This is a genomic window from Paraburkholderia sp. SECH4 (genome assembly GCF_030511745.1).
Taxonomy (GTDB): Bacteria; Pseudomonadota; Gammaproteobacteria; order Burkholderiales; family Burkholderiaceae; genus Paraburkholderia; species Paraburkholderia madseniana.
This window is the reverse complement of the sequence record NZ_JALOCP010000004.1, coordinates 113780-338773: the sequence shown is the minus strand read 5'-3', so window position 1 is coordinate 338773 and position 224994 is coordinate 113780. Positions and strand designations below refer to the sequence as shown.

The window sequence follows — 224994 nt, the reverse complement described above, 5'->3', positions numbered from 1 at the left end:
CAAGTACGGCATCGGCTCGCTGCTGCCGATGCTCAAGCTGATCGGCACGTTCTATCTGACTTCGATCGTGTTCGTGGTGGTCGTGCTCGGCATCATCGCGCGTGCGGTGGGCTTCAACATCCTGCGCTTTGTCGGCTACATCAAGGAAGAGATGCTGATCGTGCTCGGCACGAGCTCGTCGGAAGCCGCGCTGCCGCAACTGATGCTGAAGCTCGAAAAGCTCGGCTGCTCGCGTTCGGTTGTGGGCCTCGTGGTGCCGACCGGTTACTCGTTCAACCTCGACGGCACCAACATCTACATGACGATGGCCGTGCTGTTCATCGCTCAGGCGACCAACACCGACCTCACGTGGACGCAGCAGCTCACGCTGCTGGCGGTGACGATGCTGACGTCGAAGGGCGCGAGCGGTGTGACGGGTGCAGGCTTCATCACGCTGGCCGCCACGCTCGCTGTGGTGCCGACCATTCCGCTGTCGGGCATGGTGCTGATTCTCGGTATCGACCGTTTCATGAGCGAATGCCGCGCGCTGACCAACATCGTCGGTAACGGTGTGGCGACGGTGGTGGTGTCGGCATGGGAAAAGGAACTGGACCGCAACAAGCTGAACGCCGCGTTGCGGGGTGAAGTGGCGGTCAAAGAGCCGGCCGAGGCTTAAGTCAGGCAACCGTCACGAGCACGACTTCGGCCGCGGACGCCCACCCATGAAAGCGGCGACCGCGAGCCGGGACCCCGCGCCGTCGGCCGACGAAGCTTACGCCGACGACGCGGCGCCTTATGCCACAATATCCGATCCTCACCGATCGGATATTGCCAACGTGACGCGCCGCCTGCTGATCCTCTTCGCGCTCGTCGCCGGGCTCGTGGTGGCGTGCGGGCTTACGTACACCATCGCGTGGCAGAGCGGGATCGATAATTTGCGGCGCAACGCCGCGGTGCGGGTCGATCGTACGACCAGCGCGCTGAAAAGCACGCTCGAGCGCTACGAATCGCTGCCTTATCTGCTGGCCGAACATCCCATTGTGCAAGACGTGCTGGTCAATCCCAGCCCTGCCAACGTCGAACGCGCCAATCTCTATCTCGAGGACCTCAACCGCCACGCGCGGGCAACGGTCACCTACATCATTCCGCTCGACGGCTATTGCGTCGCCGCGAGCAACTGGCATGGGCCGGGCAGCTTCATCGGCGCGGGCTATCAATTCCGGCCGTATTTTCTCGATGCGGTGAAGGGTGGCGTGGGCCGCTTCTTCGGTATCGGCACGATTTCCCAGGCGCCCGGTTACTACATCTCGCAGCCGGTGCGGCGTGACGGCAAGATCGTCGGCGTGGCAGTCGTCAAACTCGATCTCGAATGGTTTCAGGGCGCGGATGCGTCTGAACCTTTGGTTGTCACCGACGATCACGGCGTGATCTTTCTGTCGTCGGTGCCGGCGTGGAAATATCACACGATCCGGCCGTTGTCGGGGCAAGTCGCGGACTCGATCTACCAGGCGCGCCAGTATGCGCAGCAACCGATCCCGCCGCTGCCGGTGACGATCGAGCGCACGCTCGAAGGCAATGCGCAGATCGTGCGTATCGGCGGCGGCCGCTATGCGCCGCGCTATCTGGCGTCGCGGCGCGGCATGGGCGAGCCGGACTGGCATCTGATCACGATGTCGCCGGTCGGTCCTGTCAACGCTGACGCGCGCAATGCGACTATCGTGACCGGCTTCGGCTACGTGTCGCTGGTGCTGTTCGCGTTCTACTGGAGAATGCGCCGTGCCCGGGTGCGAGAAGTGATGCGCAGCCGTTCGCTGCTGCAAAAGGCCTACGCTGAATTGAACCAGCGCGTGGCCGCGCGCACTGCGGATCTCTCGCAGGCGAACGAGCAGTTGCAGAAGGAAGTCGCCGAGCGAACGCGCGCCGAACAGGAACTGCGCGCGGCGCACGATGAGCTGATCCAGGCCAGCAAGCTAGCCGCGCTGGGTCAGATGGCGGCCGGCATCACGCATGAATTGAATCAGCCGCTCGCGGCACTGCGTGGTTTCTCGGACAACACGCGCGTGCTGCTCGAACGCGGCGACCAGGCGTCGGCGTTCGAAAATCTCGAAGCGATCGCTGCGCTCACCGAGCGCATGGGCAAGATCACCAATCAGTTGAAGTTGTTTGTCGGCCGCGCCCGGCCGCGCAGTGCGCGTGCGCCGGTCATGCGAGCGTTGCGCAACGTCATCGCGCTGCTGCAAAAGCGCCTGCAAGGCGTCGAAGTCGGTTTCGCTTTGCTCGATGCCGGCACCGGCGCGCGCATGCCGCTGAATCTCGCCGACGATCCCTCCGATCTGGTTGCCAATTGCGACGATCTGCGGCTCGAACAGGTGTTGATCAATCTGCTCGGCAACGCGCTAGACGCAACGGCGGGGATGACGCCGCCACGCATTTCGATCGAGATCGAAACCGCTGAGTCGAGTGTGTCGTTCGCTGTGCACGACAACGGCCCAGGCATTCCCGACGACGTGCTGCCGCGTCTGTTCGAACCGTTCTTCACTACGAAAGAAATGGGCCAGGGCCTGGGGCTCGGCCTCGCGATTTCATCGTCGATTGCGCGCGACTGCGGCGGCACACTGGTGGCGCGCAACGCGCCGGACGGCGGTGCATTATTCGTATTGACGCTGCGCCGCGCGCGCGTGCAGACGAGCCATACATCGGACCCGCTCACCACGGGTTCCTGAATCAGACGAGAACAACATGCTGAACGACGGCTTGCAGGTACTGTATATCGAAGACGACGAGCTGGTGCGGCGTGCCAGCGTGCAGAGTTTGCAACTGGCGGGCTTCGAGGTGATCGGCCATGCGTCGGCGGAATCCGCAGCGAAGATGATTAGCGCGGATTTCTCCGGGGTGATCGTCAGCGATATTCGCTTGCCTGGCGCGAGCGGACTCGAACTGCTTGCGCAGTGCCACGAGCGCGCGCCAGACGTGCCGGTGATTCTGGTCACCGGTCATGGCGATATTTCGATGGCCGTGCAGGCGATGCGTGACGGCGCGTATGACTTCATCGAAAAGCCGTTCGCATCCGAGCGTCTGATCGAAACCGTGCGACGTGCGCTGGAGCGCCGCAAGCTGGTGCTGGAGAACCTCGCGCTGCGTCGTGAGCTGGCCGGGCAGAACACGGTCGCGCCGCGCATCATCGGTCGTAGTCCAGCAATCGAGCAGGTGCGGCGGCTGATCGCGAATATCGCGCCGACCGACGCGTCGGTGCTGATCAACGGCGACACGGGCGCGGGCAAGGAGTTGATCGCGCGTAGTCTGCATGAACTGTCGCCGCGGCGTGACAAACCGTTTATCGCGGTGAACTGCGGCGCGCTGCCGGAGCCGATGTTCGAGTCGGAAATGTTCGGCTACGAACCCGGTGCCTTCACCGGCGCGGCAAAACGCCGCATCGGTAAGCTTGAACATGCTTCGGGCGGCACGCTGTTCCTCGATGAGATCGAGAGCATGCCGCTCGCGTTGCAGGTCAAGCTGCTGCGCGTGTTGCAGGACGGGGTGCTGGAACGGCTCGGCTCGAATCAGCCGATTCGCGTGAATTGTCGCGTGGTGGCCGCCGCGAAGGGCGATATGGCGGAGCATGTCGCGGACGGGTCGTTCCGGCGCGACTTGCTATACCGCCTGAACGTAGTGACGATCGCGCTGCCGCCGTTGGGTGAACGTCGCGAGGACATCGTGCCGCTCTTCGAGCACTTCCTGCTGGACGCGGCCGTGCGTTATCAGCGCCCCGCGCCGATTCTCACTGACCGGCAGCGTGCCAGCCTGATGCAACGGGAATGGCCGGGGAATGTGCGCGAGCTGCGCAATGCCGCCGACCGCTTCGTGCTTGGCGTCGCCGACGATCCGGTCATGTCTTTCGCCGACGACGGCGTAGCGCCACAACCGTTGAAGGAACGTGTCGAGCAATTCGAGCGGGCGGTGATCGCGGAGGCGTTGGAGCAGGCCGCCGGGGTAGTCGCGGTCGCAGCAGACAAGTTGCAGCTTGGAAAGGCGACGCTCTACGAGAAGATCAAGCGATATGGCCTCGCGGCCAAAGGGGAAGGGGAACGGTGAGAATTTGAAGCGCCGGCGGCGAGGCGGTATGACCTCGGCGCCGGCGTGTTTGTCTGGGTGTTTTACTTCAGGCTTTTCGTGGGGCAATCAGGCCGCGTTCAGCGCTTTTTCCAGCAACTGGTCGAGTTCCGCGAATTGCGGTTCGCCGACATAGCGCTTCAGAATCTTGCCGTCCTTGTCGATCAGGAAGGTGGTCGGCGTGAGCTGCACATTGCCGAACTGCTTGGCGGCAGAGCCGTCGTCCATAGCAACCTTGAAAGGCAACTGGCGGGTTTGCGTGTAGTTGGCCACGTACATCGGTGCGTCGTAGTTCATTGCGACGGCGACGAATTCGAGCCCTTTGCCTTTGAAGCGGTTATAGGTCTGGACCATCTGCGGCATTTCCTTCATGCAGGTGTCGCAACTGGTCGCCCAGAAGTTGACCAGGTAGACCTTGCCTTTCAGATCGGCGGTCGAGACTTTCTGCCCCGACAGCAACGTGAAGGTCGCATCCGGCACGCGCTGCTGGCCGGCGAACGCAAAATAGCCGGCAATCGCGATCGCTACGGCCACGACGGCAATGATGATGATGCGAAGCGGATTCGCGCGCCGTGCGGCGGTGGACGGGGTGGAACTCATGAACGGAACCTCGAGAGTCGCGCAGAACGCGCGGAACAGTACGTGGATTTGGACTGTTAAATCCGGTATTGCTTGGCTCCGCTATTGTAGCCCCATTCCGGCAACGCGGCAGCGGGCGGCCCGGGAGGCGATAATAGGACTTTACGTTCCTGTCAGTCCAATCTTCTGTCCCCATGCTCCGAACTGCTTTTCGCTTGCTCGCCCGAATCTCGATCATCCCGTTTGGCCGCCCCGTTAGCCGTTCCTCAAGTTTCGCCCTGGCAAACGGTCGCCCGGCCGGTGCCGCTTTCCGCTTGCGGCGAGCACGAGCAGTTCTCCGAACGGTGGCCTGCGCGCTGGCGTTGGGCGGCGCGTTGGCAGCGTGTTCGCCGACCTTCGACTGGCGCACCGTCATGAATAACGACAACGGCTACACGGTCGACCTGCCGTCCAAGCCGGACAACGATCAGCGCGCGGTCCAGATCGACGGCAAGCCGATGCAGATGGCGATGCAGACAGCCGAAGCCGGCGACGCCGTGTTCGCGGTCGGCACCGTGATGCTGCCGAACGATGACGAAGCGACGCAGCGTGCCGCCCTCGAATTCCTGCGCACGGGGCTCGCCCGTAACGTCGGCGCCGCGCCGGACGCGCACGCGGTGCAAATTCCGCTGGCCGCAGGCGGTCAGGTGCTGGGTCTGGAAATGAAGCTGACCGGTGAGGCTGGCTCGCAACACGAGACGCGCACCGTCTATGCGCGGCTGGTCGCGCGTGGCCGGCATGTGTATCAGGCCGCAATCATTGCGTCCAAGCCGGTTCAGCAGGAGCAGGTCGACCAGTTTTTTTCGTCGTTCCAGCTCTATTGAAAGTTGAAAGCGGCGTTTTTTGGTCAACTCGGTGCGCGACAGGATCGTAGTGCACAGTGAAAGTTCCTTCGTAGCATCGCGCGCTAATTCCCGGTTTACGTTGAAGTTTTCCGGTTGCGCACGGAGGCTGTGGATAACTCTGTTGAGAACTTCGCGTTTTTTGCCGCAGATGCCCATCCCGTGGGCATTCTGTCAGACTGAGTCAGCTCCGGGCGGTCGAAATAAGTCAATTAAATCAATGCCTTTGGGATGCGTGTCTCTGTATGCCTTTCAGTTGTTTCCAGATTTATCTGGAACGCGCACTTGTGCATAAGTCAAGTCTTGACAGGCGATTTTTCGCCTTATACAGACCCAAACGCCCGGCGATATTGGATGGCCTCACCGACTTGCGCCGCGCTCGGCATAGCCGCGCCGGCCAGGTCGGCGATGGTCCGCGCCACCTTCAGGACTCTGTAGTAAGCACGCGCCGACCAGCCGAAACGCTCGCCGGCCTGGCGCAGCAAAGCTTCGCCGTCTGCGTCGGGGCGGCAGACCTCGTCCACTTCACGTCCGCCCAGTTCCCGATTGGTTTTGCCTTGCCGGGCTAGTTGCCGCTCGCGAGCGGCATTCACCCGTAGGGCGATCGCTGCACTCGATTCACCGGCGGTGGTGGAACGCGCCGACAACTCCGCCGGCGTGAGCGCAGGAATCTCGAGCTGGATGTCGATCCGGTCGAGCAGCGGCCCGGACAGCTTGCGCAGATAACGCGCCGCAATTTCCGGCGTGCATCGGCAGCGACCGTTGGGGTCGCCGCGCCATCCGCAGGGGCAGGGGTTCATCGCGGCGATCAACTGGCACGCTGCTGGAAAATCCGCTTGCAAGGCGGCGCGCGAGATCGTGATGCGCCCGGCCTCGAGGGGCTCGCGCAGGGTCTCCAGCACATGGCGGTCGAATTCCGGCAATTCGTCGAGAAACAGCACGCCCAGATGCGCCAGGGTGATTTCGCCGGGTTGCGGCGGATTGCGCCCGCCGACCAGCGCCGGCCCACTCGACGAATGATGCGGCGCGCGAAACGGCCGCTGCCGCCATTGCGAGGGCGTAAAGCCGGCTCGGCTGGCGGACAGCAACGCCGCCGAGCTGAGCGCCTCGTCGTCGGTCATGGGTGGGAGCAGGCTTGGCAGGCGGGCGGCGAGCATCGATTTGCCCGCGCCGGGCGGCCCGACCAGCAAGACGTGGTGTCCGCCGGCCGCGGCAACTTCAAGTGCGCGGCGCGCGCCGCGCTGGCCGATCACGTCGGCCATGTCAGGAATGGCGGCGGGCGCGGTCTCGCTGAGGTCGGGCGCCGCGACAGGGTAAAGCCTGGCGTCGGGCGCGCCGGCCAGATGTGCGCACAGCGACGGCAGATCGGTGGCGCCATAGACATCGACACCCGGCACGAGCGCTGCCTCGGCCGCGCTTGCCGCGGGCAGATAGAGCTGCGGGGTAGATTGAGCGGACGTCTCGGACGTCGCCGGTTCGGCTGAAGTAATACGAGTAGACGCAGAATCAGACATGCCGCCCGAGCCGCCGTGAGAAGCACCGCTGCGGGCCGTTCCGCAGGCCATCGCGAAAGCCCCGCGCATCGGCCGCAGCGCGCCGGTCAGTGACAGTTCGCCGGCGAATTCACGATGCAGGAGGGACTCGGCAGGAATTTGCCCGCTCGCCGCCAGGATGCCTAAAGCGATCGGCAGATCGAAGCGGCCGGACTCCTTCGGCAAATCGGCAGGCGCGAGATTGACGGTGATGCGCCGCACGGGGAAATCGAAGCTGCAGTTCTGTAGCGCCGCGCGCACGCGCTCGCGGCTTTCGCGCACTTCCAGATCCGGAAGGCCGACGATCGAAAAAGAGGGTAATCCGTTGGCGAGGTGGACCTCGACGGTTACTTCGGGCGCGCGGCCAGAGGCCGGCGCGCGACTGCGCACCACGGCAAGCGACATGTTTTCTCCCGTCGGACCGCGCGCAGATGGCGCGCGCGAGTCCCCTAAAACGCTGATGACGTCACGGCTCGCTTGCCAGTGATGTGCAGCACTACGCAGCTAAAGCGCTGCGAGCAAAGCTTCAGGGCGTTTGCGTTGTGACCGGCAGCTTCTGTTCGAGCTCGGCGACGCGGCGCTCCAGCTCCTCGAGGCGCGCGCGGGTGCGCACCAGCACCTGGGTCTGCGTATCGAATTCCTCACGCGTGACCAGGTCGAGCTTGGAAAAGCCCTGCGACAGCATGGCTTTCACGTTGCGTTCGACATCTTTGGCCGGCGAGTTCTTGAACAGCTCGCTCATGCGGGCCTGAAAATCGTTAAAGACATCGTTCGGTTGTTTCATGGTGTTCCCCTTAATGCACAAAAAATGTGCATGTTTCATTGCGCCTGTGCTTTGTCGCGTCGAATGGTCCGTCTTGGTGCATGGCTTGTTGCCTGCCGCTGCCGCATGAGCCCGTTTGGTGCGCGCTCAAACGTTAAATGCCTTCGAACACTCTAGCAACGATCCATACGCCGCGCCACCGTGCCCCGCCAACGTTGGCCATCCGGCCAGGGCGGCTTGCGCCCCTTCTGCAGCATGCCCCGGACGAAGTCTGACACAACATGGCATGCGAGTTGCTGTTACTGCCCCGCGCGCACTGCCGGGTGCTTTTTACCGGCAGCGGAACGAGACCACGCGAACGGGTTACAGGGTACGCAAACAGGGTTACGCAACGGGTTACGCAACTTAGCGAGGGATTTCATGAAACTCATTACCGCAATCATCAAGCCGTTCAAGCTCGATGAGGCGCGCGAAGCCTTGTCGGCCATCGGCGTCTCAGGCATCACGGTGACGGAAGTCAAAGGCTTCGGTCGTCAGAAGGGCCATACGGAACTGTATCGGGGCGCTGAATACGTCGTCGATTTCCTGCCGAAGGTGAAGATCGAGGCCGCTGTCTCGGACGACATCGTCGACCAGGCGATCGAGGCGCTCGAACGCGCGGCACGCACCGGCAAGATCGGCGACGGCAAGATTTTTGTCACGCCGATCGAGCAAGTGATTCGGATTCGCACCGGGGAGACCGGCGCGGACGCTCTGTAACACCAAAAGATAGCGACACAGATAGCGACAAGAGGAAACGAAGATGCGCAAATTATTGATGTCCATGCTGATGGCCGGTTCGCTGCTCGCGGGCGGTATCGGCGCCGCCCTCGCGGACGACGCTTCCGCCCCCGCAGCCGCCTCGGCGCCTGCTTCCGATACGACGGCGAGCGCGCCGGCGCCTGACGCTTCGGCAGCGCCTGCTGCCGCCGCGGCTTCGGCACCGGCCGCTGATGCGTCCGCCGCACCGGCTGCCAGCGCCGCCGCAGCCGCGCCGGCAGCATCGGACGCCGCGCCTGCCGCCCCGACCGCGCCGTTCTCGGTCGATTCGTCGAAGATCAATTCGGGCGACACCGCCTGGATGCTGACCTCCACCGCGCTCGTGCTGTTCATGACGATCCCGGGTCTGGCGCTGTTCTACGGCGGTATGGTCCGCAAGAAGAGCGTGCTCGCGATCCTGATGCAAAGCTTCGCGATCACCTGCCTCGTGTCGATCATCTGGGTCGTGGTGGGCTATAGCCTTGCCTTCACGCCGGGTGGTTCGTTCATCGGCGGCTTCTCGCGCTTCTTCATGGCGGGTATGAACTACATCAAGGGCGACAAGGCCACGACGCTGACCGTCAGCCACCTCGCGCCGACGATCCCGGAAACGGTCTACGTCGTCTATCAGATGACGTTCGCGATCATTACGCCGGCACTGATCACGGGCGCGTTTGCTGACCGTATGAAGTTCTCGGCAATGCTGGTGTTCATGACGCTGTGGTCGATCATCGTCTACTCGCCGATCGCGCACATGGTCTGGGAACCGAGCGGCTGGCTGGCCGCCGCGGGCATCCTCGACTTCGCGGGCGGCACGGTGGTGCACATCAACGCCGGTATCGCGGCGCTGGTCTGCGCGCTGGTGCTCGGCAAGCGTGTTGGCTACGGCAAGGAAGCGATGGCGCCGCACAACCTGACGCTCACGCTGATCGGTGGCGCCATGCTGTGGGTAGGCTGGTTCGGCTTCAACGCGGGTTCGGCAGTGGCGGCAGACGGCCGTGCCGGTTTCGCGATGTTCGCAACGCAAGTGGCAACCGCAGCAGCAGCACTCGCATGGATGTTCGCCGAATGGGCAACCAAGGGTAAGCCGTCGGTACTCGGTATCGTGTCGGGTGCCGTGGCAGGTCTGGTGGCGATTACGCCGGCTTCGGGCTTCGTCGGTATGGCGGGTTCGCTGGTGATCGGCATCGCGGCAGGCGTGATCTGCTTCTGGTCGGCAACGTGGCTCAAGCACAAGCTCGGTTACGACGACTCGCTCGACGCGTTCGGCGTGCACTGCATCGGCGGTATCGTGGGTGCGCTGCTGACCGGTGTGTTCGCGGTCAAGGACATCGGCGGCGCGGACGGCAGCGTCATCCTGCAAGCCAAGGGCGTGCTGACGACGCTGATCTACAGCGGCGTGGTGAGCTACATCCTGCTGAAGGTGATCGACATGGTGATGGGCCTGCGCGTGACGGAAGAAGAGGAACGCGAAGGTCTGGACGTGAGCCTGCACGGCGAACACGTCGAATAAGGACTTCTCCAAGGAAGGTCGAGCTCTCTCCAGGGCTCGACGGAGCAGAATCAAGCGCAGCGACTTTGGCCCGCCTTTATGGCGGGCTTTTTTCTGGCCGCGCATCTTGTGAGCAGTAGTTTTCCGCGCCTATCATGGCGATAGCGAGAATGCATCCGCATCGGCTTGCGAATGGAGAAAGCGTCCCCAAATGGACAAAGCATTTGCTCTACAATCTTTTTTCTCCAGTCTGCGAGTGATCAATGGTTCCGCACCTAGTTACGGCGTTAAACGGCCCGCTGCTCGACCTCGAGCGGAAGATCCTCGACGCTACCCCCGCCATCGAACGCTGGTTCCGGCTCGAATGGCAGGAGCACACGCCGCCGTTCTACTGTTCAGTCGACCTGCGTAACGCGGGCTTCAAGCTCGCGCCGGTCGACACCAATCTGTTTCCCGGCGCATTCAACAATCTGCCGCAGGAAGTGTTGCCGCTCGCCGTGCAGGCCGCGATGGCGTCGATCGAAAAGATCTGCCCGGACGCGAAGAACCTGCTGGTGATCCCCGAGCGCCATACGCGCAACGCGTTTTATCTGGAGAATGTCGCCCGTCTGGCCGCGATCATGCGCCAGGCCGGCTTGAACGTGCGTTTCGGCACGCTCGACGAAAGCATCGTCGGGCCGGTCACGATCGCGCTGTCCGACGGCCAGAAGCTCGTGCTCGAACCGCTCGAGCGCACGCCGCGGCGCCTCGGCTTGAAGAACTTCGACCCGTGCTCGATTCTGCTGAACAATGACCTGTCGGGCGGCATTCCGCCCGTGCTGGAAAATCTGCACGAGCAGTACCTGCTGCCGCCGCTGCATGCCGGCTGGGCGGTTCGCCGTAAATCGACGCACTTCTCCTGTTATGACGACGTCGCGAAGAAGTTCGCGAAGATGGTCGAGATCGATCCGTGGATGATCAATCCGTACTTCGCGCATGTCGAAGGGGTCGATTTCCAGGAACGCACCGGTGAAGAAGCGCTGACGGATGCGATCGACGGCGTGCTCAAGAAGATCGCCAGGAAGTATCGCGAGTACGGCATTTCCGAGAAACCGTATGTCGTCATCAAGTCGGATGCGGGCACGTATGGCATGGGCGTGATGACCGTGCACGACGCCTCGGAAGTGGCCGCGCTCACCAAGCGCGAACGCGCCAGGATGGCTGCCACCAAAGACGGCCTCGAAGTGCATGACGTGATCGTGCAGGAAGGGGTGTACACCTTCGAGCGGATCGGCGAAGAAGTCGCCGAGCCGGTCGTGTACATGATCGACCGTTACGTGGTGGGCGGCTTCTACCGCGTGCACGGCAGCCGCGAGCGCGATCAGAATCTGAACGCGCCCGGCATGCACTTCGTGCCGCTTGGCTTCGAGCATACGGCCCTGCCGGATGCCCACGCCAAGCCCGGCGCGGCGGTGCCGAACCGCTTCTATATGTACGGCGTGGTGGCGCGGCTCGGGTTGCTGGCCGCATCGGTCGAACTGGAAAAGACCGATCCGGAAGCGATTCAGGTTTAAGCCTCGCGAGGTGGTCGATGGCGGCATGCGTGCCGCCATCGTCATTTTCAGCGACTATATTGACGATCAATGCCAAGCCCTAAGGGCGCACCGGAATCCTCATGGACATTCTTTTCATTGCCGATCCGCTCACGCAGTTCAAGATCTACAAAGATTCCACCTACGCGATGATGGCAGAAGCCGCGCGCCGCGGTCACACGCTCTACACATGCGAGCCGAAGCATCTGGCGTGGACCGGCGGCGACGTCGAGGCGAACGTGCAGCGCTTTGCGATTACCGGCGACGTGACCGACCTGCATCGCGACACGTGGTACGCCGCTGAAGCGGCCACGCCAAAATCGCTGAAGAGTTTCAGCGCGGTCGTGATGCGCAAAGACCCGCCGTTCGACATGGAATACGTGACGTCGACGTGGCTGCTGGAAATGGCCGAACGCGGCGGCGCGCGCATTTTCAACAAGCCGCAGGCAATTCGCGATCATTCGGAAAAGCTGGCGATCGGCGAGTTCGCGCAGTTCGTGGCGCCGACTTTGGTGACGCGCGACGCAGCCCGTTTGCGCGCCTTCCATGAAGAACACGGTGACGTGATCCTCAAGCCGCTCGACGGCATGGGCGGCATGGGTGTGTTCCGCGTGAAGGCCGATGGCATGAATCTCGGCTCGATCATCGAGATGCTGAGCCACGACGGCGCGCGCTCGGTGATGGCGCAAAAGTTCATCCCCGAGATCAAGGAGGGCGACAAGCGCATTCTCCTGATCGGCGGCGAAGCGGTGCCGTTTTCGCTCGCGCGGATTCCTCAGGGTAATGAAGTGCGCGGCAACCTCGCCGCGGGTGGACTGGGCGTGGCGCGTCCGCTTACCGATCACGACCGCAAGATCGCCGACACGCTCGCGCCGGTGCTCGCCGCGCGTGGTCTGCTGCTGGTCGGGTTGGATGCGATCGGCGACTGGCTCACCGAGGTGAATGTGACGAGCCCAACGTGTTTCCGCGAGATCATGGATCAGACCGGCTTCGACGTCGCCGCGATGTTCATCGACGCATTGGAGCGCGCGGCCGCTTGAGGCGCAGCCCTTGAATGGCCGCCAAGGCCCCCAAACTGTGTAGTAAATCCGCATCAAGCGAAACACCGGCTTTGGCGTGAAAATGAGCCTGATACAATGCCCGCTCTTCCGCGCCAAGCGAGTGGAAGGCGCCTGTCAGGCGCCACTGGCATGGACTGCGGACTGTGAACGAGCTGTTTCCCGCCTGCGCCGTAGCGATATCAGGCACGGCGGGCCGCTCGTCAGGTGATGCGTTCCGGCCCTCACGACCCACGGCCAGTCGAGGGCGCTTACGAACCGGGCTTCGTCCCGGTCCACGGTTCGGGGCCGTTCTTTTGCAGCAAGGCTGACATGGCAGGCATTCTGATCATTGCGCACGCTCCGTTCGCCACCGCGTTGCGCGATTGTATTTCGCACATCTACGGTGGCTTGCCGGCTCGCATCGGCGTGATCGATGTATCGCCGGATTGCGATCCCGCACAGCAGGTCGCGTTCGCGCATTCGGAAATCGAGCGGCTCAAGGAAGAAAACGGCGCACTCGTGCTCACCGACATGTTCGGCGCCACGCCGGCGAATATCGCCGGGCGGCTCGCTTCGGTGCCGAACGTCCGTGTGCTGTGTGGCGTCAATTTGCCGATGCTGGTGCGCGCGGTCTGTTATCGCGCGACGCCGCTCGACACGCTGGTCGACAAAGCGCTCGCTGGGGCCACCAAGGGCGTGCACGCAATCGGACCGGCCACGCCGGCGCCGGTTGCGCCGCCTGCGGGGTCCAGTGACTGTTTGCCCGCTTTGCCGCCAGAGGCCGCTGCCGCTGACTGTTTGCCCGCGTTGCCGGCTGAGGCCGACCTGACGCAGAAAGCCGGCTCGACCGGGTTGTAAGCGGATCTCACGGCTTTAAACGATTGCGATTGGGTCGCACCCAATCGCAGCCGGTTTGCAGTTTCACCTTTCACTACAACACTTACCCGCGCTTCGGACCATCACATGCTGCAACAGGAAACGACTATTGTGAACAAGCTGGGGCTGCACGCGCGCGCGTCGGCCAAGTTGACGCAACTCGCGGGCAACTACCAGGCGGAAATCTGGATGAGCCGCAATGGCCGCCGTATTAATGCCAAGAGCATCATGGGTGTGATGATGCTGGCCGCGGGTATAGGCAGCACGGTGCTGATCGAAACGGAAGGCACCGACGAAAAAGAAGCCATGGACGCATTGTTGAAACTGATTGCTGATAAATTCGGCGAAGGTCAGTGAATTCGCGCGTTATCGTTGCCTGAAGCAAAATGCCGCGACTGTCCGCGGCATTTTTTTTAGCGCGAGACAATCGCAGCTTGAGAGGCGCCTGCCCGCGGCGCGCAGGGGTTCGCGTTGCCAGAGCGCAAGCTCGTCGAAGGCGCAGTGTTGTGGTCGGTTACGGTATTTCGTGCTGCGCTGCACACAGACCTAACGTATCGACAACGGGCGCGGAATTTATAATGGCCAACAGAGTCTGAGAGCATTGCAGCGGTTTGCCGCGGCATCACACAACTAGAGGAGGTGCGCGTGTCCTTCACGCTGCATGGAATTCCCGTGTCACGCGGTATCGCCATCGGGCGGGCCTATCTGATCGCCCCGGCTGCACTTGACGTAGACCACTATTTGATCGAACCCGCCCAGATCGAGGGCGAGATCGAGCGCTTTCGCGTGGCCCAGCAACATGTGCATTACGAACTCGACACGTTGCGCGCCGATCTCGCGGCAGACGCGCCGAGCGAAATGGGTGCGTTCATCAACGTTCATTCAATGATCCTGAACGATGCAATGCTCGTGCAGGAAACCATCGACCTGATCCGTACGCGCCGTTACAACGTGGAGTGGGCGCTGACCGAACAGCTCGAGCGCCTGTCGCGCCATTTCGACGATATCGAAGACGAGTACCTGCGCGAGCGCAAAGCCGACATCGAACAGGTGGTGGAGCGCGTGCTGAAGGCGCTCGCCGGCGCTTCGGTGGCGCTGCTAGACAGCGTGCACGGTACCTGCGACGAGATGATTGTGGTCGCGCACGACATCGCGCCGGCCGACATGATGCAGTTCAAAACGCAAACGTTTCAGGGTTTCGTCACCGATCTCGGCGGACGGACTTCACATACGGCGATTGTCGCGCGCAGCCTCGGCATTCCGGCCGCGGTCGGCGTGCAGCATGCGAGTCAGTTGATCCGGCAAGACGACCTGATCATTGTCGACGGTGATCACGGCATCGTGATCGTCGATCCCGCACCGATCGTGCTGGAAGAATACTCGTACCGTCAGAGCGAAAAAGCGTTGGAGCAGCGCAAGCTGCAACGGCTGAAGTTTTCGCCCACGCAAACGCTCTGCGGCACACGCATCGAACTGTGCGCGAACATTGAGTTGCCGGAGGACGCGCGCGCCGCGGTCGATTCGGGGGCAACCGGGGTGGGCCTGTTCCGCACCGAGTTCCTGTTCATGAATCACAAGCACCACTTGCCGGAAGAGGAAGAGCAGTTTGCTGCCTACCGTCGCGCCGTCGAGTTGATGAACGGCTTGCCGGTGACGATCCGTACGATCGACGTCGGCGCCGATAAGCCGCTCGATTCGATGAGTGGTGGCGGCGACGGCTACGAAACCGCACCGAACCCCGCCTTGGGGCTCAGAGCGATTCGCTGGAGCCTCTCGGAACCGCAGATGTTCCTGACGCAACTGCGCGCGATTCTCCGTGCATCGGCGTTCGGCAAGGTGAAGATTCTGATTCCGATGCTGGCGCACGCGCAGGAGATCGATCAGACGCTCGATCTGATTCGCGAGGCCAAGCGGCAACTGGACGATGCCGGTATCGCCTACGATCCGAACGTGCAGGTCGGCGCGATGATCGAGATTCCGGCCGCCGCGATTGCGTTGCCGCTGTTTCTCAAGCGGCTGGATTTCCTGTCGATCGGCACGAACGATCTGATCCAGTACACGCTGGCGATCGATCGCGCGGATAACTCGGTCGCGCATCTGTACGATCCTCTGCATCCGGCGGTGCTGCATCTGATCGCCTTCACGCTGCGCGAGGCGAAGCGGGCGGGGGTGCCGGTGTCGGTGTGCGGCGAGATGGCGGGCGACCCGGCGTTGACGCGTCTGTTGCTCGGTATGGGCCTCACCGAGTTCTCGATGCACCCGAGCCAGTTGCTGGTGGTCAAGCAGGAAGTCCTGCGCTCGCATCTGAAGACGCTCGAGAAGCCGGTGGCCGACGTGCTGGCTTCGTTCGAACCGGAAGAGGTGCAGGCGGCGCTGAAGCGCGTGGTGTTGGCTTGAAACTGACAACCCGGATTGGTGGGTTCAAATGAAAAACGCCGCACATGTGTGCGGCGTTTTTCATTTGGCGTCTTGCTTGCGTGGGCTCACGGCTGATGCTGTTGCCCACATACCGGGCAATCCGGCTGACGCGCAATGCGCATCGTGTTCCATTCCATACGCAGCGAATCGAGCATCGTGAGACGGCCCACCAGCGGCGTGCCGATCTCGCCGATCACTTTCAGTGCTTCAGCCGCTTGCATCGAACCGATGATGCCGACCGTGGGCGCGAATACGCCCATGGTCGAGCACGCGACTTCCTCGAACGGTTGGTCCTCCGGGAACACGCACGCATAGCAGGGCGACGCTGCGTCCCGGAAATCGAAGGTGCTGATCTGGCCGTCGAAACGCAAGGCCGCGCCTGAGACCAGCGGCACACCATGCTTCACGCAGGCGCGGTTGATCGCGTGGCGCGTCGCGAAGTTATCCGTGCAATCGAGCACGACAGCGGCGTGCGGCACCTCGCGATCGAGCCATGCATCGTCGACCCGTTCGGCCACCGCGTTCACCACCACCTCAGGATTGATCTGGGCGATCGCGTCGCGCCCGGACTCCACCTTTTTGCGCCCGACCGACGCCGTCACATGCAAAATCTGCCGCTGCAGATTGGTCAGGTCGACCGTATCCGCATCGACCAGCGTCAGACGGCCGACGCCTGCCGCCGCCAGATACATCGCTGCCGGCGAACCCAGGCCGCCCGCGCCGACGATGATCGCGTGCGCGTCGATAAAGCGCTGCTGCGCCTCGATGCCGATTTCGTCGACGAGGATGTGGCGGGAATAGCGGAGGAGTTGATCGTCATTCATGGCGGGGCGCGTGGAGTGTCGCGCAATGAGATGCAGGACCGGTGGCCTGCCATGCGCGGTTTCGTTATTTTAATCGCGCGGGGGAGCGGGTGTTCTTGCTGGTGCCGGGTATTACAACTGTACTGCTCCGTGTCTTCGCAGCACGTCCGGCTGCGAAGACACGTTGGATTTGCTGCTTAGTTGCTTTGTGTAGCAGGCGCCGAGGCCGGGACCGATGCGCCCGGTACCGGTTGCGTCGGCTTCACCGCGACCGGCGCGGAGGCCGATGCTGCCGGCTTGTTCTGCGCCAGACGCCGCTCGGTCAGCGACTTCGATTCCTGCACCGGCTTGCCTTCCAGCTTGTTTAACGCCTGCGTCAGCATGAAGTCGTCGGTCGAACCGAACTCGACCGGCTTGCGCTCACGATCCTTCTGACGCTGTTCCGGCGTCTTCTTGTCGTTCTGCTCTTCAAGCTGGCGCAACTGGTCCATGCGTTCCTGTTCGCGCTGATCCGCTTCCTTCTTCTCGTTCGGATCCTGCGTGTTCGCAAGGTGGTTCGAGTAGTCGACTTCGCGAGTAACCAGTGCGTCGTCCGGATCGCCTTCTGAGTATTGATCGACCGCGATGTCAGGACGGATGCCCTTATTCTGGATCGAACGGCCGCTCGGCGTGTAGTAGTACGCCGTGGTCAGACGCAGTGCCGTTTCAGCTGTCATCGGACGGACGGTTTGCACCGAACCCTTGCCGAAGGTGGTCTTGCCGACGATCAGCGCACGATGCTGATCCTGCAGCGCGCCCGCGACGATCTCCGAAGCCGACGCCGAATAGGCGTTGGTCAGCACGATCATCGGCACAGTCTTGAAGATCGGCGCTTCGTCTTTCAGCGGATCGCTGTCGAACGATTGCAGGCGGTAGTTATCGTACGTGTCGCGATAGACCTGCTTCGAATCCGGAATCTGGCCGTTGGTGGACACCACCACCGAATTCGACGGCAGGAACGCGCCGGCAACACCGACCGCGCTTTGCAGCAGACCGCCGCCGTTATTGCGCAGGTCGAGCACGAGACCCTTCAGGTTCGGCTGTTGACGGGCGATGTCTTGCAGTTTCGCAGCCAGATCAGGCGTGGTGCGTTCCTGGAAGCTGGTGATGCGGACATACGCGTAGCCCGGCGCCAGAATCTTCATCTTGACCGACTGGACCTTGATGATCGCGCGCGTGACCGTGAGCGGGAACGTACGGTCGTCGGTCTTGCGGAAGATGGTCAGCGTGACCTTGGTGCCCGGATCGCCGCGCATCTGCTTGACGGCCTGGTCGAGCGTCATGCCGCGCACCGGCTTGTCATTGATGCGGGTGATCAGGTCGCCCGGACGGATGCCGGCGCGGAACGCGGGCGTGTCTTCAATCGGCGAGATCACCTTGATCAGGCCGTCTTCCGACGAAATTTCGATGCCGAGACCCGCGAAGCGACCCTTGGTCTGCTCCTGCAGTTCCTCGTAATCGGTCTTGTCGAGATACGACGAGTGCGGGTCGAGGCTCGACACCATGCCCTTGATCGCGGCGGTGAGGAGCTTTTTATCGTCCACCGGTTCGACGTACTCATGCTTGATTTGCCCGAAGACTTCGGCAAAGAGCCGGAGTTGGTCCAGCGGCAACGGTGCGACGGCGCTCGAGGCGGCGCCGGCGGGTTGCTGGGCCGAGGCGGAGAGTTGCAGGGTGGCAAATGCGCCGGTAGCAAGGCCCGCGGCAATCAGGCCGATATTTTTCAGGTTCTTTCGCATAGAGTCTGTTGCGGTCGGGAGCGCGTGGCAGCGTCGATAGAGATGGGGACGGACAAGTATAACTGCACACCCGCCCGGTCAGGGCGCAGCGCAGGCAATCGTGATTCGACAGCGCGGGCGGGCCCTGGTTCGTGAGTCGGAGGTCGCGAAGCCGAAGTAATGTGCGGTAACGGCAAGATGGCAGTGGGATGGCGCAATTGACAGCCGGCGGGACGCGTACGCCGGCAGGTCTTGCCGGTGGGGTGGCCCGTTTGCCGGGCCCCCGCTGCAGATTTCCACTACAGGCGGGGGGCGGCCGGCCGGCGGCCCCGGTTTAGCCCGCCTTGCCTTGCTTGGCCACAGCGGCCTGCGCCTTCGCAATCGCGTCCTGGTCGCCCAGATAGTAGTGCTTGATCGGTTTCAGGTTTTCGTCGAGTTCATAGACGAGCGGCACGCCATTCGGGATATTCAGGCCGACGATGTCGTCGTCCGAAATGTTGTCCAGGTACTTCACCATGGCGCGGATCGAGTTGCCGTGCGCGGCGATCACAATCTTGCGGCCTGACTTGATGGCCGGCGCAATCGACTCGTTCCACAACGGCAAAACGCGTGCGACGGTGTCTTTCAGGCACTCCGTGAGCGGCAATTGCTCGCGCGGCACCTTGGCGTAGCGCGGATCGTTGTAGGGTGCGCGTTCGTCCGACGGATCGAGCGCCGGCGGCGGCGTGTCGTAGCTGCGGCGCCAGACCAGCACCTGTTCGTCGCCGAATTTGGCGGCGGTTTCCGCCTTGTTCAGGCCCGACAGCGCGCCGTAGTGGCGCTCGTTCAGGCGCCACGAATGCACGACCGGCAGATACATCAGGTCCATCTGGTCCTGTACGTGCCACAGGGTGCGGATCGCGCGCTTGAGCACCGACGTGTAGGCGATATCGAACGAATAGCCCGATTCCTTCAGCAGCACGCCCGCTTGCTGCGCTTCACGATTGCCCTGTTCGGTGAGGTCGACGTCGACCCAGCCCGTGAAGCGGTTTTCCTTGTTCCACGTCGATTCGCCGTGGCGGATGAGAACGAATTTGTACATGAGATTGCCGGTCGGTAGTAAGGAAGCGGTAAAGCGTTGCGAGGGTCCTCTGGAGGAGCGCCGCCATCGCGTCAGACGGTTATTTTATAATGGCTCGATTGCCCTTTTCGATTTCTCTCTTTTTCGGCGGATTTTCCGTGAAGTTTTTCACTGATTACACAAACCTTGTACTGATCGCAATCGTCCTCATCTCCGGTGGGTTGCTGCTGTGGCCGACGATCAGCCGGCGTGGCCGCGGTGGCCTGTCGGCCGCTGAAGCCACCCAACTGATCAACCGGCGCAATGCGGCGGTCATCGATCTGCGTCCGTCCGCCGACTTTGCCAAGGGCCATCTGCCCGCGGCACGGCACCTTGAATTTGCAGAGTTGCAGGCGAAAGTCGCGCAACTCGTGAAGAACAAGAGCAACCCGGTGCTGCTGGTGTGCCAGACCGGCCAGCAGTCGAACAAGGCAGCGCGTATCGTGCAGGATGCGGGATACGCCGAAGTCCATGTTCTCGAAGGCGGTGTCGACGCCTGGCAGAAAGCCGGTATGCCGGTTGTGAAACAAGGAGCAGCCAAGTGAACAAAGTCATCATGTACAGCACCCAGGTGTGCCCGTATTGCCAGATGGCCGAACGTCTTTTAAAGTCGCGCGGCGTCGAGCACGTTGAAAAGGTACTGATCGACAAGGACCCGGCCCGTCGTGAAGAAATGATGACCCGGACCGGTCGCCGTACGGTGCCGCAGGTGTTCATCGGCGAGACGCATGTCGGCGGGTACGATGACCTGTCCGCGCTCGATCGCGCGGGCGGTTTGATGCCTCTGCTCGAACCTGCCTGAACGAAGTTGCCTGACGCATGCGCCGGCCGGCGCGTGAGTCAGGCGGGTGAAATACAAGTCGGTGCGTGCTGGCCCTTCAAGGACAACTTCGAGGGCCGGCGATGCGCCGCAACGATCTGGCGGCCCGAGGAGCCATGGGCCGCCGCCACGCATACCTATCAGGGAATCACTCAATCATGTCCGACGAGAATAACCAGCCGTTCTTCAACATCCAGCGCATCTACCTGAAGGACATGTCGCTCGAGCAGCCGAATTCGCCGGGCATCTTCCTCGAGCAGGAAATGCCGTCGGTCGAAGTCGAAGTCGACGTGAAGGCCGAGCGCCTCGCCGACACCGTGTTCGAAATCCTCGTGACGGGCACGGTCACGGCCAAGGTGTCGGACAAGGTTGCGTTCCTGATCGAAGCCAAGCAAGCCGGCATTTTCGACATCCGCAACATTCCGGCTGAGCAGATCGATCCGCTGGTCGGCATTGCCTGCCCGACGATCCTGTTCCCGTACCTGCGCTCGAACATCGCCGACGCGATCACCCGCGCAGGCTTCCCGCCGATCCACCTCGCCGAGATCAACTTCCAGGCGCTGTACGAGCAACGTCTCGCGCAAATGGGCGGCCAGGAAGGCGCGGCGCAAAACGGCGTCACGCATTAACGCGTTCGTTCGGTGCCGGCTATGAAGGTTGCTGTCCTCGGCGCCGGTGCATGGGGCACAGCCCTCGCCGGCCATCTGGCCGCACGGCACGACACGGTGCTGTGGGCGCGTGAACCCGCGCTCATCGCCGATCTCTCCGCTTCGCACGAAAACGCCCGCTATCTGGCGGGCGTTGCGTTGCCACCGTCCCTTCGCTATGAAGCCGATCTGAACGCAGCGCTCGACCACGCGCTCGCCGACGACGCGTTATGCGTCGTGGCGACGCCCGTCGCCGGTCTGCGGGGTCTGTTCCGGGCGATGCACGACGCGGGCAAAGTACCGGCGCATGTGGTGTGGCTGTGCAAAGGTTTCGAAGCCGACTCGCAGTTGTTGCCGCATCAGGTGGTCGCGGCTGAACTGCCGGGGCATGGCAGTAACGGTGTGCTGTCGGGCCCCAGTTTCGCGCGCGAAGTCGGGCAGGGCTTGCCGGTCGCGTTGACGATCGCGAGCACGTCATCGACATGCCGCGAGCGCACGGTTGCTGCGTTCCATCATGGCGCCATGCGCATCTATACCGGCGATGACATCGTTGGTGTGGAAGTGGGTGGCGCGGTGAAGAACGTGCTGGCGATTGCCACGGGTATTGCCGATGGCCTCGGCCTCGGTCTCAATGCACGCGCGGCGTTGATTACGCGTGGTCTCGCTGAAATGTCGCGCCTCGGCGTGACGCTCGGCGGGCGGGCGGAGACGTTCACCGGTTTGACCGGGCTGGGCGATCTGATCCTGACCGCCACGGGCGATCTTTCGCGCAATCGCACGGTCGGCGTGCAACTCGCCGCGGGCCGTACGCTCGACGATATCCTCGGCGGCCTCGGCCATGTGGCCGAAGGCGTGCGTTGTGCGCAAGCTGTGTTGGCAATCGCTCGCGCTCATGCGATCGAGATGCCGATCACGCAGGCGGTCTGTGCTGTGCTGTTCGACGGCGTAGCGCCCCGCGACGCCGTCAGCGCCTTGCTGCGGCGCGATTCGAAAGCAGAATAAGTCTTGTCTTTCAGCCGTTTAGCGCGAAAAGCGCTGAACGGCTGCCCACCATCGCTGTCCACGTTTTATCGACGCTTCGGACCAGCGAGGTTCTCATGCCCAGTTTTAACAATTGCACGCTAGAAGCGCGCGTGGTCGACATCACGACACTCGCCGTGGATGCGATCGTCAATGCCGCGAATACTTCGTTGCTAGGCGGGGGCGGTGTGGACGGCGCGATTCACCGCGCGGCCGGCAAGGAATTGCTGCGTGAGTGCGAAACGCTCGGCGGCTGCGCGACCGGCGATGCGAAAATCACCCGTGGTTACCAGTTACCGGCCAAACATGTGATCCATGCGGTCGGCCCGGTCTGGCAGGGCGGTGCGCGCGGCGAGGCGGACCTGCTTGCCTCGTGCTATCAGCGCTCGCTCGAAGTGGCGCATCAGGCGCATTGCAGGAGTATTGCGTTCCCCGCAATTAGTTGCGGTATCTACCATTTTCCCGCCAACGAAGCCGTGCGGATCGCCGTAGGCGCCGTGCTCGAAACTTTGCCCCGCACCCCGAAAATCGAGCATGTGGTGTTCGCCTGTTTCGACGGAGCCATGCTCACGCGCTACGAAACCGAATTGGAACGCCGTCAGGCGCCGCCGTCGAAGCCGGTCTGACGCCACGCTTCGAACACGACCACGGCGACCGTATTCGACAGATTCAGGCTGCGGTTGCCTGGTCGCATCGGCAGACGCACGCGTTGTTCATTGGCGAATTGATCGAGCACGGTGTCAGGCAGGCCGCGCGTTTCGGCACCGAAAACGAACCAGTCGCCGGATTGAAACGCATGCTCGTGAAACCGGCCCGAGCCACGGGTGGTGAAGGCGAACATCCGTGCCGGATCGGGCGCTTCCTTGGCGACGAACGCTGCCCAATCGGCATGCACGTTCATCTGCGCATACTCGTGATAGTCGAGACCGGCGCGGCGCAACTTGGCGTCGTCGAGTGGAAAGCCGAGCGGCTCGATCAGATGCAGCCGCGCGCCGGTGTTGGCGCACAGGCGGATAACGTTGCCGGTGTTCGGCGGGATTTCGGGTTCGACGAGAACGACATTGAACATGATGGCTTCAGGTAGAGACTAGTTTTTCGGCGTACGCAGCGCGACGAAGTTAGTGACGCGCCGCGCACCGGCCGCTTTGAGCGTGCGCGCCAGCGCTTCGAGTGTCGCGCCGGTCGTCATGACATCGTCGACGATACCGACATGCAGACCTTGCACCGGTTTGACGACTTTGAATGCTCGGCCCACGTTCAACCGGCGCGCGTCCAGGTCGAGCCGCGATTGTGGTGCGGTGTGGATCACACGATGCAGCAAGGTGGCGTCGCTGCGCACATTCAGCGCGCGGGCCAAGGGCCTCGCAATCTGCCAGGCCTGGTTGTAGCCGCGCTCAGTAAGACGTTTGTTGGCCAGCGGCACGGGCGCGAGCACATCGGGTTTTTCAGCCGCGTCCACCCATGAGTCCCCCGCGAGGCGCGCAAGGCGTTGCGCAAACTCGCGCGCCAGCATCAGCCGGGCGCGGAATTTCAGCCCGAGCGCCAAGGCGTCGAGCGGCTGGCGGTAATCGGCAAGAGCGAAGGTTGCCTCGAACGGCGGCGGCTCGCCGATGCAATCCGCACAGCGATATCGCGCGTGGCTCGCCCAGCGCGCTCCGGACAAAGGGACCGCGCACACCGTGCAGCGCAACCTGGCTTCGTTCCAATACGCCTCGTCACAACCGGCACACAGCGTCTTATGCGACAAATTGCCGCATAGTGCGCACAGGTTCGGCAACGCAGCGTGCATCACATGCGGCCACGCCGAATATAAGCCGCGCGTGAAGCGTGCAAAAAGTGCGTTCGAGCCGCCGGGAGACGAGGAATTTTTTCGGAGTGGCATGATTGGACCGCCCGCAAAGGCCTTTCACGCTGAATGGACGGAAGCGAACGAGTATACTTCGTGCTCTACGCCAGTACGACACCCATGCCCCCAACTACGTCTCAATCTGGCCGTCCGGCCTATGATTCCCGGCGCCTCCGGCAGATTTTCGACCGCCGTGCGGCGACCTTCGACCAGGTCGCGTTCCTGCCGCGCGAAATCGCGCAGCGCATGCGCGAACGCCTCGACTACATCAAGGTTACGCCGTCGAGCGTGCTCGACGCCGGTTGCGGTGCGGGCGAAGACATCCCCGCATTGCGCGAACGCTTCCCCGAGGCGCCGGTGTTCGGCACCGACATGTCGCACGGAATGCTCAGTCGCGCGCTGCGTCACGATTCCGGCGACACAAGCTGGCGGCGCTTTCTGCCGGCCACGCTCGGCAAGGCGCTCGGCGCCCGCGGTCCGCGTTTTGCGCAGGCCGACTTCTCGGCGCTGCCGTTCGCGGCCGGCGCCTTCGAATTCATCTGGTCCAATCTCGCTCTCCACTGGCACTCGCGGCCCGATCTCGTGTTTCCCGAGTGGCAACGCGTGCTGAAAGTGAACGGCCTGCTGATGTTCAGCACGCTCGGCCCCGATTCGCTGAAGGAATTACGCGGCGCCTACGCCGAGGTCGAGGCCGCGCATGGCGTTGCTTCGCGCAAGCATGTGATCGACTTTGTCGACATGCATGACCTCGGGGACATGCTGGTCGAAAGCGGCTTCGAGATTCCGGTGATGGACCAGGAAACACTCACCATTACATATAAGTCGCCCGAGTCGCTGCTCGCGGATGTGCGTCGCTGGGGCGCCTATCCGTTCGAGCGCGAGGCTACCGCGAACGCCGTCGCGCGTAGGCTGCACAAGGCTTTGCTGGCAGCGCTCGAGGCCCGCCGGCGCGCCGACGGCACGATCGCGCTGACCTTCGAAGTGATCTACGGCCACGCCTGGAAAGCCGTGCCGCGCACCACGGCCGAAGGGCATGGGATCGTGCGGCTCGAGGATATCGGACGAGGCTCGTCGAGGAATCGGTGAGGAATCAACGAAGCGGTAAAGAGGACATCTGTTATGTCTGAAATTACCGCTTCAAAAGACGCGTGAAAGCTGCGTCAAAACGGCGCGGAGGCTTGTCGCACCGGGCTTGTGGGCCGATTGAGGCTTGCTTGTGGATGCCATGGATCGCGCCTATAATGCGTCAGTTTGTCGCCCGGAGTTCCCACATTTGGGGCGGCAGGCCCGAGGCATAGGGCTGCAACATGAAGTGACGCGGCGGTAATCAAGTGGCTGGATTCTGCGGTCGCGAGCAGTGGCCGCAGGCGGTGATGGGTGACGGTCGGCGGGAGGCAGCGATGGAAGCATCAGATCTGCTGGCGGATTCAGAACCGGTTCTCAAAGACTGGACGATGAAGCGCAACTGTTCGATATCGCCGCAGCAGTTCGTATGTTTCTACGTGTCGCTTGCGTTGTTCTCGTTGGCAATTGCTTTCATGCTGGTTCTGGTCGGCGCCTGGCTGGTGTTGCCGTTCACCGGTATTGAATTGCTGGCGGTGGGCATCGCGTTTGCCATATATGCGCGTCATGCTGTCGATTACGAGTGCGTCCGGCTGTTTCCGAACCGGCTCGTGATCGAGCAGGTCAGCGCCGAGCGGCTCACGCAGTTCGAATTCAATCCGCGCTGGGTGCGGATCGAACCGGGCGCAACGCCGCGTGACCAGATCAAACTGGTCTCGCGCGGACAGACGATCATGATCGGGCAACATCTCGCGCAGTATCGGCGCGCGCAGTTCGCAGGCGAATTGCGTATGTGGCTCACGCGTTGTTAGACGCGTTGAGACGCGCGGCGTTCACGGGGAGCGCGAGACAGCCTGCCAGCGGGGTCGAGGGTTTGAATGGAAATTTTGGGTAAGGAAGCTATGAAAACAATCAAGCGAGCCCTCATGGGCGTGCTGGCGATGAGCGGACTGCTTTTCGCCGGTGCGGCCCTGGCAGTGGGCGATGTTCCGGGCGGCCCTGCCGTCAACGAGATCAATCTCCAGCCGCCGGCGACGAAAATCGCTGAGGAGCTCTACAGCCTCCACACGTTCATGCTGATCCTGTGCACGGTGATCTTCATCGGCGTGTTCGCAGTGATGTTCTATTCGATGTTTGCGCACCGCAAATCGAAAGGCCATAAGGCTTCCCATTTCCACGAAAGCACGACCGTCGAAATCATCTGGACGATCGTGCCGTTCGTCATCGTCGTGCTGATGGCGCTCCCCGCCACCAAGACCGTCGTCGCGATGAAGGACACCACGAATGCCGACGTCACCATCAAGGTCACGGGCTACCAGTGGAAGTGGGGCTACGACTACGTGAAGGGTCCGGGTGAGGGCATCAGCTTCCTGTCCACGCTGGCCACGCCGCGTGCGCAAACCGATGGCCGCGAGCCGATTTCCACCACGTATCTGCAGGAAGTCGACAATCCGCTCGTCGTCCCGGTCGACAAGAAAATCCGCATCATCACCACCGCGAACGACGTGGTCCACTCCTGGTACGTGCCGGCTTTCGGCGTGAAGCAGGATGCGATTCCAGGCTTTGTGCGCGACACGTGGTTCAAGGCTGACAAGACCGGCACCTTCCGCGGCTTCTGTACCGAACTGTGCGGCAAGGAGCACGCATTCATGCCGGTGGTGGTCGAAGTGCTGTCGGCAGACGACTACGCGAAGTGGGTCGATACGCAGAAGCAGAAAATGGCCGCCGGCCAGGACGATCCGAACAAGACCTACACCATGGCTGAGCTGATGGAGCGCGGCGGCAAGGTGTACGCAGCGAATTGCGCGGTCTGCCACCAGCCGACCGGCAAGGGCGTTGGCGCATTCCCGGCGCTGGACGGCAGCAAGATCGCCAACGGCCCGATCGCCGAGCACGTGAGCCTGGTGCTGAAGGGCAAGAACGCGATGCCTTCGTGGGCGCCGACGCTGAACGACGTCGAAATCGCTTCGGTCATCACGTACGAACGTAATTCGTGGGGCAACCACACCGGCGACATTCTCCAGCCGAAGCAGATTCTGGAGGCCCGTAACGGCAAGCTGCCGGAAGGTGGCAATCATCTGGCCGACGCAGGCGCGGCTGCTAGCGGCGCAGCGGCTGCCTCGGGTGCTGACGCGGCTGCGGCCGGTTCGGACAGCGCGGCAGCATCGCAAGCAGCTCTCCCGGCAAACGTCTACTTCGACACCGGCAAGAGCACGCTGCCGACCGACGCGAAAGCGGCGGTCGACGCGGCCGCTGCCTACGCGAAAGCACACCCGGACGCCAAGTTCACACTGTCGGGCTTCACCGACGCCACCGGCTCTGCCGAAGTCAACGCGAAGCTCGCGAAGACCCGTGCCGAAGCCGTGCGCGACGCACTGAAAGCAGCCGGCATTGCCGAAGACCACATCATTTTGAAGAAGCCGGAAACGATCACGGGCGGCGGCGACGCGAAAGAAGCCCGGCGTGTCCAGATCAGCCCGGCTGCCTGACGTGTTCATGGTCAGCACCGCAGTATTCGCATTAGGAGATTGTCATGTCTAGCATCGGACACGATGTAGTCGCGGGCCACGAGCACGTACACGGCGACCACGCCCACGAAACGCCGCATGGCTGGCGTCGTTGGCTGTTCGCAACCAATCACAAGGACATCGGTACGTTGTACCTGATCTTCTCGTTCACCATGTTCCTCTCCGGGGGCGTGATGGCGCTGATGATCCGTGCCGAACTGTTCGAGCCGGGCCTGCAGATCATGCGCCCCGAGTTCTTCAACCAGTTGACCACCATGCACGGCCTGATCATGGTGTTCGGCGCGATCATGCCGGCCTTCGTCGGCTTCGCGAACTGGATGGTGCCGCTGCAGATCGGCGCATCGGACATGGCTTTCGCGCGGATGAACAACTTCAGCTTCTGGCTGCTGCCGGTGGCTGCGGTGTTGCTGGTCGGTTCGTTCTTCGCACCGGGCGGCGCGACCGCCGCGGGCTGGACGCTGTACGCACCGTTGTCGACGCAGATGGGCCCGGGCATGGACTTCGCGATTTTCGCGGTCCACTTGATGGGTGCTTCGTCGATCATGGGCGGGATCAACATCGTCGTGACGATCCTGAACATGCGCGCACCTGGCCTCACGCTGATGAAGATGCCGATGTTCGTCTGGACGTGGCTGATCACCGCATACCTGCTGATCGCCGTGATGCCGGTTCTGGCAGGCGCGATCACCATGGTGCTGTTCGATCGTCACTTCGGCACGTCGTTCTTCAACGCGGCAGGCGGCGGCGACCCGGTCATGTACCAGCACATCTTCTGGTTCTTCGGGCACCCCGAGGTGTACATCATGATCTTGCCGGCGTTTGGGATTGTGTCGCAGGTGATCCCGGCGTTCTCGCGCAAGCCGCTGTTCGGCTATAGCTCGATGGTGTACGCAACCTCGTCGATCGCGATTCTGTCGTTCATGGTCTGGGCGCACCACATGTTCGCAACCGGTATGCCGGTGACGGGCCAGCTTTTCTTCATGTACGCGACGATGTTGATCGCCGTGCCGACGGGTGTGAAGGTGTTCAACTGGGTCGCGACGATGTGGCGCGGTTCGCTGTCCTTCGAAACGCCTATGCTGTTCGCGGTCGGCTTCCTGCTGGTGTTCACGTTCGGCGGTCTGTCGGGCCTGATGCTCGCCATGGCGCCGCTCGACATCCAGTATCACGGTACCTATTTCGTGGTGGCCCACTTCCACTACGTGCTGGTTGCGGGTTCGCTCTTCGCGTTGTTCTCCGGGTGGTACTACTGGGCGCCGAAGTGGACCGGCTGGATGTACAACGAAACGCGCGGCAAGATCCACTTTTGGGCGTCGATGTTCTTCTTTAACCTCGCGTTCCTGCCGATGCACTTCGTCGGTCTCGCAGGTATGCCGCGTCGTTACGCTGACTACCCGGCACAGTTCACGGACTGGAACCAGGTCATCTCGATCGGTGCCTTCGGCTTCGGTCTGGCACAGGTCTACTTCCTGTTCGCGGTTGCGCTGCCGGCCTATCGTGGCGGCGGTGAACTCGAAAAGGCCGGCGACAAGCCGTGGGACGGCGCAACGGGCCTCGAATGGACCGTGCCGAGCCCGGCTCCGTTCCACACGTTCGAAAATCCGCCGACCGTCGAGTAATCGGCGTCAGCGAGGTTGCCGGTTTCGTCGGCGCGGTGTTAGTCGCCGCCGGGACCGGGCAGCCACGCGAGCAGTGGTGGCACCCTGTAGGCACGAAAGTATTCAGAAAGTCGAGCATGACGCGCAATCCTCAAGAAAGACGTACGCCCGAGCAGGTTCGCGCGGGTAACCGGCGGATCGGTATCGTGATGTTTGTCATCGCCGCGGCTTTTTTTGCGAGCGTCATCATTCATCAGAAGTGGTTCACCTGACGCGGTACGCGGTAGTTAGAGTCTGTGTGCAGGATTGTTGAGGATTGAGATGTCGACGCAACCGCCGGCCCAGGCCGATCGCTCTTTTAACCGTTCGATGCTGATCAAGCTGTTCGTCGTCGCGTTGATGATGTTCGGTTTTGGTTTTGCGCTGGTGCCGATGTACCGCGCGATCTGCCAGATCACCGGCATCAACAACCTCGTGCAGCGTGATGCCACGGTGCGTGAGGCGAAGAATACGCAGGTCGACATGAGTCGCACGATTTCGATCGAATTCGATGCGAACGCGCGCGGCCCGCTGGGTTTCAAGCCGGAGCAACGTAGTCTCGACGTGCATCCGGGCGAAGTGACGACAGTGATGTACGAGGTCAGCAACGAACAGGCGCGCACGATTCAGGCGCAAGCCATTCCGAGCTACGCGCCGAAGCAGGCAACCGAGTACTTCAAGAAGATCGAGTGTTTTTGCTTTACGCAGCAGACTCTGACTGCGAACCAGACCAAGCGGTTGCCGGTGGTGTTCGTGGTCGACCCGAAGTTGCCGAAGGATGTGAAAACGATCACGTTGTCGTACACGTTCTTTGAGTTGAATACGCCGGCAGCGGCGACGGCCGGGAGCGTAGCACCCACGGCCAACACGGCGGCAACCACCGCCAATCCCACCTGACGGCACTGGCCGCAGGCGAAGGAAGAAGACGTAAATGAGCGATAACCGCGGCAGCCCACGCAAGAGCAGTTTCGGCCAGTCGATGAAAGCCGTGTTCTGGTCGTTTTTCGGGGTGCGCAAGCGTCGTGATCTGGAAGCGGACGCAACGCAGTTGAACCCGCTGCATGTGCTTGCAGCAGCGCTGATCAGCGTAGCCATCCTGATCGGGGTGCTGATCCTGATCGTGCACGCCGTAGTGGGTTGAGCCGGCAGGCACACAAGTCGTACCGGGCGAAGCAGAGCCCACGAATTAGAGAGAAGCGGTGCGGTATCGACGCGCCGCCGAAGATACAGCCGGAGATTCCGGAACAACTGGACTGAAGTGGAGAATCAAGAATGAGCGGTCAAAACGAGAGCCCGTACTATTTCGTACCGCATCCGTCGCGGCATCCGATCAGCGCCGCCGCTGGGTTGCTGGTCATGCTCGGATCGCTTGCGGCCTGGATCAACGACCATGAACTGGCGCCGATCGGCGTCGTCGTCGGGTTGCTGTGGCTGCTCTATACCTTGTGGCACTGGTTCGGCGACGCGATCGCCGAGTCGGAAGGCGGCATGTACGGCAAGAATGTCGACAAGTCGTACCGCTGGAGCATGAGCTGGTTCATCTTCTCCGAAGTGATGTTCTTCGGCGCTTTCTTCGGCGCGCTGTTCTATGCACGTGAAATCGCGCTGCATCAGCTCGGCAGCCTCGACTACAAGCTGATCTGGCCGGATTTCTCGGCGGTGTGGCCGAACAACGGTCCGGCAGCGCTGGTCTCGACCTTCAAGTCGATGCAGCCGTGGCCGGTGCCGACCATCAACACGGCGCTGCTGCTGTCGTCCGGCGCTACGTTGACGGTCTCGCACCACGCACTGCGTGAAGATCATCGAAAGAAGGCGATCATCTGGCTGGCGGCTACGCTGGTGCTCGGCGTCTGCTTCCTGTTCCTGCAAGGCTTCGAGTATTTCCACGCGTACAACGAACTGAACCTGACGCTGTCCTCGGGTGTGTATGGTTCGACGTTCTTCCTGCTGACGGGCTTCCACGGTTTCCACGTGTTCCTCGGCGGTACGATGCTGGCCGTGGTGCTGGTGCGGATGATTCGCGGCCACTTCACCGCGGAGCATCACTTCGCATTCGAAGGCGCCGCCTGGTACTGGCACTTTGTGGACGTCGTGTGGCTTGGGCTGTACGTCGTCGTGTACTGGCTGTAACGCAGTCTGGCCTGCATACGTACTGAAAACCGGCCGGTTTCCGGAGCGTGTGCAGGCCGTTTGCGCATCGCCTTTCACGGGCGCGGCGCACGAGCAGTACGCAAGTCATAGAGCGCCGCCCTCGACCCTGTCAGGGCGGCGTTTTGTTTGGTGGGTTGGGTGACTTGAAGCTTTTTCCGCCGAGCTCAACGCCCGTAAGGAATACCGGTCGACTGAATCCAGCCCATCCAGTGAGCGAACAGGATGAAGAGGAACAGCGAGATCGACAGACCCACCCGCGTGGCGAGCGACCAGACCATCCGCTTGGTTTTGCCCTTGTCATGCATCATGAAGTAAAGCGCGGACACCATGCTGGCGATGATCAGGACGAAGGCGATGGGAACGAGAATGTGCATGGAACCAACTGAAACCGGGAAGCGCAGAGGCAAGACGTTTATTATCGCACCGCGCGCCAGCGTCTGCCGTACGTTCCAGACGCCGTCGCGGGCTGTGGTGCCGGAGTGTGTTCGATGAAGTTCCGCCTCATTCCCGCGCTGCTGATTCTGCTAGTGATTGCAGTGACGGTGCGGCTCGGCTTCTGGCAGCGCGACCGCGCGCATCAGAAGGAAGCACTCGCAGCACACATCACGCAGTTCGAAGACGCGCCCGCGCAGCCTGTGAGCGCTACGCCGGTTGCACTCAAAGACATCGAATTCCATCGCGTGAAGGCGCGCGGCAGTTTCGTCGCGGACAAAGTCGTCTATCTGGATAATCGCCCGTATAACGATCAGCCGGGCTTTTACGTCGTGATGCCTTTTAAACTGGCCGACGGCGGTTACGTGCTGGTGAATCGCGGCTGGCTGCCGCGCAACATGAACAATCGCGAGACGATCGCGCCGTACAGCACGCCGCAGGGTGAGATCGAAATCGAAGGCATTGCGCGTGCCGATGCCTCGCGTGCATTCGAGTTGGGGCAGGGCGGATCGGCCGCGCATCAGAAGATTCGCCAGAATCTGGATACGGCGGCCTACGCTGCGGAAACCGGGCTGCCGTTGCAATCGTTCGTAATCCAGCAATTGAGCGACGACGGCGACAAGCTGGTGCGCGACTGGCCGGCGCCAACAACCGGCGTCGAAACCAACTACGGCTACATGTTCCAGTGGTGGGGCATGGCGGCCGCGGCGCTGGTCTTCGGCTTGTACGCCGCGCGCCGCGCCGCGAAGAAAGAGCACGCCCCGAGCGTGTAACGCATCGCCTGCGGTTTCGTGCCCTGAGCACGGGCTCGAAGCCGCGCAATCATTGAAAGAGGTCCTGTAGTGTCGACGCAATCTCCCCGTTCGCCGCAAGCCGGCAAACCCGCAGCTCCGAAAGTGATGCCTGGTCAACCCAATGGCGAGGGATCGTGGAAGCGTGGCCGCTGGATGCTGCTGTTGCTGGCGGTCATCTGCGCCGCGCCGATCGTCGTATCGTATTTTGTTTACTACGTGGTCAAGCCGGCCGGCGGCAGCACGAGCTACGGCACGCTGGTCGAACCGCAGCGACCGATTCCCGATTCGCTCGTCGTCACGGGTGAAGACGGCAAGCCGCTCAAGCTCGCGACGCTGCGCGGCCGCTGGCTGCTGATCTCCGTCGACACCAGCGCATGCGACAAAGCCTGCGTCACCAAGCTGTACTTCATGCGACAAATCCGCGCAGCTCAGGGCCCGGAACGCGAGCGCGTCGTCGAAGTGTGGCTGCGCACCGATGTAGGCAACGTGTCCGACGTGATACAAAAGGCCTACCCCGACACCCATATGCTGATCGCCAATCCGGCGCAGGTGTCCGCATGGCTGCCGACCGACACCGGCACCCAACTCACCGACCACATCTATATGGTCGATCCGAACGGCAATCTGATGATGCGTTTCCCGAAAGATCCGAACCCCAGCAAGATCAAGGGCGACGTGACCAAGCTGCTCAAGTGGTCGAGCATCGGCTGACGCCGCAACAAGGGTAAGAAAGATGTCTGCATTGCAACTTCTGCAACTGGCCCTGATCGGCTTGTGTATCGCGTTGTTGCCGCTGTCCTATGTATGGGTCAAGGCCGACGACAACAAATTCCGCAAGCTGGTGTGGCTCACCACTTTCCTGACGCTGGACCTGGTGATGTTCGGCGGCTTTACGCGTCTCACCGATTCTGGTCTCGGCTGCCCGGACTGGCCTGGTTGCTATGGCACGTCGTCGCCGTTCATCGCGCACGCCGCGATTACCGCCGCGCATCAATTGATGCCGACCGGACCGGTCAGCATGACGAAGGCCTGGATCGAGATGATCCACCGTTACTTCGCGATGGCGATCGGCGTGCTGATCATCGCGCAGACGTTGATTGCGTGGACGGCTCGTATCAAGCGCCGTCCACTGCATGTGTCGCCGTGGTGGCCGACTTCGCTGCTGCTGCTGATTCTTGTGCAGGGCGCATTCGGCGCGTGGACCGTGACCATGAAGTTGCAGCCGATCATCGTGACGACCCATTTGCTGCTTGGCCTCGCGTTGCTCGGCACGCTCGGCTGGCTGGCCGCACGCCAAACGCCGCTGCCGGCCTATGAGCCCGAAGCCGCGCGCTGGCGGACGGCTGCGATCGCTGGTCTCGTGCTGCTGGTGGTGCAGATCGCGTTGGGCGGCTGGGTCAGCACGAACTACGCGGTGCTCGCCTGCACGGACTTCCCGACCTGCAACGGTCAATGGGTCCCGCCGATGGACTTCGCGCACGGTTTTCACTTGTGGCGCGCGCTCGGCATGACCGGTGACGGCGACATGATTACGCAAGATGCGCTGGTCGCGATTCACTGGACTCACCGCACGTTCGCGATCGTCGTGGTCGCCTATCTGGTGTGGTTTGCGCTGAAACTGCGCCGTTTCGAGTCGCTGCGGCGGCCGGCAAACGGCGTGTTGCTGGTGGTGCTGATCCAGTTCATCACCGGCCTGTCGAACATCGTCCTGCAATGGCCGTTGCCCATTGCGGTCGCGCATAACGGGGGGGGCGCGATCTTGCTGCTTTTGCTCGTTATGTTAAACTTTCGGATCGCTTATAGCCGTCCCGGCCGCGCCGTGTTGCCTGCGCGCGATGCCGCGCCAGCGTGACCCCACATGGACAGCACAACTCTCTCCCAAACGCCCGGTAGCCGGGTCTCCCAGTACATCGCCCTGACGAAGCCGCGTGTCACGCAGCTCGCTGTGTTTTGCGCAGTCATCGGCATGTTTCTGTCGACGCCCGGCATGGTGCCGTGGACCGTCCTGATCGGCGGCACGGTCGGCATCTGGCTGCTGGCCGGTGCGGCGTTCGCCATCAATTGCCTGATGGAACAGAAGATCGACGCGAAGATGCGTCGCACGTCGTGGCGGCCGTCCGCGCGTGGCGAAATCACGACCCCGCAGATCCTGTTGTTTTCGGCCGTGCTCGGCGGACTCGGCATGTGGACGCTTTACACGTTCGCCAATCCGCTGACCATGTGGCTCACGCTCGCCACCTTCGTCGGCTATGCGGTGATCTATACGCTGCTGCTCAAACCGGCCACGCCGCAGAACATCGTGATCGGCGGCGCGTCGGGCGCGATGCCGCCGGCGCTCGGTTGGGCCGCCGTCACCGGTCACGTGCCGGGCGACGCATGGATTCTCGTGCTGATCATTTTCGTGTGGACGCCGCCGCATTTCTGGGCGCTCGCACTGTATCGCCGCAAAGACTACGAAAACGCCGGTCTGCCGATGCTGCCGAACACGCACGGCGAAAAGTACACACGCCTGCATATTCTGCTGTACACGGTGATCCTGTTCGCGGTCACGATGATGCCGTTCATCTCCGGCATGAGCGGCGTTGTGTACCTCGCGGCGGCTGTGTTGCTCGGCGCCGTGTTCCTCGCGTATGCGTGGAAGATCTATCGGGACTATTCCGACGATCTGGCGCGCAAAACCTTCCGTTACTCGATCGTTTATCTGTCGCTGCTCTTCGCCGCGCTGTTGATCGACCACTATGCGCGCGTCGTGATCGGCGCGTAACACCCATGCTTACACAACGCTTTGTGCGCACGGCGCGTGCCGCCGCGCGTGTCACTGTGATGGCTTGCGCACTTGGTGGTGCGTTGCTGGTGGCCGGCTGCGGTAAGCAGCCGCCGGCGTTCCAGAACCTCGACATCACCGGCAACACGCAATTCGGAAGCGATTTCTCGCTGCCCGACACGACCGGCCAGGTCCGCACAATGGCGGATTACAAGGGCAAGGTGGTGGTGCTGTTCTTCGGCTATACGCATTGCCCGGACGTCTGCCCGACCACGATGGCCGAGCTTTCGCAAGCGCTGCAGCAACTCGGCCCGGAAGGCGCGAAGCGCGTGCAGGTGCTGTTCGTCACCGTCGATCCCGACCGCGACACGCCGGCCCTGCTCGCGCAATACGTGCCCGCGTTTAATCCGACGTTCGTCGGCTTGCGTCCGGCTGACCAGGCGCAGCTCACCAAGATCACGAAAGACTTTCGCGTGTACTACGCGAAAGTGCCGGGCAAGACAGCCGATAGCTACACGATGGACCACACCGCGGCGAGCTATGTGTTCGACCCGGACGGCAAGCTGCGTCTATTCGCGCGTGACGGCCAGGGCGCTACGCCGTGGGTGCACGATATCAAGCTGCTGCTCGATTGATGCATTGATGCAGATGGGCGCGCGCGTCTGCCGCGCGCCCGTATTCAATTTCCTTCGCAGTTGTCCTCAAGCCGGCATCGGCAAATTCATTCCCGGCGCGAGGCGCGTCGCCTTGAACTCCGTCACCTCGTAACGTGCGAGCTTCTGCTCGGCGAACGGGTCGCTGGCAAGAATCTCATCCAGCTTATCGCGCTCGATGCGTACCGCCAGAATGATGCCGCCGTCGCGCGGCACCTTCGGTCCGGCGGCGACGAATACTCCTGCTTCGAACTGTTGTGTCAGAAACGCGCGATGTGCTTCGAGCGCGTCGTCGACGCGGTCAAGCGATGCGGTGTAGATGAGGTTGATGACGTACATGAGCGTTCTCGTAAGCGATTGAATGGGCCGCACGGATTTGCGGGCAACGACCTTCGATTATCTGTCAGCAGCCGACCCGCTGGCGGCTTCGTTGCAAGATCAGACGGGACGTCTACAAGATACGGCGAGTGTGTCGCGCATCAACCGCGCCGTTGCAGGGGCATAACCATATGCGATCGTGATATTTCCCATCTCGCCGGGCGTATGAGACCATTTGCGGTCCAGTTGGCGGCGCGTCCACAAGATGCCTGCCGCCGGCTTCCACCCGAATCTGACATCGATCAGAACAAGCGAGAATTACATGCAGCGCAGAAACATCCTCAAAGCCCTCTCGACAGTAATCGCCAGCGCGGCGATCGTCACCAGTTTCGGCGCACACGCCGACGACAAGGTCATCAAGGTCGGCACCATCGGCGGCCCGGATGCGCAAATTTGGGAAGTCGTCACGAAAGTGGCGAAGCGCGAAGGCCTGAATGTGAAGGTCGTCGAATTCAACGACTACGTGCAGCCGAACGCCGCGCTCGACGCCGGCGATCTGGATGCCAACAGTTTCCAGCACCAGCCGTACCTCGACAGCCAGGTCAAGCAACGTGGCTACAAGATCGTCAATGCGGGCCTGACGTACATTTCGCCGCTCGGCATCTATTCGAAGAAGCTGAAGTCGCTGAAGGATCTGGCGCAAGGCGCGAAGATCGCGGTACCGAATGATCCGTCGAACGAGAACCGCGCGCTGCTGCTGTTGCAGGCGCAAGGCGTGATCAAGCTGAAGGCCGGCGCGGGCACGAACGGCAATAACGCCACGGCGCTTGACGTCGCCGAGAATCCGAAGAAGATCAAGCTGCTCGAACTCGACGCAGCACAACTGCCGCGCTCGCTGTCGGACGTCGACGCTGCCGCGATCAACACGAACTTCGCGCTGGCCGCCGGTCTGCAGCCGACCAAAGACGCGATCGCGCTCGAAGATATCCACAGCCCGTACGCGAACCTGATCGCCGTGCGCACGCAGGACAAGGACAAGCCGTGGGTCAAGAAGCTGGTCGCGGCCTACCAGTCGGAAGACGTGCGCCAGTTCATCAAGACGCAGTTCAAGGGGGCGGTGGTGCCGTCGTTCTAAGCGGCACCCTTTAACCTGCTTCGCAAAACGAAAACGCCACAGTGACAAACCGTGGCGTTTTTTTTTGCGTCGCGCATTCTTTGGCGACCCTACAACTCCAACTCCCACCGCTCGATCATCAGATCCTTGCCGAAGCGCCGTTCCGCCGTCGTACAGACGAGCTGGAAGCCGGCGCGCTCGCATAGCCGGCGCGGCTCCTTGAGCGTGCTGGCTGTGGTCAGCGTGAGTTTGGTGTACCCCGCGCGCCGCGCGAATCGCACGCATTCGCTCATCAATTGTGTGCCGATGCCAAGGCGCTGCACATCCGGCTCGACCCATAAGAGCCGCACGCCTGCCACGGTCGTCGAGATCCCGACGATGCACACCGAGCCGACTACGATGCCTTCCTGATCGGCGACCCAGCACATCTCGCGCACCGGATCGTTGCGCTGCGAATAATCGGCGACGACGCGCGCGAGCAAGCCTTCGAACGATTGATCCCAGCCGTAGTGCGCGGCGAACCACTGCGCCTGCCGATGCACGAGCCAGCCGCACTCGCCGGCGCGTGGCTGCCGAAGGATCACGAGTTCGGGCTGCGGCTTGCTGTCGAGCAAGCGCTCGATCACTTTCATCGCGGCGATCAGGTGTTCCTGGGAAAGCGCGGTGAGGCCGTTCAGCAACGCCGATACTTCTTCGATCGCCGCCGTATCGAGCGGTGCGTAGGCCGCGTAGCCGTTGTCGGTGAGGGCGATCAGCGATTGGCGCGCGTCCGAGTCGGACGGGCGCCGCGTAATCAGGTTGCGTCGTTCAAAACTCGTCAGAAGGCGGCTGAGGTAGCCGCTGTCGAGGCCGAGGTTGCGCCCGAGCACCGAGGCTGTCTGCGCGCGTCCGCGGGACAGTTCGTGCAGAACGCGCACTTCCGTCAGCGAGAAGGCGCTCTTTGCCAGATGCTCATGCAGAGCGCCGATGAGCTGGGTATAGAAGCGGTTGAAATGGCGGACGGCCTGAGCACGCCGCAGCGCCTCGGAATCTGTCAAATGCTGCTCCCCGGGGGAATTTTTATGGCTTGCTACACGCCACTATATTGGAACGGAACCCATTAAAAAAGCCGCGCGGCCAAGGGGCGTACCAAAGTGGTATCAGAAAGGTATGGATTTTGGGGCGTCTCTCTGGGCAGGAGGAGAACCAATATGGACCACCCGGATGCCGTCCGGCATCTCGAATACGGGTAAATCCCGATCCCTGTAAACCGCTCTCCGAAGCCCTCAAATCACCCTCTGACGCCTATCCAGCAAGGCTTTCCGTCAACCCATACCAGAATGGAACCAGTTGATTGACTGGTATTATGTTGGTTATATAATGGGCTCTCATTTTCGTAGGCCGCACTCTTCAAGACGACCGCCGGAGCCCCATGGAAACTCGCTGGTCCGCACTGATGCCTGACGCTCGCAACGTCACGCCGCTCTATCTCCAGCTCGCGCGCAATCTGGCGACGGCGATCCACTGCGGCGTGTGGTCGGCGGGTGAGGCGCTGCCTTCGGAACGCACGCTCTCGGATGCGATCGGCGTGTCGCGCATCACCGCGCGCAAGGCGATCGAGCTGCTGGTCGAGCAAGGCTTGATCCGCCGGGCGCGAGGCGCGGGCAGCTTCATCACGCCACGCGTCGAAGATCCGCTGTCGCGGCTTACCGGCTTCACGAAGAAGATGCAGCAACGTGGTTTCCGGCCGGATTCGGTGTGGCTCGAGCGCGATATCCGCGCCGCCAACCGTGATGAGCTGGTGCACCTCGGCCTGTCGCCCGGTGCGGCGGTGACGAGCCTGCGGCGCCTGCGGCGCGCGGACGGCATCGTGATGGCGGTCGAACATTCGGCGCTGCCCGCGGCGATCGTGCCCGATCCGCTGGCTATCGGTGTGTCGCTTTACAGCTATCTCGAACAACGTGGCGCTGCCGTCGTGCGCGCCTTGCAGCACTTTCGCGCGGTCAATGCTTCGAGCGAAATCGCCTCGTTGATGGATATCGAACCGCGCTCGGCGCTGCTGGTCATTACCCGTATCGGGTATAGCGCGGACCAGCGTGCGATCGAACTGACCGACACCTATTGCCGCGACGATTACTACGACTTTGTCGCTGAATTGCGCACCTGATTGGCGCACCCGAGTGGGCCGCCGTCACGTGCGGCACAGCCGAACGCAATTCAGTCACACCCCGCATTACGCCTCACCAGAGAGACTCATGCTGACCGGAAACATACTCACCACCGATGGGTGGATTCACGGCACGCTCGAATACGAAAACGGCCGCATCACGACGCTGACAGGCGAACGCGCCGATCCGTCGAAGAACGACGCGCCGTACATCCTGCCCGGCTTCATCGATCTTCACGTGCACGGCGGTGGCGGCTCCGACGTGATGGAAGGCGGCGACGCGATCGAAACCATCACCCGCACGCATGCGCGTTACGGTACGACCAGCCTGCTCGCCACCACGATGACCGCGCCGCGCGACGAGCTGATGAGTGTCGTCGCGGAGCTTGGCAATAACGCGCGCATTCGCACGCCAGGCGGTGCGCGCGTGCTCGGCGTCCATCTGGAGGGTCCGTACATCAACCCCGGTAAGCTCGGCGCGCAACCAGACGCCGCTGTGTCCGCGGTGATGGATGAAGTGCTGAAGTATCTGTCGATCGCGCCGATTCGCGTGGTCACGCTGGCGCCGGAAATCGCCGGCCACATGGAGATCATCTCCGAGATGGCGGCGCGCGGCGTGCGCGTGCAGCTTGGCCATTCACTCGGCACCTACGACGACGCTGTCGCCGCACTCAAGCACGGCGCGTGTGGCTTCACGCATCTGTTCAACGCGATGTCGCCGATGCATCACCGCAATCCCGGTCTCGTCGGCGCCGCGCTCGCGCACGCTGAATTCGCCGAAATCATTCCCGACTTGCTGCACGTCCATCCGGGCGCGATCCGCGCCGCGTTGCGCGCGATCCCGCGTCTCTATGTGGTGACGGACAGCACCTCGGCGACCGGCATGCCCGATGGCGAATACCGCCTCGGCAGCCAGCATGTGACGAAGTGCCTCGGCGGCGTGCGTCTCGCCGACGGCACGCTCGCCGGCAGCACGCTGACGATGGATCAGGCGCTGCGCAATCTCGTATCGATCGGCTTGCCGATCGCCGATGTTTCAAACCGTTTGTCGCGCTACGCCGCCGACTACCTCGGCATCGAAGACCGCGGCCGCATCGCGCGCGGTGCGTGGGCCGATGTGGTCGTGTTCGATCGTGAACTGGCGTTGACCGCGACTTACGTCGAAGGAGAATCAATTGTCGAATATGCTTAAAGAGGCGCTGGCGTCCGCTGAAACGGTTGCCGCGCAGCTCAGGGATACCTCGCGCGTGGAAGCATTGGCGGCGAAGCTCGCCCAGCAACCGCGCCATGTTGCGCTGACGGTCGCGCGCGGCAGCTCGGACCACGCAGCAAGTTACTTCGCAAGCCTGACGATGAGCCGCCTCGGTGTGCCGGTCGCCTCGCTGCCGATGTCGGTCGCGACGCTCCAGCAAGCGCCGCTGCAAGTGCGCAATCAGCTCGCGCTGGCGTTCTCGCAATCGGGCAAGAGCCCGGATCTGGTCGGCACGATGGAAGCGTTGCGCAAGGCCGGCGCGTTGACGGTGGCCGCTGTGAATGCGCCAAGCTCGCCGCTGGCTGACGCTTGCGAATTTCACCTGCCGCTCGTGGCCGGTCCGGAACTGAGCGTCGCGGCGACCAAGAGCTACATCGCCATGCTGTCGATTTCCGCGCAACTGGTCGCGCATTGGCAGAAAGACGAAGCACTGCTCGGCGCGTTGAAGACGCTGCCCGACGCACTGCAAGCCGCGGGCAAGCTCGACTGGTCGAAGGCAGTGGACGAACTGCGTGGCGTCGAACGCATGATCGTGATCGGCCGCGGTCTGGGCCTCGCGATCGCGCAGGAAGCCGCGCTGAAATTGAAGGAAACCTCCGGCATTCAGGCCGAAGCATTTTCGAGCGCGGAAGTGCGGCATGGTCCGATGGAACTGATCGACCGCGACTATCCGCTGCTGGTCTTCGCACCGCGCGGTCCCGAACAGGCTGGCTTGCTGCAACTCGCGCGCGACATGCAGGCGCGCGGCGCCCGCGTGTTGCTCGCCGCGCCGGCCGACGTGCCGGAAGCGACCCTGCCGCTCGCCACCACCGCTCATGCGGCGCTCGATCCGATCGCCGCAATCCTGTCCTTTTACGTGATGGCTGCCGGCCTTGCCGCCGCTCGCGGGCGCAATCCTGACGCGCCACGCCATCTCAACAAAGTCACCGAAACTCACTGACGAGAAATCAGATGCGACGTGTCGAGGAGTCCCGCTTGATGAGCCATTCTGAAGGCCATATTGTTTTGCTCGCGCCGATGACCGGTCCGGTCGTGCCGCTGGCGAACGTGCCCGACCCTGTGTTTTCGGGCGGCATGTTCGGCGATGGCATCGGCATCGATCCGCTCGAGGGGCGACTCGTCGCGCCGTGCGACGGCACCATTACCCATCTCGCACGCACTGGTCACGCGGTCACGCTCGCGACGGCCGATGGCGTGGAGATTCTGTTGCACATCGGCATCGATACGGTCGAACTGAATGGCAAGGGCTTTGCGCCGATGGTCGCGCAAGGCGCACATGTGCGTACCGGCGACATCCTGATCGAGTTCGACCAGGACCAGGTCGCGCTGAATGCGCCGAGTCTCGTCTCGGTGATCGCGATTGCCAATTCGGATGCGTTCGAGATTGTCGAGCGTGCGCAGGACGGCATGCTGAAGGCAGGCGAAACGCCGTTGCTGGTGCTGCGTGCTCGCAGCGGCGAAGCGGCGGACGCATCGCGCCAGGCGAGCGCCACCAACGTGACCGAAGAAGCCCGTCAGCAAGTCACGCTAGTCCACGCGGGCGGTCTGCATGCACGTCCGGCAGCGCGCGCTCGCGAAGCGGCGCGCGGTTTCGATGCGCGTGTCGAAGTGCGTTATGAAGGGCGCAAGGCGGCGATCGAGAGCGTGGTCGGTTTGCTCGGTCTCGGCGCGGGCGAAGGTGCGACTGTTGAGTTGCTCGGCGTTGGGCCACAAGCCCAAGCCGCGATCGAAGCAATCGCCCACGAGTTGACGCGTGAAGCGCACGGCGAAGTCGAAGAGAAGCCGGCGCGACAAAGTTCGCCGGCGCCGCAAGCAGTTGCCCACGCCGCGGGCGAAACGCTCGAGCCGAATACGCTCGCGGGTGTGTGCGCGTCGCCGGGCGTCGCGGTCGGCAAGCTGGTGCGCTGGGACGATGCGGACATCGATCCGCCGGAAAAGGCGAACGGCACGTCGGCGGCTGAAAGCCGGTTGCTCGACAAGGCGATTGCCACCGTCGACGCCGACCTCGGTACGACAGTGCGCGATGCGTCGCAACGCGGTGCGGTGGGCGAGGCGGGCATTTTCGCGGTGCATCGCGTATTGCTCGAAGATCCCACGCTGGTCGACGCCGCACGCGATCTGATCAGCCTCGGCAAGAGTGCGGGCTTTGCGTGGCGCGAAGCGATCCGCGCACAGATCGCCATCCTGACGAATATCGAAGACGCATTGCTCGCGGAACGTGCCGCCGATCTGCGTGACATCGAAAAGCGCGTGTTGCGCGCGCTCGGTTATACGAATGCGGCGGCGCGCACGCTGCCGGAAGAAGCTGTGCTGGCGGCTGAAGAGTTCACGCCGTCGGATCTGTCGTCGCTGGATCGTACGCGCGTCACCGCGCTGGTGATGTCGCGTGGCGGTGCCACTTCGCATGCGGCGATTCTTGCGCGCCAGGCCGGCATTCCGGCGCTGGTGGCAGTCGGCGATGCATTGCACGCGATCCCCGAAGGCACGCAAGTGGTGGTGAACGCCACAACCGGCCGTCTCGAATTCGCGCCGACCGAGCTTGACGTCGAACGTGCACGTCTTGAGCGCAGCCGCCTCGCCGGCGTGCGCGAAGCGAACCGCCGTACGTCGCAACAGGCGGCCGTGACTTCCGATGGCCGCGCGATCGAAGTCGCCGCGAACATCGCCACGCTCGACGACGCGAAAACCGCCGTCGACAACGGCGCCGATTCCGTCGGCCTGCTGCGCACCGAACTGCTGTTCATTCACCGCGCCTCGGCACCGACCATCGACGAACACCGCCAGAGCTATCAGGCCATCGTCGAAGCGTTGAGCGGCCGCACCGCGATCATCCGCACGCTGGACGTCGGCGCGGACAAGGAAGTCGATTACCTGACGCTGCCGCCCGAACCGAATCCGGCACTCGGCCTGCGCGGCATCCGCCTCGCACAAGTGCGCCCGGATCTGCTCGACGATCAGTTGCGCGGCCTGCTCGCGGTGCAACCGCTCGGCGCCGTACGCATCCTGCTGCCGATGGTGACCGACGTGGGTGAATTGATCCGCATCCGCAAACGCATCGACGAATTCGCCCGCGAATCGGGTCGTACTGAACCGATCGAAGTCGGCGTGATGATCGAAGTGCCATCGGCCGCGTTGCTCGCCGATCAACTGTCGCAACACGCGGATTTCCTGTCGATCGGCACCAACGATCTGACGCAATACACGCTCGCCATGGACCGTTGCCAGGCCGATCTCGCGGCGCAAGCGGACGGCTTGCATCCGGCGGTGCTGCGTCTGATCGCAGCGACCGTGCAGGGCGCGAACAAACATGGCAAATGGGTCGGCGTATGCGGCGCACTGGCGGGCGATCCGCTGGCCATGCCGCTGCTCGTCGGCCTCGGCGTGACCGAGCTTTCGGTGGATCCGGTGTCGGTGCCGGGCATCAAGGCGCGTGTGCGCAACCTCGATTATCAGTTGTGCCGTCAACGCGCCCAGGATGCACTGGCGCTCGAATCGGCGCAGGCGGTAAGAGCAGTAAGCCGCGAAACCTGGCCTTTGGACTGAACCCCACACAGTCCGCAACCAGCTTCGCATAGTCAGGACGTATCGCTACAAAACTCAACGACGACTGTCGACAACGAGACAAGGATTGGAGGTGTCAATGGATGGGAATCCGTTTCTGAAGATTCAGCGCCTGGGACGCGCGCTGATGCTGCCGATTGCAGTGCTGCCGGTTGCCGGCTTGCTGCTGCGATTGGGCCAACCCGATGTGTTCAACATCAAGATGATCGCCGACGCCGGTGGCGCGATCTTCGACAACCTGCCGTTGCTGTTCGCAATCGGCGTGGCGGTCGGCTTCGCGAAAGACAACAACGGCGTGGCAGGTCTCGCGGGCGCGATCGGTTATCTGATCGAAATCGCGGTGATGAAGGACATCAACGACAAGCTCAATATGGGCGTGTTGTCCGGGATCGTGGCGGGTATCGTCGCGGGCTTGCTGTACAACAGGTACAAAGACATCAAGCTGCCCGACTACCTCGCATTCTTCGGAGGGAAACGCTTCGTGCCGATTGTCACCGGTGTGGTCTGTCTGGCGATAGGCATTGTGTTCGGTTACGTATGGCAGCCGGTGCAAGGCGCCATCGATACGGCCGGCCATTGGCTGACCACTGCGGGTGCGCTCGGCGCGTTCGTGTTCGGCGTGCTGAACCGTTTGTTGCTCGTCACGGGGCTGCATCACATCCTCAATTCGCTGACGTGGTTCGTGTTCGGCAATTTCACGCCGCCGGGTGGCGCGGCGGTGACGGGCGACCTGCATCGCTTCTTCGCGGGCGACCCGACTGCAGGCACGTTCATGACGGGCTTCTTCCCGGTCATGATGTTCGGCTTGCCGGCTGCCTGTCTCGCGATGTATCACGAGGCACCGAAAGAGCGCCGCGCAATGGTGTTCGGCCTGCTGGCGTCGATGGCGCTCACCTCGTTCCTGACGGGTGTGACCGAGCCGATCGAATTCAGCTTCATGTTCCTCGCGCCGGTGCTGTATGCGATCCACGCGGTGCTGACGGGCTTGTCGCTGGCGATCTGCTCGGCGCTTGGGATTCATCTCGGTTTCACCTTCTCGGCTGGCTTTATCGACTACGTGCTGAACTACGGCCTGTCGACCAAGGGCTGGTGGGCGATTCCGATCGGCCTCGTGTACATGGTCGTGTACTACGGCCTGTTCCGCTTCTTCATCCGCAAGTTCAACATGGCAACGCCGGGTCGTGAACCTGCTGCAGAAGAAGAACAGATCGAGTCGTTTGCGGCTGGCGGTTTTGTGTCGCCGGTGGCGGGTGCCGCCGTGCCGCGCGCACAGCGTTATATCGCCGCGCTGGGTGGCGCGTCGAACCTGTCGGTGGTGGATGCCTGCACGACGCGTCTGCGTCTGTCGGTGGTCGATGCCAGCAAGGTCTCGGAAAGCGAACTGAAGACGATTGGTGCGCGTGGTGTGCTCAAGCGCGGCTCGACCAATGTGCAGGTGATTATTGGACCGGAAGCGGACATCATCGCTGATGAAATTCGCACGGTGATCGCACAAGGTGGTGGCGATGCGGTGAAGCCGGTGGCTGCCGTTGCGCCTGCTGTCGCTGCGGCTCCTGTGGCGACTGCAAGCGGTGCTCAGGGCGGTCCGCTCGACCCGGATCCGTTGCGTTGGCTCGCCGTGTTCGGCGGCGCGGGCAACGTCGTGTCGCTGGATGCCGTGGCGGCAACGCGTCTGCGGATCGTGGTTCGCGATCCGTCTGCGGTTGATCGTCAGCGTCTTGCTACGCTCGATACGGCGTGGGTTTCGGCCGACACGTTCCATATCGTAGTCGGCGACGCAGCCCAGCGCTATGCCGCACAACTGGCGACACGCCTGTCGCCCGATACGGGTGCCGGTACGGCGCCGCAGCCTGCGTAATGCAACGTTGAGGAGCGGCCTGCGCCGCTCCATTACTGCGCTTCTGTTCCGATGACGCAGCAATAAAAAAGCGGCACCTTGAATCAAGGTGCCGCTTTGCGTTTACCGGCTTGAGCCTAACGGCGCGCGACCGGCAGCGGTTCCATCAACGTGCTTTCTGCTTACTCGTTTCCAAAGGCCGGCGCGTTTCCAGCCACATCACGTTGATAATGCCGAACGCCAACGCCACGCCAATGCCGAGAAGCCAACTGAAATACCACATCACAAACTCCTGTTATCTGTATTCCTGATCAATACATTGAATGGTGATTTTCTTCGAGCGCCGCGGCGGTCACCTTGCCTCGCATCACGCGATACACCCAGCTCGTGTAGATCAGGACGATCGGCAGGAAAATGATCACGGCGATCAGCATGATCTGCAGCGTCATGCGGCTCGAGGTCGAATCCCACACGGTCAGGCTGCTGCGGCCATCGAGCGAGGAGGGCATGATGAATGGGAACATCGAGAAGCCCGCCGTCAGGATCACGCCGATGATCATCAGCGAGGTCGCCAGGAAGGCGCTCTTTTCAAAACGCGAGCGCGCCAGCAACAAGGCAAGCACGCCACCGACGAGGCCGGCCACCGGCGCGATCACCATCCACGGATAGTTTGCGTAGTTGGTGAGCCACAGGCCGGGTGCGCCGATCACGTTCTTCAGCAGCGGGTTGGCCACCGTATCGAGCGGCGCGGCATCGACGATCTGATAACCGCCGATCATCGTGGCGATCAGCGCGCCGGCAAGCAGGAACAGCACCACGGCGGCGAGCGAAGCGATCCGCAGCGCCAGCGACGCACGCTCGGCGACGACGTCGTCTGCCTTCATCTTCACGAAGGCTGCGCCGTGAGCGGCCAGCATCGACACGCTAACGAGCCCGCACAGCACAGCAAACGGGTTGAGCAGGGCGAAGAAACTGCCGTGATACGTGACGCGCAGATCGGTGTCGAACGAGAACGGCACGCCTTGCAGCAGGTTGCCGAACGCCACGCCGAACACCAGCGCCGGGACGAAGCCGCCGACAAACAACGCCCAATCCCATGCGCTGCGCCAGCGCGGGTCTTCACGTTTGCTGCGGTAGTCGAAGCCGACCGGCCGGAAAAACAGCGAGAACAGCACCAGCAGCATCGCGAAGTAGAAGCCGGAGAACGACGCGGCGTAAACCAGCGGCCACGCGGCGAACATCGCGCCGCCCGCTGTGATGAGCCACACCTGATTGCCTTCCCACGTCGCGCCGACCGTGTTGACGACAATGCGTCGCTCGGCGTCGGTCTTCGCGATGAACGGCAGCAGAATCGCCGCGCCCATGTCGAAGCCGTCGGTGAGCGCGAAGCCGATCAGCAGCACGCCGATCAACACCCACCAGATCAGTTTGAGGGTTGCGTAATCCATGATGATCTTTCCCTTGGAACAGAGTGGCGGCGAATCATGCGGCCGTGTTGGTCGGCAGCGACTGATTCAGCGGCTGTTGTTGTTCGTGGTGATAGCGCCCCGTGTGCAGCGACGAAGGCCCGAGTCGCGCGTACTTGAACATCAGCATGATTTCGATGATGAACAGCACCGTGTAGAACACGACGAAGCCGGCAATGCTCAGGTACAGATCGCCCGGCGTTAGGCTCGATGCGGACAACGCGGTCGGCAGAATGCCGGCGATGGTCCACGGTTGACGGCCCACTTCAGCAACGATCCAACCGAATTCAGCAGCGAGCCACGGCAACGGAATTGCCCATACTGCCCAGCGCAGGAACCAGCGGCGTTTCTCCAGCAGCAGGGAGCGCTGCGCGCAAAACCAGAACGCCAGTACGAAGGTCGCAAGGAACAGGATGCCGAGGCCGACCATCAGGCGGAACGAGAAGAACACGGGCGCCACCGGCGGAATCGTCTTCTTGGCGGCCTGCACGATCTGATCCGGCGTGGCGTCGGTGACGTTCGGGGTGAACTGCTTGAGCATCAGGCCGTAGCCGAGGTCCTCCTTGTGCGCGTCGAAGGCGGCTTTGACTTCGTCCGTGGCGTCGCCCTGTTTGAGCCTTTGCAGCGCGGCATAGGCGAGCATCCCGTTCTTGATGCGCACTTCGTTCTGGGCCATCAATTCCTTTAGGCCGACCACCGGTTCGTCGATCGAGCGCGTGGCGATGAGGCCGAGCGCATACGGAATGCGGATCGCATAGTCGGTGCGTTCTTCCTTCTGATTCGGAATGCCGATGATCGTGAAGGGCGCGGGTGCGGGCGCCGTTTCCCATTCGGATTCGATGGCGGCCAGCTTGACCTGCTGAACTTCGCCGGTGCGGTAGCCGGATTCGTCGCCGAGCACGATCACGCACAGTGTCGAGGCCAGACCGAAGCCGGCGGCAATAGCGAACGAGCGCAAGGCGAACTCGGTGTCGCGGCGCTTCAGCAGATACCACGACGACACACCGAGCACGAACATCGAAGCGGTCACGTAACCGGCCGATACGGTGTGCACGAACTTCACCTGCGCGACCGGATTGAACAGCACCGAGAAGATGCTGTCGAGTTCCATGCGCATGGTCTGGTAGTTGAAGGTGGCGCCGACCGGATTGTTCATCCAGCCGTTGGCCACCAGAATCCACAGCGCCGACAGGTTCGAGCCTAGCGCGACGAGGAACGTGACGCCCACGTGCTGCACTTTCGAGAGCCGCTTCCATCCGAAGAAGAACAGGCCGACGAAGGTCGACTCGAGGAAGAACGCCATCAACCCTTCAACGGCCAGCGGCACGCCGAAAATGTCGCCGACATAGTGCGAGTAGTACGACCAGTTGGTGCCGAACTGGAATTCCAGCGTGAGACCGGTGGTGACGCCCATCGCAAAGTTGATGCCGAACAGCTTGCCCCAGAACTGGGTCATGTCCTTGTAGATCTGCTTGCCGGTCATTACATAGACGGATTCCATGATGACGAGCAGCCAGGACAGACCGAGCGTGAGCGGCACGAACAGAAAGTGATAAAGCGCCGTGATGGCGAACTGGAGGCGCGACAGTTCTACGACTTCGCTAACGGGCATGTTGACCACCTTGGGACGGATGCGAGGCAGGCACGGACAGCAGCGCCTGCGCGACTTGTTCAGGCGGCAGCGACATATGCTCCGCCTGCGGATGATTGAAAAAAGCGTACTTGAGCGCCATCAGCAGTACGAATTTGATGGCGAGGACGATGGCGATATCCCGCGCCAGCGTCGGACCGCGTACCCAGGCGGCGAGCCGTTTGCGCAGGCTCGAGCGAGGGTTGTTATTGCGATTCAGGGCTATGGTCATGATCGGTAGAAGGCAACTTCACACCGGTTTAACCGGCTGGATCCAGGCCGTTTCAGGGGCCTGGCAAGTTCATCCCGATTCTAGGAGCAATGACCTAGTGCGCGTAAGTTCGGCACTGCGGCATTGGGTCGCGAACGTCACGCCGTCTGAACAGTATTGCTATGGGGTTTGTGATACGTCAAGAAACACGTGTTTGGTGGGCATGTCCTTGAGTGAGTGCGCGTGCGTCTTCGATTGAGCGCAGGCATTGTCGAGCGGGCACAAAAAAGCCCTGCCTTCTTGCGAGGGCAGGGCTCTGCAGCTAAACAGCGCGCGCCAGACGAGCCGGCACGACTCAAGCTTTAAGTGTTACGCATATTCACTCAACGCGCCGCGCATTTTCTTCATTGCGCTCGCCTCGATCTGGCGAATACGTTCGGCCGACACGCCGAATTCGTCGGCCAGTTCGTGCAGCGTCGAGCCGCCCGAACCATCGTCTTCCACCTTCAGCCAACGTGCCTCGATGATGCGGCGGCTGCGGGCGTCCAGCGCGTCCAGCGCGCTCGCGATACCGTCGCTATGCAGCTTGTCGCGCTGACGCGAAGCCAGCACCGCAGTCGGCTCGCTATGCGAGTCGGCGAGGTAGGCGATCGGCGCGTACGACTCTTCGCCGTCTTCGACCTGGCCTTCCAGCGCGATATCGCCGCCGGACAAGCGCGTTTCCATCTCGGCCACTTCTTCGCGCTTCACGTTCAGTTCTTTGGCAAGACCTTCGATCTCGTCCGGCGTGAATGCGCCCAGGCCCTGCTTGTGGCTGCGCAGGTTGAAGAACAGCTTGCGCTGCGCTTTGGTGGTGGCGACCTTCACCATCCGCCAATTGCGCAGAATGTATTCGTGGATCTCAGCCTTGATCCAGTGCATGGCGTACGACACGAGGCGTACGTTCTGCTCGGGGTCAAAGCGCTTCACGGCCTTCATCAGGCCGATATTGCCTTCCTGGATCAGGTCGGCATGCGGCAGTCCATAACCAAGGTAATTGCGCGCGATCGATACGACCAGCCGCAGGTGCGACAGGACGAGACGGCGCGCGGACCCGAGGTTATCCTGCTCGCGAAATTCGGTGGCGAACTGGCGTTCTTCCGCCGGCGTCAGCATCGGAATCCGATTTACGGCCTGGATGTAGGCGTCGATATTGCCCAGTTGACCGGGCAGCAGCGAGGAATGCGAGAGCGCCAGTGCACCTGCCGAAGCGGCCTTAGCCGATGACGGGCTCAAAGTACTCGGAAGGGTCATTGCATGGCTCACGTAGGAAACTCCTTTGGAATCAGACAAAAGCGTATTCAGGTAAACGACTCCAGCGTTGGATGTTAGCACTCTGATTTGCCGAGTGCTAATACTTAGAGGCTGTAGGGACATCCAAGTTCCACAAATTCCTATTGAAATTTAGATTTTGATAGTAATGGTATACCTTTATGGCCAGATGTGTGTGAGTCGCAGGATTTACCTGACAAAACGCCTTCATTCTTATAAATGACCGATATTTTCAAAAATAGAAGTGACTAATTGCGGAAATTTTGCTTTCTTCATACGATCCGCCGGATGTACATTGTCTTTAGAATAAACGGGACAGTGATCTACTGACCAACGTTCGACTAGCTCGGGTGTGCGATGAAGAACAAAAAAAATGCGTTGCGTGGTGTGGTTCTAAAAGGCGCTTCGGCGGCCATCCTGTTTGGCGCTTCGGGACTGGCGGCAGCCGACCAGTTCGGCGTGCAGATCGCCGGCGGCCTGGGAGATAACCACATTAAAAAGCTCGATCTCGGCCTGGTCTGGGATCCGAATCTGACGTGGTGGCAGATCGGCGATTGGCACTTTTCGCTGATCGGCGAAGCGCACGTGGCCTGGTGGCATACCGACGAAGGGAATGTGCACGAGAACATCGGCGAGATCGGTGTGACGCCGATCATTCGCTTCATCGACGGAGCGGGCGCGATTCGCCCTTACGTCGAAGCGGGCGCCGGTATCCGCCTTCTGACGAGTCCGAGAATCGCCACTGACCTCACGCTCTCGACCGCGTTCCAGTTCGCCCCCATGGCGGGTGTCGGCCTGCAATTCGGCAGTCGTCAGCAGTACGAGGCGGGCTATCGCTTCCAGCATATTTCCAATGGCGGTATCAAAGAGCCGAATCCTGGTATAAATTTCCACCAGCTATATTTGCAATATAACTTCTGACGACCGTGGCCACGTTCGGCTCACCGGTGCAAGGGGCTGAGCAATGGCGGCAAAGATAATCGAAGCGATTCGCGGGCTCGAGCGAGAACGCTTCCGTGCGATGGTCGACGGCGACGGGCAGTCGCTCGATGCGCTCCTCGCGGACAACGTGAGCTATGTCCATACGAACGGCAAGCGTGAAACGAAGCGACAGTTCATCGACGGTATTACCGCCGGGCGCCGCCGCTATCGGCAGATCGAGGTGCAGTCGCAAGAAGTGCTGCCGGTGGGGCGCGAGACCTGCGTCGTCACCGGGCGCGCGCTGATCGAAATGGAAGCGAACAACGGAGCGCTGCTGTTTCCGATCGCGTACACGGCGATTCACACACAGGAAGATGGGCAATGGCGCCTGATCGCCTGGCAGGCGACGCGTTGCGCGATCGAGTGAGCCTTGTGAGCCCACTTCGTTTCGCTGGTCGCAGTTGGTGAGCGCCTTGTGAGCACTCGAACGGCACGAGCAGGCGGGTCGCACCGCCCATGCTGAATTCGCCGCCTGGTGGGTTCGGCCGGGCGGGTTTTGATGCAGTTGCGCCGCCGCGAACGCGGTCTGAACCGCGACGGTCGGCTCCGCCCCGCCTCAAGCCACTCAGGCAGCGACGCGCTGCAGATCCTCGTCGCTCCACACCGGCCGCTCTGCAGCATCGCCCGCATACGGATGCCGCGGATGCACCGGAATCTGATTGCAGCGCTCGACCACGCGCCGCACCGCACCAATATCCGAAAAGTCGAGGCCTGGGTCGACGCCCTGCGCGTCAAGGTTCATCGCGAGCGTAATGAGGTCCACGTTGCCCGTTCGCTCGCCGTTGCCGAACAGACATCCTTCGACGCGATCCGCGCCCGCCAGCAGCGCCAGTTCCGTAGCGGCCACGGCGGTGCCGCGATCGTTACGCGGATGCACCGACAGCACGATGCTGTCGCGATAACTGAGATTGCGGTCCATCCATTCAATCTGGTCGGCGAACACGTTGGGTGTCGCGGCCTCGACGCTAGCGGGCAAATTGACGATCATCTTGTGATCGCGCGTGGGCCGCCACGTCTGCGCAACTGCGTCGCATACTTCACGCGCGTACGGGAGTTCGGTCGTGTTGAAGGTTTCGGGCGAATACTGGAACGTCCAGTGCGTACCGGGTCGCTCCTGCGCATGTTCCTTGATGAGGCGCGTGCCTTCCACCGCCAATGCCTTGATCTGCTCCTTCGACTGGTTGAAGACGATCTTGCGAAACGACGGGCAGATTGCGTTGTACAGGTGCACGATGGCGCGCGGCGCGCCCTCCAGCGATTCGAACGTGCGCGCAATCAGTTCGGCGCGCGAGGGCACGAACACTTCGATCGTCACGTCGTCGGGAATGCGGTTTTCTTCGATCAGTTTGCGCACGAAATCGAAGTCGGTTTGCGAAGCCGACGGGAAGCCGACTTCGATCTCCTTGAAGCCGATCGCTACCAGCATCTCGAAGAATTCGAGTTTTTGTACGGCATTCATCGGCTCGATTAGTGCCTGATTGCCGTCACGCAGATCGGTGCTCATCCAGATCGGCGCGTGGTTGATCGTGCGGCTCGGCCATTTGCGCCCGGTGAGGCGCACTGCGGGAAAGGGACGGTATTTTTCAGCGGGATTGCGCAACATGAAATTGACCCTCGCGCTTCGTCCGAAGGGTAAACGGACGAACGCAAACGACTACAGGTTGTGAAGAACTACGGTCGGGGGTGAGACAGTAACTGCGGGGAACTGCGGAACGGCTTTGAGGACCGCGCTTTGGGCAACTAATCTGGGTGATTCAGGCTGCCAACGCGCGGCGCTACGTCTGACTTACGCTAGACGTAGCGATAGGGGCCGCGCTAGGCGGCCGGAGGTAATTCGGAGGGTGTTCGGAAGGGAACGCATAGGTCTAATGTATGACGGCTCGCGGCGGCATGTCAACCCGCGACCGTCATCCTGGCGCGTGAGTGCAATGCCGCAAGCGCTGCGTTGCACTCACGCCGCGCGCATCACACGGGTATTTTCGCGACGTCGACGATCAGCTCCACTTGCCGTTCGATCGCGCTCGGGACAGGCGCTTCACCGCGCAACACGGCGTCGATCCACGCGGCTGTGGTCGCGGCGTCGCGAGCTTCGGGCAAGTCGACTTCAGGCGCGTCGGGCGACGAGCGCTCATGCGGCACGCGCGTTTCGCAGATGCCATCGTGCAGCCAATCCACTTGCACCTGGCGCCGCGTGTCGGCCACTGCTTCGCCTTCGGTGCCGCGCGCGAGCAGGGCGCCGCCCTCCGCGGCGGCCGGGTGCGTGTTGAACAGCTGCGTGAGACTGTCGCGATACGGCGGATGCGTGTAGTTCACGAGCCGCAGCCCGGCGGGCGCGAACGGCTGCAGAATTTTCACGAGCGTGTGCGTCGAATTGCGTACGCCCATCCTCCGGCGCAGGGAGAGAAGATGCGCGAGCTTCGGCGCGAGTACCTCGATCGGTGCGAACGCGAGACGGCGCTCGGCGAGACCGTCTTCGATGTCGGCGTGCGATCGCGCATGCGGGATCTGCAGATGTGTGAAGATTTCAGCGCTGGTCACGCGGCCCGGATCTTCCGTGACGCCATGCACCAGCACCGGCACACCTTCGCGTGCCAGCAGCAGCGCGAGCAGCGGCACCAGGTTGGGCTGTTTGCGCGCGCCGTTGTAGGTGGGTATCGACACGGGCCGGAATGCCGCGTGCGGCAGATGAAGCGGTTCGAACGACGCCTGCGCGCCGGCCAGCATGGCGGCGAGTTCGTCTGCGGTTTCGCCTTTCACGCGATACGCGAGCAGCACGGCGCCGAGTTCGAGATCGGCCACGCGGCCGTCGAGCATCGCGGTGTAAAGCGTGCGCGTATCTTCAGCAGTCAGCGCGCGGGCGCCGTTCGGGCCGCGGCCGATTTCCTTGATATAGCGGGCGCAGGGGAAAAGATTGGCGGTGTCGGCGGAGTCGGTCATCGGGCGCAGTGGGACGGGGGCGTGCCGCCTTGGGGCGGTCGGCCGGGGAATTCAAAGGACGCTATCCAGTGTGAGTATCGCATCTATAGCGGCGAGGCGGTCCGGCGGGCCGGCGATCCCGTGAGACGATGCGGCGGAATCGCCGGTCCGCGCGTGCCGGTGCCGATCCGCTGCGCGGCGCTTTGCCGCGCGTTACACTCGATGTTTTATCGCCGCGCGGGCGCGGCACAATCCAGAAACGGAGAACGGGATGAGTTACGTATTTGCACCCGCACCGGTCGTTGCGGTGCCGGTCGTGGGGTCCAGCGAGCAGTTCGCGGTGCGTCGCATCTACTGCGTGGGCCGCAACTACGAGGCGCACGCGCGTGAGATGGGGCACGATCCTGACCGCGAACCACCGTTCTTCTTCGCCAAGCCGGCCGATGCCGTGCTGTATGTCGCGCCCGGTGCGACCGGCGAATTCCCCTATCCCTCGCAATCGAAGAACGTCCACTTCGAGATGGAACTGGTGGCGGCGATCGGCAAAGGCGGCAAGAACATTCCGGCCGAAAGCGCACTCGACCACGTGTACGGTTATGCGCTCGGTCTCGACATGACACGCCGCGATCTGCAGGCCGAAGCGAAAAAGCTGGGCCGTCCGTGGGATACCGCAAAGGGCTTCGATCACTCGGCGCCCCTTGGTCCGATCCATCCGGTCACGACAGTCGGCCATGTCGGCAAGGGCGCGATCTGGTTATCGGTGAACGGCGAGGAAAAACAGAATTCGGACGTGTCGCAACTGATCTGGTCGGTGGCCGAGACGATTGCCTATCTGTCGACACTGTTCGAACTGCAACCTGGCGATCTGATTTTCACCGGCACGCCGGAAGGTGTCGGCGCGGTGGTGCAGGGCGACCTCATGAAGGGCGGCGTGGACGGGCTCGGCGAGCTCAACGTACGCGTCGTCTGAAGCGCGGTGGGAGGAGACACATAACATGAAGCTTTACAGCTATTTCCGGAGTTCGGCGTCCTATCGCGTGCGCATCGCGCTGAACCTGAAGGGCCTGCCGTACGACTATGTGCCGGTGCACCTCGTGCGCGACGGCGGCGAGCAGTTGAAGCCCGAGTATCGCAAGGTGAATGCGGACGGCATCGTGCCCACATTCGTCGACGGCAACGAAGTGATGCCGCAGTCGCTCGCGATCATCGAGTATCTGGAAGAAACGCATCCCGAACCGCCGCTCTTGCCCGGCACGCCGGCCGAGCGCGCGTATGTGCGCTCGGTAGCGTTGCAGGTGGCGTGCGAGATTCATCCGCTGAACAATCTGCGCGTGCTGAAATACCTGAAACACACGCTGTGTCTCGACGACGATGCGAAAGACGCGTGGTACAAGCATTGGGTCGAAGCGGGTTTTGCGACGCTCGATGCACATCTGGCGGGCGATTCGCGCACCGGCAAGCTGTGCTTCGGCGACACGCCGACACTGGCTGACGCCTGTCTGATTCCCCAGGTATTCAACGCCCAGCGCTTCAAGGTGGATACGGCGAAGTTTCCGACGATTCAGCGCATCTACGAGCACGCAATGCAGATCGACGCGTTCGCTCGTGCAGCGCCCGGTGTTCAGCCCGACGCGGAATGATGCGGTGATTTGAATGAAAAAAGGGCGCTCGGTGAAGGGCGCCCTTTCTGCTTGTTCTGCGACGAACGTTGCTGCGTTCAACCGCCCAGCAACGCGTCCGAAAACTCTTCCGCGCTGAACGGCTGCAAGTCCTCCACCTTTTCGCCGACGCCGATGAAGTACACCGGAATCGGACGCTGCCGCGCGATCGCCGCGAGAATGCCACCCTTCGCCGTGCCGTCGAGTTTGGTGACGATCAGGCCGGTGAGGCCGAGCGCGTCGTCGAAGGCCTTCACTTGCGCGAGACCATTCTGGCCGGTGTTCGCATCGATCACCAGCAGCACTTCATGCGGCGCGCCGTCTTGCGCCTTGCCGATCACGCGCTTTACCTTGCGCAGTTCTTCCATCAGATGCAACTGGGTCGGCAGACGGCCGGCCGTGTCCGCCATCATGACGTCGATCTTGCGCGCACGCGCGGCGCCGACCGCATCGTAAATCACCGCTGCCGGGTCGCCGCTTTCCTGCGACACCACCGTCACGTTGTTGCGCTGGCCCCAGATTGCAAGTTGCTCGCGCGCGGCTGCGCGGAAGGTGTCGCCCGCAGCCAGCAGCACCGACTGATCGAAGCTCTGCAGATGCTTGGCGAGCTTGCCGATGCTGGTGGTTTTGCCTGCACCGTTGACGCCCGCGATCATTACGACCAGCGGTTGCGCGCGGCCGAGCATCAGCGATTTTTCCAGCGGCTTGAGCAAGTCGATCAGCAGCGTGCGCAGCGCTGCTTTCACCTGCTGAGGATCGGTGAGGCGTTCGGTGCGCACTTTTTCGCGCAACGATTCGAGCAGGAATTCGGTGGCTTCGACGCCCGCATCCGACATCAGCAGCGCCGTCTCGAGTTCTTCGTACAAGTCTTCGTCGATCTTCGCGCCGACGAAAATGCCGGTCAGGCTCGAACTCGTTTTCGACAGACCGGTCTTCAGGCGCGTGAGCCACGAGCGCTTTGCGCTCGCGTCCTGCATAGGTGGCGGGACGATTTCGACGGTTTCGAGCGCGGGTGCTTCGGGTTCGGGCTCATTGATGGACGCGGCAGCAGCCGGTTGCGTATCGGCGCTAACCGGAGCAACCGGCCGCGGCGCCGACGGCGCGACGGGCGCTTGCGGCGCCTCTACGGCGGGTTCGGGCGCGAGGGCTTCCGGCGCCGTCTGCGATTCTTCTGGCGCGTTATCGGACTCTTTCGAACCCTTGAATCGTTTGAAAAAGCTGAACATGATCTGGCGTGGTGAGAGCGCGCGCCGATGCGCGCAGCCGGGACGGGCCCGTGGGAGCGGCAGGCAGCGTTGCGATGCGGGATGCAAGGCGCTGGAAGCCGCACATTTTATCAGGCGCGCCGCCGCCCGTCGTATTGGCCGAACGGCCAGGCTGGACGCCCGGCGCCCCTGTGGTAACGTTGGCGCTCCAGTCCGCACGCATCGGCGTCGCGGGTGCCCTTATAACGTAATCGAAACTGCATGCCCCGTTCTGCTCCTTCACGCGCCCACGGCGCTTCGTCCAAAGGCGGCAAGCCGCACGCCATCCGTATCATCGGCGGCGACTGGAAGCGCACACCGCTGCCCGTGCTCGACCTCGACGGCCTGCGCCCCACGCCCGACCGCGTGCGCGAAACGCTGTTCAACTGGCTCGGCCAACGGCTGGACGGCCAGCGCTGCCTCGATCTGTTCGCCGGTAGCGGCGCACTCGGCTTCGAAGCTGCCTCGCGCGGCGCGGCGCGGGTGTTGATGGTCGAGCGCAATGCGCGGGCCGCCAGCCAGTTGCGCGCGAACCAGGAACGCCTGGCGGCGCGTACGATCGAAATCGCGGAAGCCGACGGCTTGCGCCTCGCGGCGAGCCTCGCCCCCGGATCGTTCGACGTGGTGTTTCTCGATCCGCCGTTCGACGGCGATCTGCTCGACAAGGCGCTCGCTCTGGCCGTGCCGCTGCTGAGCCCGGAAGGTTTTCTGTACGTGGAGGCAGGCGATGCGCTCGAACTGGATGGGAATGAGACGCTCGCCGGTTGGGAAGTCGTGCGGCAAGGCAAAGCTGGCGCTGTCCACTTTCATTTGCTGCAGCGCGAAAATAAGGAATAATGCGCGTTCCAAAACAAGCAGCGGACGGGTACCGTCACGCGTGCGGTCGGTGCCAAATGCGTCGCGTGGACGCTTTGACGTGCCCATTTGTCTGAAGAGAGGAGAAGTCTCATGGTAGTCGCCGTGTACCCGGGCACGTTCGACCCGCTGACGCGCGGTCACGAAGACCTCGTTCGGCGCGCGTCGAGCATTTTCGACACGCTGGTGGTGGGCGTTGCCGACAGCCGCAACAAGAAGCCGTTCTTTACGCTGACAGAGCGACTCGACATCGCTCATGAAGTGCTCGGGCATTACCCGAACGTTCAGGTGATGAGCTTCAAAGGGCTATTGAAAGACTTTGTCCGCAGCAATAACGCTCGGGTGATCGTGCGTGGCCTGCGTGCCGTCTCGGACTTCGAATATGAGTTCCAGATGGCCGGCATGAACCGCTATCTGCTGCCTGACGTCGAAACCATGTTCATGACGCCGTCCGATCAATACCAGTTCATCTCCGGCACCATCGTGCGTGAAATCGCGCAACTGGGCGGCGACGTCAGCAAGTTTGTGTTCCCGTCGGTCGAAAAATGGCTGAAGGAGAAGGTTGCCGCGCTGGATCCGAATGAAGGTGTTTCGGCGGGGCAACCGTAACCGGCGTAAACTGTCGGATTGACGGATCAAAGCTGGCTTCGGCCGGCGCGAAGTGAGAGAAGTATGGCCTTGATGATTACCGACGAGTGCATCAATTGCGACGTGTGCGAGCCCGAGTGCCCGAACGACGCGATTTCGATGGGCCCGGAAATCTACGTGATCGACCCGAAGAAATGCACCGAGTGTGTCGGCCATTTCGACGAACCCCAGTGTATTCAGGTGTGCCCGGTCGAGTGCATTCCGCGCGACCCCGAGCATCTGGAGACGGCGGAAGGTCTGATGGCGAAGTACCACGCGCTGCAGGCTGCGAAGGGCGCGTGAGAGTTGAATGATGGTGAGCGGCGAGGCGTCTGCCTCGCCGTTTTCTTTTGTGGCAACGCTATGTGTCTGTCGCGCGCGAGCTTGACCGATCGCTCGCTATCCCATCGTCACCCGACGTAAGCGCTGAAAATGTCGCGCAACGCGTCCAGCAGAATGTCGCATTCGGCGCCGGTGCCAACCGAGATTCGCAGATGCTGGTCGATTCGCGCCGCCTTGAAGTGGCGCACGAAAATATCCTTTTCCCTTAGCCGTGCCACGAGCGTCGCTGCGTCGTAGCCTTCGTGGCGCGCGAACAGCAGATTCGCCGCCGACGGCACCACCTCGAAGCCCAGTGCCGTCAAACCGGCTGCCAACCGCTCACGGCTCGCAATCACTTTGGCGCAGGTGTCACGGAACCATGCATCGTCCTCATATGCAGCGACGGCCGCGACTTGCGCCAGACGGTCGAGCGGATACGAGTTGAAGCTGTCCTTCACGCGGTTCAGTGCGTCGATCAGTTCCGGATTGCCGAACGCGAAGCCTACGCGCATGCCGGCCAGCGAACGCGACTTCGATACCGTTTGAATCACCAGCAGGTTGGGATAACGGTCGATCAGCGTGACGGCCGATTCAGCGCCGAAATCGACATAGGCCTCGTCGATCACCACGACCGATTCGGTGTTTCTCGCTACCAGACGCTCGATATCGGCGAGCGGCAGCGGTCGTCCGGTCGGCGCGTTCGGGTTCGGGAACAGGACGCCGCCGTTAGGCGCCGTGTAGTCGTCGACATGGATGGCGAAGCTTTCGTCGAGTGCGATGGTCCGATAGTCGACTTCAAAGAGCCGCGCGTAGGTCGGGTAGAAGCTGTATGTGATATCCGGAAACAGCAACGGTTTGTCGTGCTTCAGCAAGGCCTGAAAGGTGAGCGCGAGCACTTCGTCCGAGCCGTTGCCCGCGAACACCTGTTCCGGGCGGATGCCGTGGTGCGCGGCTACCGTTTCGCGTAACTTGCGCGCGGTCGGGTCGGGATAGCGCCGCAGCGACTCGCCCGCGTCGCCCAGTTCCTGCCGGATCGCTTCACGCACGCGCGGCGACGGCGGATAGGGATTCTCGTTGGTGTTCAGCTTGACCGGATGCGCAACCACGGGCTGCTCGCCCGGCACATACGGCGTCAGACGGTGAACGATGTCACTCCAGTAGCGGCTCAAGCGATTTCTCCTGTCGATGGCGATACGGGCGATACGGGCGATACGGGCGAAGCGGATGCGGGCAGGGCCCGCTCAGGGATTGCGGTGCAGTTGCATCATCGCCCGCTCGAGTTCGCCTTTGATGATCTGCGGCATGACTGCCAACGCGCGTTCGATCGACGCATCGATCACGTCCTGCTCTTCCCGCCGCGGCGGTTTCAGCACGTAATTGGCGACGTCCGGCTTGGCGCCGGCGCGCGCACTTTCGGGAATCAGGTCGCGCGGATGGCCGATGCCGATCCGCAGCCGCCAATACTGTTGCGATGACAGATGCGCGGTGATGTCCTTTAGCCCGTTATGGCCGCCGCTGCCGCCACCGAGCTTCAGCTTGACGCTGCCGGGCGGCATATCGAGCTCGTCGTGCGCGACCAGAATTTCGTCCGGAAGAATCTTGAAGAACTGCGCGAGCGCGACAACCGACTGCCCCGAGCGGTTCATATAAGTCTGCGGTTGCAGCAGATGCACTTCTTCGCCGTGAAGCCGGGCCTTCGCGTAGAAACCGTGAAAGCGCCGCTCGTCGCGCAGTGTCGTACCTGCTTCGCGCGCCAGTTGATCGACCAGCCAGAAGCCGGCATTGTGGCGCGTCGCGGTGTATTCAGCGCCCGGATTGCCGAGCCCGACGATCAGCTTGATCATGATTGCATAGGTCCATCTGGCCTCGGCACCGAACGCGGCCGAGCCGAAAAAAACCGAAAAAAAACCCGCCGGGGAGAACCTCGGCGGGTCACGTCGACCGTTTCATTGAAACGGATCGAGAGGATTGCTTGCTCAGCGCCAGGAAGGCACTTAGGCAGCCGGCGTTTCGCCTTCGCCTGCAGCAGCAGCGGCGTCGCCTTCAGCGATTGCGCCAGCCGGGATCGTTGCCGATGCGATGACCGGGTTTTCTGCGTCAACGTGAGCAACCAGTGCCACGCCTGCCGGCAGGACGATGTCCTTGGCGTGCAGCGAGTGACCAGCTTCGATCGTCGCCAGGTCAACTTCGAGGAATTCCGGCAGTGCCGACGGCAGGCACTCGATTTCAATTTCGTTGAGGACGTGCGAGATCACCGCGCTCGACAGCTTCACTGCCGGGTTGGTTTCCTGGTTCATGAAGTGCAGCGGCACCTTGGTGTGCAGCTTCTTCTTCGCGTCGACACGTTGGAAGTCCACGTGCAGCACGAGCTGACGGAACGGGTGGTATTGCACGTCGCGCAGCAGAACCTGTTGCGACTTGCCTGCCACTTCCAGTTCGAGGATCGACGAGTGGAAAACTTCTTTCTTCAGCGCGTGCCAGAGTGCGTTGTGGTCCAGTTCGACCAATTGCGTTTCAGCACCAGCGCCATATACGATGCCCGGGGTCTTACCCGAGATACGCAGGCGGCGGCTCGCACCCGTACCTTGCAAGGAACGCTCGAAAGCGACTACTTTCATATTGAATCTCCAATGCACTGCCCGCGACCAGGCAGTAAAAACGGGGCCTCCAAGCCATTACGGCTGAGGCCCCAGAGCGATGGCACGAACCTTCGTTCGTTCATGCCAATTGTGCAAAAGTGCAGCGTGCGGTACTGCTATGCGCGCTGCGCCTTCGCAAATACTTAACTTTCAGCGAACAGCGACATCACCGAATCGCCGCGGCGAATCCGCGAGAACGTTTCGGCGAGCAGGCCGGCGCTGGTCAGCGAACGGATCTTGGCGCACGAGCGGGCTTCTTCGCCGAGCGGGATCGTATCGGTAACAACGAGTTCATCGAGTGCCGAAGCTGCAATGCGCTCGCCTGCACCGCCCGACAGAACCGGGTGGGTGGCGTAAGCGAATACCTGCTTCGCACCGCGTTCCTTCAAAACCTGAGCTGCCTTGCAAAGCGTGCCTGCCGTGTCGACCATGTCATCCATGATCACGCAGGTGCGGCCTTCGACTTCACCGATGATGTTCATCACTTCGGCAACGTTCGCCTTCGGGCGGCGTTTGTCGATGATCGCGAGATCGCAATTCAGTTGCTTGGCCAATGCACGGGCGCGCACCACGCCGCCGACGTCCGGCGAAACGACCAGCAGGTTCTCGTAGTTCTGCTTGCGCAGATCGCCGAGCAGCACGGGCGTAGCGTAGATATTGTCGACCGGGATGTCGAAGAAGCCTTGAATCTGGTCGGCGTGCAGATCCATCGTAATGATCCGCTCGACGCCGGCGATTTCCAGCATATTCGCCACGATCTTCGCCGAGATGGCGACGCGCGCCGAACGCGGGCGTCGATCTTGACGGGCATAACCGAAGTAGGGGATGGCTGCGGTGATCCGGCCGGCGGATGCGCGCTTGAGCGCATCGACCATGATCATCAGTTCCATCAGATTGTCATTCGCCGGCGCGCACGTGGATTGCAGGACAAAGACATCCTTGCCACGCACGTTTTCCTGAATCTCGACCTGGATTTCACCGTCCGAGAAACGGCTAACCATTGCTTTGCCGAGGGGAATACCGAGGATTTTGACGACTTCCTGTGCAAGCGCGGGATTTGCGTTGCCAGTAAAAACCATCAGGCCGTCATGGCTGCTCATCGTGCACCTACTTCAGGCTGGGGGCGAGGGAAATGCGAGAATTTTTGGCAGGGGAGGAAGGAGTCGAACCTTCGAATGCCGGAATCAAAATCCGGTGCCTTAACCAACTTGGCGACTCCCCTACACTAACTTTGAGCTTCACCGAACGAGGGAACGTTCGACGAGGCAAAACTTATGACGCGAAAGTAAAGAGTGGATGCTGATCGAGACTTGCAGTTACTGCGCTGTTCCATTCGCTAGGCAGTTTGGCTTGCGCCGCTTCTGCTTCAGCTTTGCTACGGAACGCTGCAAATACACTTGCACCTGATCCAGACATCCGCGCGGGTGCGATGTTTTCAAACCACCGCAGCACTTGCGCTACTTCCGCGTATTTTCCCACGACAACCTGCTGCATGTCATTGCGGCCAAAACTTTCTGGCCATTCAGTGTTGCAGCTAAGTTCTGCAGGAAAGTCCGTAATTATGAGGGGTTTCGAATCTCTTGTCAACGCTTTTTCGGAAAAAATCGCTGCAGTTGGAACGTGAACCCTCGGTGTCACCACCAGGAAATGGCGCGGCGGCAATTGTACAACGTCTAAAGCCTCTCCGACACCCTGTGCGAACGCATTTTTCCCAAAAACAAAAAATGGCACGTCCGCACCGAGTTTCAACGCCAGCGCCTGCAACTCCAGTCGTGGCAAATCGAGCTTCCAGAGACGGTTCAGCGCGAGCAGCGTGGTCGCCGCATCGGAGCTGCCGCCGCCGAGACCCGCCCCCATCGGCAGGCGCTTGTCGATTTCGATATCGACACCCGCGGGCGAGCCGGTATGCGCTTTCAGGAGCGTTGCAGCGCGCACGGTGAGATCGTGGTCCGGCGGCACGTCGGCGATCTCGGTGCTGCGCGTGATGAGGCCGTCGTCACGCAACGTGAAGTGCAGGATGTCGCCCCAGTCGAGTAACTGGAAGACGGTTTGCAGCGTGTGATAGCCGTCCGGCCGGCGGCCGGTGATGTGCAGGAAGAGGTTCAGTTTCGCTGGCGCGAGGCAATCGCGCAGCGAATCGGTCGTTTCAATCATGGGTCAGGGCTACATGCGCCATAGCGGCGCCGAAGAAGCGGCAAGGGTTGCGCGAACAGGCGCGGCTACTGAACTACTGATCCAGCACGAGCTTGATGTCGAGCGGCGGTTCCGCGCGGCTCAGGTTCAAGCGCTTCACACCAGTGGCCGGCGCGTCGGCATACGCGAGGTAGTCGATCGTCCAGCCGTCCTGCGTGATCTGCTTCAGACGCGAAGGCTGTTGCGGATCCTGCTCGGTCTTCGCGCGCGAAGTCGGCGCCGGCGAAGGCTGCAGCCAGTAGCGCAGCCCTTCGACCGGCAACGTGAAGCCGAGTGCGTTCTGCATCAGCGTGGAGACGTTGTCGGCGGTGAGCGGTTGGCGGTTCGGCAGTTCGAGCGTGGCCGAAGCCGGCGACGAAGTCACGATTGCGAGCGTCTGCCCAAGCGGATTGCGCAATTGCAGGGTGACCGTGTCTCCCGTTTCCTGCCAGGTGAAGTTGCCATAGGCATTGCGCTGCTGGCCGTTCTGATCGTTGTACTGGACCGCGAAACGGCCTTGATAAGCACGCGAGGTCTGTGCGGTGACGGACGTTGCCGCATTCGACGTGGACGGCCCTTGCGGCTTAACCGATGCACAACCAGCCAACGCGACAACCGCTGCCGCTACGAATCCGAGCGCCGCGCCACGCGGCGCCCGGAGATAAGAGATCAAGCGGGAAAGACGCATCAAAGATCGTTTACCTGAAGACGTTGCAGCGTTTTAACCAGTGTGTCGTTGTCCGGTTCGAGCTTGCGCGCGTCGCGGAAGGCGGCGCGAGCCTGATCCTGAGCTCCGGTTTTCCACAACACTTCGCCGAGATGCGCACCGATTTCGGCGTTCGGCTGGAGGTCGTACGCTTTGCGCAGCAGCTTGATGGCATCCGACGTATCGCCCATCCGGTACTTGACCCAGCCGACGCTGTCCATGATGAACGCGTCGTTCGGCGCCAGCGCCGAGGCCTTCTCGACCAGTTTGTCCGCTTCCGAGAGGCGCTGATTGCGATCGGCCAGCGAATAGCCGAGCGCGTTATAAGCCTGCGGATTGTCCGGCTGCGTCTGGATCAGCTTGCGCAGTTGCGCTTCCATGACATCGTAGTGGCCGGTTTTTTCGGCGGCCATGGCGTAGTCGTAGGTCAGATCGGGATCGTCCGGGAAATTCGCGGTGGCTTGTTGCAGGCGTGTTTCCGCTTCCGGATAGCGCTTCGCGTCGAACAGAATGGCTGCGTCGGTGCGTGCAATCAACGCCTGGTCGCGCGGATCGGGCGCCTGCAGGTTGGCCAGCAGCTTGCGCGCGTCTTCAGTCTTGCCCTGCTTGGCGAGCAATTGTGCCCGCGTGATCTGCGCCGGCACGAATTGCTGGCTGGCTGGTGAAACCTTGTTCAGCCAGTCGCTCGCCGCCGCTTCGTTCTTCTGTTCGAGCGACAGTTGCGCAAGATAGATATACGCCTGGCCCGGATCGGCGCCTGGCGTCTTTTCGGCTTGCTGCGCGTACTGGGTCAGATAGGTCTGCGCCTCGGTGAAATTCTTCTGCTGGATCTTGATCAGCGCGAGCGCCATCAGCGGCGTGAGGTCGGTCGCGTTGTTCTTGTGCATGATCTCGAACTGCTTCTGCGCGTCGTCCAGACGGTCGCTCGCGAGATACATCTGCGCGAGCGCGAGACGCGCGTCATGCGATTTCGGATTCTGCTGCACGTACTTTTCGAGCGACGCGATGCCTTCCTTGCGCTCCTCCGGGCCCATCTGCGACAGCATCAGCGCGGCCGGCAAATAGTCCGGCTTGAGCGCAAGCGCCTGCTCGAGCGACTTGCGCGCGCCCGGTGCGTCGTCCGAAACGAGCTGCTGGCGCGCGATGGCCATCTGCGCCTCGGGCCGGTTCAGGTCGTTCTTCAGCAGATCCTGCAGCACATGCAAGCCACCGATCCGGTTCGGACCGCGCGAGAGCAGCAACTGCAGCGCCAGAATCGCGCTGCCGCGATTGTCGGCCGGCACTCTCGCGAGTTCACGGGCGAGGATCGGCGCGGCGTCGTCAGGCTTGCCGGACAGCACGAGCAGCGATGCGTCGAGTTGTGCGGCGCGTTCCGAATCCGGCGCATACTGCTGCCACAATTGCGCGGCGGCCAGCGCGTCTGACGGGCTTTGCGCGGCCAGCGCGATTTCCGTGGCGCGTTGCGCCATGCGCGGATCGTGCGTGTCGCGCGCGAGCGCGAGATAGGTCTGGTAGGCGGGTGCCGGCTGATCGCGTTGCAACGCGACTTCAGCGGCGAGCACCTGGAATACGATCTGGCTGGACAGCGGCACGCCCGGCAGAGACTTCTGGTCTTCTGCCGTTGCCGGGCCGAGCGGGTCCGGCAGGGTGACAGACGTGTCATCCGAGTCGGGCGACGGGTTCTGCGCGTGCGCGGGCACGGCTGCCAGCGCCCAGACGGCGAGCACGGCGACACCGAGCATGCGACGAGCGGACACGGCGTGCGGCACGCGGGATGCGCTAGCCGGGCGCTTCGAAAACAGCTTCACGAAGGACAAGTTCATGGAAATCCGTTCAATGTTTCGGACGATTGTAACGCGCTCGCTACAATAAGCGCACAACCACTCACGCAAGTTGCAGACCAGTTAGACATGCCAGAGTTGCCAGAAGTTGAGGTTACCCGAAGGGGAATCGAACCGTATGTGTCCGGGCGCAAGGTTGAACGCGTCGATGTACGTACGCCCGCGCTGCGTTGGCCGATTCCGGCGGACCTTGCGAAAACCTTGCGTGGCAGCGTGGTGCGCAAGGTCGAACGGCGGGGCAAGTATCTGCTGTTCGAAATCGACGCCGGCTGGTTCATTGTGCATCTGGGCATGACCGGCACGCTGCGTGTGCTGCGCCATGTGCCGCGTCCACCCGCTGCGGCGAAGCACGATCACATCGACTGGATTTTCGACGAGTTCATTTTGCGCTATCGCGATCCGCGGCGCTTCGGCGCGGTGCTGTGGCACCCGCGCGAAGCCGGCGACGTGCTCGAACATCCGCTGCTCGCGGGCCTCGGCGTCGAGCCATTTTCGCCTGCGTTTTCCGGCGCGTTGATGCACCGGCTCACGCGTGGGCGCAAGGTGTCGGTGAAGCAGGCGCTGCTGGCAGGGGAAATCGTGGTCGGCGTGGGTAATATCTACGCATCCGAAAGTCTCTTTCGCGCCGGTATCCGGCCCACCACCGCAGCGGGCCGCGTCTCGCTCGTGCGCTACGATCTGCTGGCCGACGCGGTGCGCGTCACGCTCGCCGCAGCGATCGAGAAGGGCGGCAGCACGCTGCGCGATTTCGTCGGCAGCGATGGCGAAAGCGGTTACTTCCAGCTCGACTATTTCGTCTATGATCGCGCGGGGCTGCCATGCCGCGTGTGTGGAACGCCGATCAAACAGATCGTGCAGGGGCAGCGTTCTACGTATTTCTGTCCCACCTGCCAGCGCTAAATTTTCGATGCCTTCTCGTATAAGCCCGTCCGCCTCGTCCGTTACGCCCGCTTTTCCCGTCATGTCTGATTTTTCCACGCGGCTGATTGCATGGCAGCGCCAGCATGGCCGTCATGACCTGCCCTGGCAGAACACGCGCGATCCGTATCGCATCTGGCTGTCGGAAATCATGCTGCAGCAGACCCAGGTATCGACGGTGATTCCGTACTACGCCAAGTTTCTTGCGCGTTGTCCGGATGTTGCCTCGCTCGCCGCGGCGCCGGCAGACGACGTGATGGCGTTGTGGGCCGGCCTCGGCTATTACTCGCGCGCACGCAATCTGCATCGCTGCGCGCAGGTGGTCGTCGAGCAGCATGGCGGTGCGTTTCCCGCGTCGGCGGACGAGCTTGCTGAATTGCCGGGCATCGGTCGCTCGACGGCAGCGGCGATCGCCTCTTTCGCGTTTGGCGCGCGCGCCACGATTCTCGACGGTAACGTGAAGCGCGTGTTGGCACGCGTATTCGGCGTTGAAGGTTTTCCGGGCGAAAAGAAAGTCGAGAATGCGATGTGGACGCTGGCGGAATCGCTGCTCCCGTCCAACGCATCGGACGACGATGTCAGTGCATATACGCAAGGCCTGATGGACCTCGGCGCAACGCTGTGCGTGCGCGGCAAGCCGGATTGCCTGCGCTGCCCGTTCGCCGCCGACTGCGTGGCCAACGTGAGCGGACGTCAGCGTGAACTGCCCACGGCACGACCGAAAAAAGCCGTGCCGACGCGCCGCACATGGATGCTGGTGCTGCGCGACGGTAACGCCGTGATGCTGGAAAAGCGCCCGCCCTCGGGCATCTGGGGTGGCTTGTGGAGCCTGCCCGAAGCTGCTGACGAAGCCGCGCTCGCCGAGCGTGCGCGTGCCTTCGGTGGCGACGGAGCGGTCTCGCCGCTCGCGCCGCTCACGCACGTCTTCACGCATTTCAAGCTGGATATCGAGCCGCGGCTCGCTGAGTTGGATCGCGGCGTGGGCGCATTGGCTGCGCTTAACGACGCGGACACTGCATGGGTCGCGTTAAGCGATCTCGATTCGTTCGGTGTGCCCGCGCCGGTGCGCAAACTACTGGATAGTCTGCACGGCTCGCTGATCTAGCCAGCCCCGAGCCGAAAGCACGTTAAATCAAAGCAACTGATGCTGCTGCATATAGTGATGAACCACGTCGATTCGCGCGCCGGCGTCCTGCAATTCCATCAACTTTTGCCTTGCACGAAGGGCGATCGGCAACACTTCCGCAAGCCGGTTCGACACCCATGACGGATCTTCCAGCCGGAACGGTTCCGCGAACGGCAAGCTGTCCGGGTCGCGTTCGCGGATCGTGGCGATGATCCGTTCGAGCACTTCCGCGCACGCACCGAATTTGGCCAGTTGCTCATTGCCCTCGAGCGGGATGTCTTCTCCGAGCGGCTCAGCCATGCCGACCAGCAAGCCGCTGCTCTCCACGCGATGCGACAGCAGGCGAAACCGCCGCGTGCCACGTGCCCGAATCAGCAGCATGCCGAAGGCTTCGACATCGCACTCTTCGATTTCGGCGAGACAGCCAATTGCTTCGGGTACCGAAGGCTCTTCTTCGCGCGCCACTTCAGCACCGCTTTTCAGCAGACACACACCGAACGGCGTTTTTTCACGCAGACAATCGCGCGCCATATCGAGGTAGCGCGCCTCGAAGATTTTCAGGGGCAGCAGCCCGTCAGGGAACAGCACCGTATGCAGCGGAAATAGCGGCACATCGGCAAGCACAGTAGGCGTAGAAGACATGGCGCAACGCTTCGAGTTGAGGCCGCGCGATGCGGCCGGTTAAGCCACTAACTTCGATGATTCGCCGATGTCCACCGGCGCATCGCGGTGCCGCACAATGACATTCGCCGACGTTGCGAGACGCGCGGCGAGCGTCTCAGCAATGAATACCGAGCGGTGCTGGCCGCCCGTACAACCGATCGCGACCGTCAGATAACTGCGGTTGTCGTCACGGAAATGCGGCAACCATTTGGCGAGAAATTTTTCGATGTCGTCGATCATTTCATGCACGACCGGCAGCGCGTCGAGAAAATCCCGCACCGGTTGGTCGAGGCCTGTGAGCGGCCGCAATTCGTGATCGTAGTACGGGTTCGGCAGCGTGCGTACGTCGAAAACATAATCGGCGTCGAGCGGCACGCCGCGTTTAAAGCCGAAGGACTCGAACATCAGCACGAGCCCCGCGTCTTCCTGCTCGATGAAGCGTTTGACCCACGCACGCAGCACGTTCGCGCGCAGATTGCTGGTGTCGATCTGATGGCCGAATTCGGCGAGGCCCGCCACGAGTTCGCGTTCGCGTTCGATCGCTTCGGCGAGCGACGTCAACAGGCCGACGTCTGCATCATGCGCCGTGGAGCCGGACAGCGGATGGCGGCGGCGCGTTTCGGAAAAGCGTTGAATCAGCGACTGCGTGCTTGCGTTCAGGAAGAGTACGCGCACGTCGTGGGCGCGCGACAGGTCGCGGATCATCGCGGGCATTTCGTCGAGCGAAGCGCTCGAGCGCGCGTCGATGGCGACCGCGAGGCGTTCCTGGCCGTCGTCGGCGAGATAGTTGGCCAGTTGCGGCAAAAAACGCGGCGGCAGATTGTCGACGCAGTAATAGCCTGCGTCTTCAAGCGCGTTCAGGGCAACTGATTTGCCGGAGCCGGAAATACCGGTGATCAGGATTATGCGCATGGAGTCGTGAAATCCGTACAGTTCATCATAGCATCTGGTCCCCGTGTGCGCGCCGTCGCAGCCTGCCGTTGGCTGCGGACGTCACACGGTGCGCGGGGGCGCGCGGATTCAGATCAATTTGCCGGGAAACTGGCTGTCCGGGTCCTGCATGGCCAGACGCTGGCGATCCATGAAGTCGCGCAGCGTATCGATGCCGCGCAGTTGCAGGATCGTGTTGCGCACGGCCGCTTCGACCAGAACCGCGAGGTTGCGGCCGGCCGCCACCTGAATCGTGACTTTGCTGATCGGCAAGCCGAGCACGTCGACGGTTTGACTTTCCAGCGGCAGCCGCTGGAATTCGCCATCCGGACGGCGCACCAGTTGCACGATCAGTTTCAGTTTCATTTTGCGGCGCACCGCGGTTTCACCGAAGATCGTCTTGATGTCGAGCAGGCCCAGACCGCGCACTTCAAGCAGGTTTTGCAGCAGCGGCGGGCAGCGCCCTTCGACAAAATCCGGCCCAAGGCGCACGAAATCCACGGCGTCGTCGGCGACAAGGCCGTGGCCGCGGCTGATCAGTTCCAGCCCGAGTTCGCTCTTGCCGAGGCCGGAATCGCCGGTGAGCAGCACGCCCATACCGAGAATGTCGAGAAACACGCCATGCAGCGTGGCGCGCGGCGCCAGAATGCGCGACATGTAGAGGCGCAGGCTGTCGATCACCGCAGCGGCGGACATCGGCGTGGTGAAAAGCGGCGTGGACGAGCGCGTGCAGCGCAGCACCAGTTCCGGCGGCGCGGCGACGCCGCCCGCCACCACCAGAAACGGCGGTTCCAACGCGATCAGCTCGGCCATGTGGCGCGAGCGGTCTTCGTCGGTTTGGCGCTTGTAGTAGTCGATTTCGGCGTCGCCGAGCACCTGAATCCGGTTCGGGTGGATCAGGTTCAAGTGGCCGACGAGGTCGGCGCTCGACGTGGCATTGGCCACCGATTCCGAAGAAAAGCCGCGCTCCCAGCCTTCATGCCCCGTCAGCCAGCTCAACTTCAGCATGGCGGCGTTGTCGTCGAAAATGCTCTGGGCGTTGATGCTGGACGTATCCATGAGTCGGTGACTCCCGTGTGGACCGCTTGCTTGGGAAAGGATGCGGCCTCGTTAACGCGGACCGCGCACCTCGCCTGGCTGTACCCGCCTGCAGGCGGGAAGCCGGGTGAATAGGCGACGTGCGGATAACCGCCGATGCATCAAGGTTGCCACTGAGTGAGCAGGCGATGCAACGATTCGCGGTCTTCTTCCGTGTGCAGGCGCTCGCGGGCTTCGCGATCGGACAGCAACTGGGCGATTTCCGAGAGAATTTCGAGGTGCTGCTGGGTGGCCTGCTCGGGCACGAGCAGGAAGATCAGCAGCGAGACCGGCTGACCGTCGGGCGATTCGAAGGGGATGGGTTCGGCAAGGCGGACGAATGCGGCGAGCGGCTGCTTCAAGCCTTTGATCCGGCCATGCGGAATCGCGACGCCTTCACCAAGCCCCGTCGATCCGAGGCGCTCACGCGCAAACAGATTGTCAGTGACCGTGCTACGGGCGATGCCGTTCTGGTTCTCGAAGATCAGGCCCGCTTGCTCGAACACGCGCTTCTTGCTGGTGACCGATAGTCCGACGACGACGTTCTCGAGGGGAAGAAATTTGGCTAAACGATTCATGTTGACAGGCGAAAACGTGGCCTGGGTTCTCCTCGCTGGGGCGTTTGAGTGATGTTCCATTCGTTTGAGGCTCACGGCGACGTGCGTTGGAGTCCGAAAGCGCAGGACTCCGGCCGACCGATTTCCGTTTGAGCTAACTCGACCCCGATGGTAACCGGAACATTATAGAACAGGGTAGCCACGGATGGTGCGGCGCGCCATCCATGCATCATGGGTTTCTTCGCAGGATTGATCCGGTCTGCCCGGCTGCCTGAAAAACGCGCCCCGAAACGAAAAACCGCCCGGTCTCGGGCGGTTTGGCTGGGGATACGCAAATGCGGGCGAATGAGGAAAACGAAGGAAAGTAAACAGACCTTCTAATCTTCCTTATTGCGGCGGCACGTCCAGTAGCGGCGCCGGCTGGTACTTGATTGCATCGTGCTGATGGCCTTGCAGGCGATCCTTATGGCGTATCACTTGCCGGTCGAGCTTGTCGATCATCAGATCGATCGCAGCGTAGAGATCGCTGTCACAGCTCTCGACGAAGATATCTTTGCCCTTCAGATGCAGGTTGATTTCAACCTTTTGACGCTTTTCCTTTTCCTTGTGGTTGTCGACCGAGAGGACCACACTGCCGTCGATGACCTGATCAAAATGTCTTAGCACCCTATCCAGTTTGGTGATCACGTATTCGCGCAACGCAGGCGTTACTTCGAGGTGGTGTCCACTGATCTGCAGATTCATAGTGCTTCTCCAAGCTAGAGGCCGCTTGTTCCGCACGATGACGAAGGTCCGGTCGATCTGTCGGCTTGCCTGAGTCGCCCCCCGGTGACTGACTTCTGGCAGGTCGCATCGGCCGGCCTGTCCGCCAACTGCGGAGCGGCCGGTAAATGCCCGTCGCGGGAGGCGGCGGGCTACAGAGACTTGCGCAGGTTGACTGCCGGAATCTTGAGGGCCTCGCGATACTTCGCAACGGTACGCCGTGCGACCACGAAGCCCTGTTCCGCCAGCAGTTCGGCTATGCGGCTGTCTGAAAGAGGAGATTTCGGGTTTTCCGCTCCTATCAGTTGCTTGATGAGCGCGCGAATCGCCGTGGAAGACGCCGCGCCGCCCGTGTCAGTCGAAACGTGTGATCCGAAGAAGTACTTAAATTCAAGCGTCCCGAATGGGGTCAGCATGTATTTACCGGTTGTCACACGGGAGACAGTTGACTCGTGTAGGCCCAGCGTATCAGCAATTTCTCGCAAAACCAAGGGGCGCATGGCAATTTCGCCGTGCACAAAAAAGCTCTTTTGACGCTCGACAATAGCTTGCGCGACCCGGAGGATCGTTTCGAAACGCTGCTGGATATTTTTGATCAGCCAGCGTGCTTCCTGCAGTTGCTGGCGCAACGATCCGCTGCCGGGATCGCCCCGGTTATTGCGCAGAATATTCGCGTACAGATGGTTGATGCGCAGCTTGGGCACCACTTCCGGGTTCAGCTCTGCCTGCCAGCCCTGTGCCGTTTTGCGCACCATGATGTCCGGTACGACGTAGTCCGCTTCCGCCTTGCCGTAAGCGGCGCCGGGAAACGGCTCGAGCGAGCGGATCAACACATGCGCATCGCGTAGATCGTCGTCGTTCGCCTTCAGGTGTTTGCGCAGGCGCGTGAAATCGCGCGCCGCGAGCAGTTCCAGATGATGGGCGACGATGTCGAGCGCAAGCGTGCGCGTAGACGACTGTTCGAGCCGCAGCAATTGCAGCTTGAGGCACTCGGACGCGGAGCGCGCGCCGACCCCTGCCGGGTCGAAGCTATGCAGCAGCGCAAGCGCGGCGTTCATTTCGTCGAGATCGACCTCGAGCTCTTCGGGCAGATCGGTCAGCACTTCCTCGAGCGTGGCGGCGAGATAGCCGTCGTCGTCGAGCGATTCGATCAGGAAGGTGATCAGCGCGCGGTCGCGCTGGCTCGCCTGGGTGACGCGAAGTTGCGCCATCAGGTGATCGCGCAGCGAGGTGCTCGATTCGTGGATTTGCAGCGGCGGCAGATCGTCGTCGTCTGAGGCGTTGCCGGAGCGGCCGTAGTCGCCAAGATCCCATTGCGACGCGTCGCCGTTGTTGTCGCTCGCGAGGCCGTTGTATTCGTCGACACCCTGCGGCTCGCCGTTCTCGGCGCGCTCGCTGCTGCTGGTGGACGAAGACGACGTATTGCCGCCCATCTGGTCGGGCGGTGGGGCGGAATTGGGCGCCTGGGTGATCAGCGAGCCGTCGGCCGCCACGCGCAGGGGACTCGCGATCCAGTCGTCCTCATTCTCGAGGAGCGGATTCTGCGAGATCGCCATTGCGACTTCCTGCTGCAGTTCGAGCGTGGACAGCTGAAGCAGCCGGATGGACTGCTGCAGTTGCGGGGTCAGCGCAAGATGCTGCGATAGGCGGAGTTGGAGGCTGGCTTTCATGGCAAGTTGAGATTCATTGTAGAGAGTTTGCCACGACCGCGATACATTGCGACACTCGCAATTACGCGTGCGCCCGTTTCGGCGGCGCTGGGCGCGGGACAGCCCAGGTCAAAAATGCTGATGTGCGGATGCCGCAAAGGGTCCGGCGGATGCATGCTCGCACCGCCGGCAATCCTTTGTGCACTTACATGCGGAAGTGCTCGCCCAGATAGACGCGCCGCACGCTTTCGTTTTCGATGATGTCGCTCGGCGCACCGGCGGCCAGCACGCTGCCGTCGCTGATGATGTAGGCGTGATCACAGATGCCGAGGGTTTCGCGCACGTTGTGGTCGGTGATCAGCACGCCGATATTGCGCTGCTTCAGAAACTTGACGATCTTCTGGATTTCCAGCACCGCGATCGGATCGACGCCCGCGAACGGTTCGTCGAGCAGAATAAAGCTCGGATTGGTGGCCAGCGCACGGGCAATTTCAACCCGCCGGCGCTCGCCACCCGACAGCGACAGCGCCGGATTTTCACGCAGGTGAGCGATCTGCAGTTCGTCGAGCAAGGCTTCAGTGCGGTTCGTGATCGTGTCCTTGCTGAGCCGCTTGCCGTTGTCTTCGACCTGCAATTCCAGCACCGCGCGAATGTTTTCCTCGACGCTGAGCTTGCGGAACACCGACGCTTCCTGCGGCAGATACGACAAGCCCAATGACGCACGCTTGTGAATCGGCAGCAAGCTGATCGACTTGCCGTCCAGGTCGATTTCACCCGCATCGAGCGGCACGAGGCCGACGATCATATAGAACGAGGTGGTCTTGCCGGCGCCGTTGGGGCCGAGCAGGCCGACCACTTCGCCGCTTTTCACGTCGAGCGAGACGTCTTTGACGACCGTGCGTGAGCCGTAGCGCTTCTTCAGGTTGCGGACCGCCAGCGAACTGCTGGTGCCGGCCGGTTTGCGATTCGGGAGGGACGCGGAGGAACTCACTGGTTCGGTGCTCCCTGGATCGTGGTGGACGGCGCGAGCGTGGCCGACGCGCCGTTCAAGGGCGCTGCGCCGCCATTGCGTGGCGCCAGCATGGCGCGCACGCGGCCGGTCGGGTTGCCCGGGCCGGCGACGTCCTTACCCGCCTTCGCGGTGTAGAAGTCGCTCTGGCCGTCATAGGTAATGACGCTGCCGTGCACCTGGTCCATCACCGTCGAGAGGCCTTGCAGGCGCTTGACGGTGGCGTTGGTGGTGAGCGTGGTCAGATCCTGCTTGCCGTCGTAGTCGATCCGGATGGCCGTGCCTTCGATGTATTCATCGAGGCCTTCGCGCTTCTGGCGGAAATACGACAGATTGCCGCCGCTCGACGTGCCGGTGGCGTACTGGTAGCCCTGCGGATCTTGCGTCACTTCGACCCGATCGGCCCTGATCACGATCGTGCCTTTGGTGGCGACCACGTGGCCGGTGAAGATATTGACCTGTTTGAGGTCGTCGTAAGTCATATTGTCCGCTTCGACGTTCAGCGGCTTGTCCTTGTCGGCGCGGTCGGCGTGCGCAAGCGGCGCGAAGCCGGCAAGCGGCAGCGCGACAATCAGCGCAGCGAGTCCGGCGCGGCACGCGGACAGGGTGCGCGAGCGGCCGGTATCAAAACGGGGGAACGATTCGTTCATGCAGTCACGCCTGGAATGGATTACCCGGGTTGCTTGGGCGAGCTGACGGAGCCTTCGGACGCGGCAATCGCGCCCTTCACATTGCCGAACAGCTGCATCACCCGGGTGACGTTGTTGTAGTTCATGCCGCTGGCAGTCATCACAGACATGCCGCGCTGAAGTTTAACCGGCTTTTCGGTCTCGATCACATCGTCGTTGACCAGCACCCTAAAATGCTGCGAATCTGCCTGCATCTGCGGATCGCCGTTGCCGGCGGCCCGCACGATGCGCGCGTTGTCGTACAGATCGACGATCGAGGCGTCACCGTTCACCTTGCCAGTGTCGCCGGTCGCGGTGACGATCGGCTTGCCGGGCTGGAAGGCGCGCATGGCCGGCTTGACCAGGTCGCTCAGCTCGTCATCCTCGTAATGAATCAGGGACTGTGCGGTCAGGCGGTATTGCGTCGAGCCCGATTGATCAAGTTCGGAAACCGAGAATTTGTCCGCGAAGTAGTCGGGCGTGTGCTCCTTGGGGCGCGCCACGCCTTCGTTCTGCCGCGGCAGCGTGGCTTGCAGCAGCCACCATGTAATGCCGGCGAGGGCGGCCATCGCGACGAGCGGAATCAGTGAGGTCCAGCGAAACCGATTCATCCGACGAGGCCTCGCTGTTCGCCGCTACAGGCTGCCGCGAGCAGCGCCTCATATTTGTGCTGCGCGCGCAGCAGGGTGTCGCAGACTTCGCGCGCCGCGCCGTGGCCGCCACGCGCCTCGCTGACCCAATGGGCACGCGCAATCACTTCAGGATGCGAATTGGCCGGCGCCGCCGCGAAGCCGACCTTCAGCATCACGCCGAGATCGACCCAGTCGTCGCCCATATAGCCGCATTCTTCCGCCGTCATGCCGGTTTGCTTGAGCAGGTCGGCGAACGCCTGGGGTTTGTCTTGCACGCCCTGATAGACGTGGGCGATGTTCATTTCCTTCGCCCGCACCGCGACGATGCCCGACTTGCGCCCGGTGATGATCGCCGTTTCGATGCCGGCCTGGCGCAGCAGCTTCATGCCGTGGCCGTCCATCGAGTTGAAGCCCTTCATCGTGTCGCCTTCCGCCGTAAACAACAGGCCGCCGTCGGTCAGCACGCCGTCGACGTCGAAAATCATCAGCTTGACGCGGCTTGCGCGTTCAGTGGCGGTAAGGGGGGCGACGGGCATCAGATCACCTTCTTCGAGAACAGGTCGTGCATGTTGAGTGCGCCGATCAGCTTGCCTGCTTCGTCGACGACCAGCATCTGATTGATGCGGTGGCGCTCCATCAGTTCCACGGCTTCGACAGCAAGGTGATCCGGACCAATGGTGCGCGGGCCGGCGGTCATGACCGAGGCAATCGACAGTTCGCGGAAATCGCCGTCGCGTTCGAGCACGCGGCGCAGGTCGCCGTCGGTGAAGATGCCGGTTACGTGATCGTTGTGATCGACGATCGCCGTCATGCCCATGCGTTTGGCGGTCAACTGGAACAATGCGTCGCGCACGGTCGCGTCAGGCGTCACCTTCGGCACCTGGTCGTCGGTGCGCATCACGTCGCGCACATAAGTCAGCAGGCGCCGGCCGAGCGCGCCGCCCGGATGCGAGCGGGCGAAGTCGTCCGCGCCAAAGCCGCGCGCGTCCAGCACCGCGACCGCGAGCGCATCGCCGAGCGCGAGCGCGGCGGTGGTGCTGGCGGTGGGCGCAAGATTCATCGGACAGGCTTCTTTTGACACGCCAGAATTCAGATGCACGTCGGCCAGTTGTGCGAGACTCGACGACGGACGGCCCGTCATCGCAATCAGCTTCGCACCGAGCCGCTTGATGAGCGGCAGGATCGCCACGAGTTCTTCAGTTTCGCCGGAATTGGACAGCGCGAGGAACACGTCGTCTGCCGTCACCATGCCGAGGTCGCCATGACTCGCTTCCGCCGGGTGAACGAAGAACGCCGGTGTGCCGGTGCTGGCGAGCGTGGCCGCGAGCTTGCGAGCCACGTGGCCGGATTTGCCGATGCCGGAAACGACAACGCGTCCACGGCAACCCAGGATGAAGTCGACCGCCCCGACGAAACCATCGTCGAGTTGATCGCGAAGCGCGCGCACGGCGTCCGCTTCGATGTCGAGCACGTCGCGAGCGAGCGCGAGTGCCCGGTCGCCATTGATTTTCGCTATCATTCGCGGAGTATAGCAAAGGCGCTTGTTCGCCGCGCCGGGCCTGCTGTGCCAAGCCGCTGTCTTTATTGCTGCCTTTACCGGCCCCTCAACCTTGTCGCACGGCGTTTCTCGTGCGCGGTTCCGCTGACGAACGAGGACGCTTTACCGATGCGTTTTAGCCGATGATTTCCCCCCTCGAAATGACGCTGTTCCTGCTGCTGGCATCAGTGGCCGGAGTGGTGACTTTTCGCTTTCTGAATCTTCCGCCGATGCTCGGCTATCTGACGGTCGGCATCGTCGTTGGGCCGCACGCGTTCGGTTTGATTCCGGATTCGGCGGGCGCGCAGAATCTCGCCGAGTTCGGCGTCGTGTTCCTGATGTTTTCGATCGGGCTGGAGTTTTCGCTTTCCAAACTGCGCTCGATGCGCCGACTCGTGTTCGGCTTAGGCCTGTTGCAGGTGATCGGCACGATTGCCGTGGCGGTCACGCTCGGCTTCGTGCTGGAGCGCTGGGTGCATATCACGTGGCAGGCGAGCGTGGCGCTGGGCGGCGCGCTGGCAATGTCGTCGACGGCGATCGTCAGCAAGATGCTGGCCGAGCGGCTCGAGATCGAAACCGAGCACGGCCGCAACATCTTCGGTGTGCTGCTGTTCCAGGATCTGGCGGTGGTGCCGCTGTTGATCGTGATCGCGGCGCTGGGCGGCGATTCGAAAGATCTCGTCAGCGCGCTCGGGGTGGCCGCCATCAAGATCGTTGTGGCGTTGGCGCTATTGTTAATAGTGGGTCAGCGCTTCATGACGCGCTGGTTCAACGTGGTCGCGCGGCGCCGTTCGCAGGAACTGTTCATTCTCAACCTGCTGCTGGTGACGCTCGGCGCGGCGTTCATCACGGACAAGTTCGGCCTGTCGCTCGCGCTCGGCGCGTTCATCGCCGGCATGTTGATCGCCGAAACGCCTTACCGGCATCAGGTGGAAGAGGACATCAAGCCGTTTCGCGACGTGCTGCTGGGCCTCTTCTTCGTCACGACCGGCATGCTGCTGAATCCGCGTGTGATCTGGGAGCATCCGTTCATCGTGCTCGGCTTCCTGGTCGGCCCGATCCTGCTGAAGGCGGTGATGGTGACCGGGCTCTCGCGCCTCTTCGGTGCGTCGCCGGGTGTCGCGATGCGCACCGGTATCGGCCTTGCGCAAGCCGGCGAGTTCGGCTTCGTGCTGCTGAACCTGATTCTCGACAAGCATCTTGTCGACGCCACCCTGCTGCAGGCGATTCTCGCGGCGATGCTGCTGTCGATGCTGGCCGCGCCCTTCATGATCCAGAACGCCGATCGAATCGTGCTGCGGCTGTCGTCGACTGAATGGATGATGCAGTCCTTGCAGATGACGCGCATTGCAACGCAGAGCCTGAAGCAAAGCGGTCACGTGATCATTTGCGGCTACGGCCGGGCCGGGCAGAATCTGGCGCGCATGCTGGAGCATGAAGGTCTGTCGTATGTCGCGTTGGACCTGGACCCCGATCGCGTGCAGGCCGCGGCGGCAGCAGGTGAGTCTGTGGTGTTCGGCGATGCGGGGCGGCGCGAATCGCTGCTTGCCGCCGGTATCCATCGCGCCGCGGCGATCGCGATTACCTACGCGAACACGCCGTCGGCATTGCGCGTGTTACACAATATTCACGAGCTGGAGCCCACGCTGCCGGTGATCGTTCGTACCGTCGACGATGCCGATCTGGAAAAGCTGCTGGCCGCCGGCGCGACCGAGGTGATTCCGGAAATCGTCGAGGGCAGTCTGATGCTGGCCTCGCACACGCTGGTGCTGATGGGCGTGCCGATGCGGCGCGTGGTGCGGCGGGTCGAGGAAATGCGCGACGAGCGCTACGCGCTGCTGCGCGGCTATTTCCACGGCGCGGACGACATGGAAGACGACGACGGCCACGAACAGGTGCGGCTACAATCGGTCCCGGTCGACGAAAACTCGGACGCGGTGGGCCGAACGCTGGCGGAATTGGGCCTGTTCGATCTGGGCGTCGAGGTGACGGCGATTCGCAGGCACGGCATTCGTGGCGTCGAGCCGGACCCGTCCACCAAGCTGCGCGCGAGCGACATCGTGGTGTTGCGCGGTCTGCCCGAACAGTTGGCCGAAGCCGAAGAGCTGCTCTCGAAGCACCGCCGCGCAGGTGCCGCTGCGGCTTAGCAATAACGGTGCGACCGGCGTGGCGTTGCTTGGAGTGGTTTCGCCAGACCGGTGTTGCGGGCCGCGCCTAAGCCGGCCGCACCTGATTTAGCCTTTCATCGGACCCACCGAGGTCCATCCGGAGACATCATGTCCAACGCGCTCGCGAGCGCGCCGCTCGCTGCGGCCGACTACATCAAAAGCCACATCCGCACGGTGCCCGACTGGCCACAGCCGGGCGTGCAGTTTCGCGATATCACGCCGCTCCTGCAGGAGCCGAAGTCGCTGCGCGTGCTGATCGATCTGTTCGTCCAGCGCTATATCGACGCGAAGCTCGACTACATCGCCGGGCTGGACGCGCGCGGCTTCATCATCGGGCCGATTCTGGCTTACGAGCTGAACCTCGGCTTCATTCCGATCCGCAAGCAGGGCAAGCTGCCGTACAAGCGGGTCGCGCAATCCTATGAACTCGAATACGGCACCGCGACCGTCGAGATTCACGAGGACGCCTGCAAGCCGGGCGACCGCGTCGTGATCATCGACGATCTGATCGCCACCGGCGGCACGATGATGGCCGGCAAGATTCTGCTTGAGCGGCTCGGCGCGGTGGTGATCGAAGGGGCGGCGATTATCGATCTGCCTGACCTCGGCGGCTCGGCCTTGCTGCGTAAAGCGGGCCTGCCGCTCTATACGGTGACTGAATTCGGCGGCCATTGAGCGCTGGATGCCAACTTCTTCCTGCATACAACAAAGGTAAGAAAAGATGCCCAACTTCCTGTTGTTCCTCGCAACCTCGATCGCTATCACGATGGCGCCCGGCCCCGACAATCTGCAAGTGCTCGCGCGTGGCATCTCACAAGGCCGCGCGGCGGGACTCGTCGCCGCGCTCGGCTTTGCCGCCGGCATCACGTTTCACACCACGTTGGCCGCGCTTGGCGTGGCCGCGTTGCTGCGTTCGTCGCCGGTTGCGTTTGAAGTGATCAAGCTGGCCGGCGCCGCCTATCTGATCTGGATCGGCATCAAGGCGTTGCGCAGCCAGGGCCTCGCCACCGCGCACGAGCGCGCGCCGCAACCGTTGAACGCGGTGTTTCGCCAGAGCGTGCTCGGCAATCTGCTGAATCCGAAGGTGACGCTGTTCTTCGTCGTGTTCCTGCCGCAATTCGTGCAGCCGCGCGGCACGCAAAGCGTCACGGTGCAGATGCTCGAACTCGGCGTGTTGTTCATGTTGCAGACCGTGGTGGTGTTTTCGCTGTTCGGCGTGTGTGCGGGGATGATCGGCGGCTGGCTGAAGCGCCGGCCGCGCGTGGGCGTGTGGCTTGATCGGCTTGCTGGTGCGACGTTCATCGCGATTGGGATTCGCGTTGCCTTGCGTGATTGACGCGATTGAAGCTGCTGCCCCGGCTGACACCAACCGAACGCGGCAGAAGACCAGTTTGGAGCTTTGAATGACTTTGCCTTGCATCACCGCCGCGCGCCACTTCGACATAGACGCGCATCTGCCGTTCTGGATCGACGCCGAGCAGGTCGGCTGGATTCGCTCGACCGATGTTCCGTTGCTCGCGCGCTGGCCCGATGTGTTTGAAATCGACAGTACGCGCGTCACGCTCGCACCTGTGTTCAATACCGTCGATCTGCGCAGCGCAGCGCTCGGTTCCGTGATCGGTGCACTTGCCGCCGATGGCCGCATTCCCGGCTGGCGCAACGAGACTTACGCGATTCGCAATGCGTTCGATGCGCCGCCGCTCGCCTACATCGAACGCGCGGCGTCGCGCTTCTTCGGCACGATGACCTACGCGGTGCATCTGAACGGCGTCGTAGAATACGCGGATGGCGCCCCGCAATTGTGGATCGCGCGCCGCAGCGACACCAAGGCCACCGACCCAGGCATGCTCGACAATGTCGTCGCTGGCGGGATCGGCTGGGGCTTCGGCATCGAGGCGACGATCATCAAGGAATGCTGGGAAGAAGCTGGCATTCCCGAGGAGATCGCCGCGCGCGCCACGGCCGGGCGCACCGCGCATGTGCTGCAATCGTTGCCGGAAGGCACGCAGGCCGAACAGATTTTTATCTACGACCTGGCGCTGCCGGCCGATTTCGCGCCGCGCAATCAAGATGGCGAAGTGGGCGAACACCGGCTCGCGCGCATCGACGAAGTGGCGCGCTGGATCGAAGAAGGCGCGATGACCGTGGATGCGAGTCTCGCCACGCTGGATTGCCTGCTGCGCCGCCGCTGGATCGATGAAGACGCGTGTCCGGGCATCGAGACGCTGTTCGCGCCACCGGTGCTTGCGTAAGCGCTAGTTGGGCGCGGGTACGGCGGGCAAGCCAGGTCACGCTGTAGCACGCTGCATCGAATAAGACACACCGAACAAACCACGCACTGAAGAAGGGAGTCACCCAGGTCATGTCGACCGATCACAGCTTTATCCTCAAACTGTCGTGCGCCGACCGGCCCGGCATCGTCCACGCGGTTTCGGGCTTTCTGTTCGAACGTGGCAGCAATATTCTCGACTCCGCACAGTTCGGCGACAGCCGCACCGGCGAGTTCTTCATGCGTGTGCATTTCCAGCAGGTCGGTGGCGATCCGGGCCAGGACGTGTTGCGTACGTCGTTCGCCACGCTCGCTGAGCAGTTCGGTATGCGCTGGGAATTGCACGATGCGTCGGTGAAGCCGCGCGTCATCATCATGGTGTCGAAGATCGGCCATTGCCTGAACGACCTGCTGTTCCGCTATCGCACCGGTCAATTGGGTATCGAGATTCCGGCGATCATCTCGAACCACAAGGAGTTCTATCAACTTGCGGCCAGCTACGACATCCCGTTCCATCACTTCCCGCTGATGGGCGGCACACCCGACGCGAAGGCCGCGCAGGAAGCGCGCGTCCTCGAAGTGATCGACGAGCATCAAGCCGATCTGGTGGTGCTCGCGCGCTACATGCAGATTCTGTCGCCGCAACTGTGCGAATCGCTCGCCGGCCGCGCGATCAATATTCACCATTCGTTCCTGCCGAGCTTCAAGGGTGCGAAGCCGTATTACCAGGCGTTTGACCGCGGTGTGAAGCTGATCGGTGCAACGGCTCACTACGTGACGACGGATCTCGACGAAGGTCCGATCATCGAGCAGGGCGTGGAGCGTGTCGACCACAGCATGACGCCGGAGCAACTGACGGCGATCGGCCGCGACGTCGAATGCGTGACGCTTGCGCGCGCGGTGAAGTGGCACGTCGAGCATCGCGTCGTGTTGAACGGCAGCAAGACGGTGGTGTTTCGTTAAGCGTAGTTAATGCGCTTGCAGTGGGGCGGCCAAACCGTGGCCGCATCACCCCGCTGCAAGCTTGCGCCGAATGAGTCGGGCGCGCCCTCTTCAGATCAGGGCTGCATTGCGGTGCCACCCGCATCCCGCGCGTCCAGCGCGAGCCGAGCGTTTTGTGCCGAACGGCGGCGCGCATTCAGTTTCTTTAGCCAGATCAGCAGTCCCGTTGCGCTCAGCACCGCGACCGCAATCCCCACCGCGCTAATCAGAATCCGCCCGCCGAGACCGAGAATGCGTCCCGAGTGCAGCGGGAATTGCACCTGCATGAAGATGTCGCCCGCCGTGCCCTTGCCGGGGATCTGCGCGCCGAGCAGTTTGCCGGTGGCCGCGTCCCAATACATCCACGGATTGCCGAGGCCGATGTCGCCGTGATCGTCGCCGCTTGCGTAGAAGCCGACGCCGTAGGCGTGCAGGAATTCCGCGTAGTAGACGCCGCCAGGTGGCACCTTCAGGTTCTGCGCCTTACCGGCTTGCTCGGCTAGTTGCACGATGCGCTCGCGGCTCAGTACCTGGTCGCCTGGCTGCGGCGCACGCAGAATTTCCGGGTTGTTGATCGGATCCGGCGTGAGCTTTGAGACTAGCGACACGACTGGCCGAACCACGGGCCCGGCGAGATTCATCGATACGGACGTTAGCGCGACGATCACCAGCAAGCCCCAGATCCACACGCCGCCCGAGCGATGCAGATCGAAGGTGAGCGCATAGCCGCCGCGCCCGAGACGAAATGCGAACGACTTGCGCCATGCCTTGAGGCTCGGAAACGATAGCCAAAGGGCGACCACGCTGTCGAACAGCCACACGATCCCAACGATGCCCATTAGCCACGTGCCGATATCGACGCCGCCGGTGAACGGCAATTGCAGCGTGTAGTGCAGCTTGTAGATGAACGGAATCAGATTGAGCCGCGCGAGTGAAACGGCGCCCCACTCGCGCCGCCCCTGGATGTCGCCGGTGGCGGGGTCGACGGCAATCTGGTTGAAGTCGAGCGGGTAGGGCTGCTTCGTCGCGGGGTCGGTGCGCGGCAGCACCATCATCTGCAGCGTGTGGCCGGGTTCAGCGTCGAGCGGCAGATACGTCACCTGCAGGCGCGGATCGGCCGCTTCGACGCGGCGGGCCAACTCGAGTCCCAGTAGCGCCGGGCCGGCGGTGCGCGCTTTGAAGAACGACGGGTTCAGCGCCGCATCGAGTTCGTGATCCCACGCGATGATCGCGCCGGTCAGGCCGGCGACGAACAGAAACAGCGCAATGGCGACACCGAACCAGCGGTGCAGGCGGACGAGTTGCCGCCTCATGGGCGAGCCGGCGGAATGGAAAATGAGGGGAAACGGCGAATCACGGTGTCGAAATGTAAATGGGAATTGTTCGCATCTTATGTGAAGCGAGTGGCCTGCCGCAAGTTTTTAGTAAGCGATTGGCGCCGCGTGGATCTGACCACCTGAACACCGTCGACGCAAAAAAAACGGCACCGAAGTGCCGCTTTTCGCTCGTCCGCTAAGCCCGGATCGCAGTCTGGTTGACGCTCACACCAGCCGCAGATAAATCAATTCCCGCTTGATATACGCATAGAAGATCGGCGCCGCAACCACGCCGGGGATGCCGAACGCGGCTTCCATCACGAGCATTGCGATCAGCAGTTCCCAGGCGCGCGCCTCGATCTGACCACCAACGATGCGCGCGTTCAGGAAGTACTCCAGCTTGTGGATCAGGATCAGGAATACCAACGACATGATCGCCGCCGGAAAGCTCACCGAGAGTGCCACCGCGACGATGATCGTGTTCGAAATCAGATTGCCGATCACGGGCAGCAAGCCGACGATAAACGTCACCAGCACCAGCGTTTTGGAAAGCGGCAGCGTGTCGTGAAAGATCGGCAGGACCACCAGCAGAAAGATGCCGGTGAAGACCGCATTGATCGCGGAAATCTTCACCTGAGCAAATACGATGCGGCGGAAGGCGTCGGCGAAACGTGTCACGCGCGTGACGAACGCTGTGGACAGCGGCAGCCGTTGCATATGCTTCTGCGCCCCGACCGCGATGATCGCGCCGATGATCATGCCGATCAGAATGTGCGTGAAGCCGCGCGCCGCGGTCTTACCGCTTTGCTGCAGCATGTTCGCATGCGTCTGCATCAGCTCGGCAGCCTTGGTCTTCATCTGGTCTGTATCGACCGGCAGATAGTTGGCGACGAATTGCGGAATCCGGCCGCGCGCCTGGTCGATCAACTGCATCGCCTGGTCGAGCAGTTTCTGCACGCTCGGCACGTCGCTCTCGAAATGTTCGATGATGCCGAGCGTCAACCCCGTCAGTGCACCGACTATCACTGTCGAGAGGATCACCACCGCGAGCCAGCGCGCGCGCTGACTCGACATATGCCGTTCGATGCGCGGCGCGATGGTGTGCACGAGTTGAAACACGAGCAGCCCGGCCAGCAAGGCGCCGAGCAGCTTCAGTTCGATGATCGCCCACATTCCGATCAGCATCAGCACATAACTGCCGATTTCGACCGCCGACAGCTTCGGCAGGCTCATGTCGCTAGTCAGCCTGACCGGGCGTGGGCGGAGGTCCTGCACTTGCCCGTCGTCGCTCGCCTGATTCCGCTTGGCCATGGCTTATTCCGTCTCCAACCCGTGTTGTGCAGCGTTACTTTCTACTGGCAATGCGTTTCAGCAGAGGCGCCAGATACTTACCGGTAAAACTTGCCTTCGACTTGGCAACCTGCTCCGGCGTGCCTTGCGCAATGATCTGACCGCCGCCGGCTCCGCCTTCGGGGCCGAGATCGATGACCCAGTCGGCAGTTTTTATTACATCGAGATTATGCTCGATGATCACGACAGTATTACCCTGGTCTCGCAAACGATGAATGACTTCCAGCAGCAATGCGATGTCGTGAAAGTGCAGACCGGTGGTCGGCTCGTCCAGGATGTATAGCGTGCGACCGGTGTCGCGCTTGCTCAGTTCCAACGAAAGTTTGACGCGCTGTGCCTCGCCGCCCGACAGGGTGGTGGCCGACTGGCCTAGCCGGATATAGCCGAGACCCACGTCTAGCAAGGTTTTCAGCTTGCGTGCCACGACCGGCACCGGCTTGAAGAACTCGTAGGCGTTCTCCACCGTCATGTCGAGGACTTCGCTGATGTTCTTGCCTTTGTATTGGACGTCCAGTGTTTCGCGGTTGTAGCGCTTGCCGTGACAGACGTCGCAGGGAACGTAGACGTCCGGCAGAAAGTGCATCTCCACCTTCAGCACGCCGTCGCCCTGGCAGGATTCGCAGCGGCCGCCCTTCACGTTGAACGAGAAGCGGCCCGCTTCGTAGCCGCGTTCTTTCGCCGCAGGCACGCCCGAAAACAACTCGCGGATCGGCGTGAACAGGCCCGTGTAAGTGGCCGGATTCGAGCGCGGCGTGCGGCCGATCGGCGACTGGTCGACGTTGATGACCTTGTCGAAATGCTCCAGACCTTCGATCGACTCGTACGGCGCCGGCTCGGTGGACGAGCCATACAGGTGATGCGCGACCGCGTGATACAGCGTGTCGTTAATCAGCGTGGACTTGCCCGAACCCGACACGCCGGTCACACAGGTCAGCAGGCCGACCGGCAGATCGAGCGAGACGTGCTGCAGATTATTGCCGTACGCCTCGACGATGCGCAGACGGCGTTCGTCCGGTTCCTTGCGCTCGTCCGGGAATTCGATGTTGCGGGCACCGGACATGTACTGCCCGGTCATCGAAGCCGCGTTCGCCTCGACCTGCTTGGGCGTGCCTTCGGCGATCACCATGCCGCCGTGCTCGCCCGCGCCAGGCCCCATGTCGACCACGTAGTCGGCCATGCGGATCATGTCTTCGTCGTGCTCGACGACGATCACCGAGTTGCCCAGGTCGCGCAAATGCTTGAGCGTGGCGATCAGCCGATCGTTGTCGCGCTGATGCAGACCGATCGACGGCTCGTCCAGCACGTACATCACGCCGGTCAAACCCGAACCGATCTGCGAGGCGAGGCGAATCCGCTGCGCTTCACCGCCCGACAGCGTTTCCGCGCTGCGTTCCAGCGACAGGTAGTCGAGCCCGACGTTATTCAGGAACATCAGGCGCGCGACGATTTCCTTGACGACCTTGTCAGCGATCTCGCGCTTTGAACCTTCGAGCCGCAGCGTCTGGAAATAGCCGAGCGCGTCGCGCAACGGCCAGCCGCTGATTTCGAAGATGCCGCGCGCGTCGCTGTTCGAGCCGATCCGCACGAAGCGGGCTTCCCGACGCAGCCGCGTGCCGGCGCAAGCGGGGCAGGGCTGGTTGTTCTGATACTTGGCGAGCTCTTCGCGCACCGCGACCGAATCGGTCTCGCGGTAACGCCGCTCCAGGTTCGGGATGATGCCTTCGAACACATGCTCGCGCACGGAAGCGCGGCCGCGTTCGTTGATGTACGAGAACGGAATCTCCTGCTTGCCCGAACCGAACAGCAGAATCTTGCGGACTTTCTCCGGCAGGTCTTCGACGGCCGTGTCGATGTCGAACTCGTAGAACGCCGCGAGACTTTGCAGCATCTGGAAGTAAAACTGGTTACGCCGGTCCCAGCCCTTCACCGCGCCCGCCGCCAGCGACAGCGACGGATGCGCGACAACCCGCTTCGGATCGAAGAAGGTGATCTGGCCGAGGCCGTCGCACTCCGGGCACGCACCCATCGGGTTGTTGAACGAGAAGAGGCGTGGCTCCAGTTCTTGCAGCGAATACGAGCAGATCGGGCAGGCGAACTTCGAGCTGAACAGATGCTCCTTGTCCGTATCCATTTCCAGCGCGATCGCGCGGCCGTCGGCGAGACGCAGCGCCGTTTCGAACGATTCGGCGAGGCGCTGCTTCATATCGCCGCGCACTTTCAACCGGTCGACGACCACGTCGATCGTGTGCTTGTCGTTTTTTTTGAGCTTCGGCAGCGAGTCGACTTCATAGATCTTCGCGACGCCTTCGTTGGCCGTGCCGCCGCCCGAGCGGACGCGAAAACGGATGAAGCCCTGCGCCTGCATCTCTTCGAAAAGCTCGACGTGCTCGCCTTTGCGGTTCGCCACCACCGGCGCGAGGATCATCAGCTTGGTCTCTTCCGGCAGGGCGAGCGCCGCGTCGACCATCTGCGAGACGCTTTGCGCTTCCAGCGGAATTTCGTGGTCCGGACAGTACGGCGTGCCGACCCGTGCGAACAATAGCCGCAGATAGTCGTGAATTTCGGTGACGGTGCCAACCGTGGAACGCGGATTGTGCGAGGTCGCCTTCTGTTCGATCGAGATCGCCGGCGACAGGCCTTCGATCAGATCGACGTCTGGCTTTTCCATCAATTGCAGGAACTGGCGGGCGTAGGCGGAGAGACTTTCGACGTAGCGCCGCTGTCCTTCCGCGTAGAGCGTGTCGAACGCCAGCGACGATTTACCCGAGCCGGATAGGCCCGTAATCACGACGAGCTTGTGACGTGGGAGGTCGAGATTGACGTTCTTCAGGTTGTGGGTGCGAGCCCCACGGATACGGATTTGTTCCACGCGTTATTCCAAGACTTGGCCCGTGACCTGGCGGAAAGAGGAGGAGGCTAAACCTGCTACTATAACGACTTTTCAAGACCGCCGTTACGGCTTCCTGACAGCCCGAACAAGGTGCAAGGCAAGCTGTAAGGCTGCGGTCCAGCGCCGCGGGAAAGAGGTCTAACTGGGGCCCTTTTTCGCGAGTACAAGGCGCCGCGAGGCGCCGGACGAGCGTCTGGCAAGGCCGCCGGCCCGAATGCCGCGCCGTATGTTTGCCGCCCCGCTCATTCAAAGAACGTTCCCGATGTCCAATCCGTCCGCAACATCCTCACGCATGAGCGCGCCTGAAATGCGCGCGACCGTGTCGCTCGCCGCCATCTTCGCGCTGCGCATGCTCGGTCTCTTCATGATCATGCCGGTGTTCTCGATCTACGCGAAGACCATCCCCGGCGGCGACAACGTGCTGCTGGTGGGGATCGCGCTGGGTGCGTACGGCGTGACGCAGTCGATGCTGTACATCTTCTATGGCTGGATCTCCGACAAGGTCGGCCGCAAACCGGTCATTGCGATCGGTCTCCTGATTTTCGCGCTTGGCAGCTTCGTCGCGGCGGGTGCGCACGACATGACGTGGATCATCGTCGGGCGGGTGATTCAGGGCATGGGCGCGGTGTCGTCCGCGGTGATCGCGTTTATCGCCGATCTCACCTCCGAAGAGCATCGCACCAAGGCGATGGCGATGGTCGGCGGCAGTATTGGCGTTTCGTTCGCGGTGGCGATCGTCGGTGCGCCGATCGTGTTCCAGTGGGTCGGCATGAGCGGCCTGTTCACGCTGGTCGGCATTTTCTCGATTCTGGCGATCGGCCTCGTGCTGTGGGTCGTGCCGGATGCGCCCAAGCCAGTGCATGTGCGCGCGCCGTTCGCCGAGGTGCTGCATAACGTCGAACTGCTGCGCCTGAACTTCGGCGTGCTCGTGCTGCACGCCACGCAAACTGCGTTGTTCCTCGTCGTGCCGCGTATTCTCGAAGCCGGTGGCCTGCCGGTCGCGTCGCACTGGAAGGTGTATTTGCCGGTGATGGGCCTCTCATTCGTGATGATGGTCCCGGCGATCATCGCCGCCGAAAAACGCGGAAAAATGAAAATCGTGCTGCTTTCCGCGATCGGTCTTATCCTGATCGGACAGTTGTTGTTGGGCGTCGCACCGCATACGATTCTGACTGTGGCGGCGATCCTCTTTGTCTACTTTTTGGGCTTCAATATTCTTGAAGCGTCACAGCCTTCGCTGGTGTCGAAACTGGCGCCGGGAACCCGCAAGGGCGCGGCGGCGGGCGTGTACAACACCACGCAGTCGATCGGTCTTGCGCTGGGTGGGGTGGTCGGCGGCTGGCTGCTCAAGGCGGACGGTCAGAGCGCGGTGTTTTTTACTTGCTCGGGACTCGTCTTTTGCTGGCTTATAATCGCGGCAAATATGAAACAGCCGCCGCGCAAGGCGTAAGAGCGCCCCCAACCCTGGCGCTCCGCGCCAGGCCCCCCGAGGGGGGCAAGGAAACTTGGGACGGCCCGGCGTTTCTTGACAGAACTCACCCGGTGGCGGGCAGAGGCGCAGTTCTGGTCTCCGGCCTGCCGGCCATCAGACGCGAACCGCGCGTTGCCGCGCCGCCCGTAACAGAATCAACAGGAGAAACTCATGGCATCCGTGAACAAGGTCATTCTCGTCGGCAATCTCGGAGCCGATCCGGAAGTCCGTTATCTTCCGAGCGGCGACGCACTGGCGAACATCCGCCTTGCGACAACGGATCGGTACAAGGACAAGACGTCCGGCGAAATGAAGGAAGCAACCGAATGGCACCGTGTGGTGTTCTTCGGCCGGCTTGCTGAAATCGTGAACGAATATCTGAAGAAGGGTTCGTCGGTGTACCTGGAAGGGCGCATCCGCACCCGCAAGTGGCAGGCTCAGGACGGCACCGACCGTTACTCGACCGAAATCGTCGCCGAGCAGATGCAAATGCTGGGTGGCCGTGGCGGTTCGACGGGTGGCGGCGGTGGCGACGAAGGTGGTTACAGCCGCGGTGAGCCGTCGGAGCGTAGCGGCGGCGGTGGCGGTCGCGCGGTTTCGGGCGGCGGCGCTTCGCGTGGCGGCAGCGGTGGCGGCGGTGGTGGTTCGAGCCGTCCGAGCGCGCCGGCCGGCGGTGGGTTTGATGAGATGGATGACGATATTCCGTTCTAATTCTGACTAAAATAGTTTTTTGTTGGTAAAAGCCCGCCCTCCTATGGAGCGCGGGTTTTTTATTTGCGCATCGGCATCAATAAGGCGGAAAGACGTGCGTGCTCCGCGCACTCAGTCGGGATAACGCCGCCGCCAAAGTCAAAAAATCACCGCCTGAGGTGCTCCAGTGCATCTCTCATCGGCAAACTGGAAACGACAATCGGCCCGGAAAACGGTGTATCCAGATCGACAATCACATAGATAGCGGAAGCAATCGACACGGCCCCAAGCGAGATCGTGACCAGCGCCAACGCATTGCGCGGCGCGATCAATCCGAAGCTGAGAAAAATCACGCACAACCAGAACGTCAGCGTCATCAAGAAAGGCAGAGAAATTGAGCTGTGCGCTTCCTCGATGATTTTCCATCGGGCATCCACAGTTCGCCGATATTGCGTCAAGGCATCATCGAGCGCGCGCTGTTGTAATGGGTCGTGCGCTCGCAATTGCCGCAACTGCCTGCCCACCGCGGTTAGCATGTCGCCGAGCCGTACGTTCTCCAGCTTCTGCGAGTTGTCCTGTGTTCCGATGTTCTTCGGATAGTCACCGGCTGGAGCCGGCTCGCCCGGCCATGTCGACGCAATCGCCGCCGCGGTGTACACGCGCAGCAGGTTGCGGGCCTCATCGGTATCGCTGCCGTACTCCCGCAAGGTCGTGTCTAACTCGATCAGGTCGGCCGCATAGGTGCGCAAATCATTCGACTCGGTATCGAAACTGGATTTCGCGGACGCTGTCATCAACCCCAGCACCAAAGCGGCAAACGTCACCAACATGCCGATAACCAGCTGGATGAGTTGTACGGTTTCGTGTGCCTTGTGCTCCTCAGGCAGCAACGGTCGCACCCACACGCCAAAGCCGGTTCCGACAAGCAGTAAGGCGAAAACCAGCAGGGCCGAGCCTATTTCTGACATAGAAATGCTCCGGAGACGCGCGATTCGTCACTTTCTACCAACCACTGCCTGCCGACCACCCGGGTAGTCCCGCAAATGCCCCCGCTCAAACAGCGGCCGACTTCCGCTCGTATGTTGATGTATCGCAACCGTATGCGCCATCAACCATAAAGTTCTCTGTAATCCCGCCGTAGACCATCTATGTGGCATTCGCTTAAATTTTGAACAAAGGTTGCGGACCTGGCCGTATGGGCTTGGGCGCAGCACGCGTGGCCGAGGCTAATTTTCTGAAACGTTCGGTCAGGCAGCCCAATGGAGACCAGTCCGATGCTTAAAAATCTGTCGATTCGCACCTGCCTTACCTTGATGATTGTGTTCTTCGGCGTGGTGCTGCTGTTCGGCGCTGCAGCCGGACTGTTGTCGTTGCGTTCGAGCAACGCGTCGCTGCAACAGATGTACACCGTGGACACACCCGCAGTCGCCGACCTCGAAGGTAGCGCTGGACAACTGCTGCGCCTGCGTCTGGCGCTGGCGACCTACGCATCGTTGGTCGACCTGAACGATCAGGACGGTGCGAACGCGGTGCTCAATCGCTTTGATCAGTACCAGAAAGCATCGAACGATCGCCTTGCCCACTATGTGAGCCGCGCGAGCACGGATGTCGACGAACAGCGCCTGATCAAGGACATGCAGGACAAGCGCGACACCTTCCTGCACGAGGGCGTCGATCCGGCGCTGGCCGCGCTCAAGTCCGGCGACAAGACCGCATTTGAGCAGTTGCAGGCGCACAAGCTGTCGTCGCTCTACAGCGCGTACGAGAAGGCCATGCTCACGCTCGAGCAATTGCAAATCGATCACGGCGCACAGCGTTATCAGGATGCACAGGATCTGTTCTACGCAATCTGCATTACGGTGGCGATCGGTATGGGGCTGTCGCTGCTGGGCGCCTTGATCGGACGGGCGGTCATGGTGCGGGCCATTGTCAGCCCGGTCGACGCAACCATTGCGCAGTTTCAGCGAATTGCCAATGGCGATCTGACCGGCCGGATCGACGTGACGAGCAATAACGAAATGGGCCGTCTCGCAGCGGCGTTGCGCAAGATGCAGGACTCGCTGATCGAGACGGTGAACGCTGTGCGTCACGGTACGGAATCCATCGATACGGGCGTGAGCGAGATTGCGGCGGGTAATACTGATCTGTCGCAACGTACCGAGGAACAGGCCGCGTCGCTTGAAGAAACGGCAGCCAGCATCGAAGAGCTGACCTCGACGGTCAAGCAGACCGCGGACAACGCGAAGCAGGCGAGTTCGCTGGCGCAGGGTGCATCGAGTCTTGCTGCGCAGGGTGGCGATCTGACGGAGCAGGTGGTGGGCACGATGCATGGCATCGTCGACGACTCGCGCCGGATTGCCGACATTGTCGGCGTGATCGAAGGCATTGCTTTCCAGACCAATATTCTCGCGTTGAACGCGGCGGTCGAGGCGGCGCGCGCGGGAGAGCAAGGGCGTGGGTTTGCGGTGGTGGCGAGCGAAGTGCGGTCGTTGGCACAGCGAAGCGCCGCGGCGGCAAAGGAGATCAAAGGGTTGATCGATGCATCGACGGCTCGCGTGCAGGCGGGCTCGCAGTTGGTCGAGCGCTCGGGGTCGACGATGACCGAGATTGTCAATTCGATTTCGCGCGTGAGTTCGATCATGGGTGAGATCGCGGCTGCTGCGCTTGAGCAGAGCACCGGGATCGATCAGGTGAATCTGGCTGTTGCGCAGATGGATGAGGTGACGCAGCAGAATGCCGCGCTGGTTGAGCAGGCTGCTGCTGCGGCTGGTTCGCTGGAGGAGCAGGCTCGCAGGTTGACTTCGGCGGTGGCTGTGTTTCAGACGGGGAGTGGGGACTCTTCTCTTGCCGGTCGGCAAGGTGGGGCCGCGGCTGCGCCGCGGAAGGTTGATGCGGGTGAGTTTGTAGCGGCTTGATGCGGCAGACCACCTAGTGTGCTGAAGGGTGATCGAGCGCTTGCGTGCGCTGCATGAAAATCAGTACAGGGTGCGCGCCAGGCCAAATGTAAAGATTAGTTATAATTCGCGCGTTTAGCCTGTTTGGTTGATCGTCTTAAAAAATAGGTGCGTTAGATTGTTCCTGCCGTTAGACAAAACGGCGCGGGTTTGACAGCCCGCAGCGAAGTACGGCACTGCCCGCGAAAGTGGGTAGTGCTCACCTACGCGCGCCGCGTTCAATGGGCGGGTCGTGGTGAGGAAGCCGAGAGGCTCGCCGGTTTCGTATTTCGCCCGGTCTGTCAACCTCACCACGTGCCCGCTCACCTTTCAGCGAGTGTCGGGCGATTCAGGAACGAACCGGAAATCGCACCATGAGCAAATCTACCAAGAACCCTCAAGCAACCTCACGCGCGCCCGTTGATGCGCTCCAGTACGAGAAACTCGCGCTCTCAGCTTTCGATTTGTGCAACCGGCAGTTGGATCAACTTAAGCGACTGGTTACGCTTGCGGCCTCAATACGTAGGACTCCCTGCATGACAAGGGAAGAACGGCAAAGCCAACAAGCGTTGCTGGAACTGCTTGTCGAAACTGGCGAAGGATACGAGCGCGAGATTGAATGCGACCGCGAACTGTACCAGGTGATCGCGCTTGATGCGAAGGACGTGCCTCATAGCCGCATCACGGCCAAACGTGCCGCGAGCCTTCTGTCTGAGGCAGTGCGGAAGAAATCAGATGAAAAGCTGAACGCGAAACCCGCAGATACCACGCGACCCAAACCGGTGCGCACAAAGGTCGCGTCGCGAGCAGAAGCGGGTGCACAGGCCGCCGCCGTTGCACATTAACCGGCACTAGAGGCCACCACGCAGAAGCAATGAAAAAGGCGCGAGCCGCGCGTAAGACATTGGGCAAAAAATGGCCCGCTGAGTGCGGGCCTTCTGACATGCTATTCGCGGTTAAGCGCCGCAAAGGCTAAACCAGGCTCAAACGGTCACTGCTGCGCCGCGTAATACTTAGCCACGCTATCGATCTCCGCCGAGGTCATCTGCCGAGCCACATTCCGCATCTGCTCATTGATATCGTTATGCCGGGCACCGGAAGCAAACGCGCGCATCTGCGCAGCGAGATAAATGGACGACTGTCCCCCAAGCCAGGGCGCAGCCCCTTTACGATCCGACTGTCCATGACAGGCCGCACAAGGTGCAATATTCCGCTGCGGATCACCCTGCATCGCAAGCTTCACAGCATTCGCATCCGGTCCAACGCCTACAGGCAAAACCTCGGCCGCCGGCGCGCGAGACAGCGAAGCATAATAAGCCGCTAAATCATGCAGATCCTGATCGCTGCGAGCCGCAATAATCGGCTGCATCACCGCGTTCTGCCGCACACCGTTCTGATAGTCGCGCAACTCTTTATAGACCACGTCGGCATACTGCCCGGCCAACGCGGGCGCCGTCACCTGCACCGTGCCTAGCACGCCATGACACATCGAGCAATTCTGCGTCGCGATCGTCGCGCCGCGGCCAATCGAATTCGTGTCAGCGCGCGCCCGCCGCAAAGGCGGCAAGACCACCACCTCGCTCGGCGCCGGACCGGCAATATTGGCGCCGCCGTACCAACTCGACGGCGCGCCTGCCGCGCTGCAAATCGTCGCCCATAAGCCGCGCTCGCTGAATCCGCTGTTCGCCGATGGCAACCAGATGAAGCCGATCAGTATCGCCACCACGGCAATCGCAATCGTGCCGCCCAGGCTCGCCGTGAACCACGGGTTGCGCAAGCTGAAGACGCGTTCCTGACTCATCGCTGCGCTCCAACGACAACTGCCGGCACGGACGTCTGCGGCAATCTGAGCAACTGAACGATCGGCACACTGTAGTTGACAACCGTCAGCCCGATCATCAACGCCACCCACAAGCCGAAACTATTGAGCGCGGCAGGCACGTGCTCCACTGGCTGCACCGCGCTCGCGAAACGGAAACTCTGCTGCTGTACCTGCGGCCCGAATTGCGACTTCGCGAGGATGTAGATGAACAGCATGCCCGACACCACCAGGATCATTCCGCCCACCGCCGACATCCCCACCCAGAACGCCTGCGATTCCATCCCCGGCATGTTGTAGTCGTAGTAGGCCATGCGGCGCGGCGCACCGAGCAGACCGACGTAATGCCACGGCAGCGTCACCACCATCATGCCGATGAACCACAGCCACAGTTGCGTACGCACCAGTTTCACCGATGCAATCGCGCGGCCGGTCAGTTGCGGCCACAGTTCGTACGCGATCGCGAAGTACATGATGACGATCGCCCCGCCGAAAATCAGATGGAAGTGTCCGGTCACCCACTGCGTGTTGTGCACAGACGAGTTCAACTGATAGCTCATGTTGATCAGGCCACCCGCACCGCCAAGACCCAGCATCACGAACGAAAATGCGATCACCAGCATCATTGGGTTCTGCCACGGCAACGTGGTCAACCAGCCGAACGCGCCTTTGCCACCACGCAACCGTCCGGCGATTTCCACAGAAGCGCAGATGGTGAACACCGTCAGCAACGTCGGCACGGACACCATGCCGGTGAACACCGCATGCAGGAATTTGAAGCCCGAGCCGACCTGCGGATCGGCGAACAGGTGGTGAATGCCGATCGGCATCGCGAATACGAGGAACAGAATGAACGACACGCGCGCCATCGAATCGCTATAGAGCCGTCCGCCGATCGCACGCGGCACCAGCGTGTAGTACGCGATGTAAGCCGGGATCAGCCAAAAGTAGACGATCGCATGCAGCGTCCACGAGAACAGGATGCGCGAGAGGCCGGCATCGATCGTGTTGGTGAGACCGAAGGCGACGGGCAAGATCTGGAACAGGATTTCGAGCGCCGCACCGATCGCGGTCCATGCCCACAGATACGCGCCTGCGACGTTGGCGAACATCGCGAGCGGTATGGGCTTGCCAGGATTCGCACGCTTCCAGATGCGCAGATTCACGTGCATCAGCGCGACCCAGATCCACGAGCCGACCACCACCAGCACCACGCCAAGGTAATAGAACGGACTGCCGATCATCGGCGGATAGAAGGTGTAGAGCACCGAAGCTTTGCCGAGCGCGACCTGCACCATAGCCATCACCGCGCCAACTGCCAGCATGATGAACGCGGCCCACGCCCATTTCAGACCGACGAGCCGTTGTGCCAGCGCGAGTTCGACGATCGCGTAGCCAAAGCCCATTGAAACCAGGGTGGGCAGCACGTAAGCCATCACCGAGCCATGCGCGGTCACCGATCGATAGTAGAGTTCGGGGTCGCCGACCCACGGCACCAGCGGGCTGCGTACCAGCATCTGCCACGCGCCGAGCAGCAGCGCGACCAGAAACGCGATGAAGGCCAGCCAGAAATGCGCGAGAACGAGTCGCTTAGCGTGAAACACAGCTGAGCCTCCGTGATTGTCGGGCTTGCTCGAAGAACGTGGCTTTGTCGACGACCTTGACGTGCGCCCACATGGTCTGGTGGCCGAAGCCGCAGAACTCGTGACACGGCATGGTGTGATCGGCGGGTTGGTCGAAGCGGGTATTCAGCGTAGCGACATAGCCGGGCACGACCATCGTGTTGATGTTGGTGTCGGTCACGAGCAACCCGTGCACGACGTCGGCGCTGGTGGTGCGGATCGTGATCGGCGTGTCGGCGGGCACCAGCAGACATTGCGGCGTAAACGAATACTGCTGCGCGACGAAACGCACAACGACCGAACCGTCCGGCTCGACGGCGCTGCCGAGGTTGTCTTCGACGAACTCGCCCGACAGTTGCAGGCGCGAAGGATCGATCGTCTCGACCCGCGACGGCGGCATCATCGCCCAATGGAGCCCCGAGAACACGATGACGACGAGCATCAGCACGATCAGCGCCGTGGCGAAAATCGCCCAGCGGCGCTCGGCGCGTAAGGCGACTTCGTGGCCGCTGCCCGGTTGGTGATTGGAATCAGTCGACATAGTCAGTGGATGACGCCGCGCGGCAGAAAGACAAGAAAGTAGAAGCCGAACCAGATCGCTATGACGATCAGCGTGGCGACACCGGCCACGGCGATCGCACCGTGCGGGCCGGCCGCGACGACGCGTTCCACTTCTTCATCCGTAGGTGGGGCCGCGCTGCGGGTATCGTTCGCTTCCATCTGGAGATTCTCCGGTGCAGCGGTTCAGGTTCAGTGCAGCGGCGCTTTGCGCAATTCGTTGACCTCGCGGGACGTCACCGGCTGGCCGTGGTTGCCCCACGCAGTGCGGATATACGTGACGACGGCGGCGGCATCGGTGTCGTTCAACTCCTGACCGAACGGAGGCATGCCGTACGGCTCGGGATTGCGCGCGGTGCCGGGTGGGAAACCGCCATTGAGCACGATACGGATCGGGTTGACCGCGGAGTCCATTTCGATCGACTGGTTGCGTGCGAGCGGCGGGTAGTGCTGCAACTGGCCCTCGCCGCTCGCGCCGTGGCATAGCGCGCATTTGTCGGCGTAGATCTTTTCGCCGAGTGCGAACACGTTGGTATTGGTCGGTGCGGACGGGCCCGATTTGCGGCCGCGGTTGTCCGGTAACGTCTTGAGATAGACGGCCATCGCCTTGACGTCATCTTCCGTCATGTACTGAAGGCTGTGATAGGTGACTTCGGCCATCGGCCCGTACACAGCGCCGCGATCGGAAATGCCAGCTTGCAGCAGATCGACGATGTCCTTGATGCTCCAGTCGCCGAGACCGCCGTCTTTATCGGATGTGAGTGAGGGCGCGTACCAGTTCTGCACCGGAATCAGACCGCCCGCGAACTGTTCGCTTTGCGACGAGCCGCCGAGCATGTTGATCTTGGTGTGGCACATCGTGCAGTGGCCGAGCCCGTCGACGAGATACGCGCCGCGATTCCATTCGACCGATTTGGTCGGGTCCGGCTGGAACTCGCCTTCACGGAAATACAACGTGCGCCAGCCGTACAGCAGCTTGCGCTGATTGAACGGGAAGCGCAGCGTGTGCTTGTGGTTCGGCTCGCGTACCGGTGCCACAGACTTCAGGTACGCGAAGATTGCGTTCGAGTCTTCACGTGTGACCTTGGTGTACTGAGCGATCGGCATCGCAGGGTAGAGCAGAGTGCCGTCCGGCGTGCGGCCGGTGCGCATCATCTTGAAGAACGCGTCCTCGCTCCATGTGCCAATGCCGTACTGCGCGTCCGGCGTGATGTTCGGCGAATACAGCGTGCCGAACGGCGTATCCATGGCGAGGCCGCCGGCGAACAGCTTGCCACGCGGCGCGGTATGGCAGGCGACGCAGTCGCCGGCGCGCGCCAGATACTCGCCGCGTTTGACGATGTCGGGACGGGTGTCGGTTTTGTCGGCAGTGGCCATTGCGGTCGTGGCGGTCGTGGCGACAGGCACGGCTTCAGCCGCGCTCGCCTCTGCGATCAACAACGCACGCGGTGCGCTGAAAAGCGCGGCGCCGCCACCGACGATCAAGCCGGCAACCAGCAAGCAGGAGACGAGCGAAACAGCGGTGCGACGGCGCTTCGTCATGGCATACGCAACAGGGCGGCTCGAGCGGAAGGTCGGCTTCATTGCGGTTGGCTCCCGCATGCAAGCGGCAGCCGCTCAGCGGACGCCGGCGAGGGCCGCGGATCGGCAGGGCGCGGCTGGCGCGCGAGCCAGCTCGATACCGCGGTGATGTCCTTGTCGGTCAGCTTGACGGCGATCGAATGCATGCAGTCCGGCGCAAGCGCGTGACGTGTGCCCGAGCGCCACGTACCCATCTGCCCGGCGATGTAGCTCGCATGCAGGCCGAGCAGTCCCGGAATGCCAGGTTGCGTACCCGTCATGCGCGCTCCATGACACGCGATGCACGCCGGGATCTTGCGTGCCGGGTCGCCTTGGGTGACGAGCCGTTGTCCGGCTGCGAGCACTGCCGGTGCGACGTCGGTGTGATCGGAATTGGGGTAGGGCGGTTGCAGGTCCGCGAAGTACTGGCTGATCTTGCGCAGATAGTCGTCGGGCAGGAAGGCGAGCAGATAGCCCATTGGCGGATAAGTACGGCCGCCGTCACGAAACGCACTCAACTGATTGAACAGGTAGTCGGCCGGTTTGCCGGCGATGCGCGGGAAGTAATCATTGTTCAGACCTTGGCCTTGCACGCCATGACACGAGGTGCAGGCACGCACGCGCTCGTCCATGGCAGAGGGCATCGCGGCTGACGCGTCGGTGGCTGCGAACGCCGCGCCACGCCACATGACGTAAAGCACCACCAGAATCGAAAATCCGATAGATCTACGATGCACGCGAGGCCTCGCCGAGGGAACGGTTATTTTCGCTATTTATTTCTCATGCATTCGCTCGTGAATTCACTCATCGGATTCGATGAACGATGCATGACAAGCCTGCCAATTCTTTTTCATAACGACTGCATGAACAGCAAATCGAAACGGACTTATTAAGGAGGCACAGTATTGAAGCGATGCGGCAATGCAACTTCTATATAAAGCAATGATCTGCCTGAGTGCGCCAATGGGTGGCGGCTTTCGGGCTGCGGTAATAACGCTTGATGCGTGCGGCAGACGTGTAGCAGGTTGCAGGAATTTATCCGATGCGTCAATAAAATTTGATAGGTCAATTGGTGGCGTATTTTATCAGCACAGGCGTCGATTAGAGCGCCATCGATATTTGTTCTGTGTCTGGTTCGAGTGCGGACTGCATCGCCGAATGCGATTGATGCGCTGCGTTTCTGTCGTGTTCCTTGAGTCGCAGCGCGCGCATCGACGCGGAGCGCGTCAACTGAAGAGATGCATCAACGCCGTGCGTGCATTACTGACGCGTTCGCTTTCGCCGATTCGCCCCGGCAACAGATGAAACTCGACAGCGGGCAGTGCGGGCAACCCGACGCTCTGCGGACAGGCTACCAGGCCCCCGCCGATCGATGATTCGTTCAGGCAGGAAATGCCCAGCCCGGCCTTCAGCGCTAGTTGCAAGCCAGCCACTCCCGAGGCCGAATGCGACACCAGATACGGCACCTTGTGCTCATCGAGGAGTTTCACGACGAAGCGCTGCAACTGACAACTCGACGGTAGCAATACCAATGAATAAGGCGTGGCCGGCCGCGGACTGGCATCGGCCGCGCAGACCCATAGCAGTTTCTCGCGCCGCACCACGGTGCTTTGCGCGCTGCCGCGCCGGTTGGTGGAGCGTGCGTTCCCGGTGACGAGCCGCAACGAAAGGCCGATGTCGTACGACGCATCGTCGCCGGCGCTGCTATCGATCACCGCGCTCGGCTGCACGGTGACGTGCAGTTTCAGGCGCGGATGCTGTTCCGAGAATGTCTTGAGAATGCGCGCGATGTCGAGCGGACGGTAGTAGTCCGTGATGGCGATGCGCAGTTCGCCGTCGAGCGAGCGGCCTTGCAGGTCCTCGAACGCCGCCTCGCTCATGGCGATGATGCGGCGCGCGTGATCGAGCAGGCGGCTACCGGCCGGCGTGGCGGTCACACCCTGCTTGCTGCGCACGAAGAGTGGCTGGCCAGCGCGTTCCTCGAGTTTCTTCAGTTGCTCACTCACCGACGACTGCGACAGGAACACGCGCTCCGCGCCCGCCGAAACGCTGCCCGATTCGGCGACGGCGACGAAGGTGCGCAACTGCGTCAGGTCAAATCCGCGCTGGCTCATGATTCGGTGTATCCGATGGAAATCATCTGATTTTCCGGCTTTTCCGATGGATTGCCCAGCCGTAGGATACCTCCAATTCATTCATTGCAGAGGCTGTCATGGGAAACGATTCGATTGCCGCCGTGCGGGTGCCGGGTGAGCGTACGGCGAGCCATCGGTGGAAAGTGCTGGGAGTCGGCTTTGCGGCGAACGCGAGCTTTTCGGCCGCTTTCTCAGGGATTCCGACCACGGCCGTGTTTTTGCGTTCGGGCTATCACCTCGGCAACGACGGGCTGGGGCTGGTGCTCGGCATGCTCGGTTTGGGCATCGCGGTCAGCGAGTTGCCATGGGGACTCCTGACCGATCGTTGGGGTGATCGCCGCGTGCTGTTGCTGGGGCTTCTTTCGACTGCCGCGGCGCTAGCCGGGCTGGCGTTGTTCGCGGTGCCGTCCGGCTCGCATGTGCCGGGCGTGGCGACGCTCGCGCTCGGCTTGTTGCTGGTCGGCCTACTCGGCGGCAGCGTCAACGGTTCGAGTGGCCGTGCGGTGATGGCCTGGTTTCGCGAAGGTGAGCGCGGCCTCGCGATGAGCATTCGGCAGACTGCGGTGCCGGCCGGTGGAGGCCTGGGCGCGCTGATCTTGCCGGCGCTTGCCTCGCGATTCGGCTTTGCCAGCGCGTACACCGTGCTGGGCCTTGCGTGCGCGATTACTGCGGTGTTCGCATGGTGGTGGTTGCACGAGCCTTCGCACGTCGAAGGGAACGGTGTGGGTCCGGCTCGCAACGCTGCGGTTGCCGGAGCAGGTGCAGGTGCGGTGCCGGTGAAGGTTTCGCCGTTACGCGACATCGGCATCTGGCGCGTGGCGCTCGGCGCCGGCGCGTTGTGTGTGCCGCAGATTGCCATCGTGACATTCGGGACCGTCTTCCTGCACGACTTCGGCCGCGCCGGTGTGCTGGCGATCAGTTTGACGATGGCGGCCGTGCAAACGGGCGCTGCGATTGCGCGGGTCTGGAGCGGTGCGTGGACCGACCGGCGCGGCAATCGACGTGCTTACATGCGCGCCTGCAGCGTGCTGACCGCGGTGCTGTTCGCCTCGCTCGCGCTGGTGACGGGTCTGGCCGGGATGCACCATACGGCGATGACAGCGGTGGTCGCGCTGATGATCGTGCTGGGCGGCATAAGCGCATCCGCATGGCACGGCGTTGCCTTCACGGAACTCGCGACACTCGCGGGGACGAGCCGTGCAGGCACCGCACTCGCGATCGGCAATACCTGCGTCTTTCTCACGTTGTTCCTGACGCCGCTCGCGATTCCGCTGCTGTTGTCGGTGGGTTCGTGGCCGATGGTGTGGGCGGTAGCCAGTGCATGCGCCTTGATCGCGTTACCGGTATTTCCGCGCACTGCTCGCGTTAGCAAGCTGACGGCGGCACGCGCTTGTGATGCCACATGATGAAGTAATGGTGGCCGGTGGCGTCATGCTGCTGGTCAAATTCGTTATTTTTCACGCGACGAGAGCGGCGGCGCGCGCTCTCGTCGCTGCAGTGCTTTTCAGAAGCAAACAAACAGCGACGGAAAAATTCTCGCATATTCGATTTGCATAATTGCGCATTCCTGCTTTGATAGTTTCGCAATGGACTATCAAATTGTTGGCGGGTTTCAGAGCGCTCCGATTTTCTCCGGTTTGTAGCAGTGGTTTCATGGCCGCCCCTAGTGTGGCATCCAACGCCACTGGGCCATTAGAGCACGCGTGAAGCGAGCGGTATTTCCCTATACGTTTGCTGAGTATGCCTACAACAACGGAGACAAATCATGACGAACGTTCGAGTCATTCTTGCGGACGATCATCCTTTCGTTCTGCTTGGCGTTCGGGCCGCGCTGGAAATGCGCGCCGGTGTCGCCATTGTCGGCGAAGCGGCTACGCCCACTTCATTGATCACGCTGTTGGAGAGCACGCCATGCGATGTGCTCGTCACCGACCTGACGATGCCGGAAGCAAGCGATAGAGGCGAGCAGGAGGGGTGAGGTGTACGTCGGCCGCTCCATCATCGAAGCGCTTGCCCAGCCTCGAGACGACGCGAGCGAGTTGCCGCCTGTATCGCGATTGTCCCCCAGAAAGGCAGAAGTTATAAGAATGTTCGTGCGTGGCCAATCGATCTGCCGCGAACACCGCGCCGGAGGACCTGAAGCTATGTCGTGACGCCGGCATGGACGACTGCCTCGTCAAGCCGACGCGACTTGCTACGCTACGCGAGTACCTGAGCCGTTGGTTCGGCACTGACAGCGCATGGCAAGCTGCTCCTGCTGAAGCGGTCAACGCACCGCCGGTTTCCGGGCCGGATGCGCATGGCGGCGCAGAGCCATTTGTCCCGGTCGACCTGAGTCACATGACGCAGTTGTGGGGGAGCGAATCGACCGTTAAGGCGTTGCTCGATTCATTCGTTTCATCGGTGCGCGAAGACGTGCAGGCATTGTCGCCGCTACTCGAACGCATCGAGGTCGAGCGTCTGCGCGAGTGGCATCATCGCGTGGCAGGCGCGGCGAGCGTGTTGCAATACCCGCCGCTGCTCAACGCGTTGGAAGACTACCGCCGGGATATCACCGTCAAGACGCCGGAACGCTTGCGCAGCGACGGGCTGGCATTGGCGCGCAAGTGCAATGCGATGCTCGATGGAATCGAGGAGCAGGCTGCATTACTTGCGTGACGCTGCTTCGCACCGCACCGCACCGCACGGAAGCGAGGCTGTAGCGCCTCGCTTGGGCGATCGCATTGGCGCGCGCTCGTGAGTAAATCCACGCGTCGAATCGAGAGGACGAAAAAAAACGCGGCCGAAGCCGCGTTAAAGATTTGGAGACATCCCTCGATGAAGGAGTCACTTCTCGCAACCGGAAGCATAGTCGGGATGACGCAAAAGATTCAGTACAAATTGCGCAATTAACTGTTTGTAAATATCGAAGAAGGCGTCGCGCAGATCGCCGCGATGTCATTTGACCCCGACGCAAACAGCTACAACGGATTTGCACTAGTATGTGGTGGCTCTGCGCGTGACCGAAATGTCGGTGCGGCGGTGCATCAAAGTCCGGAGAAGACCATGATTGCGCTTCGAAAACTGAATCTTGCTGTGGTGGTGTGGGCATTGGCGTCGGGCGTCGCCTTTGCGGATACGGTGGCGTTGAAGGCCGATCTCGAGCCGTCGAGCGAAGTGCCGCCGCGCGTGAGTCACGGGCACGGCATGTTGAACGCCACGTTCGATACGTCGACCAAGTCCCTGCAATGGACGATCACCTATGAAGGGCTGAGTGGTCCGGCAACCGCCGCGCACTTCCACGGTCCTGCGCCGGTCGGGCAGAACGCCAAGGTCCAGGTGCCGATCGGGAAGGACGCGCTCGCGAGCCCGATCAAAGGATCGGCGGCGCTCACCGAACAGCAGGTGACGGACCTGATGGCGGGACAGTGGTACTTCAACGTCCATACTGAGCAGAATCCGACGGGCGAGATTCGCGGACAGGTTTTGCCGGCGAACTAGGCCAGAGGAAAACGAGGAAAACCTTGCCCGGTGGCGCGGGCGCCTTTTCGGGATTAGAAGCCGCCGTCCACCGGCGCGGCGGCGACTGCACGTACCATGTGGGACACTATCGAAGGAGCGTGTCCTGATGAGCTGGCAAAGTGCACTCGCGTGCTGGTATCTGCGTAAGCAGTTTCGACCGCAGACCCTCAAGCCGAGTATCAATGTCGAGAAGGCGCGTGCGCTGACGGCCAAGCGCGCCTGGTCGCCGCGTGTGCCGGGCGGTTGGCGTCTGCGCGAATCGTACGGGCCGGACAATTGGCCACTGCAGGGTGAGTGGATCGAGCCGGCTGACGGCGTGTCCACTTCCGGGAGCGGCCCGATCGTGCTGTATTGCCACGGTGGTGGCTACTATTTCTGTTCGCCGCGTACGCATCGCTCGCTCGTATTCGACCTCGCCACGCGTGCGAACGCACCGATCTTTTCCCTCGACTACCGTCTCGCGCCCGAGCATCGCTTCCCGGCCGCGCTCGACGATGCAACCGCGGCCTATCGTCAGTTGGTCGCGGACGGCACGCCGCCCGAGTCGATTGTGATCGCGGGGGATTCAGCGGGCGGCGGCCTTGCACTCGCTACCGTAGTCGCCTTGCGCGACGCCGGCGATCCGCTACCGGCAGGCTGCCTGCTGTTCTCGCCGTGGACCGATCTGGCGGCTGCCGGCGCCACCATTCGCACCAACGACGGTCTCGATCCGATGTTCAGCGGTCCCGCGATCGCGCGGGCCGCGCAGGTTTATCTCGGCGACACGCCCGCCACGCATCCCTACGCTTCGCCGGTCTATGCCGACCTGAACGGCTTGCCGCCGCTCTTCATCATGGCGGGCAGCACCGAGGTATTGCTAGACGACTCGCAACGCGTTGCCGACAAGGCGCGCGCGGCGGGCGTCGATTGCGAACTTGAGGTGTGGAAGAAGATGCCGCACGTCTGGCCCTTGTTCACGCCGTTCATCCCGGAGGGCGGCCGCGCGCTCGACCGCGCCGCGGCCTTCGTGCGGCGCGTGACGAGTGCAACGAGCGGGCGTGACACGGCCGCTCAGCCAGCCAGGGTGACGTCGATCGCCTGATAGGCGGCTTCGACCGTTTCCTGGCCGTATTGCCGCTCCAGCCGCCGCACGGTGAAGTGGCCGTGCGCGACCTGCTGGAAGTGGTCGATGAATACCGTATTGACCATCGCGCCAAGCACCGCCCCGATCGCCGGAATCGACTTGGCGGCGATCTGCTCGCTCACCTGCACCGAAAAGCGCGCGGCAATCGTGTTGAGTAAGCGTAACAAGGCCGCCGAGCCATGCGCGGTGAAGCCTTTCGTCGCGATTTCGGATGAAGCCTTCGATACCGCCTGTGCCAGCGCACCGCGCATGATGAAGTAGCCGAAGTCGGCGTCGTCGTCGGCTTTCGAGGTGCCGCCCATGCCGAGCACCGTCAGGCATTGCAGTTGCGTGTCGATCGACGACAGATCCTCGCCCTCGCTGCGCGCGATGTCGCAGATCGAGCGAAACATCAGCGTGGTCGTGACCGGCAACTCCACTGGCAGCGCGAACAGACCGAATGCGCCGCCGGCCGCGCCGGTGGTCGCCACGGCGAACTTGTGCAGCAGGTTGCTCGGCTTGTCGGGCACCACGAGGGGCGAGGCGCCAGCCTGCCGCCCCAGCGTGCGCAGCGCGATCGAGAGGCACTTGCGCAATGCCAGTTCCGTCGCATCCGTGACCTTTTCGTTGGCAAAAGCCGGCATGCGCGCGAGCAGCTTCTCGAGCGGCGAGCCGACGATGCTCGCCAGTTTCATCGCCAGCGCGGGGCTCTCCAGTTCGTGTTTCGCGCGTCGCAGCGCGCTCAGGTCGTCGTCCGATAAGGATTGTGCTGCGAGCGAACTCGGCTCCATGTGCCTCCCTGGCGTCATGTATTGTCCATTCTTCAGTCGATTGCCGATGCGGTGAGCCGCACCGGCGCGTTCCAGCTTAGAGCATCACCTCATGGTATGATTCCAAATCGTTTGACGAGTCAACTGTTGCCCCATCAAAAAATGGCTGTCCATACCGCGGCCCACCACTCGAGTGGGCAAGTTTTACCGTTCCGTGAGTCGCTGCTGGCGATGCTCGGCGTTTCCTTCGTTTCGATGCTGGTCGCACTAGACCAGACCGTGGTCGGCACCGCGTTGCCCACGATCGTCGCGGAGCTGAAGGGTTTCGAGCTCTACGCGTGGGTCGGCACGTTGTATTTGCTGACCTCGGTGATCACCGTGCCGATCTTCGGCCGCCTCGGCGATTACTACGGGCGCAAGCCATTTGTGATCGCATCGATCGTCGTATTCACTGCTGCTTCGGTGCTCTGCGGCGCTGCCAACAACATGCTGTTCCTCGTGCTCGCGCGCGGCTTGCAGGGCATCGGCGGCGGCATGCTGGTCGGCACAGCCTTCGCGTGCATTCCTGATCTATTTCCCGACTCGGTCGTGCGACTGCGCTGGCAGGTGCTGATGAGTTCGGCGTTCGGGATTGCGAACGCGGTGGGGCCGTCGCTCGGCGGTTTTCTCACGCAGTACTACGGCTGGCGCTCAGTGTTCTATGTGAATCTGCCGGTCGGCTTGCTGTCGCTATTTTTCGTCTGGCGCTTCCTGCCGCACCTGCGGCACATCGAGCACGAAGGCAAGATGCGGCTCGATTGGCCGGGTGCGTTGTTGATCGCAGTGGCTCTTGGCTCGCTGCAGTTGTTCGTCGAGTTGTTGCCGAAGCACGGCGTCACCTTGAGCGCCTTCGCGCTGCTTGCACTGAGCGTCGCCTCGGCATACGGCTTGTGGCAGTGGGAAAAGCGCTGCCCGACGGCGATTCTGCCGGTGGATATGTTTCGTAATCGCAGTCTGGCCGCGCTCTTCACGCTCGCCGTGCTGGGCGGTTTCACGATGTTCTCGTTGCTGTTCTACGCACCGTTGCTATTTCAAGGTGGTTTCGGGATGTCACCGAAAGAGGCGGGGCTCGTCATTACGCCGCTCGTCGTATTCATCACGATCGGCAGTATCGCCAACGGACGTATCGTCTCGCGTGTACGCAATCCGAATCTGATGCTGTACGTCGGCTTTGCGCTGGTGGCGCTGTCGTGTCTCGGCGTGGTCGTCGCGACGCGTGCCATGCCGCAATGGCTGCTGATGTCGTTCATGGTGCTCGGCGGCCTCGGCCTCGGTTTCGTGATGCCGAATCTGACGATCTTCGCGCAGCAGACTGCGGGCCGCGAACACCTCGGTATCGCTACCGCGCTGCTGCAGTCGCTGCGGATGATCGGCGGGATGATCGGCACGGCGCTGACCGGCACGCTGATCAGCCATATGTACGCGAGCGGCGTGCGCAGCGCGCTGGAAAACGATCACGCGTCGCAGTGGTTTGCCGATCTCGGCGACCCGCAAATCCTCATCAATCGCGATGCGCAAACCACCTTGCTCGGCGAGTTGACGCATGCGGGTCACAACGGCGCGATGCTGCTTGAGAGTGCACGCGAGGCGCTCGTTTCAGCAATTCATCTGGGTCTCGCGCTCGCGGCGATCATCGCCGTGGTGTCCGTGTGGCAAAGCCGCCGTGTGCCGCCGGTCAAGCTCCAGCGCAAGCTCGAGCCGGTGATTCACGCGGACTGATTTTTTCGCCTTACCGTTTTACTGACAGATCATGGAAGAACAGGACCGCGTCGCCGTCATGCAACAATTCGGCCGCACTTATCGGGCGTTCATGTCGGCGTTCGAAGCCCACGTGGGCCATCCGTTGCCGCGCTGGCGCATTCTGCTTGCGCTGCACGAGCAGGCCGGCGAATCTTCGCAGAAGCGGCTGGTCGAGCGCTTGCGCGTCGATCCGGGCGCGCTGACTCGGCAGCTGAAAACGCTGGAGGGTTTAGGCTGGATTGCTCGCAGCATGGATACGCACGACAACCGCGTGACCAATGTGCGTTTGACCGAAGCGGGACGGTCGGCGACCGAAGCCAGCCTGCCGCGCCGCAATGCTTTTTTGCACGACACGATGGCGGCGTTGCCGGACGAAGCGCTGAGCGCGTTGTCGGGGGCGTTGAAGATGCTGGAAGTGCGGATCGGCGAAGTGGCTGCTACGACTGGCGCGGCAGCCGCGTCGGCTGCCCAGGTGTCCGACACGGCGGAGGCCGGCCCGGCTCGCTAGGCTTAAGCCCGACTCAACTGCAACAAACGGCGCGCCACCTCACGGTGAAACGCGCCGGTTCTATCACGATCAGAAGAACGTTTCGATCACTTCCGTGACGCGATACGACGGATCGACCACCAGCACCTGACGCCACTTGTCGAACGTCAGGCACGGATGCGAGATGTCGAACGCGATCATGTCGCCTACCTTCAGATCGGCGCCCGCGGGAATCCGCAGATACGCGTGCTGATCCATCAAGCCAAAAATCTCCCAGCCTTCGCTCGCCGCGATATCGCGTGGCGCTTCGGTGCCCGGACGATAGTGGCGCGACGGCTCCGGCATGCCTGCGTCGAAAGCAGAATCGCGCTTGCCGAGGCCGATGATCGCGCGATCCGGTTCCGGAATCGACTGCACATATGCCCACAGTTGCAGCGCCGGCAGCAAGCCTTCGCCCATTTTCTTCGCGACCGGATTGCGCGCGAAGATGTCCGTCTGCGCCTTGCGATACACGCCGACGTCATGCGTCAGATAGCAGCCGGGCCGCAACACGACTTCAACCTTGCCGGTCTCCGAGGCCTTCACGAATTCTTCCGCGACCACGTCGTACCAGGCCGAGCCGGCGCCTGACAGAACGGCCGGCGTGCGGGCAAATCGTCCTTCCTCAACGAGTGCGCGCGTCACAGCGACCGCGCTCTGCAGGAACTCGCGCACTTCGTGTTCTTCTTTCAGCACACCTTCATACAACTCGACGCCCGCCAGCTTCAACACATCCGGATAGCGCGCGATTGCTTCAAGCACCGCGTTGCGCTGCGCTTCGTCGCGCACGCCGGTGCGGCCACCCGGCACGCCGAGTTCGAGCAATACTTGCAGCGGCTTGCGTACCGACGTAAAAAACTGGCCCAGTTGCTCGACGCCTTCGACCGAATCGACGAGGCAGAAGAACTCGAAATCAGGGTCGCTCAGCAATTCGGCGATCATCATCATGTTGCGGCGGCCGACCAGTTGGTTGGCCATCAGGATCCGCGAAACACCGCCGTGATACGCCGCGCGCACCTGATGCGCGGTGGCGAGCGTGATGCCCCATGCGCCGGTTTCGAGCTGACGGCGAAACAGTTGCGGCGCCATGGTGGTTTTGCCGTGCGGCGCCAGCTTGACGCCGTATTCTGCGACGAATGCCTGCATCCACTTCAGGTTGTGTTCCACACGATCCGCGTACAGCACGGCGGCAGGCAGGCTCACGTCTTCGTTCAGCAGGTTCCACTCGAGGCGCGCGGCATCCATGAGTTGGATGCTGGTGCCCGGAACCATGCCCAAGCCCTTGCTATAAGGATCAATCGTTGCGCCCTGATAGTTTGTAACTTTCATGTCTCCCTGCTCCATCGTCCAGTTAAATCGAATCAAAGTTGACTTTACCATGTTACCGAAAGTACGATGGTTGGAGGAATGTTATTTAGTACCATAGTTTTCCCGAAGCGCTTTGTAAGCGTTCGCGAGACACCCCACAGCCTGCAATGAACCTGACCGCCGAACCGCTGGCCTTCGATATCGTCGCGCGCATCGCCGAATGCGCGCCGGAACTGCGTTCGGCCGAACGGAAGGTAGCGGCGCTGATTCTCGACGATCTGACCGGCGCATCGCGCGCCAGCATTGGCGCGCTCGCCCAGCAGGCGGAGGTGAGTGTCGCGACCGTGACGCGCTTTGCCAAGGCGGTCGGTTGCCGCGACGTGCGGGAGTTGAAGCTGCGGCTCGCGCAGGCGGCCGCTGTCGGTCAGCGCTTCCTGCAGGCGAGCGGACCCACCGACGCGCCCGAGCCGATCGCCACCCGCGTATTCGACGAACTGCAAACGGCGCTAGCACATAACCACCAACTTCTTCGTCAGGCGCCTTTAGCCGAAGCCGCAGCCGCGTTGCGCGCCGCTCGGATGATCTACGTTTTCGGCATGGGCGGCGGCTCGACCGCGCTTGCCGACGAAATGCGCTTCAGGCTCGTGCGCCTCGGCCGGCCGGTTGCGACCTATCAGGACGGCCTGTTGCAGCGCATGGTGGCGAGCACCGTGTCGCGCGAGTGCGTAGTGATCGCGTTGTCCACCACCGGTCGTGTGCCCGAGATGGTCGAGAACTGCAAGATCGCGCGCAGCTACGGGGCGACCGTGATCGCTCTGACCGCGCCGGCTTCGCCGTTGGCCAAACTGGCCGATTGGGTAATCCCGATCGTCGCCTTTGAAACCGATTTCATTTACAAACCGTCGTCGTCGCGTTACGCGATGATGATGGCGCTCGATGTGCTCGTCACTGAACTTGCCGTGAGTCAGGGTGACGAGAGCCGCGAATTGCTGCGCCGCATGAAGCACGCGCTCGACGCGCACCGTGGCGGCGGCGACCGACAACCGTTAGGAGACTGATCCATGCATTCGCATCCCGAAGCCGCCGATACGCTGATCGTCGGCGCGCAACTGTACGACGGCACGGGCGCGCCGCCGGTAGAACGCGACGTCGCGATCCGCGACGGCCGCATCGCCGCGATCGGCAACCTGTCGAACTGGCTCGCCGAAGAGGTGATTGAGGCGAACGGCCGCGCGCTGGCGCCCGGCTTCATCGACGTTCATACGCATGACGACACGCACGTGATCCGGTCGCCGCAAATGCTGCCGAAGATCACGCAGGGCGTGACGACGGTGATCGTCGGCAATTGCGGGATCAGTGCGTCGCCGGTATCGCTGAAGGGCGATCCGCCTGATCCGATGAATCTGCTTGGCGAGCGCGATGCGTTCCAGTACCCGACTTTCGCTGCGTACGTCGAAGCGGTGAACGCCGCGCGTCCGGCAGTGAATGTCGGCGCGCTGATTGGGCACACGGCATTGCGCAGCAATCAGATGGACCGGCTCGACCGCGCGGCGACCGCGAAGGAAATCGACGGAATGCGCGCGCAACTGGAAGAGGCGTTGTCGAACGGGGCATTGGGTCTGAGTTCGGGGCTTGCCTATGGCTCCGCCTTCTCTGCGCCGACTGAAGAAGTGATGGCGCTGGCCGAGCCGCTCGCCGCCGCCGGCGCGCTTTACACGACGCATATGCGCACCGAGTTCGACGCGATTCTCGACGCGATGGACGAAGCGTATCGGGTGGGCCGTCACGCGCATGTGCCGGTGGTGATTTCGCATCTGAAGTGCGCGGGGCCGTCGAATTGGGGGCGTAGCGAAGAGGTGCTGAAGTCGCTGGAAGGCGCGCGTCGTTTGCAGCCGATCGGTTGCGATTGCTATCCGTATAACCGCAGTTCGTCGACGCTCGACGTGAAGCAGGTGACGGGCGACATCGACATCACGATCACGTGGTCCGAGCCGCATCCCGAGATGGCGGGCAAGCTGATCAGGGAGATTGCCGCCGAGTGGGGCGTCACGCAGCAGGAGGCCGGCAAGCGTTTGCAGCCGGCGGGCGCGGTGTATCACAACATGTCCGAGGACGACGTGCGGCGCATTCTGTCGCATCCCGCGACGATGGTTGGCTCGGATGGATTGCCGAACGATCCGTTGCCGCATCCGCGGTTGTGGGGCGCGTTTCCGCGCGTGCTTGGGCACTACGTACGTGACGCCGGTTTGCTGCCGCTTGAAGAGGCGGTGCGCAAGATGACCAGCTTGTCTGCGCGCCGGTTTGGTTTGGCGCAGCGCGGCGAGGTGCACATCGGTTATCACGCGGATCTGGTGTTGTTTGATCCGGCCAAAGTGCGCGACGCGGCGACGTTCGAGAAGCCGCAACAGGCGGCCGATGGAATTGATGCTGTGTGGGTGAACGGCGTGTTGGCGTATCGCGATGGCGCGGTGACCGGCGAACGGGCAGGGCATTTTGTGGCGCGTGGTGCGGCGTCGAAGGGTGATGCGCACGGCGCGTTTTGATTTTTTTGTTTTCTGATTGATGTGACAAGCGGTTGTGGCGTTGCTCGCGCCGCGTGCCTGACTTTTTAAGGAGTTGGATGATGAAGCGATATGGTGTTGAAGGTGGCAAGGGTACGGGTGGTCAACATATGCCCTTTGCTCGGGCGGTCGAAGCGGATGGCTGGTTGTTCGTTTCCGGGCAGACGCCGATGGAAAATGGTGAGGTGATCAATGGTGGCATTGTTGAGCAATCGCACAAGGCGATTCAGAATGTTTTCGGTATTCTGAAGGAAGCTGGGTATGGGGCGGAGCATGTTGTCCGCTGTGGTGTGTGGCTTGATGATCCGCGTGACTTTGCTTCGTTCAATAAGGTGTTTCGGGAGTACTTTGGGGAGAATCCGCCGGCGCGGGCGTGTGTGGTTTCTTCGATGGTGATTGATTGTCGGGTTGAGGTTGATTGCGTGGCGTATAAGAAGCCTTCGGCTTGATGGTCTTTTTTGTTTGCCGCAGGCGCTGATTTGGGGTTTGGTTGCCTGCTCGGCGCTTGTTTGTCTGTGTGCCTGGGGCTTTGGCCTTTCCTTGAATTGTTAATAGACCACTAACATTTCAAGGAAAGGCCAACGCCCTAAGAACACTGACAACAAGCGCCGCGCAGGCAAAAAAACCACGCCCCCTTATTGCCGCGCTAACCGCAAATTATCCGGCATAGGCAAATTAAAATTCGTCCGGAACGGATTAATATCCAGCCCGCCGCGGCGGGTATACCGCGCATAAACAGCAAGCTTCACCGGCCGGCAGGCCTTAAGCACATCGATAAAAATCCTCTCGACGCACTGCTCATGAAACCCAGTGTGATTCCGATAGGAAATGATGTACCTCAGCAAGCCCGCATGATCGATCTGCGGCCCAACATAATGAATCTGCACACTGCCCCAATCAGGCTGCCCCGTCACGGGACAATTCGACTTAAGCAGGTTGGAAACCAACGTCTCCTCAACAGGCGACTCGTCAAACGCAGCCTTCAGCAACGAAGCATCAGGATGATAAACATCGGTATCGAGATCGAGCCGGTCCAGCGACAACCCGTCAAACTCTTCCATCTGCAATTTGCCGAACTCATAGGGCGCCGCCAGATGAACAGACACCGTCGCGCCGCATGAAGCGGAAACATCCCGTTTGATCGTGTCGCGCACAACTTCCATCGACTCGAAAGCCGTCTGCGCAAATGACCCCAGATAAAGCTTGAACGACTTCGACTCGACAATGTTCGGCGAATCAGCCGGCACAAAGAAAGTCGCCACCGCAATCTGCGGCTTGCCGCGCGCGTTCAGCCAGGAAAGCTCGTAAGCGTTCCAGATGTCCGTGCCGAAAAACGGCAACTGCGCGCCAATCCCAATCGCCTCGCGCGCATTCTTTCGGGCAATCGGGAAGAGCAGCGAAGCGTCATATTGTTCGGTGTAAGTGGATGCCTTACCCAGCGGTGATTGTTCGGGTGTCATGATGCGTTCACGATGCCACTCAGCACGTGCCCCGTCGCCGTCACGACGCGGGCCGATTCGCAGTGGCCAATTTGGTCGTCGAAGAAAAAGTCCGGCTCGAACTCGCGCAAAAACGCGCTCTTGTCGAGGCCGCCGAGGAACATCGCTTCGTCGATTTCGATGTTCCACGCCATCAATGTGCGAATCGCGCGCTCATGCGCGGGGGCCGAGCGTGCCGTCACCAATGCCGTACGAATATGCATCGGTGCGGCTTCGTCCGCGAGTTTCTGCAGGCGGTGCAGCGCTTCGAGCAACGGCTTCAAAGGCCCATCCGCAAGCGGCAAATCCTTGTTGTGAATCTCATGGCCGACGAATGCCCGCAAGCCATCTTTCTGAAAGATACGCTCGGCTTCGTCGGAAAACAGCACGGCGTCGCCGTCGAAGGCAATCCGGATCTCGTCCGGGTACTTGCTCGCCATTTTCGCCGATTCGGGCAAGACGCGCGCGGCCGGAAATCCGGCAGCCAATGCATCGCGCACGTCGTCCTGATTCGCAGACAAAAACAGCGAGGCGTTCAACGGTTTCAGATAACCAAATGGCGCGCGCCCACGTGTGAACACGCCACGCTCGATCGCCAGCCCATACTCCCTGCACGAATGAAATGCGCGCAATCCACTGATCGGATCGCTGCGCGACAGGATCACCACTTCGACCCGATGGCCACCGGCATTCAAGGCCAGCAGCTTGCGGATCAGCGGGAACGCGACACCCGGTTTGGCGGGCACAGCTAGCCGCTCACGCTGCAATGCTTCATACGCTTGCAGGTTGCCCTTCTCGTACACGCAGTTCTCTTCCTCGAAGTCGAACAGCGCGCGCGACGAGATTGCCACCACCAGTTTGTCGACAAGCGAAAGAGCCATCTGCGCGTTTTAGTCCAATAAGATCAAGCGAGAAACAATCGGTACACGGGATTCTGCGTCTCTTCCCAGCACGGGTAACCAAGCGTCGTGATAAAGCGGTCGAACTCGCTGTTCTCGCTTACCGGCACCTGGATGCCGACCAGAATCGAACTGTAGTCCGCGCCCTGGTTGCGATAGTGGAACAGGCTGATATTCCAGTTCGGCGCCATCGACGACAAGAACTTCATCAGCGCGCCCGGACGCTCCGGAAACTCGAAGCGGAACAGGCGTTCGTCGTGGGCCAGCGGCGAACGGCCGCCGACCATATAACGGATGTGCTGCTTTGACAGTTCATCGAAAGTCAGATCGACGGTGGCAAAACCATGCGCTTCAAATGCGCCCGCGATCTGCGCGGATTCGCTGCGATTGCGGATCTGCACACCGACGAAGATATGGGCTGAATTCGCGTCCGCAATGCGGTAGTTGAACTCGGTGACGCTGCGCGTCCCCACCAGTTCGCAGAAGCGGCGGAAACTGCCGCGCTCTTCCGGAATCGTCACGGCGAACACCGCTTCACGCGCTTCGCCGACTTCGGCGCGCTCCGCCACGAAACGCATGCGGTCGAAGTTCATGTTCGCGCCGGACGTGATCGCAATCAGCGTCTGGTCCTCGATGCCTTCGCGCTCGGCATACTGTTTGGCACCCGCCACGGCCAGTGCGCCGGCCGGCTCCAGCACGCTGCGGGTGTCCTGGAACACGTCCTTGATCGCGGCGCACAGTGCATCGGTGTTCACGAGCAGCACGTCGTCGAGATATTCGCGGCACAGGCGGAAGGTTTCTTCACCCACGAGCTTCACGGCCGTGCCATCCGAGAACAGGCCCACTTCATTCAACGTCACCCGTTCGCCTGCTTTTAAGGAAGCCGCCATCGCACACGAGTCGTCGGTCTGTACGCCGATCACCTTGATCTCCGGGCGCACCGATTTCACGTACGCAGCCACACCTGCCGCGAGTCCACCGCCGCCGATCGGCACGAAGATCGCGTGGATCGGGCCCTGATGCTGGCTGAGAATCTCCATTGCGACCGTGCCCTGGCCGGCGATCACGTACGGATCGTCGAACGGGTGGACAAACGTCAGGCCGCGTTCTTCCTGCAGCTTCACCGCGTGACCGTACGCATCGCTATAGGACTCGCCGAACTGCACGACTTCGACGGTCGCCCCGCCATGTGCGCGTACCGCATCGACCTTCACCTGCGGGGTCGTCACGGGCACCACGATGATCGCCTTCACCCCCATGCGGGCCGCCGACAACGCGACGCCCTGCGCATGATTGCCCGCCGACGCGGTAATGACACCCCGTTCCAGCGCATCCGCCGGAATATGCGCCATCTTGTTGTACGCGCCGCGCACCTTGAATGAGAACACCGGCTGGTTGTCCTCACGCTTCAGATAAACCGGATTACGCAGCCGTGCCGACAGATTCGGCGCGCGTTCGAGTTCGGTCTCGCGGGCCACGTCGTAGACGCGCGCGGTCAGGGTTTTCTTCAGGTAGTCGTGGGAAGCCATGCGGGGGGCGCGGTGCGCTTTGCGAGACGGGAAAGGGTCAATGATAGCGCCAACGGTGTGCACGCTGGCCCTCTGTGAACCTTCCACGTATCCCGGCGCGCCGGCGGCAAAGTCCAACCCGACCGTCCGGTCGGAGAATCGTCCGTATGCGTTGACGAGCGCCGTTCAGCACAAAAACGCCAAAAGTCCTGCCACAACCCTGATTTCAGGCGCCAACGCGTGGCTGGATCATGGGGTAGAATTCCATTTTGGAATAAGGATCGGAAGATGCACTGGCAGCCTCGGATCGCCCACTTGATGCCCGTCCCGCGTGAGTCTTGCCCCGCGGCGGAGCGTCACGTCCGCCACGCGCGATCGTGTAGCAGTCTCTGAGCGCCGTGAAGCGACCGATGTGGGTAGGCCGTCGGTTGCGCTTCGCTCCCCTAGAAGATTTCCAGCATTGCGCTCCACGCGCACCGTCCGCCGACGCCTCACAGAGATGAGCGCGCCCGGTTGACCCACCGAGTCGTCCGAACATGAACGCACCTCAAGTTTTCGATCCGCACGGGGCCGCCACTGCGGTGGCCGCCGATCCCGAAGCGCGTCTGCGCGAAATTCCCTATAACTACACGTCGTTTTCCGACCGCGAAATCGTTATCCGTCTGCTCGGCGACGAAGCCTGGGCGGCCCTGGCCGAACTGCGCGCGGAACGCCGCACCGGCCGCTCGGCACGGATGCTGTACGAAGTGCTCGGCGACATCTGGGTCGTACGCCGCAATCCTTACCTGCAAGACGACCTGCTCGACAATCCGAAGCGCCGCGCGCTGCTGATCGAGGCGCTGCATCACCGTCTGAGCGAGATCGAGAAGCGCCGTCGCGCCGATCTGGTCCAGCACGGCGATGAAGCGGGCATCGATCGGGCCGCCCGCGTTGAAACACTGGTGGCCGCTGCACGCCGCGCTGTCGACGATTTCGAGAGCGAATTCCAGAAGACCTTCGATCTGCGCCGTCGCGCGACCAAGGTGTTGGGCCGCGTCACGGAAAAAGACAACATCAAGTTCGACGGCTTGTCCCGCGTCTCGCACGTGACCGACGCGACCGACTGGCGCGTCGAGTACCCGTTCGTCGTGCTGACGCCGGATACCGAGGCCGAGATCGCCGGCATGATCAAGGCATGTTTCGAGCTCGGTCTGACGGTGATCCCGCGCGGAGGCGGCACGGGCTACACAGGCGGCGCGGTGCCGCTCACGCCGTTCTCGGCCGTCATCAACACCGAAAAGCTCGAACAACTTGGCGCGGTCGAGATGACCGAACTGCCGGGCGTCGAGCGCAAGGTGGCGACGATTTTCTCTGGTGCGGGCGTGGTCACCCGCCGCGTGACCGAAGCGGCCGAGCAGGCCGGCTTCGTGTTCGCCGTCGATCCGACTTCGCTGGATGCATCCTGCGTCGGCGGCAACGTCGCGATGAACGCGGGCGGCAAGAAAGCGGTGTTGTGGGGCACGGCGCTCGACAACCTCGCCTGGTGGCGCATGGTCGACCCGGAAGGGAACTGGCTCGAAGTCACGCGTCTGGACCACAACCTCGGCAAGATTCACGACATCGAAGTCGCGCGTTTCGAGCTGAAGTGGTTCGACGGCAACCACGCGCCGGGCGAAAAACTGCTGCGCACGGAAGCGCTCAACATCAAGGGCCGCGTATTCCGTAAGGAAGGTCTCGGCAAGGACGTGACCGACAAATTCCTGGCCGGTCTGCCGGGCGTGCAGAAGGAAGGCTGCGACGGCCTGATCACGTCGGCGCGCTGGGTGCTGCACAAGATGCCGGCGCATACGCGCACGGTCTGCCTCGAGTTCTTCGGTCAGGCCCGTGAAGCGATTCCGAGCATCGTCGAGATCAAAGACTATCTGTTCGAAACGTCGAAGCAGGGCGGCGCGATTCTCGCCGGCCTCGAGCATCTGGACGAGCGCTATCTGCGCGCGGTCGGTTATGCGACCAAGAGCAAGCGCAACGCGTTTCCGAAGATGGTGCTGATCGGCGACATCGTCGGCGACGATGCGGACGCGGTGGCGCAAGCGACCTCGGAAGTCGTGCGCATGGCCAACGGCAAGAGCGGCGAAGGTTTCGTCGCCGTCAACGCCGAAGCACGCAAGCGTTTCTGGCTCGACCGCAGCCGTACCGCCGCGATTGCCAAGCACACCAACGCGTTCAAGATCAACGAAGACGTGGTGATCCCGCTCAACCGGATGGGCGAGTACACCGACGGCATCGAACGCATCAATATCGAGCTGTCGATAAAAAACAAGCTGCAACTGGTCGACGCGCTCGAAGCGTTCTTCAAAGGCGGCAAGCTGCCGCTCGGCAAGAGCGACGACGCCAACGAGATCCCGAGCGCGGAGTTGCTCGAAGATCGCGTGCAGCAGGCGCTCGATATGCTGAAGAAGGTGCGCACGCGCTGGGAATTCCTGCGCGACAAGCTCGATCTGTCCTTGCGCGAGGCGCAGCACTATCTGGTCGGCCTCGGCTACGAAGGGCTGGCGGAGAAGTTTGCCGATCGCGCCGACGCGCAGCCGGATGCGACCGTGTTCCATATCACGCAAGACCGTACGGTGCGCGTGTCGTGGAAGGCGGAGATCCGGGCCGAGTTGCGTCAGATCTTCAACGGCGGCGAATTCAAGCCAATCCTCGAAGAAGCCCAGGCGATCCACAAGCAGGTCCTGCGTGGCCGCGTGTTCGTCGCGCTGCACATGCACGCGGGCGACGGCAACGTCCATACGAACCTGCCGGTCAACTCCGACAACTACGAGATGCTGCAGGACGCCCACACGGCGGTTGCGCGCATCATGAAGCTGGCGCGTTCGCTCGATGGCGTGATTTCCGGCGAGCATGGCATCGGCATTACGAAGCTCGAATTCCTGACCGAGGAAGAGATCGGCGAATTCCGCGCGTACAAGCAGCGCGTTGATCCGCATGGCCGCTTCAACGCGGGCAAGCTGCTCGAAGGCGCCGACCTGCGCAACGCCTACACGCCGAGCTTCGGCCTGATGGGCTACGAATCGCTGATCATGCAGCAGTCCGACATCGGCGCGATTTCCGAGTCGATCAAGGACTGTTTGCGTTGCGGCAAGTGCAAGCCGGTGTGCGCGACTCACGTGCCGCGCGCGAACCTGCTGTACAGCCCGCGCAACAAGATTCTCGCCACCTCCTTGCTGGTCGAGGCGTTCCTGTACGAAGAGCAGACCCGCCGCGGCGTGTCGATCAAGCACTGGGACGAGTTCAACGACGTCGCCGATCACTGCACCGTCTGTCACAAATGCGTGACGCCGTGCCCGGTGAAGATCGACTTCGGCGACGTGACGATGAACATGCGCAACCTGCTTCGCAAGATGGGCAAGAAGAAGTTCAATCCGGGCAACGCGGCCGGCATGTTCTTCCTGAACGCCACCAACCCGCAGACCATTAACCTCGCGCGCACCGCGATGATGGGCATCGGCTACAAGGCGCAGCGTCTCGGCAACGACGTGCTGAAGAAGTTCGCGAAGAAGCAGACGGCGCACCCGCCGGCGACGGTCGGCAAGCCGCCGGTCACGCAGCAGGTGATCCACTTCATGAACAAGAAGATGCCGGGCAATCTGCCGAAGAAAACAGCGCGTGCCTTGCTCGATATCGAGGACAACAAGATCGTCCCGATCATCCGCAATCCGAAGACGACCACCGCCGACACTGAAGCGGTGTTCTACTTCCCGGGCTGCGGCTCCGAGCGGCTGTTCTCGCAAGTCGGTCTGGCCACGCAAGCCATGCTGTGGGAAGCGGGCGTGCAAACGGTACTGCCACCGGGCTACCTGTGCTGCGGCTACCCGCAGCGCGGCTCGGGCCAGTTCGACAAGGCCGAGCAGATCGTCACGGATAACCGTGTGCTGTTCCACCGCGTCGCGAATACGCTGAACTATCTCGACATCAAGACGGTGGTGGTGTCGTGCGGTACGTGTTACGACCAGCTCGCCGGCTACGAATTCGAGAAGATCTTCCCGGGCTGCCGGATCATCGACATCCACGAGTTCCTGCTCGAGAAGGGGATCAAGCTCGAAGGCGTGAACGGCGTGCGCTACATGTATCACGACCCGTGCCACTCCCCGATCAAGACGATGGACCCGGTCAAGCTCGTCAATCAGCTGATGGGGTCGGAGAACGACGGCTACAAGATCGAGAAGAACGATCGCTGCTGTGGCGAATCCGGCACACTCGCGGTGACGCGCCCGGACATTTCGACGCAAGTCCGTTTCCGCAAGGAAGAGGAAATGCGCAAGGGCGCAGCGAAGCTCCGTGGTATTCCTCTCGTAGCTGAGGTGGGGGCGAATGGGATCAACGCGGCCAATGCGTCGACCGGCGCGGCGGGTGCGCCGAACGGCTCCGTGCTCAAGGCGGGCGACGGGCCGCAGCCGAACGGCGCCACGGAGGTGAAGATCCTGACGAGCTGCCCATCCTGCCTGCAAGGCCTGTCGCGCTACAACGAAGATGCGGGCACCGAGGCGGACTACATCGTCGTCGAAATGGCACGTCACGTGCTGGGCGAAGACTGGATGGCGGATTACGTCCAGCGGGCGAACAATGGCGGTATCGAGCGCGTGCTGGTTTAATGGCACGACTGACGATTTTTGCCTGAGGACGACGATGGACTGCGTTTTTTGCCGTGAAGATGGCGGCGATGTGCTGTGGCAGGACGACACCCTGCGTGTCGTCCTCGCCGACGAACACGACTACCCGGGCTTTTGCCGGGTGATCTGGAACAAGCATATCGCTGAGTTTTCCGATCTCGCCGAGACCGACCGCGATCGCGTGATGCGGGCCGTGTATGCGGTCGAGCGTGCGATCCGGCGCATTCTCCAGCCGGTGAAGGTCAACCTGGCGAGCCTCGGCAACCAGGTGCCGCACGTGCATTGGCATGTGATACCGCGTTTTTCGAACGACGCTCATTTCCCGCTGCCGATCTGGGCGCCGCGCCAACGCACGGTGTCCGAAGCCATGCTGTCGTCGCGCCGTGCGCAAGCTACCCTGCTGCGCGAAGCTGTGCGGCAAGAAATCGAACAGGCGTTTGGCTGAGCGCCGCCGAACCAGCCGCTTCGCGCCAGTGCCCCGACGGGCCAATCCCCCAAGGGACCTCCTGCGGAGCGGAAAGCTTGGGGCTGCTCTGCTTTTTGTTATGAGGTCATCATGAGTGGATTGACTCCCGATACCCCGGTGCCGACCGGCGTGGTCGTGCATTCCAAATCGCGCGTGCTCGAATTGCAGTACGCAAACGGCGAAACGTATCGCCTGCCGTTCGAACTGCTGCGCGTGTATTCGCCGTCGGCAGAAGTGATGGGCCACGGGCCCGGCCAGGAAACTTTGCAAACCGGTAAACGCGACGTCACGATCACCATGATCGAAGGCGTCGGCAACTATGCGGTGCAGCCGACTTTCTCCGACGGACACGCCACCGGCATCTATTCCTGGGACCTGCTGTACGACATGGCCGTCCGTCAGGATGAACTCTGGCGCGACTATCTCGCCAAACTGGCAGCGGCCGGCGTCGACCGCGATGCCCCGATGGCGCCAGCCGGTGCTGCGCACGGGCACTGTCACTGATACGATTCGCCCTGGTCGCCGCGCTGATGCGGCGCAACATTTCAGAATACGCGAAAGGACGAGCGCGATGAGCAAAACCCACTTCGGCTTTCAATCGGTCGACGAACAGGAAAAAGCGCAGAAGGTGGCGGGCGTGTTCCACTCGGTCGCCTCCAACTACGACTTGATGAACGACCTGATGTCGGGCGGGTTGCACCGGGCGTGGAAGATGTTCACGATCGCCCAGGCCAACGTCCGGCCGGGCTTCAAGGTGCTTGATATCGCGGGCGGCACGGGCGATCTGTCGAAGGCGTTCGCCAAACAGGCGGGTGAAACCGGGGAAGTCTGGCACACCGACATCAACGAGTCGATGCTGCGCGTGGGCCGCGATCGCCTGCTGGACAAGGGCGTGATCACGCCGGCGCTGCTGTGCGATGCCGAGAAAATTCCCTTTCCGGACAATTACTTCGACGTAGTGACGGTGGCATTCGGCTTGCGCAACATGACGCACAAGGATGTGGCGCTCGCCGAGATGCGGCGGGTGTTGAAGCCGGCAGGCCGTCTGCTGGTGCTGGAGTTCTCGAAGGTGTGGGATCCGCTAAAAAAGGTCTACGACGTCTATTCTTTTAAAGTGTTGCCGTGGCTCGGCGACCGCTTTGCGAAAGACGCCGAGAGCTACCGCTACCTCGCGGAATCGATCCGGATGCATCCGGATCAGGAAACTTTAAAAACAATGATGGAACAAGCGGGCCTGGACGGCGTCAAATATTACAATTTGTCAGCTGGCGTGGTAGCTTTACATGTGGGGACCAAATACTAGGGTTCCTAACCCATCGATTTTTAAAGGAAAGTACGAAAATGTCCGATTCAGGTGTGTTATCTCCCCGTAAGGTTACGAGGTCATTGGTGAGAAGAATCGGACTGATCGCGATGGTCGGTCTAATCATGGCCGGCTCTCTCGCCTCGCTCGATGCGGAAGCCCGCCGCATGGGCGGCGGCCGTAGCATTGGCCGTCAGTCGAACACGGTTCAGCAACAGTCGACCCCGTCGCAACCTTCCCAAAGCAATCAGGCCATGCAGCAGCGCGCGCAGCCGGCACCGGCGCCCGCGCCGACTCCCGCCGCAACGCCTAATCGCTCGCGCTGGCTTGGGCCGATCGCCGGTCTTGCGGCTGGTCTTGGTATCGCGGCGCTGCTGTCGCACTTCGGTCTGGGCGGCGCGTTCGCCGGCGCTATGGCCAACATCATCGTGATCGCGGTCATCGCGATGATCGGCATCTGGCTGATCCGCCGCTTCATGGGTCGTAAGCGCGATACGTCGCAACCGTCGTACGCGGGTGGCGCACCGTCGCTGAATGCGGGCGGCACCGGCTATACGCAGGAGCCGCGTTACAACGCTCCGCCCACCGGCTCGTACCTCGAACCGCAAGGCAACCCGCTGACTACGCCGTCGATCAACGCTGCCCCGGCCGTGCCGGCCGGCTTCGATTCGGAAGCGTTCCTGCGCAACGCGAAGGTGTACTTCGTGCGCCTGCAAGCTGCGTGGGACGTCGGCAACACGGAAGACATCCGCGAATTCACCACGCCGGAAATGTTCGCCGAAGTGAAGGTCGATCTGAACTCGCGCGGTGCCGAGTCCAATCAGACCGACGTGGTGCAACTGAACGCGGAGCTGCTGGGCGTTGAAGAACGTGCAACCGAATACTTCGCCAGCGTGCGCTTCTCCGGTTTGATCCGCGAATCGGCGGGTGCCGCGGCAGAGCCGTTCGTCGAGGTCTGGAACCTGACGAAGGCGAACCGCCCTGGCGAAGGCTGGCTGCTGGCCGGCATTCAGCAGGTGGCGCAGCACTGAGCCAGCAGCGGGGCAGGGCCGGGACAGCCCTGCTTGCCCTGATTTTGCACAAAGCATTGGCCGTTCGGCATAGCAAGCCGCGAAGCGAACGGACGTTACAATAGGAACCCGCGCGGGCACCTCGCCCGCGCGGGTTTTTTCTTGCCACTTTCAATGACCCTCGCCGCCAAGCCCTTCGCTGCTGCTGTCAATCATCTGCTCGCCCGCGAATCGTGGGCTCGCGAGCGCCTCGCCCCTTACGCGGGCAAGACCGCCAGACTGTCCTGTCCGCCAGTCGTGCTGATGCTGCTGGTGCAACCCGACGGCTACCTCGGCGCGGTCGACGAAACCGATGCGCAACAGTTCGATGTGACCATCTCGGTGCCGTCCGATGCGCTGCCTGCCTTCATGCAAGGCGGCCAGGCCGCCGTGATGAAGCACGTGAAGATCGAAGGCGACGCCGAGTTTGCGACCGTGATCGCCAAGCTCGCCGAGCATCTGCGCTGGGAGCCCGAAGAGGATCTGGCGAAGCTGATCGGCGACGGTCCGGCATGGCGGGTCGCGTCGGTCGTGCGCACAGTCGGCGAACATGCGCGGCGTACCGGGCGCAATCTGCTCGACACTGCCGCCGAGTATCTGCTCGACGAAAACCCGCAACTGGTGCGCCGCGCCGCGTTGGAAGACTTCAACGTCGAACTGGCCCGCGCCCGCGATGCTTTGGCGCGCGTGGAAAAGCGCATCGAGCGTCTTGAACAGAAGGTCGAAGCCCGCGGCGCAGATGCGCCGGGCGGCGCCGCCACGTTGCGCGGCACGCGCTAGTCATCGGGCACAACTATGCGTTTTCTGCGTTTCCTCAAGATTTTCTTCACGGTCATTCGATTCGGTCTCGACGAGATGATGCTCAGCCGCGTCAACGACCGGCGTGTGCGTCTGCTGCTACGTATCACTACCATCGGCCGCAAGTTCGAAGCACCTCCGGGTGTGCGTTTGCGGCTCGCGCTCGAAAGCCTCGGGCCGATCTTCGTCAAGTTCGGCCAGGTGCTGTCCACGCGGCGCGATCTGCTGCCGGTCGATATTGCCAATGAGCTGGCCAAGCTGCAGGATCAAGTGCCGCCGTTCGATTCGGCGGTGGCGATCGGGCTGGTCGAGAAGTCGCTCGGCGCACCGGTCGACGTGCTGTTCGACGATTTCGAGCGGGTGCCGGTGGCGAGCGCGTCGATCGCGCAGGTTCACTTTGCCAAGGTGAAAGCAGGGCAGCACGCGGGCAAGTCGGTCGCCGTGAAGGTGCTGCGGCCGAACATGTTGCCGGTGATCGATTCCGACCTGGCCTTGCTGCGCGACATCGCCGTCTGGGCCGAGCGTTTATGGGCCGACGGCAAGCGCCTGAAGCCGCGCGAGGTGGTCGCTGAATTCGACAAGTATCTGCACGACGAACTCGATCTGATGCGGGAGGCGGCGAACGGCAGCCAGCTGCGCCGCAACTTCGCCGGGCTCGATCTGCTGCTGGTGCCGGAAATGTACTGGGAGTTCTGCACGCCCACCGTGCTGGTGATGGAGCGCATGGTCGGCGTGCCGATCAGCCAGGTGGAGACGCTGCGCGCGGCCGGCGTCGATATTCCGAAACTGGCGCGCGAAGGCGTCGAGATTTTCTTCACCCAGGTGTTCCGCGATGGTTTTTTCCACGCCGATATGCACCCGGGCAACATTCAGGTGAGCCTCGATCCGGCGCACTTCGGCCGCTATATCGCGCTCGACTTCGGCATCATCGGCGCACTGTCGGACTTCGATAAGAACTACCTCGCGCAGAACTTCCTCGCTTTCTTCAAGCGTGACTACCACCGTGTCGCCACGCTGCATCTGGAGTCCGGCTGGGTACCGCCTACGACTCGGGTCGAGGAACTGGAAAGCGCGATCCGCGCAGTTTGCGAGCCCTATTTCGACCGCGCGTTGAAGGATATTTCGCTCGGCCAGGTGCTGATGCGCCTGTTCTCGACTTCGCGCCGCTTCAACGTGGAAATCCAGCCGCAACTGGTGCTGCTGCAAAAAACCATGCTGAACGTGGAAGGGCTCGGCCGTTCGCTCGATCCTGAGCTGGACTTGTGGAAGACCGCCAAACCCTATCTCGAACGCTGGATGAACGAGCAGATCGGTCTACGCGGCTGGTACGAGCGGCTGAAGATCGAAGCCCCGCAGTGGAGCAAGACACTGCCGCAGTTGCCGCGCCTGATTCATCACGTGCTGGCTCAGCGTCACGACCACACGCGCGGCGTGAACGACGACATGATTCGCCAGATTCTGCTCGAGCAGAAGCGTACCAACCGGCTGCTGCAAGGCTTGCTGCTATTCGGCGTGGCGGTGGGTGTCGGCGCGGTGCTGGCACGGGCGTTTCTGGCGTTCGCCTACGGCGGGTGATCCCGAACCTGATTCCTACGAGGCATCCCATGAGCGACCCGAACCCGCCTTCCGCACCCGACTTCGCGACCCGCGATCCCAACTCGCCCGAGTTCTGGGACGAGCGCTTCGAACGCCATTTCACGCCGTGGGATCAGGCGGGCGTGCCGTCGGCGTTCCAGTCATTCGCTGGCCGGCACAGCGGCGCCGCCGTACTGATTCCCGGCTGCGGCAGTGCCTACGAGGCGCTCTGGCTGGCGCAACTAGGCAATCCAGTCCGGGCGATCGATTTCTCGCCGGCTGCCGTGGCGGCAGCGCACAAGCAATTGGGTGCGCAGCATGAGCAACTGGTCGAACAGGCTGACTTCTTCACGTACGAACCGCCGTTCACGCCGGCATGGATCTACGAGCGCGCGTTCTTTTGTGCGTTGCCGGTGGAGCGCCGTGCAGACTACGCGCAACGGATGGCCGAGTTGTTGCCGGCTGGTGCGTTGCTGGCGGGTTTCTTTTTCATCGGCGCGACGCCGAAAGGGCCGCCGTTCGGCATCGAGCGCGCTGAACTCGACGCGTTGCTCATGCCGCACTTCGATCTGATCGAAGATGAAGCCGTGAACGACTCGATTCCCGTCTTTGCTGGCCATGAGCGCTGGATGAGCTGGCGCCGTCGTGCCTGAGCGCGTCGCCGCCGCGTTTGACGGCGGCTCGGGCCGCACTTGATTCGATAGCGGCCGCCCCCATTTACGTGAACCGCGGCTGCGCCTGGCGTTTGTCCCCGAAAATCGCGGGTGACTAGCCATATGCGGCTATAATTCAAGGCTTTGCAAGCGTTTACAAGATTTCAGTAGGGAAAAGTTCATGCCGATCTACGCTTATCGTTGCGAGTCATGCGGCTTCGGGAAGGACGTGCTTCAGAAGATGAGCGACCCCCAGTTGACGCAGTGTCCCGAGTGCGGGAAAGACACCTTTCGCAAGCAGGTGACAGCAGCCGGTTTCCAGTTGAAGGGCTCCGGCTGGTATGTGACCGATTTCCGCGGCGGTAACGGCGGCGCGAGCGCGCCGGCCAAGCCCGACGCGAACGGCGGCTCGAATGCGAATTCGGGCGAAAACGCTGCAGCCGGGAACGGCGGCGCGGCGAATTCCGACACGGCTCCGGCCAACGGCACGGCCGCCGCCGCAACGCCTGCCGCAGCCGCCACGCCTGCTGCCGCACCCGCCGCTTCGGCCAGTTCGAGCGGTTCCGGCAGCGCCTAGTAGCATGGCCGCCCTTATGGGCGGCGCACACGCCGCGCGTCGGGTATCGGCTTGCGCGGCTTTCTGGCGGTACACATGACGACGAAAAAAACGACGCTCAAATCGGTGTTCCTGACTGGCCTGCTGGTGCTGGTGCCTCTGGCTATCACACTGTGGGTGCTCGGCCTGATCATCGGCACGATGGACCAGACGCTATTGTTGCTGCCGACCTCATGGCAGCCGGAGCGCGCGCTCGGCTTCCGTTTGCCGGGCCTCGGCGCGGTGCTGACGCTGGCGTTCATCTTTGTCGTCGGGCTGTTGACGCAAAACTTCATCGGGCAGAAGCTCGTGAAGTGGTGGGAAGTCGTGGTCGCTCACATTCCGGTGGTCGGCCCGCTCTACACCAGCGTCAAACAGGTGTCGGACACCTTGTTGTCGAGCAGCGGCAATGCGTTTCGCAAGGCGCTCCTGATCGAGTACCCGCGCCGCGGTTCCTATACGATTGCGTTTCTGACCGGCATTCCGGGCGGCGACGTGGTCAATCACCTGAAAGAAGATTACGTCAGCGTGTATGTGCCGACTACGCCGAATCCAACGTCCGGCTTCTTCCTGATGGTGCCCAAGAGCGAAGTGATCGAACTCGACATGACGGTCGACGCTGCGCTCAAGTACATCGTCTCGATGGGCGTCGTGGCGCCGTCCGCGCCGCCGGCGCCGGTGCGCCGCACGACAGTCGAGCCTCCGCTGTAATGCCGGCGCGCAGCGTTTATCGCCGCGCGCCGTCCAACCAATGCAAAACGAAAGACAAACATCATGTCGATGAGATCTGAATACTGCGGTCTGGTGACCGAAGAACTGCTGGGCCAACCCGTCTCGCTGTGCGGTTGGGTAAGCCGCCGCCGTGACCATGGCGGCGTCATCTTCATCGACCTGCGTGACCGCGAAGGCCTCGTTCAGGTCGTCTGCGATCCGGATCGCGCGGAAATGTTCAAGACTGCCGAAGGCGTCCGGAACGAGTTCTGCCTGCAGATCAAGGGCGTGGTTCGCGCCCGCCCGGAAGGCACCACGAACGCCTCGCTGAAGAGCGGCAAGATCGAAGTGCTGTGCCACGAGCTGATCGTGCTGAACCCGTCGATCACGCCGCCGTTCCAGCTCGACGACGACAACCTGTCGGAAACCACGCGCCTCACGCACCGTGTGCTCGACCTGCGCCGTCCGCAGATGCAGCACAACCTGCGTCTGCGTTACCGCGTCGCGATCGAAGTGCGCAAGTATCTGGACTCGCTGGGCTTCATCGACATCGAAACGCCGATGCTCACCAAGAGCACGCCGGAAGGCGCGCGCGATTACCTCGTGCCGTCGCGTACCAACCCGGGTCAGTTCTTCGCATTGCCGCAATCGCCGCAGCTGTTCAAGCAGCTGCTGATGGTCGCTAACTTCGATCGCTACTACCAGATCGTCAAGTGCTTCCGCGACGAAGACCTGCGCGCTGACCGTCAGCCGGAATTCACGCAGATCGACTGTGAAACCTCGTTCCTGTCGGAACAGGAAATCCGCGATCTGTTCGAAGCGATGATCCGTCACGTGTTCAAGGAAACGATCGGCGTCGAACTGGCCGAGAAATTCCCGGTCATGGAGTATTCGGAAGCGATGCGCCGTTTCGGTTCGGACAAGCCGGATCTGCGCGTGAAGCTCGAATTTACCGACCTGACGGACGCGGTTAAAGACGTCGACTTCAAGGTGTTCAGCACGCCGGCCAACACGAAAGACGGTCGCGTCGCGGCGATCCGCGTGCCGAAGGGCGGCGAGCTCTCGCGTGGCGATATCGACAGCTACACGGAATTCGTGCGCATCTACGGCGCGAAGGGCCTCGCGTGGATCAAGGTCAACGAAGTGGCGAAGGGCCGTGACGGTCTGCAAAGCCCGATCGTCAAGAACCTGCACGACGAAGCGGTCAAGGCGATCATCGAGCGCACCGGCGCGCAAGACGGCGACATCATTTTCTTCGCGGCGGATCGCGCGAAGGTGGTGAACGACAGCCTGGGCGCGCTGCGTCTGAAGATCGGTCATTCGGAATTCGGCAAGGCCAACGGCCTGGTCGAATCCGGCTGGAAGCCGTTGTGGGTGATCGACTTCCCGATGTTCGAGTACGACGAGGAAGACAACCGCTACGTCGCCGCGCATCACCCGTTCACGAGCCCGAAGGACGAGCACCTCGAGTATCTGGAAACGGATCCGGCGCGCTGCCTCGCCAAGGCCTACGACATGGTGCTGAACGGCTGGGAAATCGGCGGCGGTTCGGTGCGTATTCACCGTGAAGAAGTGCAGAGCCAGGTGTTCCGCGCGCTGAAGATCGGCGCGGAAGAAGCGCAAGCCAAGTTCGGTTTCCTGCTCGACGCGCTGCAATACGGCGCGCCGCCGCACGGCGGTATCGCATTCGGTCTGGACCGCATCATCACGATGATGGCCGGCGCCGATTCGATCCGCGACGTGATCGCGTTCCCGAAGACGCAACGCGCGCAGTGTCTGCTCACGCAGGCGCCGAGCGAAGTGGACGAGCGCCAGTTGCGCGAGTTGCACATCCGTCTGCGTCAGCCGGAACCGAAGGTCTAAGCGGGATCGAACTAACGCTGTCTGAAAACGACAGCTGGAAGCAGACGAAAAAGGCGCGTGATGCGCCTTTTTCGTTTTTTGCGTTACAGTCGCAGCAACCGGTCTCGACCGCTTATTGGACCATTCGCCGACATGTACCGCGCAAGCGTTGCGCCCAGTCTTTACGCCATGCCGAAACCGCCGAAGATCCCGCAATCCGTACTCGTCGTCATCCATACGCCCGCGCTCGACGTGCTGTTGATCCGGCGTGCCGATCATGCAGATTTCTGGCAATCGGTGACCGGCTCGAAAGACCAGATCGATGAACCCTTTGTCGAGACGGCGACGCGCGAGGTGGCGGAGGAAACCGGCATCGTGATCGGCAGTACGCTCGTGCCGCACAGTGCGTTGTTCGACTGGCAGTACTCGATCGACTATGAGATCTACCCTCAGTTCCGGCATCGCTATGCCGAGGGCGTGATCCACAACACCGAGCACTGGTTCAGTCTGGAAGTGCCCGAGCAGCTCGAAGTGACGCTCGCGCCGCGCGAGCACACCGCGTTCCTGTGGCTGCCCTATGAAGAGGCGGCCTCGCGCTGCTTTTCGTCGTCGAATGCCGACGCGATCCTGCAATTGCCGAAACGGCTCGCTGGGCGCCTGAATGGCCAGCCCGAGGAGCGTGCCCGGTGAGCGTCGGCGGCGCGCGCCGTTTCGCGCGACTCCGGCAAGCGCTGCTCGGCCGCCGCTACTGGCAGCGCTACCGCTTCACCAGCGGCAACGAGGTCAAGCTGCTGCGTTCCGGCGAAGAGTACTTCGCCACGCTGATCGAGCGCATCGACGCGGCGCAAAGCGACGTGGTTCTCGAAACCTATATTTTCTGTGACGACAGCGCGGGCCGGGCCGTCAGCGCGGCTTTGCTGCGCGCAGCCTCGCGCGGCGTGAAGGTGCGCGTGATTACCGACGGCATCGGCACCGAGCGCCTGCCGATGTTCAACGAATGGCCGCTCACTGGCATCGACCATCGTATCTACAACCCGCATCTGTTCGGGCGTTTCGGCTTCTCGCGTACGCACCGCAAGATCGCGGTGGTGGACGATCAGTTCGGCTACTGCGGCGGCATCAACATCGTCGACGATTACGAGAACAACGGCGAGAAGCTGCCTTACCGGCGCTGGGATTTCACGGTGGAATTGCAGGGGCCGGTGGTCGCCGATATCCGCCAGGCGTTCGAGGTGCAATGGCGGCGGATCCATCTCGGGCATCGGCCCCTGGATTCGCTCGGGCCTGATCTCGGGCCGAAGACCATGGCGTCGCTCGGCACGCTGCGCCGCCGGCGCCGCAATCGCAACGAGGCGCTCTGGGCCGGCGGGCTGCCATGCGTGGCCTTCGTCGCGCGCGACAACCTGATCAACCGCCGCGCCATCGAAAAGGCGTATCTGACCGCGATCGGCCAGGCCCGCAGCGAAGTCTTGCTGGCCAACCCGTACTTTATGCCGGGCCGCAAGCTGCGGCGCGCGCTGGTGTTCGCGGCGCGGCGCGGCGTCGACGTGAAGCTCATCATCGGGCGCAAGGAGTTCAAGGCGCTCGATTACGCCGTGCCGTTCCTGTATCGTGCGCTGCTCAAAGCCGGCGTGCAGATCGCCGAGTACGAGAAAACCATGCTGCACGGCAAGGTCGCGGTGGTGGATTCGAACTGGGGGACGGTCGGCTCGTCGAACCTCGACGCGTTGAGCCTGATGCTCAACAACGAAGCCAACGTGGTGCTGGTGAACGACCCGTCGATCGGCGCGCTGCGCGAAGCGATCGTCGCCGCGTTCAAGGAATCGCGCCGGATCGACGAGGCGCGCTATGATGCCCGTCCGGCGGGCGAGCGCTTGCTCAACTGGCTTGCCTACACGACCTATCGGGCGGTAATGAAGCTATTAACGGTGGGTGGCTATGACTAGCTCATCGACACCTCGCACATAACGGCAAGGGCACAGCGTCAATGAAAGGGACAAAAAGAAGGCAAACGCCTCTAAAAAATCTCCTTCCTCTGATTGACGGATGCCGCAGAATTGAAGCCGGGTTAGAAACCGGTTTCTAATAAAGTCCTTGTTTCGCGGACGGTCGCACACAATAATAGTACGGCCGTTCGATTTTCTTTCGGTCACATTAGAACGGTAAAAAGCTATGCGAAAAGGCGAACAAACACGAGTCGCGATTCTCGAAGCAGCACTTGATCTGGCAAGCCGCGACGGACTGGAAGGTCTGACGATTGGATTGCTGGCCGAGCGCATGCAGATGAGCAAAAGCGGTGTGTTCGCGCATTTCGGGTCGCGCGAGGATTTGCAGGTCGAAGTCGTGCGCGAATACCACCGTCGTTTCGAAGACGAGGTGTTTTTCCCGAGTTTGCGTGAGCCTCGTGGATTGCCGCGCTTGCGCGCGATGATTTCCCGCTGGATCGAGAAACGCATTCAGGAAGTCACCACGGGGTGCATCTACATCAGCGGCGCCGTCGAGTACGACGACCGCGGGGACAACCCGGTGCGTGAACAACTGGTGTCGAGTGTAACGATCTGGCGTGCGGCGCTCACGCGGGCAATTTCGCAGGCGATGGAAGAAGGGCATCTGCGCGCTGATACCGATCCGCAGCTGATGCTGTTCGAACTGTACAGCTTCACGCTCGGCCTGCATCACGACGCGCGCTTCCTGCATCTGCCGGACGCAGTGCGTCTGACGTGGGCCGCGCTGGAAAAATTGATTGTTTCGTATCAGAGCGAAAGCCGTTAGCAGAGCCGCCGAAATCAAGCAGATTCAGCGGCGCTGAAAGATCCGATCCACGGACTCAGCTAACGGCCTCGCTCCTTGTCAAACTTGGGAGAGAGTCATGGGACAGTACGCCGCGCCGCTGCGCGACATGCAATTCGTGTTGCACGAGCTGCTTAACGTCGAAGCCGAGATCAAGCAGATGCCGAAGCACGCGGATCTCGATGCGGACACGATCAACGCCGTGCTCGAAGAGGCCGGCAAGTTCTGCTCCGAAGTGCTGTTCCCGCTCAATCACAGCGGCGACCAGGAAGGCTGCACGTATGTCGGCGACGGCGTCGTGACCACGCCGAAGGGCTTCAAGGAAGCCTACAAGCAATACGTGGAAGCCGGCTGGCCGGCACTCGGCTGCGATCCGGACTACGGCGGCCAGGGCCTGCCCGCGTTCGTCAACAACGCGCTGTATGAAATGCTGAACTCGGCGAACCAGGCGTGGACGATGTACCCGGGCCTGTCGCACGGCGCGTACGAATGTCTGCATGCGCACGGCACACCGGAACTGCAGCAACGTTACCTGCCGAAGCTGGTTGCGGGCGTCTGGACCGGCACGATGTGTCTGACCGAGCCGCACTGCGGCACCGACCTCGGCATCCTGCGCACCAAGGCCGAACCGAACAGCGACGGCTCGTACGCGATCAGTGGCACGAAGATTTTCATCTCCAGCGGCGAACACGATCTCGCGGAGAACATCGTTCACCTGGTGCTCGCGCGTCTGCCGGATGCGCCGAAGGGCACCAAGGGCATCTCGCTCTTCATCGTGCCGAAGTTCGTGCCGAACGAAGCGGGCGAACCGGGCGAGCGCAACGGCGTGAAGTGCGGTTCCATCGAACACAAGATGGGCATTCACGGCAACGCGACCGCGGTGATCAATCTGGACAACGCGAAGGGCTGGCTGGTCGGTGAGCCGAACAAAGGCTTGAACGCGATGTTCGTGATGATGAACGCCGCGCGTCTGGGCGTTGGCATGCAGAGCCTGGGCCTGACCGAAATCGGCTATCAGAACTCGCTGGTGTACGCGAAAGAGCGTCTGCAAATGCGCTCGCTGACCGGCCCGAAGGCGCCGGAAAAAGCCGCCGACCCGATCATCGTGCATCCGGATGTGCGCCGCATGCTGCTCACGCAGAAGGCCTACGCCGAAGGCGCGCGCGCGTTCTCGTACTGGTCCGCGCTGCACATCGACAAGGAACTGTCGCACGCCGACGAATCGGTGCGCAAGGAAGCCGCGGATCTGGTCGCGCTGCTCACGCCGATCCTGAAGGCATTCCTCTCGGACAACGCGTTCGAGAGCACCAACCACGCCATGCAGATCTACGGCGGCCACGGCTTCATCACCGAGTGGGGCATGGAGCAATACGTGCGCGACGCGCGTATCAACATGATCTACGAAGGCACCAACGCGATTCAGGCGCTCGACCTGCTCGGCCGCAAGATTCTCGGCGACATGGGCGCGAAGATGAAGAAGTTCGGCAAGCTGGTGTCGGATTTCGTCGAAGCCGAAGGCGTGAAACCGGAAATGCAGGAGTTCATCAACCCGCTCGCCGACATCGGTGACAAGGTGCAGAAGCTGACGATGGAAATCGGCATGAAGGCCATGCAGAACCCGGACGAAGTCGGCGCTGCCGCCGTGCCGTATCTGCGTACCGTGGGCCACCTGGTGTTCTCGTACTTCTGGGCGCGCATGGCACGTATCGCGCTGGACAACGAAGCATCGGGCGATCCGTTCTACAAGGCCAAGCTCGCGACCGCACGCTTCTACTTCGCGAAGCTGCTGCCGGAAACGGCCATGACGATCCGTCAGGCACGCGCCGGTTCGAAGTCGATGATGGACGTCGAAGAGTCGCTGTTCTAAGACACACACTTCACGGCAAGCGCCACGCCCTCAAGAGGCGTGGCGCCTTCCACCGCCACAAGTCACACATCGCGAAACATAAGAGACACCTTCGCGACACCGCATAACTCCCCGGAGGAACGACGTGAGCAATCTGATCATTCGCAAGGTAGCCGTGCTCGGCGCCGGCGTGATGGGCGCGCAGATCGCAGCGCACCTGATCAACGCCAAGGTGCCCGTGCTGCTGTTCGACCTGCCTGCAAAAGAAGGCCCGAAGAACGCGATTGCCCTGAAGGCGATCGAGAATCTGAAGAAGCTGTCGCCCGCGCCGTTCGGCGTGAAGGACGACGCGCAATACATCCAGCCCGCGAATTACGACGACGACATCGAGAAGCTCGCCGAGTGCGACCTCGTGATCGAAGCGATCGCCGAACGCATGGACTGGAAGCACGACCTGTACAAGAAGGTGTCGCCGCATATCGCACCGAATGCGATCTTCGCGACCAATACGTCGGGTCTGTCGATCACGGAACTGTCGAACGGTTTCTCGGATGAACTGAAGGCGCGTTTTTGCGGCGTGCACTTCTTCAATCCGCCGCGCTACATGCACCTGGTCGAACTGATCCCGACCGCAACGACGCGTCCGGAAATCCTCGACCAACTCGAATCGTTCCTGACGAGCGTGGTCGGCAAGGGCGTCGTGCGCGCGAAAGACACGCCGAACTTCATCGCCAACCGCGTCGGTATTTTCTCGATCCTCGCCGTGATTACCGAAGCCGCAAAGTTCGGTCTGCGTTTCGACGAAGTGGACGACCTGACCGGCTCACGTCTGGGCCGCGCGAAGTCGGCAACGTTCCGCACGGCTGACGTGGTCGGCCTCGACACGATGGCGCACGTCATCAAGACGATGCAGGACACGTTGAAGGACGACCCGTTCTTCCCGGTCTACGAAACGCCGGCCGTGCTGGCTGAACTGGTGAAGAAGGGCGCGCTCGGTCAGAAGACCGGCGGCGGCTTCTACAAGAAGGAAGGCAAGGCGATCAAGGTGCTCGACCCGAAGACGGGCACGTATGTCGACGGCGGCGCGAAGGCCGACGAACTGGTCGGCCGCATTCTGAAGCGCCCGCCGGCAGAGCGTCTGAAGCTCCTGCGCGAATCGGAGCATCCGCAAGCGCAATTCCTCTGGTCGATTTTCCGCGACGTGTATCACTACATCGGCGTGCATCTGGAATCGATCGCTGACAACGCACGTGACGTCGATCTGGCCATCCGCTGGGGCTTCGGCTGGAACGAAGGTCCGTTCGAAGGCTGGCAGACGGCCGGCTGGAAGCAGGTCGCCGAATGGGTGCAGGAAGACATCGCGGCAGGCAAGGCGTTGTCGAACGCGCCGCTGCCGTCGTGGGTGCTGGAAGGTCCGGTTGCTGAGAAGGGCGGCGTGCATACGAACGAAGGTTCGTGGTCGCCGGCTTCGAAGACTTTTGTGCCGCGTTCGTCGCTGTCGGTCTACGACAAGCAGGTGTTCCGCGCACCGCTGGTTGGCGAAACGTCGGCTGATCCGAAGACCTACGGCAAGACGCTGTTCGAAACCGACGCCGTGCGCGCGTGGGTCGACGACCGTGCTGGCGAGAACGACGTCCTGATCGTGTCGTTCAAGAGCAAGATGAACACGATCGGACCGTCGGTGATCGACGGTCTGACGCAAGCCATCGAACTGGCCGAGAAGGACTACAAGGGTCTGGTCGTGTGGCAGCCGACGTCGCTGAAACTCGGCACGCCGGGCGGCCCGTTCTCCGCAGGTGCGAACCTCGAAGAAGCCATGCCCGCGTTCATGATGGGCGGCGCGAAGGGCATCGAGCCGTTCGTGAAGAAATTCCAGCAAGGCATGCTGCGCGTGAAGTACGCGAACGTGCCGGTCATCTCGGCTGTGTCGGGCATCGCGCTCGGCGGCGGCTGCGAGCTGGCGCTGCATAGCGCGAAGCGTGTCGCGCACATCGAAAGCTATATCGGCCTGGTGGAAGTCGGCGTGGGTCTGGTGCCGGCGGGCGGCGGTCTGAAGGAAGCGGCACTGCGCGCGGCGGAAGCCGCGACAGCAGCCGGCGCGACCAACGACCTGCTGAAGTTCGTGCAGAAGTCGTTCGAAAACGCGGCAATGGCGAAGGTTTCGGCCTCGGCGCTCGACGCCCGCGCAATGGGCTATCTGAAGCCGTCCGACACGATCGTCTTCAACGTGTTCGAACTGCTCGACATCGCGAAGAAGGAAGCGCGCGCGCTGTCCGCCGCGGGATACCGTCCGCCGCTGCGTGTCACGCAGGTGCCGGTGGCCGGCCGCTCGGCGATCGCAACCATCAAGGCATCGCTCGTCAACATGCGCGACGGCCGTTTCATCAGCGAGCACGACTACCTGATCGCCAGCCGCATCGCGGAAGCGGTGTGTGGTGGTGACGTGGAAGCGGGCAGCCTCGTCGACGAAGAATGGCTGCTCAAACTAGAGCGTCAAGCGTTCGTCGATCTGCTCGGCACGCAAAAGACGCAGGAACGGATCATGGGCATGCTGCAAACCGGCAAGCCGGTGCGCAACTAAGCGAGGAGCCTCAAATGACAAAGCAATTGCAAGACGCATACATCGTCGCCGCGAGCCGCACGCCGATCGGCAAGGCGCCGCGCGGGATGTTCAAGAACACGCGCCCCGACGAACTGCTGGTGCACGCGATCAAATCGGCTGTGGCGCAAGTGCCCGGCCTCGACACCAAGGTCATCGAAGACGCCATCATCGGCTGTGCGATTCCGGAAGCGGAACAAGGCCTGAACGTCGCGCGCATGGGCGCACTTCTGGCCGGCCTGCCGAACACGGTGGGCGGCGTCACGGTGAACCGCTTCTGTGCTTCGGGCCTCACCGCGCTGGCTATGGCGGCTGACCGTATCCGCGTCGGCGAATCGGACGCGATGATCGCGGGCGGCTGCGAATCGATGAGCATGGTGCCGATGATGGGCAACAAGCCGTCGATGTCGCCGCATATCTTCGATCGCAATGAAGACATCGGCATCGCCTACGGCATGGGCCTGACCGCGGAGAAGGTCGCCGAGCGCTGGAAGATCAGCCGCGAAGCGCAAGACGCGTTCTCGGTCGAATCGCATCGCCGCGCCATCGCCGCGCAGCAAGCTGGTGAGTTCAACGACGAAATCGCCGCGTACACGATCACCGAGCGTTTCCCTGATCTCGCTACCGGCGAAGTGCGTATCAAGACGCGTGAAGTCGCGCTCGACGAAGGCCCGCGTGCGGAAACGTCGCTGGAAGGTCTGGCGAAACTGCGCGCGGTGTTCGCGAACAAGGGTTCGGTGACGGCGGGCAACAGCTCGCAAACATCGGACGGCGCGGGCGCGTTGATCGTCGTGTCGGAAAAGATGCTGAAGGAATTCAACCTGACGCCGCTCGCCCGTTTCGTCAGCTTCGCCGTGCGCGGCGTGCCGCCGGAAATCATGGGTATCGGTCCGAAGGAAGCGATTCCGGCCGCACTGAAGGCCGCCGGCCTGAAGATCGAGGACATGGACTGGATCGAGCTGAACGAAGCCTTCGCCGCGCAATCGCTGGCGGTGATTCAGGACCTCGGTCTCGATCCGTCGAAGATCAACCCGCTCGGCGGCGCGATCGCTCTCGGCCACCCGCTGGGTGCGACGGGCGCGATTCGTGCGTCGACGGTAGTGCACGGCCTGCGCCGCCGTAACTTCAAGTACGGCATGGTGACGATGTGCGTCGGCACCGGCATGGGCGCGGCGGGCATCATCGAACGCCTGTAATCATGTTCGCTCAGGTTCCGTCGGTGATCCTTGTCGCGATCGCTGCGGTGATTCCCGCAGTGGTCTCCCCTGTGATCCCCGCAGTGATCCCTTAGGAACCGCATAAACGGTTCGCAGGCCGCCAGGCTTGCGAACCGTTTTTTCATTCAGCAGTAGCGAGGAGTACGAGGAGATGACAATGGATATTCTGGTCGAGCGCGCCGACGGCGTGCTGACGATTGCCTTCAACCGGCCCGAAAGGAAAAACGCGATCACCGCCGCGATGTATCAGACGATGTCCGACGCATTGGTCGAAGCGCATGGCGATACATCGATCCGCGCGATTCTGATTCGCGGCAGCGCCGGCATTTTCAGCGCCGGCAACGATCTCGAAGACTTCATGAAGAAGCCGCCAGGCGGCGAAGACGCGCCGGTATTCCAGTTCCTGCGTGCGCTCAGTTCGGCGGAAAAACCGGTGGTGGCGTCGGTGGCGGGGCCGGCAGTCGGCATCGGCACGACGCTCCTGCTGCATTGCGATCTGGTCTACGCAGCCAATACGGCGAGCTTTTCGCTGCCGTTCACGCAACTCGGGCTGTGTCCGGAAGCGGCGTCGAGTTTGCTGTTGCAGCGCGTGGCCGGCTATCAGGCAGCAGCGGAAAAGCTGCTGCTCGGCGAAGCGTTCGACGCTGCCGAAGCGCACCGTATGGGTTTCGTGAATCGCGTGCTGCCCGCGGCTGAAGTCGATGCGTTTGCAGCCGCGCAAGCGGCGAAGCTGGCGGCGCTGCCGGCGTCGTCGCTGCGGTTGACGAAGAGTCTGATGAAGCGCGCGAGCCAGCATGAACTGCAAACGCAGATGAGCGAGGAAGCGGTGCACTTCGCCAAGATGCTGATCGCGCCGGAAGCGCGCGAGGCGTTCAAGGCGTTCTTCGAGAAGCGCAAGCCGGATTTCCGGCAGTTCGACTGACCGGCTGCGTTCAGGCGCTCCTCGAGGGTGCCTGAAAATGCCTCAGGCGCTTGAGAATGTTTCAGACGCTCAAGGTTGCGTCGGCTGCAAGGTATCGTAGTCGACGTAGCTGGTTTCCCGGCAGAAGCTGACAAGCCGTACGCCCGCTTTACGGGCAATCGCAATCGCCAGAGAAGACGGCGCCGAAATCGTGGCGACCATCGGCACGTCGACACGCGCCGCCTTGCGCACCAGCTCATAGCTGGCGCGGCTCGACAGAAACACAAAACCTTCCCGGGTATCCGCGCGGTCGAGCACCAGTTGGCCGATCAGCTTGTCGAGCGCGTTGTGACGGCCGACGTCTTCGAAGGCGTAACGGATCGCGCCTGCCGCATCGCACCATGCGGCGGCGTGCAGGCCGCCGGTCAGACGCGTCAGCGCCTGGTGTTCGGGCAACTCGCGCGCGGCACGCGCGATCGCATCCGGCGCAAGCCGCTGCAAAAAGCCGGTGTCCGGCACGCGTTCCGGTTTCAGATCCAGCAGATCGATGCTTTCGATCCCGCATACGCCGCAGCCGGTGCGCCCGGCGAGCGCGCGGCGCTTTTCCTTCAGCGCGACGAAAGCCTGCTGCACCACCGTCAATTGCACTTCGGCGTGCGGCAATTCGTCATCGTCGTGCAGCTCGACCTCGATGTCCTGAATGTCGCTGCCGCGCTCCACGATCCCTTCCGAAATCGCGAAACCGACCGCGAACGCTTCCAGATCGCGCGGCGTGCACATCATCACCGCGTGCGAGATGCCATTGAAGACGAGCGCCACGGGCCATTCCTGACCGACGTGATCGGTGACGGTTTCGACCGCTGCGCCGCGATGCCGGTGCACCTGGCGCTCCACGGCGCCCGTCTGCCCGTCTGTGTCCAGTTCGTTCAAGCGACTTCACTCCTTTCATGCTGCGCGCGTTTCTACGGCCTGCAGCCTTGCCCGGCGGCGCGAAGCAGCGCCAGACCACGCCGCTATCGCGCGAATAAGGTTCTAAAATACCTCAAGCTGGGCTTGCGCGTTGCCCGCCACCAAAGAGGAATACTGTCATGGGACTCAACGAAGCACCGCTTCTGTTCAACTTCGAAGTCGCGTCCTCGGAGAATTTCACCTACATCCCGATGTCGGTGCGCTTCAATCTCGATCGCTTCGGGCTGCGCATCACCCTTGAGCAGTGGCAAATGCTGCCGCTCGAAGACCGCAAGCTGCTGGCGCGATTTCCGGTCGAAGAAGACGCAGAAATCGAGCCGAATTTCGACCACGCTCTGTTCGAGATGTTGCGCACGCACGCGAATATCGAGCCGGAGTGGTTCACGCCCGAGGAAGCGCCTGCCTGGCGCCGCACGGATGCCGTGCCGGACGGCGTAGTGCATCAGGCGGGGCTGGCCGGCCTGCCCACGCCGCGTGTCGCTCAGTGGGCCGAACTCGAGCCGTTCGAGCGCTACGTACTCGCCAAATTGTCGCGCAAGCCGGAAAGCAACCACGACTTCGTCCCCGCAATGAAGGAATTTGGTGCGGCCGGCTAGGTGCGGCCGGTTAGTACAGACCAAGGGACGTCCGGCCAGCCGCTGCCGCCCAGGCACCTCCAGCCAGACGCCCCAGCTCAATCCGCGAAATATTTCTCCTCGCCCCCTCAATCTGTTCCGAACTCTGCCGTTATCCATGGGTTGGCGCGTAAAAAGACTCGACTCGGTGCGACCCGACGCACCGAAAGCGACCCCGCGCTCCCGCCCTCAGAACGATTGACGTTCGGAACCCATGACTCCTTTTTTATCGAAGCGGCTGCTGATCAATCTGGCGGTCGTCGCCGCGGCGGTCGGCGCGAACGCGTTCGTCGCCTATACGCAGATTTGCGGCCAGCGCGACGCCGACGCGCGCATGCTGCTTTCGATGAGCGTGCGTCAGAACCTCGACGCCTACCATACGGCGCTCGACGGCGGGCTGGCCGCGCTCGGCCGTTTCGAAGCAACGGGCGAGGCCGCGCCTGTCAACGAGGCCGCCGCCATGGCGGCTTCGCTGGCAGCTCTGGAGCGCGAGTTGCGCGAAGAGCTCGCCGGCGATCCGGCCATGCTCGACACGCTCGCGAGGCTGGGCGCGGACAGTCACGCGCTGCAACACGATATCGACGATGCGCTCCTGAAGAGCGCCAGCACCACGCCAAACGAGTCGCGCGCCTGGGCGGCGTCGACCTATACGCATCTCGGGCTGGGTCTCGGCCGTGTGGAAGACGGTCTGGCGGCGTTGCGCAAACAGGAGAATGAGGCGTTGCAGGCGTCGCTCGCGAGTTCCGCGAACGAAACCCAGCGCGCCATGTTTCTGCTGATCGTGACGATGCTGGCCGGCAGCGCGCTTCTGATCTTCACGTTCGGCGCCCGCGAAAGCAGTGCGCGGGAGAAACTGCGCACGGTGCGCGCGCTCGGCCGCAACGATGAGCGCTTCCGTGGCCTGTTCGACGACCATCCGGTGCCGATGTACATTTTCGATCGCGAGACCTTGCGCTTTCTCGCCGTCAACGCGGCGGCGATTCAGCAATACGGTTACTCGGAAAGCGAATTCCTCAGCATGACGATTCGCGCGATCCGGCCGAATGGCGAAATCTCGCGCCTCGAATCGCACATGCAGCGCAGCGACACCGCGCAACACGGCCGCACGATGGCGGGTGTCTGGCATCACCGGCGCAAGGACGGCTCGACGATCAGCGCTGACATTTCGTATCACGCACTCAACTTCATGGGCCGCGCCGCTTTCTTCGTGCTGGCCGACGACGTCACCGAACAGATCAATACCGAAGCCGAAGCGCAGCGTTCGAACCAGATGCTCGAAACGGTGATGGACAACATCCCGCAGCGCATTTTCTGGAAGGATCACGAGTCGCGTTATCTCGGCTGCAATATGGCGTTTGCGCGCGATGCGGGGCTTTCTTACCCCGAGCAGGTGGTGGGCAAGAGCGACAGCGACATGCCGTGGCGCGCCTTCGCCGACCTGCTGAACGAGCACGACAAGGAGGTGGTGACCACCGGCGTGCCGAAGATGAGTTTCGAGGTCGACCTGGTGATCGACGGCGTGCACCGCACCACGGTCACGAGCAAGCTGCCGTTCACCGACGGCGACGGCCGCGTGATCGGCGTACTCGGTTCGTACACGGACATCACCGAGCGCAAGCGCGCCGATCTGGCTTTGCGTCTGCAAAGCCGCGCGCTCGATGCGAGCGTCAACGCGATTCTGATTACCGCGCCGTCGCCGTCGGGCAATCTGATCGAATACGTGAACCCCGCGTTCATGCGGATCACCGGCTACGATCCCGCCGAAGTGATCGGTCACGATTGCCGTGTGCTGCAGCGCGACGACCGCGACCAGGAAGGCGTCGCCTTGATCCGCCAGGCGCTCGCCGCGAATCGCGAGGTGAGCGCCGTGGTGCGCAACTATCGCAAGGACGGCGCGCTGTTCTGGAATCAACTGTTCATTGCGCCCGTGCCGAATGCGGAGGGCGTGATTACGCACCACATCGGCGTGATCAATGATGTGACGGATCTGATCCGCTATCAGGAACAGCTTGAATATCAGGCCAACTACGACAGTCTCACGCGGCTGCCGAACCGCAACCTGCTGCGCGATCGTCTGCAGCATGCGTTGATCGTGGCGCAGCGGCATCACAAGGGCGTCGCTGTCGTGTTCATCGATCTGGACGGCTTCAAGAACGTCAACGACAGCCTCGGCCATAGCGTCGGCGACCGCTTGCTGAGCGTGGTCGCCGAACGGCTCGCCCGTTGCACGCGGACCAGCGACACGGTCGCGCGGCACGGCGGCGACGAGTTCGTGATCGTGATGACCGATACCGTCGACGAGCAGTCGTTGATCGCATGGATGGAGCGGGTGCGCGCATCGATCTCCGAACCGGTCTGGCTCGACGGCACCGAGTTGTATGTCGGCTGCAGCATGGGCGCGAGCCTCTTCCCGCAGGACGGCGAAGACGCGGAAACGCTGATGAAAAAGGCCGACCTCGCGATGTATCGCGCGAAGGACATGGGCCGCAATACGTTCCAGTTCTATCAGCCGGAAATGAATGCGAGCGCCGGCGCGCGCATGAATCTCGAACGGCGCTTGCGCCGCGCCTTGCGTGACAACGAATTCCTGCTGCACTACCAGCCGCAGGTGGATATCGTGAGCGGGCAGATCGTCGGCACCGAGGCGCTGGTGCGCTGGCGCGATCCGGAAGTCGGCTTGGTGCTGCCGTCGTTGTTCATTCCGGTGGCAGAAGAGAGCGGGCTGATCGGGCCGCTGTCGGAATGGGTCTTGCGCGAGGCGTGCCGCCAGAACAAGGCCTGGCAGGACGAAGGATTGCCGCCGGCGCGGGTGTCGGTGAATCTGTCGGCGCGCGTTTTTCAGCAGCGCGATATCGCGAAGCTCGTCATGCAGGTGCTCGCCGAGACGGGGCTCGAACCGCAGTATCTTGAACTCGAGCTCACCGAAAGCACCATCATGCGCAATGCCGAGGAGGCGGTGTTGATGCTCAACGAGCTGCACGCGCTCGGCATCGGCCTCGCCATCGACGACTTCGGCACCGGCTATTCGAGTCTCAGCTATCTGAAGCGCTTCCCGGTGGACCGGTTGAAGATCGACCGCTCGTTCGTGTCGGATATCGGCGTGTCGGGCGACGATGAAACGATCACCTCGGCGATCATCGCGCTCGCGCATTCGCTGAAATTGCAGGTGATCGCGGAAGGCGTGGAGACGTCGGCGCAACTCGACTTTCTGAAGGAACGTGCGTGCGACGAGATGCAGGGCTTCTACTTCGCGAAGCCGCTGTCGACGGAGGCGATTTCGGCGTTGTTTCAGGGGGGAGTGGGGCGCGAAGCGGAGACGGTGTAGTTCGGCGTTCCGCTCCCCGCTGCGCGTGCCTCAGACGGCAGGCGTATCGATGAATACCGGTAGTTGTTCGGCTACCTTGGAAAATGCCTGCAAGCGCGGATGTGCCGCCTTGGTGACGATCTCCGAAAAGTACATTTGCGTGAAATTCCACGCGACGGCCACCGCCACGTCCGCCGCGCCGAAATGGCCTGGCTCGATCGGCAGCGGCGCCGCCGCGAGGTCCTCTTCGAGTTCGCGGTAAGCGGCATGCAATTGCTCGGTCACGCGGGCGACCCACGGCTCATGCTGTTTCTCCTCCGGACGCAGATTGCGTTCGTAGACGATCTGCACGGTCTTTTCACAAGCGGCGAGCGCCAGACCCGTTAGGCGCGCGGCGCGCAGGCAGTGCTCCGGCTGTGACGGGAAGATCCGCTGATCCGGCGCGGCGAGCGTGGCGAGATACTGCAGGATCACCGTCGAGTCCATCACGCTCTGACCGTTGTCGAGGATCAGTGTGGGCGCTTTCACAACCGGGTTGATCTTCGCGAACGCTTCATACGTGCTGAACACGGAAATCGACTGGTGCTCGAAGTCGAGCTTCAGCAACTTCATGCAGATAGCGACGCGGCGCACGTAGGGCGAATCCAGCATTCCGATCAGTTTCATCTCATTTCCGTTAGAAGATCTATATGGTTGGCCTGAGCGGGCGAAGAGCCGGCTGTTCGCTTGCCAGACGGTACTTGTGATGCATCAGACTAATAGATTAAAGCGCTCGGCAAGTCAAAAAAAGCGACATTAATCGACGGTTTACGTCAGAATTTCTTACATGAAGCCGATCCCGCCCCTCACTGCTCTGCGCTGCTTCGAAGCCGTCGCCCGCCTGGGCGGTGTGACTCAGGCCGCGCGCGAATTGCATGTCACGCACTCTGCGGTGAGCCAGCAGATCAAGGTGCTGGAAGATTCGATGGGCGTTGCGCTGTTCGTGCGCGAAGCGCGCGGCCTGCGGCCTACTGAGGAAGGCCGGCTCTACGCGCTGGAAATACGGTCGGCGTTGCGCGACATTACGCGGGCGACGCGCCGCGCGCAGGCGCGCCCACACGAAAGCGAGCTGGTCATCGCGACCGTGCCGTCGTTTGCGCAGCATTGGCTCGTGCCGCGTCTCGCGAGTTTCCGCGAGACACATCCGTACTATCGAATCCGTCTGCTGACGAGTCTGCAGGTCGAGGATTTGCGCCAGGGCGTGAGCGACATCGGCATTCGCATGGGGCAAGGGCATTGGCCCGACGTTGCGCAGCAGAAACTGTTCGACGACGAAGTGCTGGTAGTCGCGGCGCCGCACTTCACGCTCGCGCCGGGTGGCCGCCTTCCCGTCACCGCCGAGGACGTGATCGCGTGTCCGTTGATCTCCAGCCCCAACACGCCGTGGGCCGACTGGTGCCAGGCGGCGCAGGTGGCGGAGCCGGCCGCCGAGGCGGTCGTGCTGTCTGCAAACGATTCGAACATCGTGCTGGGCGCGGTTTTGCTGGGGCAGGGCATCGCGCTCGAACGGCGCAGTCTGGTCGCGCATGCGTTGGCGCGCGGCGATCTGGTACAGATCACCGATATCCGCGTGCCGTACCGGTACCCGTACTGGCTGGTGTGGCAGCAACGCGAAATCCTGAACGCGAAGCAGGCGCATTTTGCGCAGTGGATCGAAGCGCAGGTCGACGTCTATTTGCGTAGCGGCGGGTGAGATTCGGTGCCGATTGGCGCGTGCAGGTTGCCGCTCGCGGGGGATTACCGGTTTGCGCGCGAGGGTCAGTCGTATATATTCGGGATTCCCATCTCTGACTTCGCTGGGAACCACAAAGCATCGATTCACGTGGCGTTGCGCCCGGTTTTCGCTGCTCGCACCTGGGTCATGGGCGCTTCGCCGTCGAATATCTGCCAATCCGACTGGAGAGAAAAATGACGTCTTCACCTGCAAAGAAATGGGCTGTGCTGTTCGCATCGGTTGTACTGAGTGTGGCTTCGGTTGCACCGGCGTTCGCGCAAAGCGGCGGTAGTGCTCCGGCGGCCGATGAAGCCGCTGCCGCCACGCCATCGGCCGCGTCCAAGGCAGCCGCCAAGGCGCAACGTAAGGCTGCCCGCAAGCAGGCGCGGGCGAAGAAAAATGCCGAGTTGAAGCAACTGGAAAGCAACGGGTATAACCCGGCGCGCAACGATCCGAACTATCCGACGGATCTCCAGAACGCGCAGAAGAAGGCGGCGGCCGCCGCGGCGGCGAGCCAGTAAGCGGCTGCGGGCCGGATGGAGGTTGCCGGTCCGGTCGTGCTTGTGCTGGGGATCCTGGCAAAGTACGACGTATGAAGCTAAAAGAGGCGCCCAAGCGCCTCTTTTTTCGTTCAAAGTCTGCCGCTCAATCCAGCACCGGCAACGCGCGCGGGCGCCGGTCGCTGTCGGTCGCGACGTAGGTCAGGGTCGCCTCGGTCACTTTCACGAGGTCTTCGGTCAGGCTCATGCGCTGCGCGTAAACCTCGACCGCCACCGTCACCGACGTGGTGCCCGTCTTGACGATATCCGCGTAGAAGCTCAGCAGATCGCCGACGAACACCGGCTGCTTGAAGACAAACGAATTGACCGCGATGGTCGCCACCCGCCCGTTGGCGCGGCGGCTTGCCGGAATCGAACCGGCGATATCCACTTGCGCCATGATCCAGCCACCGAACACGTCGCCGTGGACATTCGCGTCCGACGGTTGCGGTACGACGCGCAGCGCGCAATGCTTTTGCGGAAGTTGAAGGAGATCGGTCATGGGGATGAAAAGCGGCGCCAGCCAGCTTCTGCGACAATAGAAAGATCAGGAATTGTACGGGAAAGCGCCCAGCCGGGTCGCGCGACATAAAGCAGGATGCCAGGTTGGCACGCTGCCGGTCGGCGCGCCGCTGCGAACTCCGTCGCTTCCACACTCTCCCCAGCCGATCCCATGCGCCGTACGCCCTCGTCCGAACCTTCCCCGATCTCGACCCAGCCACGCAACGACTGGCAAACGATCCTGTCGCTGCTGCCCTACCTCGCCACCTATAAATGGCGCGTCGGCTTCGCGCTGAGCTGCCTGATCGGCGCGAAGGTCGCCAATCTCGGCGTGCCGATCGTGATGAAACGGATCGTCGACAGCCTCGCGTCGGTGCAGCATCTCACCGCGCTCGGCCGCGCGCACGATTCGCCGGCCATCGTGCTGCTGGGCGGCGTCGGTTTGCTGGTGGTCGCCTATGCGGTGGTGAGGTTGTCCACTTCGCTCTTCACCGAACTGCGCGAAATCCTGTTTTCGAAGGTGACCGAAAGCGCGGTGCGGCAACTCGCGCTGAAAGTGTTCCGCCACTTGCATGCACTGTCTTTGCGGTTCCATCTCGATCGGCAGACGGGCGGCATGTCGCGCGATATCGAACGCGGCACACGCGGCATCACGCAACTGATTTCGTATTCGCTGTACAGCATCTTGCCGACACTGGTCGAAGTCGGCCTCGTGCTGGGTTTTTTCGTCGTCAAATACGAGGCGTATTACGCGATCGTCACGTTCATTGCGCTCGCCGTGTACATCACGTTCACCGTGAAAGTCACCGAATGGCGTACGCATTTTCGCCGCACGATGAACGACCTCGATTCAAAGGCGAATTCGCGCGCGATCGATTCGCTGCTCAACTACGAGACAGTGAAGTACTTCGGCAATGAAGAGTGGGAAGCACACCGTTACGACGAAAACCTCAAACGCTATCGCACGGCAGCGATCAAATCGCAACGCTCCTTGTCGGCGCTGAACTTCGGGCAGCAGGCGATCATCGGCACGGGGCTCGTGTTCATTCTGTGGCGCGCGACCGAAGGCGTGATGGCCGGGCGCCTCACGCTCGGCGATCTGGTGCTGATCAACACCTTCATGTTGCAGCTCTATATTCCGCTGAATTTTCTCGGCGTCGTATATCGGGAATTGAAGCAAAGCCTTACCGACATGGATCGCATGTTCACGCTGCTTGGCGCGGCCCAGGAAGTGCCCGATGTGCCTGACGCACCCGAGCTGCGGGTGAGCGGTGCGCAGGTGCGCTTCGAGCATGTGAACTTCTCGTATGAGCCGGCGCGGCAGATTCTGCACGACGTCAGCTTCACGATTCCGGCGGGCGGCACCACGGCGGTGGTCGGCCATAGCGGTTCGGGCAAATCGACGCTCGCGCGGCTGATGTTCCGCTTCTACGATCTGGACCGCGCGACGGGCGGCGCGATCACCATCGACGGTCAGGATATTCGCGATGTCACGCAGGATTCGCTGCGTGCTTCGATCGGCATCGTGCCGCAGGATACGGTGCTGTTCAACGATTCGATCTACTACAACATCGCTTACGGACGTCCGTCGGCCACGCGCGAGGAAGTGATCGCGGCGGCGCGCGCGGCGCATATTCACGACTTCATCGAAGGGCTGCCGAAGGGGTACGAGACGCCGGTCGGCGAGCGTGGCCTGAAGTTGTCCGGCGGAGAGAAGCAGCGTGTGGCGATTGCGCGGACCATCCTCAAGAATCCGCCGATCCTGCTGTTCGACGAGGCGACGTCGGCGCTCGATTCGCGTTCGGAGCGCGCGATCCAGCACGAGCTCGACCAGATCGCCCGCGAGCGCACGACGCTGATCATCGCCCACCGGCTTTCGACGGTCGTGCACGCGCAGCAGATCATCGTGATGGACAAAGGACGGATCGTCGAGCGTGGGACGCACGCCGAGTTGCTGCATGCGAACGGGTTGTTCGCGCAGATGTGGGCGTTGCAGCAGCAACGTGCTGCGGAGGCGCCGGAGTCGGCTGAAACGATCGGGGCGGGGGATGGTGGGCGGTGAGTCTTGCGGCGGCGTTGGCGCCGCGTTATCGCACGATACCGCACGGTGCCGCTCGACACCCTGCTGTACTCAGCGCGCGCTCACACGCTGACCCAAAGTCTGCAGTTGCGCGGGCGTACCGACGTTTTCCCACAAGCCTTCATACAACTCGCCGCTCGCGAGACCGTTTGCAATCGTCTCGCGATAGTAAGGCGTTAGCGCGCGCCGCGTGCCGCGCGGCAGATCGCGAAACATGCGCGTGTCGTACAGACCGATATTGCCGAACGTGAAGCGCGGTTGCGCCTCGAGCGACAGCACGCCGTCGACCAGACCAAAGTCGCCGTTCGGATGAAACGCCGGGTTCGGCACCATCACCAGATGCATGCCGGGTTCGCGCAACGCCGCCAGCGTCTCAGCGCGAGCATTCAGCGCGGCGTAATCGAAATCCGCGTATACGTCACCGCTTACCGCGACGAACACTTCGCTAGCTCCGTCATCTTCGAGCAGCGGCAACGCCTGCACGACCCCTCCGGCAGTTTCCAATGCTTCATGCTCGGCCGAATAACGCAATTGCACGCCCCAGCGCGAACCGTCGCCGAGCGCGGCCTCGATCTGCTCGCCGAGCCACGCGTGATTGATCACAATGGTTTGAAAACCGGCGCGCGCGAGGCGTTCGATCTGCCACACGATCAACGGCTTGCCGCCCACTACGAGCAAAGGCTTCGGGCACGTGTCGGTCAACGGACGCATGCGCTCGCCGCGCCCGGCGGCGAAAATCATCGCTTTCTTCAGAGACATCGTCATCGGTCAGAACGTGTAGCCGACTTCATTCGCGCGGCCTTCGAGCTCGTCGAGCAGCTTGGCGAACGGACGCAGCGGCGCATAGCGTTCCGCGACCTTGCGGGCATGGCCGATGAAACGCGGCAGATCCTTCATGTAATGCGGTTTGCTGTCACGGTAGTTGATCCGGCAGAACAGCCCCAGCACCTTGATGTGCCGTTGCAGGCCCATCCATTCGAGCTGGCGGTAGAACTCGCCGAAATCCGGATCGACCGGCAGGCCGGCTTTTTTCGCGCGCTCCCAGTAGTACACGAAGCAATCCAGTTCGAATTCTTCGTCCCAGCCGAGGAAGGCATCGCGCAGCAACGAGGCGACGTCGTAAGTGATCGGGCCGTACACCGCGTCCTGGAAGTCCAGCACGCCGGGATTCACCGGGTTGGGGGCCGCGGCGACCATCAGATTGCGCGGCATAAAATCACGCAGCATGAACACCTGCGGTTGCGCACGGGCGCTCGCGATCAGCAGCGCGAAGGTGCGATCGAGCAGCGCACGGGTCTTGTCGTCGACCTCGCGGCCCAGATGGCGGCCGATGAACCACTCAGGCAGCAACTCCATCTCGCGGCGCAGGAAGGCTTCGTCGAACGGCGGCAGCACGTCTTCGCGCGAGGTGAGCTGCCAGCGGATCAGCGCGTCGAGCGCGTCACGCATCAAGGTGCGGGCACGGCGCGGGTCATCGCCGCTTTGCGCCCCGGTGAGCGCGCCGAGGTACGAATCGGTGCCCAGATCGGTGACGAGCATGAAGCCGGCGTCGAAATCGACCTCCAGCACGCGCGGCACATGCACGTTGGCGGCCTCGAGCAATTGTGCGATTTGCACAAATTCGCGGCACTTTTCGGGCGGCGGGGCATCGACGGCGATCAGGGTGCCGGCGCTTTCGCCTTCCGCCGCCTTACCGGCAAGCCGGAAATAGCGGCGAAAACTGGCGTCGGACGAAGCCGGCGCAAGCGTGTCGAGATCGAGCGCATAGCGCGCTGCGTGGGCGTTCAGCCAGGCCTTGAGCAGTTCAAGGCGGCTGTCGGAGGAATCTTGGGTAGCGTTTTTGGCAGGGGGCAGCGTCATGAAAACCGGCGGCAAATTCAGAGGGGCAACGTCTTGCCATATAATACCCCACGACTTTTTTGACGCGACTCACGCCAGCTTTCGCGTGTTCCGCTTTACCGCCCGCCTCATCGTTCGACAGATTGTAAATATTGATGTGCAGCCGACTGTCACGGTCGGGATGTGCAGGCGGTGGATCGTGACTACAAAAGCTGACGGACGGGCCGATTCGCCAAACGATACATGCCGCCTAGACAGCTTTCCCAAACGACTCCCTCTTGTGCTGTAGTGCCGCGCAAAAGGCGGCTCGTCGCGGCGTTGATCGCCGTTCCGGGCCTGATGCCCGCGCTTGCGCACGCCCAGTTGGTGGGGGAGGCCGCGCAGCCGCAGCCTATCGACGCGCCATGGGGCATGCAGCTCGCCCCGCAGCTCGAAGAACATCCATTGCCGGAAGGCCAGAAGGCGGCCACCTTCGTGCTCGGCGACACGACGAGCGGCACCACCGACCAGGACATGGCCGCGAAAGGCTCGGCCGAGGTGCGGCGCAATACCTTCGTGATCAAGGCCGACGCGCTGCACTACGATCAGGACACGGACATGGCCGACGCATACGGCCAGGTTCACCTGAACAACAACGGCGCCACGTTCGCCGGCCCGGAAGCGCATATGCGGGTGGACTCGAGTGAAGGCTTCATGTCCGCGCCGAAGTACCACTTCAATGTGACGGGGGGCTCGGGCAGCGCAGAGCGCGTCGATCTGCTCGACAGCGAGCGCTCGGTGTTTACGAAGGGCACGTACACGGCTTGCTCGTGCACGGACAATCCAGGCTGGTATCTCAAGGGCAGCGAGTTCGATTTCGACACCGGCGCGGACGAAGGCGTCGCGTACAACAGCGTGCTGTTCTTCCAGGGCGTGCCGGTATTCGCTTCGCCGTGGCTGTCGTTCCCGTTGTCGGGCGATCGGCGCAGCGGCATTCTGCCGCCCACGTTCTCGATCAGTTCGTCGAACGGCTTCGAACTGTCGGTACCGTACTACTTCAACATTGCGCCGAATCGCGACCTGACAGTGACGCCGCGGCTGATCTCGAAGCGCGGCGTGCAGTTGCAGTCGACCTTCCGTTATCTGTCGCCCACCTATTCGGGCTCGATCACCGGTGAATACCTGCCGAACGACCGACTGACGAAGACCAATCGCTACGCGCTGTACATCCAGCACAACCAGAACTTCGGCAACGGGTTCGGCGGTTACATCTACTACAACAAGGTTTCGGACAACACGTATCCGGAAGACCTGTCGTCGTCGGTCAGTCAGTTCCAGAACGGCACCCAGCTTCTGTATCAACAGGAAGCCGGGGTGACCTATAACAACGGCCCGTGGTCGGTGCTCGCCCGTGAACAGCACTGGCAGACGCTGACGCCTTCCACTGCGCCGTACGGCCGCGAGCCGCAGTTGAACGTGAAGTACGCGAAGTACAACGTCGGCGGCTTCGACTACGGCGCGGAAGCCGACTACACGAATTTCCGCATCACCACCGCGGACACGACCCAGGGCCAGCGGGTGATGTTCAACCCATACCTGTCGTATTCGGTGGTCGGGCCGGGTTACTTCGTTACGCCGAAGGTGCAGTGGCACTTTGCGTCGTACAACCTGAACAATATCGCCACACCCGGTACGCCGAAGAATTTCACCGAGTCGATCCCGACGCTCTCCTTCGACACCGGGCTGATTTTCGACCGTTCGGTGCGGATCTTCGGCGAGGATTACATCCAGACGCTGGAGCCGCGGCTCTACTACGTCTACACGCCGTACCGCAACCAGGAAAACGCGCCGCTGTTCGATACGGCCGACTCCGACTTCGGACTGGCGGAAATCTTCACGCCGAACACGTTCGTCGGTAACGACCGGATCGCCGACGCGAACCGTCTGACCGCGGCGCTTACCACGCGCTTCATCAACCCGGCCACGGGCGACGAACGCGCGCGTTTCGTGATCGCGCAGCAGTATTACTTTCGGGACCAGCGCGTCACGCTGCTGCCTACGCAGACCAGCACGCAGGCCACGCATTCGGACCTGATCGCGGGTGCGTCGCTCAAGCTCGGGGCCGGTTTCGCTTCGGAAACGGCGTTCCAATATAATGCCGACAACAACCAGTTGACGAAGACGAGCATCGGCTTCGGGTTCAGTCCGGCCAGCGGCAAGGTGATCAATGTCGCGTATCGCTACACCCGCGCGAACACCACGCTGGACAACCAGCCGATCAACCAGGTGCTGATTTCGGGGCAGTGGCCGCTGACGCACCGTGTGTACGGGGTAGGCCGTTTCAATTACGACCTGGGCGGGCACCGGATCGTCGACGGTCTGGTCGGCCTGCAATACGACGCCGACTGCTGGACGCTCGGCGCCGGGATCCAGCGTTATGCGAACGGTCTGAATACGTCGGGGCAGAATCAGTCGAGCACGCGGTTTCTCGCGCAGTTGACGTTCAAGGGCTTGTCGAGCGTCGACAACGGGCTGATTTCCGCGTTCCGCAGCAGCGTGGCGGGCTATACGCCGTTGCCCCCGCCGCCGCCGCCGGAAGCGCGTTTCACCAATTACGAATGACGCTCGCCCGATCATTTATAGAATGCGAAAAGACGGGCCAGGCGCGCCCGACATCATTGGAGTATCTGTGGCAATCATGAAAAAGCTTCGCTTGGCAACGCTTGCGGCCGGTCTTGTCGCCGCGGCGTCTTTCCTGTCGGTTGCGCCGGTTCAGGCGCAGGCGCTGTCCGGCAATAGCGGCCGGACGGTCGATACCATCGCCGCAGTGGTCAACAACGGTGTCATCACGCGGCGCGAGCTCGACGACCGCATCGGCCTGATCACCCGCCGGCTGAACCAGCAGAACGCGCCGGTCCCGCCGATGGACCAGTTGCGCCAGCAGGTGCTCAACCAGATGGTGCTGGAACGCATCCAGTTGCAGAAGGCGAAAGAAGACGGCATCAACATCGACGACGCCGCTGTGCAAAAAACGCTCGAGCGGCTCGCGCAGGCGAACAACCTGACACTCGACACCTACCGTGCCCGTATCGAGGCGCAAGGCGTGCCTTGGGCCACTTTCACGAGCGACGCACGCACCGAACTCACGCTCTCGCGTCTGCGTGAGAAGGAAGTGGACAGCAAGGTCACGGTGTCGGACGCCGAGGTCGCGAACTACATCGCCAGCCAGCGCGGACCGAACGCCGGTCTGACGAGCGATCTGCACCTTCAGCACATCTTCGTGAAGGCGCCGCTGAACGCCTCGGAAACCGACATCGAAGCCGCGCAGAAAAAGGCTCAGGCCCTGCTCACCGAAGCCAAGGGTGGCGGCAACTTCGAAAAGCTGGCGAAGTCGAATTCGCAAGCGCCGGACGCGTCGAAAGGCGGCGATACGGGTTTCGTGACGCCGTCCAAGCTGCCGCCTGAGTTCGTCAAGGCCGCCTCGGCGCTGCGTCCGGGCGAGGTCAGCCCGGATCTGATCCGTACCAACGACGGCTTCGAAATCGTGCGCCTCGTCGATCGTCGCACGGGCCAGGGTGCCAGCTCCGACGCACCGAAGCTCGTACAGACGCACGTTCGCCACATTCTGCTGCGCGTCGGCGACGGCATGTCCGAGCCGCAAGCGCGTCAGAAGCTGCTCGAAATCAAGAACCAGATCGCCGCAGGCGGCGACTTCGCGAAGTTCGCCCACACCTACTCGCAAGACGGTTCGTCGTCGCAAGGCGGCGACCTCGGCTGGATCAGCCCGGGCGAGACGGTGCCGGAATTCGAGCGCGCCATGAACAACCTGCAGGACGGTCAGATCAGCGACCCGGTGCGCAGCGAATACGGCTATCACCTGATTCAGGTGCTGAGCCGTCGCGAATCGGAAGGCTCGGTTTCGCAGCAGATGGATCTGGCGCGTCAGGCAATCGGCCAGCGCAAGGCGGAACAGGCCTACGCCGACTGGTTGCGCGAACTGCGCGACACCGCCTATGTGGAAGTGAAGCCGCAGCTGACGAGCACGCAATAAACGTCATGACAACCGCCGCGCAGTCCACCAGCCTTCCGTTGCAGATCGCGATCACGACCGGCGAGCCTGCCGGCGTCGGTCCCGAGCTGACCGCGCAGGCGCTGGCGGGCGCGGCGACGCATTGGCCCGGTGCGGAGTTCACCGTGCTGGGCGATGCGGATTTGCTGGCTGACCGCGCGCGTGCGGTAGGTGTCGATTGGGCTCTTCTGGTGGCGGACGGCAAGCGCGTGCGGGTGCAGCATCGGCCGCTCGGCGCACCCTCGCTGGCCGGCAAGCTGGACGCCGCCAACGGCCGCTACGTGCTCGATCTGCTCGACAGCGCGATCGATGGCGCCATGGCCGGCACGTTCGACGCCATCGTTACAGCGCCGCTGCAAAAAAGCACCATCAACGATGCCGGTGTGCCGTTCACCGGCCACACGGAATATCTCGCCGAACGTACGCACACGCCGCGCGTGGTGATGATGCTGGCCGGCACCGGCAAGCGTCCGTTGCGCGTTGCCCTCGCTACCACGCATCTGCCACTCAAAGACGTGTCCGCCGCGCTGACGATCGAAGGTATCGTCGAGACGCTGCGCATCGTCGATCACGATCTGCGCCACCACTTTGGTCTGCCTGCGCCGCGCATCCTCGTGACGGGGTTGAACCCGCATGCGGGCGAAAACGGTTATCTGGGCCGCGAGGAAATCGAGGTGATTTCTCCCGCTCTGAAGCTCGCGAACGAGCAGGGCATCGACGCGCCTGGCCCCTATCCGGCGGACACCTTGTTCCAGCCGCGTTATCTGGAGCAGGCCGACTGCGTGCTGGCGATGTTCCACGACCAGGGCCTGCCGGTGTTGAAGTACGCAACGTTTGGCGAAGGCATCAACATCACGCTCGGCTTGCCGATCATCCGCACTTCGGTCGATCACGGCACCGCGCTCGATCTGGCCGGCACCGGCCGTGCCGACTCGGGCAGTCTGATCGCCGCGATCGATACGGCGGTTTCGATGGCACAACACCGCCGCGCGGGCTGAGCCAGCGATCGCGGCGCGGTTTCGTCCGCGCTTCCCAGGGTCTTCCGGGTGCTTGACGTTTGCGCGATCGTTGCGCATTCGTTGCGTGTATTCCTGGTTTGTTCCAATTCTTAGGCAGTTCTTTTTTTAGCGTTTCTTCGATGTCCACCAGCAGACAGCAACCGGGCCGGCACCAAGGCCATATCGCGCGCAAGCGTTTCGGACAGAATTTTCTGGTCGATATGGGCGTGATCGATTCGATCGTCGACGTGATCCGGCCGCAGCGCGGCGAGCGCATGGTCGAGATTGGGCCGGGGCTCGGCGCGCTCACCGAGCCGCTGATCGAGCGTCTGGCGACGCCCGAAGCGCCGTTGCACGCCGTCGAGCTGGATCGCGATCTGATCGGCCGCCTCAAGACAAAATTCGGCGACCTGCTCGAGCTGCATGCGGGCGATGCACTCGCGTTCGACTTCGGCACGCTGGCCGCACCTGGCGAGAAGGCGTCGCTGCGTATTGTCGGCAATCTGCCGTACAACATTTCGAGCCCGCTGCTGTTTCATCTGACCGCATTCGCGCATCGCGTGATCGATCAGCACTTCATGCTGCAGAACGAAGTCGTCGAGCGGATGGTGGCGGAACCGGGCACCAAGGCGTTCAGCCGCCTCTCGGTGATGCTGCAATACCGCTACGTGATCGACAAGCAACTCGACGTGCCGCCTGATGCATTCAACCCGCCGCCGAAGGTCGATTCGGCGATCGTGCGGATGATCCCGTACGAACTGCATGAACTGCCGGCCGTGGACGAGCGTGTGCTCGGCGAAGTGGTGACGGCGGCTTTCTCGCAGCGCCGCAAGATGTTGCGTAATACGCTGGCCGCGTTTCGTGACTCGGTGGATTTCGAGGCGCTGGGCTTCGATCTGCAACGCCGCGCTGAAGATGTACCGGTGGCCGAATATGTGCGCGTCGCGCAGATCGTGGCGGCTTCGCCTGCGCGCGGCGCCGCGGCCGCGGAAACCGGGAATGACGACGCCTGAGTTGCGTTGCACGGTCTTGAAGGAAGCGCGCTGCGTCCTGCAGCGCGCGTGAAACATCCCACGTCTTAAGCGGCGACCCGCTTCGCCGGCAGATTGACCAGCGCGATGCCGGCCAGCACCAGCGCCGCGGCCATCAGAAAGCGCAGGCTGAACGACTCGCCCAGCAACAGCACGCCGAAGGTCACGCCGAACAACGGCGTCAGGAACGAGAACACCGACAGGCGCGACGCGATGTAACGCGTCAACAGCCAGAACCACAGCAGATAGCTGACGAACGCCACGATCACCGCCTGGTAGGCGAGGCTCATCACCGCCAGCGGCGTGACGGTTTCCACACGTGCCTGCCCGAGCCCCAGCGCGAGCGCGAGCAGCACTACCGCCGACACCGCCAATTGATAGAACAGCGTCTTGCTCGCGCTCGTGTAAGCGAGACGCGTGGCGCGCACCACCACGGTCGTCGCGGCCCATGTGATCCCGCCCAGCATGCCGAGCGCGTCGCCGGCGACGCCCTTCAGCGTCGAGCCCTGCGCCCCGTGGCCATGCGGGAAGCCGTCGGCGAACGCCAGCGCCATACCCGCAAACGCCACCAGGATGCCGAGCCACTGAATGCGCCGGATCCGCTCGCCGTCGACGAACCAGTGCAGCCCGAGCGCCGTAAAGCACGGTGCGGTGTACAGAAAGACCGCCATACGCGAAGCGCTGGTCAGCGTCAGGCCAAGGAAAATGCACACGAACTCGCCCGCGAACAGCACGCCCGCGAGCAAGCCGGCGCCCAATGTGCCGTCGTCGCGAAAGAGCGGCGTACCGCGCGAGCGCGCCCAGCCCCATACGAGCACAGTCGCGATTGCCGAGCGCAAACCCGCCTGGAATACCGGTGGCAGTGCCGCGTTGGTGCTCTTGATCGCGACTTGCTGGAGTCCCCAGATCGCGCACAAGCCGATCATCAGCAGGATGGCGAAGCTATCCAGGGTGCGGCGCGTGGGCCGGGCGGTGGTGCTCATGGATTTTGTTGGGTCGCTGCCATAAGTCATACGATATCAAAGCCATCTGCCCCGCAATGCGATGACCCCATCGCCTACGCGTGCTTCTTTCAGGCTGCAAGCACTTCGATGACATAACAACACTTACGTCAGACTATTTTCTGACAGCCCCTATTTCGCGCTAAGGTTCACCCACGCGCATTTCGTCAGCTTATTCAAACAGCCTGAATTGGCTGTCGTGCAAGGTTCCGACGCGGACTTCGCATCCTGCCTGTCGATTTGCGCGGCCTCAAATGAACAGCGTGCCGGTACTTTGCAGCAGACGTGGCGGTGTCGAAATATCCGTGAAAAGCGGGAATCTGTATGAGGAGACGAAATGAAGCGCGTAAGCAGGTGGGCGATGGCAGTCGTGCCGGCGGCACTGGCGTGTCAAATGGCGCACGCTCAGTCGAGCGTGACGCTCTACGGCGTGATCGACGAAAGTGTGCACTACCTGACCCACGCAAACCAGGCCGGCGATTCGTCGATCGGACTCGGTAACGGCGGCATGACGGAAAGCCGCTGGGGGATAAGGGGCGTCGAGGATCTGGGCGGCGGCTGGTCTACGTTCTTCAAGCTCGAAAACCGTTTCTACATGAATACCGGCCAAAGCGATCCGACCTTGCCGTTCTTCAATGAGGCGCAAGTGGGTGTGCGCTCGGATTCCCTTGGCCAGGTGATCTTCGGCCGTCAGTACAACGTGATGATCGAAGGCATTACCATCGGCGGCTACGGCAGCAATATCTGGATTCCGTACGATTTCAACTTCCAGCCGGAAGTGACGATGACAGGCGGTATCTGGACCAGCAACCAGGTGCAGTATCAGGCGAAATATAACGGTTTCCATGTTGCCGCCGGCTATGCATTCGGCGGCAACGCGGGCAATTCGTACGGCAGCCAGATCGGCATGGCACTGGCTTATGCACCGGGTGGGCCGTTCACCTTCGGCGGCGCGTATCAGGAGTCGAAAGATTCGGTCAACGGCGCCGCCGCTAAAGCGTGGACCTTCGGCGGGTCGTACACGTGGAACCTGACCCGGTTCTCCGTCGGCTATATCGTCAATCAGAATGACGCCGGCTTTTCGAATTTCGCCAACGGGCCGTTCACCGCGCCCGCGTTGGCCGCGCTCAAATACACGGACTTTTCGCGGCGCCGCATGATCATGGGCGGCATCACGCAGCAGGTCAGCAACAAGTGGCACTTCGCAGCGAATGTCTGGCGCACGCTGCAGGACGGCAAAACCGCCGCGCAGAACGGTTCGGCATGGCAGTACCAACTGGTCGCCGACTACAACCTGTCCCTGCGTACCGATATCTATCTGGAAGGCGATTATTCGCTGTACCGGGGCGACCTGATCGGAGCGCAGTTGCAGGGCGTCAACGGTATCGGCCTTGCGCAGAAGGGTAGCCAGATCGGTCTGATGGCCGGCATGCGGCATCAGTTCTGAACCCTTACCAACTCCAGCGCGCGCCCAGATTGCCCTCTACCGTGCTGCGGTGTTCGCCGTTCACGTTCATGGCGTAACTCGCGGTGGCGAATACGCTGCCGCGCGCGCTCAAATGCGCGACCAGGCCGATGCCGAACTGGGCGGCCGTGGCGGCGACATCGGTGGGAATCACGGTTGTGCCGGCGAAGGTCGCGCTATCGGTGCCATTGAAATAGCGCCACAGATTCGCGCGCAGATAGGGTTGCCATTGCGCACCCGCGCCTTCGAAGCTGCCTTGCAGGCGTAGGCCGAGCCGACCGACGAGGCCGTTTGCCGCGTGAAACGATACGTTCGAAATGCTGTCGTTGAGATCGTTGATCGATGCGTGCTGCCAGATCAGTTGTGCTTGCGGTTCGAGACTGAGATTGGCGCGCAGTGGAATCGGCAAGCCGGCTTCCAGCGAGGTCGTCACGGCATGCCCATGCGTGCTCGCACCGATGCCCTGATTCGACGATGGATCGAGCGTGAGTGAGCTACCCATCACGACCGCATCGGTGTACCAGCCGCCCGGACCGATGTGCGTCCAGTAGGCGCCTGCGCTGTAGGCATTGATCGACAGCCGCCCGGCCGACAGATCGGGGAAACCGAGCGCGAAACCGTTCACGTCGCCTTGCGCGCGGGCAAAGCCGATGAAGAAGCCGTAGTGATTGCGATGGCCGCTTGCGCTGCGATCCGCGTAGATATCCTGGCCCACTTGCACGCCGGCCATCGTGCCGCTGAATTCGGGGTTGGCGGCGCCACTGTTGCTCTGTGAGGTGTGCTCGCCCCAGACACGCGACCATGCGGCGGCGAGCGGGCCGCTTTCGTTCAACAGCAACTGATCGCCCTGGCGGTCATGGAAGGTACCCGCCCGGACGAGACGGACTTGCTGCGGCTCATTGATAATTTTGTATGGTTACCGGGACACTCACCTCTACGAGCAGAACCATGAGTGCAACCTGCGATTTCCGACCGAAGTAATGCACCAGATGGCCGAGTTCACCAAGCTATTTGCGCGCGCCTGGTCGCTGGAGCCACGCGTTTACGCCACCGCGGTGGGTCGCGGTGGCGTACGCTCTAGAGTGAAAGACTAGCCGTCCTGCTGGCACGGGTTACCCGTTGGTGTTCAGCGCTCGCTCGGCCTGATGGCAGGGTCGTTTTCCACCACTTCATGGGTCGCAGACCAGTACGGCTGCCGGTTATAGTAGCTGTACGTTGACTCTCCCCACTTCGCATCCGCCATCGTCGGCCAGTGGTCCTTGTCGAAACCCGGGTCGTCCTTGAGGCGCTGTGCGGCAATGTCGACGACGAAGCACTTCTCGTCCGTGTCGAGAGTTAATGCACTCCACGGGATGGCGTGCAGGTTAGAACCCATTCCGAGGAAACCGCCCTCAGAAAGCACGGCATAGGCGATGCGTCCATTCCGGACGTCCAGCATGATGTCTGAAATCTTCCCCACGTGTTCGCCGTCAGAAGACATGACCTTGTTCCCATCGAGCGTTGCTGCGGCCATGACATCCGGCCCCGGCCCTTCGCCCATACCACCGCCGACGATGCCGGCTCCGAGTTGGGTGCCACCTTGCGGGTTGATTGAGCCCATGATTTACCCCCTTCGAAAAAGGTACTGCAGTGGCGCGCAAGCGGTGTTCCCGAGCCGGCGGCGGCAGAAGTGGGGTCATTGCGAGAGTTTCGAGGGGGCGGCGTTGCTATCGCCATCAATGGGTTGCCCCCAGGTGAAGAGGACACCCCACTTCAATCCCGATGCTGGGGGCAACTTACTTGTCAGCGTTTTTTGTTGAGCGCAACCTGCGACAGTCTGTCGTTCAGATGCTTCCCGTTCAGGAGGTGACCATGCACGGCGTCGTTGTTGACGTGCGTTTCGACAATACACATCTGTTTCTCAACCTGTCCGACGGTCAGGCCGTGCGATTCCCACTGAACTGGTTTCCTGTTCTGAAGGTGGCGACGGCAACGGAGCGCGAGCATTTTGCCATTTCGCTGGACCGACAGCAGCTGTTCTGGCCTGAAATCGATGAGGACCTGAACGTTGCCGCGCTGCTTTCATTCCTGTCCAATACGATAAGGCGCGAGCGCTTCTACACAAGCTTCCGGCTTCGGGCTCACAGACCGCTCGGTTGATGGACGGGGCAAAGCGTGTCGAGCGGGGGCTCTTTTCCACGGAACCGGAAAATCAATGCCTGAGCGTTTGCCCGATGACATCTCGTGCATCGCAATTGCGTCCGCACCCGTTCCTTAGTCTGCGAAAAAGCGACCCGCCGCCTCCGCGGTAGAGGGTCAAGCGACGACGCCGGTTCTTCGTCTGTTCTCTTACGCCATTCCCCGTTGGCGTCGGCCCAAGCCTCTGCGGCTCTCATCGCAGCATCCCCTCAGGGAGTCGGTGTTGCGTCCATGTGTCTGCACATAGAATCATCTGATAAAGGTCGGACGAGCTCGGCGTGCAAGCAGGCTACGAAATGTTCGTCTATGAATTCGAAGGGCTGGATTTTCCAGTCGATGCCGCAACGTCCGCTGCTTAGCAGTTACGCGGGCGCCGGCTTGAGCCGGGAGTCCGGCATTGACGCTGGTCTGTCCGATTAACAACTTCGGGCGAATTATGCACAGATTTGCGAACAGATTTTGTGGATAACTCGTGCTTCCCGCAACGCAAGTGGATAAGTCTTGACTCCCATGTGTACGGACCAATGGCCAACTCTGCCCAGAGCTTTCCTGTGGATTCTCGAATCACATTCGTTCTTGAATGCCGCTCGGCCGCGACCTATCTTTGTGATGATTCCGCTTTCAGGAGATAACCATGAACCGCGCTGCGGTGGACGTGCATTTCGACAGCATGCACCTGTTTCTCGACATGTCCGACGGTCCGGCTATTCAATTTCCACTGGACTGGTTTCCGGTGCTGCAAGCAGCGACGGCAGCCGAACGCGAACACTTTGCCATTTCCCTCGACCATGAGCAGATATTCTGGCCTGAAATAGATGAAGACGTGAACGTTCCCGCGTTGCTTTCATATCGGCCCGAGAACGCGGGTCGCTAGCGTTCGACGTTGTGGTTTCAGGTAGCCCGCAGTTGCGTTGTTGGTTGACTGCTCCCACATGAGTTGGTGGCGGGCGCCGCGTACTACGCTGAACCATGTCCAGTGAAGGTAGCTGTCCCGTGTTGAGCAGGAGCAGTTGTGGCTGCGGTCGTGTTGAATTCCACCATCCTGTGTCCAGCGTGCGGACACAGGAAAGACGAGACGATGTCTGTCAACGCCTGTGCGTGGTTTTACGAATGCGAGCACTGCAAGTCGGTTATCCGGCGGAAACGCGGGGACTGCCGCGTGTACTGCTCGTATGGCACCAACAGGTGCCTCCCGATGCAGCAGTCAGACTCATGCCGCTCGGGCTAGGTCAGATGAAGTGTGTTGCTGCGACTCGAGAGCGTCGAGTCGCGCTTGCGCAATCTCGTCCGGGTGTTCGCAGTGGTACGCGTTGAACAACTGTGAGCATAGCTGAGCAAGTGAAGCAAGGTCTAGGGACTGGTCTGCATGCTCGACTTCGCGCGCGTTGAGTACGTCATCGAGAACCGGAGCGAGACGGCGCAGTCGCACAAACGTGCTGGCGTCTAGTTTCATGTTGAACCTCCTGTGGCCAGACTGTGCAGTTCACCGAGTCGGCCAGCACCAAGGCGATGCTCACCATCCGTATGCCTGGCTCGTTAAAAATGTCGTTTGCATGCAACGAGTTTCATGATGTCTCTACCCGGAAGGGGTAGCAATGCAGGACCGGCATAGGTCGGCACCCCCAGTCCACAAGGCAATGTCCTTATATTGACCTTTTAAACTGACCGTGTGCTGATCGGCAGATTACGATTCTGTCATCTGCGCCTCCGCGGTCACTCCTCGATGGGACGCGCGGCTACCCGCATCGCTGCGAAAAAGTGAATGGTTAGCCTTAGTTAGTGGCCAAGAGTGAGAGCTAGACCTGGCGGTGCGCGTATAGACCTAGACGGTAAAGCCGACAAACGGTTTTCCCATAGCAGGACAAACCGTTCTCTACCGGAGCCTGCGTTGTTCGCGCGCGATGCTTACCCGTGCGAGCGCTCGTGATGGTGAAGCTGATGATGGGGAGGTTGATAATGGTGCCGCACAGAGGCGTGCCGGTCGTCGCGGTGCTCGCAACGCCAAGGGTTTGATGATGCGTGTCTGAGTTCAACGTTTAACTGCCAATAACGGTCCCACAGGGTTTGCCGGCGCAATTGAATGCCCATTGTACGGAATGTCACTAGCGGTTCGGGAAATCGCACCTGGGAACGCGACACGCTCGTAAGCCGTTGGCTCGCCAGCGCGCCATTCCGGGTTGCGGCCAGGTTGGACGTAGTGGGCGGTGGAACACCGGTGCTGGTCCATCGGCCCCGAGTTATAGCGTACTTCACGGATTGGGCTGCTCCCCGGGCAACTCAGCACCATGCGCACGAATCGCTGCAATCAACTCTGCGGCAGTAATCTCGTAGCGTATTTCGCGATGAATGCCAGGCTTCCGTTGGTCGACGTCGATGAGCAGGACGGCCTTGCCGTCTGCCGCTGCTTCCAAGCGCAAGACGCGCACGTCTTGGCCGGTCGTGTCGTCTCGCTCAGTCATCAGAATCATCGTGCCTGTCGCACCGTTGATACGCATGAAACATCTCCCATTGCTTGCATTTCATCGGGGTTCGATTGCCCGGCCGAACATTCGTCGCGGCGTCGGCTGCACCCACCGGCCAAGTTGAGCTACGACGCTGCCTGCTGCGGGACGTCACAATCAACGGGTGAACCGGTGACGAGCTGCATGCTACAGATGCGTCGCTGTCGAATTTTCGCCTGACGTGCGGGACATGAGGATGTCAAACGCTTCGCGCGCGTCTTTCAGTTCTTGCATCGAGACTTCGAACGCCACCAGCTCCAGCGTCGACGGCTGTCCGTCTCCATCCGAAGCAAAGCGCGGTTTAAGAGCGGTCAGCGCAGCTTGCACTGCGTGAGCCGCATTCACCACTCGTTCCAGCGCAAGTGCTTCATCAGTTGGCTTCCTTACTGTGAGCATATGGCTCCTTGCGACAAAATAGCGCTACCCAAGGCGCGATTCCGGCCGCGTGCACCTCCAGCGCCGAGAGAACGCATACATGATAAACACCCGGTAGTATTAGCACCGCTGTGGCTGGGCGCGGCCGCTCGGTCCGGGCGGAGCGAGCGGCGACGTCTAACGCAATCACACGGCACTTGTGTAAGCACGTATTGTTAGCTCCTGCTCTCAGGCGGGAACACGCGCCAGGTACCGTCATCGTGCCGGAAGAAAAAGAGTGCAACCGGGCCTTCGGGTCGCAGTGCCTCAACGCATACATAACGTCTCCCATTAGAGGCTGTGCGACCGAATCGGGTTACCCGAACTGGCGTCGCGGAAGTTGGCGTCAGCCATTTTTCAACCAGCAAATGCAAAGACTTTTCTGCGGAGGTCATCCGCTTCTCCTTCAACCTCGCTCCCGTTGGTTCGGTCGTGCCCCATTGGACTTGGCATGACGAAGTTTCGGCCACAAGGAGTCTGGTCAAATCGCATGATTGACAGTGGAAGCAACGCAACGAAGCAACGGTCGCTACCCGCGCAACCATGCCTGCAAATTTTTAGCTCAGGCCACTGCTCCATGACGCCGTCCGAGGCGCGCTGGACGCCGCCGTGCTCCAGAAGGCCGCGCGCAAAAAAAAGCGAGCAGGGGCTCGCTTGAAGAATTAGACGACGGTGGCCGACGTCAAAAACGCTGTTACTCCTCAGCGGCGGCGACTGGTACAACGGCCTGTCGAGTCCGCTTGGCCGAGGCCGACGACGCAGCGCTAACATTGCTTTCGGCAATCTCAACCGCTTGCTTCGTAGCGTTTTTGGCAGCTTCATACGTCGTGCTGGCCGTTTCGCTGGCCGTCGTGATGAATGTCTTCCATGCTGCCACGGCGGTTTCGCTTCCGGCCGGTGCGTACTTCGCGAACTTGTCGACGAACTCTTGCGTCTCGCGATAGTACTGCTGGAACTGCGCTTCAGCCGCCGCCGCGAATTCACCTTGCGTGCTGGAGATGATTTCGTACACGTTACGGCCGTACGACTGCGCTTTATCTGTCACGGACTGCGTATAGCTGGCCTGCAGAGCGAACAAGTCCTGTGGGTCTTTAACCGAAAGCGCCTTGGCCGTGATTTCCTGATTTTCGGTGAGCGTCGATTTGACCGCTTGCAGGTTCAGCTCAACCAGCTTTTCAATGCCACCGAAAAACTTGCTCAGGAGTCCGGATATTGTTTCGAAAACGACCTTCTGCGCCGCGAAAAGTTGTTCAGGGGCGAGACTGCTCATCACTAACTCCATAAGGGTGGACGTGGCAAGTCTTCGGAACACCGCCGAACGGCATTACAAACGACGAGCCACGGAGTAGGAAAGTTGGTGCGATGCAACATGACTCATTCTAGGACTGGGTGTGCGAATGTCAATCGTTTGCTGCGTTGCGGTGACGCGCGGCGTGTACCGGAGACGCTGAATGCCCCGTTGGTATTGGCGCACAACGGTGAGCCAGGGAAAACCCGGCCAACCCTTGGAGCCTTGCCTGGAGGTAATACATGAACATTTACCTGGGTGTGTGCAACGCCGCAAAAAAGGGTTGCAGTCAGCCGGCCGAAGCCGTTATGGAGTGCTGTCTAACTCGAAGCGCAAAGTCGTTGGCGGCGCGTGCGTCTAGGTGTGAGTGAAGACGACGTGCAATATTGGCGACGCGGAATCACTGTTCCGCCGCTGAACGCCTGTACGCGTCTCGCCGCCGTTCTCAATCTCGACGGTTACTGGCTTTGCAACAGGGCAGACCCATGTCGCCTAGTCCGCTCTTCGTGGGAATCTTTGGCTCACGAGTTGGTACCCTGTGAGTCCAGATGCGTCCTGGTGCTCGCACCTCGGTCGGCGTGGCGCCCGCGACGATTCATCTGCGGTCTTTCACGCGAACATAGATGGCAGGGGAGTCCAGGTCGCCAGTGAGTTTGGTGCTCCACTGCTTCGTAGCGTTCATCGGAAAGTCCTCCGATATTGGGGACGATTGTTGCCAACCCCAGAGTGGCGCTCGCCGATGCAATCTCCCCTCGACCAGCGTTCATTCGTAGCCATGACGCGCGAACCAGTTGTCTTCCGTGTCGGCACGAGCATGTCGAAGGCAGAGCATGAAGGAGTCCGCCGTGCAGATTCTGGTTGCATCCGACCGCGGCCCCGCCCATCTGGATTTTAGGGATATGCTGCGTCTAAATGACATCGCGACTCGTGTCTTTAACCTCTTCACTTGAAGTGAACTTCGTCGGACACGTTAGCCCCAGTTCTTACGGGACTCTTTCATTGGGACGGCCCGCTCGACGCAAGCGTCTCGGATGCCTGGTAACCCGATGGATTGGCAACGAGAGACAGCGCATTGATATGCATTGGATTAGCTCATGCAAAATGTTCTCGGAGCAGAGAGAGGCAATCTCGTGTAGCGTTGACTGCGCCCCGTCGGCATACAATGTCCGCCGAGTGTTCACTTCCTAATGAGGACGCGATGGCCGACAACATTGAGTCGAAGGTCATGCAGGGCGGCGAAGCTGCCGGACAATTTGATGCCGCGTGCAATCACGTTCGGCAACTGATGGGCGCGCGCTGCGCTGCCGTCATCGTTCTCGACAGCGACGCCGGCTCGGGATACTCCGTTGTGGGACCACTGGACGCACAGGTTTTGCTGCCTGACATTCTGCAACAGCTAGCGGTCACCCTCCGGAGACAACTCACGAAGAACTTGCAGTGAGAGCTATGAGCAAGAAGACCTATCGGGAGCTCTCGGCCGACCTGGCTGAGCTTGAGAAGCGCATTGAAAGCGCACGGCGTATCGAACGCGATGCCGCCATCCAGGAAATTCGCACATTGATGCGCGAATATGGTATCGCGCCGAGTGAGTTGGTTGGCCGGAAGCGTGGACGGCCTCCCGTCCCACCGCGATACAGGAACCCAGAAACCGGGCAAACCTGGACCGGATGGGGCACACGCCCCAAATGGCTGGATGGTAAGGACTCGCGGGAATTCCTTATCGTCAGGCCATGGTCTACAAGCACTCTGACGCAAACGCCCGAGTCAACGGATGGAACCCACGCTTACAACAAACGTCGCGACGTCACCGCGACTTAGACAACCAACTGCATTACGACGTGAGACGATGGCTCGAATTTCCGCAACCTCAGCTAAACGTGGCCATCGATTCTTCAATGCGCCCGAAGCCGCGGTTCTGACGACCGAAGAGCGTCTCAGGGTCGGCACGGTCCTCTACCGGTGTTTCGCTGAGTTCGCGGAATGTCGTGACAAGGCTATGCCATGAAGCGGCCCACCTTATCTCCCTTAAGCGGACACCAGTGGTGTCGGTAATTCGCAAGACACCAGTGTCAGGGAAGAATGTGAGCGTGACGGCTATGCCGTCAATGACGCAGGTTGCAGTGCACGATTTCGTTGCCAGCACGTTTGTCTCCAGTGAGATGTAGTCTGAGCGCCACTCGAGTGACGGGCTGTCACAACGACGCAATGAGTATGCCCGGCAATCACCGCTCGCTCGTCTCGCTTGTGACACAAAGGCTTCATTGCGCTGCACCGGCGGGACCCGGTAAGCGGAGGGTGGAAAGGATGCCGCAGTGTTGGGCCCCGGCTAACACCATGAATCATGGTTGCAGACGCGAAGCCAACACTTGCAAATAGCCTGTGTTGCCAGGCGTGCAAAACATCGATATCCGTTCGCCGCAGCGCAAATGTGGCAGAGCTGGTCACCGCTGCACAGCGTCTAGAGCCGCATTGAATGTTCGTTGAACTGCAACGCTGGAGACCTATAACAGAGTGTGATGTGCGGACCCGTCGCGGCCCCTCGACGGGAGGTCTGACTTTCACCCTGAAGATGACCGAGCACGACATGCTGGTCCGACATCGTTTTGTGCGAGCACGACGAAGCGTGGAGATGCTGAAATGGAACAAGACGATTTCAGTGCTTTCGAGCACCAAGGTTGGGAGAAGGTCGCGCAGCCCTACCATGCGTATTTCGGCAACTTGACCACACAATCCAATAGCGCCCTGCTCGATGCACTGGAAGTCCGCCCGGGGGGCCGTTTCCTGGACGTCGCATCGGGCCCTGGCTATCTCGCTGCCGCGGCCGCGCAACGCGGCGCCGATGCTGTTGGTGTCGATTTCGCGGAGGCGATGGTCAAACAGGCCGGGCGCATGTATCCCGGGCTCACGTTCCGTATTGGCAGCGCGGAAGACCTGCCTTTTCCCGACGAGAGTTTCGACGCCGTTGGCATCAGCTTCGGGATGTTGCACTTCGCCCATCCGGAGAATGCACTCACCGAGACGTTTCGGGTGCTCCGCCCCGGCGGCAGGATTGGCTTCACTGTGTGGGCGACACCGGACAAAGCCGTCGGATTCGCGATGGTGCTCAAGGCAATCGAGGCGCACGGTCGACTGGATGTTCCACTACCCCCTGGGCCGCCGTTCTTCCGGTTCAGCGACTTGCACGAATGTGAACGCGTATTGGTCGCAGCGGGATTTGACGAGCCCCACGTCCAGGAAATCAGCCAGACGTTGCGTATCTGCATGCCGGAAACGCCTTTCGACCTGCTGATGCGCGGCGGCGTGCGCATCGCCGCAATTTTGAAAGCTCAGTCGCCGGAGGCCTTGGCTTTGATTCAAAAATCGGTGTCCGAAGACGCGGCCGCGTATCAAAGCGACGGAGAGATTCGAGTACCGATGCCGTGTGTGCTCGCCTCAGCGAGGAAGCCCTGAACAGTCGTTGGTGGGTAGCGAAATCCGGGTTATGTGGGCCGGTGCAAAAAAGGAGAAACTTTCGTTAGAGAGGAGGACCCTTAGCGGAGCTCGTACGTGGTTATCCGCCGGAAGTCGGGTCAACGGCGAGCCTGGTAAATTATGGCCATGGGCTCGAAGGAGGGCACTGTAGAGGCAGCCAACTTGGAATACGTTTGCCTGGTCGCACCGGCACCTTAGAAGGCAGGGGACACAGTCCTGAACGTCTTGCAAAGAGTCGTCACGTTGGTGTCTTGTAATCCCCTCATCGCCGGACTATAACAAATCTTGCAACTCAGTCTTAATGCGGTTGCAGACTCATAAAGTCACCACGGGCAGACTTCAGTGCGACGCTTCAGCACCTATCTGCCAGCACTAAACCGCCAAGCAATGGCTTAGTGACGCAGTCCTCCCTCCTATAACGTTGGTCCTGGTTGCGGCAATCGCGCTTTGAATCAAAGACATTGCTCCGCGTTCTCGACCAACCAACCGACTCGATAGATTTCTCCCCGTCTCAATGAGGACGGAGGGCGCAACTCGCTTTTCGGATTGGCAGATGTGCCGCCGCAAGTATCCCCGAAACACTGCGGAGGAATACTTGGTCGCAATCAAGGGGTGAACATGAAAATGCGTCTGATAGCAGGAGTCGGCAGGAATTGGTTGCAGCAATGCGCGCAGCGCAGTATCGCGTCGGCGACGGCAGGAACGCCGAGCAGAACCTCGACCGTTTCCTCGCGCGTTGCCCGTGAGTTGAGACCGTACCAACTGCAAACACGTCGGCTCCGTTCGCGTGAGCCATTGCCTTGCGCGGCTTCCGCTAGGGAAAAGGCAGGCTAGGCCACCTGCCTTTTCTTCGATAGCCACGCGACTCGGTCCCACTCGTCAACAGAGCATTGCGGGCATTGACAATCGCGATGTTGGTTACATCTGCATTAGCGGGATGCGGGGGTGGCGAGAGTGCCGGTGCGGCCGGCTCCGCAACGACCCATGATTCGGTTTCGTCGACATCGGCAAACGGCGGATAGGACGCCTAAGGCAGCCGACGCCGCACTGACCGCGACGTTTGTGTCGTCACACGCAGTTAACAACGTATTGAATGGAGGCACCAAAATGATTGCAACTTCTCTTGTCTCTTCGCGCCGCGGCTTCCTGCAGCCAAAACATCGGTCAACTTATCGCAATGTATTGCGCTCCATCCTGCTGTCCGCAACGTTGGGGTTAAGTGCCTTGTCGGTCGGCCAATCCTCAAGGGCGCAGGAACTGTTCGTTGGCGACGTCGGGGACAGCTCAGTCAAGCATTTCGATGCCTCGAGCGGGACATATCTTGGCGCCTTCATTGCGCCGAAGACTGCCGGGCTGAAGGGACCCATGGGGATGATTTTTACGGGTGGGCAACTTGTGGTTGTCAACCAGAACCTGGGCACCGGCAAAAGCGGCGAGGTTCTGCAGTTCGACAGTGCGACTGGCACTTTTGTCGGCAAACTTGTCGCCTCGAGCGACCGAAACGCACCCTTTGCGCCGCGCGGCATCGTTCGCGGAGGGCGGGACAACGGCTTCTACGTGGCCGATATCGGTGACCAGGCTGGCAAGTGTGCCAACCAAGGCAACGTCAAAGAATATGACGCTGCGGGCGCCTTTCTAGGCAATCTGGACCGAAGTGCGTTTACCAACGAGTTCCATCCGCGCGGCGTGGTGTTTGGGCCGGACGGTCTTCTGTATGTCTCGGCAGTGGGTTGCCTCGACCCGAAGGACCCGCTCTACAAACCGCTCATAGGATACATCTTGCGCTTCGATGCCCGCACCAAGGCATTTGTTGACATGTTCGCATCTAACACCAGTGTCCCGGACTTGCACCGCCCTGAGGGCCTGGTCTTCGACAGCGCAGGCAACCTGTGGGTTACGAGCTTCCGCGCAGCTTCCAGCGATAGCGATAAAATCCTCAAACTTGATGGCCGGACCGGCGTCCTTCTCGACGAGCTCATTTTATCGGCGCCGGGTGCCGCCAGGGCCTTCGCACAGGCAATCATTTTCGGGCCGGGGGGCAATCTGTTCATCCCCATCACTGGCGGCGATGCCACGACAGCCGGTCAGGTGCGGCGTTGCAGCCCCACGACCAAGCTATGTGACGTCATCGTGCCGGCCAACTCCTCTGGTGGCGCACTTCAGCAACCGTTTTACTTAATCTTCAGGAACACCAATCCCGCGACACTTAACTACGAAGACTAGAAACTGCGTGAGGTATGGGCAGGGTTGGCCTGGCAGCTTGCCAGGCCTTGCGCCAGGCAGGTCAAAATGCGCTGGTAGCTGCAGCCAGGAGTGCAGCGCGCGAGGGTCCTCGGCGTTACAGCAGTACGGACGCCGGGAATGACCCCTCCTCCTGTTGCTTCAACTTCCTGCTGCTTCAATTGCAACCAACGATACGGTTCAAAACAACGCGGGGGAAGGCGGCGTAGATGGGCTCTATGACTTGTCGTTCCATGGAAACAAGTTTAGGAGTGGAAACGAAAATCTGATTGAGCGAAACGAGGGGCGTTCGGGGGGCAGTTCGGTGGATTGCGCGGAGGTTAGGTGCCAGCGGGTCGCTTCGGGCGACCAGAAGAAATGACACGCGCGGTCGTGTGCCTGGCGTCGGATGAGTCGGCGCGGACGGTAGCGATGCTGTCCGGGCTGAGCGTCATCGAAAATGGACGATGCCCGGCGAACCGGGCATCGTATGCTGCAGTGACGCGGATTTTCTCTTAAACCGGCGTGATGTTTGCGGCCTGCTTACCTTTCGGGCCCATCTTCACGTCGAAGCTGACCTTCTGGTTTTCCTGCAATGACTTGAAGCCCGCTGCCCTGATTTCCGAGAAGTGGGCGAACAAGTCCGCACCGCCATCGTCCGGCGTGATAAAGCCGAAGCCTTTCGCGTCGTTGAACCACTTTACTGTACCTGTTTCCATCATTCAATCCAACAAAGTGTAAAGAGCGCACCGAATTCCGTACGCCTGAATCTTGTACATATTGCAACAGCGGAAGTTACTGCCCGGCGCTCAACCACAGTGCTGAAACCGCTATCCAAGACTCCGACACCGAAGTTGTAGCCGATTGCGCAGTACGGGTCAATTCGGGAGGCGGTCTCAAATGTGAGGTGCATCACCTTATCTCGTATAAAGTATCGCCGTACACGAAAGGAAGCGCTACCAGCACGCTGGATGATTCAGGATTGCGTTCCCGTTGTTGGGTAAGCCGTGGGGGGTGTCCGGACGAAGTATGTTACTGCGACTCGAGGGCGTCGAGTCGCGCTCGCGCAATCTCGCCCGGGTTTTCGCAGTGGTACGCGTCGAACAACTGTGAGCACAACTCAGCAAGTGAAGCGAGGTCCACGGCCTGGTCTGCGTGCTCGACCTCTCCTGCGTTGAGTACGTCATCGAGAACCGGAGCGAGACGGCGCAGTCGCACAAACATGGCGGCGTCTAGTTTCATGTTGGACCTCCTGTGGCCGGACGGCGGAGCACACCCTGAGTCGACCGGCCCCAAAGCGATGTTTCTCCTTCATTTGCCTGGCTCGTTGAATATGCCGGTTGTCGCTGCAACGAATTTCATGATGTCTTTCACCAGAATGCGGGCACACGATGCAGGACCGGCATGGGCCGGCACCGCGCTAGTCCGCATGACCGTGTCCCAATCCTACGCTCTATCAGCTTTCCTGGCGCTAACACGCCGGTTATGGTTCCTGTTGCCTGGCGCGCCGATGTGAACTGGCCTCAGCCAACGCCCTCGCACGCACACTTCTAGTGCAGCCGGGAGCCTGTTTCGGAACCGGGCAGGAGGTAGATTTCCGCCGACGAGCGGCGCGTCTCGTCGCGACGGATGTCTTTCGGCGAGGCCGACTCAGCAGCGGCTTCCTCCGTTGCCAGGCGCATCGTGTTGCGGGTGACGACCGCGCGGAGCGTCCTGCATTCATGGGCACGCTTGATATCGGACAGCAATCGTACGGGATGTCGCGTCGTGGTTCTCATCTCTTCCCCCTGCTGCAGTGCACAACAGACTTGAGAAACTACTTGAACCTTAGACTGTGAAGGGCTGCCTCGCAAGGAGATGGACGATTTCACCGCACACGTTCATGAAAATAGCAACAGCACGGCAACACCCATAGCCGGACGGGGGCAATCCACTGGCAGAGGTCACATTTTGGCTTCATCGGGATGTGGCCGACCCAGCAGGTAAAGGACGAGCCGGGCTCGCCGCCTGTCCGAAAACGAACGCGAGTCGGTTCGCCGCAATCCCGCCTGGACAAAACCGAGTGATGCCAGCTTCGGCCGTGAAAGCCGCTTGAATGTTGCATTGCACACATAGATAATTGTTAAATCGCGGCAGGAGGGTATACGCTTAAGTACCTTCCCCGCGAGAAGCTCATGGACGTATCTCCTCTCCTGGACTGCAACGGATTGCTTACCACATGGCGTCACCTGACCACAGCGGTGGAAGCTGACTGGCAGGAGTGGTATGAGTTGGACGAGCGCGGTGAAGTGGTGACGGATTCGCGCCCATCGGCGCGGCGCCAGATAGCGCTCACGGACATCTACTGTCAGCTCACGGAGCAGATTGGACATCTTGCGGCCATGTCGGTGACCGTTACGACCCTGTCATTTGGCATCAGGGTCCCCGATGTGGTCTGGATGCCGTGCGAAAGATGGGAAAGTTTCGACCGCGACGAGCCGGTGCCATTCGTGCCCGACCTGTGCGTTGAGGTCCTTCTTGATAGCGATAGGGCGCAAGATATCGGCCGGAGGGTCAATGCCTATCTGGAAGGTGGCGCCCGCGAAGTCATGGTCGTTGGCCAGCACGGACAGGTTGAAATCTGGGGAACGACGGGTCGACGCCGAGCTTCAATCTTCGGCGTGACACTATTGCTTGACCCCATGTATTTCGAAGAAATTGACGTGCCCTCCGTTCTCAGCGTTCGTTGTTGAGAACGTATCATTCTCATGAGGTCCACAGACGGCGAACGTCACCAGCATTTCGACACGGCGACTCGTTCGCTTATATACCGCGCAACCATCATTCGACAAAGCCCTGGAGTGGGACGTGAAATTAGCTGCTGGTCGAACCAGCGAACGGACTGTTTCATTCCAACGCTGGCGCGTGCCTTCTTTCCGGCATTCATTCTTGAACGCCGCTCTGCCGCGGCCTATCTTTAAGTTGATTCACTTCAGGAGATGACCATGAACCGCGCTGCGGTGAACGTGCATTTTGACCGCGTGCACATGTTTCTCGATATGTCCGACGGTCCCGCCGTTCAATTTCCACTGGACTGGTTTCCCGTGTTGCAGGCCGCCACGGCAGCCGAGCGCGAACACTTTGCCATCTCCCTGGACCATGAGCAGATAATCTGGCCTGAAATAGATGAAGACGTGAACGTTCCAGCGTTGCTTTCATATCGGCCCGAGAGCGCGGGTCGCTAGTGTTTCGCTGTTGAGCGTATTCTGCCTGGACCAGCAGCGTACGCGTGAGCGTTCCGATATCACGGCTGTGGGGCGATTCGTCACACCCCACATACACACGCGGCTCGGGCGTCAATGCCGCGAGTCAAAGGCTCTTCCGGCCTGCCTCCTTGCGCATTCCAGGCCCCAGGTAAACAACTGGATACGACTGGCAGGTGGTGAGGGCGTTTCTGCCCGTTCAGGCCGACGCCCGCAAGTTCAGCCGATTTTTCGTAGCCCTGAACTCGTGACCAAAGGCCCGCCAATCTTAGACAATGCCCCGTAACTTGCCATCGGCACGATTCGCCAGGATGTACTGCAGCTTGTCGAGCGATAGTGGCTTGGTCAGATGGAAATCAAAGCCGGCCGCCAGTGCCCTCGACTTGTCTGATTCGGATGCATAGCCCGTGAGCGCTACCAGTATGACGTCGTCGAATCTGCGATTCAGGCGAACAGTTCGCGCAACTTCGAAGCCGTCAATTTCCGGCATCCCCACGTCGATGATGGCAACCTCAGGGTGCTTTTCAGACATCAGCCGTATGGCATCGCGCCCGTTGTCCGACGTTGTTACTTCATGACCTTCAAGCTCGAGCAAAACGCTCAGCGCCTGGAGCGCATCCTGATTGTCGTCAACGAGCAGGAGACGTGCCGGCTCGGGAGCTGCAGCGGTCGCGCTGGGGGCGCATGCGTCTGTATCTGCTGTCGTCCGGGCTATCGGCAAACGGAGTGTCACAACCGTGCCTTTGCCCGAGCCTTCACTCTGGATTGAGATTGTTCCATGGTGAAGCTCGACCATCCGCTTTGCCACCGCGAGTCCGATTCCCAGGCCGCCTTCGGAACGCGCCTGGCCAAGGGCAGACTGCGCGAATAACTCAAAGACGTGCGGCTGGACCGCGCTATCGATGCCCATGCCGTTGTCAGTGACGTCAATAACAATCAGCCCGGGTGCTTCTTCGCGCGAGTTGTTTGGCTCGACGCGGACGTTGAGCTCGATGGTGCCTCCGACAGGTGTGTATTTCGCCGCGTTCGAAAGGAGGTTGCCCAGCACCTGGCTCAAGCGGACATGGTCAGCACGCACGGGGACGGGCTCGTCCAGCCCAGAGATTTTGAGTGTGTGCCTGCGGGATACGATGTGATGTCTGATGGCTGTCACGGCATCAAACGTAATGTCGCTGAGTGACGTGTCGCTGTGCTTGATAGCAAGCTTGCCATGTTTCAAACGGGCGGCGTCGAGCAGGTCATCGACCAGCGTGCGCAGATGCCTCATCTGGCGTTGCGCGATAGTCAGCACTTCGACGGCTCTTTCGTCTTCGGCGCAAAGTCGTTTTGCTGCACTTATGGCGCCATCGATTGGCGTCATCGGATTTCGCAACTCGTGACTCAGCATGGCGATGAATTCGTTATGCCGCCGGTCGCTCTCTTCACCGCTGTCGCGCGCATTGACGATGGTCAACGCCGAGCCGGCGAAAACGGCGAGGTTTGAGAGCAGTCTGACGTCTTCAAGGTCAAATCTGCAATCCTCTGTGTGTGACATCACCCATATCGCTCCTAGCTCTGCATTCTCAGCCGTGATTGGAACGACTATTCCTTCCGGAAGGTCGACTCCCGGAAACGCAAGACAAGGGAACCGAGCCTGAGGGTTGACGAATAGTTGCGGTGTCTCCGCTTCCAGGGTTACCGCGCACGGGCACTCGTCCCATGCGGTCGTATGGCCGCGCAGGCCAGCGCAGAGCCCGGCAACTGCGAGCCACCTGAAGACCCGATTGTCGTCAGGTCCTTCGACAAGACTGATGCCAGCGCTGCCAGCATGGCAAAGTGTCAGAGCCGTATCCGCGATGGCCTGGAGGAATTCGGAGCGCGGGCCGGCCTGAGCTCGAGCGAGTGCCACAAGCGCCCGGTTCTCGGCCGCATAATCTGCGGCGCGGACCGGCCTGCGGGCGAGCTCATCCGTTTGACTGGGCGCGCGATTGCTTTCCATGGCTGACAGAGCGACTGGAGAAATAGAGAAAGTTCGAAGGTCGGGATGCCGGGATGCTGCCAGCTCGACAGACGGGCGCCAGAGCGACGTTCTTCACGGCGGCGAATTTCACATTACGGGAGGGGCGGCGCAAAGTCAACGAGGGTTCGTACCTGCTTGCCTGCTGGCAAAGGTGGGCTCAGGCCACAAAGGGCAGCGACTTGAAATTGTTTATGGCGTCGCGATGGTCGCCTGCATAAGAGGTTGCTTTGCGGCCAACTTCTGTCTGTTGGCAGTCGGCGGAAATACGCACCAACTGCCGTCATCGTGCCTGAAGAAGAACAATGCGCGCGCTCCGGCTGGTGACGACGTCTCAACGCACACGTAGCGTCGCCCATTCCATCCAGTGCTACTGAATCTGGTCACATGAACAGGTGTCGCGGGAGCCGGTGCGAGCCACTTTTCGACCTGACAACGCAGGGACTGCCCGCTCGTGTTTTTCATGTTCCGCTCCAGCAGTTTTCCCGTTCAGGTAACGGGACGGCTTCGCACCATTCACCTCCTTAACGCCGCAGACACCCACAGTGTTGACCAAGGGGTTGTGAGTTCTGAAACCGAATATTTCGAGTTAAGTGAGCTTTAGAAAATTGCCCGGAGGTGCACGGCCGAAAGCATAGTCTGGTTTGTACCCTGAGTATCGAATCCGCACGTGGCTGCTCAAAGCGACGTTGTGAAGTCCGTCAGCCACGGGGGGCTTGCAGACAGCAGCGCCGTCTCCAGCGTCTTGTCCAGCCCCGTAAGCACGAGCATGCCGACGGCGATGAACACCGCTCCGAGGATGGTTGTCCCTGCCGTTCCCACTGGGCCAAGTCGGCGTCGCAGCTTCTGCGTCGAGGTCCGGGAAAGGGAACCGAGAATCGTAAGCGGAAGGCTGGCTCCGATGCCAAATATGCCCATCAACAGCGCGATACTCCCGAGACTCCTGCTTTGCGAGGCGAGTGTAGTGGCCGCGCCCAATGTGGGGCCGACGCAGGGACTCCAGACTGCTCCCAGAATCAGTCCGACCGCGAACTGGCCTGACAGGGTGTCGCCTCGTATCTTGCTCAACCAATTTTGACCCGAGCCACCGATTCCGGCGGCCGCGCGGATGAAAATGGCCTGCAATCGGTGGGAAAACATCGCGAGCCCAAACAGAATCATCAGCACGGCGGCCACGCGACGAAAGAGTTCACTATCCACACCCAGCGACGCGCCGACGCTGGCCACGAAAATCCCGATGACCGAGAACGACACGCCTAATCCAGCTGAGAGTGCAACGACCCCCAGCCGATGTGCCGCCAATGCAGACGCAACGAGTACGGGAACAAGGGCGAGCACACACGGTGACAGCGTCGTCAGGGCCCCGGCCAGGAACCCGAGCGCGTACGTACCCGGCGTGAAGTCCATTACAGGGCTTTGGCGAACGTGTTTTTGATGTCCTGTTCGCGCGTCTGCCCCGTAGAGCGCGCAACTTCGTGGCCGCCCTTGAAGACAACGAATGTCGACTGTTGGCTCACTTTCATTGCCCGTTTCAGGGCAACTTCCTTGTCGTAGTCGGCCACGAAAATGGTCACGTCTTTCATTTCCGGGCTCGCTGCCAAACGGTCCACAATGGGTTGTTGGACCTTGCAGGTCGGGCACCAGGTCGCGTGGAAGTAGACGACGGCAGGCTTCCCGTCGGCGTTCAGCCTGTCGAACCGGGCCTGGCTAAAAGGCTGCTCGCCAGCGAAAGCGATACTGACGACCAGTAACAAGCTCGTCGCGAGCAGATATCGGCGAAAAACGTTCAGCATTACGGTCTACCCAGAGATAAGCACAACCTTATTGTTAGACGTTCGAGAGACGAAATGATTGCGCCTCTTGCGTTACGATTGCCGGTAAACCGCAGGTAGCCTGCCGACCGCCGGCCCCGTCACACAGGTGAGCACTGTCCCGGTTGTGTCGGTGGCGGTGTGTGCTACCGGCACGCGTTGCGCTAACGCGCTCACTGGGTCAGCTCATCGCCGTTCATGAGTGTGTCGATGAGTGGGCACGACACCGTGCCTTTCGACGTCGAGCAGCGCTGTACCAGTGTTGCCAACGCGGCTTCCAGCATGGACAAATCCTGGATACGCTGGCGCACATCGACAAGCTTGTGTTCGGCGATAGCGCGCGCGGCGTTGCACGCCTGACCATCGTGCAGAGACAACAGCGCCTCCACCTCATCGAGCGAAAAGCCAAGCGACTGGGACCGCCTGATAAAGCGAAGCCTCGTCAGTACGGCTGTCGGGTATCGGCGGATGCCGCCTGCTGGGCGGGGTGGCGCCGGCAGTAACCCGCGACGATGGTAGTACCTCACTGTTTCGATGTTGACCTCTGCCGCTTCAGCCAGTTGTCCGATGGTCATTTCCTGCATGGCGCGCTTGACTCCGTACTTAGGTACGCACCTAGACTAGACTCAACCAGTCCGAAAAGGAAGTGCCATGCGACCTCGCTGGGCCACTACCGGCTCCTTGTTAGCCGGAACTGCTGCCGCATTCGGGGCATCCGCCTGTTGCGCCGGCCCCTTGCTCCTTGTTGTGCTGGGAGTGGGGGGCGCATGGGGCTCGCGCCTGACCGCGTTGCAGCCGTTCCAACCCCTATTTGTCGCCATATCCATCGCGTTTTTCGCGGTCGCTTTTCGCAGGCTCTACGCCAGGTCCGAAGAATGTGCGGTGGGCAAAGCCTGCGCCGTGCCCTCGGCGCGACATCGGCAGCGCTTCATTTTCTGGGTCGTGATGCCGGCCGCGCTCGCGCTGATGTCGTTCCCCCTGTATGCGCCGCTCTTCTATTGAGCACCTGCCATGAAGAAACTGATTGCTGTGCTCGTCGCGACGGCGCTGAGCGCATCCACGGCCCTCGCGGAGGAGCTTCGCAAGGTCACACTTGACGTCACGAAGATGGATTGCGCTGTGTGTCCGATTACGGTTCGCAAGGCAGTTGAGAAAGTACACGGCGTGGCTTCGGCTAAGGTCGACTTCGCAGGCAAACGCACGCAGGTAGTCTTTGACCCGAACAAGGCGTCGGTCGACGCGTTGACAAACGCTACCGCCACAACTGACTCCAGCTATCCGACTCACGTCAGGCAGGTGCAGTAATGATTTCAGTCGTGTTGGATTCCAACATCACCTGTCCGGTGTGTGGGCACAAGAAAAACGAGACGATGCCGACCAACGCCTGTGTGTGGTTTTACGAATGCGAGCATTGCAAGGCAGTGGTCAGACCGAAACCCGGGGATTGCTGCGTGTACTGCTCGTACGGTACCAACAGGTGTCCGCCGATGCAGCAGTCTGACTCCTGCTGCGCCTGACCAGGTTCACGCAATTGGCCAGGCGCGACGCCGAGACAGGACGCCCCGACAGTCACCGTTTCCGGAAGCAGGAGTAAAGAAACAGCTGGTTGGAACCAGCCGGCGTGTGGGGGTCTTCGAGTGCGCCTGTTACCCATTCGAATCCTGTACCGGATTCGTCCGAGAGCTGCTGAGCGTCGTATCGCGTGCAAGAGCGCAATTGGTCGAAACGACGGCGGTCAGTCGCGCAATTCAGCGCTTCGCTAGAGGTCACGCCTCCAATTCGGCTGTCCGCTTGGGCTTCGCTGCGGGTCGCGCTTCCGTCGCACGCGTCGACGCCTCCAACCAGAACACCAACTCGGCGTTATTCGTTTTCCCCGCTGGCGAGAAGTACGTGTCCTGCCACGAGTCATCCTCATGCAGTCCCTGCCAGCTATCCTTGGTCCCATGCTGCGCGAGAAGGTAACGCCAGCGGTAGTGGTCGTACACATCGAGCACGTGAACTGCATACGCAGATGCCAGGCTGACGTTACCTTCAATGATAAGGAGGTTCTCATCGTTGGTGGACGACGCCTTGTTGCCGAGGTTGTGGCTTCCGACAACCACGGTGCAGTTCTCGGGGTCAAACGGGTCAATGACAACTATTTTGTCGTGAATGACGGCGTGACCGGCTCTTGCGAGTTCCTTTTCCCAGACGCCGAATGCGTCATTTACTCCTTCGGTTGGAATCACCTGAGCGGGGTCCGCTGGCCTCGTATTGTTGTTGTGAAGGTCGATGACGAAGTTGCCCGCGCGGTCTGCATTGGTGAGTGCGCCCCTGATGAAAAGTGTGCTGTTCTTTTCCTGCGCTGACGCAGCCGCGTCAATGATGCTGGGCTGGCCTGGGTCGAAAGCTAAGAACAGCACCGCTGATTTTGCGTTCTCGATGCGCGCATACACATTCGCCATATCCGGCGGCGTCACGCCTTTCGCCTTGTTCTTCTGCGGCGTGTTCGGTGAGAACCACAGCGTTGCTTTCTTCGCGCCGGGAATCTCCACGGCGATGGGGGATGCGTTTTCCGTCCGGAACGTCTTGCTCTGTAGTGCATGAGGGTCCGTGCCCGCGTCTAGCGTATCCTTCTTGAGCGCATCCCAATAGTTCGAGTAAGCGTTTGCCAGTGTTGGAGAGCGCAGCACGATGCTGTTATTCGTTTGTGCGCACAGCCCCGTCGGCGTCCAATTGGTCGAGCCAGTCAGCACGGCCGCCGGCTTGCCATAAGCATCGACGTAAAGCATGAACTTGTTGTGCCCGATATGGCTGCCGTCGGGCAGCATCCGGTCTATCACGTCGACTCCGGAATGATGGAGCGCTACTCGTGCGGGCGCGTTTTCCTTGTCATCGTGCGTCGTGCTGTCGTAGGTGTTCGACAGAATCAGATGCAATTGTTTGTTGCTGACCAGAGATGCTTCGAGTTGTTTGTCGGCGAGCTCATACAATGCGCCGTAACAGCTTCCACCGTGCGCTTTTGCCTCCACCAGCAGCGATGGCAGCACTGTGACCAGGTCGCCGGCCAGCGACTTTCGCAGTGGGTCATTGGCGTCGGCGATGCGTTTGAGCAGAGCGCCAGAGTCCGGCAAATCGGCCTTGCTCTTGGGGAGCTGACGGGCTACGGCCTGCGTGGCAAGTATCCCCCGATTGAAATAGCATTTGATGGCTTCAGGGTCTTCCTGCGGACCGTGTTCGGCCGTCAGACTGACTGGGTTCGAAAAGAGAGCGCTTACGCCTGTGAGCGGCGACAGCTTCGGCGACGCATCTTTGCTGAAGGTCCCTTGAAGTGGGATGATTTGATAGATGTAGCTGCCCTGTGTATGCGCATCCCGTGCATACAGGTCCTTCCAGAAGAACTTCTGGATTGGGCCCTGAGCGGTTGTTTGTCCGGATTGTCCCGAATTCGGATTGCTCGGAAAGCCGGCCAGAGCGGGCAGCGATACGCCCTGTGGACTATCGCTTTCGAGATTCGCTTGTGATGCATCAATGCGTCGGACATCGAAGCCAACGCAATCTGGAAGCTTGTGTTCGAATGTCCATGCCACAAGAATAATGTCGTTGTTCGAGAGAGCAATACACTTTGTCGACATGCGTATCTCCTTGGTGTCGCGAGGCATCCGCGACTTGATGCGGTCGCTCGCTGAGCAGCCGCGTGGTATTTACGACGGGGTTGGGATGAGGGAACGACAAGTCACCGGCACGGTGTGTCGGCCGTCAAATGGTTGCCTGGTGGCTTGAACGTTTGATGACGGCCTGACAGGACGCGATGGCCACCATGCTTCGGAAGCACGCCAGCGACCCTGATGGCTGCATTGACCGTTTGTAAGTATTGACCGCGATGACTCGTGTGTATTCAGAAGCGCGAACGAAATGCCAGACCGTATTAATTTCCAGGCGTGCGTCGTTGTACGATTGAAATAGGGTCAAACACACCGTCTAGTAAGCAAGCGCTGTTGAAGTATGTTGAAAGCAGGTCGTGGACTTCTGTAGTTCCTTTCTACGTTGCTGTATCCGAAGGCGTTCCAGACATGAGCTCGCACAATTCTGCTCCGGCGATGGAAGAACCTGACGCCTCCGCTTCGGGCTCTGTCAAAGAAAGGCCCCTTGCGGAGTCGATAAGCGTAGCCACATCTGCGGCCGAAGCGTTCACTATCCTTGCCACCGCGACCGCTGCAGAAGCCATTCGTCGCGCCCATGCACTCCGCGCGAAAGCGGACCCCGAGGTCCTCCATAAGCTTCGTGTAGCGCTGCGTCGATTGCGTTCGCTGTATTGGGCCTACGAACCGCTGCTTGACAGGAAAGACTGCACGCTTCAACGGGAGGAGTTCAAGTATCTGGCTAATGCAGCGGGTAAAACCCGAGACTGGGATGTGCTGCGTGACGTTCTTTCAGGCGAGGAGCCAACGCGGCTATCGTTTGGCCCGCTGCTTCGCGTGGTGGGCGAGCACCGGGCCGCTGCACTGTCGTTCAGTCGCAGAACGATTCGCGGCGCCGGCGTCGAAGATATATTGCACGGCGCATTGTCCTCCGCGCAACAACAACTGAACTCACAAGTTGTGAATACGATGCTCGCAGAATTTGCAGAATCGCGAGTGGATGTCGCCGAGAAGGCGCTGAAGAAGAAGGTAAAGCGTGCGATTCAACCTGAACATCCAGGCTACGCCGCGCTGCACGAGGTACGAATCGCAGGGAAAAAGCTTCGATATTTGCTCGAGTTCTTTGCTCCGGTGCTCGACGGCAGCCATCGGAAAAAACCGAACTGTTGACCGGGGTGCAGGAGGAGTTGGGTAAGCTCAATGACCTAGTCGTCAGCGAGACGCTGCTGCGCCAGTATTCGTTCCAGCTAGGCGACCCGGACGCTGTGAAAGAGGCGGTGGCATTTCTCGGCGCCCAGAAAAAGCGACACATGCGCGCCGCTCACAAAATGCTTCGCAACGTATGGTGAGCAGTTGGCCGCCAAGCCTAGCGCTTTCCGCCGTGTGCCTAGCTGCCGGCGGATTTTCTCTTCTTCGCTTCGAGCCGGCGCGTTAGGTCTGTGAGCAGCCACTTCGCCACGACTTCAGGTCCGTTCATCCCGCAGTCGGCAAACTTGATTTCGTTCTCGTAGTAGACGATGACCGTACCGCTCATAACGCGATACCGGCCGCGATAGCGCGACCCGTTCAGTTCGATTTCAATTTCTCTGGTCGTTTCATCGTTGTCGGCCATCAATCACTGCTCTGCGGTATCTCTGATTTAACAAAAGGTACCGAACCGGATTGTCTTCGTCAACGACAGGCAAACCCGGGGATGCCGAGACCCTGAGCGGCCTTCCCGGTATACGCCATCGACGCCGGGTACCCTGAGGCGATTTGATGAGCATTGTGGCGGCCGCCTAGTGTAGGTCTCGCGAAACACCGCGCAGATTTTCACGAACGCGTTTGGTGACCAGGACCGTCAGGTAGTCCAGGATTCGCGCGCCGTCGCTGTATTCGGCCCATGTGTCTGCATACATCTTCGAAACAGTCTCAGTGGACGTATTGGTGTCAGAGGCGATTGTCTTGACGACATGTTCAAAGTTGGGTGGGGCCATAGTGTGCTCCTGGATTTTGAAGAGAGGGGCGCGCGCGGAAAGGCGATTAGACGATGTTGCCGCTCCGCATGCAAATTGAATCGACCTATCGTTGAGGGAGGGTCAGTTGTCGTCGTTTTGTCTGTACATATTCTTTCGTAGGCCTGACCAGTGGTGTGCTTACTCCACAATTCCGTACAGGTCTCTGGCGCCCCGTCAAATGCACGCGTCGAGCGCGCAATACACAAATCCAATCGTTTCAGGGGCTTGCGCCGCTTGCTCGCGAATTATCTACAGCCTTGCAAACAGATTGTGTGGACAACTTGCGGGTCATATCCGTAGGTGGCGTCGCCAATGCAATCGAGAACCGCTCAAAAACTGTATATACTGTTTATATCGTTTGTCAACTTGGGGATGGTCATGACCGAAGCCAGCATCAGGAAGCCGACCAAGAAAGCCTTTCACTTCCCGAAGAACGCAAACGGCCATGCGAAAGCCTCCGACAAGCAGGCAAATAGGGCAAATGCACCGGCCACCGAAGCCGTAGAGGCGAAACCGGTTTCGACCAGGGTTCCAAAACAGACGCGCGCCGCAACCGCTGGAGCAGCTTCAGCCGCTCCAGCGGTTGAAGTGAAGACAAAGCACGTGAAGAAGGAAAAGGTCGTGCGTGACAGCTTCACAATGCCGAAGTCCGACTACGAAAAAATCGCGGCGCTGAAACAGAAATGTCTTGACGCAGGCATATCGGTGAAAAAGAGCGAGCTACTGAGGGCTGGTCTTCTCCTGCTCGAATCGGTGCCCCCAAAGCGTTTGCTGGCAGCTATTTCTGCCGTCGAAACTGTGAAGACCGGCTGGCCAGAAAAATCGTAGCGCTGCGGTTTCCGCACCGGACGCAACAAGCGCGCTTGCGCATTACACGCTAGCAATTTTTCGTTGCTCATGTCCGCATCGCGCGACTTGCACTGCCGCTCATTCCGGCGCAGGTGGATAGAGATTCGCATTCCTCTTGCATCTGCTTGAGCAACGCGACGTGGTTGCATGAACCAAGGCATCGCGTAGCTGAGCATTGCATCGCAGGCAAGTTTGTCCGAGGAGCGAAAATGTCGGATAAGCATCTTTCCAGCAGGTTTGACCTCGACCTCAACCTGCTTTCAACCCGGTTGCTCGAAATGGGCGGCTTGGTGGAGGCGCAGATTTCCCGCGCGATGGAGGCACTGAACACGTTCGATTTGACACTTGTTGAGCAGGTCATCGAGGGTGAACACCGGCTCAACGCGATGGAAATAGAAATCGACGAAGAAGTGAGCAACATCATCGTTCGCCGGCAACCCACCGCTCGTGACTTGCGACTCCTGATGGCCGCCTCGAAGTGCATCACCAACCTCGAGCGTACTGGTGATGAGGCACGGAAGATTGCGAAGCGGACACGCCGCATTGCCATGGAGAGCACCGCGCGACCCGTCAACATCGCTGAAATCAAGGCTTCCGGCGAAATGGCTTCGCACCTGCTTCGTAGAGCGCTGGACGCATTTGCGCGCATGGATGCAACTGCGGCTGCACAGATTGTCCGCGACGACGAAACCATCGACACCGAGTTTCGAGCCTTCGTGCTCAAGCTCGTCACATCCATGAAGGAAGACCCTCGGACAATCCAGATCGGGCTCGACTATCTGTTTATCGCTAAAGCCATCGAGCGTATCGGCGACCATGCTACCAACATTGCCGAAGCCATCGTCTATGTTGTTCGCGGTACCGATATTCGCCACGAACACAGGAAGCAGCGCGAATCCGCGGGTCCGCGTAGTTGAAGGCGAAAGCGGGCGGCCAGGTCTCGGAACGTAGGTACTGTCGCGCCGCGGTCATCTGCTCAACGCTGGCAATTGCATTCGAAGAATGCGTCCCAGGCAAAGAAAAATTGAGCCGCCGGGTCGAGGAGAGGACGTCGTTCAAAGTTGGCACGCCAGACTTGTGCACTGTGGGAATGCTATGGGCAAACCGTGAGTCCCTACAACGTCGGTAATCGCTCAAAGTGTTCGAAGCGGGCGAACGGTGGCGGGACCTCGGTTACCTCAAGCCTGTCGACAAGCGCGGCGGACATGCCCTCACTTAACCAGGCACACATTTCTGCAAGCTGCTCCGGCGAACCCTGAACCATCACCTCCACCGAGCCGTCGATGCGGTTGCGGACCCAGCCAGTGACGCCCAGTGCATGGGCGCGGCGTACACAGGCTTCCCGATAGCCAATGCCCTGCACGAGGCCGCGCACCCTCACCAGCCGCGTCTCAAGCATCCCATCTTTCTGGTCATCTTCCATCCGCTTGGCTCCAGCGTTGGTTGTCACGATGTCCTGCGCGCCGAACGGCTCCGCATGGACGCGCGTATTGCAAGTTGGGAGGCTATCGAGTCGGCGCTAGTCACCGGTTAACGGCGCCCCACCGGCCATGCATCTGCCAAAGCTCTCTTCACGACAGCAGGTTGTTTTTGCCTGAGCGAAACGGCGTAACGCGACGCTCAGTGAGAGAAATCTGCGGCGTTCAGCTTTATCGGCTCGTCCGAGCCTCTCAGCACCTTTCGTTCAACAGCTGCCACAATCCGCTTGTGTCCGTCCATACAAGCTTTTAGCAGGTGCGCGTCGTCTGCTCCGATGGGTGCCCAGAAGTGCTGCTCCAGTGCATCGCGAGTAATCGAACATTGCACCGCACGCCCACGGGCATGTGCGATAAAAGCGACCAGCTTTCCGTCTGCGGAAACACTGGCTTCGGCGGCGAGAGTGCTGTCCATGGTTCACGGCTTTTTGTTTACCCAACCGCCCAGTTGCCCCTGAGGGGCTCCCGGCAGTACCAGCCTTATCATAATGGTTCCCGCGTTGGTTGCCACGATGTCCTGCGCGCCGAACGGCTCCGCATGGACGCGCGTATTGCGAGTTGGGGAGCTATCAAGTCGGCGCTACTCACCGGCTAACGGCGCCCCACCGGCCATGCATCCGACAAAGCTCTCTTCACGACAGCAGGTTGTTTTTGCCTGAGCGAAACGGCGCACTGTCGTGCGCGAAAACATCACACTCGCCGCGCTTGACCGATACTTCGAGATGCATGAGAAGGAGCCTGAGACCGTCTCACAGGTAGAGGCATCAACCCTGGTTTGACACAGCGAGCACCTACGAGAGTTCAGTCAAATCCGATTCGAAGCCCCACCGCGCTTATGCCTAGTGCGGCCTGCTTGTTGGCCGGCTCACGCACCTGCGCGTGGTTCGAGGGTAGGAAGAATCCTAAAACAAGGCTTGTCGGCAAGGTTCGAGAGACCCGAAAACATGTTTCTGGCTCTCCTTAGTCGTCTTCGTTCTTAGGTATAGGGGGATTTTTCGGAGGTATCTGATTGGACTCGCCAGGGAGTCCGGTGTCCATAGTCGGTGCGGTTGTAGACGGCCCGAGGTCACGGAGCCGGAAGTCAGCCTCTTGCTCTGGTGTAAGTGGCCCGCCGAAGATGTCGTCAAACGGGCCGCCAGGACTATTACGCAAGAGGAAAATCGCGGCCTGAATCTCTTTTACCGCTCTCTCAAAATCTCCGCATGCCTCTAGCCGCTGGGCGTTCATGCCAGCCGTAGCCAGCAACATTCGGTCGCGGTCTCGAAGCAAATCGTAACCCCATGAGCGAAGGCGCTTCTTCGTATCGTCGAGCGCCCAGCCGCACTTGAATGCCTGGGTTTTGAATGGCTCCGGCGCATTCTTCCAGATGCTTTCCGTCGCGCGTTCAAGTTGCTTCATCGCCTGCAGATATTGAGCAACGTCCATCTGCCGCTCCTTGGTCTGTCCCGCAGCCACGAACCTCGAGGACCGCCAGTTTGCTGACGCGCTCAAGCGTAGGCGGCAGCCCCTGTCTGCGCAATCAGCGAACGGTGCCAACCCTCAAATTGGTCCCTGCGCACGCATATCCGTTGGCGCGTACACCTTTGAGAATCCGAGCAGAGAAGGGAGGAGAAACCCCACGTCGCACGGCTCGTCCGCAAATTTGAGATGCCCGGAAATTGGTTTCTGGTCCTCTTCAGTGGTCTTCTTTCTTCGGAATAGGAGGTGTTTTCGTCGGTATTTGATTGGACTCGCCAGGCCGTCCGGTGTTCATCGTCGGCGCGCTTTTCGCTGGGCGCTGTGCGCGCGCAGGCGACGGAAGACGAGCAATAGCAAATTCAGTTGCAATTGAGCCAGTTGACTCAGGGGTCGTCCGCAGGCGGCGTGGCCGGGACCCAATCATTGACTGAAGCAAAGCCGTTTACAGCCGAAATCCGGTTTGACATCAAGAACGGTGAACCCGGGTCGCCCAATGAATACACGAAACTGGTGTTTGCAGACGGCAACAATCGAGATGCCGCGCTTGTGCGTCGCTCAGGCAAGGTGATGAGCGAGGGCATGCTTCGCGCCGCGACGGGGGCAGGAGTGGAGATTCCACGAGGTGACATTGAGACCCGAAACCAATGGTCGAGGAACCCGCTATCTTGTCATCACTTGTGGCCCCGGCGGCATACTCTATCTGAAAACGCAACTGCGACAGACAACCTTGCCAGGCAAACGCGGCGAGTCACCTTCTGCTTTCAACGGCCTGTGGGAAGTCAGCGGAGCGACAGAAAAATTCAACGGGCTCCCGGATTCCGGCACACTCCGGATTGACCGGTTGTCGGAAAGCGAGCGTCAATGGATTCTGGAAGGCGAGCTGAGCGGGCCCTAGTTTGAACTCCCGATTGAGAGCGTGTGAACGCGGCCAACTTTCTCGTCAACGACTAAACCGGAAATCTCTGTCGCGATTCTTCTCGTGTTGTACATAGGAATCGGCCCGCCGAAATGACGGGCCGATTCCTACGAAGCACGCGCGAATCCATACCAGAAATCGACGAGAGTCGAGAGCGCACGAACAGCCCGCTGCACTGCAGGGCGCGGCGGAGCGCCAGGCATTGCGAAGGACCGCCGTGAGCGCGGCATTTTTCGGACATGACTGCGTTGCGGGAGCCTCCGTTGTCGATTTTGTCGCCTACCTGCCGCTACAAAGGAGACGAATGAGCGACACGAGGCACGCACCTTGCTGCACTTCATTCGTGAGCGGCAGACGCTTGCATGAGATATCTTCTCCGGAGGTGAGCCATGAAAAATATAACCAAGACGTTTTTCGCTTCGGCTCTCGCGATGGCGCTGTCGGCAATAACATACGCACAGGCCGGCGGCAGCGCTGGCGGGGTCCCAACACCCGGCGCCGGTGCCGGTTCGATGAAGACCCCGAACGAGACCGGCTACGGTTCTCCCGACGTTACGGGCAGTGGCGTCGGCGCGGCGCGCAGTATCCCCAGGACGGAGCGTTCCAATAGGGGCAAGACCAACGGTCTGAATAAGGGTACAAATAGCGGCGCGAACAGCGACGTCAAAAGCGGACCTGGTGGCTCAAGGCAAAAGGGCCAGTAGTACGCAGCTTCCTCGTCACGATGCCAGTGGTATCCCACTTGCTGACTCGGTAATCGTGTATAGGCTACGTCTTGAATTGCCACCGACGCGATAACAGCGGGTTGCACACGGCTTCGTCATCGCTTACCGCGCGGAGACATGAAATCGACAATTTTCGACTCGTGCAACTCGCGATTCGTTGCGCAATGCTGGAACTGAGGACCGGGCGAAGGGCTCGATGTCCTGCTATCAGGAGACCTCTCGACCCGTTTCCCGTCTGGCCGAACGAAGCGGGACGAGGGTTACCGGGCGGCTCTGCTGTAGGGGGCCGTAGCGATTGCGGTTCCGCCTGATTTCAGAACAAGTTCCCACGGAGCTCACTGTTCGTTGCGTCGGCAGAACAACGCAGGCGTTGTGTTGGTGAAGGGGGCACGCCGCGCGAAGGCAGGGGTTGGCGAGCATCGCGTTTGTCGAGCGCACCTGGAACGTCATATTGCTTCAACCGTCCGGCGGCCGCAGGATGCATATCGCGAGCGCTAGCTCCCGGGCGTCTTGTCCCCGGCGATTTACCATACGCGAATCGTGCAACCTGGTTCGTTCGCGCCCTCTGCTTCACGAACGCCCCGCTTTTCCTATACTGTTTTTGTCGCAATCTGGTAACGCGACGTCGGTCGCATACTTGGAGGAAGACATCATGAACAAGGACCAGGTCAAAGGCGTTGCTCAAAAGATGAAGGGCAAGTTTAACGAGGCCATGGGCAAGGTCACGGGCAGGCCGGCCCGGGAACTGAAAGGCGATGTTGAGCAAGCCGCGGGACAAGCCAGGAAAGACGTCGGGGACGCCAGGGAAGCGGCGAAGGACCGCACGACGCGTCACCATTAACCGCATGCCTCTGGGGCCTTATCAGGCGGCCGACTCGGGAAGTTGGTCGCCGGTGCCGGCGGTGATTGGGTGCCTCATCGCGCCCGGCGCGACCCCGACCTGATTCACTTCCTGCGCGACATCGTGCAACGGCTCGGCCCCCCGCATCCCTCCGTCTCGAGCAGTTCCTTTGGCCACAGGAAGAACGCGCTGGTGACGCGTGCACTGAAATCGGCCACCGTCATCTTGGCGGCACGCGCCTGGAGAAACTCGAAGTCCTGTAACAAATCCTGGTCCTTCGCAAGCTGGACCACCAGCGCGTCTGGCGAACCTGTCCGGGCCCAAACAGCTCAAAAGTTCGAGCATGTTCGCGAGGTGAAGCAGCAGTTCTTGTCTGTCAAATCAGTTGTCCATCGCAGCAATCTCCACTCGCTGCGTCCCTCCTGGAAATGTTCCCTTTCGGCGCAACGCCTCGCTCCGTCGCATCTCATCCCGGCGCGTCTTCGTCGACCAATGCGTCTTCGTCCTCTGACTGCAAGACCGGAGCAGCGCTGTCGGGCACTGGCGGGCCAGACGAGTTCGGGGTGTCTCCTGGTCGCTCATCTTTACCATCATCGCGGCCCGTGTCGCGTGTCTTTCTCTTTCGATGATTCGTCATGGTTTCCTCCGTGAGGGAAGCAGCGACCCAGACGGACTGGGTGCTGCGTGTGCTGCTATCCGGCGGGCGGCGGCCGCTTCGTTTGCGCCTGTCGGGGACACAACTTTTAAATGTCAGTCACGTTTCCTTCGCTAGCAGCACGGGTAGGAGACGAGTACGGTCCCGGTTGTAGTAGTGATGGACCGTGGCGCCCCATTGCGCATCCGCCATGGATGGTGCGCTGGTATCAGACCATCGACATGATGCGCGGCTTCAACGCGGCGCACATGGTGCCGGCGCATGGCCGTCCGGTATCGGGCGCGCAGTATGTCGCCGAGGTGCTGTGCGTGTATCGCGACGCCATCCAGTTCATCCACGATCAGACCATTCGCCACATGAACTTCGGCCTGAGCCCGGACGAACTCGCTGAGGCCATTCCCGCGTTGCCGCCGCACCTCGCGGAGCACGCGTGGCTCGGCGAGTACTACGGCACGGTCAAGCATTCGGTGCGGCAGGTGTACAGCGGTCAGCTCGGCTGGTTCGATGGCGATCCGGCATCGCTCGATCCGTTGCCGCGTGCTGAACGTTCGCAGCGCATGGTCAAGATGATGGGCGGCGTGGAGGCGGTGCGTGCCGCTGCGCGTATCGCGCTGGGTGACGGCGACTGGCGTTGGGCTGCGGAACTGGCCACGCTGCTGGTGCGCCTCGATACAAGCGACGTCGAAGCCCGCAACATCAAGGCGAGCGTGTTGCGCGAGCTGGGCTACCGCACGGTGAACACCAACTGGCGCAATTGGTACCTGAGCGCGGCGCGCGAACTCGAACACGCCTACGACGAACTGCCGTTCGCCGGCAGCTCGAGCCTCGCCTCGACGGATGTATTGCGCGCCCAACCGTTGCGCAATGTGTTTCAGCGCTTTAGCGTGAACGTCGATCCGGAACGTTGCGCCGATGTGCAGATGACACTCGCATTCCGCGTGACGGATCGCAATGAAACGCATGCGCTCGAATTGCGGCGTGGCGTGTTGCAGATTCACGAGCGCACTCCGTCGGCGATCGATGTTCAACTCGCGCTGGAAACCAGCACCCTGTACGGCATGTTGCGCGACATGGTGTCGCAGTTGCCGGCGTGCCTCGAGAACGGCACAGTAGTGCTGGAGCGTGGCACGGCCGAGCAGTTGCGCAGATTCTTCGATTGCTTCGACCGGCCCGCGCGGCGTATGCCCGCACTTACTACGCGATAGAAGCGACTCGCATCGGTGTGTTGGCGCAGCGGCACATCGTGTATTGGCGCATCGCGATGCGAAACCCAAGGAGGAGACATGGAAAAAATCTGGTTGAAGTCCTATCCGCCAGGCGTGCCGGCGGAGATCGACACTACGCAGTTCAGTTCTGTCGGCGACTTGCTGGAGCAGAGTTTCCAGGCGCACGCCGCAGAGCGCGCGTTCGTTTGCATGGGACACGAGTTTACCTACGGCGAACTCGATGCGAAGTCGCGTCACCTTGCGGCGTGGTTTCAATGGCTAGGCCTCGCGCGCGGCGCGCGCATCGCCGTGATGCTGCCGAACGTATTGCAGTATCCGGTGGTCATGGCGGCCATCCTGCGTGCCGGTTACGTGGTGGTGAACGTCAATCCGCTGTGCACGCCGCGAGAACTCGAGCATCAGTTGAACGACAGCGGCGCGGAAGCGATCGTGCTGCTCGAACCGTTCGCGAAGACGCTCGAGACGGTGCAAGCGCAAACGTCGATCAGGCATGTCGTGCTGACGTCGATCGGCGAGATGCTCGGCGCGGGTAGTCCAGAGGTTGCAGAGAATGTGCCGCCGACTTCGTGTATTGCGCTGAACGATGCGATCGCACGCGGTTCGGACGCGGGCTTTACACCCGTCACGCTCACGCAAAGCGATGTGGCGGTGCTGCAATATACCGGTGGCACCACCGGCGTCTCGAAGGGCGCCACCTTGCTGCACGGCAACCTGATCGCCAACGTCCTGCAATCGGAGTTGTGGCGCGAACCGGTTTATCGTGGGCGCACCGACATCAAGCAGTACATCACGGTCGTCGCGCTGCCGCTGTATCACATCTTCGGGCTGACGGTCTGCGGTTTGCTGACGATGCGTTGTGGCGGCATGGGCATCCTGATTCCGAATCCGCGCGATCTGCCGGGGCTGATCAACGCCTTGCGAGGCTACGCGATCAACTCGTTCCCCGGCGTGAACACGATGTACAACGCGCTGCTGAACGAGCCGGACTTCAAGACGCTCGACTTCTCGAAGCTGGTGCAATCGAACGGCGGCGGCATGGCGGTACAGCAAGCCGTCGCGCAACGCTGGCAGGCGCTGACCGGTGTGCCGATCGTCGAAGGCTATGGGCTCTCGGAAACCTCGCCGTGCGCCACAACCAATCTGCCGACGTCCACCGCGTTCACCGGGACTGTCGGCTTGCCGTTGCCGTCCACGGAAATTACGATTCGCGACGACGCCGGCAATGACGCGCCGCTCGGCGAGCGCGGCGGAATCTGCATTCGCGGGCCGCAGGTGATGGCCGGCTACTGGAACCGTCCCGACGAAACCGCGAAGGTGATGACGCCGGACGGCTTCTTCAAATCCGGCGACATCGGCGTGATGACGGAAGAAGGTTTCGTGAAGATCGTCGATCGCAAGAAGGACATGATTCTGGTGTCGGGTTTCAACGTCTATCCGAACGAAATCGAGGACGTGGTGGCCAAGCACCCGGGCGTGTTCGAAGTGGTGGCGGTGGGCGTGCCGGACGCGGAGGCGGGTGAAGTGGTGAAGCTTTACGTCGTGAAGAAGGACCCGGCGCTCACCGACGCGGACATTCTTGCGTTCTGCAAGGAGCAACTGACGGGTTACAAGCGCCCCAAGATCATCGAGTTCCGCAGCGAACTGCCGAAGACCAATGTCGGCAAGATTCTGCGGCGCGCATTGCGCGACGAGGTGAAAAGCGCGGGCTGAAAGCGGGCGCGCCACGCGTTTTGCCGCATGTCGGCACGTGTGGCGCGCCCTGCAGCGCGGCGTGATTCCGGGTACATTGTCGTTCTCGACATCACGCACTAGGGAGTACACGATGCGCCTGCTTCACACTATGCTCCGGGTCGGCGACCTGGACCGTTCGATTGCCTTCTACACCGAGCTGCTCGGGATGAAATTGCTGCGCCGCGATGACTATCCGGACGGTAAATTCACGCTGGCTTTCGTGGGCTATGAAGACGAACGTGATGGCACCGTTCTCGAACTCACGCACAACTGGGACACGCCGTCGTACGACCTCGGCACCGGTTTTGGGCACCTCGCCGTCGAAGTCGCAGACGCGTATGCGGCGTGCGACAAGATCAAGGCCCAGGGCGGCAAGGTTGTGCGCGAAGCCGGCCCGATGAAACACGGCACCACCGTGATCGCTTTCGTCGAAGATCCGGACGGCTACAAGATCGAATTCATCCAGAAGAAAAAGTGACGTAAGCGGCGGGGCGAGGACAAGCTATGAATGACAGCAATCCCTACTTCAAAGAACTCGACGACATCCACGTCGAAATCCAGGCGTTGTTCGACGGTTCTGCGGATCACGATGCGCTGGAGCGCATCATGGCGCGCTTCGCTCCGCAATTCACGCTGGTCATGCCGTCCGGTCTCGCACTGGACCACGCGGGCCTGCGCGAGATTTTTGCGAAGCTGAACGGTGCGCGCCCCGGCTCGCAGATCACGATTCGCGATATGGAGATCGTGTCTGAGTATCCGTCGGGTGCGGTGGTGAAATATCGGGAGTATCAGCGCGACAACGCGGGCAATGCGAACGTGCGGCGCTCGACAGCGGTGATGGACCTGGACGCGCACGGCAAGGTGACTTGGCGTCACTTGCAGGAAACTTTCTGTACGGAGTGAGTGGCGGGTTTTAGAAGGCTGGCGCTTCGCGCTGAGGCGCCGGCTTTAAGTCTGCATGGCCGAAGTCCTGAAGGGCCGAAGAAGGCCAAAGAGGATCTGAAGGCCTTAAAGCGTCGGCAGCAATTCCGGCGGATGCGACTTCAACGTCTGCCGCGCCTCGCGGAATTCCGGAAAAATCGATTCAACAGTCTCCCAGAAGCGCGGACTGTGATTCATCTCGCGCAGATGCGCGAGTTCGTGCGCCACGACGTAATCGATGATCGACAGGGGGAAGTGAATCAACCGCCAGTTCAGGCGGATTTTCCCATCGCTCGAACAACTGCCCCAACGCGTGGCCGCGGAAGAGAGCGCATACGCGCGATAGTTGACGCCCAGCTTCTCCGCGTAGATTGCGAGGCGTTCGCCGAACAGGCGCTTTGCTTCGCCTTGCAGCCAGCCTTGCACGCGATCCTTGATCTGCTGCGGGTCCGCTTGCAACGGCAGCGGCACTTGCAGTGCGGCTTCATCCGCGTTGAACGCGAGCGTGCCTTGCGGCGAACCGAGCTTCACGCGCACCGGCTGGCCGAGATACGGCACTTCCGCACCATCTTTCCAGTCGACCTTGGGCAACGCGCGCTGTTCGACACGCGTTTGCCATTCGATCAGCTTCGTAAAAATCCAGCGCTGCTTTTCGGTGATCGCGGTTTCGATATCCGCGAGCGTGACCCAACGTGGTGCGGTAATCATCAGGCCGGTGCTGTCGATCGCAAAGCCGATCGAGCGGCGTGCCGAGCGCTTGAGCGCATAGTGCAGCGTGCGCGAACCAATGGTGAGGCTGCGCAGCTTCGTGCCGTCCGGTGCGAGCGGCACGGCCGGCTGCTGCCCGCTCTGCGAGCCCGCCGTTGGTGCGGAGGGTGTTGGGGACGACGACGTCGACCCCGGCTCGGCGAAGAGCGGGAGATCGAGCTGCCGGTTATCGAGCGCCGCAGCGGGCTGCGACGTAGGAGACTTCTGCATCGGATTCGGCTTCGCGCAAATGCGCCTTCGAGGGCGCGGGCGCGTCAGATTGGTGCGGCGGCGGAGGAGCTGCTTTCCGCCGCGCGGTACGCGGTAGGATCGATGCGACGCATTTCAGCTTCGATCCACTTTTCGACGCGCGTGTTCACTTCATCGGGCGTGAGCCCCGTCGTGTCGATCGGCTTGCCGATCGACACTGTGACTATACCCGCATATTTGAGAAACGAGTTGCGCGGCCACACACGTCCGGCGTTGTGTGCGATCGGCACGACCGGCGCGCCGGTAGCAATCGCAAAACGCGCGCCGCCGGTTTTGTACTTGCCTTGCTTGCCGGTCGGCGTACGTGTGCCTTCCGGAAACATGATGACCCACGCGCCTTCCGCCATGCGCTGCTTGCCTTGCTTGATGACGGATTCGAACGCGTACTTGCCTTCCTTGCGGTCGATGTGGACCATCTTCAGCATGCCCAATGCCCAGCCGAAGAACGGCACGTACAGCAGCTCGCGCTTGAACACGTAGCACAGCGGCCGCGGCATCAGCGCCGGAAACGCCAGCGTTTCCCATGCCGATTGATGCTTCGACAGCAGCACGGCCGGACCGTTAGGCAGGTTCTCATAGCCCTCGATCTTGTAGCGGATGCCATTCAGCCAACGCACCGTGTGAAGCGTGGCGCGGCACCAGCCGGCCGCCATCCAGTAGCGATTGTCGGCGCGCATGAACGGAAACGCGATGAAGCACGCGGTTGCGTACGGCACCGTGAAGAGCACGAAGTAGATCAGCAGCAGCAAAGAACGAATGAAGCGCATCGGCGTGGTCAGTGAGGGTTGAGGACGCGCGTGGTGCGCGTCACTCGTGAGCGTCGGAAAGGAAGTCGAGTGCGAACGCGCGCAGGTCGTCGTGCACACGGGTGCCCTCGGGCAGGCCGCCGGCTGCGAGCGTCTTGCGGCCCTTGCCGGTCAGCACCAGATGCGTCGGATGGCCGAGCGAGGCGCCCGCTTGCAGATCACGCATCGCGTCGCCGACCACCGGCGTATGGTGCGGATCGACTTCGAAACGTTCGGCGATCATCTTCAGCATGCCGGGCTTCGGTTTGCGGCATTCGCATTGATCTTGCGCCGTGTGCGGGCAGAAGAACACGGCGTCGATGCGCCCACCGACCGCCGCCGCCATGCGATGCATTTTCAGATGCATCGCATTGAGCGCGTTCATGTCGAAGAGACCGCGGCCGATGCCCGACTGGTTGGTCGCGATTGCCACGCGATAACCCGCCTGGTTCAGCCGCGCGATCGCTTCGAGCGAACCGGGCAGGGCAACCCATTCGTCCGGCGACTTGATGAACGCGTCGGAATCGACGTTGATCACGCCGTCGCGGTCGAGAATCACCACCTTTTTGGTTGGCATGGCGCGGGGCTCAGGCGGCGAGTCGGGAAATGTCGGCGACGCAATTCATCTGCTGATGCAGTGCGCCGAGCAAGGCCAGACGGTTGGCGCGCAACGCCGGATCTTCGGCGTTGACCATCACGTCGTTGAAGAACGTGTCGACTGGTTCGCGCAGCGCGGCGAGCGCGGTGAGTGCGCCCGTGTAGTCGCGTACGGCGAGTTGCGATTGCACGCGCGGTGCAACCTGTTCGAGTTGCGCATGCAAGGCTTTTTCGGCCGCTTCGGTCAGCAGTGCAACCTGGACACCGCCGGTCGTCGAACCTTCCGATTTCTTCAGGATGTTCGAAATCCGCTTGTTGGCCGCTGCGAGCGATGCTGCTTCCGGCAGTGCCGCGAATTCGCGGACTGCATCGAGGCGCGCGACGATGTCGTCGAGGCGCGTCGGGTTCAGTGCCAACACCGCGTCGATTTCGCCGGGCGCGTAGCCGCGTTCGCGCAGCAGACCGCGCAGGCGGTCCATGCTGAATTCGTAGATCGCTTGCGTCGAATCGGCGACGCCCGGCACGGTGGCGAATTGCGCGTAAGCGGTGCGCAGCAGTTCGATCAGGTCGACCGGCAATTGCTTCTCGACCAGAATCCGCAGCACGCCGAGCGCATGACGGCGCAGCGCGAACGGGTCCTTCTCGCCGGTGGGTTGCAGGCCGATGCCCCAGATGCCGACCAGCGTTTCGAGCTTGTCGGCCAGCGCGACGACGGTGCCGGTTGCCGTGGCCGGCAAGGCATCGCCGGAGAAACGCGGCTGATAGTGTTCCGAGCATGCCAGCGCGACTTCTTCCGGCTCGCCGTCGTGGCGCGCGTAGTACGTGCCCATCGTGCCTTGCAGCTCGGGGAATTCGCCGACCATGTCGGTGATCAGGTCGGCCTTGGCGAGACGTGCAGCGCGCTTGGCGAGCGCGACATCTGCACCGATCAGCGAGGCAATTGCACCCGCCAGGGCTTCGACGCGCTCGACGCGTTGCAGCGCCGACCCCAGCTTGTTGTGATACACGACGTTCGCGAGCAGCGGTACGCGCTCGGCGAGCGGCTTCTTCTTGTCCTGCTCGAAGAAGAACTTCGCATCGGCCAGACGCGGACGCACCACGCGTTCGTTGCCTTCGACGATATCGCCAGGCGTCTTCGTTTCGATGTTCGACACGATCAGGAAGCGCGAGCGCAGCTTGCCGTTCGCATCCGTCAACGCGAAGTATTTCTGGTTCGTCTGCATTGTCAGGATCAGGCATTCCTGCGGCACTTGCAGGAATTCGTCCTCGAAACGGCAGGCGTAGACCACGGGCCATTCGACCAGCGAATTCACTTCATCCAGCAGCGATTCCGGCATCACGACCTGATCGCCATCGGCTTGCGCGAGCAGATGCGTGCGGATGGTTTCCTTGCGGTCGGCGAAATTCGCGACCACACGGCCCTTGTGCATCAGCGTATCGGCGTACGAATCCGCGTGCTGGATCTGCACGAAACCTTCAGACAGGAAGCGGTGGCCGAGCGTGGTGTCGTCGGCATCGACGCCCAGTGCCGTGACCGGCACGACCTGTTCGCCGTGCAACGTGGTCAGACGGTGCGCCGGGCGCACGAACTGCACACTGGTGCCGTCCGGGCGCTGATACGTCATCGGCTTCGGAATCGGCAACTTGGCGATCGTTTCGTCGAGCGCGCTTTGCAGGCCTTCGGCGAGCGTGGCGCCCGGCGCGGCGTAGCGCAGGAAGAAGGCTTCGGCCTTACCGTCCTGTGCGCGCTCCAGGTCGTTCACCGAAAAATCGGGGAAGCCGAGCGCGGCCAGTTTCTTGGCGAGCGGCGCGGTGGGCTGGCCGTCTTTATCCAGCGCGACGGAAACCGGCAGCACTTTTTCTCGCACGTGTTTTTCCGGCGCGACCGAACGCACGTTCTTGATCGTGACGGCGAGACGGCGCGGCGTCGCATAACGTTCGAACGACAGTTCGCCTTCGACCAGGTCGCGCGCCGCGAGGCGCTGCGCAATGCCTTCGGCGAAGGCGTCGCCCAGACGCGCGAGCGCTTTCGGCGGCAGTTCTTCGGTCAGCAGCTCGACGAGCAGGGTAGCTTGATGGGGTTGAGTCATTTCTTGATGTTCTCGTCAGTCCTGGTCGATCTTGCGTTCGACTTTCAGCGGCGGCGCCCACGCGGGCATGGCGGCATCCTGTTCGTCGGTCGTGAGGCCGGGCACGCCGTGCACCGGATTGCCGAGCATCGGGAAACCGAGCTTTTCGCGCGAGTCGTAGTAAGCCTGGGCGACCAGACGCGACAGCGCGCGAATCCGGCCGATATACGCGGCACGTTCCGTGACCGAGATCGCCCCGCGGGCGTCCAGCAGGTTGAACGTGTGGCCGGCCTTCAGCACCAGTTCATAAGCAGGCAGCGCGATCTGTGCGTCGATCATGCGCTTGGCTTCCGCTTCGTAGCTGTTGAAGAACGTGAACAGCAGATCGACGTTTGCATGCTCGAAGTTGTAGGTCGACTGTTCGACTTCGTTCTGGTGGTACACGTCGCCGTACGTCAGGCGACGAAGTTCCGGGCCGTTCGGGCCTTGCTCTTCCCACTCGGTCCAGACGAGGTCGTAGACGTTCTCGACCTTCTGCAAATACATCGCGAGACGTTCGAGACCGTAGGTGATTTCGCCCAGCACCGGCTTGCAATCCAGACCGCCGACTTGCTGGAAGTAGGTGAACTGGGTCACTTCCATGCCGTTCAGCCACACTTCCCAGCCGAGACCCCAGGCGCCGAGCGTGGGATTTTCCCAGTCGTCTTCGACGAAGCGCACGTCGTTCTGCTTCAGGTCGAAACCGAGGGCTTCGAGCGAGCCGAGGTACAGGTCGAGGATGTTTTCCGGCGCCGGCTTCAGCACGACCTGATACTGGTAGTAATGCTGCAGGCGGTTCGGGTTCTCGCCGTAGCGGCCGTCTTTCGGGCGGCGCGACGGCTGCACATAGGCGGCTCGCCACGGCTCCGGACCGATTGCGCGCAGGAAAGTATGGACGTGGGACGTGCCCGCGCCGACTTCCATGTCGATCGGCTGGAGCAACGCGCAACCCTGCTTGTCCCAGTAGGACTGCAGTGTCAGGATGATTTGCTGAAACGTGAGCATGAAGTGCCTTTCGGGCATAGGGCCGCGCCGCAAACGCCGGAGCGCGCGAGCTGGCCGTGGAGCGAAGTGCTAAACCGTAGATTTTAACGGAAAGGGAGGGGGGTGTCCGTTTTGCGGGGTCGGACGGGGACTGAAGTGTTCTTCAAACGAAACAAGGCCGCTTCAGGCGGCCGATGGTCGTTTGTTTTGTCGGAACGTGTCCCGTCCGCTACCTGCTCAAACTCATCAACGCATGCGCCCCCGAATCCGTCACTTCGACGAACCCGTCAATCTCCATCGCCAGTTCCCGCGGAAGCGCCAGCATATTGCACGACACCACGCGGTCGTAGATATTCTCCGTTCGTCCAAAGAAATTGGCCGGATTGAACAAAAGCGGCAAGTGCCACCACAACCGATATTCCTTCGACCACAACCACTCAATCAACGCCTGCGACCGATCGAACCGGTCGTTCTCCACATAAATCACCGGTCGCGAGCGGGCGATGGTTTCCTGCGCGCCCAGCAGCGCGTTCAACTCGAACCCTTCCACGTCGAGCTTAAGCAGCCCCACGGTATGTGAGCGCAGCGCGTCGTCCAGCCGCACGCACGGAACCGGGAGCGTGTTCGCCGCAGCCTCGGTCTGCATCGACACGCCGCCAAAGTTGCCCAGCGCATCGTAGTCCGGCTGCGCGAAATACAGCGTCCCGGCTGTGGCCCCGCACGCATACGGCCACGCGAGCACATTGCGCATGCTGTTGGCCGCGAGATTCGCACAGAGGTTCTGAAAGATCACCGGCTGAGGCTCGAACGCGACGAGCACCTGGCGACGCGCCTGCGCCTCACGCGCCAGCATGATCGTATGCACGCCGATATTCGCACCGACTTCCACGACGATGCCCGGCTGCACCAGCAACTGCCGCAACACGGCAGATTCGAGTTCGCTGCATTCACCGTATTCGATGAGCGCGCGGCCTAGATAGAAGTCGTTGGGATTGGCGAGCATCCAGCCATGACGCGTCTGGACGAGTTGCGTGTGTTCGCTGAGCGGCAGCGGAGCAGGAGGGCGCGTAACCATGGACATTGAGCGGGAAAAAGATCACGCAAATGTACGGTCCGCCGCTGTCCTTGTATATGAGACGAGCTCTTAAGGATTCTTTTTTTTCTGCAAGAACTCGTCGTCAAATTCTAAGACCTACGCAGCGATCGGCTCACGAGCCAATCGCCGCCACAACTGCCTTACGTCGCGGCCAGTTCAACCTTCGGCGCAAACGAATCGCTTTGCGCCATCGGCCAATATTTCTCGTACAACGTGTAGCGATAGTTGCCTTTCAGCAGATCGTTCGGATCGAGATACTTCAACAGATCGGACATCAACCGCACTTCATGCGACGACACGCGCCGCACGATGTGATGCGCTCGCAATTCCGCCGGATGCTTGAGCCCCGCGGCCTGAATGATTTCCTTCAGCGCATGCAGCGTGTTGTGATGGAAGTTGAACACGCGCTCGGCCTTGTCCGGTACGACCAGCGCACGTTGACGAACCGGATCCTGGGTCGCGACGCCGGTCGGGCAGCGGCCGGTATGGCAGGTCTGCGCCTGAATGCAACCGACCGCGAACATGAAGCCACGCGCCGCATTGACCCAATCCGCGCCGATCGCCAAAGTCTTGGTGATATCGAACGCGGTAATCATCTTGCCGCTCGCGCCGATCCGGATGCGCTGACGCAAGCCGATGCCGACCAGCGTGTTGTGCACCAGCAGCAACCCTTCCTGCAACGGCACGCCGACGTGATCGGTGAACTCCAATGGCGCTGCGCCCGTGCCGCCTTCCGCACCGTCGACCACGATAAAGTCCGGCAGAATCCCCGTCTCCAGCATCGCCTTGGCAATGCCGAAGAATTCCCACGGATGCCCGATGCACAGCTTGAACCCGGTCGGCTTGCCTCCGGACAGCGTGCGCAAGCGGTCGACGAATTCGAGCAGGCCACGCGGCGACGAGAATTCGGAGTGGGTAGCGGGCGAGATGCAATCGCGGCCCATTGGCACGCCGCGCGTTTCCGCAATCTCGGGCGTGATTTTCGCCGCTGGCAGCACGCCGCCGTGACCGGGCTTTGCACCTTGCGAGAGCTTCACCTCGATCATCTTCACTTGCGGCTCGGCGGCCTGCTTCGCGAACTTCTCCGCGCTGAAGGTACCGTCGTCGTTACGGCAACCGAAATAGCCCGAAGCGATTTCCCAGATGATGTCGCCGCCATGCTCGCGGTGGTATTTCGACATCGAACCTTCGCCGGTGTCGTGTGCGAAGTTGCCTTTCTTCGCGCCGAGGTTCAGCGCCATGATCGCGTTCGCCGACAGCGAGCCGAAGCTCATCGCCGAGACGTTGAAGATCGACATCGAGTAGGGCTGCGCGCGATCCGGTCCGACGACGATACGGAAGTCGTGGTTATCGAGCTTGGTCGGCGCGAGCGAGTGGCTGATCCATTCGTGCGCGACGGCTTTGACGTCGAGTTCGGTGCCGTAAGGACGGCTATCCACGTCGTTCTTCGCGCGCTGATAGACGATGCTGCGTTGCGCGCGCGAGAACGGTTTCTCGTCGGTGTCGTCCTCGACGAAATACTGGCGGATCTCCGGGCGGATGAATTCGAACAGGAAACGGAAGTGGCCCCACAGCGGATAGTTACGCAGAATTGCGTGATGCTGCTGCGTCAGATCGAACAGGCCGAGCGCGACGAGCGCCACCGGCACGATGATCCAGAACCACGAAATGTGCTGCGTCGCGCCAAGCAGAGCGCAGGCTGCGAACAGCACGACTGCGCACCACATCGCCAGATAACGTCGAGAAAACATGGGGACTCCAGTGCAGTGAGGATCGTCGCGGAGGGATCGTCAACGCTGTCGGCGCAAACGGAGTCTGCCGCGAGGGGAACGAACACCTGTTTGTTATGGTGAAGCTAGCTGCGGCTCGAAGGTGAAACGCGTCGGTGAAGCGTGAAGATGAGACATGCAGGTGAGGCGTGTGCGGCGGCGCCGAAGCGTTGCCGCACGATCGAACTCATGGTTCAACGGGCGGTGAGCAGGGCTGCCTGTTGCGGCTGGCGTGCCGTTGGCTGCCCAGTCACCGCGTGTTCGATGATGCCGCCGCCGAGACATACGTCGCCATCGTAGAGCACCGCAGATTGCCCCGGTGTGACAGCCCATTGCGCGGCGTCGAAATTCAGCTCGAAGAGGCCTTCGCCGACACCTGCCGCGCTGAAGGAGCACGGTGCGTCCGCTTGCCGGTAACGAGTTTTCGCGCCGCACGCGAAACCGTCGGCCGGCGGTTCGCCCGCGACCCAGCTCGTATTGCCTGCGGAAAGCGTATGGCTCAGCAGCCACGGATGGTCATGGCCTTGCGCGACATACAGCGTGTTCGACGCAATATCCTTGCCGGCGACGAACCACGGCTCGCCGCTGCCTTCCTTGCTGCCGCCGAGGCCGATGCCCTTGCGCTGCCCGAAGGTGTAAAACGCGAGGCCGATGTGTTCGCCGACCACTTTGCCGTCGGTGGTTTTCATCGGACCGGGTTTGGTCGGCAGATAGCGGTTCAGGAAGTCGCGGAACGGCCGTTCGCCGATGAAGCAGATGCCGGTCGAATCTTTCTTCTTCGCATTCGGCAGCGCGATCTGTTCGGCGATCTCGCGGACTTTGGTTTTCGGAATCTCGCCCAAAGGAAACAGCGTTTTCGACAACTGCGCCTGGTTCAGCCGATGCAGGAAGTACGACTGGTCCTTCGTATGATCGAAGGCCTTCAGCAGTTCGAAGCGGCCGTTGTTCTCGCGCACGCGCGCATAGTGGCCGGTCGCGATGGTTTCCGCGCCGAGCGACATCGCGTGATCGAGGAAGGCCTTGAACTTGATTTCGGCGTTGCACAGCACGTCTGGATTCGGTGTGCGGCCGGCCGAATATTCGCGCAGGAATTCGGCAAACACGCGGTCTTTGTATTCGGCGGCGAAGTTGACCGCTTCCACGTCGATCCCGATCAGGTCCGCCACCGAGACGACGTCGATCCAGTCCTGCCGCGTCGAGCAGTACTCGCTGTCATCGTCGTCTTCCCAGTTTTTCATGAACAGGCCGACCACGTCGTAGCCCTGTTCCTTCAGCAGCCACGCGGTAACCGACGAATCGACGCCGCCCGACATGCCTACTACGACTTTCTGCTTGCTCATGAGGTGCTCACTGGGTACTGCGGAACTTCGTTGATCGTGGGTGGACCGTGTTGCCCTGTCGTCTGCCTGACCGCTCGTGACAGATCAGGCCCGCTTGTGACGGGTCACGCCTGTTTTTGCCCGACCGAATGCGTGTGCACGAAGTCGAGCGGGAAACGCCGTCCCGCGAGGTAATCGTCGAGACATTGCATGACAAGCGGCGTGCGATGCCGTTCGGGGCAGGCGCGTAGTTCGTCGGCGCTCATCCACAGTGTGCGGACGATGTCGGGATCGAGCGCGCGCTCGGTATCCGCTTTGCCGCTCGTGCCGCAATAGGTGAAGCGCAGATACGTCACGCCCTCACTGCCGGGCCGCTCGAAATGCGTCATATACATGCCGACCAGCGCCTCGGGCGTGAACGGTTGCGCGGTTTCCTCGAGCGTTTCGCGGATGACCGCTTCCAGAAGCGTTTCGCCCGCTTCCAGATGGCCGGCGGGCTGATTCAGGCGCAGGCCGTCGGCGGTATGTTCCTCGACCACGAGAAAACGCCCGTCACGCTCGACGATGGCCGCAACGGTGACGTGCGGCAGCCAGGTTTCCGGTTTCATGGGTGCGCATTTTACCGTTTATGGGCCTGGGCTGCCTGGAAGCGGGCGGGCGGCTGCGAGGGCCGCTCAGCCCCAGCCAACGAGCCGCGTCGCCCGCCGGGCACCCCCGGATTGTCCCCGATTTCTGCGCACCCCCAGGTTTCGGTTAAAGTGACGCCGTTAGCCGTTGCACTTGCAAGCCGGCGTGCCTCGTCGGCAGCTCTGTCGTAAAACAGGAAGTCGAGGAGGAGAAAAGATGCACATCGGAGTGCCAGCCGAGACGCGCGCGCACGAAACCCGCGTCGCCGCGACGCCCGAAACGGTCAAGAAGTATGTGACCCAGGGCCACCGGGTCACGATCCAGAGCGGCGCCGGCACCGGCGCAAGCTTTCCTGACGAAGCTTTTACAGCCGCCGGCGCTGAAATCGTCGACGCGGCTACTGCTTTTGGGGCTGATCTGGTCCTCAAGGTCCAGTCGCCGACCGATGCCGAGTTGCCGCTTCTGAAGCGCGGCGCGACGCTGGTCGGCATGCTTGATCCGTTTAATACCGAAAACTCATCAAAGCTGGCGGCCGCGGGTGTCACCGCGTTCGCTCTGGAAGCCGCGCCAAGAACCACCCGTGCGCAGAGCCTTGACGTGCTGTCGTCGCAGGCGAACATCGCCGGATACAAGGCGGTGCTGCTGGCTGCCACGCTTTATCCCCGCTTCATGCCGATGCTGATGACCGCGGCGGGCACTGTCAAAGCGGCCCGAGTTCTGATTCTCGGCGCAGGTGTGGCCGGTCTGCAGGCCATCGCGACCGCCAAGCGCCTCGGCGCCGTGATCGAAGCGTCCGACGTGCGTCCGGCGGTCAAGGAGCAGATCGAATCGCTCGGCGCCAAGTTCCTCGATGTGCCTTATGAAACCGACGAGGAGCGTGAAGCCGCGCAGGGCGTCGGCGGCTACGCGCGGCCGATGCCGCCTTCGTGGCTTGCGCGGCAATCCGCACTGGTTCACGAGCGGGCCAAACAGGCTGACGTCGTGATCTCGACCGCCCTGATCCCGGGCCGTGCTGCGCCGACACTGATCTCAGTGGAAACCGTGCAGGCGATGAAACCCGGCTCCGTGCTGGTGGACCTCGCGGCAGGACGCGGCGCCGAGTACGAAGGCCGTCGCGGCGGCAACTGCCCGCTGACCGAAGCGGACCAGGTCGTCACCCGAAACGGCGTGCAGATCGTCGGCTATACGAATCTGGCCTCGATGGTCCCCGCCGATGCGTCGTCCCTATACGCACGCAACCTGCTCGACTTCCTGAAGCTGATCATCACCAAGGAAGGCGCCCTGAACATCGATCTCGCGGACGACATCGTCGCGGCCACGCTGCTGGCCCGTGACGGCGAAGTCACGCGCAAGGCATAGAGGAGAACGGCGATGGAAGTCATCAACCACACCGTCATCAACCTGATCATCTTCGTGCTGGCGATTTACGTCGGCTACCACGTCGTCTGGAACGTCACGCCCGCGCTGCACACGCCGCTGATGGCCGTGACCAACGCGATTTCGGCGATCGTGATCGTCGGCGCGATGCTTGCCGCAGGCCTCACCGTGGGCGACACCGGCAAGTTCTTCGGCACGCTCGCCGTCGCGCTTGCGGCGGTGAACGTGTTCGGCGGATTTCTGGTGACGAGGCGAATGCTGGAGATGTTCCGCAAGAAAGAGCCGAAGAAGCTCATCGCTGACAAGACGGCCAAGGAGAATGCGTAATGAGTCTGAACGTCGTCACGCTGCTTTATCTGGTCGCGTCGGTCTGTTTCATTCAGGCGCTCAAGGGGCTGTCGAATCCGAAGACGGCGCGCACCGGCAACACCTTCGGCATGGTCGGGATGGCGATTGCGATCCTCACCACCATCGCGCTGATCGTCAAACAGGCGAATGCGCTCGGCTCGAATCTTGGGTTAGGGCTCGGCCTGCTGCTGGTCGCACTGGTGATCGGCGGCGCGATCGGCGCGTTCGTCGCCGCGCGCGTCGAGATGACCAAGATGCCGGAACTGGTCGCGGCGATGCACTCGCTGATCGGTCTTGCGGCCGTGTGTATCGCGTATGAGGTGGTGTCGGAGCCGTCGGCCTTCGGTCTGGTCGATCCGGAGAATCCGGTGCCGGGCTTCCTGCCGTACGGCAATCGCGTCGAGCTGTTCATCGGCACGTTCGTCGGCGCGATTACGTTCTCCGGTTCGGTGATCGCGTTCGGCAAGCTGTCGGGCAAGTACAAGTTCCGGTTGTTCCAGGGCGCGCCGGTCGTCTATGCAGGGCAGCATCTGATCAACCTGTTCCTCGCGCTCGCGATGCTCGGCTTCGGCGTGATCTTCTTCCTCACGCAGTCGTGGTTGCCGTTCATCATCATGACGATCATCGCCTTCGTGCTCGGCGTGCTGATCATCATCCCGATCGGCGGCGCGGATATGCCGGTGGTCGTGTCGATGCTGAACTCGTATTCGGGCTGGGCGGCGGCGGGCATCGGCTTCTCGCTGAACAATCCGATGCTGATCATCGCGGGCTCGCTGGTGGGCTCGTCGGGTGCGATCCTGTCGTACATCATGTGCCGGGCGATGAACCGCTCGTTCTTCAACGTGATACTCGGCGGCTTCGGTAACGAGGCGGGTGCTGCGGCAGCAGGTGGGTCGGCGGAGCAGCGTCCGGTGAAATCCGGTTCGGCTGATGACGCTTCGTTCATGCTCGGCAATGCCGAAACCGTGGTGATCGTGCCGGGTTACGGTCTTGCGGTGGCGCGTGCGCAGCATGCACTGAAGGAGCTCACCGACAAGCTGGTCGAGAAGGGCATCGAGGTGAAGTACGCGATTCACCCGGTGGCCGGACGGATGCCGGGACACATGAACGTACTGCTTGCCGAAGCCGAAGTGCCGTACGACATGGTCTACGAAATGGACGATATCAACGGCGAGTTCGGTCAGGTCGACGTGGTGCTGGTGCTCGGTGCGAACGACGTGGTGAATCCGGCCGCGAAGAACGATCCGAAGTCGCCGATCGCGGGCATGCCGATCATCGAGGCGTACAAGGCGCGCACGGTGATCGTGAACAAGCGTTCGATGGCGGCGGGTTACGCCGGCCTCGACAACGACCTGTTCTACATGGACAAGACGATGATGGTGTTCGGCGACGCGAAGAAGGTGATCGAGGATATGGTGAAGGCGGTGGAATAACAGCGCTACTGTGCTACGCGGCCTGCCTCGCAGCGGGCCGCGAACTGCCAGATACGCGGCTGATGCGTGCGCGAAATCTGGCCGAGGCAAGGCGCTTCGTGATTCACCGCGGCTTCGCATTCACATGCCGCAGCCAATCCGCCAATCGTCGTCCTTCCTGATCCGGATACGTTTCGAGTACCTCAAGATCCCGGATCCGCTCCAACCCGAAATTGCGGAAATCGCTGCGCAATTCGCACCACGCGCCGAGCGTCCAGCGCGCGCCCCAATAAGCCAGCGACAGCGGCCACACGCGCCGCTCGGTCTCTGCGCTATTCGCATCGGTATAGGCAAAACTCACCACCTGACGTGCATCGATCGCCCGATGCAGCACATCCACCTTCGCTGAAAACTCCGCCTTGATATGAAACGACGGCGCGAAGATCGCCAGACGTTCGATCGTTGCGCGCTTGTCGGCGGGCATGGCCGAGGCAATCTTCGCCAACGCCCCGCGTGCGCCGCTCGCGAAGCCGGCGCCGCCCCACGATTCGAGCATCCGCGCGCCTGCTGCGAGCGCGGCCAGTTCATCGGCGGTGAAGGTGAGCGGCGGCAGGCTCGCCGCGCGGCTCAACCGGTAGCCGATGCCCGCTTCGCCTTCGATTGGCACGCCTGACAGTTGCAGATCGCGCACGTCGCGATAGACCGTGCGCAGCGAGATATGCAGCCAGTCGGCGAGTTGTTGCGCGGTGGTCAGACGCCGTCCGCGCAACAGTTCGGCGATCTGGAACAGACGGTCGGCGCGGCGCGTCATCGTGGGCGTCTTGTAGAAAAGGACAGGAACAGTCCCGCGATGATAGCGCCGCATGCCGCGCTCCGGTCAGCGTTCTGCGCGGTGCCTGCTGGCCGCCGCGCTTGTGCGCCGCGTTGGCTGTTAGCCGTTGGTCAACGAATGCAGGCCGAGGCGGTTGCCCTCCGTGTCGGTGAAGAACGCGATGTAGCCGATGTCCTGCGGCAACTTGATCACCGGACCATCGGTCTTGCCGCCAGCCTTTTCGATGCGGGCGAGGGTGGCGTCGACGGTCGGCCGGGCGTTCAGATAGACGAGCACGCCGTCGTCGGAGGGCGTCATCGACGGGCTATGGATGATCGCGCCGCCGGTGGCCGGTTCCTCGTAGCCGAAGATGGCGATCGGCTGGCCGCCAATTTCCTCGCGAGTCAGTTTGACGTCGAGCCCGGCTTCGTAAAAGCGAACGGCGCGCTCGAAATCGACGGACGGAATCTCAAACCATGCAACAACTTTGGATGATGCGAACATGACACTCTCCTGGGGATGGCGGTAAGCCGTGCAAAGCGCCGGATGGCGTGAGAAGGAGTGTGCGGGGGGGCTACTGACAGCGTAGTGTCAGTAGGGAGTGGCGGGCGTAGCAAAAGGACGTGGTGGTCGAAGAGCCGGCAGCCGTGGCGGGATGGTAGAGCGGCAGAGCGCGCGGGATGGCCGAATGGCGGGGCGAGGCGGCCGCGAACGGAGGAACGGAGAAGCTGGTGTGACAACAGGTGGGATCCAACCCCGGCCGATCGCCGAGCTACCGGCAAAAAAAAACCGCGGACCAGAATCCGCGGGTTTTTCAGTGCTGCTCTGCTCCGGCTTACGCTGCCGGTGTGTCGTTGTTCTGCGGCCGCTGGCGAACGCTGCCCGCGATCAGATCGAAACGGAACAACCGGCATTCGAGCGCGCCGTTGAAGAGCGGGGTCTTGGTCGATTCACGCAGACGCAGTTGGCCGGGCAGTTTGCGATCCGACGTCAGGATGAACGCATGCCAGCCGGTGAAACGCTGCTTCAGCGCATCGCCGAGCGACTGGAAAAACTCGCTGTCCGGTACCTCTTCCTGGGCGCGGTGGAAGCTGTCGTCGTCACGGCCTTCACGCGTGGCGCGGCCTTCGCGGATTTCACCGCGCGCGTTGCGGCCGCGCACTTCGATCCGCTCGCCATACGGCGGATTCGCGACGAGGATGCCAGGCTCAGCCGACGGCGCCGTCATGCCGCGCGCATCGACCTGCTTGAGCGGAATCGACGGCAGACCGGCGCGCTGGAAGTTCGCACGCGCCTTGTCGAGCATGTCGCCGGAAATATCGCTGCCGAAGATCTGCAGATCGGCGCGCGAGGTGCGCGCGGCGTGCTTGGCGTCGAGCGCGGCGGCCTTCAGCGGTTGCCAGGTCTTGGCGTCGAATTGCTTGAGCTTCTCGAAGCCGAAGCGGCGTTCCGCACCCGGTGCGATATTCAGCGCCACTTGCGCGGCTTCCGCGAGGAAGGTGCCGCTGCCGCACATCGGGTCGTACAGCGGCGTGCCGGCGGTCCAGCCGGTCAGACGCAGGATGCCCGCCGCGAGGTTCTCGCGCAGCGGCGCCGCGCCCTTATCCAGCCGCCAGCCGCGCTTGAAGAGCGGATCGCCGGACGTGTCGAGGTAGAGCGTGCATTCGGTGGCCGTGAGGAACGCGAACACGCGCACGTCGGGCATGGCGGTATCGATGTTCGGACGCGCGCCGCTCACTTCACGCAGACGGTCGCAGATCGCGTCCTTGACACGCAGCGTCGTGAATTCGAGGCTGCGCAGCGGCGACTTGATGGCGGTGACATCCACGCGCAGCGTTTCGTTTGCCGAGAACCACTGCTCCCAACGCTGTTCGACCGCGAGCGCGTAAACGTCCTGTTCACTGCGATACGGCCGATGCGCGATTTTCAGCAGCACGCGGCTCGCGAGGCGCGAGTGCAGGTTGGCGGCCATGCCGGCGGCCCAGCCGCCGCGGAAATGCACACCGCCGGGCACTTGCGCGCCGGCCGCGAACGGCGCGCCGTTCAGGTGCTTCGCGGCAATTTCCGCGAGTTCGGCGGCGAGCGAGGCTTCAAGGCCGCGCGGACAGGGAAGGAAGAAATCGAAGGACATTGAGGTTGCCGGAAGGCGTTAGATAAGGCGCTATTGTACGCGGTCGGGGTGCGGCGCCGCTTTGGCCGGCCATACCAGCTCCAGCGGATGCCTGAACACCCGCTGCCAGATCGCGCCGCGCAGCGAGCGCACCGCATTGCGCCGCAGGTCGCGCGATTTCACCGCCATGTAGAAGGCGAGCGCGAAACTCACGGCCACGTTGAGGATCGCCATGCTGCCGACACCCGCAACCGCCCACCACAGCTCCGGCAACTTCAACGCGTCCTTGCCGAGCACACCGAGCGCGATGCCGATCGAGCCGGCGCTCAGTGTCACGTGACGCACCTCGAAAGTGAAGGCGAAGGCGGTGAGGATCGCCGGCACGAGCCCGAGCATCAGGCCGAGCGTGATGTTGCCCACGACGCCCGCCACATTCGAGCGGCAGAAGGCAGCGAGCCGGGCGGTGCCGGCCGCGCCGAGCGTCATGCGCAGGCGCCGGTTGTAGGCGAGCGCATCCGCCACGCGATGCAGGACGAACCAGTTGTCCGCCCATCCTGACAGCAAGCTCGACGACCATAGCAGCACGCCGGTCAGCGCGGCGTAGAACGGCGTCGGTCCCAGGAGCGAGAACGAGTGCAGCGTGGCGTGGGCCTTCTCGGGCGAAATGATGTTGGCGTTGAAGAGCGCGTGCCACACCCATTGCACGCCGAAGCACACTGGAAACACCAGCAGCACGTTGCCGAGCACCGCGGCTGCCTGCGTGCGCATCAACGCGGTCACCGAACTCACGAAGCTGTCGACGCCTGCCGGCGTACCGGTGCCGTCGAGTTCGCGGGCGAGCGTAGGCGCGGTCATCGCCGGTTGTTTGGTGGCGAGCGAGAAGTGCAGGAAGTGCATCAGCAGGAAGCTGGCCGCGTAGTTGATGCCGGCGAGCAGGCCTTCGAACATCGATTGCAGATGCGCGCCGGTGATGGCGAATTTCACGCAGACCGTGACGACGGTCACGAGCCCGCCGCCGGCCGCCATGCGCAGCATCTTCAGGTATTCGACGCGATCGCGGGCGATGTAGTGTTCGCCGGTATCGGCGCTGTATTCGACGACCTTGCGCGCCAGCAACGAGAAATTGCTGCGCACGAGATGCGCCACGCTCTGGCTCGCGTGATTCGCGTCCACCAGTTCGGCGGTGAGACGTGCGCCGGCATGCGGATCGTCCTGCGCCATCCAGGCGTTCAGCAGGTGTTCCGCGCGCACGATGCGCATGCGCATCCGTTCGACCTGGAACACGATATCGACACTGACGCCGTTGCGATAGAGATGGGCGAAGACGTTGTCGGTGGCGCTGCGGCATTCGTCGAGCAGCAGGCGCAGATAGTTGACCTCATGCAGCAGCTTCTCCTGCGGGGCGCCTTCGCTGACTGCCTGATGGGCCGCTTCGACGGCGAGCATGGCGCGCGTGAGCCGGTAGAACGGCTGCTTTTCCATGGCGACGCGCACGCCGCCGGCATCGCCGAGGTCGACTTCACCGAGGCGACTGCGAACGGTTTGCGACAGACCGGTCGAGCTGATCTGGCAGGTGAGGTTGTGCAGGGCGGCCAGCAGGTCGAGCGAAAACGGGGTGGTGTCGCGTTGTTTGCTGTCGTCCTGTTCGTAATCGAAGAGCGCGCGGATGCGGGTGAGCAGATCGGTGGGCAGATTGGCGATCCAATCGGCGTCGCGGTCCTGGCTGAACATCAGCGTGACGATTGCTCGCAGATCGCGGCGGTTTGGCGCGGGCGGGATCAGGGAGGCTTCGAGGCGCTCGAAGAGTGCGCCGAAGAAGCCTGAGTGCACGGGCATGCCTGCATCGCAGAGAAGCGAAAGGCCGTCGCTTTCGCGCAGTAGCGCACGGAGAATGCCGGCGACGTTGCTCTTCCAGGCTGGGTTGCGGTCCAGCACGTTGAGCATGTAGCGGATTCTTGTGTGTGCTGGGGTGGGGCTGGCGGTGCCTGGTTGCTCGGGGTGGACTGCGCGGCCGCGGTGGATCCAATGGGCGAGTTCGATCAGCCATTCGCTACGGTCTGGATACGGTGCCGTCTTGTCGGCGATCGCTAGCAGCGCGTCGAGCTGGTGGCCGCTGTCGCGGGAGGCGCGCCATTTCTTTAGGAGTCTTTTGATTGAGGTGAGCATTTGGGGTTTTTTTGCCTGCGGCGCTTATTGTCAGTGTTCTTAGGGCTTTGGCCTTTCCTTGAATTGTTAGTGGTCTATTAGCGTTGCCCCTGTGCGGGGCGGCACCTACTTCTCTTTGCCGGCTGCAAAGAGAAGTAGGCAAGAGAAAGCAGCTCAAACCGCTACTGCTAAGTGGGCACCGTGGTTTGCAACGGATAGTGGTGCATCTGGAATCTGGGTTCGTGCACCTGCATAGGCTTGTGACAAGGGCGTCATACTTCCGGCGGCGCTGCGCGCGCCGAAGAGTACTTCAGAAAACCACCCGCTACGTTTTGACGCTCGCGTCTCGCCACCGAACCGTGGCTTGCCTTTGCACCGCCATCGCGATTGTGACTGCAACGCTGCCTGTGATTGCAGTACACCGACAAATCATTATGAAGTTGGTGTTCCCGGACGAGTGTTGAGGTGCGTCGCCGAGGCGAAGCCGACGGCCCCACCGTGCTCAACCGAAGCCCCTGGTTTCCCACGCAGACCCGTCCGCGACGCACGTAGTGCGGAGTGGGAGCTGATGACTCCTTTGTCACTAACGCGGAATGTGCGAGAACACGGATTCCAGATGCACCACTACCCTGTGCAAACCACGGTGCCCACTTAGCATGAGCGGTTTGAGCCGCTTTCTTTTGCCTACTTTTCTTTGCGGCATGCAAAGAAAAGTAGGTGCCGCCCCGCACAGGGGCAACGCTAATAGACCACTAACAATGCAAGGAAAGGCCAACGCCCTAAGAACCCGGACAACAAGCGCCGCGCGGGCAAAAACCCCTCAACTACTCACAACAGCAGAAGGACAAGCCGGCACAGCAATAGCAACCCCCTTCCCGGCGGAGCCCCCCTTAGGATAAGCAGCCGCCATCCCCTGCACAGCAGCAGCCACCTGCACAGCAATCAGCTGCAACGCGACGCGATGCCCATTAACAAGCGCATCGTAGCCGCCGCTAACCGGCTCACTCACCACACTCCGACAGGTCATCACCGCAGCACCCCGTACAGCCCGCACACTCCAAACCGCATCGATCAACGCATGCGACCCTGGCCACGACTCGAACCGCTGCACATTCATGCTGACCCGATACACCGGCGTCGTATCCGGATAAGCAGTGCCATACACATCGATTGTGCCCAGCTGCTGCGTAAGACTAGTCGACAAAGCTCGACGAATCTCGTCACCCGGCAACGAAGCCCAACGCTCCTGCTCGAGCACCTGGACCTGCGTCGGTCCCGTCTGCACCACAAGCTGATTCTTCGCCACTTGCGGCGGCACATCGATTGGCGCGACTTCAATCAGCCACGCTGGCGCAGCCGAAGTCCTGGCGCTAACCGGCGCCGCGGAGCCGGCAGGCGTACCCTCCGCGCCGAGCGTATAAAAGCGGCTGCTCGGCGACGAACACGCCGCCATCGCCACCAGTCCGGCCAGAGCGCCGATATAAACAGCGCCGCGCACGAGCCCGCGCGGCGGGCGGGGGAGCCGGGCAAACATCATGGTTTATCTCCTGTTTTACCGCGCAACAGCGATTCCGGATGACGCTCCAGATAATCCGACAACGCATTCAGCGACTGCAACGTGCGCGTCAGTTCCTGCAACGCCTGATGAACATCCGACTGCAACGGCGAGTCCTGCTGCAACGTCGCCTCGGCCGAACCGAAGGTCTGCTTCGCCGCGGCCAGCGTGTCGCGTGCCTCCGGCACGACTTCCTTGTCGAGTCGCGTGAATAGCTGGTCGGCATTCTTCAACGCGCTGTTCAGGTTCGAACCGATCTGGTCGAACGGCACCTTGTCGAGCTTCTTCGCAATGTCGGCAACCTGCACCTGCAGCTCGTCGAGCGAGTTCGGGATGGTCGGCAACTCGAGCGGATCGCCTGTGACGTCAACCGTGGCCGGCGGCGCTTTCGGGAAGATATCGAGCGCCACGTACAACTGGCTCGTAATCAGATTGCCGGTGCGCAACTGGCCGCGCAGGCCATGCTTGACGAGCTGTTGCAGCAAGGCCTGACCTGCGAGGGTCCCCGGTGTCGGCGCGGTTTCGCGGAAGCGCTTGCCGAGGCGGTCCGGGTACAGGTTCATCGTGACCGGCATCGTGAAGCTACGTGTCTTCGGATCGTAGTCGATGCCGATGTTGGTCACCTGCCCCAGCACGATGCCGCGGAAGTCGACCGTCGCGCCGACCGACAGCCCACGCAGCGACTGATTGAAGTTCATCACCACGCGCAACGGCACGCCGTCCGGTTCGCGCATCGCGTCCTGTTCATCCGAGCCGAGGCGGAACGTCATGTTGTTCGGCGCCTGCGCGCCCACGCCCTGGCCCGGTGGCGACTGGAACGACAAGCCGCCGACGATCACCGTCGCAAGCGACTGCGTATTCAGCTTGAAGCCGCTCGAGTCGAGCCGCAGATCGACGCCGCTCGCATGCCACCAGCGCGAATTGGTGCCGACGTACTGGTCGAACGGCGCGGACACGAAGACTTGCATCGTCACACCTGTGCCGTCCTTGTCGAGCGAAAAGCCGACCACCTGGCCGACCTGCACGCGCCGGTAGAAAATCGGCGAACCAATGTCGATCGAGCCGAGCGAGTCGCCGTGCAGAATGAACTGGTGGCCCTTCTGGTCGCCTGTAATAGGCGGCGGCGTTTCGAGGCCGACGAAGTCTCTCTCCGTGTCCGGCGAATGGCCGGCGTCCGCACCGATGTACGCACCCGAGAGCAACGTGGTCAGTCCGGACACGCCGCTCGCGCCGACGCGAGGGCGCACCACCCAGAAGCGTGAATCCTTGACCGCGAAGTCTTCGCCTTCCTTGGTGAGTTGCACCTGAACCAGCACGTGCGACAGATCTTTCGAGAGCGTGATGGTCTTCACCGAGCCGACGTCGACGTCCTTGTACTTGACCTTGGTCTTGCCGGGCTCGAGGCCTTCGGCGCTGGTGAACGTGATCGTGATGGTCGGGCCTCTTTCGGTTACCGACTTGATCACGAGCGCGACGCCGATCAGCGCGGCGATCAGCGGAATCACCCAGACGAGCGAGGGCAGCCAGCGGCTCTTCGGCTCGATGTCGGGGTCTGGCAGTTGGGGCGGCAGCTTCGGTCCGTTCGAATCGTTGCGCGGCGCATCGGAGGCGGGCGTCGGTTCTTGCGGGCTAGTCATGGTCGAGGTCCTGAGGTTTTGGAGTACTGCCTTCCACGTTGTCCCAGATGAGCCGTGGATCGAATTGCATGGATGCCATCATCGTCAGAATCACCACCGAGCCGAAGGCGATCGCGCCCGGGCCGGCCGTGATCACAGCAAGCGACTTGAAACGGACCAGCGCGACGGTCAGCGTGACGACGAAGACGTCGAGCATCGACCAGCGCCCGATCCGTTCGACCATGCGGTACAACGTGGTGCGTTGCTCCGGCCGCCAGCGCGAGCGGCGCTGCGCGGTGGCGGTGAGCAGCACCAGCACACTGAGCTTGAGCATCGGCACCATGATGCTGGCGATGAACACGATCACGGCCAGCGGCCAGTCGCCCGAGGTCCAGAAGTACACGACACCGCTCATGATGGTGTCGTCTTCCGAACCGAGGAGCGACGAGGTATGCATCACCGGCAGCAGATTCGCGGGAATATACAGCAAGGCGGCGGCGATCAGCAGCGCCCACGTGCGCATCAGGCTGTCGGGGTTGCGCCGGTGCAGCACCGCGCCGCAACGGCTGCAGTGCTGCGGCGTGACGGAGCGAATGCGCGGCTCGACGCGTCCGCATGCATGGCAGGAGACCAGACCCGCGCGCTTCGCGGTGACGTATTTCATCGTGCGCTCATCCCTGGTGCGGGGCCGGCGGCACGCCTGGCGGCAATGTGGATTGCGACCCGGCTTGCACCTCCGGTGGCGCGGGCGGCCCGGCGACCGAACTGACGGCAGCCGCCGCGCTGTCGGCGGAGGTGCGCGGCAACGGCCGCGGGCCGCGGTCGTCCATTTCGTCGGCAACATCCCACAGCACGCGCGGATCGAACGTGAGGACTACCGCGATCATCAGCGTCAGCACGCCGAACGCGAATAGCGCCGCTTCGGGAATCACGCGCGCGAGACTCACCATCTTCACGATGGTGATCAGCACCCCGAGCATGAACACTTCGATCATGCCCCACGGCCGCACGAATTGAATGGCGCGCAACACGCGGTTGAAGGCGGGCGGCACATAGCCGGCGCGCAGCGGGATCAGCACGTAGAGCAGCGCGACCAGCTCGGTCAGCGGGAACAGGATGGTCGAGCAGAACACCATGACCGCGACGATCTGCATGTCCTCGCCCCATAGCGCGACGAGCGCGCCGAACAGCGTGGTTTGCGAGGTGATGCCGTTGGCATCGAGTTCGACGATCGGGAAGGCCTGGGCGATGACGAAGGTGATCAGCGCGGCCAGCGTCATCGCACAGATGCTGTCGAGTTTGCGGGAGACGCCGCGATAGAGCGTCGCGCCGCAGCGCGGACAGCGCGCGACCACGCGCCCGACAAGCGGGGGCTTGCGGAACAGCGTATCGCATTCATGGCACGCGATCAGGTTGTCATGGTCCATACGGCAGAAGGGCTAACGACGTGATGGGAGGCGTGCAATGCCCGTTTCAGGGCGGGGCTGCAGAAAGCGTGGAGCAATAGTACCAAACGCGCTTCGCCGCGGGGCAGGCCATTGCACCCTATGCAAGCAGTGAACCCGGCGGTGTCGGAATCAGGAATAGTCTTACACAAAAATGCCTACTTCTGACACTGTCCGGCCCCAATTGTTCAATGCCGTTCTGCACGCGGGAAAACTTCCGGGTGCCGGGCTCTGCATGGGACCAGAGTAACCGCTGAAGCGCTAACTCTGGTCGACACAGCCAGCTTTTTCCGCTTGCGGTAGCATGGCGGCCTTGGCCTGTGCCGCAGCCGCCATGTTTTCTATCGCGCCGCACGATGCTGCATGCATTGGCGGCGTGGAATAGCAGGGCCGGCTGCTCCGTTAACCTTTCTTAGCTTGCGTTGACCTGTCATGGCACTCAATCCTTCTTTCGGTGGCCGGGAGTCGTACACGCGGACGGCCATTGCCTTTCACTGGCTGATCGCGCTACTGATCGTGTGCGGCTTCGCGCTTGGTTGGGTGATGACCGACATCCCCGGCTTCACGCCCACCAAGCTGCGCTACTTCTCCTGGCACAAATGGATCGGCGTGACGGTGTTCGCGATCGCCGTGCCGCGCATTCTGTGGCGCGCCACCCATGCTGCCCCGCCGATGCCGCGCCGCATGCCGGCCTGGCAGCGCGGCGCCGCGCATCTCACGCATCTGCTGCTGTACGCGTTGATGATCGTGATTCCCGCCTCCGGCTATCTGTATAGCTCGGCGGCCAACATACCGGTGGTGTACCTCGGCCTGATTCCGCTGCCGCGCCTGATCGCACCGGACCCGCATCTCAAGGAACTGCTGAAGAACGTGCATATCGCGCTGAATTACACGTTGCTCGTGCTGGTCGCGTTGCACGTCGCGGCGGCGCTCAAGCATCAATGGTTGGACCGTGACGGCCTGCTGTCGCGCATGCTCCCTTTCATCAAATAAGGATAACCATGAAAGTTTCGTTTTATCGCTACATGCTCGCCGCGTTTGCTGCGGCCTCGCTGACCGCGGCCGGCAGTGCGCTCGCCCAGGTCGACGTCACGAAGAGTTCGGTGACGGCAACTTCGAAGCAGATGAACGTGCCGGTGGAAGGCAAATTCGGCAAGTTCACCGCGCAAGTCAAGTTCGACCCGGCAAAACCGGCCGACGGCAGTGCGCAGTTCAGCATCGACGTGGCCAGCTACGATCTCGGGGACGAAAGCTACAACGACCAGGTGCGCGGCAAGGACTGGTTCGACGCGAAGACTTATCCGACTGCAACGTTCGTGTCGAGCGCGATTGCGCCGGCCGGCAGCAATCAGTTCAAGGTCACCGGCAAGCTGACCATCAAGGGTAAATCGCAGACCGTCGTGGTGCCGGTCGCGGTCACCCAGCAGGGCGCAACCCAGACGTTCGACGGCTCGCTGCCGATCAAACGCTCGCAATTCGACATCGGTACCGGCGAATGGAAAGACACCTCGGTAGTGGCCGATGACGTGGTGATCAAGTTTCATCTCGTTGCAGCACACAAGTGACGTTCGCCGCGCTCTCCGGGCGCAGCCGCTTTCCTTCAAGTCAGGAATTCCGAAAAACATAAGGAGCATGAATTGAAAACATCCCTGTTGATCGCCGTCGGCGCACTGGCTTCTTCTTTCTCGCTCGGCGCGTTTGCTGCAGCGGACACCTATCAGCTCGACCCGACCCACACGTTTCCGAGCTTCGAGGCGGATCACTTCGGTGGCCTCTCGGTGTGGCGCGGCAAGTTTGTCAAGAGCTCGGGCACGGTCACGCTCGACCGCGCAGCGAAGACCGGCACGGTGGACGTCACGGTTGACCCGGCTTCGGTCGAAACCGGCAACACCAAGCTCGACGAGCATCTGAAGACGGACGAATTCTTCGATGTGACCAAGTATCCGTCGGTGACCTATAAGGGTACCGATATCAAGTTCGACGGCGACAAGCCGGTCCAGGTGGTCGGCAGCCTGACGATCCATGGCGTGACCAAGCCGCTGAATCTGACGATCGAATCGTTCAAGTGCATGCCGCATCCGGTGCTCAAGCGCGAAGTGTGCGGCGTGGAAGCGAGCGCCCATTTCAACCGTAGCGATTACGGCTTGGATTTCGGCGCCAAGTACGGCTTCAGCATGGATACCAAGCTGCATATTCAGGCCGAAGGCATCAAGCAATAAGCGTTTTAGCGAGCCTCTTGCGTATCTGTATTTAATGTCACTTATGGCGCGGCCGTTGCGCCGCACCAAAAAAACCGCTTCGTTTGCTTTTGCGATGAAGCGGTTTTTTATTGCCTGCCTGAAACGCCGGAAGCCTTGTGCAATGGCCAAGAGCGATTTGCCGCTCGCGTCGTTTTAATTTTTCAGGTACATAGAGCGCTGACACCGCATTGGTTGTGCGCGCACCCAGTTCGGCAAGATCCAGCGTAAAGCCTACGTTAATAATATTTCGCGCGCATTGGAGATCTGCATGAATGCAACGACAGCGGCAAGCCTGGCGGGGAGCCGGCGGAATTCATGGCGCGCGGTGGTCGCCGCCTCGATCGGCAATGCGCTGGAATGGTTCGATCTGGTGGTGTACGGCTTTTTCGCGGTCACCATCGCGAAGCTGTTTTTCCCGGCGGGTAACGACACGGTCTCGTTGCTGCTGACGCTTGGCACCTTCGGCGTGTCGTTCTTCATGCGGCCGCTCGGCGCGATCGTGATCGGTGCATACGCCGACCGCGCCGGACGCAAAGCGGCGCTCACGCTGTCGATCCTGCTGGTGATGTGCGGCACGCTGATCATCGCGCTTCTGCCGACGTATCAGAGCATCGGCATTGCCGCGCCTGTGATTCTCGTGGTGGCGCGCCTGATGCAAGGCTTTTCGGCGGGCGGCGAGTTCGGCAGCGCCACGGCTTTTCTCGCGGAACATGTGCCGGGGCGGCGCGGTTTCTTCGCGAGCTGGCAGGTCGCGAGCCAGGGGCTCACCACGCTGCTCGCGGCCGGTTTCGGCGTGCTGTTGACCGGCAAGCTGTCGCCTGAGCAGATGGCCTCGTGGGGTTGGCGCGTGCCGTTCTTCTTTGGTCTCCTGATCGGGCCGGTCGCGTGGTACATCCGTACCAAGCTCGACGAAACGCCCGAATTCCTCGCGGCGGAAACCACCACGACGCCGCTGCGCGACACGTTCGCGAGCCAGAAGCTGCGCCTCGTGATTGCAATCGGCGTGGTGGTGCTCGGTACCGTCTCGACCTATCTGGTGCTGTTCATGCCGACTTATGGCGTGAAGCAATTGGGGCTGGCGCCTTCGGTCGCGTTCGCGGCGATTGCGCTGACTGGTGTGATCCAGATGGTGTTTTCGCCGCTAGTCGGCCATCTATCGGACCGCCACGGGCGCACCACGATCATGCTGATCTCGGCGCTGTTGCTTCTCGTGCTGATCAATCCGGCGTTCGTGTATCTGGTCGCGCATCCGACCTTCGGCACGCTGATCGCGCTGCAGGTGGTGTTCGGCTTTCTGATGACGGGCTACTTTGCGGCGCTGCCGGGTTTGCTCTCGGAGATGTTCCCGGTGCAGACGCGTACGACCGGTATGTCGCTGGCCTATAACATTGCCGTGACGATCTTCGGCGGCTTTGGGCCGTTCATCATCGCGTGGCTGATCAGCTTCACGGGGTCGAAGGCCGCGCCGAGCTATTACATGATTTTTGCCGCGGCCGTGAGCCTGGTGGCGCTGATGGCGGCGCGGCGCAAGCTCGGGTTTCGCTAACGCGCGGCAAAGGCGGTAAATGCGGTAAACGCAAAAGGCCGGTTCGAGAGAACCGGCCTTTCCTATTGCGAGGTTTGACTAGAGCAAGCTCAAACTTGCGCGCCTGCGTTTGGATCGTCCGGATCGGTGCGTTCCTTCTTATCCTTCACCAGATCTTCGCGCTTCACGCCGAGCCACATGGCGAGCGCCGCGGCCACGAACACCGACGAATAGATACCGAACAGAATACCGACCGTAAGTGCCAGAGCGAAGTAGTGCAGCGTGGGACCGCCAAACAGGAACATCGACAGCACCATCATCTGCGTACAGCCGTGGGTGATGATCGTGCGCGACATCGTGCTGGTGATTGCGTGGTTGATCACCTCGATCACGGTCAGTTTGCGTTCGCGGCGGAAGGTCTCACGAATCCGGTCGAAGATAACGACGGATTCGTTCACCGAGTAGCCGAGCACCGCGAGCACCGCAGCCAGCACCGACAGCGAGAACTCCCACTGGAAGAACGCGAAGAAGCCGAGAATGATGATCACGTCGTGCAAGTTAGCGATCACGCCGGCTACCGCATATTTCCACTCGAAGCGGAACGACAGGTAGATCACGATGCCGACCACCACACAGGCCAGCGCGAGCAGGCCGTCGGTAGCGAGTTCCTTGCCGACCTGCGGGCCGACGAACTCGACACGCTGCAATTGCACCTGCGGATCCTCGCCCTTCAGCGCGCCCATCACCTGGTCGCTCTGTTGCGCCGACGTGTAGCCCTGCTTGAGCGGCAGACGGATCAGCACGTCGCGCGAGGTGCCGAAGTTCTGCACTTGCGCATCGGGATAGCCGAGCTTGTTGAGCGTGCCGCGCACCGGTTCGAGCGGCGCGGCGCCCGGATACTGCACTTCGATGACGGTACCGCCGGTGAATTCCACCGACAGATGCAGCCCGCGATGCAGCAGGAAAAACACAGCAGCGACGAACGTCAGCAGCGAGATTGCGTTGAACAGCAACGCACGCTGCATGAACGGAATGTCTTTGCGAAAACGGAAAAATTCCATGGTCTTGTTCTCCGGGACTCAGCGGGATGAACCCGGTTTCTGCGGCGTGTTCGACGAACCCGACGCATCGCGGCGGCGCACGGTCGGCTTGGTACGCGCCTGGGCCGCAGCTTTGGCCTTGGGCTTGGCGCTTGCCGCGGCGACGGCACGTGCCGTGTCGGTCGCAGCATCTTCGTTACCGAGGTAAGCGGCAGCGCCGTCGATACCTTCCGGTTGCGGACGCCACACCTGGCCAATAGCCAGCGACTTGAGCTTCTTCTTGCCGCCGTACCAGAGGTTGACGATACCGCGCGAGAAGAACACAGCCGAGAACATCGACGTCAGGATGCCGATACAGTGGACCATCGCGAAGCCACGCACCGGGCCGGAGCCGAAGGCGAGCAGCGCGAGGCCGGCGATCAGCGTGGTGACGTTCGAGTCGAGAATCGTCGCCCATGCATGCGCGTAGCCGTTCTGGATCGCCAGTTGCGGCGGCGCGCCGTGACGCAGTTCTTCGCGTACGCGCTCATTGATCAGCACGTTCGCGTCGATCGCCATACCGAGCGCGAGCGCGATAGCGGCGATACCCGGCAAGGTGAGCGTGGCCTGCAACATGGACAGCACGGCGATCAGCAGCAGCAGGTTGACCGACAGGCCGATCATCGAGATCACGCCGAACAGCATGTAGTACGCGATCATGAAGACGGCGATTGCCACGAAGCCCCACACCACCGAGTGGAAGCCCTTCTTGATGTTGTCCGCGCCGAGGCTCGGGCCGATCGTGCGTTCTTCGATGATGTCCATCGGAGCTGCCAGC

The 224994-nt window shown here is 61.8% G+C and carries 220 protein-coding genes, 1 tRNA gene and 2 pseudogenes (2 of these 223 only partly in view); 121 read left to right on the top strand and 102 right to left on the bottom strand.

Annotated elements, in window-relative coordinates:
• The 3 genes in view from M0D67_RS08845 to M0D67_RS08835 are tightly spaced (at most 46 nt apart) and all read left to right on the top strand, a layout consistent with a single transcriptional unit that may run on beyond the window.
• Positions 1–655, top strand: partial view of a dicarboxylate/amino acid:cation symporter gene (locus M0D67_RS08845; protein ID WP_168435856.1) — the 3' portion only. The gene continues 626 nt to the left of window position 1, outside the view; the window shows 655 of its 1281 coding nt (coding positions 627–1281); the start codon falls outside the window, past its left edge; its stop codon occupies positions 653–655.
• Positions 656–701: 46 nt separating this feature from the next.
• On the top strand, positions 702–2702 hold the full coding sequence (locus M0D67_RS08840) for an ATP-binding protein (protein WP_266238579.1): 2001 nt from the start codon (positions 702–704) through the stop codon (positions 2700–2702).
• A gap of 16 nt (positions 2703–2718) precedes the next feature.
• On the top strand, positions 2719–4071 hold the full coding sequence (locus M0D67_RS08835) for a sigma-54 dependent transcriptional regulator (RefSeq protein WP_171925151.1): 1353 nt from the start codon (positions 2719–2721) through the stop codon (positions 4069–4071).
• A gap of 87 nt (positions 4072–4158) precedes the next feature.
• Here M0D67_RS08835 and M0D67_RS08830 read toward each other — a convergent pair whose 3' ends face one another.
• Positions 4159–4689, bottom strand: coding sequence for a TlpA disulfide reductase family protein (locus M0D67_RS08830; protein ID WP_154564188.1), 531 nt, complete (start codon positions 4687–4689; stop codon positions 4159–4161).
• A gap of 173 nt (positions 4690–4862) precedes the next feature.
• Here M0D67_RS08830 and M0D67_RS08825 point away from each other — a divergent pair, with 173 nt between their 5' ends.
• On the top strand, positions 4863–5531 hold the full coding sequence (locus M0D67_RS08825) for a hypothetical protein (RefSeq protein ID WP_266238575.1): 669 nt from the start codon (positions 4863–4865) through the stop codon (positions 5529–5531).
• Between the two features lie 341 nt (positions 5532–5872).
• Here M0D67_RS08825 and M0D67_RS08820 read toward each other — a convergent pair whose 3' ends face one another.
• Complete coding sequence (locus M0D67_RS08820; protein WP_266238573.1) at positions 5873–7486, bottom strand: YifB family Mg chelatase-like AAA ATPase; 1614 nt, start codon at positions 7484–7486, stop codon at positions 5873–5875.
• A gap of 121 nt (positions 7487–7607) precedes the next feature.
• Positions 7608–7865 carry an accessory factor UbiK family protein gene (locus M0D67_RS08815; RefSeq protein ID WP_154564624.1) on the bottom strand — a complete coding sequence of 86 codons (258 nt, stop codon included), beginning with the start codon at positions 7863–7865 and terminating at the stop codon, positions 7608–7610.
• A 399-nt stretch (positions 7866–8264) separates the two neighbouring features.
• Here M0D67_RS08815 and M0D67_RS08810 point away from each other — a divergent pair, with 399 nt between their 5' ends.
• From M0D67_RS08810 to ptsP (M0D67_RS08780), 7 genes are all read left to right on the top strand, one after another.
• Positions 8265–8603, top strand: a complete 339-nt coding sequence (locus M0D67_RS08810) for a P-II family nitrogen regulator (protein ID WP_006048089.1) — start codon at positions 8265–8267, stop codon at positions 8601–8603.
• 43 nt (positions 8604–8646) lie between these two features.
• On the top strand, positions 8647–10155 hold the full coding sequence (locus M0D67_RS08805) for an ammonium transporter (RefSeq protein WP_154564622.1): 1509 nt from the start codon (positions 8647–8649) through the stop codon (positions 10153–10155).
• A 242-nt stretch (positions 10156–10397) separates the two neighbouring features.
• Complete coding sequence (gene gshA / locus M0D67_RS08800) at positions 10398–11687, top strand: glutamate--cysteine ligase (protein ID WP_154564620.1); 1290 nt, start codon at positions 10398–10400, stop codon at positions 11685–11687.
• Positions 11688–11788: 101 nt separating this feature from the next.
• Complete coding sequence (gene gshB, locus M0D67_RS08795) at positions 11789–12745, top strand: glutathione synthase (protein WP_171925154.1); 957 nt, start codon at positions 11789–11791, stop codon at positions 12743–12745.
• A 330-nt stretch (positions 12746–13075) separates the two neighbouring features.
• On the top strand, positions 13076–13603 hold the full coding sequence (locus M0D67_RS08790) for a PTS sugar transporter subunit IIA (protein WP_154564616.1): 528 nt from the start codon (positions 13076–13078) through the stop codon (positions 13601–13603).
• A gap of 105 nt (positions 13604–13708) precedes the next feature.
• Positions 13709–13978 (top strand): HPr family phosphocarrier protein, encoded by a 270-nt coding sequence (locus tag M0D67_RS08785; RefSeq protein WP_054035732.1) that lies wholly within the window; start codon positions 13709–13711, stop codon positions 13976–13978.
• Between the two features lie 288 nt (positions 13979–14266).
• Positions 14267–16018, top strand: coding sequence for a phosphoenolpyruvate--protein phosphotransferase (ptsP, locus tag M0D67_RS08780; RefSeq protein WP_168435872.1), 1752 nt, complete (start codon positions 14267–14269; stop codon positions 16016–16018).
• Positions 16019–16104: 86 nt separating this feature from the next.
• Here ptsP (M0D67_RS08780) and M0D67_RS08775 read toward each other — a convergent pair whose 3' ends face one another.
• The 3 genes from M0D67_RS08775 to gpmA all read right to left on the bottom strand — a co-directional run bounded on the left by M0D67_RS08775 (position 16105) and on the right by gpmA (position 19680).
• On the bottom strand, positions 16105–16863 hold the full coding sequence (locus M0D67_RS08775; RefSeq protein ID WP_154564614.1) for a molybdopterin-synthase adenylyltransferase MoeB: 759 nt from the start codon (positions 16861–16863) through the stop codon (positions 16105–16107).
• A gap of 176 nt (positions 16864–17039) precedes the next feature.
• A complete protein-coding gene (locus tag M0D67_RS08770) occupies positions 17040–18620 on the bottom strand; it encodes a S41 family peptidase (RefSeq protein ID WP_171925157.1) in 1581 nt (526 codons plus the stop codon).
• A gap of 313 nt (positions 18621–18933) precedes the next feature.
• Entirely contained in the window at positions 18934–19680 is a 747-nt protein-coding gene (gene gpmA / locus M0D67_RS08765; RefSeq protein WP_266238566.1) for a 2,3-diphosphoglycerate-dependent phosphoglycerate mutase, read from the bottom strand.
• Between the two features lie 137 nt (positions 19681–19817).
• On the opposite strand from gpmA, the gene M0D67_RS08760 reads away from it, so the two are divergent.
• The 5 genes from M0D67_RS08760 (at position 19818) to M0D67_RS08740 (ending at position 22811) form a co-directional block, all read left to right on the top strand.
• The gene (locus M0D67_RS08760) at positions 19818–20243 is read left to right on the top strand and encodes a rhodanese-like domain-containing protein (RefSeq protein WP_054035864.1); all 426 of its coding nucleotides are present in this window, start codon (positions 19818–19820) and stop codon (positions 20241–20243) included.
• Positions 20240–20500: a glutaredoxin 3 gene (gene grxC / locus M0D67_RS08755; RefSeq protein WP_054035740.1), complete on the top strand. Its 261-nt coding sequence runs from the start codon at positions 20240–20242 to the stop codon at positions 20498–20500. Before M0D67_RS08760 ends, grxC begins: the two co-directional genes overlap by 4 nt.
• Positions 20501–20676: 176 nt before the next feature.
• Positions 20677–21147: a protein-export chaperone SecB gene (gene secB / locus M0D67_RS08750; protein WP_054035743.1), complete on the top strand. Its 471-nt coding sequence runs from the start codon at positions 20677–20679 to the stop codon at positions 21145–21147.
• 21 nt (positions 21148–21168) lie between these two features.
• A complete protein-coding gene (locus M0D67_RS08745) occupies positions 21169–22167 on the top strand; it encodes an NAD(P)H-dependent glycerol-3-phosphate dehydrogenase (RefSeq protein ID WP_154564605.1) in 999 nt (332 codons plus the stop codon).
• Between the two features lie 95 nt (positions 22168–22262).
• Positions 22263–22811 carry an O-acetyl-ADP-ribose deacetylase gene (locus M0D67_RS08740; protein ID WP_266238563.1) on the top strand — a complete coding sequence of 183 codons (549 nt, stop codon included), beginning with the start codon at positions 22263–22265 and terminating at the stop codon, positions 22809–22811.
• On the opposite strand, the gene trmL is transcribed toward M0D67_RS08740, so the two are convergent.
• Positions 22784–23254, bottom strand: coding sequence for a tRNA (uridine(34)/cytosine(34)/5-carboxymethylaminomethyluridine(34)-2'-O)-methyltransferase TrmL (trmL, locus tag M0D67_RS08735; RefSeq protein WP_154564601.1), 471 nt, complete (start codon positions 23252–23254; stop codon positions 22784–22786). The genes M0D67_RS08740 and trmL overlap by 28 nt on opposite strands.
• A gap of 18 nt (positions 23255–23272) precedes the next feature.
• On the bottom strand, positions 23273–24067 hold the full coding sequence (locus M0D67_RS08730) for a ComF family protein (RefSeq protein ID WP_154564599.1): 795 nt from the start codon (positions 24065–24067) through the stop codon (positions 23273–23275).
• 84 nt (positions 24068–24151) lie between these two features.
• Between M0D67_RS08730 and M0D67_RS08725 the strand changes: the two genes are divergently transcribed.
• The 8 genes from M0D67_RS08725 (at position 24152) to M0D67_RS08690 (ending at position 31388) form a co-directional block, all read left to right on the top strand.
• The gene (locus tag M0D67_RS08725) at positions 24152–25117 is read left to right on the top strand and encodes a methyltransferase domain-containing protein (protein ID WP_154564597.1); all 966 of its coding nucleotides are present in this window, start codon (positions 24152–24154) and stop codon (positions 25115–25117) included.
• Positions 25118–25431: 314 nt separating this feature from the next.
• Positions 25432–25905: a DUF2244 domain-containing protein gene (locus M0D67_RS08720; RefSeq protein WP_266238559.1), complete on the top strand. Its 474-nt coding sequence runs from the start codon at positions 25432–25434 to the stop codon at positions 25903–25905.
• 66 nt (positions 25906–25971) lie between these two features.
• Positions 25972–27582, top strand: coding sequence for a cytochrome c oxidase subunit II (gene coxB, locus M0D67_RS08715; protein WP_154564593.1), 1611 nt, complete (start codon positions 25972–25974; stop codon positions 27580–27582).
• Between the two features lie 44 nt (positions 27583–27626).
• A complete protein-coding gene (gene ctaD / locus M0D67_RS08710; protein WP_154564591.1) occupies positions 27627–29240 on the top strand; it encodes a cytochrome c oxidase subunit I in 1614 nt (537 codons plus the stop codon).
• 116 nt (positions 29241–29356) lie between these two features.
• Positions 29357–29491, top strand: coding sequence for a cytochrome oxidase small assembly protein (locus M0D67_RS08705; protein WP_211607278.1), 135 nt, complete (start codon positions 29357–29359; stop codon positions 29489–29491).
• Positions 29492–29540: 49 nt separating this feature from the next.
• On the top strand, positions 29541–30155 hold the full coding sequence (locus M0D67_RS08700) for a cytochrome c oxidase assembly protein (RefSeq protein ID WP_154564587.1): 615 nt from the start codon (positions 29541–29543) through the stop codon (positions 30153–30155).
• Positions 30156–30189: 34 nt separating this feature from the next.
• The gene (locus M0D67_RS08695; protein ID WP_054035759.1) at positions 30190–30399 is read left to right on the top strand and encodes a DUF2970 domain-containing protein; all 210 of its coding nucleotides are present in this window, start codon (positions 30190–30192) and stop codon (positions 30397–30399) included.
• 131 nt (positions 30400–30530) lie between these two features.
• Complete coding sequence (locus M0D67_RS08690) at positions 30531–31388, top strand: cytochrome c oxidase subunit 3 (RefSeq protein ID WP_154564585.1); 858 nt, start codon at positions 30531–30533, stop codon at positions 31386–31388.
• Positions 31389–31573: 185 nt separating this feature from the next.
• Here M0D67_RS08690 and M0D67_RS08685 read toward each other — a convergent pair whose 3' ends face one another.
• Positions 31574–31783 (bottom strand): twin transmembrane helix small protein, encoded by a 210-nt coding sequence (locus M0D67_RS08685; protein ID WP_007179452.1) that lies wholly within the window; start codon positions 31781–31783, stop codon positions 31574–31576.
• Between the two features lie 114 nt (positions 31784–31897).
• On the opposite strand from M0D67_RS08685, the gene M0D67_RS08680 reads away from it, so the two are divergent.
• The 5 genes from M0D67_RS08680 to M0D67_RS08660 all read left to right on the top strand — a co-directional run bounded on the left by M0D67_RS08680 (position 31898) and on the right by M0D67_RS08660 (position 36034).
• A complete protein-coding gene (locus tag M0D67_RS08680) occupies positions 31898–32614 on the top strand; it encodes an SURF1 family protein (RefSeq protein ID WP_266238553.1) in 717 nt (238 codons plus the stop codon).
• Between the two features lie 126 nt (positions 32615–32740).
• On the top strand, positions 32741–33346 hold the full coding sequence (locus tag M0D67_RS08675) for a cytochrome C oxidase subunit I (RefSeq protein WP_266238629.1): 606 nt from the start codon (positions 32741–32743) through the stop codon (positions 33344–33346).
• A 31-nt stretch (positions 33347–33377) separates the two neighbouring features.
• Positions 33378–34487, top strand: a complete 1110-nt coding sequence (locus M0D67_RS08670) for a heme A synthase (RefSeq protein WP_266238628.1) — start codon at positions 33378–33380, stop codon at positions 34485–34487.
• Between the two features lie 6 nt (positions 34488–34493).
• On the top strand, positions 34494–35399 hold the full coding sequence (cyoE, locus tag M0D67_RS08665; RefSeq protein ID WP_054035767.1) for a heme o synthase: 906 nt from the start codon (positions 34494–34496) through the stop codon (positions 35397–35399).
• Positions 35400–35404: 5 nt separating this feature from the next.
• Positions 35405–36034, top strand: coding sequence for an SCO family protein (locus M0D67_RS08660; protein WP_154564581.1), 630 nt, complete (start codon positions 35405–35407; stop codon positions 36032–36034).
• 66 nt (positions 36035–36100) lie between these two features.
• On the opposite strand, the gene M0D67_RS08655 is transcribed toward M0D67_RS08660, so the two are convergent.
• Complete coding sequence (locus M0D67_RS08655; RefSeq protein WP_154564579.1) at positions 36101–36391, bottom strand: YciI family protein; 291 nt, start codon at positions 36389–36391, stop codon at positions 36101–36103.
• A 301-nt stretch (positions 36392–36692) separates the two neighbouring features.
• On the opposite strand from M0D67_RS08655, the gene M0D67_RS08650 reads away from it, so the two are divergent.
• Complete coding sequence (locus M0D67_RS08650; protein WP_154564577.1) at positions 36693–37505, top strand: MetQ/NlpA family ABC transporter substrate-binding protein; 813 nt, start codon at positions 36693–36695, stop codon at positions 37503–37505.
• 89 nt (positions 37506–37594) lie between these two features.
• On the opposite strand, the gene M0D67_RS08645 is transcribed toward M0D67_RS08650, so the two are convergent.
• Positions 37595–38521, bottom strand: a complete 927-nt coding sequence (locus M0D67_RS08645; protein WP_171925162.1) for a bifunctional helix-turn-helix transcriptional regulator/GNAT family N-acetyltransferase — start codon at positions 38519–38521, stop codon at positions 37595–37597.
• A 374-nt stretch (positions 38522–38895) separates the two neighbouring features.
• Here M0D67_RS08645 and M0D67_RS08640 point away from each other — a divergent pair, with 374 nt between their 5' ends.
• The 5 genes from M0D67_RS08640 to nagE all read left to right on the top strand — a co-directional run bounded on the left by M0D67_RS08640 (position 38896) and on the right by nagE (position 46301).
• Complete coding sequence (locus M0D67_RS08640; RefSeq protein ID WP_054035773.1) at positions 38896–39630, top strand: GntR family transcriptional regulator; 735 nt, start codon at positions 38896–38898, stop codon at positions 39628–39630.
• 88 nt (positions 39631–39718) lie between these two features.
• A complete protein-coding gene (gene nagA, locus M0D67_RS08635; protein ID WP_154564573.1) occupies positions 39719–40822 on the top strand; it encodes an N-acetylglucosamine-6-phosphate deacetylase in 1104 nt (367 codons plus the stop codon).
• Positions 40815–41822, top strand: a complete 1008-nt coding sequence (locus M0D67_RS08630; protein WP_154564628.1) for an SIS domain-containing protein — start codon at positions 40815–40817, stop codon at positions 41820–41822. Before nagA ends, M0D67_RS08630 begins: the two co-directional genes overlap by 8 nt.
• 38 nt (positions 41823–41860) lie before the next feature.
• Positions 41861–44425, top strand: a complete 2565-nt coding sequence (gene ptsP, locus M0D67_RS08625) for a phosphoenolpyruvate--protein phosphotransferase (RefSeq protein WP_171925163.1) — start codon at positions 41861–41863, stop codon at positions 44423–44425.
• 97 nt (positions 44426–44522) lie between these two features.
• A complete protein-coding gene (gene nagE / locus M0D67_RS08620; protein ID WP_171925164.1) occupies positions 44523–46301 on the top strand; it encodes an N-acetylglucosamine-specific PTS transporter subunit IIBC in 1779 nt (592 codons plus the stop codon).
• Positions 46302–46446: 145 nt separating this feature from the next.
• Here the strand turns inward: nagE and cydX are convergent, their stop codons facing one another.
• From cydX to rpoH, 5 genes are all read right to left on the bottom strand, one after another.
• Entirely contained in the window at positions 46447–46563 is a 117-nt protein-coding gene (gene cydX / locus M0D67_RS08615) for a cytochrome bd-I oxidase subunit CydX (RefSeq protein WP_154564567.1), read from the bottom strand.
• 28 nt (positions 46564–46591) lie between these two features.
• Positions 46592–47728 carry a cytochrome d ubiquinol oxidase subunit II gene (gene cydB, locus M0D67_RS08610; protein ID WP_154564565.1) on the bottom strand — a complete coding sequence of 379 codons (1137 nt, stop codon included), beginning with the start codon at positions 47726–47728 and terminating at the stop codon, positions 46592–46594.
• Between the two features lie 34 nt (positions 47729–47762).
• Complete coding sequence (locus tag M0D67_RS08605; RefSeq protein ID WP_154564563.1) at positions 47763–49358, bottom strand: cytochrome ubiquinol oxidase subunit I; 1596 nt, start codon at positions 49356–49358, stop codon at positions 47763–47765.
• Positions 49348–49608, bottom strand: coding sequence for a cytochrome oxidase putative small subunit CydP (gene cydP, locus M0D67_RS08600; RefSeq protein ID WP_154564561.1), 261 nt, complete (start codon positions 49606–49608; stop codon positions 49348–49350). Before cydP ends, M0D67_RS08605 begins: the two co-directional genes overlap by 11 nt.
• 348 nt (positions 49609–49956) lie before the next feature.
• Positions 49957–50892, bottom strand: coding sequence for an RNA polymerase sigma factor RpoH (gene rpoH, locus M0D67_RS08595; RefSeq protein WP_168435870.1), 936 nt, complete (start codon positions 50890–50892; stop codon positions 49957–49959).
• A 363-nt stretch (positions 50893–51255) separates the two neighbouring features.
• Between rpoH and M0D67_RS08590 the strand changes: the two genes are divergently transcribed.
• On the top strand, positions 51256–51819 hold the full coding sequence (locus tag M0D67_RS08590; protein ID WP_171925165.1) for an acyloxyacyl hydrolase: 564 nt from the start codon (positions 51256–51258) through the stop codon (positions 51817–51819).
• A 43-nt stretch (positions 51820–51862) separates the two neighbouring features.
• Positions 51863–52246 (top strand): nuclear transport factor 2 family protein, encoded by a 384-nt coding sequence (locus M0D67_RS08585; protein ID WP_097391220.1) that lies wholly within the window; start codon positions 51863–51865, stop codon positions 52244–52246.
• Between the two features lie 252 nt (positions 52247–52498).
• Here M0D67_RS08585 and M0D67_RS08580 read toward each other — a convergent pair.
• Together M0D67_RS08580 and ybiB are read right to left on the bottom strand one after the other, a co-directional pair.
• Positions 52499–53482 (bottom strand): annotated as a pseudogene (locus M0D67_RS08580) (2-isopropylmalate synthase); the annotation flags it as partial.
• 362 nt (positions 53483–53844) lie between these two features.
• Positions 53845–54816, bottom strand: coding sequence for a DNA-binding protein YbiB (ybiB, locus tag M0D67_RS08575; RefSeq protein ID WP_171925167.1), 972 nt, complete (start codon positions 54814–54816; stop codon positions 53845–53847).
• 250 nt (positions 54817–55066) lie between these two features.
• On the opposite strand from ybiB, the gene M0D67_RS08570 reads away from it, so the two are divergent.
• Both M0D67_RS08570 and maiA read left to right on the top strand, forming a co-directional pair.
• Positions 55067–55765 (top strand): fumarylacetoacetate hydrolase family protein, encoded by a 699-nt coding sequence (locus M0D67_RS08570; protein WP_171925168.1) that lies wholly within the window; start codon positions 55067–55069, stop codon positions 55763–55765.
• A 25-nt stretch (positions 55766–55790) separates the two neighbouring features.
• Positions 55791–56435 carry a maleylacetoacetate isomerase gene (maiA, locus tag M0D67_RS08565; RefSeq protein WP_171925169.1) on the top strand — a complete coding sequence of 215 codons (645 nt, stop codon included), beginning with the start codon at positions 55791–55793 and terminating at the stop codon, positions 56433–56435.
• A gap of 77 nt (positions 56436–56512) precedes the next feature.
• On the opposite strand, the gene ftsY is transcribed toward maiA, so the two are convergent.
• Positions 56513–57679: a signal recognition particle-docking protein FtsY gene (gene ftsY, locus M0D67_RS08560; RefSeq protein WP_154564552.1), complete on the bottom strand. Its 1167-nt coding sequence runs from the start codon at positions 57677–57679 to the stop codon at positions 56513–56515.
• Between the two features lie 240 nt (positions 57680–57919).
• On the opposite strand from ftsY, the gene rsmD reads away from it, so the two are divergent.
• The 3 genes from rsmD (at position 57920) to M0D67_RS08545 (ending at position 59482) form a co-directional block, all read left to right on the top strand.
• Positions 57920–58534, top strand: coding sequence for a 16S rRNA (guanine(966)-N(2))-methyltransferase RsmD (gene rsmD, locus M0D67_RS08555; protein WP_171925170.1), 615 nt, complete (start codon positions 57920–57922; stop codon positions 58532–58534).
• A 111-nt stretch (positions 58535–58645) separates the two neighbouring features.
• Complete coding sequence (coaD, locus tag M0D67_RS08550; protein WP_154564548.1) at positions 58646–59161, top strand: pantetheine-phosphate adenylyltransferase; 516 nt, start codon at positions 58646–58648, stop codon at positions 59159–59161.
• 63 nt (positions 59162–59224) lie between these two features.
• A complete protein-coding gene (locus M0D67_RS08545) occupies positions 59225–59482 on the top strand; it encodes a YfhL family 4Fe-4S dicluster ferredoxin (RefSeq protein WP_054035799.1) in 258 nt (85 codons plus the stop codon).
• 107 nt (positions 59483–59589) lie between these two features.
• Here M0D67_RS08545 and hisC read toward each other — a convergent pair whose 3' ends face one another.
• The 8 genes from hisC to M0D67_RS08505 form a co-directional block, all read right to left on the bottom strand.
• Positions 59590–60669 (bottom strand): histidinol-phosphate transaminase, encoded by a 1080-nt coding sequence (hisC, locus tag M0D67_RS08540; protein WP_171925171.1) that lies wholly within the window; start codon positions 60667–60669, stop codon positions 59590–59592.
• Positions 60670–60741: 72 nt separating this feature from the next.
• Positions 60742–61344, bottom strand: a complete 603-nt coding sequence (pth, locus tag M0D67_RS08535; protein ID WP_054035803.1) for an aminoacyl-tRNA hydrolase — start codon at positions 61342–61344, stop codon at positions 60742–60744.
• Between the two features lie 150 nt (positions 61345–61494).
• Entirely contained in the window at positions 61495–62118 is a 624-nt protein-coding gene (locus tag M0D67_RS08530; protein WP_154564542.1) for a 50S ribosomal protein L25/general stress protein Ctc, read from the bottom strand.
• A gap of 164 nt (positions 62119–62282) precedes the next feature.
• On the bottom strand, positions 62283–63239 hold the full coding sequence (locus M0D67_RS08525; protein ID WP_006048037.1) for a ribose-phosphate pyrophosphokinase: 957 nt from the start codon (positions 63237–63239) through the stop codon (positions 62283–62285).
• Positions 63240–63284: 45 nt separating this feature from the next.
• Positions 63285–63361 (bottom strand) — tRNA-Gln (locus M0D67_RS08520).
• A 50-nt stretch (positions 63362–63411) separates the two neighbouring features.
• The gene (gene ispE, locus M0D67_RS08515; RefSeq protein ID WP_154564540.1) at positions 63412–64293 is read right to left on the bottom strand and encodes a 4-(cytidine 5'-diphospho)-2-C-methyl-D-erythritol kinase; all 882 of its coding nucleotides are present in this window, start codon (positions 64291–64293) and stop codon (positions 63412–63414) included.
• A 73-nt stretch (positions 64294–64366) separates the two neighbouring features.
• On the bottom strand, positions 64367–64999 hold the full coding sequence (lolB, locus tag M0D67_RS08510) for a lipoprotein insertase outer membrane protein LolB (protein WP_154564538.1): 633 nt from the start codon (positions 64997–64999) through the stop codon (positions 64367–64369).
• The gene (locus M0D67_RS08505; RefSeq protein WP_154564536.1) at positions 64999–66840 is read right to left on the bottom strand and encodes a tetratricopeptide repeat protein; all 1842 of its coding nucleotides are present in this window, start codon (positions 66838–66840) and stop codon (positions 64999–65001) included. Before M0D67_RS08505 ends, lolB begins: the two co-directional genes overlap by 1 nt.
• Positions 66841–66927: 87 nt before the next feature.
• Between M0D67_RS08505 and mutM the strand changes: the two genes are divergently transcribed.
• A complete protein-coding gene (gene mutM / locus M0D67_RS08500; protein WP_097391234.1) occupies positions 66928–67758 on the top strand; it encodes a bifunctional DNA-formamidopyrimidine glycosylase/DNA-(apurinic or apyrimidinic site) lyase in 831 nt (276 codons plus the stop codon).
• A gap of 7 nt (positions 67759–67765) precedes the next feature.
• Complete coding sequence (gene mutY / locus M0D67_RS08495) at positions 67766–68881, top strand: A/G-specific adenine glycosylase (RefSeq protein WP_171925175.1); 1116 nt, start codon at positions 67766–67768, stop codon at positions 68879–68881.
• Between the two features lie 27 nt (positions 68882–68908).
• Here the strand turns inward: mutY and M0D67_RS08490 are convergent, their stop codons facing one another.
• From M0D67_RS08490 to kdsD, 11 genes are all read right to left on the bottom strand, one after another.
• Positions 68909–69544, bottom strand: a complete 636-nt coding sequence (locus tag M0D67_RS08490) for an LON peptidase substrate-binding domain-containing protein (protein ID WP_154564532.1) — start codon at positions 69542–69544, stop codon at positions 68909–68911.
• A gap of 39 nt (positions 69545–69583) precedes the next feature.
• Positions 69584–70477, bottom strand: coding sequence for an RNase adapter RapZ (gene rapZ / locus M0D67_RS08485; RefSeq protein WP_154564530.1), 894 nt, complete (start codon positions 70475–70477; stop codon positions 69584–69586).
• A 108-nt stretch (positions 70478–70585) separates the two neighbouring features.
• Positions 70586–71554: an HPr(Ser) kinase/phosphatase gene (gene hprK / locus M0D67_RS08480; protein ID WP_012431656.1), complete on the bottom strand. Its 969-nt coding sequence runs from the start codon at positions 71552–71554 to the stop codon at positions 70586–70588.
• A 140-nt stretch (positions 71555–71694) separates the two neighbouring features.
• Positions 71695–72210 (bottom strand): PTS sugar transporter subunit IIA, encoded by a 516-nt coding sequence (locus M0D67_RS08475; RefSeq protein WP_074285509.1) that lies wholly within the window; start codon positions 72208–72210, stop codon positions 71695–71697.
• Between the two features lie 306 nt (positions 72211–72516).
• The gene (gene raiA / locus M0D67_RS08470) at positions 72517–72873 is read right to left on the bottom strand and encodes a ribosome-associated translation inhibitor RaiA (protein ID WP_028199089.1); all 357 of its coding nucleotides are present in this window, start codon (positions 72871–72873) and stop codon (positions 72517–72519) included.
• A gap of 170 nt (positions 72874–73043) precedes the next feature.
• On the bottom strand, positions 73044–74561 hold the full coding sequence (locus M0D67_RS08465) for an RNA polymerase factor sigma-54 (protein WP_154565558.1): 1518 nt from the start codon (positions 74559–74561) through the stop codon (positions 73044–73046).
• A 184-nt stretch (positions 74562–74745) separates the two neighbouring features.
• The gene (lptB, locus tag M0D67_RS08460; protein WP_168435917.1) at positions 74746–75531 is read right to left on the bottom strand and encodes an LPS export ABC transporter ATP-binding protein; all 786 of its coding nucleotides are present in this window, start codon (positions 75529–75531) and stop codon (positions 74746–74748) included.
• Positions 75528–76199, bottom strand: coding sequence for a lipopolysaccharide transport periplasmic protein LptA (gene lptA, locus M0D67_RS08455; RefSeq protein WP_154565559.1), 672 nt, complete (start codon positions 76197–76199; stop codon positions 75528–75530). The genes lptB and lptA overlap by 4 nt, the downstream gene beginning before the upstream one ends.
• 20 nt (positions 76200–76219) lie before the next feature.
• Positions 76220–76828: an LPS export ABC transporter periplasmic protein LptC gene (gene lptC, locus M0D67_RS08450; RefSeq protein ID WP_154565560.1), complete on the bottom strand. Its 609-nt coding sequence runs from the start codon at positions 76826–76828 to the stop codon at positions 76220–76222.
• On the bottom strand, positions 76825–77385 hold the full coding sequence (locus M0D67_RS08445) for an HAD family hydrolase (RefSeq protein ID WP_154565561.1): 561 nt from the start codon (positions 77383–77385) through the stop codon (positions 76825–76827). The genes lptC and M0D67_RS08445 overlap by 4 nt, the downstream gene beginning before the upstream one ends.
• Complete coding sequence (gene kdsD, locus M0D67_RS08440) at positions 77385–78368, bottom strand: arabinose 5-phosphate isomerase KdsD (RefSeq protein WP_154565562.1); 984 nt, start codon at positions 78366–78368, stop codon at positions 77385–77387. The genes M0D67_RS08445 and kdsD overlap by 1 nt, the downstream gene beginning before the upstream one ends.
• Before the next feature lie 161 nt (positions 78369–78529).
• Between kdsD and M0D67_RS08435 the strand changes: the two genes are divergently transcribed.
• The 5 genes from M0D67_RS08435 (at position 78530) to purU (ending at position 83786) form a co-directional block, all read left to right on the top strand.
• A complete protein-coding gene (locus tag M0D67_RS08435) occupies positions 78530–80533 on the top strand; it encodes a monovalent cation:proton antiporter family protein (protein WP_154565563.1) in 2004 nt (667 codons plus the stop codon).
• A gap of 129 nt (positions 80534–80662) precedes the next feature.
• On the top strand, positions 80663–81229 hold the full coding sequence (locus M0D67_RS08430) for an adenine phosphoribosyltransferase (protein ID WP_154565564.1): 567 nt from the start codon (positions 80663–80665) through the stop codon (positions 81227–81229).
• Between the two features lie 46 nt (positions 81230–81275).
• Positions 81276–81890, top strand: coding sequence for a LysE family translocator (locus M0D67_RS08425; protein WP_154565565.1), 615 nt, complete (start codon positions 81276–81278; stop codon positions 81888–81890).
• A 67-nt stretch (positions 81891–81957) separates the two neighbouring features.
• Complete coding sequence (locus M0D67_RS08420; protein WP_154565566.1) at positions 81958–82806, top strand: DUF4743 domain-containing protein; 849 nt, start codon at positions 81958–81960, stop codon at positions 82804–82806.
• A gap of 110 nt (positions 82807–82916) precedes the next feature.
• A complete protein-coding gene (purU, locus tag M0D67_RS08415) occupies positions 82917–83786 on the top strand; it encodes a formyltetrahydrofolate deformylase (protein ID WP_154565567.1) in 870 nt (289 codons plus the stop codon).
• A 95-nt stretch (positions 83787–83881) separates the two neighbouring features.
• Here purU and M0D67_RS08410 read toward each other — a convergent pair whose 3' ends face one another.
• The 3 genes from M0D67_RS08410 to uvrA form a co-directional block, all read right to left on the bottom strand.
• Positions 83882–85117: a PepSY domain-containing protein gene (locus M0D67_RS08410; RefSeq protein ID WP_266238523.1), complete on the bottom strand. Its 1236-nt coding sequence runs from the start codon at positions 85115–85117 to the stop codon at positions 83882–83884.
• Between the two features lie 228 nt (positions 85118–85345).
• Positions 85346–86431 carry an AI-2E family transporter gene (locus M0D67_RS08405; RefSeq protein ID WP_154565569.1) on the bottom strand — a complete coding sequence of 362 codons (1086 nt, stop codon included), beginning with the start codon at positions 86429–86431 and terminating at the stop codon, positions 85346–85348.
• Between the two features lie 34 nt (positions 86432–86465).
• Entirely contained in the window at positions 86466–89339 is a 2874-nt protein-coding gene (gene uvrA / locus M0D67_RS08400) for an excinuclease ABC subunit UvrA (protein WP_266238521.1), read from the bottom strand.
• Positions 89340–89622: 283 nt separating this feature from the next.
• On the opposite strand from uvrA, the gene M0D67_RS08395 reads away from it, so the two are divergent.
• Both M0D67_RS08395 and M0D67_RS08390 read left to right on the top strand, forming a co-directional pair.
• Complete coding sequence (locus M0D67_RS08395) at positions 89623–90810, top strand: MFS transporter (RefSeq protein WP_154565570.1); 1188 nt, start codon at positions 89623–89625, stop codon at positions 90808–90810.
• Positions 90811–91002: 192 nt separating this feature from the next.
• The gene (locus M0D67_RS08390; protein ID WP_154565571.1) at positions 91003–91542 is read left to right on the top strand and encodes a single-stranded DNA-binding protein; all 540 of its coding nucleotides are present in this window, start codon (positions 91003–91005) and stop codon (positions 91540–91542) included.
• A 146-nt stretch (positions 91543–91688) separates the two neighbouring features.
• Here the strand turns inward: M0D67_RS08390 and M0D67_RS08385 are convergent, their stop codons facing one another.
• Entirely contained in the window at positions 91689–92489 is an 801-nt protein-coding gene (locus M0D67_RS08385) for a DUF4239 domain-containing protein (protein WP_154565572.1), read from the bottom strand.
• A 306-nt stretch (positions 92490–92795) separates the two neighbouring features.
• On the opposite strand from M0D67_RS08385, the gene M0D67_RS08380 reads away from it, so the two are divergent.
• Both M0D67_RS08380 and M0D67_RS08375 read left to right on the top strand, forming a co-directional pair.
• Positions 92796–94436: a methyl-accepting chemotaxis protein gene (locus tag M0D67_RS08380; RefSeq protein WP_154565573.1), complete on the top strand. Its 1641-nt coding sequence runs from the start codon at positions 92796–92798 to the stop codon at positions 94434–94436.
• A gap of 392 nt (positions 94437–94828) precedes the next feature.
• On the top strand, positions 94829–95299 hold the full coding sequence (locus tag M0D67_RS08375) for a hypothetical protein (protein ID WP_154565574.1): 471 nt from the start codon (positions 94829–94831) through the stop codon (positions 95297–95299).
• Between the two features lie 146 nt (positions 95300–95445).
• Here the strand turns inward: M0D67_RS08375 and M0D67_RS08370 are convergent, their stop codons facing one another.
• The 7 genes from M0D67_RS08370 to M0D67_RS08340 all read right to left on the bottom strand — a co-directional run bounded on the left by M0D67_RS08370 (position 95446) and on the right by M0D67_RS08340 (position 102127).
• Positions 95446–96255 carry a c-type cytochrome gene (locus M0D67_RS08370; protein ID WP_154565575.1) on the bottom strand — a complete coding sequence of 270 codons (810 nt, stop codon included), beginning with the start codon at positions 96253–96255 and terminating at the stop codon, positions 95446–95448.
• A complete protein-coding gene (locus tag M0D67_RS08365; protein WP_266238515.1) occupies positions 96252–97877 on the bottom strand; it encodes a b(o/a)3-type cytochrome-c oxidase subunit 1 in 1626 nt (541 codons plus the stop codon). Before M0D67_RS08365 ends, M0D67_RS08370 begins: the two co-directional genes overlap by 4 nt.
• Positions 97864–98436, bottom strand: a complete 573-nt coding sequence (locus M0D67_RS08360) for a cytochrome C oxidase subunit II (protein ID WP_154565576.1) — start codon at positions 98434–98436, stop codon at positions 97864–97866. Before M0D67_RS08360 ends, M0D67_RS08365 begins: the two co-directional genes overlap by 14 nt.
• Positions 98437–98438: 2 nt before the next feature.
• Positions 98439–98615, bottom strand: a complete 177-nt coding sequence (locus M0D67_RS08355; protein WP_166618295.1) for a hypothetical protein — start codon at positions 98613–98615, stop codon at positions 98439–98441.
• A 30-nt stretch (positions 98616–98645) separates the two neighbouring features.
• On the bottom strand, positions 98646–100037 hold the full coding sequence (locus M0D67_RS08350; RefSeq protein WP_154565577.1) for a cytochrome c: 1392 nt from the start codon (positions 100035–100037) through the stop codon (positions 98646–98648).
• Entirely contained in the window at positions 100034–100750 is a 717-nt protein-coding gene (locus tag M0D67_RS08345; RefSeq protein WP_168435920.1) for a c-type cytochrome, read from the bottom strand. Before M0D67_RS08345 ends, M0D67_RS08350 begins: the two co-directional genes overlap by 4 nt.
• A 489-nt stretch (positions 100751–101239) precedes the next feature.
• Positions 101240–102127, bottom strand: coding sequence for a LysR family transcriptional regulator (locus tag M0D67_RS08340; RefSeq protein WP_154565578.1), 888 nt, complete (start codon positions 102125–102127; stop codon positions 101240–101242).
• A gap of 98 nt (positions 102128–102225) precedes the next feature.
• On the opposite strand from M0D67_RS08340, the gene M0D67_RS08335 reads away from it, so the two are divergent.
• The 5 genes and pseudogenes from M0D67_RS08335 to M0D67_RS08315 all read left to right on the top strand — a co-directional run bounded on the left by M0D67_RS08335 (position 102226) and on the right by M0D67_RS08315 (position 106730).
• A complete protein-coding gene (locus tag M0D67_RS08335) occupies positions 102226–103554 on the top strand; it encodes an MFS transporter (RefSeq protein ID WP_154565579.1) in 1329 nt (442 codons plus the stop codon).
• 359 nt (positions 103555–103913) lie between these two features.
• Complete coding sequence (locus M0D67_RS08330; RefSeq protein WP_233465045.1) at positions 103914–104126, top strand: response regulator; 213 nt, start codon at positions 103914–103916, stop codon at positions 104124–104126.
• A 137-nt stretch (positions 104127–104263) separates the two neighbouring features.
• Positions 104264–104806 (top strand): annotated as a pseudogene (locus M0D67_RS08325) (histidine kinase); the annotation flags it as partial.
• Positions 104807–105193: 387 nt separating this feature from the next.
• Positions 105194–105628 (top strand): CHRD domain-containing protein, encoded by a 435-nt coding sequence (locus tag M0D67_RS08320; protein ID WP_097391266.1) that lies wholly within the window; start codon positions 105194–105196, stop codon positions 105626–105628.
• A 127-nt stretch (positions 105629–105755) separates the two neighbouring features.
• The gene (locus M0D67_RS08315) at positions 105756–106730 is read left to right on the top strand and encodes an alpha/beta hydrolase (protein ID WP_154565580.1); all 975 of its coding nucleotides are present in this window, start codon (positions 105756–105758) and stop codon (positions 106728–106730) included.
• Here the strand turns inward: M0D67_RS08315 and M0D67_RS08310 are convergent.
• Positions 106700–107542, bottom strand: coding sequence for an EcsC family protein (locus M0D67_RS08310; protein ID WP_154565590.1), 843 nt, complete (start codon positions 107540–107542; stop codon positions 106700–106702). The genes M0D67_RS08315 and M0D67_RS08310 overlap by 31 nt on opposite strands.
• Before the next feature lie 141 nt (positions 107543–107683).
• On the opposite strand from M0D67_RS08310, the gene M0D67_RS08305 reads away from it, so the two are divergent.
• Positions 107684–109279: an MDR family MFS transporter gene (locus M0D67_RS08305; RefSeq protein WP_154565591.1), complete on the top strand. Its 1596-nt coding sequence runs from the start codon at positions 107684–107686 to the stop codon at positions 109277–109279.
• Between the two features lie 31 nt (positions 109280–109310).
• Positions 109311–109808 (top strand): MarR family winged helix-turn-helix transcriptional regulator, encoded by a 498-nt coding sequence (locus tag M0D67_RS08300; RefSeq protein ID WP_154565581.1) that lies wholly within the window; start codon positions 109311–109313, stop codon positions 109806–109808.
• A 69-nt stretch (positions 109809–109877) separates the two neighbouring features.
• Here the strand turns inward: M0D67_RS08300 and M0D67_RS08295 are convergent, their stop codons facing one another.
• Positions 109878–111155 (bottom strand): amino acid deaminase, encoded by a 1278-nt coding sequence (locus M0D67_RS08295; protein WP_154565582.1) that lies wholly within the window; start codon positions 111153–111155, stop codon positions 109878–109880.
• A 146-nt stretch (positions 111156–111301) separates the two neighbouring features.
• On the opposite strand from M0D67_RS08295, the gene M0D67_RS08290 reads away from it, so the two are divergent.
• The 3 genes from M0D67_RS08290 (at position 111302) to M0D67_RS08280 (ending at position 114144) form a co-directional block, all read left to right on the top strand.
• Positions 111302–112192, top strand: a complete 891-nt coding sequence (locus M0D67_RS08290) for a MurR/RpiR family transcriptional regulator (RefSeq protein ID WP_154565583.1) — start codon at positions 111302–111304, stop codon at positions 112190–112192.
• 3 nt (positions 112193–112195) lie between these two features.
• Positions 112196–113677, top strand: a complete 1482-nt coding sequence (locus M0D67_RS08285) for an amidohydrolase family protein (protein ID WP_154565584.1) — start codon at positions 112196–112198, stop codon at positions 113675–113677.
• A gap of 80 nt (positions 113678–113757) precedes the next feature.
• Positions 113758–114144 carry a RidA family protein gene (locus tag M0D67_RS08280; protein ID WP_154565592.1) on the top strand — a complete coding sequence of 129 codons (387 nt, stop codon included), beginning with the start codon at positions 113758–113760 and terminating at the stop codon, positions 114142–114144.
• 186 nt (positions 114145–114330) lie between these two features.
• Here the strand turns inward: M0D67_RS08280 and queF are convergent, their stop codons facing one another.
• Genes queF through ilvA form a run of 3 tightly spaced genes read right to left on the bottom strand, consistent with a single transcriptional unit; the run spans position 114331 to position 117601 of the window.
• On the bottom strand, positions 114331–115155 hold the full coding sequence (gene queF / locus M0D67_RS08275) for an NADPH-dependent 7-cyano-7-deazaguanine reductase QueF (protein WP_054037665.1): 825 nt from the start codon (positions 115153–115155) through the stop codon (positions 114331–114333).
• Positions 115152–116054 carry a 5'-nucleotidase gene (locus M0D67_RS08270; protein ID WP_154565585.1) on the bottom strand — a complete coding sequence of 301 codons (903 nt, stop codon included), beginning with the start codon at positions 116052–116054 and terminating at the stop codon, positions 115152–115154. The genes queF and M0D67_RS08270 overlap by 4 nt, the downstream gene beginning before the upstream one ends.
• Positions 116055–116077: 23 nt before the next feature.
• Entirely contained in the window at positions 116078–117601 is a 1524-nt protein-coding gene (gene ilvA / locus M0D67_RS08265) for a threonine ammonia-lyase, biosynthetic (RefSeq protein ID WP_266238505.1), read from the bottom strand.
• Between the two features lie 515 nt (positions 117602–118116).
• On the opposite strand from ilvA, the gene M0D67_RS08260 reads away from it, so the two are divergent.
• The 18 genes from M0D67_RS08260 (at position 118117) to M0D67_RS08175 (ending at position 140595) form a co-directional block, all read left to right on the top strand.
• The gene (locus M0D67_RS08260) at positions 118117–122211 is read left to right on the top strand and encodes a DUF3683 domain-containing protein (RefSeq protein ID WP_266238503.1); all 4095 of its coding nucleotides are present in this window, start codon (positions 118117–118119) and stop codon (positions 122209–122211) included.
• A gap of 34 nt (positions 122212–122245) precedes the next feature.
• Positions 122246–122674: an HIT family protein gene (locus tag M0D67_RS08255; protein ID WP_171926263.1), complete on the top strand. Its 429-nt coding sequence runs from the start codon at positions 122246–122248 to the stop codon at positions 122672–122674.
• Positions 122675–122785: 111 nt separating this feature from the next.
• On the top strand, positions 122786–123199 hold the full coding sequence (locus tag M0D67_RS08250) for a gamma-butyrobetaine hydroxylase-like domain-containing protein (RefSeq protein ID WP_171926264.1): 414 nt from the start codon (positions 122786–122788) through the stop codon (positions 123197–123199).
• Between the two features lie 67 nt (positions 123200–123266).
• Positions 123267–123998, top strand: coding sequence for a bifunctional demethylmenaquinone methyltransferase/2-methoxy-6-polyprenyl-1,4-benzoquinol methylase UbiE (ubiE, locus tag M0D67_RS08245; protein ID WP_153137354.1), 732 nt, complete (start codon positions 123267–123269; stop codon positions 123996–123998).
• Between the two features lie 38 nt (positions 123999–124036).
• A complete protein-coding gene (locus M0D67_RS08240) occupies positions 124037–125029 on the top strand; it encodes a Tim44 domain-containing protein (protein WP_171926265.1) in 993 nt (330 codons plus the stop codon).
• Positions 125030–125182: 153 nt separating this feature from the next.
• Positions 125183–125827, top strand: coding sequence for an SCP2 domain-containing protein (locus M0D67_RS08235; RefSeq protein ID WP_171926266.1), 645 nt, complete (start codon positions 125183–125185; stop codon positions 125825–125827).
• A 15-nt stretch (positions 125828–125842) separates the two neighbouring features.
• Entirely contained in the window at positions 125843–127420 is a 1578-nt protein-coding gene (gene ubiB / locus M0D67_RS08230) for a ubiquinone biosynthesis regulatory protein kinase UbiB (RefSeq protein WP_171926267.1), read from the top strand.
• Between the two features lie 29 nt (positions 127421–127449).
• Positions 127450–128073 (top strand): methyltransferase domain-containing protein, encoded by a 624-nt coding sequence (locus M0D67_RS08225; RefSeq protein WP_154560521.1) that lies wholly within the window; start codon positions 127450–127452, stop codon positions 128071–128073.
• A 181-nt stretch (positions 128074–128254) separates the two neighbouring features.
• Complete coding sequence (locus tag M0D67_RS08220; protein WP_266238492.1) at positions 128255–128650, top strand: FmdB family zinc ribbon protein; 396 nt, start codon at positions 128255–128257, stop codon at positions 128648–128650.
• Positions 128651–128725: 75 nt separating this feature from the next.
• Positions 128726–129379 carry a DUF502 domain-containing protein gene (locus tag M0D67_RS08215; RefSeq protein WP_093646478.1) on the top strand — a complete coding sequence of 218 codons (654 nt, stop codon included), beginning with the start codon at positions 128726–128728 and terminating at the stop codon, positions 129377–129379.
• A 63-nt stretch (positions 129380–129442) separates the two neighbouring features.
• Positions 129443–131242 (top strand): aspartate--tRNA ligase, encoded by a 1800-nt coding sequence (gene aspS, locus M0D67_RS08210; protein WP_154560523.1) that lies wholly within the window; start codon positions 129443–129445, stop codon positions 131240–131242.
• A gap of 168 nt (positions 131243–131410) precedes the next feature.
• Positions 131411–131911 carry a dihydroneopterin triphosphate diphosphatase gene (nudB, locus tag M0D67_RS08205; protein ID WP_154560591.1) on the top strand — a complete coding sequence of 167 codons (501 nt, stop codon included), beginning with the start codon at positions 131411–131413 and terminating at the stop codon, positions 131909–131911.
• On the top strand, positions 131908–133167 hold the full coding sequence (gene clsB, locus M0D67_RS08200; protein ID WP_168435696.1) for a cardiolipin synthase ClsB: 1260 nt from the start codon (positions 131908–131910) through the stop codon (positions 133165–133167). Before nudB ends, clsB begins: the two co-directional genes overlap by 4 nt.
• Before the next feature lie 226 nt (positions 133168–133393).
• Positions 133394–133993, top strand: coding sequence for a TetR/AcrR family transcriptional regulator (locus M0D67_RS08195; RefSeq protein ID WP_046566835.1), 600 nt, complete (start codon positions 133394–133396; stop codon positions 133991–133993).
• A gap of 97 nt (positions 133994–134090) precedes the next feature.
• A complete protein-coding gene (locus M0D67_RS08190) occupies positions 134091–135878 on the top strand; it encodes an acyl-CoA dehydrogenase C-terminal domain-containing protein (RefSeq protein ID WP_154560524.1) in 1788 nt (595 codons plus the stop codon).
• A 124-nt stretch (positions 135879–136002) separates the two neighbouring features.
• Positions 136003–138438 (top strand): 3-hydroxyacyl-CoA dehydrogenase/enoyl-CoA hydratase family protein, encoded by a 2436-nt coding sequence (locus M0D67_RS08185; RefSeq protein ID WP_168435697.1) that lies wholly within the window; start codon positions 136003–136005, stop codon positions 138436–138438.
• 14 nt (positions 138439–138452) lie between these two features.
• Positions 138453–139652, top strand: coding sequence for an acetyl-CoA C-acyltransferase (locus M0D67_RS08180; RefSeq protein WP_120347548.1), 1200 nt, complete (start codon positions 138453–138455; stop codon positions 139650–139652).
• 172 nt (positions 139653–139824) lie between these two features.
• Positions 139825–140595 (top strand): enoyl-CoA hydratase, encoded by a 771-nt coding sequence (locus M0D67_RS08175; RefSeq protein WP_154560525.1) that lies wholly within the window; start codon positions 139825–139827, stop codon positions 140593–140595.
• Positions 140596–140664: 69 nt separating this feature from the next.
• Here the strand turns inward: M0D67_RS08175 and fdhD are convergent, their stop codons facing one another.
• Positions 140665–141504 carry a formate dehydrogenase accessory sulfurtransferase FdhD gene (gene fdhD / locus M0D67_RS08170; protein ID WP_154560526.1) on the bottom strand — a complete coding sequence of 280 codons (840 nt, stop codon included), beginning with the start codon at positions 141502–141504 and terminating at the stop codon, positions 140665–140667.
• A 158-nt stretch (positions 141505–141662) separates the two neighbouring features.
• Between fdhD and M0D67_RS08165 the strand changes: the two genes are divergently transcribed.
• A complete protein-coding gene (locus M0D67_RS08165) occupies positions 141663–142139 on the top strand; it encodes a nitrate reductase associated protein (RefSeq protein ID WP_154560527.1) in 477 nt (158 codons plus the stop codon).
• Positions 142140–142371: 232 nt separating this feature from the next.
• Positions 142372–145482 carry an EAL domain-containing protein gene (locus M0D67_RS08160; RefSeq protein WP_154560528.1) on the top strand — a complete coding sequence of 1037 codons (3111 nt, stop codon included), beginning with the start codon at positions 142372–142374 and terminating at the stop codon, positions 145480–145482.
• Positions 145483–145512: 30 nt separating this feature from the next.
• Here M0D67_RS08160 and M0D67_RS08155 read toward each other — a convergent pair whose 3' ends face one another.
• Positions 145513–146127 (bottom strand): glutathione S-transferase family protein, encoded by a 615-nt coding sequence (locus M0D67_RS08155; RefSeq protein WP_154560529.1) that lies wholly within the window; start codon positions 146125–146127, stop codon positions 145513–145515.
• A 160-nt stretch (positions 146128–146287) separates the two neighbouring features.
• Here M0D67_RS08155 and M0D67_RS08150 point away from each other — a divergent pair, with 160 nt between their 5' ends.
• Positions 146288–147193, top strand: a complete 906-nt coding sequence (locus tag M0D67_RS08150; RefSeq protein ID WP_266238481.1) for a LysR substrate-binding domain-containing protein — start codon at positions 146288–146290, stop codon at positions 147191–147193.
• 215 nt (positions 147194–147408) lie between these two features.
• The gene (locus M0D67_RS08145) at positions 147409–147735 is read left to right on the top strand and encodes a DUF4148 domain-containing protein (protein ID WP_154560531.1); all 327 of its coding nucleotides are present in this window, start codon (positions 147409–147411) and stop codon (positions 147733–147735) included.
• A 124-nt stretch (positions 147736–147859) separates the two neighbouring features.
• Here M0D67_RS08145 and M0D67_RS08140 read toward each other — a convergent pair whose 3' ends face one another.
• A complete protein-coding gene (locus M0D67_RS08140) occupies positions 147860–148255 on the bottom strand; it encodes an acyl-CoA thioesterase (RefSeq protein ID WP_154560532.1) in 396 nt (131 codons plus the stop codon).
• Between the two features lie 171 nt (positions 148256–148426).
• On the opposite strand from M0D67_RS08140, the gene M0D67_RS08135 reads away from it, so the two are divergent.
• Positions 148427–150316 (top strand): ABC transporter ATP-binding protein/permease, encoded by a 1890-nt coding sequence (locus tag M0D67_RS08135; RefSeq protein ID WP_154560533.1) that lies wholly within the window; start codon positions 148427–148429, stop codon positions 150314–150316.
• 69 nt (positions 150317–150385) lie between these two features.
• Here the strand turns inward: M0D67_RS08135 and murU are convergent, their stop codons facing one another.
• Both murU and M0D67_RS08125 read right to left on the bottom strand, forming a co-directional pair.
• Complete coding sequence (murU, locus tag M0D67_RS08130) at positions 150386–151099, bottom strand: N-acetylmuramate alpha-1-phosphate uridylyltransferase MurU (protein WP_154560534.1); 714 nt, start codon at positions 151097–151099, stop codon at positions 150386–150388.
• A 3-nt stretch (positions 151100–151102) separates the two neighbouring features.
• Positions 151103–152194 carry an aminoglycoside phosphotransferase family protein gene (locus tag M0D67_RS08125; protein ID WP_154560535.1) on the bottom strand — a complete coding sequence of 364 codons (1092 nt, stop codon included), beginning with the start codon at positions 152192–152194 and terminating at the stop codon, positions 151103–151105.
• A 222-nt stretch (positions 152195–152416) separates the two neighbouring features.
• Here M0D67_RS08125 and M0D67_RS08120 point away from each other — a divergent pair, with 222 nt between their 5' ends.
• The 4 genes from M0D67_RS08120 to rsmA all read left to right on the top strand — a co-directional run bounded on the left by M0D67_RS08120 (position 152417) and on the right by rsmA (position 158232).
• On the top strand, positions 152417–154774 hold the full coding sequence (locus M0D67_RS08120) for an LPS-assembly protein LptD (protein WP_154560536.1): 2358 nt from the start codon (positions 152417–152419) through the stop codon (positions 154772–154774).
• A 67-nt stretch (positions 154775–154841) separates the two neighbouring features.
• Positions 154842–156203, top strand: a complete 1362-nt coding sequence (locus M0D67_RS08115; protein ID WP_174825289.1) for a peptidylprolyl isomerase — start codon at positions 154842–154844, stop codon at positions 156201–156203.
• A 5-nt stretch (positions 156204–156208) separates the two neighbouring features.
• Positions 156209–157219, top strand: a complete 1011-nt coding sequence (gene pdxA, locus M0D67_RS08110; RefSeq protein WP_154560538.1) for a 4-hydroxythreonine-4-phosphate dehydrogenase PdxA — start codon at positions 156209–156211, stop codon at positions 157217–157219.
• Between the two features lie 140 nt (positions 157220–157359).
• Positions 157360–158232, top strand: a complete 873-nt coding sequence (gene rsmA, locus M0D67_RS08105) for a 16S rRNA (adenine(1518)-N(6)/adenine(1519)-N(6))-dimethyltransferase RsmA (RefSeq protein ID WP_154560539.1) — start codon at positions 157360–157362, stop codon at positions 158230–158232.
• Positions 158233–158297: 65 nt separating this feature from the next.
• Here the strand turns inward: rsmA and M0D67_RS08100 are convergent, their stop codons facing one another.
• Positions 158298–159233 (bottom strand): DMT family transporter, encoded by a 936-nt coding sequence (locus M0D67_RS08100; RefSeq protein ID WP_154560540.1) that lies wholly within the window; start codon positions 159231–159233, stop codon positions 158298–158300.
• A 355-nt stretch (positions 159234–159588) separates the two neighbouring features.
• Here M0D67_RS08100 and M0D67_RS08095 point away from each other — a divergent pair, with 355 nt between their 5' ends.
• On the top strand, positions 159589–160698 hold the full coding sequence (locus M0D67_RS08095) for a porin (RefSeq protein WP_154560541.1): 1110 nt from the start codon (positions 159589–159591) through the stop codon (positions 160696–160698).
• A 4-nt stretch (positions 160699–160702) separates the two neighbouring features.
• On the opposite strand, the gene M0D67_RS08090 is transcribed toward M0D67_RS08095, so the two are convergent.
• Positions 160703–161620, bottom strand: coding sequence for an autotransporter domain-containing protein (locus M0D67_RS08090; RefSeq protein ID WP_266238627.1), 918 nt, complete (start codon positions 161618–161620; stop codon positions 160703–160705).
• Between the two features lie 222 nt (positions 161621–161842).
• On the bottom strand, positions 161843–162316 hold the full coding sequence (locus tag M0D67_RS08085; protein WP_154560543.1) for a PRC-barrel domain-containing protein: 474 nt from the start codon (positions 162314–162316) through the stop codon (positions 161843–161845).
• Between the two features lie 251 nt (positions 162317–162567).
• Here M0D67_RS08085 and M0D67_RS08080 point away from each other — a divergent pair, with 251 nt between their 5' ends.
• The 3 genes from M0D67_RS08080 to M0D67_RS08070 all read left to right on the top strand — a co-directional run bounded on the left by M0D67_RS08080 (position 162568) and on the right by M0D67_RS08070 (position 164122).
• On the top strand, positions 162568–162855 hold the full coding sequence (locus M0D67_RS08080) for a DUF2442 domain-containing protein (RefSeq protein WP_154560544.1): 288 nt from the start codon (positions 162568–162570) through the stop codon (positions 162853–162855).
• Between the two features lie 673 nt (positions 162856–163528).
• Complete coding sequence (locus tag M0D67_RS08075) at positions 163529–163768, top strand: DUF2442 domain-containing protein (RefSeq protein WP_266238473.1); 240 nt, start codon at positions 163529–163531, stop codon at positions 163766–163768.
• Between the two features lie 138 nt (positions 163769–163906).
• Positions 163907–164122, top strand: coding sequence for a GDCCVxC domain-containing (seleno)protein (locus tag M0D67_RS08070; protein WP_168435698.1), 216 nt, complete (start codon positions 163907–163909; stop codon positions 164120–164122).
• Here M0D67_RS08070 and M0D67_RS08065 read toward each other — a convergent pair.
• The 5 genes from M0D67_RS08065 to M0D67_RS08045 form a co-directional block, all read right to left on the bottom strand.
• Positions 164105–164347 carry a hypothetical protein gene (locus M0D67_RS08065; RefSeq protein WP_266238470.1) on the bottom strand — a complete coding sequence of 81 codons (243 nt, stop codon included), beginning with the start codon at positions 164345–164347 and terminating at the stop codon, positions 164105–164107. The genes M0D67_RS08070 and M0D67_RS08065 overlap by 18 nt on opposite strands.
• Positions 164348–165143: 796 nt before the next feature.
• Positions 165144–165389, bottom strand: coding sequence for a hypothetical protein (locus M0D67_RS08060; protein ID WP_154560547.1), 246 nt, complete (start codon positions 165387–165389; stop codon positions 165144–165146).
• Positions 165390–165542: 153 nt separating this feature from the next.
• Positions 165543–165791 (bottom strand): hypothetical protein, encoded by a 249-nt coding sequence (locus M0D67_RS08055; protein ID WP_154560548.1) that lies wholly within the window; start codon positions 165789–165791, stop codon positions 165543–165545.
• A 194-nt stretch (positions 165792–165985) separates the two neighbouring features.
• Entirely contained in the window at positions 165986–166204 is a 219-nt protein-coding gene (locus M0D67_RS08050) for a hypothetical protein (RefSeq protein ID WP_166618189.1), read from the bottom strand.
• A 299-nt stretch (positions 166205–166503) separates the two neighbouring features.
• On the bottom strand, positions 166504–167079 hold the full coding sequence (locus tag M0D67_RS08045; RefSeq protein WP_154560549.1) for a phasin family protein: 576 nt from the start codon (positions 167077–167079) through the stop codon (positions 166504–166506).
• A 1216-nt stretch (positions 167080–168295) separates the two neighbouring features.
• On the opposite strand from M0D67_RS08045, the gene M0D67_RS08040 reads away from it, so the two are divergent.
• Positions 168296–168538: a hypothetical protein gene (locus tag M0D67_RS08040; RefSeq protein WP_154560550.1), complete on the top strand. Its 243-nt coding sequence runs from the start codon at positions 168296–168298 to the stop codon at positions 168536–168538.
• A gap of 5 nt (positions 168539–168543) precedes the next feature.
• Positions 168544–168915, top strand: coding sequence for an H-NS family nucleoid-associated regulatory protein (locus tag M0D67_RS08035; protein WP_154560551.1), 372 nt, complete (start codon positions 168544–168546; stop codon positions 168913–168915).
• A 49-nt stretch (positions 168916–168964) separates the two neighbouring features.
• On the opposite strand, the gene M0D67_RS08030 is transcribed toward M0D67_RS08035, so the two are convergent.
• Complete coding sequence (locus tag M0D67_RS08030) at positions 168965–169240, bottom strand: hypothetical protein (RefSeq protein ID WP_168435699.1); 276 nt, start codon at positions 169238–169240, stop codon at positions 168965–168967.
• Positions 169241–169734: 494 nt separating this feature from the next.
• On the opposite strand from M0D67_RS08030, the gene M0D67_RS08025 reads away from it, so the two are divergent.
• Both M0D67_RS08025 and M0D67_RS08020 read left to right on the top strand, forming a co-directional pair.
• Positions 169735–170547, top strand: a complete 813-nt coding sequence (locus M0D67_RS08025; RefSeq protein ID WP_154560552.1) for a class I SAM-dependent methyltransferase — start codon at positions 169735–169737, stop codon at positions 170545–170547.
• Between the two features lie 1128 nt (positions 170548–171675).
• Positions 171676–172791, top strand: coding sequence for a hypothetical protein (locus M0D67_RS08020; protein WP_154560553.1), 1116 nt, complete (start codon positions 171676–171678; stop codon positions 172789–172791).
• A gap of 512 nt (positions 172792–173303) precedes the next feature.
• Here M0D67_RS08020 and M0D67_RS08015 read toward each other — a convergent pair.
• The 3 genes from M0D67_RS08015 to M0D67_RS08005 form a co-directional block, all read right to left on the bottom strand.
• Entirely contained in the window at positions 173304–173507 is a 204-nt protein-coding gene (locus M0D67_RS08015) for a cold-shock protein (protein ID WP_154560554.1), read from the bottom strand.
• 313 nt (positions 173508–173820) lie between these two features.
• On the bottom strand, positions 173821–174030 hold the full coding sequence (locus M0D67_RS08010) for a hypothetical protein (protein WP_154560555.1): 210 nt from the start codon (positions 174028–174030) through the stop codon (positions 173821–173823).
• 308 nt (positions 174031–174338) lie between these two features.
• Entirely contained in the window at positions 174339–174566 is a 228-nt protein-coding gene (locus M0D67_RS08005) for a hypothetical protein (protein ID WP_154560556.1), read from the bottom strand.
• Between the two features lie 396 nt (positions 174567–174962).
• Between M0D67_RS08005 and M0D67_RS08000 the strand changes: the two genes are divergently transcribed.
• Together M0D67_RS08000 and M0D67_RS07995 are read left to right on the top strand one after the other, a co-directional pair.
• Entirely contained in the window at positions 174963–175520 is a 558-nt protein-coding gene (locus M0D67_RS08000; protein WP_154560557.1) for a Uma2 family endonuclease, read from the top strand.
• 252 nt (positions 175521–175772) lie between these two features.
• Positions 175773–176012 (top strand): DUF2442 domain-containing protein, encoded by a 240-nt coding sequence (locus tag M0D67_RS07995; protein ID WP_154560558.1) that lies wholly within the window; start codon positions 175773–175775, stop codon positions 176010–176012.
• Between the two features lie 286 nt (positions 176013–176298).
• Here M0D67_RS07995 and M0D67_RS07990 read toward each other — a convergent pair whose 3' ends face one another.
• The 5 genes from M0D67_RS07990 to merR all read right to left on the bottom strand — a co-directional run bounded on the left by M0D67_RS07990 (position 176299) and on the right by merR (position 180421).
• On the bottom strand, positions 176299–178008 hold the full coding sequence (locus tag M0D67_RS07990) for an ATP-binding protein (protein WP_266238460.1): 1710 nt from the start codon (positions 178006–178008) through the stop codon (positions 176299–176301).
• A 210-nt stretch (positions 178009–178218) separates the two neighbouring features.
• Entirely contained in the window at positions 178219–178491 is a 273-nt protein-coding gene (locus tag M0D67_RS07985; RefSeq protein WP_166618190.1) for a hypothetical protein, read from the bottom strand.
• Positions 178492–178704: 213 nt separating this feature from the next.
• Entirely contained in the window at positions 178705–179433 is a 729-nt protein-coding gene (locus M0D67_RS07980) for a cytochrome c biogenesis CcdA family protein (RefSeq protein ID WP_154560560.1), read from the bottom strand.
• Positions 179433–179819: a thioredoxin family protein gene (locus M0D67_RS07975; RefSeq protein WP_154560561.1), complete on the bottom strand. Its 387-nt coding sequence runs from the start codon at positions 179817–179819 to the stop codon at positions 179433–179435. The genes M0D67_RS07980 and M0D67_RS07975 overlap by 1 nt, the downstream gene beginning before the upstream one ends.
• 191 nt (positions 179820–180010) lie before the next feature.
• Complete coding sequence (gene merR, locus M0D67_RS07970; RefSeq protein ID WP_266238455.1) at positions 180011–180421, bottom strand: Hg(II)-responsive transcriptional regulator; 411 nt, start codon at positions 180419–180421, stop codon at positions 180011–180013.
• A gap of 67 nt (positions 180422–180488) precedes the next feature.
• On the opposite strand from merR, the gene M0D67_RS07965 reads away from it, so the two are divergent.
• From M0D67_RS07965 to M0D67_RS07955, 3 genes are read left to right on the top strand one after another with little or no spacing between them, the layout of a single operon-like run.
• On the top strand, positions 180489–180839 hold the full coding sequence (locus tag M0D67_RS07965) for a mercuric transporter MerT family protein (protein ID WP_266238453.1): 351 nt from the start codon (positions 180489–180491) through the stop codon (positions 180837–180839).
• A 9-nt stretch (positions 180840–180848) separates the two neighbouring features.
• Positions 180849–181142 (top strand): cation transporter, encoded by a 294-nt coding sequence (locus M0D67_RS07960; protein WP_154560563.1) that lies wholly within the window; start codon positions 180849–180851, stop codon positions 181140–181142.
• The gene (locus M0D67_RS07955) at positions 181142–181354 is read left to right on the top strand and encodes a GDCCVxC domain-containing (seleno)protein (protein WP_154560564.1); all 213 of its coding nucleotides are present in this window, start codon (positions 181142–181144) and stop codon (positions 181352–181354) included. Before M0D67_RS07960 ends, M0D67_RS07955 begins: the two co-directional genes overlap by 1 nt.
• A 249-nt stretch (positions 181355–181603) precedes the next feature.
• On the opposite strand, the gene M0D67_RS07950 is transcribed toward M0D67_RS07955, so the two are convergent.
• Entirely contained in the window at positions 181604–183478 is a 1875-nt protein-coding gene (locus M0D67_RS07950; protein WP_266238450.1) for a phospholipase D-like domain-containing protein, read from the bottom strand.
• Positions 183479–183889: 411 nt separating this feature from the next.
• Here M0D67_RS07950 and M0D67_RS07945 point away from each other — a divergent pair, with 411 nt between their 5' ends.
• Positions 183890–184627 carry a CHAD domain-containing protein gene (locus M0D67_RS07945; protein WP_154560566.1) on the top strand — a complete coding sequence of 246 codons (738 nt, stop codon included), beginning with the start codon at positions 183890–183892 and terminating at the stop codon, positions 184625–184627.
• Positions 184624–184806: a hypothetical protein gene (locus tag M0D67_RS07940; protein ID WP_154560567.1), complete on the top strand. Its 183-nt coding sequence runs from the start codon at positions 184624–184626 to the stop codon at positions 184804–184806. The genes M0D67_RS07945 and M0D67_RS07940 overlap by 4 nt, the downstream gene beginning before the upstream one ends.
• Before the next feature lie 38 nt (positions 184807–184844).
• On the opposite strand, the gene M0D67_RS07935 is transcribed toward M0D67_RS07940, so the two are convergent.
• Positions 184845–185069: a hypothetical protein gene (locus M0D67_RS07935; RefSeq protein ID WP_266238447.1), complete on the bottom strand. Its 225-nt coding sequence runs from the start codon at positions 185067–185069 to the stop codon at positions 184845–184847.
• A 166-nt stretch (positions 185070–185235) separates the two neighbouring features.
• Positions 185236–185433: a DUF3562 domain-containing protein gene (locus M0D67_RS07930; RefSeq protein ID WP_154560568.1), complete on the bottom strand. Its 198-nt coding sequence runs from the start codon at positions 185431–185433 to the stop codon at positions 185236–185238.
• Between the two features lie 399 nt (positions 185434–185832).
• Between M0D67_RS07930 and M0D67_RS07925 the strand changes: the two genes are divergently transcribed.
• Together M0D67_RS07925 and phoU are read left to right on the top strand one after the other, a co-directional pair.
• Positions 185833–186282 (top strand): hypothetical protein, encoded by a 450-nt coding sequence (locus tag M0D67_RS07925; protein WP_154560569.1) that lies wholly within the window; start codon positions 185833–185835, stop codon positions 186280–186282.
• A 230-nt stretch (positions 186283–186512) separates the two neighbouring features.
• The gene (gene phoU, locus M0D67_RS07920; RefSeq protein WP_154560570.1) at positions 186513–187220 is read left to right on the top strand and encodes a phosphate signaling complex protein PhoU; all 708 of its coding nucleotides are present in this window, start codon (positions 186513–186515) and stop codon (positions 187218–187220) included.
• A gap of 197 nt (positions 187221–187417) precedes the next feature.
• Here the strand turns inward: phoU and M0D67_RS07915 are convergent, their stop codons facing one another.
• The 3 genes from M0D67_RS07915 to M0D67_RS07905 all read right to left on the bottom strand — a co-directional run bounded on the left by M0D67_RS07915 (position 187418) and on the right by M0D67_RS07905 (position 189203).
• On the bottom strand, positions 187418–187726 hold the full coding sequence (locus M0D67_RS07915; RefSeq protein WP_154560571.1) for an acylphosphatase: 309 nt from the start codon (positions 187724–187726) through the stop codon (positions 187418–187420).
• Positions 187727–187923: 197 nt separating this feature from the next.
• On the bottom strand, positions 187924–188193 hold the full coding sequence (locus tag M0D67_RS07910; RefSeq protein ID WP_154560572.1) for a DUF1488 family protein: 270 nt from the start codon (positions 188191–188193) through the stop codon (positions 187924–187926).
• 545 nt (positions 188194–188738) lie between these two features.
• A complete protein-coding gene (locus tag M0D67_RS07905) occupies positions 188739–189203 on the bottom strand; it encodes a hypothetical protein (RefSeq protein WP_154560573.1) in 465 nt (154 codons plus the stop codon).
• 661 nt (positions 189204–189864) lie between these two features.
• Here M0D67_RS07905 and M0D67_RS07900 point away from each other — a divergent pair.
• The 3 genes from M0D67_RS07900 to M0D67_RS07890 all read left to right on the top strand — a co-directional run bounded on the left by M0D67_RS07900 (position 189865) and on the right by M0D67_RS07890 (position 191718).
• Positions 189865–190131, top strand: coding sequence for a hypothetical protein (locus tag M0D67_RS07900; RefSeq protein WP_154560574.1), 267 nt, complete (start codon positions 189865–189867; stop codon positions 190129–190131).
• 410 nt (positions 190132–190541) lie between these two features.
• Positions 190542–190856, top strand: coding sequence for a hypothetical protein (locus M0D67_RS07895; RefSeq protein ID WP_266238442.1), 315 nt, complete (start codon positions 190542–190544; stop codon positions 190854–190856).
• A 673-nt stretch (positions 190857–191529) separates the two neighbouring features.
• Complete coding sequence (locus tag M0D67_RS07890) at positions 191530–191718, top strand: CsbD family protein (RefSeq protein ID WP_154560575.1); 189 nt, start codon at positions 191530–191532, stop codon at positions 191716–191718.
• Between the two features lie 104 nt (positions 191719–191822).
• On the opposite strand, the gene M0D67_RS42085 is transcribed toward M0D67_RS07890, so the two are convergent.
• Positions 191823–191984: a hypothetical protein gene (locus M0D67_RS42085; RefSeq protein WP_308112559.1), complete on the bottom strand. Its 162-nt coding sequence runs from the start codon at positions 191982–191984 to the stop codon at positions 191823–191825.
• Positions 191985–192465: 481 nt separating this feature from the next.
• Here M0D67_RS42085 and M0D67_RS07880 point away from each other — a divergent pair, with 481 nt between their 5' ends.
• From M0D67_RS07880 to M0D67_RS07865, 4 genes are all read left to right on the top strand, one after another.
• Positions 192466–193578, top strand: a complete 1113-nt coding sequence (locus M0D67_RS07880) for an alkyl sulfatase dimerization domain-containing protein (RefSeq protein WP_154560576.1) — start codon at positions 192466–192468, stop codon at positions 193576–193578.
• 78 nt (positions 193579–193656) lie between these two features.
• Positions 193657–195309, top strand: a complete 1653-nt coding sequence (locus M0D67_RS07875; protein WP_266238439.1) for a long-chain-fatty-acid--CoA ligase — start codon at positions 193657–193659, stop codon at positions 195307–195309.
• A 112-nt stretch (positions 195310–195421) separates the two neighbouring features.
• Positions 195422–195808, top strand: coding sequence for a lactoylglutathione lyase (gloA, locus tag M0D67_RS07870; RefSeq protein WP_097391309.1), 387 nt, complete (start codon positions 195422–195424; stop codon positions 195806–195808).
• Positions 195809–195834: 26 nt separating this feature from the next.
• Positions 195835–196233 carry a hypothetical protein gene (locus M0D67_RS07865; RefSeq protein WP_154560578.1) on the top strand — a complete coding sequence of 133 codons (399 nt, stop codon included), beginning with the start codon at positions 195835–195837 and terminating at the stop codon, positions 196231–196233.
• A gap of 105 nt (positions 196234–196338) precedes the next feature.
• Here M0D67_RS07865 and M0D67_RS07860 read toward each other — a convergent pair whose 3' ends face one another.
• The 9 genes from M0D67_RS07860 to M0D67_RS07820 form a co-directional block, all read right to left on the bottom strand.
• Entirely contained in the window at positions 196339–197229 is an 891-nt protein-coding gene (locus tag M0D67_RS07860) for a M48 family metallopeptidase (RefSeq protein ID WP_154560579.1), read from the bottom strand.
• A gap of 44 nt (positions 197230–197273) precedes the next feature.
• On the bottom strand, positions 197274–198035 hold the full coding sequence (locus M0D67_RS07855; protein WP_266238433.1) for a 1-acyl-sn-glycerol-3-phosphate acyltransferase: 762 nt from the start codon (positions 198033–198035) through the stop codon (positions 197274–197276).
• Positions 198036–198075: 40 nt separating this feature from the next.
• Positions 198076–198630, bottom strand: coding sequence for a D-glycero-beta-D-manno-heptose 1,7-bisphosphate 7-phosphatase (gmhB, locus tag M0D67_RS07850; RefSeq protein WP_063494776.1), 555 nt, complete (start codon positions 198628–198630; stop codon positions 198076–198078).
• Between the two features lie 10 nt (positions 198631–198640).
• Positions 198641–200740, bottom strand: a complete 2100-nt coding sequence (glyS, locus tag M0D67_RS07845; protein WP_154560581.1) for a glycine--tRNA ligase subunit beta — start codon at positions 200738–200740, stop codon at positions 198641–198643.
• 15 nt (positions 200741–200755) lie between these two features.
• A complete protein-coding gene (gene glyQ, locus M0D67_RS07840; RefSeq protein WP_013088411.1) occupies positions 200756–201763 on the bottom strand; it encodes a glycine--tRNA ligase subunit alpha in 1008 nt (335 codons plus the stop codon).
• 208 nt (positions 201764–201971) lie between these two features.
• Positions 201972–202817, bottom strand: coding sequence for an FkbM family methyltransferase (locus M0D67_RS07835; RefSeq protein WP_199203036.1), 846 nt, complete (start codon positions 202815–202817; stop codon positions 201972–201974).
• A 161-nt stretch (positions 202818–202978) separates the two neighbouring features.
• Positions 202979–204589 carry an FMN-binding glutamate synthase family protein gene (locus M0D67_RS07830; protein WP_154560582.1) on the bottom strand — a complete coding sequence of 537 codons (1611 nt, stop codon included), beginning with the start codon at positions 204587–204589 and terminating at the stop codon, positions 202979–202981.
• Between the two features lie 212 nt (positions 204590–204801).
• Positions 204802–205947 (bottom strand): tRNA 2-thiouridine(34) synthase MnmA, encoded by a 1146-nt coding sequence (gene mnmA, locus M0D67_RS07825; RefSeq protein ID WP_154560583.1) that lies wholly within the window; start codon positions 205945–205947, stop codon positions 204802–204804.
• 104 nt (positions 205948–206051) lie between these two features.
• On the bottom strand, positions 206052–206534 hold the full coding sequence (locus tag M0D67_RS07820; RefSeq protein ID WP_154560584.1) for an NUDIX hydrolase: 483 nt from the start codon (positions 206532–206534) through the stop codon (positions 206052–206054).
• A gap of 235 nt (positions 206535–206769) precedes the next feature.
• On the opposite strand from M0D67_RS07820, the gene M0D67_RS07815 reads away from it, so the two are divergent.
• From M0D67_RS07815 to M0D67_RS07805, 3 genes are read left to right on the top strand one after another with little or no spacing between them, the layout of a single operon-like run.
• The gene (locus M0D67_RS07815; RefSeq protein WP_154560585.1) at positions 206770–207912 is read left to right on the top strand and encodes a Re/Si-specific NAD(P)(+) transhydrogenase subunit alpha; all 1143 of its coding nucleotides are present in this window, start codon (positions 206770–206772) and stop codon (positions 207910–207912) included.
• Between the two features lie 12 nt (positions 207913–207924).
• Positions 207925–208257, top strand: a complete 333-nt coding sequence (locus M0D67_RS07810; protein WP_028198874.1) for an NAD(P) transhydrogenase subunit alpha — start codon at positions 207925–207927, stop codon at positions 208255–208257.
• Positions 208257–209711 carry an NAD(P)(+) transhydrogenase (Re/Si-specific) subunit beta gene (locus tag M0D67_RS07805; protein WP_266238424.1) on the top strand — a complete coding sequence of 485 codons (1455 nt, stop codon included), beginning with the start codon at positions 208257–208259 and terminating at the stop codon, positions 209709–209711. Before M0D67_RS07810 ends, M0D67_RS07805 begins: the two co-directional genes overlap by 1 nt.
• Before the next feature lie 103 nt (positions 209712–209814).
• Here M0D67_RS07805 and M0D67_RS07800 read toward each other — a convergent pair whose 3' ends face one another.
• From M0D67_RS07800 to M0D67_RS07765, 8 genes are all read right to left on the bottom strand, one after another.
• Positions 209815–210555, bottom strand: coding sequence for a YafY family protein (locus M0D67_RS07800; RefSeq protein WP_154560587.1), 741 nt, complete (start codon positions 210553–210555; stop codon positions 209815–209817).
• A gap of 66 nt (positions 210556–210621) precedes the next feature.
• A complete protein-coding gene (locus tag M0D67_RS07795; RefSeq protein ID WP_154560588.1) occupies positions 210622–211005 on the bottom strand; it encodes a VOC family protein in 384 nt (127 codons plus the stop codon).
• A gap of 331 nt (positions 211006–211336) precedes the next feature.
• Positions 211337–212632, bottom strand: coding sequence for a class I SAM-dependent RNA methyltransferase (locus M0D67_RS07790; protein ID WP_154560589.1), 1296 nt, complete (start codon positions 212630–212632; stop codon positions 211337–211339).
• 30 nt (positions 212633–212662) lie between these two features.
• Positions 212663–214777, bottom strand: coding sequence for a site-specific recombinase (locus M0D67_RS07785; protein ID WP_266238422.1), 2115 nt, complete (start codon positions 214775–214777; stop codon positions 212663–212665).
• Between the two features lie 799 nt (positions 214778–215576).
• The gene (locus tag M0D67_RS07780; RefSeq protein WP_266238421.1) at positions 215577–216293 is read right to left on the bottom strand and encodes a membrane integrity-associated transporter subunit PqiC; all 717 of its coding nucleotides are present in this window, start codon (positions 216291–216293) and stop codon (positions 215577–215579) included.
• On the bottom strand, positions 216290–217948 hold the full coding sequence (locus M0D67_RS07775) for an intermembrane transport protein PqiB (protein ID WP_154566663.1): 1659 nt from the start codon (positions 217946–217948) through the stop codon (positions 216290–216292). The genes M0D67_RS07780 and M0D67_RS07775 overlap by 4 nt, the downstream gene beginning before the upstream one ends.
• On the bottom strand, positions 217941–218591 hold the full coding sequence (locus tag M0D67_RS07770) for a paraquat-inducible protein A (RefSeq protein ID WP_097391329.1): 651 nt from the start codon (positions 218589–218591) through the stop codon (positions 217941–217943). Before M0D67_RS07770 ends, M0D67_RS07775 begins: the two co-directional genes overlap by 8 nt.
• A gap of 7 nt (positions 218592–218598) precedes the next feature.
• On the bottom strand, positions 218599–219354 hold the full coding sequence (locus M0D67_RS07765) for a paraquat-inducible protein A (RefSeq protein ID WP_171926306.1): 756 nt from the start codon (positions 219352–219354) through the stop codon (positions 218599–218601).
• A 450-nt stretch (positions 219355–219804) separates the two neighbouring features.
• On the opposite strand from M0D67_RS07765, the gene M0D67_RS07760 reads away from it, so the two are divergent.
• The 4 genes from M0D67_RS07760 (at position 219805) to M0D67_RS07745 (ending at position 223158) form a co-directional block, all read left to right on the top strand.
• Entirely contained in the window at positions 219805–220365 is a 561-nt protein-coding gene (locus M0D67_RS07760) for a cytochrome b (RefSeq protein WP_154566665.1), read from the top strand.
• 8 nt (positions 220366–220373) lie between these two features.
• The gene (locus M0D67_RS07755) at positions 220374–220937 is read left to right on the top strand and encodes a YceI family protein (protein ID WP_171926307.1); all 564 of its coding nucleotides are present in this window, start codon (positions 220374–220376) and stop codon (positions 220935–220937) included.
• Positions 220938–221021: 84 nt separating this feature from the next.
• Positions 221022–221591: a YceI family protein gene (locus M0D67_RS07750; RefSeq protein ID WP_171926343.1), complete on the top strand. Its 570-nt coding sequence runs from the start codon at positions 221022–221024 to the stop codon at positions 221589–221591.
• A gap of 289 nt (positions 221592–221880) precedes the next feature.
• The gene (locus M0D67_RS07745) at positions 221881–223158 is read left to right on the top strand and encodes an MFS transporter (RefSeq protein WP_266238415.1); all 1278 of its coding nucleotides are present in this window, start codon (positions 221881–221883) and stop codon (positions 223156–223158) included.
• Between the two features lie 89 nt (positions 223159–223247).
• On the opposite strand, the gene secF is transcribed toward M0D67_RS07745, so the two are convergent.
• Together secF and secD are read right to left on the bottom strand one after the other, a co-directional pair.
• Positions 223248–224198: a protein translocase subunit SecF gene (gene secF, locus M0D67_RS07740; RefSeq protein WP_154566669.1), complete on the bottom strand. Its 951-nt coding sequence runs from the start codon at positions 224196–224198 to the stop codon at positions 223248–223250.
• An 18-nt stretch (positions 224199–224216) separates the two neighbouring features.
• Positions 224217–224994 carry the 3' portion of a protein translocase subunit SecD gene (gene secD / locus M0D67_RS07735; RefSeq protein ID WP_171926309.1) on the bottom strand. The gene runs 1271 nt beyond the window's last position, so the window shows 778 of its 2049 coding nt (coding positions 1272–2049); the start codon falls outside the window, past its right edge; the stop codon is at positions 224217–224219.

What these genes read in the sequence shown, in the direction of transcription:
- M0D67_RS08840 (WP_266238579.1), top strand. Translation starts at nt 702, where the DNA reads ATGAAAGCGGCGACCGCGAGCCGGGACCCCGCGCCGTCGGCCGACGAA.
- M0D67_RS08835 (WP_171925151.1), top strand. Translation starts at nt 2,719, where the DNA reads ATGCTGAACGACGGCTTGCAGGTACTGTATATCGAAGACGACGAGCTG.
- M0D67_RS08830 (WP_154564188.1), bottom strand. Translation starts at nt 4,689, where the DNA reads ATGAGTTCCACCCCGTCCACCGCCGCACGGCGCGCGAATCCGCTTCGC.
- M0D67_RS08825 (WP_266238575.1), top strand. Translation starts at nt 4,863, where the DNA reads ATGCTCCGAACTGCTTTTCGCTTGCTCGCCCGAATCTCGATCATCCCG.
- M0D67_RS08820 (WP_266238573.1), bottom strand. Translation starts at nt 7,486, where the DNA reads ATGTCGCTTGCCGTGGTGCGCAGTCGCGCGCCGGCCTCTGGCCGCGCG.
- M0D67_RS08815 (WP_154564624.1), bottom strand. Translation starts at nt 7,865, where the DNA reads ATGAAACAACCGAACGATGTCTTTAACGATTTTCAGGCCCGCATGAGC.
- M0D67_RS08810 (WP_006048089.1), top strand. Translation starts at nt 8,265, where the DNA reads ATGAAACTCATTACCGCAATCATCAAGCCGTTCAAGCTCGATGAGGCG.
- M0D67_RS08805 (WP_154564622.1), top strand. Translation starts at nt 8,647, where the DNA reads ATGCGCAAATTATTGATGTCCATGCTGATGGCCGGTTCGCTGCTCGCG.
- gshA (WP_154564620.1), top strand. Translation starts at nt 10,398, where the DNA reads ATGGTTCCGCACCTAGTTACGGCGTTAAACGGCCCGCTGCTCGACCTC.
- gshB (WP_171925154.1), top strand. Translation starts at nt 11,789, where the DNA reads ATGGACATTCTTTTCATTGCCGATCCGCTCACGCAGTTCAAGATCTAC.
- M0D67_RS08790 (WP_154564616.1), top strand. Translation starts at nt 13,076, where the DNA reads ATGGCAGGCATTCTGATCATTGCGCACGCTCCGTTCGCCACCGCGTTG.
- M0D67_RS08785 (WP_054035732.1), top strand. Translation starts at nt 13,709, where the DNA reads ATGCTGCAACAGGAAACGACTATTGTGAACAAGCTGGGGCTGCACGCG.
- M0D67_RS08775 (WP_154564614.1), bottom strand. Translation starts at nt 16,863, where the DNA reads ATGAATGACGATCAACTCCTCCGCTATTCCCGCCACATCCTCGTCGAC.
- M0D67_RS08770 (WP_171925157.1), bottom strand. Translation starts at nt 18,620, where the DNA reads ATGCGAAAGAACCTGAAAAATATCGGCCTGATTGCCGCGGGCCTTGCT.
- gpmA (WP_266238566.1), bottom strand. Translation starts at nt 19,680, where the DNA reads ATGTACAAATTCGTTCTCATCCGCCACGGCGAATCGACGTGGAACAAG.
- secB (WP_054035743.1), top strand. Translation starts at nt 20,677, where the DNA reads ATGTCCGACGAGAATAACCAGCCGTTCTTCAACATCCAGCGCATCTAC.
- M0D67_RS08745 (WP_154564605.1), top strand. Translation starts at nt 21,169, where the DNA reads ATGAAGGTTGCTGTCCTCGGCGCCGGTGCATGGGGCACAGCCCTCGCC.
- M0D67_RS08740 (WP_266238563.1), top strand. Translation starts at nt 22,263, where the DNA reads ATGCCCAGTTTTAACAATTGCACGCTAGAAGCGCGCGTGGTCGACATC.
- trmL (WP_154564601.1), bottom strand. Translation starts at nt 23,254, where the DNA reads ATGTTCAATGTCGTTCTCGTCGAACCCGAAATCCCGCCGAACACCGGC.
- M0D67_RS08730 (WP_154564599.1), bottom strand. Translation starts at nt 24,067, where the DNA reads ATGCCACTCCGAAAAAATTCCTCGTCTCCCGGCGGCTCGAACGCACTT.
- M0D67_RS08725 (WP_154564597.1), top strand. Translation starts at nt 24,152, where the DNA reads ATGCCCCCAACTACGTCTCAATCTGGCCGTCCGGCCTATGATTCCCGG.
- M0D67_RS08720 (WP_266238559.1), top strand. Translation starts at nt 25,432, where the DNA reads ATGGAAGCATCAGATCTGCTGGCGGATTCAGAACCGGTTCTCAAAGAC.
- coxB (WP_154564593.1), top strand. Translation starts at nt 25,972, where the DNA reads ATGGAAATTTTGGGTAAGGAAGCTATGAAAACAATCAAGCGAGCCCTC.
- ctaD (WP_154564591.1), top strand. Translation starts at nt 27,627, where the DNA reads ATGTCTAGCATCGGACACGATGTAGTCGCGGGCCACGAGCACGTACAC.
- M0D67_RS08705 (WP_211607278.1), top strand. Translation starts at nt 29,357, where the DNA reads ATGACGCGCAATCCTCAAGAAAGACGTACGCCCGAGCAGGTTCGCGCG.
- M0D67_RS08700 (WP_154564587.1), top strand. Translation starts at nt 29,541, where the DNA reads ATGTCGACGCAACCGCCGGCCCAGGCCGATCGCTCTTTTAACCGTTCG.
- M0D67_RS08695 (WP_054035759.1), top strand. Translation starts at nt 30,190, where the DNA reads ATGAGCGATAACCGCGGCAGCCCACGCAAGAGCAGTTTCGGCCAGTCG.
- M0D67_RS08690 (WP_154564585.1), top strand. Translation starts at nt 30,531, where the DNA reads ATGAGCGGTCAAAACGAGAGCCCGTACTATTTCGTACCGCATCCGTCG.
- M0D67_RS08685 (WP_007179452.1), bottom strand. Translation starts at nt 31,783, where the DNA reads ATGCACATTCTCGTTCCCATCGCCTTCGTCCTGATCATCGCCAGCATG.
- M0D67_RS08680 (WP_266238553.1), top strand. Translation starts at nt 31,898, where the DNA reads ATGAAGTTCCGCCTCATTCCCGCGCTGCTGATTCTGCTAGTGATTGCA.
- M0D67_RS08675 (WP_266238629.1), top strand. Translation starts at nt 32,741, where the DNA reads ATGCCTGGTCAACCCAATGGCGAGGGATCGTGGAAGCGTGGCCGCTGG.
- cyoE (WP_054035767.1), top strand. Translation starts at nt 34,494, where the DNA reads ATGGACAGCACAACTCTCTCCCAAACGCCCGGTAGCCGGGTCTCCCAG.
- M0D67_RS08660 (WP_154564581.1), top strand. Translation starts at nt 35,405, where the DNA reads ATGCTTACACAACGCTTTGTGCGCACGGCGCGTGCCGCCGCGCGTGTC.
- M0D67_RS08655 (WP_154564579.1), bottom strand. Translation starts at nt 36,391, where the DNA reads ATGTACGTCATCAACCTCATCTACACCGCATCGCTTGACCGCGTCGAC.
- M0D67_RS08650 (WP_154564577.1), top strand. Translation starts at nt 36,693, where the DNA reads ATGCAGCGCAGAAACATCCTCAAAGCCCTCTCGACAGTAATCGCCAGC.
- M0D67_RS08640 (WP_054035773.1), top strand. Translation starts at nt 38,896, where the DNA reads ATGGAAACTCGCTGGTCCGCACTGATGCCTGACGCTCGCAACGTCACG.
- nagA (WP_154564573.1), top strand. Translation starts at nt 39,719, where the DNA reads ATGCTGACCGGAAACATACTCACCACCGATGGGTGGATTCACGGCACG.
- M0D67_RS08630 (WP_154564628.1), top strand. Translation starts at nt 40,815, where the DNA reads ATGCTTAAAGAGGCGCTGGCGTCCGCTGAAACGGTTGCCGCGCAGCTC.
- ptsP (WP_171925163.1), top strand. Translation starts at nt 41,861, where the DNA reads ATGAGCCATTCTGAAGGCCATATTGTTTTGCTCGCGCCGATGACCGGT.
- nagE (WP_171925164.1), top strand. Translation starts at nt 44,523, where the DNA reads ATGGATGGGAATCCGTTTCTGAAGATTCAGCGCCTGGGACGCGCGCTG.
- cydX (WP_154564567.1), bottom strand. Translation starts at nt 46,563, where the DNA reads ATGTGGTATTTCAGTTGGCTTCTCGGCATTGGCGTGGCGTTGGCGTTC.
- cydB (WP_154564565.1), bottom strand. Translation starts at nt 47,728, where the DNA reads ATGGATTACGCAACCCTCAAACTGATCTGGTGGGTGTTGATCGGCGTG.
- M0D67_RS08605 (WP_154564563.1), bottom strand. Translation starts at nt 49,358, where the DNA reads ATGCCCGTTAGCGAAGTCGTAGAACTGTCGCGCCTCCAGTTCGCCATC.
- cydP (WP_154564561.1), bottom strand. Translation starts at nt 49,608, where the DNA reads ATGACCATAGCCCTGAATCGCAATAACAACCCTCGCTCGAGCCTGCGC.
- M0D67_RS08590 (WP_171925165.1), top strand. Translation starts at nt 51,256, where the DNA reads ATGAAGAACAAAAAAAATGCGTTGCGTGGTGTGGTTCTAAAAGGCGCT.
- M0D67_RS08585 (WP_097391220.1), top strand. Translation starts at nt 51,863, where the DNA reads ATGGCGGCAAAGATAATCGAAGCGATTCGCGGGCTCGAGCGAGAACGC.
- ybiB (WP_171925167.1), bottom strand. Translation starts at nt 54,816, where the DNA reads ATGACCGACTCCGCCGACACCGCCAATCTTTTCCCCTGCGCCCGCTAT.
- M0D67_RS08570 (WP_171925168.1), top strand. Translation starts at nt 55,067, where the DNA reads ATGAGTTACGTATTTGCACCCGCACCGGTCGTTGCGGTGCCGGTCGTG.
- maiA (WP_171925169.1), top strand. Translation starts at nt 55,791, where the DNA reads ATGAAGCTTTACAGCTATTTCCGGAGTTCGGCGTCCTATCGCGTGCGC.
- ftsY (WP_154564552.1), bottom strand. Translation starts at nt 57,679, where the DNA reads ATGTTCAGCTTTTTCAAACGATTCAAGGGTTCGAAAGAGTCCGATAAC.
- rsmD (WP_171925170.1), top strand. Translation starts at nt 57,920, where the DNA reads ATGCCCCGTTCTGCTCCTTCACGCGCCCACGGCGCTTCGTCCAAAGGC.
- coaD (WP_154564548.1), top strand. Translation starts at nt 58,646, where the DNA reads ATGGTAGTCGCCGTGTACCCGGGCACGTTCGACCCGCTGACGCGCGGT.
- M0D67_RS08545 (WP_054035799.1), top strand. Translation starts at nt 59,225, where the DNA reads ATGGCCTTGATGATTACCGACGAGTGCATCAATTGCGACGTGTGCGAG.
- pth (WP_054035803.1), bottom strand. Translation starts at nt 61,344, where the DNA reads ATGATCAAGCTGATCGTCGGGCTCGGCAATCCGGGCGCTGAATACACC.
- M0D67_RS08530 (WP_154564542.1), bottom strand. Translation starts at nt 62,118, where the DNA reads ATGAAAGTAGTCGCTTTCGAGCGTTCCTTGCAAGGTACGGGTGCGAGC.
- M0D67_RS08525 (WP_006048037.1), bottom strand. Translation starts at nt 63,239, where the DNA reads ATGAGCAGCCATGACGGCCTGATGGTTTTTACTGGCAACGCAAATCCC.
- ispE (WP_154564540.1), bottom strand. Translation starts at nt 64,293, where the DNA reads ATGATTGAAACGACCGATTCGCTGCGCGATTGCCTCGCGCCAGCGAAA.
- lolB (WP_154564538.1), bottom strand. Translation starts at nt 64,999, where the DNA reads ATGCGTCTTTCCCGCTTGATCTCTTATCTCCGGGCGCCGCGTGGCGCG.
- M0D67_RS08505 (WP_154564536.1), bottom strand. Translation starts at nt 66,840, where the DNA reads ATGAACTTGTCCTTCGTGAAGCTGTTTTCGAAGCGCCCGGCTAGCGCA.
- mutM (WP_097391234.1), top strand. Translation starts at nt 66,928, where the DNA reads ATGCCAGAGTTGCCAGAAGTTGAGGTTACCCGAAGGGGAATCGAACCG.
- mutY (WP_171925175.1), top strand. Translation starts at nt 67,766, where the DNA reads ATGCCTTCTCGTATAAGCCCGTCCGCCTCGTCCGTTACGCCCGCTTTT.
- M0D67_RS08490 (WP_154564532.1), bottom strand. Translation starts at nt 69,544, where the DNA reads ATGTCTTCTACGCCTACTGTGCTTGCCGATGTGCCGCTATTTCCGCTG.
- rapZ (WP_154564530.1), bottom strand. Translation starts at nt 70,477, where the DNA reads ATGCGCATAATCCTGATCACCGGTATTTCCGGCTCCGGCAAATCAGTT.
- hprK (WP_012431656.1), bottom strand. Translation starts at nt 71,554, where the DNA reads ATGGATACGTCCAGCATCAACGCCCAGAGCATTTTCGACGACAACGCC.
- M0D67_RS08475 (WP_074285509.1), bottom strand. Translation starts at nt 72,210, where the DNA reads ATGGAACATCACTCAAACGCCCCAGCGAGGAGAACCCAGGCCACGTTT.
- raiA (WP_028199089.1), bottom strand. Translation starts at nt 72,873, where the DNA reads ATGAATCTGCAGATCAGTGGACACCACCTCGAAGTAACGCCTGCGTTG.
- M0D67_RS08465 (WP_154565558.1), bottom strand. Translation starts at nt 74,561, where the DNA reads ATGAAAGCCAGCCTCCAACTCCGCCTATCGCAGCATCTTGCGCTGACC.
- lptA (WP_154565559.1), bottom strand. Translation starts at nt 76,199, where the DNA reads ATGAACGAATCGTTCCCCCGTTTTGATACCGGCCGCTCGCGCACCCTG.
- lptC (WP_154565560.1), bottom strand. Translation starts at nt 76,828, where the DNA reads ATGAATCGGTTTCGCTGGACCTCACTGATTCCGCTCGTCGCGATGGCC.
- M0D67_RS08445 (WP_154565561.1), bottom strand. Translation starts at nt 77,385, where the DNA reads ATGCCCGTCGCCCCCCTTACCGCCACTGAACGCGCAAGCCGCGTCAAG.
- kdsD (WP_154565562.1), bottom strand. Translation starts at nt 78,368, where the DNA reads ATGATAGCGAAAATCAATGGCGACCGGGCACTCGCGCTCGCTCGCGAC.
- M0D67_RS08435 (WP_154565563.1), top strand. Translation starts at nt 78,530, where the DNA reads ATGATTTCCCCCCTCGAAATGACGCTGTTCCTGCTGCTGGCATCAGTG.
- M0D67_RS08430 (WP_154565564.1), top strand. Translation starts at nt 80,663, where the DNA reads ATGTCCAACGCGCTCGCGAGCGCGCCGCTCGCTGCGGCCGACTACATC.
- M0D67_RS08425 (WP_154565565.1), top strand. Translation starts at nt 81,276, where the DNA reads ATGCCCAACTTCCTGTTGTTCCTCGCAACCTCGATCGCTATCACGATG.
- M0D67_RS08420 (WP_154565566.1), top strand. Translation starts at nt 81,958, where the DNA reads ATGACTTTGCCTTGCATCACCGCCGCGCGCCACTTCGACATAGACGCG.
- purU (WP_154565567.1), top strand. Translation starts at nt 82,917, where the DNA reads ATGTCGACCGATCACAGCTTTATCCTCAAACTGTCGTGCGCCGACCGG.
- M0D67_RS08410 (WP_266238523.1), bottom strand. Translation starts at nt 85,117, where the DNA reads ATGAGGCGGCAACTCGTCCGCCTGCACCGCTGGTTCGGTGTCGCCATT.
- M0D67_RS08405 (WP_154565569.1), bottom strand. Translation starts at nt 86,431, where the DNA reads ATGGCCAAGCGGAATCAGGCGAGCGACGACGGGCAAGTGCAGGACCTC.
- M0D67_RS08395 (WP_154565570.1), top strand. Translation starts at nt 89,623, where the DNA reads ATGTCCAATCCGTCCGCAACATCCTCACGCATGAGCGCGCCTGAAATG.
- M0D67_RS08390 (WP_154565571.1), top strand. Translation starts at nt 91,003, where the DNA reads ATGGCATCCGTGAACAAGGTCATTCTCGTCGGCAATCTCGGAGCCGAT.
- M0D67_RS08385 (WP_154565572.1), bottom strand. Translation starts at nt 92,489, where the DNA reads ATGTCAGAAATAGGCTCGGCCCTGCTGGTTTTCGCCTTACTGCTTGTC.
- M0D67_RS08380 (WP_154565573.1), top strand. Translation starts at nt 92,796, where the DNA reads ATGCTTAAAAATCTGTCGATTCGCACCTGCCTTACCTTGATGATTGTG.
- M0D67_RS08375 (WP_154565574.1), top strand. Translation starts at nt 94,829, where the DNA reads ATGAGCAAATCTACCAAGAACCCTCAAGCAACCTCACGCGCGCCCGTT.
- M0D67_RS08370 (WP_154565575.1), bottom strand. Translation starts at nt 96,255, where the DNA reads ATGAGTCAGGAACGCGTCTTCAGCTTGCGCAACCCGTGGTTCACGGCG.
- M0D67_RS08360 (WP_154565576.1), bottom strand. Translation starts at nt 98,436, where the DNA reads ATGTCGACTGATTCCAATCACCAACCGGGCAGCGGCCACGAAGTCGCC.
- M0D67_RS08355 (WP_166618295.1), bottom strand. Translation starts at nt 98,615, where the DNA reads ATGGAAGCGAACGATACCCGCAGCGCGGCCCCACCTACGGATGAAGAA.
- M0D67_RS08350 (WP_154565577.1), bottom strand. Translation starts at nt 100,037, where the DNA reads ATGAAGCCGACCTTCCGCTCGAGCCGCCCTGTTGCGTATGCCATGACG.
- M0D67_RS08340 (WP_154565578.1), bottom strand. Translation starts at nt 102,127, where the DNA reads ATGAGCCAGCGCGGATTTGACCTGACGCAGTTGCGCACCTTCGTCGCC.
- M0D67_RS08335 (WP_154565579.1), top strand. Translation starts at nt 102,226, where the DNA reads ATGGGAAACGATTCGATTGCCGCCGTGCGGGTGCCGGGTGAGCGTACG.
- M0D67_RS08330 (WP_233465045.1), top strand. Translation starts at nt 103,914, where the DNA reads ATGACGAACGTTCGAGTCATTCTTGCGGACGATCATCCTTTCGTTCTG.
- M0D67_RS08320 (WP_097391266.1), top strand. Translation starts at nt 105,194, where the DNA reads ATGATTGCGCTTCGAAAACTGAATCTTGCTGTGGTGGTGTGGGCATTG.
- M0D67_RS08315 (WP_154565580.1), top strand. Translation starts at nt 105,756, where the DNA reads ATGAGCTGGCAAAGTGCACTCGCGTGCTGGTATCTGCGTAAGCAGTTT.
- M0D67_RS08310 (WP_154565590.1), bottom strand. Translation starts at nt 107,542, where the DNA reads ATGGAGCCGAGTTCGCTCGCAGCACAATCCTTATCGGACGACGACCTG.
- M0D67_RS08305 (WP_154565591.1), top strand. Translation starts at nt 107,684, where the DNA reads ATGGCTGTCCATACCGCGGCCCACCACTCGAGTGGGCAAGTTTTACCG.
- M0D67_RS08300 (WP_154565581.1), top strand. Translation starts at nt 109,311, where the DNA reads ATGGAAGAACAGGACCGCGTCGCCGTCATGCAACAATTCGGCCGCACT.
- M0D67_RS08295 (WP_154565582.1), bottom strand. Translation starts at nt 111,155, where the DNA reads ATGAAAGTTACAAACTATCAGGGCGCAACGATTGATCCTTATAGCAAG.
- M0D67_RS08290 (WP_154565583.1), top strand. Translation starts at nt 111,302, where the DNA reads ATGAACCTGACCGCCGAACCGCTGGCCTTCGATATCGTCGCGCGCATC.
- M0D67_RS08285 (WP_154565584.1), top strand. Translation starts at nt 112,196, where the DNA reads ATGCATTCGCATCCCGAAGCCGCCGATACGCTGATCGTCGGCGCGCAA.
- M0D67_RS08280 (WP_154565592.1), top strand. Translation starts at nt 113,758, where the DNA reads ATGAAGCGATATGGTGTTGAAGGTGGCAAGGGTACGGGTGGTCAACAT.
- queF (WP_054037665.1), bottom strand. Translation starts at nt 115,155, where the DNA reads ATGACACCCGAACAATCACCGCTGGGTAAGGCATCCACTTACACCGAA.
- M0D67_RS08270 (WP_154565585.1), bottom strand. Translation starts at nt 116,054, where the DNA reads ATGGCTCTTTCGCTTGTCGACAAACTGGTGGTGGCAATCTCGTCGCGC.
- ilvA (WP_266238505.1), bottom strand. Translation starts at nt 117,601, where the DNA reads ATGGCTTCCCACGACTACCTGAAGAAAACCCTGACCGCGCGCGTCTAC.
- M0D67_RS08260 (WP_266238503.1), top strand. Translation starts at nt 118,117, where the DNA reads ATGAACGCACCTCAAGTTTTCGATCCGCACGGGGCCGCCACTGCGGTG.
- M0D67_RS08255 (WP_171926263.1), top strand. Translation starts at nt 122,246, where the DNA reads ATGGACTGCGTTTTTTGCCGTGAAGATGGCGGCGATGTGCTGTGGCAG.
- M0D67_RS08250 (WP_171926264.1), top strand. Translation starts at nt 122,786, where the DNA reads ATGAGTGGATTGACTCCCGATACCCCGGTGCCGACCGGCGTGGTCGTG.
- ubiE (WP_153137354.1), top strand. Translation starts at nt 123,267, where the DNA reads ATGAGCAAAACCCACTTCGGCTTTCAATCGGTCGACGAACAGGAAAAA.
- M0D67_RS08240 (WP_171926265.1), top strand. Translation starts at nt 124,037, where the DNA reads ATGTCCGATTCAGGTGTGTTATCTCCCCGTAAGGTTACGAGGTCATTG.
- M0D67_RS08235 (WP_171926266.1), top strand. Translation starts at nt 125,183, where the DNA reads ATGACCCTCGCCGCCAAGCCCTTCGCTGCTGCTGTCAATCATCTGCTC.
- ubiB (WP_171926267.1), top strand. Translation starts at nt 125,843, where the DNA reads ATGCGTTTTCTGCGTTTCCTCAAGATTTTCTTCACGGTCATTCGATTC.
- M0D67_RS08225 (WP_154560521.1), top strand. Translation starts at nt 127,450, where the DNA reads ATGAGCGACCCGAACCCGCCTTCCGCACCCGACTTCGCGACCCGCGAT.
- M0D67_RS08220 (WP_266238492.1), top strand. Translation starts at nt 128,255, where the DNA reads ATGCCGATCTACGCTTATCGTTGCGAGTCATGCGGCTTCGGGAAGGAC.
- M0D67_RS08215 (WP_093646478.1), top strand. Translation starts at nt 128,726, where the DNA reads ATGACGACGAAAAAAACGACGCTCAAATCGGTGTTCCTGACTGGCCTG.
- aspS (WP_154560523.1), top strand. Translation starts at nt 129,443, where the DNA reads ATGTCGATGAGATCTGAATACTGCGGTCTGGTGACCGAAGAACTGCTG.
- nudB (WP_154560591.1), top strand. Translation starts at nt 131,411, where the DNA reads ATGCCGAAACCGCCGAAGATCCCGCAATCCGTACTCGTCGTCATCCAT.
- M0D67_RS08195 (WP_046566835.1), top strand. Translation starts at nt 133,394, where the DNA reads ATGCGAAAAGGCGAACAAACACGAGTCGCGATTCTCGAAGCAGCACTT.
- M0D67_RS08190 (WP_154560524.1), top strand. Translation starts at nt 134,091, where the DNA reads ATGGGACAGTACGCCGCGCCGCTGCGCGACATGCAATTCGTGTTGCAC.
- M0D67_RS08180 (WP_120347548.1), top strand. Translation starts at nt 138,453, where the DNA reads ATGACAAAGCAATTGCAAGACGCATACATCGTCGCCGCGAGCCGCACG.
- M0D67_RS08175 (WP_154560525.1), top strand. Translation starts at nt 139,825, where the DNA reads ATGACAATGGATATTCTGGTCGAGCGCGCCGACGGCGTGCTGACGATT.
- M0D67_RS08165 (WP_154560527.1), top strand. Translation starts at nt 141,663, where the DNA reads ATGGGACTCAACGAAGCACCGCTTCTGTTCAACTTCGAAGTCGCGTCC.
- M0D67_RS08160 (WP_154560528.1), top strand. Translation starts at nt 142,372, where the DNA reads ATGACTCCTTTTTTATCGAAGCGGCTGCTGATCAATCTGGCGGTCGTC.
- M0D67_RS08155 (WP_154560529.1), bottom strand. Translation starts at nt 146,127, where the DNA reads ATGAAACTGATCGGAATGCTGGATTCGCCCTACGTGCGCCGCGTCGCT.
- M0D67_RS08150 (WP_266238481.1), top strand. Translation starts at nt 146,288, where the DNA reads ATGAAGCCGATCCCGCCCCTCACTGCTCTGCGCTGCTTCGAAGCCGTC.
- M0D67_RS08145 (WP_154560531.1), top strand. Translation starts at nt 147,409, where the DNA reads ATGACGTCTTCACCTGCAAAGAAATGGGCTGTGCTGTTCGCATCGGTT.
- M0D67_RS08140 (WP_154560532.1), bottom strand. Translation starts at nt 148,255, where the DNA reads ATGACCGATCTCCTTCAACTTCCGCAAAAGCATTGCGCGCTGCGCGTC.
- M0D67_RS08135 (WP_154560533.1), top strand. Translation starts at nt 148,427, where the DNA reads ATGCGCCGTACGCCCTCGTCCGAACCTTCCCCGATCTCGACCCAGCCA.
- murU (WP_154560534.1), bottom strand. Translation starts at nt 151,099, where the DNA reads ATGACGATGTCTCTGAAGAAAGCGATGATTTTCGCCGCCGGGCGCGGC.
- M0D67_RS08125 (WP_154560535.1), bottom strand. Translation starts at nt 152,194, where the DNA reads ATGACGCTGCCCCCTGCCAAAAACGCTACCCAAGATTCCTCCGACAGC.
- M0D67_RS08120 (WP_154560536.1), top strand. Translation starts at nt 152,417, where the DNA reads ATGCCGCCTAGACAGCTTTCCCAAACGACTCCCTCTTGTGCTGTAGTG.
- pdxA (WP_154560538.1), top strand. Translation starts at nt 156,209, where the DNA reads ATGACAACCGCCGCGCAGTCCACCAGCCTTCCGTTGCAGATCGCGATC.
- rsmA (WP_154560539.1), top strand. Translation starts at nt 157,360, where the DNA reads ATGTCCACCAGCAGACAGCAACCGGGCCGGCACCAAGGCCATATCGCG.
- M0D67_RS08100 (WP_154560540.1), bottom strand. Translation starts at nt 159,233, where the DNA reads ATGAGCACCACCGCCCGGCCCACGCGCCGCACCCTGGATAGCTTCGCC.
- M0D67_RS08095 (WP_154560541.1), top strand. Translation starts at nt 159,589, where the DNA reads ATGAAGCGCGTAAGCAGGTGGGCGATGGCAGTCGTGCCGGCGGCACTG.
- M0D67_RS08085 (WP_154560543.1), bottom strand. Translation starts at nt 162,316, where the DNA reads ATGGGCTCAATCAACCCGCAAGGTGGCACCCAACTCGGAGCCGGCATC.
- M0D67_RS08080 (WP_154560544.1), top strand. Translation starts at nt 162,568, where the DNA reads ATGCACGGCGTCGTTGTTGACGTGCGTTTCGACAATACACATCTGTTT.
- M0D67_RS08075 (WP_266238473.1), top strand. Translation starts at nt 163,529, where the DNA reads ATGAACCGCGCTGCGGTGGACGTGCATTTCGACAGCATGCACCTGTTT.
- M0D67_RS08065 (WP_266238470.1), bottom strand. Translation starts at nt 164,347, where the DNA reads ATGAAACTAGACGCCAGCACGTTTGTGCGACTGCGCCGTCTCGCTCCG.
- M0D67_RS08060 (WP_154560547.1), bottom strand. Translation starts at nt 165,389, where the DNA reads ATGCGTATCAACGGTGCGACAGGCACGATGATTCTGATGACTGAGCGA.
- M0D67_RS08055 (WP_154560548.1), bottom strand. Translation starts at nt 165,791, where the DNA reads ATGCTCACAGTAAGGAAGCCAACTGATGAAGCACTTGCGCTGGAACGA.
- M0D67_RS08050 (WP_166618189.1), bottom strand. Translation starts at nt 166,204, where the DNA reads ATGACCTCCGCAGAAAAGTCTTTGCATTTGCTGGTTGAAAAATGGCTG.
- M0D67_RS08045 (WP_154560549.1), bottom strand. Translation starts at nt 167,079, where the DNA reads ATGAGCAGTCTCGCCCCTGAACAACTTTTCGCGGCGCAGAAGGTCGTT.
- M0D67_RS08040 (WP_154560550.1), top strand. Translation starts at nt 168,296, where the DNA reads ATGGCCGACAACATTGAGTCGAAGGTCATGCAGGGCGGCGAAGCTGCC.
- M0D67_RS08035 (WP_154560551.1), top strand. Translation starts at nt 168,544, where the DNA reads ATGAGCAAGAAGACCTATCGGGAGCTCTCGGCCGACCTGGCTGAGCTT.
- M0D67_RS08025 (WP_154560552.1), top strand. Translation starts at nt 169,735, where the DNA reads ATGGAACAAGACGATTTCAGTGCTTTCGAGCACCAAGGTTGGGAGAAG.
- M0D67_RS08020 (WP_154560553.1), top strand. Translation starts at nt 171,676, where the DNA reads ATGATTGCAACTTCTCTTGTCTCTTCGCGCCGCGGCTTCCTGCAGCCA.
- M0D67_RS08015 (WP_154560554.1), bottom strand. Translation starts at nt 173,507, where the DNA reads ATGGAAACAGGTACAGTAAAGTGGTTCAACGACGCGAAAGGCTTCGGC.
- M0D67_RS08010 (WP_154560555.1), bottom strand. Translation starts at nt 174,030, where the DNA reads ATGAAACTAGACGCCGCCATGTTTGTGCGACTGCGCCGTCTCGCTCCG.
- M0D67_RS08005 (WP_154560556.1), bottom strand. Translation starts at nt 174,566, where the DNA reads ATGAGAACCACGACGCGACATCCCGTACGATTGCTGTCCGATATCAAG.
- M0D67_RS08000 (WP_154560557.1), top strand. Translation starts at nt 174,963, where the DNA reads ATGGACGTATCTCCTCTCCTGGACTGCAACGGATTGCTTACCACATGG.
- M0D67_RS07995 (WP_154560558.1), top strand. Translation starts at nt 175,773, where the DNA reads ATGAACCGCGCTGCGGTGAACGTGCATTTTGACCGCGTGCACATGTTT.
- M0D67_RS07990 (WP_266238460.1), bottom strand. Translation starts at nt 178,008, where the DNA reads ATGGAAAGCAATCGCGCGCCCAGTCAAACGGATGAGCTCGCCCGCAGG.
- M0D67_RS07985 (WP_166618190.1), bottom strand. Translation starts at nt 178,491, where the DNA reads ATGAAAAACACGAGCGGGCAGTCCCTGCGTTGTCAGGTCGAAAAGTGG.
- M0D67_RS07980 (WP_154560560.1), bottom strand. Translation starts at nt 179,433, where the DNA reads ATGGACTTCACGCCGGGTACGTACGCGCTCGGGTTCCTGGCCGGGGCC.
- M0D67_RS07975 (WP_154560561.1), bottom strand. Translation starts at nt 179,819, where the DNA reads ATGCTGAACGTTTTTCGCCGATATCTGCTCGCGACGAGCTTGTTACTG.
- merR (WP_266238455.1), bottom strand. Translation starts at nt 180,421, where the DNA reads ATGCAGGAAATGACCATCGGACAACTGGCTGAAGCGGCAGAGGTCAAC.
- M0D67_RS07965 (WP_266238453.1), top strand. Translation starts at nt 180,489, where the DNA reads ATGCGACCTCGCTGGGCCACTACCGGCTCCTTGTTAGCCGGAACTGCT.
- M0D67_RS07960 (WP_154560563.1), top strand. Translation starts at nt 180,849, where the DNA reads ATGAAGAAACTGATTGCTGTGCTCGTCGCGACGGCGCTGAGCGCATCC.
- M0D67_RS07955 (WP_154560564.1), top strand. Translation starts at nt 181,142, where the DNA reads ATGATTTCAGTCGTGTTGGATTCCAACATCACCTGTCCGGTGTGTGGG.
- M0D67_RS07950 (WP_266238450.1), bottom strand. Translation starts at nt 183,478, where the DNA reads ATGCCTCGCGACACCAAGGAGATACGCATGTCGACAAAGTGTATTGCT.
- M0D67_RS07945 (WP_154560566.1), top strand. Translation starts at nt 183,890, where the DNA reads ATGAGCTCGCACAATTCTGCTCCGGCGATGGAAGAACCTGACGCCTCC.
- M0D67_RS07935 (WP_266238447.1), bottom strand. Translation starts at nt 185,069, where the DNA reads ATGGCCGACAACGATGAAACGACCAGAGAAATTGAAATCGAACTGAAC.
- M0D67_RS07930 (WP_154560568.1), bottom strand. Translation starts at nt 185,433, where the DNA reads ATGGCCCCACCCAACTTTGAACATGTCGTCAAGACAATCGCCTCTGAC.
- M0D67_RS07925 (WP_154560569.1), top strand. Translation starts at nt 185,833, where the DNA reads ATGACCGAAGCCAGCATCAGGAAGCCGACCAAGAAAGCCTTTCACTTC.
- phoU (WP_154560570.1), top strand. Translation starts at nt 186,513, where the DNA reads ATGTCGGATAAGCATCTTTCCAGCAGGTTTGACCTCGACCTCAACCTG.
- M0D67_RS07915 (WP_154560571.1), bottom strand. Translation starts at nt 187,726, where the DNA reads ATGGAAGATGACCAGAAAGATGGGATGCTTGAGACGCGGCTGGTGAGG.
- M0D67_RS07910 (WP_154560572.1), bottom strand. Translation starts at nt 188,193, where the DNA reads ATGGACAGCACTCTCGCCGCCGAAGCCAGTGTTTCCGCAGACGGAAAG.
- M0D67_RS07905 (WP_154560573.1), bottom strand. Translation starts at nt 189,203, where the DNA reads ATGGACGTTGCTCAATATCTGCAGGCGATGAAGCAACTTGAACGCGCG.
- M0D67_RS07895 (WP_266238442.1), top strand. Translation starts at nt 190,542, where the DNA reads ATGAAAAATATAACCAAGACGTTTTTCGCTTCGGCTCTCGCGATGGCG.
- M0D67_RS07890 (WP_154560575.1), top strand. Translation starts at nt 191,530, where the DNA reads ATGAACAAGGACCAGGTCAAAGGCGTTGCTCAAAAGATGAAGGGCAAG.
- M0D67_RS07880 (WP_154560576.1), top strand. Translation starts at nt 192,466, where the DNA reads ATGTCAGTCACGTTTCCTTCGCTAGCAGCACGGGTAGGAGACGAGTAC.
- M0D67_RS07875 (WP_266238439.1), top strand. Translation starts at nt 193,657, where the DNA reads ATGGAAAAAATCTGGTTGAAGTCCTATCCGCCAGGCGTGCCGGCGGAG.
- gloA (WP_097391309.1), top strand. Translation starts at nt 195,422, where the DNA reads ATGCGCCTGCTTCACACTATGCTCCGGGTCGGCGACCTGGACCGTTCG.
- M0D67_RS07865 (WP_154560578.1), top strand. Translation starts at nt 195,835, where the DNA reads ATGAATGACAGCAATCCCTACTTCAAAGAACTCGACGACATCCACGTC.
- M0D67_RS07860 (WP_154560579.1), bottom strand. Translation starts at nt 197,229, where the DNA reads ATGCAGAAGTCTCCTACGTCGCAGCCCGCTGCGGCGCTCGATAACCGG.
- M0D67_RS07855 (WP_266238433.1), bottom strand. Translation starts at nt 198,035, where the DNA reads ATGCGCTTCATTCGTTCTTTGCTGCTGCTGATCTACTTCGTGCTCTTC.
- gmhB (WP_063494776.1), bottom strand. Translation starts at nt 198,630, where the DNA reads ATGCCAACCAAAAAGGTGGTGATTCTCGACCGCGACGGCGTGATCAAC.
- glyS (WP_154560581.1), bottom strand. Translation starts at nt 200,740, where the DNA reads ATGACTCAACCCCATCAAGCTACCCTGCTCGTCGAGCTGCTGACCGAA.
- glyQ (WP_013088411.1), bottom strand. Translation starts at nt 201,763, where the DNA reads ATGCTCACGTTTCAGCAAATCATCCTGACACTGCAGTCCTACTGGGAC.
- M0D67_RS07835 (WP_199203036.1), bottom strand. Translation starts at nt 202,817, where the DNA reads ATGGTTACGCGCCCTCCTGCTCCGCTGCCGCTCAGCGAACACACGCAA.
- M0D67_RS07830 (WP_154560582.1), bottom strand. Translation starts at nt 204,589, where the DNA reads ATGTTTTCTCGACGTTATCTGGCGATGTGGTGCGCAGTCGTGCTGTTC.
- mnmA (WP_154560583.1), bottom strand. Translation starts at nt 205,947, where the DNA reads ATGAGCAAGCAGAAAGTCGTAGTAGGCATGTCGGGCGGCGTCGATTCG.
- M0D67_RS07820 (WP_154560584.1), bottom strand. Translation starts at nt 206,534, where the DNA reads ATGAAACCGGAAACCTGGCTGCCGCACGTCACCGTTGCGGCCATCGTC.
- M0D67_RS07815 (WP_154560585.1), top strand. Translation starts at nt 206,770, where the DNA reads ATGCACATCGGAGTGCCAGCCGAGACGCGCGCGCACGAAACCCGCGTC.
- M0D67_RS07810 (WP_028198874.1), top strand. Translation starts at nt 207,925, where the DNA reads ATGGAAGTCATCAACCACACCGTCATCAACCTGATCATCTTCGTGCTG.
- M0D67_RS07805 (WP_266238424.1), top strand. Translation starts at nt 208,257, where the DNA reads ATGAGTCTGAACGTCGTCACGCTGCTTTATCTGGTCGCGTCGGTCTGT.
- M0D67_RS07800 (WP_154560587.1), bottom strand. Translation starts at nt 210,555, where the DNA reads ATGCGGCGCTATCATCGCGGGACTGTTCCTGTCCTTTTCTACAAGACG.
- M0D67_RS07795 (WP_154560588.1), bottom strand. Translation starts at nt 211,005, where the DNA reads ATGTTCGCATCATCCAAAGTTGTTGCATGGTTTGAGATTCCGTCCGTC.
- M0D67_RS07790 (WP_154560589.1), bottom strand. Translation starts at nt 212,632, where the DNA reads ATGTCCTTCGATTTCTTCCTTCCCTGTCCGCGCGGCCTTGAAGCCTCG.
- M0D67_RS07785 (WP_266238422.1), bottom strand. Translation starts at nt 214,777, where the DNA reads ATGCTCACCTCAATCAAAAGACTCCTAAAGAAATGGCGCGCCTCCCGC.
- M0D67_RS07780 (WP_266238421.1), bottom strand. Translation starts at nt 216,293, where the DNA reads ATGATGTTTGCCCGGCTCCCCCGCCCGCCGCGCGGGCTCGTGCGCGGC.
- M0D67_RS07775 (WP_154566663.1), bottom strand. Translation starts at nt 217,948, where the DNA reads ATGACTAGCCCGCAAGAACCGACGCCCGCCTCCGATGCGCCGCGCAAC.
- M0D67_RS07770 (WP_097391329.1), bottom strand. Translation starts at nt 218,591, where the DNA reads ATGAAATACGTCACCGCGAAGCGCGCGGGTCTGGTCTCCTGCCATGCA.
- M0D67_RS07765 (WP_171926306.1), bottom strand. Translation starts at nt 219,354, where the DNA reads ATGGACCATGACAACCTGATCGCGTGCCATGAATGCGATACGCTGTTC.
- M0D67_RS07760 (WP_154566665.1), top strand. Translation starts at nt 219,805, where the DNA reads ATGGCACTCAATCCTTCTTTCGGTGGCCGGGAGTCGTACACGCGGACG.
- M0D67_RS07755 (WP_171926307.1), top strand. Translation starts at nt 220,374, where the DNA reads ATGAAAGTTTCGTTTTATCGCTACATGCTCGCCGCGTTTGCTGCGGCC.
- M0D67_RS07745 (WP_266238415.1), top strand. Translation starts at nt 221,881, where the DNA reads ATGAATGCAACGACAGCGGCAAGCCTGGCGGGGAGCCGGCGGAATTCA.
- secF (WP_154566669.1), bottom strand. Translation starts at nt 224,198, where the DNA reads ATGGAATTTTTCCGTTTTCGCAAAGACATTCCGTTCATGCAGCGTGCG.